Source organism: Stenotrophomonas acidaminiphila (assembly GCF_001431595.1).
Taxonomy (GTDB): Bacteria; Pseudomonadota; Gammaproteobacteria; order Xanthomonadales; family Xanthomonadaceae; genus Stenotrophomonas; species Stenotrophomonas acidaminiphila.
Genome location: NZ_LDJO01000014.1, coordinates 55697 through 286382, shown reverse-complemented (window position 1 = coordinate 286382; position 230686 = coordinate 55697). Strand labels below are relative to the sequence as shown.

The 230686-nt window shown below is 69.5% G+C and carries 197 protein-coding genes, 1 tRNA gene, 1 pseudogene and 1 riboswitch (1 of these 200 only partly in view); of the genes and pseudogenes, 97 read left to right on the top strand and 102 right to left on the bottom strand.

Translation table 11 applies throughout. The annotated features are described in order from the left end of the window. Positions 1–347, top strand: the 3' portion of a protein-coding gene (locus tag ABB33_RS04710; RefSeq protein WP_056931323.1) for a ferritin-like domain-containing protein. The gene continues 229 nt to the left of window position 1, outside the view; the window shows 347 of its 576 coding nt (coding positions 230–576); its start codon lies beyond the left edge, outside the window; it ends in the stop codon at positions 345–347. Positions 348–468: 121 nt separating this feature from the next. Here ABB33_RS04710 and pbpC read toward each other — a convergent pair whose 3' ends face one another. The 7 genes from pbpC to prpB form a co-directional block, all read right to left on the bottom strand. Beyond that, positions 469–2838, bottom strand: coding sequence for a penicillin-binding protein 1C (gene pbpC, locus ABB33_RS04705; RefSeq protein WP_056931322.1), 2370 nt, complete (start codon positions 2836–2838; stop codon positions 469–471). Between the two features lie 153 nt (positions 2839–2991). Then, complete coding sequence (locus ABB33_RS04700) at positions 2992–7887, bottom strand: alpha-2-macroglobulin family protein (protein WP_056931348.1); 4896 nt, start codon at positions 7885–7887, stop codon at positions 2992–2994. Positions 7888–8011: 124 nt separating this feature from the next. Continuing rightward, positions 8012–9199, bottom strand: coding sequence for a 2-methylaconitate cis-trans isomerase PrpF (gene prpF, locus ABB33_RS04695; protein WP_056931321.1), 1188 nt, complete (start codon positions 9197–9199; stop codon positions 8012–8014). Between the two features lie 51 nt (positions 9200–9250). Then, positions 9251–11869: a Fe/S-dependent 2-methylisocitrate dehydratase AcnD gene (gene acnD, locus ABB33_RS04690; protein WP_056931320.1), complete on the bottom strand. Its 2619-nt coding sequence runs from the start codon at positions 11867–11869 to the stop codon at positions 9251–9253. A 154-nt stretch (positions 11870–12023) separates the two neighbouring features. Then, complete coding sequence (gene prpC / locus ABB33_RS04685) at positions 12024–13184, bottom strand: bifunctional 2-methylcitrate synthase/citrate synthase (protein ID WP_054667045.1); 1161 nt, start codon at positions 13182–13184, stop codon at positions 12024–12026. 25 nt (positions 13185–13209) lie between these two features. Beyond that, positions 13210–13809: a DUF1003 domain-containing protein gene (locus ABB33_RS04680; protein WP_056931319.1), complete on the bottom strand. Its 600-nt coding sequence runs from the start codon at positions 13807–13809 to the stop codon at positions 13210–13212. A gap of 31 nt (positions 13810–13840) precedes the next feature. Next, positions 13841–14728, bottom strand: coding sequence for a methylisocitrate lyase (prpB, locus tag ABB33_RS04675; protein ID WP_054667048.1), 888 nt, complete (start codon positions 14726–14728; stop codon positions 13841–13843). 113 nt (positions 14729–14841) lie between these two features. Here prpB and ABB33_RS04670 point away from each other — a divergent pair, with 113 nt between their 5' ends. Both ABB33_RS04670 and bla read left to right on the top strand, forming a co-directional pair. Then, entirely contained in the window at positions 14842–16065 is a 1224-nt protein-coding gene (locus ABB33_RS04670) for a citrate synthase family protein (protein WP_056931318.1), read from the top strand. 113 nt (positions 16066–16178) lie between these two features. Further along, positions 16179–17159, top strand: coding sequence for a subclass B3 metallo-beta-lactamase (bla, locus tag ABB33_RS04665; RefSeq protein WP_082594984.1), 981 nt, complete (start codon positions 16179–16181; stop codon positions 17157–17159). Between the two features lie 135 nt (positions 17160–17294). Here bla and ABB33_RS04660 read toward each other — a convergent pair whose 3' ends face one another. The 3 genes from ABB33_RS04660 to pdxH are packed head-to-tail and all read right to left on the bottom strand — an operon-like array spanning position 17295 to position 19044. Further along, positions 17295–18086: a cobalamin-binding protein gene (locus ABB33_RS04660; RefSeq protein ID WP_054667052.1), complete on the bottom strand. Its 792-nt coding sequence runs from the start codon at positions 18084–18086 to the stop codon at positions 17295–17297. Further along, complete coding sequence (locus tag ABB33_RS04655) at positions 18083–18448, bottom strand: YqfO family protein (RefSeq protein WP_225546637.1); 366 nt, start codon at positions 18446–18448, stop codon at positions 18083–18085. The genes ABB33_RS04660 and ABB33_RS04655 overlap by 4 nt, the downstream gene beginning before the upstream one ends. Continuing rightward, on the bottom strand, positions 18445–19044 hold the full coding sequence (pdxH, locus tag ABB33_RS04650; protein ID WP_054667053.1) for a pyridoxamine 5'-phosphate oxidase: 600 nt from the start codon (positions 19042–19044) through the stop codon (positions 18445–18447). Before pdxH ends, ABB33_RS04655 begins: the two co-directional genes overlap by 4 nt. Positions 19045–19086: 42 nt before the next feature. Between pdxH and ABB33_RS04645 the strand changes: the two genes are divergently transcribed. Beyond that, complete coding sequence (locus ABB33_RS04645) at positions 19087–19902, top strand: kinase (protein ID WP_056931317.1); 816 nt, start codon at positions 19087–19089, stop codon at positions 19900–19902. A 6-nt stretch (positions 19903–19908) separates the two neighbouring features. Here ABB33_RS04645 and ABB33_RS04640 read toward each other — a convergent pair whose 3' ends face one another. Further along, positions 19909–20112 (bottom strand): dodecin family protein, encoded by a 204-nt coding sequence (locus ABB33_RS04640; protein WP_054667057.1) that lies wholly within the window; start codon positions 20110–20112, stop codon positions 19909–19911. Between the two features lie 98 nt (positions 20113–20210). Here ABB33_RS04640 and ABB33_RS04635 point away from each other — a divergent pair, with 98 nt between their 5' ends. The 5 genes from ABB33_RS04635 (at position 20211) to mdtD (ending at position 24890) form a co-directional block, all read left to right on the top strand. Continuing rightward, positions 20211–20753 (top strand): shikimate kinase, encoded by a 543-nt coding sequence (locus tag ABB33_RS04635; RefSeq protein ID WP_056931316.1) that lies wholly within the window; start codon positions 20211–20213, stop codon positions 20751–20753. Next, positions 20750–21859, top strand: a complete 1110-nt coding sequence (gene aroB, locus ABB33_RS04630; RefSeq protein WP_056931315.1) for a 3-dehydroquinate synthase — start codon at positions 20750–20752, stop codon at positions 21857–21859. Before ABB33_RS04635 ends, aroB begins: the two co-directional genes overlap by 4 nt. Positions 21860–21941: 82 nt before the next feature. Continuing rightward, the gene (locus ABB33_RS04625) at positions 21942–22193 is read left to right on the top strand and encodes a WGR domain-containing protein (RefSeq protein ID WP_054667062.1); all 252 of its coding nucleotides are present in this window, start codon (positions 21942–21944) and stop codon (positions 22191–22193) included. A gap of 59 nt (positions 22194–22252) precedes the next feature. Then, positions 22253–23326: a uroporphyrinogen decarboxylase gene (gene hemE, locus ABB33_RS04620; RefSeq protein ID WP_232522650.1), complete on the top strand. Its 1074-nt coding sequence runs from the start codon at positions 22253–22255 to the stop codon at positions 23324–23326. A gap of 142 nt (positions 23327–23468) precedes the next feature. Further along, positions 23469–24890, top strand: a complete 1422-nt coding sequence (gene mdtD, locus ABB33_RS04615; RefSeq protein ID WP_056931313.1) for a multidrug transporter subunit MdtD — start codon at positions 23469–23471, stop codon at positions 24888–24890. Here mdtD and ABB33_RS04610 read toward each other — a convergent pair whose 3' ends face one another. Then, complete coding sequence (locus tag ABB33_RS04610) at positions 24891–28448, bottom strand: hybrid sensor histidine kinase/response regulator (protein WP_056931312.1); 3558 nt, start codon at positions 28446–28448, stop codon at positions 24891–24893. 265 nt (positions 28449–28713) lie between these two features. Between ABB33_RS04610 and ABB33_RS04605 the strand changes: the two genes are divergently transcribed. The 3 genes from ABB33_RS04605 to ABB33_RS04595 are packed head-to-tail and all read left to right on the top strand — an operon-like array spanning position 28714 to position 30580. Then, positions 28714–29442, top strand: coding sequence for a YceI family protein (locus ABB33_RS04605; RefSeq protein WP_082594983.1), 729 nt, complete (start codon positions 28714–28716; stop codon positions 29440–29442). Further along, a complete protein-coding gene (locus ABB33_RS04600) occupies positions 29439–30017 on the top strand; it encodes a cytochrome b (protein WP_056931310.1) in 579 nt (192 codons plus the stop codon). The genes ABB33_RS04605 and ABB33_RS04600 overlap by 4 nt, the downstream gene beginning before the upstream one ends. After that, complete coding sequence (locus tag ABB33_RS04595; protein WP_054667072.1) at positions 30014–30580, top strand: YceI family protein; 567 nt, start codon at positions 30014–30016, stop codon at positions 30578–30580. Before ABB33_RS04600 ends, ABB33_RS04595 begins: the two co-directional genes overlap by 4 nt. Before the next feature lie 24 nt (positions 30581–30604). Here the strand turns inward: ABB33_RS04595 and ABB33_RS04590 are convergent, their stop codons facing one another. Both ABB33_RS04590 and ABB33_RS04585 read right to left on the bottom strand, forming a co-directional pair. Beyond that, positions 30605–31075, bottom strand: a complete 471-nt coding sequence (locus ABB33_RS04590) for a hypothetical protein (protein ID WP_054667074.1) — start codon at positions 31073–31075, stop codon at positions 30605–30607. After that, positions 31072–31296: a glutaredoxin family protein gene (locus tag ABB33_RS04585; RefSeq protein ID WP_056931308.1), complete on the bottom strand. Its 225-nt coding sequence runs from the start codon at positions 31294–31296 to the stop codon at positions 31072–31074. Before ABB33_RS04585 ends, ABB33_RS04590 begins: the two co-directional genes overlap by 4 nt. A 98-nt stretch (positions 31297–31394) precedes the next feature. On the opposite strand from ABB33_RS04585, the gene ABB33_RS04580 reads away from it, so the two are divergent. The 3 genes from ABB33_RS04580 (at position 31395) to ABB33_RS04570 (ending at position 36928) form a co-directional block, all read left to right on the top strand. Next, entirely contained in the window at positions 31395–32777 is a 1383-nt protein-coding gene (locus ABB33_RS04580) for an L-serine ammonia-lyase (protein WP_056931307.1), read from the top strand. Between the two features lie 151 nt (positions 32778–32928). Beyond that, positions 32929–35952 (top strand): ligand-binding sensor domain-containing diguanylate cyclase, encoded by a 3024-nt coding sequence (locus tag ABB33_RS04575; RefSeq protein WP_152984959.1) that lies wholly within the window; start codon positions 32929–32931, stop codon positions 35950–35952. A 127-nt stretch (positions 35953–36079) separates the two neighbouring features. Then, the gene (locus tag ABB33_RS04570) at positions 36080–36928 is read left to right on the top strand and encodes a hypothetical protein (protein ID WP_152984958.1); all 849 of its coding nucleotides are present in this window, start codon (positions 36080–36082) and stop codon (positions 36926–36928) included. 18 nt (positions 36929–36946) lie between these two features. Here the strand turns inward: ABB33_RS04570 and ABB33_RS04565 are convergent, their stop codons facing one another. From ABB33_RS04565 to metX, 3 genes are read right to left on the bottom strand one after another with little or no spacing between them, the layout of a single operon-like run. Then, entirely contained in the window at positions 36947–38011 is a 1065-nt protein-coding gene (locus tag ABB33_RS04565; protein ID WP_056931304.1) for a homoserine dehydrogenase family protein, read from the bottom strand. Continuing rightward, entirely contained in the window at positions 38008–39252 is a 1245-nt protein-coding gene (locus ABB33_RS04560) for an O-succinylhomoserine (thiol)-lyase (protein WP_056931303.1), read from the bottom strand. The genes ABB33_RS04565 and ABB33_RS04560 overlap by 4 nt, the downstream gene beginning before the upstream one ends. Beyond that, a complete protein-coding gene (gene metX / locus ABB33_RS04555; protein WP_054667087.1) occupies positions 39249–40277 on the bottom strand; it encodes a homoserine O-succinyltransferase MetX in 1029 nt (342 codons plus the stop codon). The genes ABB33_RS04560 and metX overlap by 4 nt, the downstream gene beginning before the upstream one ends. Positions 40278–40344: 67 nt before the next feature. Then, positions 40345–40464: riboswitch (SAM riboswitch) on the bottom strand. 146 nt (positions 40465–40610) lie between these two features. Here metX and ABB33_RS04550 point away from each other — a divergent pair. The 4 genes from ABB33_RS04550 (at position 40611) to ABB33_RS04535 (ending at position 45909) form a co-directional block, all read left to right on the top strand. Continuing rightward, complete coding sequence (locus ABB33_RS04550; RefSeq protein WP_248842445.1) at positions 40611–41405, top strand: M23 family metallopeptidase; 795 nt, start codon at positions 40611–40613, stop codon at positions 41403–41405. Between the two features lie 58 nt (positions 41406–41463). Continuing rightward, a complete protein-coding gene (locus ABB33_RS04545) occupies positions 41464–43068 on the top strand; it encodes a peptide chain release factor 3 (protein WP_054667090.1) in 1605 nt (534 codons plus the stop codon). A gap of 114 nt (positions 43069–43182) precedes the next feature. Beyond that, positions 43183–43836 (top strand): PAQR family membrane homeostasis protein TrhA, encoded by a 654-nt coding sequence (gene trhA / locus ABB33_RS04540; protein WP_056931301.1) that lies wholly within the window; start codon positions 43183–43185, stop codon positions 43834–43836. A 162-nt stretch (positions 43837–43998) separates the two neighbouring features. After that, complete coding sequence (locus ABB33_RS04535; protein WP_380610787.1) at positions 43999–45909, top strand: AsmA family protein; 1911 nt, start codon at positions 43999–44001, stop codon at positions 45907–45909. 16 nt (positions 45910–45925) lie between these two features. Here ABB33_RS04535 and ABB33_RS04530 read toward each other — a convergent pair whose 3' ends face one another. From ABB33_RS04530 to mtgA, 3 genes are read right to left on the bottom strand one after another with little or no spacing between them, the layout of a single operon-like run. Continuing rightward, positions 45926–46357, bottom strand: a complete 432-nt coding sequence (locus ABB33_RS04530) for a CBS domain-containing protein (RefSeq protein WP_054667094.1) — start codon at positions 46355–46357, stop codon at positions 45926–45928. After that, positions 46317–47336: a glycosyltransferase family 2 protein gene (locus tag ABB33_RS04525; protein ID WP_054667096.1), complete on the bottom strand. Its 1020-nt coding sequence runs from the start codon at positions 47334–47336 to the stop codon at positions 46317–46319. Before ABB33_RS04525 ends, ABB33_RS04530 begins: the two co-directional genes overlap by 41 nt. A 55-nt stretch (positions 47337–47391) precedes the next feature. Then, on the bottom strand, positions 47392–48123 hold the full coding sequence (gene mtgA, locus ABB33_RS04520) for a monofunctional biosynthetic peptidoglycan transglycosylase (RefSeq protein WP_056931299.1): 732 nt from the start codon (positions 48121–48123) through the stop codon (positions 47392–47394). 74 nt (positions 48124–48197) lie between these two features. Between mtgA and hslO the strand changes: the two genes are divergently transcribed. The 3 genes from hslO to ABB33_RS04505 all read left to right on the top strand — a co-directional run bounded on the left by hslO (position 48198) and on the right by ABB33_RS04505 (position 53331). After that, positions 48198–49091: an Hsp33 family molecular chaperone HslO gene (gene hslO, locus ABB33_RS04515; protein ID WP_056931298.1), complete on the top strand. Its 894-nt coding sequence runs from the start codon at positions 48198–48200 to the stop codon at positions 49089–49091. Positions 49092–49211: 120 nt separating this feature from the next. Next, a complete protein-coding gene (locus ABB33_RS04510; protein ID WP_054667103.1) occupies positions 49212–50078 on the top strand; it encodes an XOO1806 family protein in 867 nt (288 codons plus the stop codon). Positions 50079–50325: 247 nt separating this feature from the next. Then, a complete protein-coding gene (locus ABB33_RS04505) occupies positions 50326–53331 on the top strand; it encodes a TonB-dependent receptor domain-containing protein (RefSeq protein WP_054667105.1) in 3006 nt (1001 codons plus the stop codon). 132 nt (positions 53332–53463) lie between these two features. Here ABB33_RS04505 and ABB33_RS04500 read toward each other — a convergent pair whose 3' ends face one another. Beyond that, entirely contained in the window at positions 53464–54066 is a 603-nt protein-coding gene (locus tag ABB33_RS04500; protein WP_054667106.1) for a TetR/AcrR family transcriptional regulator, read from the bottom strand. 182 nt (positions 54067–54248) lie between these two features. Between ABB33_RS04500 and ABB33_RS04495 the strand changes: the two genes are divergently transcribed. The 4 genes from ABB33_RS04495 (at position 54249) to ABB33_RS04480 (ending at position 58538) form a co-directional block, all read left to right on the top strand. Then, positions 54249–55139, top strand: a complete 891-nt coding sequence (locus ABB33_RS04495) for an alpha/beta fold hydrolase (RefSeq protein WP_056931297.1) — start codon at positions 54249–54251, stop codon at positions 55137–55139. Further along, on the top strand, positions 55136–57607 hold the full coding sequence (locus ABB33_RS04490; protein WP_056931296.1) for an acyl-CoA dehydrogenase: 2472 nt from the start codon (positions 55136–55138) through the stop codon (positions 57605–57607). Before ABB33_RS04495 ends, ABB33_RS04490 begins: the two co-directional genes overlap by 4 nt. Before the next feature lie 67 nt (positions 57608–57674). Then, positions 57675–58151 (top strand): hotdog fold domain-containing protein, encoded by a 477-nt coding sequence (locus ABB33_RS04485; protein ID WP_056931295.1) that lies wholly within the window; start codon positions 57675–57677, stop codon positions 58149–58151. 3 nt (positions 58152–58154) lie between these two features. Beyond that, a complete protein-coding gene (locus tag ABB33_RS04480; RefSeq protein WP_056931294.1) occupies positions 58155–58538 on the top strand; it encodes a hypothetical protein in 384 nt (127 codons plus the stop codon). Between the two features lie 36 nt (positions 58539–58574). On the opposite strand, the gene ABB33_RS04475 is transcribed toward ABB33_RS04480, so the two are convergent. Further along, positions 58575–59876: an NTP/NDP exchange transporter gene (locus tag ABB33_RS04475; protein ID WP_054667113.1), complete on the bottom strand. Its 1302-nt coding sequence runs from the start codon at positions 59874–59876 to the stop codon at positions 58575–58577. A 108-nt stretch (positions 59877–59984) separates the two neighbouring features. Here ABB33_RS04475 and ABB33_RS04470 point away from each other — a divergent pair, with 108 nt between their 5' ends. Together ABB33_RS04470 and ABB33_RS04465 are read left to right on the top strand one after the other, a co-directional pair. Then, the gene (locus ABB33_RS04470) at positions 59985–61595 is read left to right on the top strand and encodes a GMC family oxidoreductase (protein WP_056931293.1); all 1611 of its coding nucleotides are present in this window, start codon (positions 59985–59987) and stop codon (positions 61593–61595) included. A gap of 118 nt (positions 61596–61713) precedes the next feature. Beyond that, positions 61714–63126 carry a serine hydrolase domain-containing protein gene (locus ABB33_RS04465; protein WP_054667117.1) on the top strand — a complete coding sequence of 471 codons (1413 nt, stop codon included), beginning with the start codon at positions 61714–61716 and terminating at the stop codon, positions 63124–63126. Between the two features lie 344 nt (positions 63127–63470). Here ABB33_RS04465 and ABB33_RS04460 read toward each other — a convergent pair whose 3' ends face one another. The 11 genes from ABB33_RS04460 to nudE all read right to left on the bottom strand — a co-directional run bounded on the left by ABB33_RS04460 (position 63471) and on the right by nudE (position 70786). Next, positions 63471–63950, bottom strand: coding sequence for a hypothetical protein (locus tag ABB33_RS04460; RefSeq protein WP_054667118.1), 480 nt, complete (start codon positions 63948–63950; stop codon positions 63471–63473). 455 nt (positions 63951–64405) lie between these two features. Continuing rightward, on the bottom strand, positions 64406–64891 hold the full coding sequence (locus tag ABB33_RS18430) for a hypothetical protein (RefSeq protein ID WP_152984957.1): 486 nt from the start codon (positions 64889–64891) through the stop codon (positions 64406–64408). After that, positions 64836–65231: a glycine cleavage system protein GcvH gene (gcvH, locus tag ABB33_RS04455; RefSeq protein WP_054667120.1), complete on the bottom strand. Its 396-nt coding sequence runs from the start codon at positions 65229–65231 to the stop codon at positions 64836–64838. The genes ABB33_RS18430 and gcvH overlap by 56 nt, the downstream gene beginning before the upstream one ends. Before the next feature lie 86 nt (positions 65232–65317). Further along, positions 65318–66424 (bottom strand): glycine cleavage system aminomethyltransferase GcvT, encoded by a 1107-nt coding sequence (gene gcvT / locus ABB33_RS04450; RefSeq protein ID WP_056931292.1) that lies wholly within the window; start codon positions 66422–66424, stop codon positions 65318–65320. Between the two features lie 85 nt (positions 66425–66509). Next, positions 66510–66941, bottom strand: a complete 432-nt coding sequence (locus tag ABB33_RS04445) for an NfeD family protein (protein ID WP_054667123.1) — start codon at positions 66939–66941, stop codon at positions 66510–66512. Positions 66942–66944: 3 nt separating this feature from the next. Beyond that, the gene (locus ABB33_RS04440; RefSeq protein ID WP_054667125.1) at positions 66945–67913 is read right to left on the bottom strand and encodes an SPFH domain-containing protein; all 969 of its coding nucleotides are present in this window, start codon (positions 67911–67913) and stop codon (positions 66945–66947) included. Then, the gene (locus ABB33_RS04435; protein ID WP_082394319.1) at positions 67913–68236 is read right to left on the bottom strand and encodes an Mpo1-like protein; all 324 of its coding nucleotides are present in this window, start codon (positions 68234–68236) and stop codon (positions 67913–67915) included. Before ABB33_RS04435 ends, ABB33_RS04440 begins: the two co-directional genes overlap by 1 nt. A 39-nt stretch (positions 68237–68275) precedes the next feature. Beyond that, positions 68276–68605, bottom strand: a complete 330-nt coding sequence (locus ABB33_RS04430) for a YnfA family protein (RefSeq protein ID WP_054668744.1) — start codon at positions 68603–68605, stop codon at positions 68276–68278. Beyond that, complete coding sequence (gene mazG / locus ABB33_RS04425; RefSeq protein WP_225546638.1) at positions 68605–69438, bottom strand: nucleoside triphosphate pyrophosphohydrolase; 834 nt, start codon at positions 69436–69438, stop codon at positions 68605–68607. The genes ABB33_RS04430 and mazG overlap by 1 nt, the downstream gene beginning before the upstream one ends. After that, entirely contained in the window at positions 69435–70241 is an 807-nt protein-coding gene (gene cysQ / locus ABB33_RS04420; protein ID WP_056931291.1) for a 3'(2'),5'-bisphosphate nucleotidase CysQ, read from the bottom strand. The genes mazG and cysQ overlap by 4 nt, the downstream gene beginning before the upstream one ends. Then, positions 70238–70786, bottom strand: a complete 549-nt coding sequence (gene nudE / locus ABB33_RS04415; protein WP_056931290.1) for an ADP compounds hydrolase NudE — start codon at positions 70784–70786, stop codon at positions 70238–70240. Before nudE ends, cysQ begins: the two co-directional genes overlap by 4 nt. A gap of 124 nt (positions 70787–70910) precedes the next feature. Here nudE and ABB33_RS04410 point away from each other — a divergent pair, with 124 nt between their 5' ends. Further along, positions 70911–71645: a 16S rRNA (uracil(1498)-N(3))-methyltransferase gene (locus ABB33_RS04410; protein WP_056931289.1), complete on the top strand. Its 735-nt coding sequence runs from the start codon at positions 70911–70913 to the stop codon at positions 71643–71645. 95 nt (positions 71646–71740) lie between these two features. Here the strand turns inward: ABB33_RS04410 and ABB33_RS04405 are convergent, their stop codons facing one another. The 7 genes from ABB33_RS04405 to pilG all read right to left on the bottom strand — a co-directional run bounded on the left by ABB33_RS04405 (position 71741) and on the right by pilG (position 83507). After that, positions 71741–72211, bottom strand: a complete 471-nt coding sequence (locus ABB33_RS04405) for a chemotaxis protein CheW (RefSeq protein ID WP_054667132.1) — start codon at positions 72209–72211, stop codon at positions 71741–71743. A gap of 25 nt (positions 72212–72236) precedes the next feature. Beyond that, a complete protein-coding gene (locus ABB33_RS04400) occupies positions 72237–73589 on the bottom strand; it encodes a chemotaxis protein CheB (protein WP_056931288.1) in 1353 nt (450 codons plus the stop codon). After that, entirely contained in the window at positions 73576–80010 is a 6435-nt protein-coding gene (locus ABB33_RS04395) for an Hpt domain-containing protein (protein WP_056931287.1), read from the bottom strand. Before ABB33_RS04395 ends, ABB33_RS04400 begins: the two co-directional genes overlap by 14 nt. Before the next feature lie 108 nt (positions 80011–80118). Next, the gene (locus ABB33_RS04390) at positions 80119–82155 is read right to left on the bottom strand and encodes a methyl-accepting chemotaxis protein (protein WP_054667137.1); all 2037 of its coding nucleotides are present in this window, start codon (positions 82153–82155) and stop codon (positions 80119–80121) included. A gap of 41 nt (positions 82156–82196) precedes the next feature. Next, positions 82197–82727, bottom strand: a complete 531-nt coding sequence (locus ABB33_RS04385; RefSeq protein ID WP_054667139.1) for a chemotaxis protein CheW — start codon at positions 82725–82727, stop codon at positions 82197–82199. Further along, a complete protein-coding gene (locus ABB33_RS04380; protein ID WP_054667141.1) occupies positions 82727–83089 on the bottom strand; it encodes a response regulator in 363 nt (120 codons plus the stop codon). Before ABB33_RS04380 ends, ABB33_RS04385 begins: the two co-directional genes overlap by 1 nt. Positions 83090–83105: 16 nt before the next feature. Further along, positions 83106–83507 (bottom strand): twitching motility response regulator PilG, encoded by a 402-nt coding sequence (pilG, locus tag ABB33_RS04375; RefSeq protein ID WP_054667142.1) that lies wholly within the window; start codon positions 83505–83507, stop codon positions 83106–83108. A gap of 247 nt (positions 83508–83754) precedes the next feature. Between pilG and gshB the strand changes: the two genes are divergently transcribed. Together gshB and tolA are read left to right on the top strand one after the other, a co-directional pair. After that, positions 83755–84705 (top strand): glutathione synthase, encoded by a 951-nt coding sequence (gene gshB / locus ABB33_RS04370; RefSeq protein WP_056931286.1) that lies wholly within the window; start codon positions 83755–83757, stop codon positions 84703–84705. Next, on the top strand, positions 84702–85592 hold the full coding sequence (tolA, locus tag ABB33_RS04365) for a cell envelope integrity protein TolA (RefSeq protein ID WP_056931285.1): 891 nt from the start codon (positions 84702–84704) through the stop codon (positions 85590–85592). The genes gshB and tolA overlap by 4 nt, the downstream gene beginning before the upstream one ends. A gap of 39 nt (positions 85593–85631) precedes the next feature. Here tolA and ABB33_RS04360 read toward each other — a convergent pair whose 3' ends face one another. The 6 genes from ABB33_RS04360 to ABB33_RS04335 all read right to left on the bottom strand — a co-directional run bounded on the left by ABB33_RS04360 (position 85632) and on the right by ABB33_RS04335 (position 93834). Continuing rightward, entirely contained in the window at positions 85632–87578 is a 1947-nt protein-coding gene (locus ABB33_RS04360; RefSeq protein WP_056931284.1) for a S9 family peptidase, read from the bottom strand. Positions 87579–87610: 32 nt separating this feature from the next. Beyond that, positions 87611–89638, bottom strand: a complete 2028-nt coding sequence (locus ABB33_RS04355; RefSeq protein ID WP_198421476.1) for a TonB-dependent receptor domain-containing protein — start codon at positions 89636–89638, stop codon at positions 87611–87613. A gap of 69 nt (positions 89639–89707) precedes the next feature. Next, positions 89708–90298 carry a TonB-dependent receptor plug domain-containing protein gene (locus ABB33_RS18930; RefSeq protein WP_198421475.1) on the bottom strand — a complete coding sequence of 197 codons (591 nt, stop codon included), beginning with the start codon at positions 90296–90298 and terminating at the stop codon, positions 89708–89710. Between the two features lie 487 nt (positions 90299–90785). Beyond that, positions 90786–92480 carry an amidohydrolase gene (locus ABB33_RS04345; RefSeq protein WP_056931281.1) on the bottom strand — a complete coding sequence of 565 codons (1695 nt, stop codon included), beginning with the start codon at positions 92478–92480 and terminating at the stop codon, positions 90786–90788. A gap of 120 nt (positions 92481–92600) precedes the next feature. Further along, positions 92601–93287 (bottom strand): glycine zipper 2TM domain-containing protein, encoded by a 687-nt coding sequence (locus ABB33_RS04340; protein WP_056931280.1) that lies wholly within the window; start codon positions 93285–93287, stop codon positions 92601–92603. Positions 93288–93399: 112 nt separating this feature from the next. Then, positions 93400–93834 (bottom strand): OsmC family protein, encoded by a 435-nt coding sequence (locus ABB33_RS04335; RefSeq protein ID WP_054667154.1) that lies wholly within the window; start codon positions 93832–93834, stop codon positions 93400–93402. A gap of 325 nt (positions 93835–94159) precedes the next feature. Between ABB33_RS04335 and ABB33_RS04330 the strand changes: the two genes are divergently transcribed. The 3 genes from ABB33_RS04330 (at position 94160) to ABB33_RS04320 (ending at position 96045) form a co-directional block, all read left to right on the top strand. After that, positions 94160–94558 carry an HU family DNA-binding protein gene (locus tag ABB33_RS04330; RefSeq protein ID WP_054667155.1) on the top strand — a complete coding sequence of 133 codons (399 nt, stop codon included), beginning with the start codon at positions 94160–94162 and terminating at the stop codon, positions 94556–94558. A gap of 500 nt (positions 94559–95058) precedes the next feature. Then, positions 95059–95364, top strand: a complete 306-nt coding sequence (locus ABB33_RS04325) for a DUF3861 family protein (RefSeq protein WP_054667157.1) — start codon at positions 95059–95061, stop codon at positions 95362–95364. 93 nt (positions 95365–95457) lie between these two features. After that, a complete protein-coding gene (locus tag ABB33_RS04320) occupies positions 95458–96045 on the top strand; it encodes a DUF1439 domain-containing protein (protein WP_056931279.1) in 588 nt (195 codons plus the stop codon). Between the two features lie 70 nt (positions 96046–96115). On the opposite strand, the gene ABB33_RS04315 is transcribed toward ABB33_RS04320, so the two are convergent. Continuing rightward, positions 96116–96583, bottom strand: a complete 468-nt coding sequence (locus tag ABB33_RS04315) for an SET domain-containing protein (RefSeq protein ID WP_054668746.1) — start codon at positions 96581–96583, stop codon at positions 96116–96118. A gap of 177 nt (positions 96584–96760) precedes the next feature. Here ABB33_RS04315 and ABB33_RS04310 point away from each other — a divergent pair, with 177 nt between their 5' ends. From ABB33_RS04310 to ABB33_RS04225, 18 genes are all read left to right on the top strand, one after another. After that, positions 96761–97207 carry an SUF system Fe-S cluster assembly regulator gene (locus ABB33_RS04310; RefSeq protein ID WP_054667161.1) on the top strand — a complete coding sequence of 149 codons (447 nt, stop codon included), beginning with the start codon at positions 96761–96763 and terminating at the stop codon, positions 97205–97207. 17 nt (positions 97208–97224) lie between these two features. Beyond that, on the top strand, positions 97225–98700 hold the full coding sequence (gene sufB, locus ABB33_RS04305) for a Fe-S cluster assembly protein SufB (RefSeq protein ID WP_056931278.1): 1476 nt from the start codon (positions 97225–97227) through the stop codon (positions 98698–98700). Beyond that, positions 98697–99119 carry a lysozyme inhibitor LprI family protein gene (locus tag ABB33_RS04300; protein ID WP_056931277.1) on the top strand — a complete coding sequence of 141 codons (423 nt, stop codon included), beginning with the start codon at positions 98697–98699 and terminating at the stop codon, positions 99117–99119. The genes sufB and ABB33_RS04300 overlap by 4 nt, the downstream gene beginning before the upstream one ends. A 42-nt stretch (positions 99120–99161) precedes the next feature. Then, complete coding sequence (gene sufC / locus ABB33_RS04295; RefSeq protein ID WP_425507368.1) at positions 99162–99923, top strand: Fe-S cluster assembly ATPase SufC; 762 nt, start codon at positions 99162–99164, stop codon at positions 99921–99923. Next, positions 99923–101224, top strand: a complete 1302-nt coding sequence (sufD, locus tag ABB33_RS04290) for a Fe-S cluster assembly protein SufD (protein WP_056931276.1) — start codon at positions 99923–99925, stop codon at positions 101222–101224. The genes sufC and sufD overlap by 1 nt, the downstream gene beginning before the upstream one ends. Next, a complete protein-coding gene (locus ABB33_RS04285) occupies positions 101221–102477 on the top strand; it encodes a cysteine desulfurase (RefSeq protein WP_054667169.1) in 1257 nt (418 codons plus the stop codon). The genes sufD and ABB33_RS04285 overlap by 4 nt, the downstream gene beginning before the upstream one ends. 43 nt (positions 102478–102520) lie before the next feature. Further along, positions 102521–103057: a GNAT family N-acetyltransferase gene (locus ABB33_RS04280; RefSeq protein WP_054668747.1), complete on the top strand. Its 537-nt coding sequence runs from the start codon at positions 102521–102523 to the stop codon at positions 103055–103057. Continuing rightward, positions 103054–103386: a non-heme iron oxygenase ferredoxin subunit gene (locus tag ABB33_RS04275; RefSeq protein ID WP_056931275.1), complete on the top strand. Its 333-nt coding sequence runs from the start codon at positions 103054–103056 to the stop codon at positions 103384–103386. Before ABB33_RS04280 ends, ABB33_RS04275 begins: the two co-directional genes overlap by 4 nt. Before the next feature lie 647 nt (positions 103387–104033). Then, on the top strand, positions 104034–106316 hold the full coding sequence (locus ABB33_RS04270) for a TonB-dependent receptor (RefSeq protein WP_056931274.1): 2283 nt from the start codon (positions 104034–104036) through the stop codon (positions 106314–106316). 90 nt (positions 106317–106406) lie between these two features. After that, entirely contained in the window at positions 106407–107132 is a 726-nt protein-coding gene (locus ABB33_RS04265) for a tetratricopeptide repeat protein (protein ID WP_056931273.1), read from the top strand. A 9-nt stretch (positions 107133–107141) separates the two neighbouring features. Further along, entirely contained in the window at positions 107142–107819 is a 678-nt protein-coding gene (locus ABB33_RS04260; RefSeq protein WP_054667175.1) for a Fe2+-dependent dioxygenase, read from the top strand. Positions 107820–107967: 148 nt separating this feature from the next. Beyond that, a complete protein-coding gene (locus ABB33_RS04255) occupies positions 107968–108375 on the top strand; it encodes a hypothetical protein (protein WP_056931272.1) in 408 nt (135 codons plus the stop codon). Between the two features lie 125 nt (positions 108376–108500). After that, entirely contained in the window at positions 108501–110927 is a 2427-nt protein-coding gene (locus ABB33_RS04250) for a TonB-dependent receptor domain-containing protein (protein ID WP_056931271.1), read from the top strand. Between the two features lie 115 nt (positions 110928–111042). Beyond that, the gene (locus ABB33_RS04245) at positions 111043–111687 is read left to right on the top strand and encodes a PepSY-associated TM helix domain-containing protein (protein WP_056931346.1); all 645 of its coding nucleotides are present in this window, start codon (positions 111043–111045) and stop codon (positions 111685–111687) included. 27 nt (positions 111688–111714) lie between these two features. Beyond that, a complete protein-coding gene (locus ABB33_RS04240; protein WP_054667181.1) occupies positions 111715–112233 on the top strand; it encodes a DUF2271 domain-containing protein in 519 nt (172 codons plus the stop codon). Positions 112234–112257: 24 nt separating this feature from the next. Next, positions 112258–113112: a DUF4198 domain-containing protein gene (locus ABB33_RS04235; protein WP_056931270.1), complete on the top strand. Its 855-nt coding sequence runs from the start codon at positions 112258–112260 to the stop codon at positions 113110–113112. A 115-nt stretch (positions 113113–113227) separates the two neighbouring features. After that, positions 113228–114196 carry an FAD:protein FMN transferase gene (locus ABB33_RS04230; protein ID WP_152984956.1) on the top strand — a complete coding sequence of 323 codons (969 nt, stop codon included), beginning with the start codon at positions 113228–113230 and terminating at the stop codon, positions 114194–114196. Then, positions 114193–115800 carry a sulfite reductase subunit alpha gene (locus ABB33_RS04225; protein WP_056931268.1) on the top strand — a complete coding sequence of 536 codons (1608 nt, stop codon included), beginning with the start codon at positions 114193–114195 and terminating at the stop codon, positions 115798–115800. Before ABB33_RS04230 ends, ABB33_RS04225 begins: the two co-directional genes overlap by 4 nt. A gap of 37 nt (positions 115801–115837) precedes the next feature. On the opposite strand, the gene ABB33_RS04220 is transcribed toward ABB33_RS04225, so the two are convergent. The 3 genes from ABB33_RS04220 to ABB33_RS04210 form a co-directional block, all read right to left on the bottom strand. After that, positions 115838–116224, bottom strand: coding sequence for a DUF1801 domain-containing protein (locus ABB33_RS04220; RefSeq protein WP_161809403.1), 387 nt, complete (start codon positions 116222–116224; stop codon positions 115838–115840). Positions 116225–116252: 28 nt separating this feature from the next. Further along, positions 116253–116852 carry a HutD/Ves family protein gene (locus tag ABB33_RS04215; RefSeq protein ID WP_056931266.1) on the bottom strand — a complete coding sequence of 200 codons (600 nt, stop codon included), beginning with the start codon at positions 116850–116852 and terminating at the stop codon, positions 116253–116255. Between the two features lie 68 nt (positions 116853–116920). After that, positions 116921–118753 carry a 3-hydroxybutyrate oligomer hydrolase family protein gene (locus ABB33_RS04210; RefSeq protein ID WP_082594982.1) on the bottom strand — a complete coding sequence of 611 codons (1833 nt, stop codon included), beginning with the start codon at positions 118751–118753 and terminating at the stop codon, positions 116921–116923. A 112-nt stretch (positions 118754–118865) separates the two neighbouring features. On the opposite strand from ABB33_RS04210, the gene ABB33_RS04205 reads away from it, so the two are divergent. Together ABB33_RS04205 and ABB33_RS04200 are read left to right on the top strand one after the other, a co-directional pair. Next, positions 118866–119663, top strand: coding sequence for a 3-hydroxybutyrate dehydrogenase (locus tag ABB33_RS04205; protein WP_056931265.1), 798 nt, complete (start codon positions 118866–118868; stop codon positions 119661–119663). A gap of 120 nt (positions 119664–119783) precedes the next feature. After that, positions 119784–120449 (top strand): response regulator transcription factor, encoded by a 666-nt coding sequence (locus tag ABB33_RS04200; RefSeq protein ID WP_054667194.1) that lies wholly within the window; start codon positions 119784–119786, stop codon positions 120447–120449. A 33-nt stretch (positions 120450–120482) separates the two neighbouring features. On the opposite strand, the gene ABB33_RS04195 is transcribed toward ABB33_RS04200, so the two are convergent. From ABB33_RS04195 to ABB33_RS04185, 3 genes are read right to left on the bottom strand one after another with little or no spacing between them, the layout of a single operon-like run. Further along, positions 120483–123758: an efflux RND transporter permease subunit gene (locus tag ABB33_RS04195; RefSeq protein ID WP_056931264.1), complete on the bottom strand. Its 3276-nt coding sequence runs from the start codon at positions 123756–123758 to the stop codon at positions 120483–120485. A gap of 1 nt (position 123759) precedes the next feature. After that, on the bottom strand, positions 123760–124833 hold the full coding sequence (locus tag ABB33_RS04190) for an efflux RND transporter periplasmic adaptor subunit (RefSeq protein WP_056931263.1): 1074 nt from the start codon (positions 124831–124833) through the stop codon (positions 123760–123762). Between the two features lie 9 nt (positions 124834–124842). After that, positions 124843–125046 carry a YgaP family membrane protein gene (locus tag ABB33_RS04185; RefSeq protein ID WP_056931262.1) on the bottom strand — a complete coding sequence of 68 codons (204 nt, stop codon included), beginning with the start codon at positions 125044–125046 and terminating at the stop codon, positions 124843–124845. A 97-nt stretch (positions 125047–125143) separates the two neighbouring features. Here ABB33_RS04185 and ABB33_RS04180 point away from each other — a divergent pair, with 97 nt between their 5' ends. From ABB33_RS04180 to ABB33_RS04165, 4 genes are all read left to right on the top strand, one after another. Next, positions 125144–125533, top strand: a complete 390-nt coding sequence (locus ABB33_RS04180) for a rhodanese-like domain-containing protein (RefSeq protein WP_056931261.1) — start codon at positions 125144–125146, stop codon at positions 125531–125533. Between the two features lie 2 nt (positions 125534–125535). Next, entirely contained in the window at positions 125536–125889 is a 354-nt protein-coding gene (locus ABB33_RS04175) for an ArsR/SmtB family transcription factor (RefSeq protein WP_198421474.1), read from the top strand. Continuing rightward, positions 125886–126257, top strand: a complete 372-nt coding sequence (locus tag ABB33_RS04170) for a rhodanese-like domain-containing protein (RefSeq protein WP_152984955.1) — start codon at positions 125886–125888, stop codon at positions 126255–126257. Before ABB33_RS04175 ends, ABB33_RS04170 begins: the two co-directional genes overlap by 4 nt. A gap of 62 nt (positions 126258–126319) precedes the next feature. Next, on the top strand, positions 126320–126676 hold the full coding sequence (locus ABB33_RS04165) for a carboxymuconolactone decarboxylase family protein (RefSeq protein ID WP_054667199.1): 357 nt from the start codon (positions 126320–126322) through the stop codon (positions 126674–126676). A 19-nt stretch (positions 126677–126695) separates the two neighbouring features. Here ABB33_RS04165 and ABB33_RS04160 read toward each other — a convergent pair whose 3' ends face one another. Together ABB33_RS04160 and ABB33_RS04155 are read right to left on the bottom strand one after the other, a co-directional pair. Next, entirely contained in the window at positions 126696–130046 is a 3351-nt protein-coding gene (locus tag ABB33_RS04160; protein WP_056931259.1) for a PAS-domain containing protein, read from the bottom strand. A 241-nt stretch (positions 130047–130287) separates the two neighbouring features. Then, positions 130288–132525: a TonB-dependent receptor gene (locus ABB33_RS04155; RefSeq protein ID WP_056931258.1), complete on the bottom strand. Its 2238-nt coding sequence runs from the start codon at positions 132523–132525 to the stop codon at positions 130288–130290. Positions 132526–132689: 164 nt separating this feature from the next. On the opposite strand from ABB33_RS04155, the gene ABB33_RS04150 reads away from it, so the two are divergent. Continuing rightward, positions 132690–134096: a GntP family permease gene (locus ABB33_RS04150; RefSeq protein WP_054667202.1), complete on the top strand. Its 1407-nt coding sequence runs from the start codon at positions 132690–132692 to the stop codon at positions 134094–134096. Positions 134097–134645: 549 nt separating this feature from the next. Here ABB33_RS04150 and ABB33_RS04145 read toward each other — a convergent pair. Further along, positions 134646–135050, bottom strand: a complete 405-nt coding sequence (locus ABB33_RS04145) for a ComEA family DNA-binding protein (RefSeq protein ID WP_192301405.1) — start codon at positions 135048–135050, stop codon at positions 134646–134648. Positions 135051–135178: 128 nt separating this feature from the next. On the opposite strand from ABB33_RS04145, the gene ABB33_RS04140 reads away from it, so the two are divergent. From ABB33_RS04140 to murU, 4 genes are all read left to right on the top strand, one after another. Then, positions 135179–136672: a M20 family metallopeptidase gene (locus tag ABB33_RS04140; RefSeq protein ID WP_056931256.1), complete on the top strand. Its 1494-nt coding sequence runs from the start codon at positions 135179–135181 to the stop codon at positions 136670–136672. A gap of 64 nt (positions 136673–136736) precedes the next feature. After that, complete coding sequence (locus ABB33_RS04135; protein WP_056931255.1) at positions 136737–137006, top strand: GlsB/YeaQ/YmgE family stress response membrane protein; 270 nt, start codon at positions 136737–136739, stop codon at positions 137004–137006. Positions 137007–137097: 91 nt separating this feature from the next. Then, the gene (locus tag ABB33_RS04130) at positions 137098–138111 is read left to right on the top strand and encodes an aminoglycoside phosphotransferase family protein (protein WP_056931254.1); all 1014 of its coding nucleotides are present in this window, start codon (positions 137098–137100) and stop codon (positions 138109–138111) included. Continuing rightward, entirely contained in the window at positions 138108–138809 is a 702-nt protein-coding gene (gene murU / locus ABB33_RS04125) for an N-acetylmuramate alpha-1-phosphate uridylyltransferase MurU (RefSeq protein ID WP_056931253.1), read from the top strand. Before ABB33_RS04130 ends, murU begins: the two co-directional genes overlap by 4 nt. 359 nt (positions 138810–139168) lie before the next feature. Here murU and hda read toward each other — a convergent pair whose 3' ends face one another. From hda to ABB33_RS04110, 3 genes are read right to left on the bottom strand one after another with little or no spacing between them, the layout of a single operon-like run. Continuing rightward, on the bottom strand, positions 139169–139864 hold the full coding sequence (gene hda, locus ABB33_RS04120; protein WP_056931252.1) for a DnaA regulatory inactivator Hda: 696 nt from the start codon (positions 139862–139864) through the stop codon (positions 139169–139171). Beyond that, complete coding sequence (locus ABB33_RS04115; RefSeq protein ID WP_056931251.1) at positions 139861–141033, bottom strand: AI-2E family transporter; 1173 nt, start codon at positions 141031–141033, stop codon at positions 139861–139863. The genes hda and ABB33_RS04115 overlap by 4 nt, the downstream gene beginning before the upstream one ends. Then, entirely contained in the window at positions 141030–142190 is a 1161-nt protein-coding gene (locus tag ABB33_RS04110; RefSeq protein ID WP_082594981.1) for a DUF2066 domain-containing protein, read from the bottom strand. Before ABB33_RS04110 ends, ABB33_RS04115 begins: the two co-directional genes overlap by 4 nt. A gap of 46 nt (positions 142191–142236) precedes the next feature. On the opposite strand from ABB33_RS04110, the gene purM reads away from it, so the two are divergent. The 6 genes from purM to ABB33_RS04080 all read left to right on the top strand — a co-directional run bounded on the left by purM (position 142237) and on the right by ABB33_RS04080 (position 146592). Further along, positions 142237–143295 carry a phosphoribosylformylglycinamidine cyclo-ligase gene (purM, locus tag ABB33_RS04105; RefSeq protein ID WP_056931249.1) on the top strand — a complete coding sequence of 353 codons (1059 nt, stop codon included), beginning with the start codon at positions 142237–142239 and terminating at the stop codon, positions 143293–143295. 26 nt (positions 143296–143321) lie between these two features. Then, on the top strand, positions 143322–143765 hold the full coding sequence (locus ABB33_RS04100; protein ID WP_056931248.1) for a hypothetical protein: 444 nt from the start codon (positions 143322–143324) through the stop codon (positions 143763–143765). A 43-nt stretch (positions 143766–143808) separates the two neighbouring features. Then, complete coding sequence (locus ABB33_RS04095; RefSeq protein ID WP_056931247.1) at positions 143809–144417, top strand: DUF2238 domain-containing protein; 609 nt, start codon at positions 143809–143811, stop codon at positions 144415–144417. Next, entirely contained in the window at positions 144414–145073 is a 660-nt protein-coding gene (gene purN / locus ABB33_RS04090) for a phosphoribosylglycinamide formyltransferase (RefSeq protein WP_056931343.1), read from the top strand. The genes ABB33_RS04095 and purN overlap by 4 nt, the downstream gene beginning before the upstream one ends. Before the next feature lie 152 nt (positions 145074–145225). Further along, entirely contained in the window at positions 145226–145906 is a 681-nt protein-coding gene (locus ABB33_RS04085) for a DUF3108 domain-containing protein (RefSeq protein WP_248842446.1), read from the top strand. A gap of 2 nt (positions 145907–145908) precedes the next feature. Beyond that, a complete protein-coding gene (locus tag ABB33_RS04080; protein ID WP_056931246.1) occupies positions 145909–146592 on the top strand; it encodes a DUF3108 domain-containing protein in 684 nt (227 codons plus the stop codon). Positions 146593–146750: 158 nt separating this feature from the next. Here ABB33_RS04080 and sucD read toward each other — a convergent pair whose 3' ends face one another. Continuing rightward, positions 146751–147626 carry a succinate--CoA ligase subunit alpha gene (gene sucD / locus ABB33_RS04075; RefSeq protein ID WP_056931245.1) on the bottom strand — a complete coding sequence of 292 codons (876 nt, stop codon included), beginning with the start codon at positions 147624–147626 and terminating at the stop codon, positions 146751–146753. Between the two features lie 181 nt (positions 147627–147807). After that, positions 147808–148980, bottom strand: coding sequence for an ADP-forming succinate--CoA ligase subunit beta (sucC, locus tag ABB33_RS04070; RefSeq protein WP_056931244.1), 1173 nt, complete (start codon positions 148978–148980; stop codon positions 147808–147810). A gap of 333 nt (positions 148981–149313) precedes the next feature. Here sucC and ABB33_RS04065 point away from each other — a divergent pair, with 333 nt between their 5' ends. Further along, positions 149314–150927, top strand: a complete 1614-nt coding sequence (locus ABB33_RS04065) for a sensor histidine kinase (RefSeq protein WP_056931243.1) — start codon at positions 149314–149316, stop codon at positions 150925–150927. 61 nt (positions 150928–150988) lie between these two features. Then, positions 150989–152272 (top strand): sigma-54-dependent transcriptional regulator, encoded by a 1284-nt coding sequence (locus ABB33_RS04060; RefSeq protein ID WP_056931242.1) that lies wholly within the window; start codon positions 150989–150991, stop codon positions 152270–152272. Positions 152273–152576: 304 nt separating this feature from the next. Here ABB33_RS04060 and ABB33_RS04055 read toward each other — a convergent pair whose 3' ends face one another. From ABB33_RS04055 to pilB, 3 genes are all read right to left on the bottom strand, one after another. After that, a complete protein-coding gene (locus ABB33_RS04055; RefSeq protein ID WP_056931241.1) occupies positions 152577–154433 on the bottom strand; it encodes a sensor histidine kinase in 1857 nt (618 codons plus the stop codon). A 79-nt stretch (positions 154434–154512) separates the two neighbouring features. Then, the gene (locus tag ABB33_RS04050; RefSeq protein ID WP_082594979.1) at positions 154513–156744 is read right to left on the bottom strand and encodes a two-component system response regulator; all 2232 of its coding nucleotides are present in this window, start codon (positions 156742–156744) and stop codon (positions 154513–154515) included. Between the two features lie 264 nt (positions 156745–157008). Next, complete coding sequence (gene pilB, locus ABB33_RS04045; RefSeq protein ID WP_056931341.1) at positions 157009–158739, bottom strand: type IV-A pilus assembly ATPase PilB; 1731 nt, start codon at positions 158737–158739, stop codon at positions 157009–157011. 134 nt (positions 158740–158873) lie between these two features. Between pilB and ABB33_RS04040 the strand changes: the two genes are divergently transcribed. The 3 genes from ABB33_RS04040 to ABB33_RS04030 all read left to right on the top strand — a co-directional run bounded on the left by ABB33_RS04040 (position 158874) and on the right by ABB33_RS04030 (position 160229). Further along, a complete protein-coding gene (locus ABB33_RS04040) occupies positions 158874–159125 on the top strand; it encodes a type II toxin-antitoxin system CcdA family antitoxin (protein ID WP_056931239.1) in 252 nt (83 codons plus the stop codon). Next, positions 159125–159436, top strand: coding sequence for a CcdB family protein (locus ABB33_RS04035; protein WP_056931238.1), 312 nt, complete (start codon positions 159125–159127; stop codon positions 159434–159436). The genes ABB33_RS04040 and ABB33_RS04035 overlap by 1 nt, the downstream gene beginning before the upstream one ends. A 94-nt stretch (positions 159437–159530) precedes the next feature. Next, positions 159531–160229 carry a hypothetical protein gene (locus ABB33_RS04030; RefSeq protein ID WP_056931237.1) on the top strand — a complete coding sequence of 233 codons (699 nt, stop codon included), beginning with the start codon at positions 159531–159533 and terminating at the stop codon, positions 160227–160229. 21 nt (positions 160230–160250) lie between these two features. Here ABB33_RS04030 and galE read toward each other — a convergent pair whose 3' ends face one another. The 3 genes from galE to ABB33_RS04015 are packed head-to-tail and all read right to left on the bottom strand — an operon-like array spanning position 160251 to position 165076. Beyond that, on the bottom strand, positions 160251–161228 hold the full coding sequence (gene galE, locus ABB33_RS04025) for a UDP-glucose 4-epimerase GalE (protein WP_056931236.1): 978 nt from the start codon (positions 161226–161228) through the stop codon (positions 160251–160253). Between the two features lie 24 nt (positions 161229–161252). Beyond that, positions 161253–163145 carry a hypothetical protein gene (locus tag ABB33_RS04020; protein WP_152984953.1) on the bottom strand — a complete coding sequence of 631 codons (1893 nt, stop codon included), beginning with the start codon at positions 163143–163145 and terminating at the stop codon, positions 161253–161255. After that, positions 163142–165076 (bottom strand): hypothetical protein, encoded by a 1935-nt coding sequence (locus ABB33_RS04015; RefSeq protein WP_056931234.1) that lies wholly within the window; start codon positions 165074–165076, stop codon positions 163142–163144. Before ABB33_RS04015 ends, ABB33_RS04020 begins: the two co-directional genes overlap by 4 nt. 27 nt (positions 165077–165103) lie before the next feature. Here ABB33_RS04015 and ABB33_RS04010 point away from each other — a divergent pair, with 27 nt between their 5' ends. Further along, positions 165104–166633: a hypothetical protein gene (locus ABB33_RS04010; protein WP_211260859.1), complete on the top strand. Its 1530-nt coding sequence runs from the start codon at positions 165104–165106 to the stop codon at positions 166631–166633. Between the two features lie 63 nt (positions 166634–166696). Here the strand turns inward: ABB33_RS04010 and ABB33_RS04005 are convergent, their stop codons facing one another. The 5 genes from ABB33_RS04005 to ABB33_RS19265 form a co-directional block, all read right to left on the bottom strand. After that, on the bottom strand, positions 166697–168229 hold the full coding sequence (locus ABB33_RS04005) for an NAD(P)/FAD-dependent oxidoreductase (protein ID WP_056931232.1): 1533 nt from the start codon (positions 168227–168229) through the stop codon (positions 166697–166699). 2 nt (positions 168230–168231) lie between these two features. Further along, positions 168232–168672 (bottom strand): GtrA family protein, encoded by a 441-nt coding sequence (locus tag ABB33_RS04000; RefSeq protein ID WP_056931231.1) that lies wholly within the window; start codon positions 168670–168672, stop codon positions 168232–168234. After that, positions 168669–170537: a hypothetical protein gene (locus tag ABB33_RS03995; protein WP_152984950.1), complete on the bottom strand. Its 1869-nt coding sequence runs from the start codon at positions 170535–170537 to the stop codon at positions 168669–168671. Before ABB33_RS03995 ends, ABB33_RS04000 begins: the two co-directional genes overlap by 4 nt. Before the next feature lie 114 nt (positions 170538–170651). Next, positions 170652–170984, bottom strand: coding sequence for a prepilin-type N-terminal cleavage/methylation domain-containing protein (locus ABB33_RS19255; RefSeq protein ID WP_082594978.1), 333 nt, complete (start codon positions 170982–170984; stop codon positions 170652–170654). A 143-nt stretch (positions 170985–171127) separates the two neighbouring features. Continuing rightward, positions 171128–171472, bottom strand: a complete 345-nt coding sequence (locus ABB33_RS19265) for a prepilin-type N-terminal cleavage/methylation domain-containing protein (protein WP_056931229.1) — start codon at positions 171470–171472, stop codon at positions 171128–171130. Positions 171473–171885: 413 nt separating this feature from the next. Between ABB33_RS19265 and ABB33_RS03985 the strand changes: the two genes are divergently transcribed. From ABB33_RS03985 to coaE, 3 genes are read left to right on the top strand one after another with little or no spacing between them, the layout of a single operon-like run. Beyond that, positions 171886–173148: a type II secretion system F family protein gene (locus tag ABB33_RS03985; RefSeq protein WP_056931228.1), complete on the top strand. Its 1263-nt coding sequence runs from the start codon at positions 171886–171888 to the stop codon at positions 173146–173148. A gap of 7 nt (positions 173149–173155) precedes the next feature. Continuing rightward, positions 173156–174019 carry a prepilin peptidase gene (locus ABB33_RS03980; RefSeq protein ID WP_056931227.1) on the top strand — a complete coding sequence of 288 codons (864 nt, stop codon included), beginning with the start codon at positions 173156–173158 and terminating at the stop codon, positions 174017–174019. Between the two features lie 46 nt (positions 174020–174065). Then, on the top strand, positions 174066–174689 hold the full coding sequence (gene coaE / locus ABB33_RS03975; RefSeq protein ID WP_056931226.1) for a dephospho-CoA kinase: 624 nt from the start codon (positions 174066–174068) through the stop codon (positions 174687–174689). Between the two features lie 30 nt (positions 174690–174719). Here the strand turns inward: coaE and ABB33_RS03970 are convergent, their stop codons facing one another. The 6 genes from ABB33_RS03970 to ABB33_RS03945 form a co-directional block, all read right to left on the bottom strand. Continuing rightward, the gene (locus ABB33_RS03970; RefSeq protein WP_056931225.1) at positions 174720–176057 is read right to left on the bottom strand and encodes a sensor histidine kinase; all 1338 of its coding nucleotides are present in this window, start codon (positions 176055–176057) and stop codon (positions 174720–174722) included. Next, positions 176050–176727 carry a response regulator transcription factor gene (locus ABB33_RS03965; RefSeq protein ID WP_056931224.1) on the bottom strand — a complete coding sequence of 226 codons (678 nt, stop codon included), beginning with the start codon at positions 176725–176727 and terminating at the stop codon, positions 176050–176052. The genes ABB33_RS03970 and ABB33_RS03965 overlap by 8 nt, the downstream gene beginning before the upstream one ends. 129 nt (positions 176728–176856) lie before the next feature. Then, positions 176857–177321: a hypothetical protein gene (locus ABB33_RS03960; protein ID WP_192301407.1), complete on the bottom strand. Its 465-nt coding sequence runs from the start codon at positions 177319–177321 to the stop codon at positions 176857–176859. 183 nt (positions 177322–177504) lie between these two features. Beyond that, positions 177505–178380, bottom strand: a complete 876-nt coding sequence (gene rimK, locus ABB33_RS03955) for a 30S ribosomal protein S6--L-glutamate ligase (protein ID WP_056931223.1) — start codon at positions 178378–178380, stop codon at positions 177505–177507. 79 nt (positions 178381–178459) lie between these two features. After that, a tRNA-Gly gene (locus ABB33_RS03950) sits at positions 178460–178533 on the bottom strand. Positions 178534–178664: 131 nt separating this feature from the next. Then, entirely contained in the window at positions 178665–180506 is a 1842-nt protein-coding gene (locus ABB33_RS03945) for an autotransporter domain-containing esterase (RefSeq protein ID WP_056931222.1), read from the bottom strand. A gap of 138 nt (positions 180507–180644) precedes the next feature. Between ABB33_RS03945 and thiS the strand changes: the two genes are divergently transcribed. The 4 genes from thiS (at position 180645) to ABB33_RS03925 (ending at position 184390) form a co-directional block, all read left to right on the top strand. Then, a complete protein-coding gene (thiS, locus tag ABB33_RS03940) occupies positions 180645–180845 on the top strand; it encodes a sulfur carrier protein ThiS (RefSeq protein WP_056931221.1) in 201 nt (66 codons plus the stop codon). Between the two features lie 143 nt (positions 180846–180988). Then, positions 180989–181783: a thiazole synthase gene (locus tag ABB33_RS03935; protein ID WP_056931220.1), complete on the top strand. Its 795-nt coding sequence runs from the start codon at positions 180989–180991 to the stop codon at positions 181781–181783. Continuing rightward, positions 181783–182517, top strand: coding sequence for a tRNA (guanosine(46)-N7)-methyltransferase TrmB (trmB, locus tag ABB33_RS03930; RefSeq protein ID WP_056931219.1), 735 nt, complete (start codon positions 181783–181785; stop codon positions 182515–182517). Before ABB33_RS03935 ends, trmB begins: the two co-directional genes overlap by 1 nt. A 25-nt stretch (positions 182518–182542) precedes the next feature. Beyond that, entirely contained in the window at positions 182543–184390 is a 1848-nt protein-coding gene (locus tag ABB33_RS03925) for an SLC13 family permease (protein ID WP_056931218.1), read from the top strand. A 33-nt stretch (positions 184391–184423) separates the two neighbouring features. Here ABB33_RS03925 and ABB33_RS03920 read toward each other — a convergent pair whose 3' ends face one another. Further along, complete coding sequence (locus ABB33_RS03920; RefSeq protein WP_056931340.1) at positions 184424–184765, bottom strand: Rieske (2Fe-2S) protein; 342 nt, start codon at positions 184763–184765, stop codon at positions 184424–184426. 170 nt (positions 184766–184935) lie between these two features. On the opposite strand from ABB33_RS03920, the gene ABB33_RS03915 reads away from it, so the two are divergent. The 5 genes from ABB33_RS03915 (at position 184936) to ABB33_RS03895 (ending at position 189958) form a co-directional block, all read left to right on the top strand. Next, positions 184936–185217: a hypothetical protein gene (locus tag ABB33_RS03915; RefSeq protein WP_054667274.1), complete on the top strand. Its 282-nt coding sequence runs from the start codon at positions 184936–184938 to the stop codon at positions 185215–185217. Between the two features lie 192 nt (positions 185218–185409). Next, positions 185410–186117 (top strand): fumarylacetoacetate hydrolase family protein, encoded by a 708-nt coding sequence (locus tag ABB33_RS03910; protein WP_056931217.1) that lies wholly within the window; start codon positions 185410–185412, stop codon positions 186115–186117. A 55-nt stretch (positions 186118–186172) separates the two neighbouring features. After that, positions 186173–186586 (top strand): large-conductance mechanosensitive channel protein MscL, encoded by a 414-nt coding sequence (mscL, locus tag ABB33_RS03905; protein ID WP_056931216.1) that lies wholly within the window; start codon positions 186173–186175, stop codon positions 186584–186586. A gap of 132 nt (positions 186587–186718) precedes the next feature. Further along, positions 186719–188134, top strand: coding sequence for a M28 family peptidase (locus tag ABB33_RS03900; RefSeq protein WP_056931339.1), 1416 nt, complete (start codon positions 186719–186721; stop codon positions 188132–188134). A 186-nt stretch (positions 188135–188320) separates the two neighbouring features. Beyond that, a complete protein-coding gene (locus ABB33_RS03895; RefSeq protein WP_056931338.1) occupies positions 188321–189958 on the top strand; it encodes an NAD+ synthase in 1638 nt (545 codons plus the stop codon). A 75-nt stretch (positions 189959–190033) separates the two neighbouring features. Here ABB33_RS03895 and ABB33_RS03890 read toward each other — a convergent pair whose 3' ends face one another. From ABB33_RS03890 to cysD, 7 genes are all read right to left on the bottom strand, one after another. Next, positions 190034–190873, bottom strand: a complete 840-nt coding sequence (locus ABB33_RS03890; RefSeq protein ID WP_054667281.1) for a TrmH family RNA methyltransferase — start codon at positions 190871–190873, stop codon at positions 190034–190036. A gap of 15 nt (positions 190874–190888) precedes the next feature. After that, on the bottom strand, positions 190889–192334 hold the full coding sequence (locus ABB33_RS03885) for an alanine/glycine:cation symporter family protein (protein ID WP_425513308.1): 1446 nt from the start codon (positions 192332–192334) through the stop codon (positions 190889–190891). A gap of 145 nt (positions 192335–192479) precedes the next feature. Continuing rightward, positions 192480–193016, bottom strand: a complete 537-nt coding sequence (locus ABB33_RS03880) for a GNAT family N-acetyltransferase (protein ID WP_056931214.1) — start codon at positions 193014–193016, stop codon at positions 192480–192482. Continuing rightward, positions 193009–196134 carry an efflux RND transporter permease subunit gene (locus tag ABB33_RS03875; protein ID WP_056931213.1) on the bottom strand — a complete coding sequence of 1042 codons (3126 nt, stop codon included), beginning with the start codon at positions 196132–196134 and terminating at the stop codon, positions 193009–193011. Before ABB33_RS03875 ends, ABB33_RS03880 begins: the two co-directional genes overlap by 8 nt. Next, positions 196131–197204: an efflux RND transporter periplasmic adaptor subunit gene (locus ABB33_RS03870; RefSeq protein WP_056931212.1), complete on the bottom strand. Its 1074-nt coding sequence runs from the start codon at positions 197202–197204 to the stop codon at positions 196131–196133. The genes ABB33_RS03875 and ABB33_RS03870 overlap by 4 nt, the downstream gene beginning before the upstream one ends. 394 nt (positions 197205–197598) lie before the next feature. Beyond that, a complete protein-coding gene (gene cysN, locus ABB33_RS03865) occupies positions 197599–199479 on the bottom strand; it encodes a sulfate adenylyltransferase subunit CysN (protein WP_056931211.1) in 1881 nt (626 codons plus the stop codon). Further along, on the bottom strand, positions 199479–200390 hold the full coding sequence (cysD, locus tag ABB33_RS03860; protein ID WP_056931210.1) for a sulfate adenylyltransferase subunit CysD: 912 nt from the start codon (positions 200388–200390) through the stop codon (positions 199479–199481). The genes cysN and cysD overlap by 1 nt, the downstream gene beginning before the upstream one ends. Positions 200391–200596: 206 nt before the next feature. On the opposite strand from cysD, the gene ABB33_RS03855 reads away from it, so the two are divergent. The 3 genes from ABB33_RS03855 to ABB33_RS03845 are packed head-to-tail and all read left to right on the top strand — an operon-like array spanning position 200597 to position 204958. Continuing rightward, the gene (locus ABB33_RS03855; RefSeq protein ID WP_056931209.1) at positions 200597–202486 is read left to right on the top strand and encodes an assimilatory sulfite reductase (NADPH) flavoprotein subunit; all 1890 of its coding nucleotides are present in this window, start codon (positions 200597–200599) and stop codon (positions 202484–202486) included. A 37-nt stretch (positions 202487–202523) separates the two neighbouring features. Further along, entirely contained in the window at positions 202524–204230 is a 1707-nt protein-coding gene (gene cysI, locus ABB33_RS03850; RefSeq protein ID WP_056931208.1) for an assimilatory sulfite reductase (NADPH) hemoprotein subunit, read from the top strand. Beyond that, entirely contained in the window at positions 204227–204958 is a 732-nt protein-coding gene (locus ABB33_RS03845; protein ID WP_056931207.1) for a phosphoadenylyl-sulfate reductase, read from the top strand. The genes cysI and ABB33_RS03845 overlap by 4 nt, the downstream gene beginning before the upstream one ends. Before the next feature lie 78 nt (positions 204959–205036). On the opposite strand, the gene ABB33_RS03840 is transcribed toward ABB33_RS03845, so the two are convergent. The 4 genes from ABB33_RS03840 to ABB33_RS03825 all read right to left on the bottom strand — a co-directional run bounded on the left by ABB33_RS03840 (position 205037) and on the right by ABB33_RS03825 (position 209301). Next, complete coding sequence (locus tag ABB33_RS03840) at positions 205037–205477, bottom strand: BLUF domain-containing protein (RefSeq protein WP_056931206.1); 441 nt, start codon at positions 205475–205477, stop codon at positions 205037–205039. An 84-nt stretch (positions 205478–205561) separates the two neighbouring features. Then, positions 205562–207622, bottom strand: a complete 2061-nt coding sequence (locus ABB33_RS03835) for a TonB-dependent copper receptor (protein WP_056931205.1) — start codon at positions 207620–207622, stop codon at positions 205562–205564. 69 nt (positions 207623–207691) lie between these two features. Continuing rightward, positions 207692–208114 carry a DUF2946 family protein gene (locus tag ABB33_RS03830; RefSeq protein WP_082594976.1) on the bottom strand — a complete coding sequence of 141 codons (423 nt, stop codon included), beginning with the start codon at positions 208112–208114 and terminating at the stop codon, positions 207692–207694. A gap of 203 nt (positions 208115–208317) precedes the next feature. Beyond that, entirely contained in the window at positions 208318–209301 is a 984-nt protein-coding gene (locus tag ABB33_RS03825) for a LysR family transcriptional regulator (RefSeq protein ID WP_056931204.1), read from the bottom strand. 163 nt (positions 209302–209464) lie between these two features. On the opposite strand from ABB33_RS03825, the gene cysG reads away from it, so the two are divergent. The 3 genes from cysG (at position 209465) to ABB33_RS03810 (ending at position 212667) form a co-directional block, all read left to right on the top strand. After that, entirely contained in the window at positions 209465–210928 is a 1464-nt protein-coding gene (gene cysG, locus ABB33_RS03820; protein WP_082594975.1) for a siroheme synthase CysG, read from the top strand. A 19-nt stretch (positions 210929–210947) separates the two neighbouring features. Then, on the top strand, positions 210948–211907 hold the full coding sequence (cysK, locus tag ABB33_RS03815; protein ID WP_054667306.1) for a cysteine synthase A: 960 nt from the start codon (positions 210948–210950) through the stop codon (positions 211905–211907). Positions 211908–212085: 178 nt separating this feature from the next. Then, positions 212086–212667, top strand: coding sequence for an O-acetyl-ADP-ribose deacetylase (locus ABB33_RS03810; protein WP_054667308.1), 582 nt, complete (start codon positions 212086–212088; stop codon positions 212665–212667). A gap of 94 nt (positions 212668–212761) precedes the next feature. On the opposite strand, the gene ABB33_RS03805 is transcribed toward ABB33_RS03810, so the two are convergent. From ABB33_RS03805 to ABB33_RS03790, 4 genes are all read right to left on the bottom strand, one after another. Further along, the gene (locus tag ABB33_RS03805) at positions 212762–213766 is read right to left on the bottom strand and encodes a class I fructose-bisphosphate aldolase (RefSeq protein ID WP_056931203.1); all 1005 of its coding nucleotides are present in this window, start codon (positions 213764–213766) and stop codon (positions 212762–212764) included. A gap of 164 nt (positions 213767–213930) precedes the next feature. After that, complete coding sequence (gene pyk, locus ABB33_RS03800; RefSeq protein ID WP_054667312.1) at positions 213931–215397, bottom strand: pyruvate kinase; 1467 nt, start codon at positions 215395–215397, stop codon at positions 213931–213933. Positions 215398–215742: 345 nt separating this feature from the next. Beyond that, complete coding sequence (locus tag ABB33_RS03795) at positions 215743–216387, bottom strand: HAD hydrolase-like protein (protein ID WP_056931202.1); 645 nt, start codon at positions 216385–216387, stop codon at positions 215743–215745. Continuing rightward, complete coding sequence (locus tag ABB33_RS03790) at positions 216384–217562, bottom strand: phosphoglycerate kinase (RefSeq protein WP_054667316.1); 1179 nt, start codon at positions 217560–217562, stop codon at positions 216384–216386. Before ABB33_RS03790 ends, ABB33_RS03795 begins: the two co-directional genes overlap by 4 nt. A 279-nt stretch (positions 217563–217841) precedes the next feature. Here ABB33_RS03790 and ABB33_RS03785 point away from each other — a divergent pair, with 279 nt between their 5' ends. Next, positions 217842–218441 carry a GNAT family N-acetyltransferase gene (locus ABB33_RS03785; protein WP_056931201.1) on the top strand — a complete coding sequence of 200 codons (600 nt, stop codon included), beginning with the start codon at positions 217842–217844 and terminating at the stop codon, positions 218439–218441. 38 nt (positions 218442–218479) lie between these two features. On the opposite strand, the gene ABB33_RS03780 is transcribed toward ABB33_RS03785, so the two are convergent. From ABB33_RS03780 to gap, 3 genes are all read right to left on the bottom strand, one after another. Further along, the gene (locus tag ABB33_RS03780) at positions 218480–219859 is read right to left on the bottom strand and encodes a DUF3999 domain-containing protein (protein WP_082594974.1); all 1380 of its coding nucleotides are present in this window, start codon (positions 219857–219859) and stop codon (positions 218480–218482) included. Beyond that, positions 219856–222567, bottom strand: coding sequence for a DUF2339 domain-containing protein (locus ABB33_RS03775; RefSeq protein WP_056931199.1), 2712 nt, complete (start codon positions 222565–222567; stop codon positions 219856–219858). Before ABB33_RS03775 ends, ABB33_RS03780 begins: the two co-directional genes overlap by 4 nt. A gap of 168 nt (positions 222568–222735) precedes the next feature. Next, the gene (gene gap, locus ABB33_RS03770; protein WP_054668756.1) at positions 222736–223737 is read right to left on the bottom strand and encodes a type I glyceraldehyde-3-phosphate dehydrogenase; all 1002 of its coding nucleotides are present in this window, start codon (positions 223735–223737) and stop codon (positions 222736–222738) included. Between the two features lie 243 nt (positions 223738–223980). On the opposite strand from gap, the gene ABB33_RS03765 reads away from it, so the two are divergent. After that, positions 223981–224625, top strand: a complete 645-nt coding sequence (locus ABB33_RS03765) for an OmpW/AlkL family protein (protein WP_054668757.1) — start codon at positions 223981–223983, stop codon at positions 224623–224625. 145 nt (positions 224626–224770) lie between these two features. Then, positions 224771–225607, top strand: a complete 837-nt coding sequence (locus ABB33_RS03760; RefSeq protein ID WP_056931198.1) for a S1/P1 nuclease — start codon at positions 224771–224773, stop codon at positions 225605–225607. A gap of 27 nt (positions 225608–225634) precedes the next feature. Here the strand turns inward: ABB33_RS03760 and ABB33_RS03755 are convergent, their stop codons facing one another. The 3 genes from ABB33_RS03755 to ABB33_RS03745 are packed head-to-tail and all read right to left on the bottom strand — an operon-like array spanning position 225635 to position 227830. Next, on the bottom strand, positions 225635–226201 hold the full coding sequence (locus ABB33_RS03755) for a hypothetical protein (protein WP_056931197.1): 567 nt from the start codon (positions 226199–226201) through the stop codon (positions 225635–225637). Positions 226202–226212: 11 nt separating this feature from the next. Further along, entirely contained in the window at positions 226213–227469 is a 1257-nt protein-coding gene (locus ABB33_RS03750) for a TonB family protein (RefSeq protein WP_161809401.1), read from the bottom strand. Then, positions 227456–227830 (bottom strand): BlaI/MecI/CopY family transcriptional regulator, encoded by a 375-nt coding sequence (locus ABB33_RS03745; RefSeq protein ID WP_054667330.1) that lies wholly within the window; start codon positions 227828–227830, stop codon positions 227456–227458. Before ABB33_RS03745 ends, ABB33_RS03750 begins: the two co-directional genes overlap by 14 nt. A gap of 119 nt (positions 227831–227949) precedes the next feature. Here ABB33_RS03745 and ABB33_RS03740 point away from each other — a divergent pair, with 119 nt between their 5' ends. Then, complete coding sequence (locus ABB33_RS03740) at positions 227950–229905, top strand: acetyl-CoA hydrolase/transferase C-terminal domain-containing protein (protein WP_056931195.1); 1956 nt, start codon at positions 227950–227952, stop codon at positions 229903–229905. 17 nt (positions 229906–229922) lie between these two features. On the opposite strand, the pseudogene ABB33_RS03735 reads toward ABB33_RS03740, so the two are convergent. Together ABB33_RS03735 and ABB33_RS03730 are read right to left on the bottom strand one after the other, a co-directional pair. Beyond that, a pseudogene (locus ABB33_RS03735) lies at positions 229923–230277 on the bottom strand (VOC family protein). Positions 230278–230301: 24 nt separating this feature from the next. After that, complete coding sequence (locus tag ABB33_RS03730) at positions 230302–230682, bottom strand: VOC family protein (protein WP_054667334.1); 381 nt, start codon at positions 230680–230682, stop codon at positions 230302–230304. Positions 230683–230686 lie beyond the last annotated feature (4 nt).

Sequence of the window (230686 nt, the reverse complement as noted above, 5' to 3'; positions counted from 1 at the left end):
TTGCCGACGCGGTGAAGGCCGAGTTCCTGGAGCATGCGCAGCAGGAGCAGGCGCACGCCGGCATGCTGGCCGAGCGCATCGTGCAGCTGGGCGGCGAGCCGGACTTCAACCCGGACACCCTCACCGCCCGCGCCCACGCCGAGTACAAGGAAGGCGGCAACCTGCGCGACATGGTGCGCGAGAACCTGATCGCCGAGCGCATCGCCATCGACAGTTACCGCGAGATGATCAACTTCGTCGGCGACAAGGACACCACCACCAAGCGCATCCTCGAGCAGATCCTGGCGCAGGAAGAGGAACACGCCGACGATTTCGCCGACCTGCTCGACGGCTGGATCGGCGAGTAACCGTGAGCGGACGGCTGAACGCCGTCCGCCACGCCACGCAGGCCTCAGCCTCAGCCCAAGTCCCGACCTCAGCCTCGGCCGCGCACGACCGCATTGGCCGCGCGTGCCGGCAGCGGCGCGCTCAATGCGCCACGCGGAAGCGGATGCGGGTCCAGGCGCCGTCCGCGGCCAGCGCGGTGAGGCTGTGCTCGCCGGGTTCGTCGAAATCGCGCACGAAGCTGCGCGCGCCCTCGGTCTGCGCGATCCAGCGCCCGTCCAGCAGCCACTGCACCGTCGCCTCGCTGCCGACCGCCCGCAGCTGCAGCCGCGGCCCGTGCGTGGCGCCGGGCGCACGCGCCAGCGTGGCGCGGTCGGTGAGGCCGTCGATGTGCAGCGCCGCGGCATGGCCGCGGCCGTCGTCCGGGCAATCCGGCGCCAGCGGCGGCAGCTGCTGCGCCTGCCGCTGCACCTGCGACAGCCACGGCGAGGCCAGCGCCGGCCAGCGCGCCACCTCGCGCGCCTGCCGCTGGGGGTGGCCGTCGCAGCCGGCCGACAGGCGCTGGCCGCTGCGCGCATCCACCTCGAAGCGCACCTGCCCGGACTGCCACAGCCGCGCATCGCGCTCGGCGAAGGTCGGCGGCACGGTGCCGTCCAGCGCCAGCGCCTGCAGCCGCCGCTGGCACAGCGCCGGCGGCGTGGCGGCCGCGGCCAGGCCCAGCGGCCAGCACACGTCCACCGCGCCGACGCTGGCCGGCATCGGCGGTGCGTCGCCGTCACCGGGCTGGCGCGGCAGGCTGTCGATCACCTCGAACATCAGCGGCAGCGCGGTCACCGCACCGTACTGGCCGGGCAACGGCGTGCCGTCCGGGCGCCCGACCCAGACGCCGACGGTGTAGCGGCGGGTGCTGCCGATCGCCCAGGCGTCGCGGTAGCCGTAGCTGGTGCCGGTCTTCCATGCCACCGGCGGGCGGCTGCCGGTGTCGAAGGTGCCCAGGCCGTAGCCGGGGCGCGGGTTGGACTGCAGGATGTCGCGCACGATCCACGCCGCGCCCGGCGACACCAGCCGGCGTTCGATCAGCGGGTCGTCGGGGGTGTAGCGCACGCGCCCGGCGATGCCCTGCCGGTTGAGCGCGGCGAAAGCGCCGACCAGGTCCTCCAGGCGCGCGCCGGTGCCGCCCAGGATCAGCGCCAGGTTGGGCTGCACCCCGTGCGGGAAGCGCAGCTTGATGCCGGCGTTGCCCAGCCGCGCGGCGAAGCGCGACGGGCCGACGCGGTCGAGCAGGTCCACCGCCGGCACGTTCAGCGACAGCCGCAGCGCGGTGGCCGCGCCGACCGGGCCGTTGAACGCGGCGTCGAAGTTGCCGGGACGGTAGCCACCGAAGCTCTGCGGCGCATCGACCAGCAGGCTTTCGGAATGGATCAGCCCGTCGTCCAGCGCCATGCCGTACAGGAACGGCTTGAGCGTGGAGCCGGGCGAGCGCCAGGCCTGCACCATGTCCACGTGGCCCAGCCGCGCCTTGTCGCCGAACGCCACCGAGCCGACATAGGCGCGGGCCTCCAGCGAGGCGTTGTCCATCACCAGCAGCGCGGCGGAGGTGCGCTCGGGCAACTGCGAGAAATACGCGGCCACGCGCTCTTCCAGGGTGCGCTGCAGGCCGCTGTCCAGGGTGGTCTGGATGTGCGCCGCGCGCGGTTGCGCACTGCGCAGCCGCTGCGCCAGCAGGGCCGCGTGCAGCGGTTGCTGCAATGAGCGCGCGACCACCGGCTCGATGCGCGCGTCGGCCACCGCTTCGTCCGACCAGGCGCCCAGTTCGGCCATGCGCGCCAGCACCTTGTCGCGGGCGCGGCGCGCGGCCTCGGGATGGCGGTCCGGGCGCAGCCGGCTCGGTGACTGCGGCAGCACCGCCAGCAATGCCGCCTCGGCATGCGACAGCCGCGCCGCCGGCTTGCCCAGGTAGGCCCAGCTGGCCGCCTCCACGCCTTCGATGGTGCCGCCGTAGGGCGCCCGTTCCAGGTACAGGCCCAGGATCTGCGCCTTGTCCAGGTGTACTTCCAGCTGCAGCGCGCGCAGCAGCTGCTTGGCCTTGCCCCATGGCGTGCGCGTGTGCGGATCGAGGATGCGCGCCACCTGCATGGTCAGGGTGGAGCCGCCGGAGACGATGCGGCGCTCGGCCAGCATCTGCCCGCCGGCGCGCAGCAGCGCCCACGGGTTGACGCCCGGATGGCGCCAGAACCAGCGGTCCTCGTAGGTCAGCAGCGCCTGCAGGTACAGCGGCGACACGCTGCGCGCGTCGGCCGGGTAACGCCACACGCCCTGCGCATCGGCGAAGGCGCGCAGCGGCGTGCCGTCGCCGGCCACCACCAGGGTGCCGGTGTCGCGGGATCGTGGCAGCGGCGGCGGGAACGCAAGGTCGAGCACCAGCAGCAGCGACAGCACCGCCACCGTACCCCAGCGCAGCCACGGCAGCAGGTACCGCACCCAGCGCCGCAGGCGCCCGCGCGGCGGGCGCATTGCCGGATCAGTGCCGCGCCCGCGTCCGGCGCCGGCGGCGCTCACGCCAGGAGCGGGGCCGGAGGGTGCCGGTGTGCGTGGTGTAGCGCTCGCCATCCATCGTCCATTCGTTGCAGCGCGGGCGCGTGCGGTGGCACGCGCCCGCGGTAATCGTCACGGCTGCACGACGGTGATCGTGGTCGGGTTGGACCGGCCCACACCGCGCAGCTCGGGACGGTACATGTCCTCGGCCAGCGGCGGCGGCACGGTGTAGGTGCCCGGGGTGACCGCGCGCACCAGGTAGAACACCCGCGCGGTGCTGCCGCGCGACAGGTTCAGCGCGGCCACGTAGCGGTCGTCGCGGAACTCCTCGTGGCGGGCATCGGCGGCGCCGGCGCGGTCGTTGATCTGGATGCCGTCCACCACCACGTCGGCCCACTGCCGGGCATCGCCGAGGTTGAAGTTCTCGATCTCCAGGCCGGCCGGCAACAGGTCGGTCAGCAGCGCGTCGGGCATGGCGGTGTTGGCGGTGACGCTCAGGCGCACGATCAGCGCCTCGCCTTCCTTCAGCGGCCGCGGGGTCCACGGCTTGCCGTCGGTGGTGAACCAGGCGCGCTCGATGCCGATCACGCTGTTGTCCGGCGCCGGTGCCTGCCGCGGAATGCCGGCCACTTCCAGGCTGGCGAACATCGGCGCCTGGCCCTGCGGGGTGAAGCGCACGCCCTGCGCCAGCTGCGTGGCGTCGAACACCCGCGCGAACAGCTTGCGCGCGTCGATGGCTTCGCGCGCCTGGCCGACCGCCAGCTCGCCGGACACCCGGTTCTTCTGGTCGACCATCAGCGCCTTGCCGAGCCGCGCCAGCGCCACCTGCTCCTGGGTGCTCAGCCACAGCCAGCCGCCGTTGCGGCGCGCGTCCAGCTCGCGGCCCAGACTGACCGCGCGCGCGTCGTACTCGGGCTTGGCCAGGCCGCGCTCGTGCAGCAGCGCGATCATCAGCGCGTCGTCGCGCAGCGGGCTGCCGTAGTCGCCGAAATACGCCGGGCGGTCCTTGCCGGCCATGCCGAAGCCGGCGGCAATGGCGGCCTGGCCGCGCTTGCCGTCGCCCTGCAGCGCCAGCGCCGCGCCCAGGTGTACCAGCGACAGGCCGGTGGCGGCCTTGCCGCGCTCGTTGTCGTACAGCGCGCGCAGCGTGCCCAGCGGGGCGCGGTTGACCCGCGCCAGCACGTAGCCCGAATACGCCTGGTTGGCGAACTTCAGCGCATCGCGGCGCTCCTGCCCGTAGAACTGGTTGCCGCCGCTGAGCAGGTCCTCGCTGATCCGGTTCAACGCCTTCTGCAGCACGTTGTCCGGCACCGCGAAGCCGGCGTCCTTGGCGTCGAGCAGGAACTCGGCAATGTACGGGGTCAGCGCCGGGTTGACGTAGTCGTCGTTGCCCCACATCGAGAAGTTGCCGTTGGCCACCTGCATCGAGGCCAGCCGCCCGAACGCGCCTTCCATGCGCTCGCGGCGGGCCTTGGCGTCCAGCCCGTCGGCGCCGAGCATGGCCGAGGTGGCCTGGTCCAGCAGCAGTGCCGCATAGCCCTTGCTGGTGGTCTGTTCGGCGCAGCCATAGGGGTAGTTCAGCGCCCCCTGCAGGGCCGAGGCGAACGGGATCGGCGGCAGCGGGCTGACCAGCATGCGCGCGTTGACCGAACCGGCCATCAGCCCGCCGGCGAAGGCGCTGTCCAGGGTGACCGGCGCCAGCGGGTCGAGCGTGCGGGTCTGCGAGCGCAGCACCTGCGGCCAGGCCGCGCGCACCGGCAGGTCGTAGCGGCGGTCGACCTTGAAGCCGTTGCCGTCCACCCGCACCCGCACCTTGGCCACGGTGTAGCCCTCCTGCGCGGTGAGCGGGAAGCTCAGGGTCTGCTTGGCATCGGCGGCCAGCTGCAGCCGGCGCGCGGCCTCGCCGATCGCCAGCGGGCCCTCGCCGTCCACGCGCACCGTGAACTCGCCGGGCTTGCCGGTGAAGTTCTGCACATCCAGCGTCACCGTGCTGCGGTCGCCGGGGGCCATGACCCGCGGCATGCTGGCCTCGGCCAGGATCGGCGCGCGCACCACCGTTTCAACGTCGCGGTTGCCGTAGCGCGTATCCGAATACACCAGCGCCGACACCCGCAGCGTACCGTTGAAATCCGGCACCGGCAGGGTGATGCGCGCATTGCCGCGGGCATCGAGCGCAACCGGGCCGGAGAACAGGTCCACGGTCTGCACCCGGGCGGTCGGGCGCCGCGCCTGCGGCAGCGCCTGCAGCGCCATGTCGCCGCCAAACTTGAGCTTGCCGCTGTTGCCCTCGAAGCTCTCGATCACGCGCCCGTAGATGTCGTAGGCATCCACCCCCAGCCGGCGCTGCGCGAAGAAATGCGCGTTGGCATCGGGCACCGCGAAGCGGGTGATGTTGAGGATGCCCACGTCCACCGCCGAGACGGTGACGTGCGCCGGCTTGCCGGCCAGCTCCGGCGCGCTGACGGTGACCGTCATCGGCTGTTCGGGGCGCATCTGCTTCGGCGCCACCAGGCCGACCGCGATGCGGCGGTCACGGCGGTCCATCGGCACGTGCGCCACGCCCACGGCGCGCGCCGGGGTGATCTTGCTGGACGCGCTGCCGCCGCGGAACACCAGGGCGGTGACGTACACGTCGTGCCGCTCCCAGTCCTCGGTGACCGGGATCTCGAAGGTGCTGCCCGGCTTGGCCTGGATGTCCTGCACGTAGAGCATGCGGTCGCTTTCGACCATCAGCACGCCACGCCCGGCATGCGGCGGGGTCAGGGTCACCTTCAGCGTGTCACCGGCCTTGTAACCGGTCTTGTCCAGGGCCAGCTTGACCTTGTCCGGGCGCGCGTCGAGCCCGCGGTTGTCGTCGTTCCAGCTCCAGCCGGCGCGGAACGGGTAGCGCATGGTCAGCCCGGTGGCCGGGTCGAACACGTCCACCCGGTACTCGCCCCACTCCACCGGGAAGTCGAACCGGGCGGCGGTGGCGCCGACGTCGAGGGTGCGGGTTTCCTTGTTCTCGAAGCGGCGGGTGAAATCGTAGTCCCAGCGGTTGTCGGTGAAGGTCCAGTGGTAGTCGCGCAGTTCGCGCACCAGGGTGACCTTGAGCCCCTTGGCCGGCTGCGGCTTGCCATCGGCATCCACGCGCTGCAGCTCGAAACGCGCGTTGGCGTTGGCATCGGCGCCATCGGTGTCGCTGAACAGCGGGCGCACCGCGACCAGCGCCGGTGCCGGCCACAGCACGCGCTTGAGGGTGCGGGTGACGGTGCGGCCACCGGTCTCGTAGACGCTGCCCGAGACCAGCGCCGCCACCGGCGTGCCCTTGCCGACCTCTTCCGGCAGGGCGATGTCCTGGCGCAGCCTGCCGTCCCTGGGCAGGGTGGTGTCGATCACGTCGTTGGCTTCGCGCGGCAAGCTCACGGTCGGGTCGCCGAAGAACCAGCCCGGCATCGATTCCAGCGGGTGCTGCTCCACCGCCACCGCCAGCTTGGCGGTGAAGCGGTTGCCATCGGCCGGCGCGCCGTACAGGTACGCGGCATCGGCCTGCAGCTTCAGCGGCTCGCCCGGCTTGAGCGTCTTCTGCGCGCTGTCCAGGTCCAGCTTCATGCGCTCGGGCAGGAATTCCTCGATGCGCAGGGTCAGGCCCTGCACCGCCTCCTTGCTGGCCGGGTCGGTACGGAACTCGACCTGCCAGCGGCCGGTCGGGGCCTCGGCCGGGATCGCCTGTTCGAAGCTGAAGTAGCCCTGCGCGCCCGGCTGCAGGCGGGTTTCGCGGAACACCTTGCCGTCGGGCTGCTTGAGCCGCAGGAACACCGGCTGCGCACCCTTGTCCGGGCCGGCGACCGGCTTGCCGTCGTTGTCGCGCAGCAGCGCCGATACGCGCACCGTCTCGCCGGGGCGGTACAGGTCGCGGCCGGACCAGGCGAACACGTCGAACCAGGCGTTCTGGCGCCCGGCCACGGCGAACTCGCTCAGGTCCAGCGCCGGCTGGTTGAACGGCAGCAGGGTGGTGTCGGCACCGCTGGTGGCCACCAGCACGTGCGATGCGTCCAGGGTGTAGTTCAGCAGCGCGTTGCCGTTGGCATCGGTCTGGCCCTTGAGGACGGTCTCGCCCTTGCCGTCGAGCACCCGCAGCTCGACCTTCTTCAGCGGCGCGCCCGAGGCCAGCGAGGCGGTGTGCACGAACAGCTGCTCCTTGTAGGCGCGGGTGTGCAGGCCGATGTCGCTGACGGTGAAGAACGCGGTGTCGTACTCGCCCTCGAACCGGCCGGCGCGCTTCATCACCGCGAAGTACAGGCCCGGCTGCTGCAGCTCGCGGATCTCCTGGATCGGCAGGTAGGTCAGCACCCGTTCGTTGGGCTTGCCGCCGAGCACGAAGCGGTTCAGATAGACCGGCTCGGCCAGCTGTGAGATCGGCGTGTGCTCGCCGTATTCGCTGTCCAGTTCCCAGCTGCCGCGACGGCCGCCGCGCTGGTACTGGCTGAAGAAGGTGGGCAGGTTCTTCTCGCCCACGCGCAGGAACTCGACGTCTACTTCCGGCACGTTGACCGACACCACCGGCAGGCCGCGGCTCTCGCGCGCCGGCAGCACGCTGCCCTGCGAGGCGAAGCCGGCGGCCGGCTTCAGTTCGCCGGTGAACACCTGCTGGCGCACTTCGCGGCCCAGGCGGCTGCCGTCGGCGGCGAGCAGGTCGGCCGACACGACCAGGGTGTAGTCCCGGGCCGCCTCGACGTAGGGATAGCGCAGGGTCCTGCCGTCATCGGACAGCGACCAGCTGCTGTCCTCGGTGCCGACCTTCTCCTCGAAGCGCAGCAGCTTGTCGAAATCCTGGGTGCCGACCAGCGGCTGCGAGAACTCCACCGCCAGCGACAGCCCGTTGCCGCCCTTCTGGTCGGGCCACACGCGCACCAGCGCGAAGCCCTTGACCTCGTCGCGCTTGGCCTGGATCGCCTCGCCGCTGGCGCCGGGCAGCTGCCCGGTCTCGTTGCGCTTGCAGCCGGCCAGCACCGCCAGCGCCACCAGCGCGGCGGCGCCCCAGCGCATGTGCTTCCACTTCCTGTTGCCCATGGCGTTCTCCTGCAGACGCGGCGAGTATAGCCGCCGCCCGGGAACACCTCGTGTGCGCGACGGCACGCCCGCTGCGGCGTGCCGGCTGCGCCCGGCCCCTTCAGAGCGTGTCGCCGGGCACCCGCACCGCGCCGTCCATCAGCACCCGCGCCGAGCGCGACATCACCGCCTTGGTCACGACCCACTGGCCATCGACGCTGGCCACCGCCGCGCCCACCCGCAGGGTGCCGGAGGGGTGGCCGAAGCGCACCGCCTCGCGCAGGCCGCCACCGGCGGCGCGGTTGACCAGCGTGCCCGGCACCGCCGCGGCGGTGGCGATGGCGACCGAGGCGGTGCCCATCATCGCGTGGTGCAGCTTGCCCATCGACATGGCGCGCACGTTGAGGTCGATGTCGGCGGCGGCGACGTGCCTGCCGCTGGAGGCGACATAGTCCCTGGCCGGCGCCACGAACGCGACCTTGGGGGTGTGCTGGCGGGTGGCCGCTTCCTCCGGCACCCGGATCAGGCCCATGCGCAGCGCGCCGGCCACGCGGATGGCCTCCAGCCGGGCCAGCGCGGCCTTGTCCTCGTTGATCGCCGGCTGCAGCTCGGTGCCGTCGTAGCCGATGGCGGCCGCGTCGACGAACACGGTGGGGATGCCGGCGGTGATCATCGTCGCCTTGAGCGTGCCGACCCCCGGCACCTGCAGGTCGTCCACCAGGTGGCCGGTGGGGAACATGGAGCCGCCGTCGCCCTCGTCGTCGGACGGATCGATGAACTCCAGCACGATCTCGGCCGCCGGGAAGGTCACCCCGTCCAGTTCGAAGTCGCCGGTTTCCTGCACCTGCCCGTCGCGCACCGGCACGTGCACGATGATGGTCTTGCCGATGTTGGCCTGCCACACCCGCACCGCCACCGTGCCGTCGCGCGGGATGCGCGCGGCCGGGACGAAACCGTTGGCGATGGCGAACGGCCCCACCGCTGTGCTGAGGTTGCCGCAGTTGCCCGACCAGTCGACGAACGCGCTGTCGATGGAGACCTGGCCGTACAGGTAGTCGACGTCGTGGTCCGGCACCGAGGCCGGGGCGATGATCACGCACTTGCTGGTGCTCGACGTCGCCCCGCCCATGCCATCGGTCTGCTTGCCGTACGGATCGGGCGAGCCGATCACCCGCAGCAGCAGCGCGTCGCGCGCCGGGCCGGGCACCTGCGCCGCTTCCGGCAGGTCCTGCAGGCGGAAGAACACGCCCTTGCTGGTGCCGCCGCGCATGTAGGTGGCGGGAATGCGGAGTTGCGGGAGAAATGCCATGGAACGGTTCCTTGCAATGAAAGACGGCCCGTTGCCGGGCCGTCGGGGGTATCAGGCCACCCGGGCGCCTTCCAGGAAATCCTGGGCGAAGCGCTGCAGCACGCCGCCGGCCTCGTAGATGGCCACTTCCTCGTCGCTGTCCAGGCGGCAGGTCACCGGCACCTCGACGGTGCTGCCGTCGCGGCGGTGGATCACCAGGGTCAAATCGGCGCGCGGGGTGCGCTGCCCGACCACGTCGAAGGTCTCGGTGCCGTCGATGCCCAGGGTGTTGCGGTCGGTGCCCGGCTTGAACTCCAGCGGCAGCACGCCCATGCCGATCAGGTTGGTGCGGTGGATGCGCTCGAAGCCCTCGGCGACGATCGCTTCCACGCCCGCCAGGCGCACGCCCTTGGCCGCCCAGTCGCGCGAGCTGCCCTGGCCGTAGTCGGCGCCGGCGATGATGATCAGCGGCTGCTTGCGCGCCATGTAGGTCTCGATCGCTTCCCACATGCGCATGACCTTGCCGTCCGGCTCCACCCGCGCCAGCGAGCCCTGCTTCACGCTGCCGTCGTCGTTGCGCACCATCTCGTTGAACAGCTTCGGGTTGGCGAAGGTGGCGCGCTGCGCGGTGAGGTGGTCGCCGCGGTGGGTGGCGTAGGAATTGAAGTCCTCTTCCGGCAGGCCCATCTTCGCCAGGTACTCGCCGGCGGCGCTGGACGGCAGGATCGCGTTGGACGGCGACAGGTGGTCGGTGGTGATGTTGTCCGGCAGCACCGCCAGCGGGCGCATGCCGCGCAGCGTGCGCTCGCCGGCCAGCGCGCCCTCCCAGTACGGCGGGCGGCGGATGTAGGTGCTGCGCGGCCGCCAGTCATACAGCGGGCTGACCTTGCCGCCATGCTCGACGCGCACGTTGAACATCGGGTTGTAGACGCTGCGGAACTGTTCCGGCTTGACCGAGGCCTTGACCACCGCGTCGATCTCGGCGTCCGACGGCCAGATGTCCTTCAGCCGCACGGCGTTGCCGTCGGCGTCCACGCCCAGCACGTCCTTCTCGATGTCGAAGCGCACGGTACCGGCGATGGCGTAGGCGATCACCAGCGGCGGCGAGGCCAGGAACGCCTGCTTGGCGTACGGGTGGATGCGGCCGTCGAAATTGCGGTTGCCCGACAGCACGGCGGTGGCGTACAGGTCGCGGTCGATGATTTCCTGCTGGATCTTCGGGTCCAGCGCGCCGCTCATGCCGTTGCAGGTGGTGCAGGCGAAGGCGACGATGCCGAAGCCCAGCTGCTCCAGCTCGGGCAGCAGGCCGGCCTCCTCCAGGTACAGCTGCACCGCCTTGGAACCGGGCGCCAGCGACGACTTCACCCACGGCTTGCGCACCAGCCCGCGCGCGTTGGCGTTGCGCGCCAGCAGGCCGGCGGCGATCACGTTGCGCGGGTTGGAGGTGTTGGTGCAGCTGGTGATGGCGGCGATGATCACCGCGCCGTCGGGCATCAGCCCCTGGGCTTCCTCGCCCTTGCCGCTTTCCAGCTTGGCCTCGTCGGCGATGCCGCGCTCGGCCAGGTCGGACACCGGCAGGCGCCGGTGCGGGTTGCTCGGGCCGGCCATGTTGCGCACGACCGTGGACAGGTCGAACTCGAGCACGCGCTCGTACTGCGCGGTGGCCAGCGCGTCGGCCCACAGCCCGGTGGTGCGGGCGTAGTTCTCCACCAGTGCCACCTGGGCTTCCTCGCGGCCGGTCAGGCGCAGGTAGTCCAGGGTCTGTTGGTCGATGTAGAACATCGCCGCGGTCGCGCCGTATTCCGGGCACATGTTGGAGATGGTGGCGCGGTCGCCGATGGTCAGCGCCGCGGCGCCTTCGCCGAAGAATTCGAGGTAGGCCCCGACCACGCGCTCTTTGCGCAGGAACTCGGTCAGCGCCAGCACCACGTCGGTGGCGGTGATGCCCGGCTGCGGCCTGCCGCCGAGCCTGACGCCGACGATGTCCGGCAGGCGCATCCACGAGGCGCGGCCGAGCATCACGTTCTCGGCCTCCAGCCCGCCGACGCCGATGGCGATCACGCCCAGCGCATCGACGTGCGGGGTGTGGCTGTCGGTGCCGACGCAGGTGTCCGGGAACGCCACCCCGTCCTGCACGTAGACCACCGGCGACATCTTCTCCAGGTTGATCTGGTGCATGATGCCGTTGCCCGGCGGGATCACGTCCACGTTCTCGAAGGCCTGTTTGGTCCAGTCGATGAAGTGGAAGCGGTCTTCGTTGCGGCGGTCCTCGATGGCGCGGTTCTTGGCGAACGCATCCGGGTCGAAGCCGCCGCACTCCACCGCCAGCGAGTGGTCGACGATCAACTGCACCGGCACCACCGGGTTGACCTTGGCCGGGTCGCCGCCCTTCTCGGCGATGGCGTCGCGCAGGCCGGCCAGGTCCACCAGCGCGGTCTGGCCGAGGATGTCGTGGCACACCACGCGCGCCGGGAACCACGGGAAATCCAGGTCGCGGCGGCGCTCGACCAGCTGCCTAAGCGAATCGGCCAGGGTGGCCGGATCGCAGCGGCGCACCAGGTTCTCGGCCAGCACGCGCGAGGTGTACGGCAGGGTGGCGTAGGCGCCGGGGGCGATGGCATCGACCGCCTCGCGGGCGTCGAAGTAGTCCAGCGCGGTGCCGGGAAGTTGCTTGCGGTGATCGGTGTTCATGGCTGGCCTGTGGGTCGGGTGGCTTGCGTGGGGGGCGGCAGCGACACGCCCGTACTTCGCGGTGATCGCCGGGGTGCCGGCGGGGAGCGGACAGGGCCCGCTCCCGGGGAATGGTGACGCCCCCTCCCCGCAGGGGGGAGAGGGCGCGGGCGCGTCAGCCGCGCTGGTCCAGCGGCACGAAGGCCTGGTCTTCCGGACCGGTGTAGTTGGCGCTGGGGCGGATGATCTTGCCGTCGATGCGCTGTTCGATGATGTGCGCGCTCCAGCCGGCGGTGCGGGCGATCACGAACAGCGGGGTGAACATCGCGGTCGGCACGCCCATCATGTGGTAGCTGACGGCGCTGAACCAGTCCAGGTTCGGGAACATCTTCTTGATGTCCCACATCACCGTTTCCAGGCGCTCGGCGATGTCGTACATCTTCAGGTTCTGCTGTTCGGCCGACAGCTCGCGCGCCACGTCCTTGATCACCTTGTTGCGCGGATCGGACACGGTGTAGACCGGGTGGCCGAAGCCGATCACCACTTCCTTGCGCTCCACCCGCGCCTTGATGTCGGCCTCGGCCTCGTCCGGCGTCTCGTAGCGCTTCTGCACCTCGAACGCGACTTCGTTGGCGCCGCCGTGCTTGGGCCCGCGCAGCGCGCCGATGCCGCCGGTGATGGCGCTGTACATGTCGCTGCCGGTGCCGGCGATGACGCGGCAGGCGAAGGTGGAGGCGTTGAACTCATGCTCGGCGTACAGGATCAGCGAGGTGTGCATCGCCTTGACCCAGGACGCGCGCGGCTGCTCACCGTGCAGCAGGTGCAGGAAGTGGCCGCCGATGGAGTCGTCGTCGGTCTCCACGTCGATGGCGCGGCCGTTGTGGCTCCAGTGGTACCAGTACAGCAGCATCGAGCCCAGGCAGGCCATCAGCTTGTCGGCGATGTCGCGCGCACCCGGGTGGTTGTGGTCGTCCTTCTCCGGCGACACGCAGCCGAGCACCGACACGCCGGTGCGCATCACGTCCATCGGGTGCGCCGACGGCGGCAGTTCCTCGAGCGCGGCCTTGACCGCGGCGGGGATGCCGCGCAGCGCCTTCAGCTTGGCCTTGTAGGCGCGCAGCTCGGCCTTGTTCGGCAGCTTGCCGTGCACGAGCAGGTGGGCGATTTCCTCGAACTCGCTGGTGTTGGCCAGGTCCAGGATGTCGTAGCCGCGGTAGTGCAGGTCGTTGCCGCTGCGGCCGACGGTGCACAGCGCGGTGTTGCCGGCGGCGGTGCCGGACAGGGCGACGGACTTCTTGGGCTTGAAGCCGGGCGTGGCGGTGGTCTGTTCTGACATGGTCTTCTGCCTTTCGAGGGAAGGTTTACGGTTGTTTCTGCGGGTCGCCAGCCGGCGCCGCGGTGGCGCATTCCAGCAGTCGCTGCAGCATTTCGATCTGGCGGTTCTGCTGTTCGACCAGCAGCGCCCATTCGTGGGAGCGGAGTACGTCCAGCTTCTCGTGGATCTGCAGCACTTCCAGCTCCGCTTTCACGTTGACCTGGTAATCGTTCTCGGCACGCATGCGGTCCACCGCCGCCTGCCGGTTCTGGCTCATCATGATGATCGGCGCCTGCACCGCGGCCAGGCACGACAGCACCAGGTTGAGCAGGATGTAGGGGTACGGGTCGAACGCCCTGGCCAACAGGAAGGTGTTGACCACCATCCACACCACCAGCACCACGCCGAAGCACAGGATGAAGGTCCAGCTGCCGCCGACCTCGGCGACGCGGTCGGCGACCCGCTCGCCCAGCGTGCGCGACTCGTGCAGCTCGCGGCGCACGTTGCGCGAGACCCGCCCACCGGAGATGAAGCGTTCGACCACCACCCGTTCCTCGGGCGTCAGCTGCTCCAGGTCGCGTTGCAGCAGGCGCCGCGCGGTATCGCGGCGGTCGACACGGGTGCGGTGGGAGGACGGGGTCGCCATGGCAGGTATCAGGTGGCCGCAGGAACGGCCATCATGCGCCCTTCTGCGCGAACACCTTGTCCAGCTGCGCTTCGAAGGCGTGGTAGCCGATGCGGTCGTACAGCTCCTCGCGGGTCTGCATGGCATCGACCACGTTGCGCTGGTGGCCGTCGCGGCGGATCGCCTCGTACACGTTCTCGGCGGCCTTGTTGGCGGCGCGGAACGCCGACAGCGGGAACAGCTGGATGGCGACGCCGGCCGAGGCCAGCTCGTCACGGCTGAACAGCGGGGTCTTGCCGAACTCGGTGATGTTGGCCAGCACCGGCACCTTCACCGCGTCGACGAAACGGCGGTAGGTGTCCAGGTCGTAGGCGGCCTCGGCGAAGATGCCGTCGGCACCGGCCTCGACGCAGGCGATGGCGCGCTCGATGGCCGCGTCCACGCCTTCCATCTGGATGGCGTCGGTGCGGGCGATCAGGAAGAAGCCCGGGTCGGTCTTGGCATCGGCCGCGGCCTTGACCCGGTCGACCATCTCGCCCTGCGACACGATTTCCTTGCCCGGGCGGTGGCCGCAGCGCTTGGCGCCGACCTGGTCCTCGATGTGGCAGGCGGCCGCACCGGCCTTGATCAGCGACTTCACCGTGCGCGCGATGTTGAACGCGCTCGGGCCGAAGCCGGTGTCGATGTCCACCATCAGCGGCAGGTCGCACACGTCGGTGATGCGGCGCACGTCGACCAGCACGTCTTCCAGGGTGTTGATGCCCAGGTCCGGCAGCCCCAGCGAGCCGGCCGCGACGCCGCCGCCGGACAGGTAGATGGCCTTGTAGCCGGCGCGCTTGGCGAGCAGCGCGTGGTTGGCGTTGATCGCACCGATCACCTGCAGGGGCTTTTCGGCGGCCAGGGCGGCGCGGAACGCGGCGCCGGCGGAGGAAACGGACATGGCGGGACTCCTGGTATGGCGGTGGCGAAAGCGCCGTTCCGCGATGGCGCACAATCTGGCACCATCCAAACCATTGATCAATCTTGATTCAAACAATCAACATATCGAGCACCATGACCGAGCCCGCCGACCCCGAACTGATCCCCGCCAGCGACGCCTGCGCCCTGCTCGGGATCAGCCCGGCCACGCTGTACGCCTATGTCAGCCGCGGCCAGCTCAGTTCGCGGCCCGGGCCCGACCCGCGCAGCCGCGTCTACCTGCGCGCCGAGGTGGAACGGCTGGCGCAGCGCAAGCGCGCCGGCCGCGGCGCGGCACGCGGCGCGGCGCAGAGCCTGGACCGCGGCCTGCCGGTGCTGGAGACGCGGATCTCGCTGATCCGCCCGGACGGCCCGTACTACCGCGGCCGTTCGGCGGTGGCGGCGGCGCGCACCGGCGCCACCCTGGAGGACATCGCGCGGCTGCTGTGGGAATGCGAGGAACAGGACCCGTTCGCCGCGGCGCCGCCGCCGGCCTGGCCGCCGCGGGTGGCGGCGCTGGCGCTGGATACCGGCCTGCCGCCGCTGGAGCGCACCATGGCCTGCATTCCGCTGCTGGCGCTGGAGCAGCGGCAGTCGCTCAACGCCGCCGCGCCGGTGCGGCGCGAGGTGGCGGCGATGCTGCTGCGGCAGAACGCCGCGCTGCTGGTCGGCGTCCAGCCCGATGCGCGGCCGGTGCACCGCCTGCTGGCCGATGCGTGGCGGCCCGGCGATGCCGGCTTCGCCGAACTGGTGCGCTCGGCACTGGTGCTGTGCGCCGACCACGAACTGAACGTCTCGGCGTTCGCCGCGCGCGTGGTCGCCTCCACCGGCGCGCACCTGCACGCCACCGTCAGCGCCGGCCTGGCCGCGCTGTCCGGGCCGCGCCACGGCGGCGCCACCGCGCGCGCGCATGCGCTGCTGCTCGATGCCGAGGCCAGCGGCGCGCCGGCCGCGTTCATCGCCGAACGCTGGCGCCGCGGCGACGAACTGCCCGGCTTCAACCACCTGCTCTATCCCGACGGCGACCCGCGCGGCACCGAGGTGCTGCGCCAGCTGCGCGAACTGTGCGGCGAACAACCGCGCATGCGCCACGTCGAAGCGGTACTGGCCGCCACCGCCGAGCACAGCGGCCAGCACCCGAACATCGACGGCCTGCTGGCGGCGATCTGCTACGTGCACGGCCTGCCCGGCGCGCACGCGCTGGTGATGTTCGCCGCCGCGCGCCTGACCGGCTGGCTGGCGCACGCGCTGGAGCAGCAGGCGCTGGGCACCCTGATCCGCCCGCGCGCACGCTACACCGGGCTGGCGCCGGGGCGCTGACCCCGGCGCCCAGGCATGCGGCGGGCTCATGCCTGCCGCAGCTTATTCGCGTTGGTCGCGGCGGCGCGGGCTGCCTATGCTGCGGCACCTGTTGCCCCATGCCGATGCCAGCCATGCGCCCAGCCCCGCGGCGGCCCTGCCGCCTTGCCACACCCGTCCTCGGCCTCGTCCTGCTGGCCGCCTGCCACGCCCCGCAGGACGCCGTGCCGGCCACTGCGGTCGCCACGCCCGTGCCTGCCGCGCCTGCGCCCACGGCCACCCGCGGCACCGACGTACCGGCCTGCGCGGCCAGCGACAGCGCCATGGACGGCTGGAACGAGCGCGCGCCGCCGCGCCGCATCTTCGGCAACACCTGGTACGTGGGCACCTGCGGCCTGACCGCCCTGCTGGTCACCTCCGACCAGGGCCACGTCCTCATCGATGGCGCCACCGCACCGGCCGGACCGTTGATCGACGCCAACATCCGCGCCCTGGGCTTCGACCCCGGCGACGTGAAGTACCTGCTCAACTCGCATGAACACCATGACCATGCGGCGGGCCTGGCCTACCTGCAGGGCGTGACCGGGGCGCCATTGCTGGCGCGCGCGCCGGCCGTCCCCACCCTGCGTACCGGGGTGAGCGGGCGCAGCGATCCGCAGCAGCTGGAGTTCGAGACCGGCTTCCCGGCGGTACCGGTGGTGCGCGCGCTCGACGATGGCCAGCCGGTGCGGGTCGGCGCCCTGGTCCTCACCCCGCACGCGACCCCCGGGCACACCCCCGGCGGCACCAGCTGGACCTGGCGCGCCTGCGAGGGCACGCGCTGCCTGGACATGGCCTATACCGACAGCGTCAGCGCGCTCTCCGACCGGGAGTACCGCTACGGCGATCATCCGGCGATGGTCGCCGCCTTCCGCCGCGGCCTGGACACCCTCGCCGCCCTGCCCTGCGACATCCAGATCACCCCGCACCCGCTGGCCAGCAACCTGTTCGCGCGCATGCAGGGCAGCGATGGTGCGCCGCTGGTCGATTCCGGCGCCTGCCGCCGCTACGCCGACACGGGCCGCGCCAACCTGGAAACACGGCTCGCGGCCGAGCGCGCCGGCAGCCTGCCCTGAGCCCGGCCTGCGCGCCGCGCATCCGGCGGCGGCGCGCTCACGCGCGGTGGGCGCACGCCAGTAGCTGCCACGACGCCGGGCGCGCCTGCCGGCCCACGCCCGACAACGGCATGGGATCGCTGCCCGGCGGACGCGCTACCGCTGCGCCCAGCGCTGGATGATGGCGGCGATGGCCTGCACGCCATCGGTCAGTGCCGCCGGCCCCGGCTGCAGGATCAGCGGCGACTTGATCTCATGCAGCTCGCCGTCGCGCACCGCGCGGATCGCCGCCCAGCCCGGGCGTGCGGCCACGCGTTCGGGGCGGAACTTCTTGCCGCACCACGAACCGATGATGATTTCCGGGTCGCGCGCGATCACCGGCGCGCCATCGGCGAGGATCCGCGCCCTGGCCAGCGGCTCGCGCGACAGCTCGGGGAAGACGTCGATGCCACCGGCGATCTCCACCAGCTCCGCACCCCACTGGATGCCGGTGATGATCGGCTCGTCCCACTCCTCCACATACACCCGTGGCCGCCGCGGCAGCCGCGCCGCCTGTGCGGCGATGGCGTCCAGCCCGCGCTGCAGTTCGCCGGCATAGGCGTCGGCGCGCGCGGCCACGCCGACCAGCGCGCCGAGCCGGCGGATGTAGTCGAGGATGCCGGCCACGCTGCGGTGGTTGGCGATCCACACCTCCACCCCGCGGCGGATCAGCTCGGCGGCGATGTCGGCCTGGATGTCGGAGAATCCGATCGCCAGGTCCGGCCGCAGCGCGAGGATCTCCTCCACCTTGGCGCTGGTGAAGGCGCTGACCTTGGGTTTGTCGCGGCGCGCCTGCGGCGGGCGTACGGTGAAGCCGCTGATGCCGACGATGCGGTCCTGTTCGCCCAGTGCGTACAGGGTCTCGGTCGGCTCCTCGGTCAGGCAGACGATGCGGCGCGGTCCGCTCATGGCGTGGCGAACTCCAGCGCCTCGACGAACACCGCCGGGCTGTTCCACGGGTGATGCGCGGCGATGCCCTGGTCGAGCACGCGCTGCAGCCGCGCGCGGTCGCCCGGCACTCCGCGCGGAAGGCAGAACTCCAGCCGCACGCTCGGTTCGCTCACCAGCTCGCCGACCTCGCCCACCACGCTGGCGGTGCCGGGCAGCGCGCGGAACTGCTCACGCCCCGGCGCCGACTCCCACATGCCGTGGGCATAACCGCCGGCGGCCAGGTCGTCGACCGCGAGGATGCCGCGCTTGAGCGCCTGCAGGTGCGCCGGCGGCACGAACACGGTGACGCGGTAGACCGGGTGCAGGCGCAGGCCGCTCACGGATACAGCAGCCGCTTGCTCCAGGCACCGGCGGCATCGGCCTCGTAGCACCAGCGCTCGTGCAGACGGAAGCTCACGCCGTACCAGAACTCGATGCGCTGCGGGACCACGCGGATGCCGCTCCAGCCATCCGGGCGCGGCACGTCGCGCCCCTCGAAGCGCGCCTCGAAGTTGCGCAGGCGCTCCTCGAACTCCTCGCGCGAACCCAGCGTCTGCGACTGCATCGAGGCCCATGCGCCGATCTGGCTCATGCGCGGGCGCGAGGCGAAATAGGCGTCGGCCTCGGCCGCGGACACCAGCTGCGCATCGCCGTCGATCCGCACCTGGATCCCGGCCGCGCGCAGGCTGCGCCACAGGAACAGCAGCGCCGCCTGGCGGTTGGCGTGCAGTTCGCGGCCCTTGCGGCTGTCCAGGTGGGTGTAGAACACGAAGCCGCGTTCGTCGAAGGCCTTGAGCAGCACGGTGCGCGCCGATGGCCGGCCATCGACGTCGGCCGTGGCCACGGTCATCGCGCCGGGCTCGATTTCATTGCTGGCCTTGGCCTCCTCGAACAAGTCGGCGAAGGTCGAAAGCGCTTCTGCGTACAGATCGGTCATGGCTCCACTTCGTACGGCACGGGTTTGGGCTATTGTGGCGCCATGTCGTCCGTTCCGCACCGCTTCTCCGCACGCCGCTTCCCGCAGGCCCTGGCCGCACAGGCGCTGGACGAGGCGCTGGCCAGCGGCGGCGACACCCCGGTACTGGCGATCAGCGGCCTGCAGGGCAGCGGCAAATCCACGCTGGCGGCACAGGTGGTGGAGCTGGCGCAGGCGCGCGGGCTGCGCGCCGCGGCGCTGTCGATCGACGATGTCTACCTGACCCGCGCCGAGCGCCAGCGCCTGGCCGGGCGCGTGCATCCGCTGCTGGCCACGCGCGGCCCGCCGGGTACGCACGACCTGCCGCTGGCGCTGGCAACGCTGGACGCGGCCCGTGGCGGCCGGCCATTCGCGCTGCCGCGCTTCGACAAGCTCGCCGACGAGCGCGTGCCGCAGGCGCAGTGGCAGCCGGTCCAGCGCCTGGACCTGCTGGTGTTCGAAGGCTGGTTCCTGGGCACGCCACCGGAAACCGACGACGCCCTGCACGCGCCGCTGAACGCGCTGGAGCGCGATGCCGATGCGGACGGCACCTGGCGGCGCTGGTGCAACCAGGCGCTGGCCGATGGCTACCCCGCGCTGTGGCAGCGCTGCGACCGGCTGTGGTTCCTGCAGCCACCGGGCTTCTCGGTGATACCCAACTGGCGCTGGCAGCAGGAGCAGGCGCTGCAGCAGGCCGCACCCGGGCGCACCGGCATGAACCGCGCGCAGGTCGAGCGGTTCGTGCAGTTCTACGAACGCGTCAGCCGGCAGGCGCTGCGCTGCCTGCCGGGCATCGCCGACCGCAGCATCGCGCTGGATGCGCAACGCCGCGTGCTGTAGCGCGGGCTACTGCACCAGGAACGTCACCCGCAGGTTGACCCGCCATTCGGTGATGTTGCCGTCGCCATCGGTGACCACCTTGGTCTCGTTGATCCATGCGCCCTGGATGCCCTTGACCGTCTCGGCCACCTTCTTCAGGCCACTGCGCACCGCGTCCTCGACGCTGGCACTCGACGACGCGCTGACTTCGATGATTTTCGCCACTGCCATGTCCGCCTCCGTTGGTTGCACCACGAACCACTCGTGGTGCCCACGAGCTTGGCTGCTACCGTGTTAACGCACCGACACGGTGCTAGCATCGACCGGCAATGAATCCCGCCCCCAACGTCATCCTGGTCGGCCCAATGGGCGCCGGCAAAACCTGCATCGGCCGCCGCCTGGCCGAGCGTTTCGGGCTGGAGTTCGTCGATGCCGACCAGGCCATCGTCGACGAGGTGGGTTCATCGATCCCGGCCATCTTCGAGAACGTCGGCGAGGCCGGTTTCCGCGCACACGAAAAGCGCGTGCTGTCCCGGCTGCTGGAGCGTGGCGGGCAGCTGGTCTCGACCGGCGGCGGCGCGGTGCTCGATGCCGACAACCGCCAGCGGATCCGCCAGCGTGGCTTCGTGGTGTGGCTGCGGGTGGGCGTGGCCGCGCAGCTGCAGCGCCTGCAGCGCGACAAGACCCGCCCGCTGCTGCAGCGCGAGGACCGCGAACAGGTGCTCGAAGCCATGGCCACGCTGCGCGATCCGCTGTACCACGAGGTCGCCGACCTGGTCGTCGACACCGATCCCTATTCCCCCGCCGAGGCCACCGCACACCTGGTCGTGCGCCTGGCCGCGCACTGGCAGAACCCGGAACTCCGCGCATGAGCCATGCCCCCCGCACCGTCGCCGTCGGCGGCGACTGCCCGTACCTGATCCACATCGGCCCCGGCCTGCTCGGCGTGGGCGACCTGCTGGCCGGCGCCATCCGCGGCCGCCACGTGCTGCTGGTCAGCGACGACACCGTGGCGCCGCTGTACCTGGCGCGGGTGCGCGCCGCGCTGCTGCAGGCGCGCCCGGACCTGGCGATCGGCCAGTACCTGATTCCCGCCGGCGAAGCATCCAAGACCCTGCACCACTTCGGCGGCGCGATCGACGCGCTGGCCACGCTCGGCGCCACCCGCGACGCCTGCGTGCTGGCGCTGGGCGGCGGCGTTGTCGGCGACCTGGCCGGCTTCGCCGCGGCCTGCTGGATGCGCGGCGTGGACTGCGTGCAGCTGCCCACCACCCTGCTGTCGATGGTGGACTCCTCGGTCGGCGGCAAGACCGCGGTGGACATCGCCCAGGGCAAGAACCTGGTCGGCGCGTTCCACCCGCCGCGCGCGGTGATCGCCGACACCGCCGCGCTGCGCACCCTGCCCGCGCGCGAACTGCGCGCCGGGCTGGCCGAGGTCATCAAGTACGGCTGCATCCGCGATCCGCTGTTCTTCCAGTGGCTGCAGGCCGAACGCGACGCGCTGCTGGCCGGCGACGACGCCGCGCTGGCGCAGGCCATCGCCCGCGGCTGCGAGCACAAGGCCGAAATCGTCGCGCGCGACCCGCTGGAAAAGGGCGAGCGCGCCCTGCTCAACCTCGGCCACACCTTCGGCCATGCCATCGAGACCGCGCAGGGCTACGGCGCGCCGGGCAATGACAACCTCAACCACGGCGAAGCGGTGGCAGTGGGCATGGTGCTGGCGGCGCGGCTGTCGGCCGCGCTGGGCATGGCCGGCGCCGATGCCGCCGAGGGGCTGCGCGACCTGCTGCGGGCCTACGGCCTGCCGGTGGCGATCCCGGCCGGGCTCGACCCCGGGGCCCTGCTCGCGCACATGCGCCTGGACAAGAAGAACATCGCCGGGCGCCTGCGCCTGGTGCTGTGGCGCGGCATCGGCCGGGCCGAAGTGGTGCCGGACGTGGACGAGGCGGCGGTGCTGGCGGTGCTGCGCGCCGGCTGACGCCGCGCCGGCACCGGCGGTGGCGGTGGCGGTGGCGTGGCAATGCCACCCGGCCCCGACGCGGCCGGCTACAATCAGCACCATGCGCGTCTACCTGCAGCAGCCGCCCAGCGGCAACGAATCCCCCCGCTACGTGCAGCTTTCGCTGTTGCCGGACCTGCTCGGCGGCTGGGAGCTGCTGCGCGAGACCGGGCAGACCGGCGGCCGCGCGCAGCTGCGCCGCGAGCTGTTCCTGCAGCAGGACGAAGCCCGCCACGCCTTCGAGAAGGCACGCGACGCGCAGATCAAGCGCGGTTTCCAGGTCGTGTTCGCCAGCGGCGAGCCGCACCCCTGACCGGCCCCGGCGCCATGCGCGCCGCCCCGGCCCAACGGCCACGTTCCAAGGAGTTTTCCGTGACCAGCCCCCTTCGCAACGACCGCTTCCTGCGCGCCCTGCGCCGCGAGCCGGTGGACTGCACGCCCGTCTGGCTGATGCGCCAGGCCGGCCGCTACCTGCCGGAGTACCGCGCCACCCGCGCCCGCGCCGGCAGCTTCCTGGGGATGGCCAAGCACCCGGAGGTCGCCTGCGAGGTGACGCTGCAGCCGTTGCAGCGGTTCGACCTGGACGCGGCCATCCTGTTCTCCGACATCCTCACCGTGCCCGACGCGATGGGCCTGGGCCTGTACTTCGCCGAGGGCGAGGGCCCGAAGTTCCACCATCCGGTGCGCGACGCCGCGGCCATCACCCGGCTGGCGGTGCCGGACATGGAGACCGAGCTGGGCTACGTGATGGACGCGGTGCGGCTGATCCGTCGCGAGCTGGACGGCAAGGTGCCGCTGATCGGCTTCTCCGGCAGTCCGTGGACGCTGGCCTGCTACATGGTCGAGGGCGGCGGCAGCAAGGACTACGCGCGGATCAAGGCGATGGCGCTGAACGAACCGGCGGCGCTGCACCAGCTGCTGCGGGTGGTGACCGACGCGGTCGTCGCCTACCTGGCGGCGCAGCGCGCGGCCGGCGCGCAGGCGCTGCAGGTCTTCGACACCTGGGGCGGCGTGCTGTCGCCGGCGATGTACCGCGAATTCTCGCTGCCCTACCTGGCGCGCATCGCCCATGAGCTGGAACGCGGCCAGGGCGCGCAGCGCACGCCGCTGATCCTGTTCGGCAAGGGTACCGGCCAGTACGTGGCCGAGCTGGCCGCCACCGGCGCCGAAGGCGTGGGCGTGGACTGGACCATCTCGCTGGAGGACGCCGCGCGCGCCACCGCCGGCAAGGTCGCGCTGCAGGGCAACCTGGACCCGACCACGCTGTACGGCTCGCCGGAGGCCATCGCCCGCGAGGCCGGCAAGGTGCTGGACAGCTATGCCGCCGGCAACGGCGGCTCGCGCGAGGGCCACGTGTTCAACCTGGGCCACGGCATGTCGCCGGACATGAACCCCGAGCACGTGGCGGTGCTGGTGGACGCCGTGCACCGGCTCAGCCGCCGCTGAGCGCTCCGGCCCGGGCGCGGCCAGGCCCGCCCGGGCCGTCCCGATCCACACCCGGCGCCGCGCCCCGGCACCGGCGCGTGCGCGGTACCTGCACGCGCGGACCCGGACAATGGCGGCCCCACCCCGGCCATGAGCGCGCCTGATGTCCACGCCCCCGTCCAGCCCACTGCCCGCCGCTGATCCGCACAAGCCACTGCTGTGGCTGGTCTCGCTGGCGATCTTCATGCAGATGCTGGATTCGACCATCGTCAACACCGCGTTGCCGGCGATGGCGCGCAGCCTGGGCGAGAGCCCGCTGCAGATGCAGTCGGTGGTATTCAGCTATGCGCTGGCGGTGGCCAGCTTCATCCCGGCCTCGGGCTGGATCGCCGACCGGGTCGGCACCCGCCGCACGTTCCTGGCGGCGATCGTGCTGTTCACCCTGGGCTCGCTGGCCTGCGCGCTGTCGCCGACGCTGCACTGGCTGGTGGCCGCGCGCGTGCTGCAGGGCATCGGTGGCGCGATGCTGCTGCCGGTGGGGCGGCTGGCAGTGATGCGCTCGGTGCCGCGCGAGCAGTTCCTGTCGGCGATGAGCTTCATCGCGATCCCGGCGCTGGTCGGTCCGCTGCTGGGGCCGACACTGGGCGGCTGGCTGGTGCAGGCCGCATCGTGGCACTGGATCTTCCTGATCAACTTGCCGATCGGGCTGGCCGGGCTGTTGGCCGCGCTGCGGATCATGCCCGACCACTACGGCCAGGAACGGCATCATTTCGATCTGGCCGGCTACCTGATGCTGGCGTTCGGCATGGTCGCGCTGTCGCTGGCGCTGGACGGCGCCTCCGGCTTCGGATCGGCGCATGCGCTCGTGCTGCTGCTGGCGGTGGTCGGCATCGCCGCGCTGGCCGGCTACTGGCTGCACGCGGCCGGGCGCAGCGATGCGCTGTTTCCGCTGACCCTGTTCCGGATCGCCAGCTTCCGCATCGGCATCCTCGGCAACCTGTTCTCGCGCATCGGCAGTGGCGCCATGCCCCTGCTGATCCCGCTGCTGCTGCAGGTGGGCCTGGGCATGAGCCCGATGACGGCGGGCATGATGATGATCCCGGTGGCACTGGCCGGCATGGCCGCCAAGCGCATGGCGGTGACCCTGGTGGAACGTTTCGGCTACCGCCGCATCCTGATGATCAACACCGTGTGCGTGGGCCTGGCGATGGCCAGCTTCATGTTCGTCAGCGAACGACAGCCGCTGCCGCTGCAACTGCTGCAGCTGGCATTGTTCGGCGCCTTCAACTCGATGCAGTTCACGGTGATGAACACGGTCACCCTGCGCGACCTCGATGCCGGGCAGGCCAGCAGCGGCAACAGCCTGCTGTCGATGGTGATGATGCTGGCCACCGGCTTCGGCGCGGCCGCCGCCGGCAGCCTGCTGTCCGCCTTCGGCACCCATCTCGTTGGCCACGGTGCCAGTGCCGCGCTGCACGCCACGTTCGTCTGCGTCGGCGCGATCACGCTCAGCTCGACCCTGGTGTTCTGGCAGTTGCCGGAAAGCCGACCGCACCCGCGCGCGGTCGAGGAAGTGGTGGAGTAGTCAGTCCGCGGCCGGCGCCGCCGGTGCGCCCTTCGGGCGCCAGGCCGCGGCGATGGCCGCCACCAGCATCTCGCCGGTCACCGGCTTGCGCAGGAACCCGTCGAAGCCGGCCGCGCGCGCCTGCTGCTCGGCGGCGCCATCGGCACGCGCGGTCACCGCCACCAGCGGGAAGTGATGGCCCTGGCCACGCAGCTGCGCCGCCAGCGCCATGCCATCGAGCGCCGGCAGGTCCAGGTCGAGCAGGCCGATGTCGAACGGCCACGCCGCCACTTCGGCCAGCGCCGCCAGGCCATGCAGCGCATGCACCACCTGGTGGCCGCGCGCGCGCAGCAGGCCGGCGATGACATCGGCCACGGTCGGGTCGTCCTCGACCAGCAGGATGCACAGGCTGCCTTCCGGGCCGTGCCCCGGCGCACGCGCCGGTCCGGGCCCTTGGCCGGCAAGCGGCGTCCACGGCAGCGGCAGCTCGACGATGAAGCGCGCGCCCGCGCCCAGCCGGCTGTCGATGCGGATGCTGCCGCCCATGGCCGCCGCCAGTTCCTGGCAGATCGCCAGCCCCAGCCCGCTGCCGCCGTAGCGCGAGGCGGTCTGCGGCCCTTCGGCCTGTTCGAAGCGGCGGAACAGCCGCGCCTGCTGCTCGGCGGTGATGCCCGGGCCGGTATCGCTCACCTGCAGGCGGATGCCGGCGCCTTCCGGCAGCAGCTCCACCCCCAGCCCGACCTGGCCATGCCCGGTGAACTTGGCGGCATTGCCGAGCAGGTTCATCAGGATCTGGCGCAGGCGCATGGCGTCCCCGGTCACCCGCACCGGCATCGGCAGGCGCGGCTCCTGCACGAACAGCAGCCCGCGCTTGCGCACCACCGGCGCGATCAGCGCGGCGACCTCGTCCAGCAGCGGCGCCAGCTCGAACGGCTGGCTGTCCAGCTCCAGGCGGCCGGCCTCGATGCGCGCCAGGTCGAGCGAATCGTTGACCAGCTGCAGCAGGTGGATGCCCGCCTGCTGGATCGAACCGGCGTAGCGGCGCTGGGTATCGTCCAGCCGGGTATCGAGCAGCAGCTCGGTCATGCCCAGCACGCCGGTCATCGGCGTACGCACCTCGTGCCCGAACGTGGCCAGGAAGCGGGTCTTGGCCGAGGAAGCCTGTTCGGCCAGTTCGCGCCGCTGTTCGGCCAGTTGCCATTCACTGCGCCGCTGCAGGCGCGCGCGGTAGGCCAGCACCGCGATGCCCAGCGCCAGGGCCGCGGCCAGCGCGTAGGCGGCCATCGCCCAGCCGCTGCGCCACCAGGGCGGCGCGACCTCGATCCGCACGTCGGGGGTGGCGATCCAGCCGCCGCCGGGTACCGCGCCCTGGATCTGCAGGGTGTAGCTGCCCGGCGCCAGGCGCGGGAACACGCGTTCGCCGCTGGCGCCGGCATTGACCCAGTCCGGGTCGTAGCCGCTCAGCCGGAACCGGTACTGGTTGTTGGTGGAGTCGGCGAACGCCAGCAACCGCGCCACCACATGCAGGTCGCGATCGCCGTCCTTGATCCGCAGCACCGGCTGCCCGGAGAGGTCGTGCATGCGGTCGCCGCGGTGCACGCTGATCCGCTCGATCACCAGCGGCGGCCGCCGCGCCGGCGGCCCGACCTGGGCCGGGTCGAACAGCACCACGCCTTCGGGAGTGCCGCCGGCAATCTGGCCGCTGCGCGCCTGCACCAGGCCGCGGCGCCGGAACTCCTGCCCCGGCAGGCCGTCGTGCACGCCATACAGGCGCACCGAACGCCGCTGCGGATCGACCCGGATCAGGCCGCGCGCGCTGCTCGCCCAGGCAATGCCGCGGTCGTCGATGACCAGCCCGCCGGCGGCCAGCATGGGGTAGCCCTGGTCGGCGCCGATGCCGTCCTCCCAGTGCAGTTGCCCGCCGTCCCAGCGGTAGCGCTCCAGGCGCCCGAGCAGGGCCACCCACACCGTGCCGTTGGCGCCGACGTTGAAGGCGTGCGCCGGTACCTGCGGTCCCCCGGGCACCGGCGCGAAGGCGCCGGCCTGCGGCTGCCACGCCAACAGCCCGGTGGCGCCGGACAGCCACACCCCGCTGCCGGGTCCGCACTGCATGTCCTGCAGCGCACCCTGCGGCAGGCCGTGCTGGCCCGGCGCCAGGTGCAGGATGACGCGGCCCTGCGCATCGCGCTGCTGGATGCCGCCGTCCTCCGAATAGATCCACACCTGGCCATCGCAGATCCGCACGATGTCGCCATCGCCGACCATCGCCGCATCCACCGCATCGCCATGCTGCCAGCGGCGCACCGCGCCGCCGCGCGGGTCGTAGCGCACCAGCGTGTCCAGGCTGCCGATCCAGACCCGGCCCTGCGGGTCTTCGGCCACCGACTGCGGCCAGTGGATGCCGTCCACCGGTTGCAGGTGGTGTTCGACCGCGCCGCTGGCCGGATCGAGCCGGTCCAGCGCGCCGCGGGTACCCACCACCCAGATGCCGCCGGAAGCGGAGGCGGCCATCGCCAGCGCATACGGATTGCGCAGCGAGGACGGATCGTCCAGGTGCCGCGCCAACACCGAGAACTGCCGCCAGTTCGGCGACAGGTGCCACAGGCCGGCATTGGTACTGGCAAACCACAGGCCCCCGTCGCGGTCCTCGTAGGCGGTGCTCCAGTTGGGCTTGACCATCCCGCGTTCCTGCGCGCTGTACAGCGGCACGTTGTTGACCTCCGCGCCGTTGCGGCTGCGGCCCAGGCCCTGCAGCGTGTCCAGCCAGTAGTTGCCGTCGCTCGCGTACTGCAGCACGTTGAGCACGTGGCCGTACTCCGAACCGGGCCACTGCATGCGCTCGAAACGCCCGTCGCGATGGCGCACCACCACCCCGCCGTTGGTCGCGATCCAGAGCCGCTGGGCGCCGTCGACCTTCAGGCCGTTGATCCGTGGCGACGGCAGCACCGCCTCGCCCTCGCGCTCGAAGCCGCTGCCGGTCCAGCGCGCCAGCCCGCCCTTGCTGCCCACCCACAGCACGCCGTCCGGGGTGACCGCCAGGTAGGCGATGGACGCCGACGGCAGGCTGTCGGGCTGCCCGGGGACCGGCATGAAGCGCTGGAGCGTGCCGTCCACGGCCACCCGGTAGAGGCCGGCGGTCGGGGTGCCGAACCAGACGCTGCCATCGGGCGTGGAGGCGATGCTCCACACGGTATTGCTGGCGATCTGCGGATACGTCTCGCGGTCGAAGAAGCGGAAGCTGCGGCGATCGGCCGACAGCATTCCCAGGCCCGCGTTCTGGGTACCGAACCAGAGCCGGTTGCCGGCGTCCACGTGCAGGCTCCAGATCAGGTTGTCGCGCAGGCCGTCCTCGGCGCGCCAGATGCGGAAACTGCGCCCGTCGAAGCGCGCCAGCCCGTCGTGGCTGGCCAGCCACATGTAGCCGCGCCGGTCCTCGGCGAACGCATTGATGTTGGCCGACGGCAGCCCATCGGCCACGCCCAGCCGACGCGGCTGCGGGGTGATCGGCACCTCGGCCGCGGCCTGCGCCGCCCCCAGCACCAGCAACAGGCACAGCAACCCGCGCCACCACGCCCTCATCGCCGGCTCTCCGCGCGCGCGGTCGCGGGCAGGCACACGGCGGCGGCGGCCGTGCACGCCGGTGCCGGTCCGCTGGTTTCGTTGCTGCCCCTGGTTCCCATCCGTCGCCCGTCGCGCTCCCTGTCAGCGGGGAAAATACCATCCGCGCCGCACGATGGCCGCTCCGCGCCGGCAGGCGCCGCCACGGCACCACGCCGCGGGCACTTGGCCAGGCCGGCACAGCAGGAAACGCGCAACAATCCATTGCGCCGCCAGGCAACAAACCATGACGGGCATATGCCTAGAATCCCCCAACCCCCGCCGGAGCCGACCCTTGCCCCGTTCCTTCGTCCTGCTGCTGGCCTGCCTGCTGCCGCTGTCGGCACCGGCCGCCGACCGCTACCGGCTGGACCCGGTGCATACGCGGGTGCTGTTCGCGGTCGAACATGCCGGATTCTCGCAGGCGCTGGGCACCGTGTCCGGCAGCGAGGGCGTGCTGGAGTTCGATCCCGACGACTGGTCCGGCGCGCGCCTGGAGGTGGTGGTGCCGGTCGCCCGGCTCGACCTGGGCAACGACAAGTGGAACCAGGCCACGCTGGCGCGCAACCTGCTCGACGGCCAGCGCTACCCGCAGGCGCGCTTCGTCTCCACCCGCATCGAGCCGGTGGATGCGCGCAACGCGCGCGTGCATGGCCTGCTGACCCTGCGTGGCGTCACCCGCGAGGTCGTGCTCGACGTCCACCTCAACGCGGTCGCGCGGCATCCGCTGCCGCCGTTCCGCCGCACCGCCGGGTTTTCCGCCACCGCCAGCGTGCAGCGCTCGGACTTCGGCATCGACGCCTGGCAGTCGGTGATCGGCAACCGCGTCGAACTGCGCATCGAAGCCGAGGCGGTACGCGACGACGATGCCAAGGCGCCGGAGGCCACTGACCCGGCGCCGGCCGCCGCCGACGACACGCACGCCGCGGCCGAGGCCGCCACCCGACTTTCCCCGCAACCGGAATCCCGTCCATGAGCCTGAAGAACACGCCTGACCGCTGGGGCAGCGTCAGCAAGAGCCTGCACTGGCTGATCGCCCTGTTGATCCTCGCCCTGGGCATCGTCGGCCTGCTCATGGGCGAGCTGCCCAAGACGCCGAAGTACTTCTGGGTCTACACAGCGCACAAATCGATCGGCATCACCGTGCTGGTGCTGGTGGTGTTGCGGCTGGCGTGGCGCCTGTATGCCGGCGCGCCGCGGCCGGTCCCGGGCACCCCGGGCTGGCAGGAGCGCGTCGCCAGTGCCACCCACTGGCTGCTGTACGCGATGATGCTCGCCATCCCGCTGTCGGGCTGGCTGTACGACTCGGCCAGCGGGCTGCGCCCGTTCAAGCTGTTCGGACTGCTGGAAATGCCCAAGCTGGTGGCACCCGACGAAGGCGCCGCGCAGCTCTCGCACGCGCTCCACGAATGGGGCTTCTGGCTGCTGATCCTGGTGGTGCTGGCGCATGCCGGCGCCGCCTTCTACCACCATATCCAGCAGCGCGACACCACGCTTGTACGCATGCTGCCGCAGGGCTGGCTCGATACCCCACAGAAGGAATCCGCATGAACATCAAGCTCACCACCCCGGCCGCCGTGGCGGCCGCCCTGGCCGGCATGCTGGCCGCCGCCCCGGCCATGGCCGCGGACTACGAACAGGCGCCCGGTTCGATCCTGGTGTTCGCCACCAAGTACGACGGCGAGGTGTTCACCGGCACTTTCCCGGGCTTCCAGACGCAGCTCAGCTTCGACCCGGCCAACCCGGCCGCCGGCAAGCTCGACGTCACCATCCCGCTGGCCGGCGCGCGCAGCGGCAACAGCGACCGCGATTCGACGCTGCAGGGCAAGGACTTCTTCAACGTCGCCCAGTTCGCGCAGGCGCGCTACACCGCCAGCGGTTTCCGCGCCGTGGGCGGGAACCAGTTCGCGGCCGACGGCACGCTGCAGCTGCGCGGGGTCAGCAAGCCGGTCACCCTCACCTTCACCTGGACGCCCGGCGCGCAGCCGGTGCTGACCGGCAAGGCCACGGTCAAGCGCCTGGACTTCGGCGTCGGCGGTGGCGACTGGGCCGACACCAAGACCATTCCCGACGAAACCGCCATCAGCACCAAGGTCGTGCTGCGCGCCAAGTAAGCGCACGCGCCCCCGGCACCGCGCTCAGCCGGGGGCCTGGCCCGGGATGTCGAAGCAACCGCGCCGGCCCGAGGCGTCGGTCAGGCAGGCGCGATGCCGGTGCGCCTGCCCGTCCTGGCCGGGACGCACGGCCAGGCCGAACACCCCGCCGTCGCGCATCAGCAGCACCGCCTCCCACACCGTGTCCGGGCCGCCGGCCTGCAGCGGCTGCCGCTCGCCCTGCACCGGCGCCTGCAGGGGCATGGCCGCGGCCTCGTGCAGCATGCGCCGCAGGTTGCGCATGTCCAGCCCTGCCGGCGCACTGGTGACCGCCTTCAACAGCACCAGGCGCTCGATGCCTTCCACCGGCAGCACCTGCGCCAGGGTGCGCCCCTGCCACGCGAAACCGGCACGATCCGCCGGCAGCGCCTTGGCCAGGTCCACGTCCGCCGCACCGGCGCCGGCCGCGGCCATGCCCAGCACGGCAAGCAGTGGCGAGCAGGCGCGTACGCTCACCGCAACCACCGGCACACGCCATCGGCATCGAACGGCCACTCCAGCTCGGCGCCGCTGGCGCTGTCGCGCAGCACCGGCACGCGCGTGCCGTAGCGCATTTCGAGCGCGTCGTCGTCGTCGATGAACACGCTGTCGAACGCCGGCGCGCGGGCCTGTGCCAGCACCTCCAGCGCCAGGTCGCACAGGTGGCAATCGTCGCGCTGGTACAGAATCAAGCCCATTCCCCACACCCCATCCAGGTCCGATGCTGCGCTGCGGGCAGGGCCGTCAGCGGCGAACCCGTAGAATAGCCACTCCTCCAGGCAGCACGCACAACGCAATGTCCGTCAGCACGTTCGACCTGTTCAAGATCGGCATCGGCCCGAGTTCGTCGCACACCGTGGGCCCGATGCGCGCGGCCGAGCGTTTCGTCCACCGCTGGCTGCTCGACCCCGGCCAGCTGGCCAGTGTCAGCCGCATCCGCGCCGAGGTGTTCGGCTCGCTGGCCCTGACCGGCCGCGGCCACGGCACCGACACCGCCGTGCTGCTCGGCCTGGAAGGCCACCGCCCCAACCTGATCGACCCGGACGTGATCCCGGCCACGCTGGCGCGCATCCGCTCGTCCAGGCGCATCAACCTGATGGGCCAGCACGAGATCGCCTTCGACGAGAAGCGCGACCTGGCCCTGAACAAGCGCCAGAAGCTGCCGTACCACACCAACGGCATGCGCTTCACCGCGTTCGACGCCAACGACGCGGTCATCGCCACCCGCGACTACTACTCCGTCGGTGGCGGCTTCGTGGTCAATGCCGACGATGCCGCCGACGACCGCATCGTGCCCGACCAGACGCCGCTGCCGTATCCGTTCAAGAGCGGCGACGAACTGCTGGCCCAGGCCGCGCGCAGCGGCCTGAGCATCGCCGCGCTGATGTTCGAGAACGAGAAGTGCTGGCGCAGCGAGGACGAGATCCGCTCCGGCCTGCGCGAGATCTGGGACGCCATGCAGGCCTGCGTGGCGCGCGGCATCCGTTCCGAAGGCACGCTGCCGGGCGGCCTGCACGTGGGCCGCCGCGCCCCGGCGCTGCACCGCGAACTGTCCGCGCGCCCGGAAGCGGCCATGCGCGACCCGCTGACCACCCTGGACTGGGTCAACCTGTACGCGCTGGCGGTCAACGAGGAGAACGCCGCCGGTGGCCGCGTGGTCACCGCGCCCACCAACGGCGCGGCCGGCATCATCCCGGCGGTGCTGCACTACTACGACCGCTTCTGCCCGGGCAGCAACGAGCAGGGCGTGTTCGACTTCCTGCTGACCGCCGCGGCGATCGGCATCCTGTACAAGGAGAACGCCTCGATTTCCGGCGCCGAAGTCGGCTGCCAGGGCGAAGTCGGGGTGGCCTGTTCGATGGCCGCCGGCGGGCTGATGGCCGCCCTCGGCGGCAAGCCTGGGCAGATCGAGAACGCCGCCGAGATCGGCATGGAGCACAACCTGGGCCTGACCTGCGACCCGATCGGCGGGCTGGTGCAGATCCCCTGCATCGAGCGCAACGCCATGGGCGCGGTCAAGGCGATCAACGCCGCACGCATGGCCATGCGCGGCGACGGCAAGCACAAGGTCAGCCTGGACAAGGTCATCAAGACCATGCGCGACACCGGCCGCGACATGCAGGACAAGTACAAGGAAACCAGCCGCGGCGGACTGGCGGTCAACGTCATCGAATGCTGAACGCGACCGCCTCCATTCAAGTGGGCACGGGCCGGGCCGCTATGGCTTTCGTTGTAACCTGACGGCAGTGCGGGATTCAGGGGGAATCTCGATCGACCATCCATCCATCATCCGCCACCCGCGCCGGCCACTGGCAACCGGCACCGGACTGTTGGCTCGCCTGTGGCTGCTGCTCCTGCTGGCGGTTTCCCTGCCTGTTGCCGCCCTGGACACGGGCAAGCCCTTCCGCGACTACGTCACCGATACGTGGGGGGTGGACCAGGGGCTGCCGCAGATCAGCGTGCTGGCCATCACCCAGGACCCGGCCGGCTACCTGTGGTTCGGCACACAGACCGGGCTGGCGCGTTTCGACGGCGTGCGCTTCGTGCGCTACACCCAGCGCGACGCCCCGGAACTGGGCAACAACATCCTGGCGCTGCTGGCCGACGACGACGACCGGCTGTGGATCGGCACCGCGCAGGGGCTGCTGCTGCTGGAAGACCAGCGCTTCCATGCCATCGCCCCCACCGTCGCCGACCATCCGGCACCCGCCAGCGCGCTGCTGAAACTCGACGGCCGCATCCTGGCCGGCTGCGCGGAGGGCATCTGCACGCCGCGGGAAGGCAAGCTGCAGCGCGTGCAGGCCCTGCCCGATCCGGCGCTGAGCCTGCTGGCGCGCGGGGACGGGCTGTGGGCCGGCGGCCAGGGCCGGGTGTTCCACATCGCCGGCGGCAAGGTACGCACCCTGCCGCTGCCGGCGGCCGCCGGGACCGCCGCGGTGACCGCGCTGGCACACGCCGATGGCGACCTGTGGGCCGGCACCCGCAACGGCCTCTTCCGCCTGCGCAACGGCAGTTGGCAGGCGGCGGACCCGCATCCGGACGACGTGCTGACCGTCGAAGCGATGCACGCCGACCGCGACGGCAACCTGTGGGTGGCCACGCCGCAATACCTGGAACGGCTGCGCCCCGGCCAGCCGCCCGAACGCATCCACAACACGCCCGGCGCCATCGCCGTCCGCGCGATCTTCGAGGACCGAGACGGCAACCTGTGGCTGGGCAGCATGGTCGAGGGCGTGACCCGGGCGTGGAACGGCTGGACCCGACGCCTGAGCCAGGCCGACGGGCTGCAGGACCCGCTGCTGTGGTCGGTCGCCGCGGCGCCGGACGGCGGCATCTGGGTCGGCAGCAGCAACGGCGTGGCCGTCTGGCGGCAGGGGCGCTTCACCAGTCGCGTGGCCGGCAACCGGCTGCCGCACCCGGAGGCCTACAGCCTGCTGCCCGAGCGCGACCAGACCTGGATCGGCACCCGCGCCGGGGTCGCGGTGCTGCGCGGCGAGCGCCTCGAGCAACCAGCCGAACTGGCGCCGCTGCGCGATGCGCAGATCAACGGCATCGTCCGCGACCGCGCCGGACGGCTGTGGTTCGCCACCACCCAAGGGCTGTTCCTGCTCGAGGACGGCAAGCAGCTGACCCGCTACGGCGAACGCGAGGGACTGGCCGATGCGCGCATCCGCCTGGTCTACGAGACCCGCGACGGGCGCATCCTGCTGGGCACCTACAAGGGCCTGTACGAATGGCGCGACGGCCGCATCCTGCCTACCGGCCGGCTCGGCGGACTGTCCGACGAAACCCCGGTCACCGCCTTCCTCGAGCTTGGCGACGGGCGCTGGGTACTGGGCACCAGCAATGGCGAAAGCCTGCGGGTCCATGACGGCCATGGCTGGCACTGGCTGGACCGCGAGCGCGAGCTGCCGGCCAATGTCGCATTCCACCTGGCGCAGAACGGCAACGACCTGTGGGTCGCCGGCATGCGCGGCGTCTACCGCCTGCCGCTGGCCTCGCTGGACCGGGCCCTGGCCAACCCGCGGCAGCCGCTGGCGGCGCAGATCGTCATCAATTCCGGCACCGACCGCACCGGCGGACAGCAGGACAAGTGCTGCAACGGCGCCGGCAACAGCCGCGGGGTGCTGCGCGAGGGCCGGTTGTGGCTGCCCACCCGCGACGGCACCCTGCTGGTGGACGTGGACACGGACACCGACAGCGCGCCGCGCAATATCAGAATCGACCACGTGCAGGTCCAGGGCCGGCGCCTGGCCACCGGCCACGGCACGCTCAAGCTGCCGCTGGACGCGCGCGACCTGCGCTTCGAGTTCAGCCTGCCCGACTTCCAGCCGATGCACGCTCCGCAGCTGCGCTACCGGCTGGCCGGCTACGAGAAGGACTGGCACGAGCTGGACAACCCGACCCTGCGCAGCGCCAGCTACGCCAGCCTGCCGCCCGGGTACTACACCTTCGAGGTCGCCGACTTCAGCCAGGCCGAACCGTTGCGCAACGCCGCCCATGTCGCGGTGGAGATTCCGCGGCGGCTGTACGAAACCCTCGCATTCCGCCTGCTGGCCATGCTCGGGCTGGCGGGGCTGATCTGGCTGGGCTACCTCGGCCTGCAGCATCGCTACGCGCGCCAGCGCGCGCAGCTGGAGCGCCTGGTGCAGGAGCGTACCCGCGACCTGCAGGCGGCCAACGCGCAGCTGAAGGCCATCAGCTTCACCGACCCGCTCACCGGCCTGCACAACCGGCGCTACCTGACCCAGCAGATCCCCACCGACCTGTCGTTCTACGAACGCGACGAGGGCTACGCCAACGGCAGCGAGGCGGTGGTGTTCGCGCTGCTCGACGTGGACCATTTCAAGTCGATCAACGACACCCACGGCCACGCCGCCGGCGACCGCGTACTGGAACAGATGGGCCAGCTGCTCGGCGAGCTCAAGCGCAGCGGCGACTACGTGGCGCGCTGGGGCGGCGAGGAATTCCTGCTGGTGTTCCGCCCGCTGCCGCGTGGCAGCCTGGGGCGGCTGGGCCAGCGCCTGTGCACCCGCATCGCCGCGCACAGCTTCGACCTGGGCAATGGCCAGCAGCATCGCCTCACCGCCTCCGTCGGCCTGATCGAATGCCCGCTGTTCCCCAGCCATCCGCGGCTGCTGGGCTGGGAGCAACTGGTCACCCTTGCCGACCGCGCCCTGTACCGGGCCAAGACCGCCGGGCGCAATGGCTGGATCGCCTACCAGCCGGCCCCCGGCGCGCAGCCGCCCGACGACCTGTCGGTAGCGGGCGGCGATCCATGGTGGCTGGTGGAGAACGGCGTGCTGGAGATGTTCGGCATCGACGGCAGGATCGACGTCGGCGCCCCGCCGTAACCGCCACACACCGCTGGCCGGCCACGCACGCGGCGTGTTGCACCGGCGGCCGGCAGCGCACCAGAATCACCCATCACCAGCCAGCAGCGGGGCAAGGATGCAGGGCGCACAGCAACCCGACGGACCGTTGCCACCCCGGCGTCCGCGCACCGCGACAGCGGCCGCGCCGCGCCGCGGCGGTGGCCTGACCCTGACCCGGCTGGTACTGGCGGCGATCGCGCTGCTGCTGCTTGCCTGGTTCATCGGCAAGCGGCCGCCGGCGGTGGACCCGCCCGCCACCGCGGCCACACCCGATGCGCCCGATGCGCCCGATGCGGGCACCGTGGCCGCGCCCCGGGCACAGGCGCAGGTCGTGCGTGGCGAGAAGTCGACCACGCTGGCGGAGATCGGCGAAGCCCGCATGACCCTGCACGACCAGGGCACCGCGCTGCGGGTGGAAGGCGGCGTCGGCCGCACTTTCGCCAGCGAGCTTGCGAGATGGCTGGACGCGGCGCCGTCGGTGCGGCGGATCGACATCACCAGCGGCGGCGGCTACGCCATCACCGGCCTGGAAGCGGCGCGCATCGTGCGCAGGAACAACCTCACCGTGCGCGTGCACGGCTACTGCGCCAGCATCTGCGTCGCGCTCTGGGCCGCGGCCGCACAGCGGCAGATGGAGCCGGATGCGGTGATCGGCCTGCACCAGCGCAACGCGCAGTGCGACGCTCTGCCCTCGCCGGAGCGCGAGGAGTGCCACTACCAGGACCAGTTCGCCACCGAGCACGACTCCAGCTACCGTGCCTGGCTGCAGGCGGCAGGCTTCAACCAGCACCTGCTCGACCTGCAGGCGCGCACCGCCTCGGAAGACATCGCGGTGCTCGGCGCGCCGCTGCTGTGGGACAACGGCGTGGAATTCAGCGTCGTCGACCGCGATGGCACACGCCTCGGCCGCGCCGAAGTCGAACGCCGCCTCGCCGCGCGCTCGGCGGGCCACTGAAGCGCATGCGCGCGGCGGTCAGCGCCTGGCGATGCCCAGCACGTCGTCTAGCAGCGCCGCCGCGGTGACGTCGGCACCGGCACCCGGCCCCTGGATCAGCAGCGGCTGCCCGCGGTAGCGGTCGCTGCGGATCGCCACCCGGTTGTCGGTGCCGCGGCCACCGGCCACCGGATGGTCGGCCGGCAACGCGCGCAGGCCGACGCTGGCGCCGTGCCCGTCCAGGCGCGCCACGAAGCACAGCGACAGCCCCTGCCCGCGCGCCTGCTGCAGGCGCGCCGCCAGGGGCGCGTCCAGCTGCGCCAGCGCGGCGTCGACCTGTGCGGCCGGCAATGCCGCCAGCGCCGGCGGCAGCAGCGACTCGACCTCCACCTGTTCCGGCTCCAGCGCCACCCCGGCCGCGCGCGCCAGGATCAGCAGCTTGCGGCGCACGTCCTCGCCGGACAGGTCGATGCGCGGATCGGGCTCGGTGTAACCGGCCGCCGCCGCTTCGCGCACGCAGGCCGAGAACGGCTGGCTGCCGTCGAACCGATGGAACAGCCATGCCAGCGAACCGGACAGCACGCCTTCGATGGCATGCACGTGGTCGCCACCGGCCACCAGCGCGCGGATGCTGGACAGCAGCGGTAGGCCGGCGCCGACGGTGGCCGAATCGCCATAGCGCACACTGCCCGCGGCCACGATCCCGCCAATCCGGCGCGCGCGCGCAAGCGTGGTGCCATTGCCCAGCTTGTTGGCGGTGACCACGTGGATGCCCCGTGCCAGCCAGTGCGCATGTTCGGCAGCGATGTCCTCGCTGGCGGTGGCGTCGACCACGATGTCGCCGGCCTGCAGGCGCCCGGTTTCCTCGGCGTGGGCCGGCGCGTCGCCCTGCCGGGTCGCCTCTTTCGCGCGCGACAGCACCGCCTCGGGTGCGTCGCCGCAGGCCAGCGCGATGCGCGAGTTGGCCACCACGTGCAGCAGCGGCAGGTCGAGCTGTCGCTGCCGCAGGGCCTGGTAGCGGGCGATGAAGGCCGAGCCGACCGTGCCGGTACCCAGCAGCACCAGCCGCGCCGCTGCCGCCTGCGGACGCAACTGCGCGCTCATGCGTCCACCGTTTTCCGCAGTGCCTCGCTACGGCTGTCGGCCAGCGCCCGCGCGGCGCGCAGCAGTCCGGCCTGCAGGTCGGCCACCAGGTCCTCGCAGGCTTCGATGCCGACCGACAGCCGCAGCAGGCCATCGCTGATGCCGGCCTTGGCCCGTGCCTCCGGGGTCATCGCCGCATGGGTCATGGTGGCCGGGTGCGCGACCAGGCTCTCCACGCCACCGAGCGATTCGGCCAGGGTGAAATAGCGCAGGCCTTCGACGAAGGCGCGCACCGCCGCGTGCGGATCGGCACCGTCGCATGCGGCCAGTTCGAAGGACAGCATCGCGCCGAAACCCTTTTGCTGGCGCGCGGCCAGCGCATGGCCCGGGTGCGATTCCAGCCCCGGGTAGTAGACCTTGGCCACAACTTCACTGGTGGCGAGCAGGTCGACCAGCGCGCGGGTGTTCTCCTGGTGTACGCGCAGGCGTGCATCGAGCGTGCGCAGGCCGCGCAGGGTCAGGAACGCATCGAACGGCGAGCCGGTCAGGCCCAGCGCGTTGGCCCACCACGCCAGTTGCTGGTGCAGTTCGGCGTCGCGCGCGACCACCGCGCCGCCGACCACGTCGCTGTGGCCGTTGACGTACTTGGTGGTCGAGTGCAGCACCAGGTCGGCGCCGAAGGCGATCGGGTTCTGCAGCGCCGGCGACAGGAAGGTGTTGTCCACCACCACCTGGGCACCGGCCCGGTGCGCGGCATCGATCACGAAACGCAGGTCGGTGATGCGCAGCAGCGGATTGGACGGGGTTTCCACCAGCACCAGCTTCGGCGCCTGCGCCAACGCCTCGGCCAGTGCGCGCGGATCGGTCAGGTCGGCGGTGATCAGCTCGAAATGGCCCTTGCTCGCCAGCGCGTTGAACAGGCGCCAGCTGCCACCGTAGGCGTCGTGCGGCACCACCAGCCTGTCGCCCGGCTGCAACAGCGCGTTGAGCACCAGGTTGATCGCGCCCATGCCGGTGGAGGTGACCACCCCGCCGGCACCGCCCTCCAGTTCCGCCAGCGCTTCGCCGAGCAGGTCGCGGGTCGGGTTGCCGCTGCGGGTGTAGTCGTACTGGCGCTTGTTGCCGAAGCCGTCGAAGCTGAAGTTGGACGACAGCACCAGCGGCGGGGTCACCGCGCCATAGGCGGTATCGCGATCGATGCCGGCACGCACGGCAGCGGTGGCGCGGCAACAGGACACATCGGAAGCGGTGGACAGGCTCATGCGTTTTCTCCGGGAAGGCGAAGGGCGTTGGCGAGGATCGCGTCGATGCGATCGGTCTCTTTCAGGAAGGCGTCATGGCCGTAGGGCGAACGCAGCACGCGCAGGCTTCCGCGCGTGCCCAGGCCCTCGACCAGGCTGACCAGGTCGGACAACGGCACCAGGCGATCGCCCTCGACCGCGACCACCAGCGTCGGCACGCCGATGGCGGCTGGCTCGACGCGGTGCAGGTCGATGGATTCGGACAGGCGCAGGTAGGCATTGACCCGGGTGCGCGCCACGTACTGCGCACCGGCGGCGTCGAGGTAGTCCTCGGCGGCCACGCGCACACGGCCGTTCACCACTTCGGGCTGGGCGTCGAAGCGTTCGCCGAATTCTTCCGGCGTGCGGTAGCTGAGCATGGCGAACTGCCGCGCCAGCGCCAGCCCATGGCTTTCGGCGCACTGCAGCTGGCCCAGCGCCACCGCGCGCCGCTGCAGCGCGCGCCAGGCCGAGGCATAGGGATGCGGGCGATGCGCGCCGCTGACCGCCACCAGCCGGCCCAGCCGTTGCGGGTGGCGGATGGCCAGCTGCTGGCCGACCAGCGCACCGTAGGAATAGCCGACGCAGCCGTGCAGGCTGTCGATGCCCAGCGCGTCCAGCAGCAGGGCCACCGCGTCGGCCTGGTCGGCGGTATCGATCGGCACGTCGAGCTCGCCGTCGGCGCCGATGAAGTCCAGGCCCAGCAGGCGGCGGTGCGCCGGGTCGAGCGCGCGGCCGCAGCCGACCAGCCCGTCGGCCCAGCCCTTCTCGCCGAACACGGCGTTGGCGGCGATGTGGCGGTGCGCGGAAATACCGCCGGCCACCAGCACCACCGGCGCATCGACACGGCCGACCAGTTCGTAGCGCAGCCGCAGCGTGCGCTCGCCGGCATGGCGCATGGCCAGGCGCACGTCGATTTCACCGCGCACGGCGGCAGGGGCAAGCGCCGCGCTGTCGGGCGCGGCGGGCGGGTAGTCGCGGATGGCGGTGGCAGTGGCGAAACGCATGGCGATATCCGGTAAGGAGCAGCCATCGAGCTTCGCGGGCCCGTGTTCGCCGTGCAGGGCACGGATCGAACCATCTTTCGGCGGACGCGGTGGTCCCCGCAGGATTTGGCACCAGGCACAGGCGCTTGCGCACCTGCTGGTTGCCCCGGCATCAAAGGGCCTGTCCCTCCGCCGGTCTCGATGGTGGACACACGATGCCAGCTGCCCCGGCCCATGTCAATCTCTTTATTCGGATGGAGCGATGGAGTTTCCGATGCAACCATGCCGGCATAATCCCGGCACCACCTCCGCCGCCACCGCATGCACCGCCTGACGCTCCTGCTCCTGTCCGCAATGGTCGCCCTGCCCGCCCGGGGCGACGGCCCCGCGCCGCGCTGGCGCCAGGGCTGGGGGCTGACCGGCACGGCCACGGCGGAAAGCGCCGGCGGCCATGCCCCCGGCTTCGCGCAGCTGCTGCTCCAGGCCCGTGGCGGCGGCCGCGAAGCGCAGGTGCGCAACCTGTTGGCCGGCCCGCTGCAGGTGCGCCTGCGCGATGCCGCCGACGGCAGGACGATGGCCGCGCCGGTACTGTTGCCACCCGGCGGGCAGCGCGACCTGCTGTGGCTGGCCGATACCGGCGGCGGCGCGCGCCTGCTGCTCGATGCCTTTCCCGGCGACCCGTCCGCGCGCCCCGGCGACCACCTCTACCGGTTGCCGTTCGCCGACGTGCCGGTCCGGGTCAGCCAGGGCATCGACGGCGCGCACAGCCACCGCGATGCGCAGAACCGCCATGCCATCGACTTTCCCCTGCCCGAAGGCACGCCGGTGCTCGCCGCCCGCGCCGGCACGGTGATGCAGGTGCTGGCCGATGCGCCCGTAGACGGCTGCCTGGTCCGGGTGCTGCACGCCGACGGCGGCATGGCGCTGTATGCCCACCTGCAGGCGGGCAGCCTGGCGGTCCGGCCCGGGCAGGCGGTGCTGGCCGGGCAGGTGCTGGCCCGCTCCGGCAACACCGGCCGCAGCACCGGCCCGCACCTGCACTTCGCGGTACAGGCCAACACCGGGCTGGCGCTGGCCTCGATCCCGTTCCGCATGGCCGGCCCGCGCGGCGAACTGCGCTTCGCCCGCGAGACGGGCGCCCCGCCCTGAACGGCTATAATCGCCGGCTTCCCTTTCCCAATGCGCGCCCGCCGCGGGCGCAGCCGCCATGTCCGAAGTCGCATCCGAAGCCGCGCGCCGCCGCACCTTCGCCATCATTTCCCATCCCGACGCCGGCAAGACCACGCTGACCGAAAAGCTGCTGTTGTTCGGAGGCGCGATCCAGATGGCCGGCTCGGTGAAGTCGCGCAAGACCAGCCGCCACGCCACCTCGGACTGGATGGCGCTGGAAAAGGAGCGCGGCATCTCGGTCACCTCCTCGGTGATGCAGTTCCCGTACGAAGGCAAGATCGTCAACCTGCTCGACACCCCCGGCCACGCCGACTTCGGCGAGGACACCTACCGCGTGCTCACCGCGGTGGACTCGGCGCTGATGGTGATCGACGTGGCCAAGGGCGTGGAGGAGCGCACCATCAAGCTGATGGAGGTGTGCCGCCTGCGCGACACCCCGATCATGACCTTCATCAACAAGCTCGACCGCGAGGGCAAGGACCCGATCGAGCTGCTCGACGAGGTGGAAACCGTGCTCGGCATCCAGTGCGCGCCGGTCACCTGGCCGATCGGCATGGGCCAGCGCCTGAAGGGCGTGGTGCACCTGCTGACCGGCGAGGTGCACCTGTACGAGCCGGGCCGCAACTTCACCCGCCAGGATTCGACGATCTTCCCGTCGCTGGACGCGCCCGGCCTGGCGGCGCGCATCGGCGAGAAGATGCTGGCCGACCTGCGCGAGGAACTGGAGCTGGTGCAGGGCGCCAGCCACCCGTTCGACAAGGACGCCTACCTGCGTGGCCAGCAGACGCCGGTGTTCTTCGGCTCGGGCGTGAACAACTTCGGCGTGCAGCCGCTGCTGGATTTCTTCGTCGAGCACGCGCCGGCGCCGCAGCCGCGCGCCACCACCGGCCGCACCATCGCCCCGCAGGAAGACAAGCTCAGCGGCTTCGTGTTCAAGATCCAGGCCAACATGGACCCGCAGCACCGCGACCGCGTGGCGTTCATGCGCGTGTGCTCGGGCCGGTTCAGCGCCGGCATGAAGACCTTCCACGTGCGCACCGGCAAGGAGATGAAGCTGGCCAACGCGCTGACCTTCATGGCCAGCGACCGCGAGATCGCCGCCGAGGCCTGGCCGGGCGACGTGATCGGCATCCACAACCACGGCACCATCTCCATCGGCGACACTTTCACCGAGGGCGAGGCGGTCACCTTCACCGGCATCCCCAACTTCGCCCCGGAACTGTTCCGGCGCGCGCGCCTGAAGGATCCGCTCAAGCTCAAGCAGCTGCAGAAGGGCCTGGCGCAGCTGTCCGAGGAAGGCGCCACCCAGTTCTTCCGCCCGATCATGAGCAACGACCTGATCCTGGGCGCGGTGGGCGTGCTGCAGTTCGACGTCGCCGCCTACCGCCTGAAGGACGAGTACGGGGTGGAAGCCATCTTCGAACCAGTCGGCGTGGTCACCGCGCGCTGGGTGCATTGCGACAACGCCAGGAAGCTGGAGGAGTTCCGCGAGAAGAACGCCAACAACCTGGCCGTGGACGCCGCCGGGCAGCTGGTCTATCTCGCCCCGACCCGGGTCAACCTGCAGTTGGCGCAGGAACGGGCACCGGACGTGCGCTTCTCGGCCACGCGCGAAGCCGCGCACACCGTCTCGGTGGCGTAAGCGGCGGGCGGCAGGCGCGCCCGCCGCGCGTTCCTGCCGCCTGGATGACGCCCCCCCCAACCGCCGGCGGGCATGGGGGTGCACCCCGTGCTGCATTGCGGTAAGTTGCTGTCCATGCCTACCGCCGCCCCCCTGCCGCAGCACGCCGTGGACATCCGCGAGGAAATCGCCAGCGCCCTGACCCATGGCCTGGGCGCAGTCACCGCCCTGGGCGCCAGTGCGGTGCTGATCACGCTGGCCGCGATCTATGGCGACGGCTGGCAACTGGCCAGCGCCATCGTCTTCGGCATCGCGCTGCTGCTGCTCTACACCGCCTCGACCCTGTACCACGCCATCCAGCACCCGGTGGCCAAGGGCAGGCTGAAGATCTTCGACCACTGTGCGATCTACATCCTGATCGCGGGCACCTATACGCCGTTCACCCTGATCGGCCTGCGCGGGCCATGGGGCTGGGGGCTGTTCGCCGCGATCTGGACGCTGGCCGTGGGCGGGGTGATCTTCAAGCTGTTCTACACCGGCCGCTTCAAGCGGTTGTCCACGGCCATCTACATCGCCATGGGCTGGCTGGTGGTGGTGGCGATCGAGCCGATGTGGAATTCGCTGGATGCATTCACACTGGGCTGGCTGCTGGCCGGCGGCGTGTCCTACACCCTGGGCACGTACTTCTACCACCGCGAATCGGTGCGCTATTCGCACGCCATCTGGCACCTGTTCGTGATCGCCGGCAGCGTGTGCCACTTCGTCTCGGTCACCGCGCAGATCCTGTAGCACCCGGCGCGCGCCGCACACGCCGCGGCAACATCACCTGCACGCCACGCCAATGAACGCTTCGCGCCGCGTGCACGAGCGCGCGGCAACCATGGCCGCGTGGATACCGCACCTGCCCCCGCCGCACCGCGCGCGTCGCGCTGGCGCCTCCGCCGTCCCGGCATGCGTGGCCAGCGCTGGCTGGCCGTGGCCGGCCTGCTGCTCGCCGCGCTCGTCGTGCTGCTGTTGCTGTGGGACTGGAACTGGTTCAAGGGGCCGCTGGAACGCATGGTGCAGGCGCGCACCGGCCGCGCCCTGCACATCGGCCACCTCGATGTAGACCTGGGCAGCACCAGCACGCTGCGCGCCGACCGCGTCGATTTCGCCAATGCGCCGTGGGCGCAACGGGCGGACATGGCGCGCGCCGCGCGCGTGGAGATCGACCTGCGGCTGTGGCCACTGCTGCGTGGCGACCTGCAGCTGCCGGAGGTGCGCCTGGTCCGCCCGGACGTGCTGCTGCAGACCGCACCGCGCCCCGGCGAGCCGGGCAACTGGGATTTCCTCGGCGGCGGCAACGCAGACCGGCCGTTGCCGCTCAAGCGGCTGCGCGTGGACGACGGCACCCTGCGGTTCGTGGACGCGGCGGGACGCACCGACATCCAGCTTGCCGTCCACAGCGGTGCGCCGAAGCAGGGCAACGCCGCGCCACCGCTGCTGCTGCAGGGCGATGGGCGCTGGCGCGGCGTCTCGTTCAGCGTGCGCGGCGGCACCGAATCGCCGCTGCAACTGGCCGACAGCGACCACCCGTTCCGCCTGCACCTCGATGCCCATGCCGGCGACACCCACGCCACGGCCAGCGGCACGCTGACCAATCCGTTCCAGCTGCAGGTGTTCGACCTGCGCTTCCGCCTCGGCGGCAAGGACCTGGACGACCTGTACCCCCTGCTCGGCATCGCCATGCCCTCCTCGCCCCCGTATCGTCTCGACGGCCGGCTCAGGCGCGACCATGACACCTGGCGCTACGAGAAATTCAGCGGCCAGGTGGGCGACAGCGATCTGGCCGGCAATGTGCGCATCGACGTCGGCGGCGAACGCCCGCGGCTGACCGCCGAGCTGGTCTCGCGCCGGCTCGACTTCGACGACCTCGCCGGTTTCGTCGGCGCGCCCCCGGCAACCGGCGGCGGCGAGAGCGCCAACCCCGGGCAGAAGGCCGCGGCCGCGGCACTGGACGCCAGGCCCACGGTACTGCCCGATACGCCCTACAACCTGGGCAAGCTGCGTGCGATGGACGCGGACGTGCGCTGGAAGGCCCATCGCATCGATTCACCGTCGTTGCCGCTGGACGACATGGATGCGCACCTGCTGCTGGACGACGGCCTGCTGCGCCTGGAACCGCTGAACTTCGGCGTCGCCGGCGGCGACATCCGCAGCACCGTGCGCATGGACGCACGACAGCCACGCATCGCCACCACGCTCGACGCCCGCGTGCGCGGCGTGCAGCTGGGGCGGCTGTTTCCCGATGCGCGCCTTGCGCAGCAGGCCTCCGGCGGCATCGGCGGCCACCTGCGCCTGTCCGGCCACGGCAACTCGGTGGCCGCCATGCTCGGCAGCAGCGACGGCGAGGTGGCCATCGGCATGGGCCGCGGCCATGTCGGCAACCTGCTGATGGAACTGGCCGGGCTGGACGTGGCCGAATCGCTGAAGTTCCTGTTCACCGGCGACCGCCAGATCCCGCTGCGCTGCGCCTTCGCCGACTTCCAGGTGCAGGACGGCCTGATGCAGGCGCGCGCACTGGCCTTCGACACCAGCGATACCCTGGTGGTGGGCGAAGGCAGCGTCAGCCTCGGGCGCGAAACCCTGGACCTGCTGCTGCGGCCGCGGCCCAAGGACAGGAGCATCCTCGCCCTGCGCTCTCCGCTGCGCATCGGCGGCACCTTCAAGGACCCGTCGTTCCGCCCCGACTTCAAGGCATTGGGACTGCGCGGCGCCATCGCCGTGACCCTGGGCAGCATCACCCCGCCGGCGGCGTTGCTGGCCACCTTCGAGACGGGGCCCGGCAAGGACGTCGACTGCGGCGGCCAGTACGCCCGGTAAGGCCGCCGCTGCCGGCTCAGCCGCCGACGATGTACTGCTGCAGCTGGCCCAGTTCGCGGCGCTGCTGTTCGATCACCGACTTGACCAGGTCGCCGATGGAAATCACCCCGAGCACCGCACCGCCCTCGACCACGGGCAGGTGGCGGATGCGGCGGTCGGTCACCAGCTGCAGGCAGTCCTCGACCGTGTCCGCAGGCGTCACGGTGACCACCTCGGCAGTCATGATCGCCGCCACCGGGGTATCGCGCGAAGAGCGGTCGCGCAGCACGATCTTGCGCGCGTAGTCGCGCTCGGAAAGGATGCCGGCCAGCCGTGCCCCGTCCATTACCAGCACCGCGCCGATGCCTTTTTCGGCCATCAGCCGGATCGCATCGATCACCGCGCTGTCCGGCGCTACCGCGTGGATCTCAGGGGACTTGGTCCCGAGCAACTGACGAACGGTCTGCATGGCGTTCTCCCTTGCTGGCGGATGCGTCCGATAGTGCCACGTCGGCCGGCCGCCAGGTGTCAACCAGGTACAACGGCCGCTGCTTGGCCTCCACGTAGAGGCGGCCGAGGTACTCGCCGATCAGGCCCAGCGCGATCAGCTGCACGCCGCCAAGGAACAGGATCACCGCCATCATCGTCGGCCAGCCGGCGACGCGGTCGCCGTACAGCGCGGCCTTGCCCACCACCCAGGCGGCGAAAACGAAAGAGGAGGCCGCGGTCAGCAGCCCGAGATAGGTCGCCACCCGCAGCGGCGCGGTGGAAAAACTGGTGATGCCTTCCAGCGCGAAGTTCCACAGTTTCCAGAGCCCGAACTTGCTGCGCCCGGCCACGCGCGGCGCACGCCGGTACGGCAGCGCAACCCGGCGGAAGCCGACCCAGCCGAACAGGCCCTTCATGAAACGCTGGCGCTCGCGCAGTTGCCGCAGCGCCGCCAGCGCGCGCGGCGACAACAGGCGGAAATCTCCGGTATCGGCGGGAATCGGCGTCTTCGACAGCCGCCCCATCACCCGGTAGAACGCGGACGCGGTGGCGCGCTTCACCCATCCGTCGCCCTCGCGCGCAAGACGCACGCCATACACGTCGTCATGGCCCTGCCGCCACAGCGCGACGAACTGCGCGATCAGCTCCGGCGGGTCCTGGCCATCGGCATCCAGGATCAGCGCCGCGCCTTCGTCCACCAGGTCCAGCCCGGCGGTGAGCGCGGCCTCCTTGCCGAAGTTGCGCGACAGCCGCAGCGCCGCCACCCGCGGGTCGCCCGCCGCCAGCTGCTGCATCAGCGCCCAGGTCGCATCGGTGCTGCCATCGTCCACGTACAGCACCCGGCCATCGATGTCGGGCAGGCATTCGAGCGCGGCGCCAAGGCGCTGGTGCAGCAACGGCAGGGCGTCCTGCTCGTTGCAGGCGGCGATGACGACGGTCAGCCGGTCGCGGTGTGTCATGCGCGCATTCTACGGAAGATCGAACGCATGCCCCCGCGCCGCCGCGGCGGTGGTGTCACTCTCCATCCACGGCATAGCCCGGACCGCCCAACTGCCGTGCCTGGCGCTGGATCCAGGCGGCGCGGCGCTGTACGAACGGGCCCGGCCGGGTCGCGCTGTAGCGCCGCGGCGATGGCAGCACCGCCGCCAGGCGCGCGCTCTCGGCCGGCGACAACCGCGCCGCATCCTTGCCCCAGAACTGCCGCGACGCGGCCTGCACGCCGTAGACCCCATCGCCGAACTCGGCGACGTTGGCGTACATCTCAAGGATCCGCCGCTTCGACCACAGCGCTTCGATCAGCACCGTGTACCAGGCCTCCAGGCCCTTGCGCAGCCAGCTGCGGCCCTGCCACAGGAACAGGTTCTTTGCGACCTGCTGGCTGATCGTGCTGCCGCCGCGCAGGCGCTTGCCACGGGCGTTGTGGTCCATCGCCTTCTCGATCGCTTCAAGGTCGAACCCGTTGTGCAGCGGGAACCGCTGGTCCTCGGCCGCCACCAGCGAGATCGGCACGCTGGCCGCCATCGCGTCCAGGTCGCGCCACTGGTAGTGGATCCGGAACCCCCAGTCGCCCTGCCCCCAGGCTTCGACCTGGCGCAGCGCCATCACCGTGGAAAACGGCGGGTCGACGAACCGCAACACCACCACCTGCACGATGCTGAACAGCGCCAGCGCGCAGGGGGTGATCCACAACCAGCGCCACAACCTGCGCCGGGGCCGTACCTTGCGCTCGTCCTGTTCCGTCCCCATCTGCTTGCCCGACCCCATGAATCCCGACATCGGCGCATTATCCGGCACCGGCGTCCCCATACATGCAGATTCCCATGACCGAAACGTCCGACCTCCTTGTCCGCCTCCTCCTGCCCGAGGCCGGCGTGCGCGGCGTCCATGTCCAGCTCTCCGGCAGCTGGCGTGAAATCCTGTCCCACGGCAGCTACCGCCCCTCGGCCACGCGCCTGCTCGGCGAGGCCTGCGTCGCCTCGGCCCTGTTCACCGGCCACATCAAGATCGACGGCCGCCTGTCCGTGCAGCTGCGCAGCAGTTCGTCGCTGCGCACCCTGTTCGCCGAGTGCACCTCGGCCGGCACCCTGCGCGGCATCGCCCAGGTCGAGGACGGCCAGGACGCCCCGCCCGACCTGTCCCGGCTCGGTGACGGCGCGCTGCTGGCCATCACCATCGAAAACCCGGGCCTGGACCCGCGCGAACCGCAGCGCTACCAGAGCCTTGTGGCGCTGCAGGGCAGCAGCCTGGACGAAGCGTTCGAGGACTACTTCCGCCATTCCGAGCAGTTGCCCACGCGCCTGCTGCTGGCCGCCGACGGCGACCGCGCCGCGGGCCTGCTGCTGCAGAAGCTCCCGGGCGACCAGGGCGACGAGGACGGCTGGGCCCGCGCCGGGGCGCTGTTCGACACCCTGGGACGCGACGAACTGCTGGCGGTAGGCGGCCCCGAGCTGCTGCAGCGCCTGTTCCACGAAGAGCAGGTCGAGACCATGGGCGGCAAGCCGCTGCGTTTCGGCTGCTCCTGTTCGCGCGAGCGGGTGATCGGCATGCTGCAGTCGCTGGGCGAGGACGAAGCCCGCGCCGCCGCCGCCGACAGCGGCCAGGTCGAGGTGCGCTGCGAGTTCTGCGGGCGCGAGTATCACTTCCCTTTGACCGAATTCGGCGTATTGTTTGCAGTCATACCTGCCAGCCAGGCCGCTCCAGAGCGGCTGCAGTAACGGCACCGACGAGCTGCGTTCCCGGGGAGGACGGAGACTTGTTAAGAAAACATAAACAACATACGATCAGAATCTCACGCACCGGGAACTTCCCGGCCCCTGCCCTGTCTGATTGAGTCCATGAACACTTTCCTGCGCCTGCCGCTGGCCTTGCTGATCGCCCTTGGGGTGGCCACGGGCGCGCACGCGCAGAGCAAGCCGCGCGCTCCCCAGGACAGCACCGTGCTGCCGGTCTGGAACAAGGGCAGCGGCAAGGTCGAGGCCCTGCTGTATCTCGAACCCACCGGCGAACAGATGGCCGGGGCGCGCTGGCACTTCGGCCGCAATTCGCTCGATACCGCGTTCGGACTCTCGTCCGGCGACTCGCTCGGCCTGCTGTGCAACAGCAGCCGCGGCAGCAGCATCAGCGGGCTGGCCAGCCACTGCATGCTGGCCAGCCTGGGCGACGACGATGATGACGCCGGCCCCGCCCGCCACCTGTCGGCGACCACTACCTTCAACCGCCCCGGCGGACGCGTCGGCCTGAGCGCCGGCACCGGCCGCGACACGCTGCCGGCGTGGCTGTCGGGCAATGCCAAGGCACCGGCCGCACGCGTGGAACAGAACGACCTGACCGTATTCGGCCAGAAGAACATCGGCCGCGAGGGTTTCGTCTCCATCGGCGGCACCTACGCCAAGGCACGCCTGGTTCCGCTCAGCGACGCCTCGCCCGCCCTCGTCGACCAATGGGACAGCAAGAGCCTGAGCATCGGCGGCGGCTACGGGCCATTCAGCGCCAACATCATCGGCCGCGTCGTCGACGCCCCCGGCCAGCCCGGCAAGTGGGAAGGCATCGGCCTGGGCCTGACCTGGCGCACGCCCTGGAGCGGGCAGCTCACCGTCGGCGCCGAGAACGTCGTCACCCGCGGCAAGAACCCGTTCTCCCCGCGCAACGAGAGCAATGACGAAGGGGCGATCCCCTACGTACGCTACGAGCAGGACCTTTGAGTCCTCCCCGATAGAGCGCCCCCGCATTCATCAGAACGCCTCCGCAAGGAGGCGTTTTTTGTTGCACCTGCAACATTCACTTTGCCGAATTTCACCAAACCCACGCAATTCATTAACGAAGCTTTAATTTCAGAAGAGACGGAAGTACTATCGGGTCAGCCACACGGTTTTGGGACCGTCCCTTTCGGGCCCACCGCGCAGGCGATACCACATGTAACTACCAAGATCACTTGGAGAGAGAGAGCCCATGTATTGCAAGTCCAACAAGCTGCGTGACGCAGTGGTGCTGGCCCTGGTCGCAGGTGTCGGCAGCACCGGCACTGCCTTCGCCCAGGACAACAGCGGCGCCACCAACCTCGACCGCATCGAAGTCACCGGTTCGCGCATCCGCCAGGTCGACGTCGAAACCGCCCAGCCGGTCCTGACCATTTCCCGTGCGGAAATCGAGAACCAGGGCTTCAGCTCCGTCGCCGACATCCTGCAGAACATCTCCGCAGCCGGCAGCCCCACGTTCAGCCGCGCCTCGCCGCTGACCTCCAACCAGGAAGCCGGTGGCCAGTACATCGACCTGCGCAACCTCGGCGCCCAGCGCACCCTCGTGCTGGTCAATGGCAAGCGCCTGGGCATCAGCCCGGCGGGTTACCAGGACATCTCCTCCATCCCGTCCGTCATCGTCGAGCGCATTGAAGTCCTGAAGGACGGCGCCTCGGCGATCTACGGCTCCGACGCGATGGCCGGCGTGATCAACATCATCACCCGCAAGAACTTCGACGGCGCCGAAGCCAATGTCTACACCGGCCAGTACGGCGAAGGCGACGGCCAGAAGCAGACCTACGATTTCATGGTCGGCTTCTCCGGCGAGCGCGGCTCGGTCACCATGGGGGCCGAGTACCACAAGGAAGATCCGGTGTGGGCACGCGACCGCTGGTATACCGCCGAAGCCGATCCGCGTGATCCGGGCAGCAACAACACCACCGTCGGCCAGTGGGGCAACTACAACCGCCTCAACAACCAGTTCCTGCGCAACACCGATGGCAGCCTCAAGCTCGATGCCAAGGGCAATCCGCAGCGTGCAGGCGCGGCCTGGTCGGCCCCGAACCGTGGCAGCAACGCCATCGGCTCCGGCAACTTCCACCCGCAGAATGCCAACGACACCAGCAACTCCATCGACCAGATGCAGCTGCTGACCCCGCTGGAGCGCCGCTCGCTGTTCGTCAACACGAGCTACGACATCACCGATAACGTGCGTTTCACCAGCGACCTGGGTTACACCAAGCGCCAGTCGAACCGCCAGATTGCCGGCTACCCGCTGCAGTCCACCGCTGTTGGTGCCCCGATGGCTGGCGCCATCTGGAAGACCAATCCGGATGGCAGCCGCTCCTTCGTGAGCAATGGCAGCTACTTCAACCCGAACGGCAACGCCGATCTCTACCAGCCGGATCTGGTTGGCTACATCGATCCGGCCACCGGCAAGCCGTACACCCAGAGCAACAACATCGACTGGCGTCGTCGTGGCTGGGAAGTTCCGCGCACCACCGATACCACCCAGACCACCTGGCGCTTCACCGCGGCGCTGGAAGGCTCCTTCGAAATCGGCGACCGCTTTTTCGACTGGGATGCCGGCTACATGTTCAATGAAGCCGACACGACCATCATCAACAACGGCAACTTCTACGTTCCGGCCGTCAAGGCCGCCGTTGGTCCGTCGTTCAAGGATCCGACCACCGGCAAGATCGTCTGCGGTACGCCGGGCAACGTGATCGCCGGCTGCGTGCCGTGGAACCCGTTTGCCGGCTTCGGTACCGGTGCCGTTGCGAATTCGCTGGACGATCCGGCCGTGCGCAACTTCCTGTTCAAGGAAGAGCACGCGGTGGGCAAGACGAGGACGCACGACTACTTCGTCAACCTGGCTGGCTCGATCATCACCCTGCCGGCCGGCGACCTGGGCTTCGCGCTGGGCTACGAGCACCGCAAGGAAGAAGGCGGCTTCACCCCGGACGCCATCGCCCAGTCCGGCGATTCGACCAACCTGGCCTCGGGCCCGACCTACGGCTCGTACAAGGTCGATGAAGGCTACCTGGAACTGAACGTGCCGGTCCTGGCCGACCTGCCGGGCGCCAAGGAACTGACCTTCAACGCGGCTACGCGTTACTCGAAGTTCGATACCTTCGGCAACACCACCAACAACAAGTTCGGCATGAAGTGGCGTCCGATGGACGACCTGCTGGTCCGTGCCACCTATGCCGAGGGCTTCCGCGCCCCGACCATCGGTGACCTGTACGGCGGCGGCTCGCAGACCTTCGCCACCGGCTTCCAGGATCCGTGCGACGTGCTTTACGGCAAGGCCGCCAACTCGCCGCGCTGCCTCAAGGACGTCGGCGCGAACTTCCGCCAGCTGAAGCAGGGCTTCGTGCCGATCACCGGCCCGAACGGCAACCAGACCCCGGTCCCGTTCGTGTCCGGCTCCAACATCAACCTGCAGCCGGAAATGTCCACCTCCAAGACCATCGGCCTGGTCTACAGCCCGAAGTTCGTGCAGGGCCTGACCATGGCGCTGGACTGGTGGAATGTCCGCATCGACGACACCGTGGTCTCGGATTCGCCGAACGCGATCATGAACGACTGCTATGTCAACCTGATCGAATCGCGCTGCGCCATGTTCAAGCGTGATCCGGCCCAGGGCAACATCGTCAGCGACCTGACCTACGGCAGGCGCAATGCGGGTTACTACCTGACCGAAGGTTTCGATTTCGACGCCAACTACGCGCTGGACACCGACTGGGGCCGTTTCAGCGCCAAGTGGGCCACCACCTACGTCAGCAAGTTCGAAATCAAGAGCACCAACGACGCGGGCACCAAGCCGAGCCAGGTCAATGGTTTCGAAGAGTACTTCCGCATCCGCTCCAACCTGAGCCTGGGCTGGAGCAAGGGTGACTGGTCCGCCAACTATGGCGTCCGCTACTACTCCAGCACCAAGGAAGACTGCACCCCGGGCTACGGCTGTAGCGATCCGGATTACTTCAGCCCGACCGCGAACAAGGTCCTTCCGCAGAACCGCCTGGGTGCCACCACGTTCCACGACGTGCAGGTTTCCTGGCAGGCTCCGTGGAATGCCCGCATCGCCATTGGCGCGAACAACGTGTTCAACCGCGTTGGTCCGATCATGTACAGCCAGGCTGCGTCGAACTTCTCGTACTACGGTGGCTTCGATACCGGCCGCTTCCTGTACATGAAGTACAACCAGAAGTTCTGATCGGCTGATTGATCAGCGTTTCAAGCAACGGCCCCGAAAGGGGCCGTTGTCTTTTTGCCGGAAGCAGAACGCGGCGAAGACACAAAAAAGCCGCGGCATGCGCGGCTCTTCCATCGTCCATCTCGCCTGCATTCACCCGTTCGGGATCAGCGTCTCGATCACGTGCTCGACGTAGGACTCGAATTCCTCGCGCGCCTGCCGGGGCTGCTGCAGCTGCAGCGACAGCTGCAGGAAGCCCACGTAGGCCGCGTAGGCCAGGCGCGCGCGGTGGCGCGCGTCGGTGGAGCTCAGCCCGGCCTGGCGGAACGAGGCCATCAGGTACTCCAGCCGGCGTTGCGAAACGCGGTCGATCACCGGCCGCACCAGCGGGTTGTCGAGCGCCTTGAGCAGCTCGCTGTAGATCACATGCGGGGTCACTTCATGCGCGACCAGCTGGAACAGCGCGCGCAGGCGCGTGCGCGGATCGGGCACTTCCTCCAGGCTGCCGAACACCTGCTGCTGCTCGACCAGCTCCCACCGTTCCAGCGCGGCCTGCAGCAGCGCGTCGCGCGAGGGAAAGTGCCAGTAGAAGCTGCCCTTGGTGACACCGAGGCGGCGAGCCAGCGGCTCCACCGCGACCGCGCCGACCCCCTGCTCCGCGATCAGGTCCAGGGCAGCCTGGGCCCAGTCATCCGCGCTGAGGCGGCTGTTGCGTGTACCGCGGGGTTCCGCCGGGGAAGCTGAAGATTCGTTCATCCGCTGATTTAACCATACGCCGGGGACTGGTTGCAGTATGCGCCGCGCCAGCGCCCCGCGCGACGGCCCATCGCCGCCCGGCAACGCCCTGCCGGACAAGGCGCGCCAATCCATACCCACCAGTATTGACGGCGCCTGACCATATCCATACCATCGGGTACGGTTATATCCCCGAGAACCGCATGCACGCGCAAGACACCCGGCTGGAAGGTGCCCACGGCATCGGACTGGCTGCTTCGAAAACCACCGGAAGCAAGTCGCCGATCCTGCTCGCGCATGGCTTCGGCCAGACCCGTGGCGCCTGGACCGCGACCGCCGCGGCGCTGCATGCCGCCGGCCATCCCACGCTGGCCTTCGATGCACGCGGCCACGGCGGCTCGGACTGGAATCCGTCCGACCTGCCCTATCACGGCGAACAATTCACCGATGACCTGATCGTGGTCGCCGGCGAGCTGCGGCGGCCGCCGGTGCTGGTCGCCGCTTCGATGGGCGGGCTGTTCGGGCTGATGGCCGAAGCGCGCTGGCCGGGCCTGTTCGCGGCCATGGTGCTGGTGGACATCACCCCGCGCTGGGAAACCCGCGGCGTCGAGCGCATCCTTGCTTTCATGAGCGCGCATCCGGACGGCTTCGCATCGCTGGAAGCGGCCGCCGACAGCATCGCCCGCTATCTGCCGCACCGCCCGCGCAAGAGCGAGGACGCGCTGCGCGCGTTGCTGCGCCCCACCGGCAGCGGCCGCTGGAGCTGGCACTGGGATCCGCGGCTGGTGGAGGAACTGGCGCGCGACAGCGAGCAGCACCAGGACGCCATCGCCGAGGCCGCACGCCGCGTCGAATGCCCGGTGATGCTGGTCAGCGGCGGCCGCAGCGACCTCGTCACCCCGCAGACGGTGGCAGAATTCCTGGCGCTGGTGCCGCATGCGCGGCACGTGCATCTGCCCGACGCCACGCATATGGTGGCAGGCGATGACAACGACGCGTTTACCGCCGCCGTGTTGAACTATCTGGACGCACTGCCCCCGGCTGCCGCCGCAGCGTCCGCCCGAACCGAGCACGTTACCGGAGCAAGTCAATGAGTACTGTCGTTCCCTTCCTGGCCCTGCTGCTGGCAGCGGCCTTCGTTGCCTACCACCGCATGCGGCTGGTCACCTGGACGGTGATCGGCGCCGTGCTGCTGGGCGTCTGCTGGTTCGCCGGCGTCAACCCGACCGCGGTCATCGTCGCCGCGGCGATCCTGGCCCTGGTCAGCGCGCTGGTGCTGCTGCCGTTCCTGCGCAAGCCGCTGATCACCTCGCCGTTCATGGGCGTGTTCCGCAAGGTGCTGCCGCCGCTGTCCAAGACCGAGCGCATCGCCCTGGAGACCGGCTCGGTCGGCTTCGAAGGCGAACTGTTCACCGGCGACCCGGACTGGCAGAAGCTGCTGGATTACCCCAGGCCGCAGCTCACCGCCGAGGAACAGGCCTTCCTCGACGGTCCGGTCGAGGAGCTGTGCCGGATGGTCAACGACTGGGAGATCACCCACGTCCATGCCGACCTGCCGCCGGAGCTGTGGACCTTCATCAAGAACAACAAGTTCTTCGGCATGATCATCCCCAAGCAGTACGGCGGCCTGGGCTTCTCCGCGCTTGCGCACCACAAGGTCATCCAGAAGCTGGCCTCGATCTCCAGCGTGGTCAGCTCCACCGTCGGCGTGCCCAACTCGCTGGGCCCGGGTGAACTGCTCAACCACTACGGCACGCAGGAACAGAAGGACTACTACCTGCCGCGGCTGGCGGCAGGCACCGAAGTGCCCTGCTTCGGCCTGACCGGTCCGTTCGCCGGTTCCGATGCCACCTCCATCCCCGACTTCGGCATCGTCTGCCGGGGTACCTGGAACGGCGAGGACGTCCTGGGCCTCAGGCTGACCTTCGACAAGCGCTACATCACCCTGGCGCCGGTAGCCACGCTGATCGGCCTGGCGTTCCGCATGTACGACCCCGATGGCCTGCTCGGCGATACCAAGGACATCGGCATCACCCTGGCGCTGCTGCCGCGCGAGACCCCCGGGGTCGAAGTCGGCCGCCGCCACTTCCCGCTGAACTCGCCGTTCCAGAACGGCCCGATCCGCGGCAAGGACGTGTTCATCCCGCTCAGCCAGATCATCGGTGGCCCGGAGAAGCGCGGCCTGGGCTGGAACATGCTCAACGAATGCCTGGCCGTGGGCCGCTCGATCACCCTGCCGTCCACCGCCTCGGGCGGTGCCAAGGCCGGCGCGGTGATCACCGGCGCCTATGCCCGCATCCGCAAGCAGTTCGGCCTGTCGGTCGGCCGCTTCGAGGGCGTGGAGGAAGCGCTGGCCCGCATCGGTGGCAAGGCCTACAAGATCAGCGCGCTGTCGCAGGCCACGGCCGCGGCGGTGGACCGCGGCGACGTGCCGTCGGTGCCCTCGGCCATCGCCAAGTACCACTGCACCAACATGAGCCGCGAGTGCATCAGCGACATGATGGACGTCATCGGCGGCAAGGGCATCATCCTCGGCCCGCGCAACTTCGCCGGCCGCAGCTGGCAGGCCGCGCCCATCGCGATCACCGTGGAAGGCGCCAACATCATGACCCGCAGCCTGCTGATCTTCGGCCAGGGCGCGATCCTGTGCCATCCGTGGGTGCTGAAGGAAATGAAGGCCGCCCAGGACGAGGACCGCAAGGCCGGCCTGCGCGAGTTCGACCAGGCGCTGTTCGGCCACGTGCGCTTCGGCATCTCCAACGCCGTGCGTTCGTTCTGGTTCGGGCTCACCGGCGCACGCTTCGGTGCCGCCCCGGGCGACGCCTACACCCGCCGCTACTTCCGCAAGCTGGACCGCTATTCCGCCAACCTGGCGCTGATGGCCGACATCTCGATGATGACCCTGGGCGGCAAGCTCAAGTTCAAGGAATCGCTGTCCGGCCGCCTGGGCGACGTGCTTAGCCACATCTACATGACCAGCGCGATGCTCAAGCGCTATCACGACGAAGGCGCGCCGACGGCAGACCAGCCGCTGCTGGCGTGGGCGTTCCACGACAGCGTGCACCGCATCGAGGAAGCGTTGTCGGCGGCGCTGCGCAACTTCCCGATCCGCCCGATCGGCTGGCTGATGTGGGCGCTGATCTTCCCGTTCGGCCGCCGCGCCGAAGCTCCGGGCGACCGCCTGAGCCGCCGCGTCGCCGCCACCCTGATGTCGCCCAACGAAGCCCGCGACCGGCTCGCCCAGGGCGTGTTCCTGACCCCGTGCGAGAACAACCCCGGTGGCCGCATCGCCAGCTACCTGACCAAGGCGGTCATGGCCGAGCCGGTGGAGCGCAAGTTCCTCAAGGCGCTCAAGACCAAGGGCATCGAGGCACTGACCTTCCCGGCGCAGCTGGACGAGGCGGTGGCCGAGGGCGTCATCACCCAGGACGAGCGCACCCTGCTGGAAGAACTGCGCGCGATCACCCTGGATACCATCACCGTGGACGACTTCGACCCGCACGAACTGCGCGCGGCGTCGTACTACGACCGCCAGGACCGGCAGCCGCAGCAGGTGGCCTGACCCGGGCCATCGGACGCAACCGGAACGGCGGGCGCATGCCCGCCGTTTTCTTTTCAACGAGGCAGGCATGACACTCCCATTGCTGACGTTGTACCGGCGCCTGGCGCGCTGGCCGGGCGGGCGCTGGCTGTTCACCCGCGCGGTGTGCTTCAAGGCGCCCTACTTCGCCAGTATCCGACCATGCATCACCGTGCTCGAAACAGGCCGCTGCGAAGGCACGCTGGCCGACCGCCGCGCAGTGCGCAACCACCTCGGCACCGTGCATGCCATCGCGCTGTGCAACCTCGCCGAGCTGACCGCCGGGTTGATGACCGACGCCTCGCTGCCGGCCGGCATGCGCTGGATCCCCAAGGGCATGCAGGTACGCTACCTGGCCAAGGCGCGCGGTCGACTGCACGCGGTCGCCGTGCCGGAACGCCCGATCGCCAGCGGCACCGTCGGCTACGAATTGCCCGTGCGCGTGGGCATCAGCGATGCCGCCGGCACCGAGGTGTTCGTCGCCCACATCGCGATGTGGGTGTCGCCGCGCCACGGAAACGGGTGAGCCATGGACACCGCCGAACTACTGGTGCGCCTGGGGGGCGTGCACAGCCTGGGCTTCGCGGCCTTCCACCTGGCCTTCTGGAAACTGTTCGACTGGAAACGCGACCTCGCCCGCAACAGCCGGGCCAACCGCGCGATCATGCAGATCCTCAATCTGCGCCTGGTCTACGTCTTCCTGGGCATGGGCGTACTGGCGCTGGCGTTCGGCCGCGAACTGCCCGCCACGCCGCTGGGACGGGCGCTGCTGGGATTCATGACGTTGTTCTGGGTGGGACGCCTGCTGGAGCAGTTCGTATTCCTGCGCATCCACGACTGGCGCGTGCATCTGTTGAGCGCGTTGTTCGCGCTGGGCGCGGCGCTGCATGCCGTGCCGCTGTCGCTGGCCTGAGGCGCGCGGTCGAGCCGCGCGCGCCCTGCACCGGCATCAGCGGGAGCGTGGCGCCTCCGCCGCCGGCACGCCCTCGGGGCGACGCGACAGCCGCCAGCCGATGCCGGCAGCGATCACCGCGGCGGCCGCACTGACGCCGGCGAAACCGGCGGTGCCCACGCCCAGCACGCGCAGCCAGTTCATGCCCAGCGCGATGGACATGTCGCCGAACCGCCATACCGCCGTGTCCACGGCGTTCTGGCCCTTGTAGCGCACGTTGCGCGGCACCCGGGTGTACAGGCTGTGCCGCGCCGGCTCGGCCATGCCATAGGCCAGGCCGCGACTGACGATCAGTGCGATCGCCACCGCCGGCATGCCCATCAGCAACGGCGCGTGCGGATCGCGCGCGAACAGCACCAGCGACAGCGCGCAGACGCTGACCAGCGCCCAGATCATGATGACGATGCCCGGCCCCCTGCGCGGCAGCAGCCAGCGGGTGAGGGTGAGCTGGGTGATGGCGGTCAGCACGTTGCCGGCCAGGTCGATATTGGCGGCAAAGCGGGTACGCGCCACCGCGTCGGCGAACGTAGCGCCTGAATAGTCGGTCACCAGCGCATAGTTCACCGTGCCGATGCCGTCGGCCAGCAGCAGCAGGATCGACATGTTGCGGATGAACGGGTCGGCGAACACCTGCTTGAGCCCGTCGAACATGCCACCGCCGACCGCGGCCTCGTGCCCGGGTTCATTGCGACGCGCGCCATGCCGTCGCGCCCAGCGCCCGAGCGCGACCACGCACCCCAGCGCCAGGCACAGCAGCGCCGCCGATACCACCAGCAGCGGCGCCACGCCGATCACGCCGACCAGCGAACGGGTCAGCATCGGGCCGGCGACCGCGCCCACCGTACCGGCCACGGCAATGACCGGGAACAGGCGCCGCGCCTGCCCGCTGTCCCAGATGTCGGACATGAAGCTCCAGAACACCGACACCACGAACAGGTTGAACACGCTCACCCAGACGAAGAACATCACCCCCAGCGTCTTCGGCCCCAGCAGCTCCGGCCATGCGAACAGCGGGACGAAGCCGAGCAGGCAGGCGATGAAGAACACCTGGACCACCGGCATCACCACCCGTCGCGGCCAGCGCGTCACCAGCGCGGCGAACAGCGGCGACAGCAGCAGGGTGCCGATGAACGTGGCGCCGTAGAACCAGGGCAGCTGGGTCGAGCCGACCGCGGCGGCCAGCTGCTCGCGCAGCGGGCGGATCACGTAGTACGCGGCCAGCACGCAAAAGAAATAGGCGAAGGACAGCGCGACCGCCAGCCGCTCCCCCGCATGTACCCTGCCCTGACCGGACCGCATCGGCCTGCACCCGTCGCAACAAAGCGCGCACGGTATCCGATGCACTGCAACATCGCCAGTGCGGGCCTGTGTCCCGGCTATGCTGGCGATACGCCAGGGGGGAGCGCGATGCGGGAATTCGACTACATCATCATCGGTGCCGGTTCGGCCGGGTGCGTGCTGGCCAACCGGCTCAGTGCCGATCCGCAGGTACAGGTGCTGCTGGTCGAGGCCGGCCCGCGCGACCGCAACCCGTTCATCCACATGCCGGCCGGGCTGGCACGGCTGGCCGACAACCGCCGCCTCAACTGGAGCTACCACACCGAACCGGAACCGCAATTGCAGGGACGGCGGCTGTGGTGGCCGCGTGGCAAGGTCCTGGGTGGCTCGAGCTCGATCAACGCGATGTGCTACGTGCGCGGCGTCGCCGGCGACTACGACCGCTGGGCCGCGGCCGGTGCCACCGGCTGGGACTGGGCCGGGGTGCTGCCGTGGTTCCGCCGGAGCGAGCACAACAGCCGCGGCGGCGACGCGCTGCACGGCGACAACGGCCCGCTGCATGTTTCGGACCTGCGCCACGTCAACCCGCTCAGCCATGCCTTCGTCGAAGCCGGCGTGCAGGCCGGCCATCCGCACAATCAGGATTTCAACGGACCAACCCAGATCGGCGTCGGCCTGTACCAGGTGACGCAGAAGGAAGGTGCGCGCTGTTCGTCGGCCGCCGCCTATCTGGCGCCGGTACGGCAGCGTCGCAACCTGCAGGTACTGACCGGGGCCCAGGTCGAGCGCATCCTGGTCGACGCCGGCCGCGCGCACGGCATCGCCCTGCGCCACGGCGGGCAACGCCGGCACCTGCGCGCGCGATGCGAGGTCCTGCTCAGCGCCGGCGCGGTCAATTCGCCGCAGCTGCTGATGCTCTCCGGGATCGGCCCGGCCGATGCCCTGCGCGCCCACGGCATCGCGGTGCAGCTCGACCAGCCGCAGGTCGGCGCCAACCTGCAGGACCACCTGGACATCTGCACCCTGTACCGCACCGTTCCCGGGGTCAGCTACGACCGCGCCAGCGAGCTGAAGATCGCGTTCGACTGGTTCCTGCGCGGCCATCGCGGCGCCGGCAGCAGCAACATCGCCGAGGCCGGCGGCTTCGTGCGCTCGCGCCTCGCCGCCGACGAGCGCGCCGACATCCAGTTCCATTTCGTACCGGCGATGCTCGACGACCACGGCCGCCATCGGCTGCCTGGCGACGGCTACACCCTGCACGCCTGCTACCTGCACCCGCGCAGCCGCGGGCACATCGCCCTGGCCGGCGCGGACCCGTCGCTACCGCCCAGGATCCACGCCAACTACCTGGGCGACAGCGACGGCTTCGACCTGCGGATGATGATCGAAGCCGCACGCCTGAGCCGCGACCTCCTGCGCCAGCCCGCGTTCGATCGCTGGCGGCGCGCACCGGTCTTCCCCCCGCGCGAGGACCTGGACGATGCCGGGCTGGAAGCGTTCATCCGCGCCAAGGCCGAAACCATCTACCACCCGGTCGGCACCTGCCGCATGGGCAGCGACGACGCGGCGGTGCTCGACCCGCAGTTGCGGCTGCGCGGCGTGGAGGGACTGCGCGTGATCGATGCCTCGGCGATGCCCACGCTGGTCAGCGGCAACACCAACGCACCGGTGATCATGATGGCCGAGCGCGCGGCGGCGTTGATCCTCGATCCACGGGCGGGATCAGCGCCCTGGTCGTGATCCAGCGACAAAACCCAGCAATATCAAGATGATGCCTATTCATCTTCTCCCCGTTTGTGCAATCGAGAAAAGCGGCGCTAGAATCGGCGACAGCCTTAGCTAGCAGGCATCGATCACGATGAAAGACAACAGCAGACGCCGGCGCTTCCGTCCGGTGGCATCGGGATTGCTCGGTGTGTTGATGCCCTTCGCACTGTCAACCACCGCCCAGACACCCACCGCTCCGCAGCCGCTGCCGGAATCGCCCCCGCAGCTGCCGGTCAACCTCGAGAACGCGCCGATGCAGTCGCCGACGCAGCCGATGCCCTACCGGGTCGCGCTGCGTCCGGACCAGGTGCAGGCACTGCCCGACGGCTTCAACGTCGCCGCCATCGAATCGATGGCAGAGCAGCTCACCTACGGCAACCGCGTGCCCGGCATCGCCATGGCGATCGTGCAGAACGGCCGCGTGCTGTCCGCGCGCGGATTCGGCGTCACCGACATCGGCAACCCGCAGCCGGTGGACGCGCACACCGTGTTCCGCCTGGCCTCGCTGTCCAAGGCCTTCGCCGGCACCATGGCCGGGTTGCTGGTCAACGACGGCACCCTGCGCTGGGACAGCAAGGTCACCGACTATGTGCCCGGCTTTCAGCTGGGCACGCCCGAAGCGACCCACCGGCTGACCGTGGCCGACGTGCTCAGCCACCGCGTCGGCCTGCCGTACAACGCCTACGACCGCGACATCGAGGCCAACGCCGACTACTACACGCTGACCCGCAAGCTCGCCAGTGCGCCGCTCAAGTGCGAGCCGGGCGATTGCTACGCCTACCAGAACGTCGCCTTCAGCCTGATCGGCGACGTGGTCTACGCGGCCTCGGGCAGTTTCTACGAGCAGGCCGTCGAGCGCCGCATCTTCAAGCCGCTGGGCATGAACGACGCCAGCCTCGGCCTGGCCGGCATCCAGGCCAGCCCGCGCTGGGCGCGCCCGCACGTGCGCAGCCGCAACGGCTGGGTGTCGCTGTCGCCCAAGCCCACCTATTACCGCGTCGCCCCGGCCGCCGGCGTCAACGCCAGCGCCAGCGACATGGCGCAATGGCTGCTGGCGCATACCGGCCACCGCCAGGACGTACTGCCGGCACCGCTGCTGGCCACCCTGCATGCACCGCTGGTCAACACGCCCGGCGAGATGCGTTCGGGCTGGCGCCGCCAGCGGCTGGACTCGGCCGGCTATGCGCTGGGCTGGCGCGTGTTCGATTACGCCGGCCATACCGTGGTGTTCCATGCCGGCGCGGTACAGGGCTATCGCGGCCTGGTCGCCCTGTTGCCCGAGCGCGATCTCGGCATCGCCGTGATGTGGAATGGCGAGAGCAGCGTGCCCAGCGGGCTGATGCCGACCATCCTCGATCGCGCCATCGGCCTGCCGACGCAGCGCTGGCTGGACGTGGATACCGACTTCGGCAGCGACAACCTGATGGCCGAGGACACGCCGGCCAATCCGCCGCGCGGGCGGAAGGGCGTCGCCTCCGACCGGGCCACCGCGTCTCCGCACTGAGCCGGCGCTCCGGTACGCAACGACAAGGCGGCTTCGGCCGCCTTTTTCGTTGCCCCGCATCCGGAACGGTACCCGCGACCGGTCCCGCGCCCCGGGTGCAATCACCCGGCGTTTCCCGGGATCGGCGCATCTGCGCCTTCGGTCACCGGGAGCGGACCGGCGCGAGCGGCTGGCGATGCGCCGCGCCACCGCGACCTTCGCCAGCAGGCGTCCGCATGCGGCACCTGTCATCCCTGGCAGCAGGTGGCACGCCGGCCGCGCGCCGGGTAACGCGCGCGCATAAAAAAACTCCCTCCCCGCTGGGCAGTCGGGGAAGGAGTTCCAGGTACAGCTTCAGCGCTGGATCAGATCAGCGGCGCCGGGGTGGCCGGAAGCGCGACCGGAGCCGCCTTCTTCTTGCGGGCAGCCGGCTTCTTCTTGGCAGCAACCTTCTTGGCGGCCGGCTTCTTGGCAGCAGCCTTCTTCGCGACCTTCTTCACCGCCTTCTTGGCGGTGGCCTTCTTGGCGGTCGCCTTCTTGGCGACCTTCTTCACCGCCTTCTTGGCGGTGGCCTTCTTGGCGACCTTCTTCACTGCCTTCTTGGCGGTGGTCTTCTTGGCAACCTTCTTCGCCGCCTTCTTCACCGCCTTCTTGGCGGTGGCCTTCTTGGCGACCTTCTTCACTGCCTTCTTGGCGGTCGCCTTCTTGGCAACCTTCTTCACTGCCTTCTTGGCGGTGGCCTTCTTCGCGACCTTCTTCACTGCCTTCTTGGCAGCAGCCTTCTTCGCGACCTTCTTCACCGCCTTCTTGGCGGCCGGCTTCTTCGCAGCTTTCTTCGTGGCCATTGGATGGCTCCTCGTCAGTGATCTATGGAATTGAAATGCCCAGTTGAAGCAAATCCGCGGTGTATCGCGGTGGACCGACGATGCGTCAGCCGCATCGTGACGGATACAGAAACACCCGCAACGATTCCCGCCACGGGTGCCATGTCTTGTTCGGGGGGTGTTTCGCGGAAGGAAGCGACTCCTGCTCCACCATCTGCGCAATCGTGGCGGACGTCCAGGTTGTGCTTCGCATCTGAATGTTGATCCGGCTCACTCGCTTCCGCAGCAAAGGTCTGCTGGGCGAAACCTAATCACGGTTTTTTTTACTGTCAACTACCCGCGCGCAACTTTTTACGGAAAGCTTCACGTCGACCCTGCCGGCAACACCCGTCTTCGCCACCCGCACATCCATCGATGCCGCCGCGCGCATCGCGCATGCAATGCCGGCGCACGCGAAAAACACCGTAAAAAAAGCACTATTCGTTGTCGACCGGCACGCGCGACGTCGTGCGTCGCGTGCGCGCCGCCGGCGGCCGCGCAGTTCCGGGCGTGTGAAAAAAAAATGTCGGCGCGACCTGATTTCGATCCGCTGCGGACGTGCCCGTGCGCACCGCGGGGAAGGTTTTGCGCAAACACTTCGCACCCGCGAGAGCCATCGCGGACGTCCCGCCGATCGCGAACGCGGCCTTCGGTTGCCACTTCGTCGGGCGGTCGAGGCGTCGCGTGCGGACATCGCTCGACGCCGGCCATGCACCGGAACCCGACGACCGATCACCGGCGTCGTACCAGCACCCGCCCGCCGCATCAGCAAGGCGACCGACCGGCGACACGCCACCGGACTCGCGGATGCCGGAAACGGAAACGGCCGCACAAGGCGGCCGTTTCCGTTTACCCGAGGCGATCGGATCAGTGGTCGTCGTTTTCCAGCAGTTCGGCGTAGTCGTCCGGACCCAGCAGTTCATTGACCTGCTCCGGCTCGGACATCTCGACGACGAACAGCCAGCCTTCGCCGTAGGCATCTTCGTTGATGGTTTCCGGCTTGTCGGCCAGCGCTTCGTTGACTTCGACCACGGTGCCCGACACCGGGCTGTACACGTCGGAGGCGGCCTTGACCGACTCGACCACGGCCGCGGCGTTGCCGGCCTGCACCGTGTCGCCGACGGCGGGCAGTTCGACATAGACCAGGTCACCGAGCAGGCCCTGCGCGTGGTCGGAAATGCCGACGGTGACGCGGCCGTTGCCTTCGGCGCGTGCCCATTCGTGGGATTTGAGGAATTTGAGGTCGCCGGGGATCTCGCTCATGGAACTGCTCCGGAAGAAACGGTGGACGGGATGGACGTCTAGTTTAACGGACGGCGCGGGACGATGCCCCGCGCGCCCATGGAAGGTCAGCCGTTGATGCCGGGCTGCGGCTGGCCGTCGCGCACGAACGGGAACTTGACCACGCGCACCGGAACTTCCTTGCCGCGGATGTCCACGCGCACATCGCCCGGTTCGCCGGCCGGCACCCGGGCGAAGGCGATGGCCTTGCCCAGCGTCGGCGAGAACGTGCCGGACAGGATTTCGCCCTCGCCGTTGGCGGTGAGCACCCTCTGCCCGTGGCGCAGCACGCCCTTGTCGTCCATCACCAGGCCGATCATCTGCCGCGCGTTGCCGGCGGCCTTCTGCGCCTCCAGCACGTCGCGGCCGATGAACGCGCGGCCCTCGTCGAGGGCGACGGTCCAGGCCAGCGCGGCTTCGTACGGGGTGACGCCCTCGTCCATGTCCTGGCCGTAGAGGTTCATGCCCGCCTCCAGGCGCAGCGTGTCGCGCGCACCAAGACCGGCCGGCTTCACGCCGGCGGCCAGCAGCGCGTTCCAGAACCCGACCACCGCCGCCTGCGGCAGCAGCACCTCATAACCGTCCTCGCCGGTGTAGCCGGTGCGCGCCACGAACAGCGGCACGCCGTCGGTGGAAGCGACGTCCAGCGCGGCGAAGCGGCCGAGCTTGTCCAGCGCGGTACGGTCGCCCTCGGCGACCAGGCCGGCGACCAGCGCGCGCGCCTGCGGCCCCTGCACCGCGACGATCGCCAGGTCCTCGCGCTCGATCACCTCCACGCCGAAGGCCTGGGCATGCTGGCGGATCCAGGCAAGGTCCTTCTCGCGGGTGGAGGCGTTGACCACCATGCGGAAGAAGTCGTCGGCCAGGAAGTAGACGATCAGGTCGTCGATCACCCCGCCCTGCGCGTTGAGCATGCAGGAATACAGCGCCTTGCCGGTGACCTTGAGCTTGTCGATCGAATTGGCCAGCAGCTGGCGCAGGAACTCGCGGGTGCGGGCGCCCTTCAGGTCGACCACGGTCATGTGGCTGACGTCGAACATGCCCGCGGCGCGGCGCACCAGGTGGTGCTCGTCGATCTGCGAACCGTAATGGATCGGCATGTCCCAACCGCCGAAATCGACCATCTTGGCGCCGAGCGAGCGGTGGGTTTCGTTGAGGAGAGTCTTCAGGGTCATGGCCGTTCCATGCGAGGAAAGACGCCATTATCCCAGATGGCCCGGGGCAAAGCCCATGGCGGCACGGAACCCGCGCCGCCCTGCCTCAGGCCTCCTGCACCTTCAGCGTCATGCCGTCTACCGCCACCACCCGCACATGGCGGCCGGCCGGCAGGTCCGGGCCGGCGACCACCCAGAACGCATCGTCGAGCCTTGCCCGGCCAACGCCGTTGGCGATGGCCTGGTCCAGCACCACCACCCGCCCGATCAACTGCTCGGCGCGGCGGTTGAGCAATGGCTGGTCGCTGGGCCGCGCACGCCGGCGGAACCAGGTGCGGTAGACCTGGATCGAGACGAAGCTGAGCACCACGAACAGCACCACCTGCATCAGCACGGGCAGCCCGTCGTACGCCCACACCACCAGGAACACGGCGGCCGCGGCGAAGCCCATCCACAGCATGAATGCGCCCGGAGCCATCGCTTCGGCAGCGAACAGGATCACCGCCAGCGCCGCCCAGCCCACCACTTCCCAGCGCATGGCTCAGCGCCCCAGCGGCGGCGGGTTGCCGCGCGACGGCGATGCCTTGCGCTCTTCCTGCTTGGCGAAGGCCTCGCGGGCCAGCTCGGCGACACCGGCAATGGAACCGATCACGCCGCTGGCTTCCATCGGCATCAGCACCAGCTTCTGGTTGGGCGAGCTGGCCAGTTCGCGGAAGGCCTCCACGTACTTCTGCGCGATGAAATAATTGATCGCCTGCACGTCGCCCTGGGCGATGGCCTCGGACACCATCGACGTGGCCTTGGCCTCGGCCTGCGCCAGGCGCTCGCGCGCCTCGGCATCGCGGAACGCGGCCTCCTTGCGGCCCTCGGCCTCCAGCACCGCCGCCTGCTTCTCGCCGTCGGCACGCAGGATTTCGGCCTGGCGCAGGCCCTCGGCCTCGAGGATCTGCGCGCGCTTCTCGCGCTCGGCCTTCATCTGCCGCGCCATCGAATCGACCAGATCGCGCGGCGGCTGGATGTCGCGGATCTCGATGCGGTTGACCTTGATGCCCCAGGGATTGGTGGCATGGTCGACCACGCTCAGCAGCTGCGCGTTGATGGTCTCGCGCTGGCTGAGCGATTCGTCCAGGTCCATCGAGCCGATCACCGTGCGGATGTTGGTCTGCACCAGTGCGATCATCGCCACCTCCAGGTTGGCGACCTCGTAGGCGGCCTTGGCCGCATCCAGCACCTGGAAGAACACCACGCCGTCCACCCGCACCACCGCATTGTCCTTGGTGATGACTTCCTGGCTGGGCACGTCCAGCACCTGTTCCATCATGTTGACCTTGCGGCCGACGCCGTAGACCACCGGGATCAGGAAATGCAGTCCAGGCGACATGGTGTGGGTATAGCGGCCGAAACGCTCCACCGTCCACTCATACCCCTGCGGCACCATGCGCACCGTCTTGAACAGCACGATCGCACCGCCCACCAGTATCACCGCCGCGAGAAAAAAGCCGCCGCCCATCAGTACGCTCCTTGTGGAACCCGATCCCCGGGTATGCAACGAGTATAGCCAGCCCGCGGAGGCTGGGACGGCAGCCGGCCGCGCAGCACCTGCACGAACATCATCCAGGCGCCGGCGAATGAATACGGCGGATGACTGAACGTGGCCGGACGGTTGTGCTCGAACAAGAAATGACCCACCCAGGCGAATCCATAGCCGCAGCCCAGCGCCGCCAGCACCCGCTCGGCACCGCTGCCCGGCACATGCAGCCGGCGGCAGGTGCGGTTGCGGTGTTGACCGAGGTAGAACGGACAGAACTCGCGGAAGCTGGCGAAGCGGACCATTGGCGCACCCGGGGCGGGTACTGCGCGCAGCATGGCGCCCTAGGGCGCAGCGCCTCGCGGGGCGGCCATGATCACGCCCATGCCCAACAGGCACAGGGCGGCGCCGAGCAGGTCCCAGCGGGTCGGCACCACGCCATCCACGCGCCACAGCCAAAGCAGTGCGACACAGACATAGACGCCGCCATAGGCGGCATAGACGCGGCCGCTGGCGGTCGGGTGCAGGGTCAGCAGCCAGACGAACAACGCCAGACTGGCCGCCGCCGGCAGCAGCAGCCAGGCGCTGCCCTGCTGGCGCAGCCACAGCCACGGCAGGTAGCAACCGACGATCTCGGCCAGCGCGGTCACCCCGAACAGCGCCAGGGTCTTGATCACGGCGCGCCCTGCTCCCCGCGCTTGACCGCCTGCCACAGCGCTTCCTGCTGCTCCAGGTCCAGCGCGGACATCGCCTGCCCACGCGCGGCGGCCAGCGCTTCCATGGCGCGGAAGCGACGCTCGAACTTGAGGTTGGCACGGCGCAGCGCGCTGCCCGGGTCCACCCGCGCGTGGCGGGCCAGGTTGGCGCAGACGAACAGCAGGTCGCCGATCTCGTCCTCCAGCCGCGCGTGGCTGCCCGGGTGCGCGGCGCTTTCGAACTCGGCCTGCACCTCGTCGACTTCCTCGCGCAGTTTGTCCAGCACCGGCGCGACGTCGGGCCAGTCGAAGCCGGTGCGGGCAGCGCGCTTCTGCAGTTTCAGCGCCCGCTGCCACTCGGGCAGGCCGCGGGCGATGCCGGCCAGCGCCGAGCCATCGGTATCGCCGGCATCGGCACGCTCGCGCTGCTTGATCTGCTCCCAGTTGGCGACCACCTGGCCGGCGTCATCGGCCTGGGCATCGCCGAACACGTGCGGATGCCGGCGCAGCATCTTGCCGCTGATCGCCGCGACCACATCGGCGAAGGCGAACGCGCCCTGCTCGCTGGCCATCTGCGCATGGAACACCACCTGCAGCAGCAGGTCGCCCAGTTCGTCCTTGAGGTCGGCCAGGTCGTTGCGGTCGATCGCGTCGGCGACCTCGTAGGCCTCCTCGATCGTGTACGGCGCAATGCTGGAGAAATCCTGCTGCAGGTCCCACGGGCAGCCACCGTGCGGATCGCGCAGGCGCGCCATGATCCGCAGCAGGGTACCGATGTCGCCCGGCTCGCCCAGGTCGCCGCTGCCGCTCACGGCGCGGCCAGCCAGTCGCGCCAGGGCAGCGAGGGATCGCCCAGGGCGATGAAGTCGCCATTGAGCAGGCGCGGCCGGCGGTTGTAGTGGAACGGCTCACCGGTGTCGGCGGCCAGCAGCACGCCACCGGCCGCTTCCAGCACGCACTGCCCGGCGGCGGTATCCCATTCGCTGGTCGGCCCCAGCCGCGGGTACACGTCCAGCGTGCCCTCGGCGATGCGGCAGAACTTCAACGAGGAGCCCTGTGCCACCAGTTCGATCTCGCCCATGCGCGCAAGCAGTTCGCCGGTGCGCGCATCGCGGTGCGAGCGGCTGGCCGCCACCCGCAGCGGCAGCGCCGGCGGACGCCGGGTGAGGATCGCGTCCTCGCGCCCGCCCTCGCGGCGCCACGCGCCGTCGCCACGCATGGCGTGCCAGACGACATCGCTCACCGGTGCCTGGACCACGCCGAACACCGGCACGCCGTCGCGGATCAGCGCGATGTTGACGCTGAACTCGCCGTTGCGCTTGATGAACTCGCGGGTGCCGTCCAGCGGATCGACCAGCCAGTAGTCCTGCCATTGCCGGCGCGCGTCCCAGGGCAGCTGCGCCGACTCCTCCGACAGCACCGGCAGGTCCGGGGTCAGCTGCGCCAGGCCGCGCACGATCACATGGTGGGCGGCCAGGTCGGCGCTGGTGAGCGGGCTCAGGTCGTCCTTGTGCTCGACGTCGAACCCGTCGGCATAGACCTGCATGATCGCCGCGCCGGCCTGACGGGCGACGTCGATGACCGCTTCGCGCAGCGCTGCGTCAACGATGCTCATCGCGTCTTCCCCAGCCATTCGCGGGCAATGAACAAGGCCGCCAGCGAGCGCCCCTCGGAAAAATCCTCGCGCAGCATCAGCGCGTCCAGGTCAGCCAGTTTCCAGGGCACCACTTCCAGCTCCTCGGGTTCGTCGCCGGCAAGGCGCTTGGGGTAGAGATCGCGCGCCAGCACCAGCCACGACTGGTGGCTCATGTAGGTCGGCGCCAGGGTCAGCGTGCGCAGCACGTCGATACGGCGGGCACCATGGCCGGCTTCTTCCTTGAGCTCGCGGTCGGCGGCCTGTTCCGGCGTCTCGCCGGCATCGATGCGGCCCTTCACCAGCCCCAGTTCGTAGCGGTGCAGGCCGGCGGCGTATTCACGCACCAGCAGCACGGTGTCCTCGTCCAGCATCGGCACCACCACGACCGCCCCATGGCCACGACTGACCAGCCGCTGGAAATGCCGGCGCTCGCCGTTGGAGAACTCCAGGTCCAGGTGTTCCTGGTGGAACGGGCCGATGTCCTCGCCGCGCACGTGATGGATGAGCGGAAGCGGGCGGCTCATGCACGCCCCCGGGCGGAGGACGGGCGGATCGCTAGAATGCGCACTGGCAGATACGTTTCCATGAGCCCGAAATGCTAGCAGACCCCGCCGTCGCGCCGTTGAACCCGCCTTGCCGGAGCCGCGCATGCGCCTGACCCGCTGCCCCGTCGCACTGCCGCTGCAGCCCGGACAGACCCTGGCGCTGCCCGAGGAGGCCGCCAACCACCTGGTACGGGTGATGCGCCTGCGCGAGGGCGATGCCTGCGTGCTGTTCAACGGCGACGGCAGCGACTACACGGCGACGCTGCTGGCGGTGGGCAAGCGCGAGGTGCAGGTACGCATCGACGCCGCACGCGCACTGGACAACGAATCGCCGCTGGCCATCACCCTGCTGCAGGGCATCGCCCGCGGCGAGAAGATGGACCTGATCCTGCAGAAGGCCACCGAGCTGGGCGTGACCGCCATCGTGCCGGTGAACGCCGAGCGCACCGAAGTGAAGCTCGATGCCGCACGCGCCGAGAAGCGCCTCGCACACTGGCGCAGCGTGGTCGGTGCGGCCTGCGGCCAGTCCGGCCGCGCCCGCATTCCGGCGCTGTCGCCCCCGCAGGCGCTGGCCGCGGCGGCGGCAGCGTTGCCGGCGCAGAGCCTGCGCCTGACCCTGGATCCCCTGGGCGAGCACCGCCTGTCCGCGCTGCCGTCCGCACCAGCCGGCGGCGTGGTGATCGCCATCGGTCCGGAAGGTGGCTGGTCGCCGCGCGACCGCCAGCAACTGGCCGATGCCGGCTTCCAGGGGTTGCAACTGGGGCCGCGCATCCTGCGCACCGAGACCGCTGGCCTGGCCGCGATCGCGGCACTGCAGGCACGACTGGGCGACCTGTAGCGACCGCCACGGGCACGGCGGTGGCCGTCGGCGGCGATCCCCCGGCGGCTCTGCGGAACATGTGTCGTGGAACCCGGCCGACAGCCGGGCGTGGCTCAGGCCGCCGCCGCCAGTGCGGCGACCACCGCGCTTTCGATCGCGTCCAGGTCCGGCAGCAGCGCGCTCTGTTCGCCCAGCAACACGCGCATGTGCACGCCCTGCGGCAGGCTTTCCTCGGAGGCGTCGGCCAGCAGGCCATCGCGCGGCACCGCGATCAGCTGCGGGAAGGACTGGGTCAGCAGCGCGAAGTACGGCATCTCCGGGTTGCCGCCCAGCGCCTTGAGCACCACCACCTTGTTGCTGGCGGAGACCGGCTCGTCGCCGCCGTTGAAACGGGCATAGGACAGCAGCGGCACCTCCCAGCCCTGCCAGGCAATGTAGCCGGCCAGCCAGTCGGGTGCGCCCTCGATGGGCTGCACCGCCACCCGCGACATCATCTCGGCGACGGTGGCATTGGGCAGCAGCACGCGCTCGGCGCCCGCCTGGATCAGGACGCCGCGGACTTCGTCGTTGCTTGCATAACTCATGGTCGGTTCCTTGATCGTGTGCGGCTCAGCCGTAGCTGCGCTGGACCAGCTCGCCGGCGAGGTACTCCGGCGGCCCGGCCGGATGCCCGGCCACGGCCAGCTGGCTGGCGGCTTCCGGGTCGTAGCAGCCATCGCCGCTCTGTCCCGCCACCCAGCCTCCGCGCTCGGCGAATGCCAGCGCCTCCGGCACCAGCGACGGGTCGGCGCCACTGAGCATCACCACCGCCGAGCGATCCGCCGCCAACGCCTGCAGCACCGGCGCCGTTCCATCGGCGAAGCGCAGCCCACCGGCCTGCGCGGTCACCCCGACACCGTCCTGCAGCACGTAGACATTGCTGGCTTCCAGCGCCTGCCCGGCTTCGGCCAGGCCGACCGGCAACACGGCGACGCGCGACATCTGCTTGACCAGGTTGGCGTAGCGACCACCGTCCAGGCGCATCTGCACCAGGACCGGCAGCGGGAAATCGTCCGGCAGCGCGCCCAGCAGGCGCCGCACCGCGTCCGGCCCGCCGATGCCGGCCAGCAGCAGCACCGCGCCCTGCGCGGCGGCCCCGGCGTCGGCTTCCAGCGCGACCAGCGACAGCGCGCCGGTGTCGATCGCGTCCGCGGCTTCGATCTGCGCCGGGGCGACGGCCACGGCCGGCGGGACGGCCGCAGCGGGCGCGACATAGGCATCGTCGTCGAGCAGCGACCATTCATGGAAACTGCCGGGCAGGGTGGGGTTGCCAGCGGCGGCCGGCGCCGGGGCATCCTCCAGCGGTGGCAGCTCGGGCGGCACGGCCGGCCCGGTTGCAGGTTCGGCCCTGGCCGGCGCCATCGCCATCAGTTCCTCGAAGCTCAGCACCTCGGGACGCTCGTGGCCAGCCGGCGGCGGCGCATAGAGCGTGTCGACCGGAACTTCGTCCAGGTGCTGCGCCGCTTCCTCGACATGGAACTGCAGCGGTGCGTCGGCATGGCGCTCGGCCGGGCGCTCGGGCATGCCCGGCTCGGGCAGCGGCAAGGCTTCGTCTTCCTGCCCGGGCGGCAACACCTGGTCGTGGCCCTGCAGCTTGGCGGCAAGGTGGCGCGTCCAACGCTGCGCATCCCAGCCTTCGCGGCGCGCGGCCAGTTCGGCTTCCTCGAACATCAGCTCCAGCTGCGGCGCCTCCAGGGCCGGGGCAAGGCGCTCCAGCGCGTCTTCGAGCGCGGGTTCGAGCGCCACCAGCACCATCGCCGGCCCCACCGCCTGCAACACGGCCGGGTCCAGCGCGCCCGGGTCCTCTTCCAGGACCAGTGCGCCGCCGGCGGCGAGCACGGCTTCCCTCAGCCGGTCGCGGGCCACGCCGGGCCGCGCCAGCAGGGCCACGGGCCTGGCGGTGGAGCGGTCACTCGCGGACACGGGCGATCCCCAGCAGGTCGTAGACATTACGCATCAGATCCAGCTCCTGGTACGGCTTGCCGAGATAGCGCTGCACGCCGATCTCGAATGCGCGCTGGCGGTGCTTGTCGCCACTGCGCGAGGTGATCATCACGATCGGCACTTCCTTGTAACGCGGGTCTGCGCGCATCGCGGTGGCCAGCTCGTAGCCATCCATGCGCGGCATTTCGATGTCCAGCAACATCAGGTCCGGCACGCGCTCTTCGAGTCGTTCCAGTGCCTCGACGCCATCGCGCGCGGCCACCACTTCGAAGTTGTGGCGCTCCAGCACGCGGCCGGTGACCTTGCGCATGGTCAGCGAGTCGTCCACCACCATCACCAGCGGCACATGGCGCTGCTGGCCGACCGTGGCCACTTCCACCGGCTGCTGCGGCTGCGACAGGTGGCGACGCACCAGCGGCGCGACGTCCAGGATCACCACGACATTGCCTTCGCCGGTGATGGTGGCACCGTAGATGCCCGGAACCGAGGCGATCTGCAGGCCCACCGGCTTGACCACGATTTCGCGGTTGCCCAGCACCTGGTCGATCGCCACGGCAGCGCGCAGGTCGCCGGCGCGCACCAGCAGCAGCGGGATCTGCGGCTGGCCTTCGGCCTTGGCCGCGGCCTGCCCGACCAGCGTACCGAGATCGTGCAGCGCGAAGTCCTCGCCGTTGTAGTGGTAACCGCCCTGGCCCGACTCGAAACGCTCGCGGGCGATGCGGCCGATACCGCTGACCGATGCCACCGGCACCGCGAAAGTGGTTTCGCCGATGCGCACGAACACGGCCTGGGTGACGGCCAGGGTCTGCGGCAGGCGCAGGGTGAAGGTGACGCCTTCGCCGCGTACCGAGTGGATGTCCACCGAGCCACCGAGCTGGCGCACCTCGTTGCGTACCACGTCCATGCCCACGCCGCGGCCGGCGAGCTGGCTGACCTGCTCGCTGGTGCTGAAACCGGAGGCGAAGATGAGGTTGTCCAGGCGCGCGTCTTCCACCTGCTCGCCGGGCTGGATCAGGCCACGCTGCTCGCCGCGGCGACGGATCGCCTCGCGGTCCAGGCCGGCGCCGTCGTCGGCCACTTCCAGCACGATTTCCGAACCTTCGCGGCGCAGGCGCAGGGTGATGGCGCCCTCTTCCGGCTTGCCGGCGGCCAGGCGCTGCTCCGGCGTTTCCAGGCCATGGGCCACGGAGTTGCGCAGCATGTGCTCCAGCGGCGCGACCATGCGGTCGAGCACGTTGCGGTCGAGTTCGCCGTGGGTGCCTTCCAGGTTCAGGTGCACCTGCTTGCCGATGTCCTGCGCGGCCTGCCGCACCACGCGACGCAGGCGCGGCACCAGGCCATCGAACGGCACCATGCGCGCGCGCATCAGGCCGTCCTGCAGTTCCGAGCTGACGCGCGACTGCTGCTGCAGCAGGGCGTCGTAGTTGCGCGACAGGTCGTCGAGCACGCCCTGCAGGCCACCCAGGTCGGCCGCCGATTCGTTCAGCGCGCGGCTGAGCTGCTGCAGGGTCGAGAAGCGGTCCAGCTCCAGCGGATCGAACGCCTGGTCGGCCTGCTCCTGCTCGCGACGGTAACGGGCGACGATCTGCGCCTCGGTTTCCAGGTCCAGGCGGCGCAGCTGGTCGCGCAGGCGGGCGTTGGTGCGGTCCAGCTCGCCCATGGCGCTGCGGAACGCGCCCAACTGCTGCTCCAGGCGCGAGCGGTAGATCGCGACCTCGCCGGCGTGGTTGACCAGGCGGTCGAGCAGGTCGGCGCGCACACGCACCTGTTCCTGGGTGCGGGTCGTCCCCTCCTCGTCCACGGCCTGGGCCTCGACCACGGGCGGCGACAGCGGTTCGCTGGCGATGGCCGCGGCAGGCAGCGGCCGGGATTCGCCCGCGGTCTCCGGCGCTGCAACGACGTCGGCGTCGACGTCGGCGCCGACTTCGATTTGGACTTCGGTGACGACTTCAACTTCGGCAACGGCTTCGCTGTCCGGCGCCACATCGCCTGCGGCATCGGCCGGCGACGGCGCTGCCGGATCGGCTGCGGCGCTCGCCGCCTGCCATTCCGGTTCAGCCGCAGCCTCGAGCACCTCGACGGGGGTCGCTGCAACGGCCTGCGGCGACTGCGGCACGGCGTCCATCGGCGCGGCCGCTTCCAGCGCTTCGCCACCGGCGGTACGCGCCTCGAACGCCTCGATGAGATCGACCGGCATCTGCACCGCGCGGTGTGCGCCGGTGCGGATCAGCAATTGGTGCAGGCGGTCGAAGCCGCGCTCGAGCAACTGCACATCGCCGCGGCCGATCTCGGTACGGCTGGCCGCCACCGCTTCCAGCAGCGACTCGATGCCGTGGCCGAGGTCGCCGATGGCGTTGATGCCGGCCATCCGCGCACCGCCCTTGAGCGTATGCAGGTCGCGCTGCAGCCCGGCCAGCAGTTCGCGGTCTTCCGGCGCCGAGCGCAGCTCGCTGATGAGACGGTCGCAATGGTCGAGCAGGTCCTTGCCTTCCTCGACGAAGATATCGACCAGTTCGCGGTCAAGGTCGTCGAAGTCGAGCGGGCCGGCATCGAATGCCGCCGCTTCCGCGGCGACCGCAGGCGACTCGGCCTCCTGCACCGGCGGCGTCAGCGGCGCCAGCTCGACCGGTACCTCGGCCTCGGCTTCCGCTTCCACTCCTGCCTGCGCTTCGACTTCTGGTTCGGGTCCGGGTTCGGCTTCTGCCTCGGCTTCGCTCGCAGCTTCGGTTTCGATTCCGGCCTCGAGGACGGTCTCCGCCGGCACGGCGTCGGCCGCAGCCTCGCCCTGCCCGGTCGGCGGCTCCACCGGCTCGACGGCATCCAGCGACGGCGTCGGCATGGCGGCCATCTCCTGTTCGATCTCGATCGGCGCCGCGGCAGCGGCATCAGACCCGGCGACGGTGTCGTCGTGGTGCGCTTCGTCCTGCACTGCGAAGGTGCCGTCCGTCGCCGCTTGCACGGAGGCGAGTTCCGCATCGGTCGCAACGGCGTCGATCCCGCCCGCGGGCGGCGTCGCCTGCATCGGCTCGTTCGGCTCGTTCGGCTCGATCGACTCGAAAACAATCGGAGTGGCGTCCAGCACCGGCTCCGACACGAAGTCGGCGCTTATCTGGATTTCCTGCTCCACGTCATCGAGCGGCAGCGAAATGCCGGCGTCATCGACCGTGTCGTCCTGCACCGGTCCGGTTGCCGCCTCGTCCTGCAGCGCACTGGAGAACCCGGAGTCGGTCCCGGTTGCGGCGGCAGTCGTGGCTTCCGCCTCGCCTGCGCCGGCATCTTCCTCCGGCCACTCGAAGACCTGCAGCGCAACCGTCTCGTCGACCGCAGTGGCGGGCGCGTCCTGGCGGGCATTGGCGTCGTGCGCGGGAACATCCGCGAACGAGGCCTCCAGCAGCGCCGGATCGAAATAAGCGGAAAGGTCGCTGATGCTGGCCAGTTCCTCGGCCACCGGCAGCGGCTCCGGCTCCGCGGCTGCATCCGGCGTGGAGGCAACCGGCATGGCGTCGGCGGGGGCGTCGAAGTCCTCGTGCGCCTGCGGCGGCCATGGCGCCTCCGGCAGGGCGTCGGCCAGCTCACGCAGGCGTGCGGCCAGCGGCGCGAACGACGGGATCAACGGCGACGGGGCCTGCAGTGCGGTGATGGTGGTGGCCACCGCAGTGGCGGCCTCGCCGAGCGCGGCGACGCCATCGGCACTGGGCACCACGGCATTGGCAAGCGAGCGCTTGACGAACGACTCGACCGGCGCGGTCACCGCGGTGATCTCGGGCACCTCGGTCATGGCGAAGGCGCCGCTCATGGTGTGCACGGCGCGCAGCAGCTGTTCGCTCACCGGTTGCGGCTGCGGCTGCGACTGCGACAGCCACGCTTCGACGGTGGCCAGGTGCTGGCCGACCTCGGCTTCCAGGATCTCGCGCAGCACGCTGTCCACCGAAGCCGGCGTACCGCCGGTGGCCGCGGGCGCGGGCGCTGCGGGTGCAAGCGGAGGCGTGGCCGCGGCGCCAGGCGCACCGGCGACGTGGAAGGCTTCCTCGCCAGCCGCAATGCGATCGGCGATGTCCTGCATGCCCGCCACGTCGGCATGGATGCGACCGTTGCCGCGCAGGGCGGCATTGAACTGCGGCAGCACCTCGTAGGCCTGGCTCACCAGCGTGACCACCGCCGGGCTGGCCGGGCGGCTGCCATCGAGCACGCGGTTGAGCATGCTCTCGATCTTCCAGCTGAACTCGCCCAGCATGCGCGCGCCGACCAGCCGGCCGCTGCCCTTGAGCGTATGGAACACGCGCCGCACGGGGCGCAGGCGCTCCATGCTCTCGGGCGCGGCGCGCCATGCCGGCAGCAGCCGGCCAAGGTTCTGCAGCTCCTCGTCGAACTCCTCGATGAACACATCGCGGATGTCCTGGTCGATCTGCTCGGCATCATTGTCGAACCCGCCGTCCACGCCTTCGCCGGCCTCCATGGCCGATGCCACCGGCGCGTCCACGACGGGGGCCGCGGGCACGCTGGTCTCGATGGCGAGCGGATCGAACGAGGCAGCGGCCTTGTCCAGCTCGGCCAGGAACGCCGCGATCTCATGGTCGGGTGCGGCGGCTTCGTTGCTGCCATCGGCTGCGGCCGGGTCCGCCACGGTCTTGGCGGCCGGCTCGTCGCCGCTGAAATCGAACGCCGCTGCATCAAGGGACAGCGGTGCGACGGATTCCTCCGGCACGGCATCGCCTGCGTCGATGCCGAGGAATGCCGGGGCACCGGCATCGGTCGCGCGCGCATCGCCGGTGGACCCGGCGGCGAACGGCTCCAGCGCCAGGCCGGACTCGGCAGAGAAGTCCAGCGGGGCGACGTTGAAATCCGCCTCGGCGTTGGCGGGCACGCCTTCGGCAGCGACAGGATCGAAGGCACCGAAGCCGTCGGCCGTATTCCACGACGGCAATGCGGGCGGCTCGGCGGCCGCTGCCGGCGCAATCGACGGCGGCGGCGCATGGATGGCGTCGCCGAACACCAGCGGCGTGGGTGCCGACGGCGCGGATGGCGCGGGCGCCTCGACCGGCGCCTGCGGCGCTTCGAACGGTGCCGGGGCGGCGACGACCGGGGATGCCGGCTCCGGCGCTTCGCGGGCGGCGTCCATGGTGAACGCCGGGGATGCGTCCTCGTGCCGGCCTGCAGCGGGTACCGGCCAGTAGCGCAGCGCCTCCAGGCTGCTGCGGGTGATGTCGAGGATCTCCTCGCGACCGGGACGCCGCTCGCGCAGCGCTTCCAGGTAGTACTCGAGGCTGGCCATGGCATCGGCCAGCGTGTCCAGCTGGCGCCCGCCGGGGATGCGTTTGCGCCCGATCAGCTCCACGCCGATGTACTGGCGGATGCCGTTCATGTAGTCCGCCGGTACCCGCAGGTCGAGCATGCGCAGCGCGCCGGACACCTCGTCAAGCAGGCGCGGCACGTCCTGCAGGCGTGCATGGTCCCAGTTGGTCTCGATGAAGGCGACGAAGGCCTCGCGCGCGGCGGCGAAGTTGGCGATTGCCTCGTGGGCCAGCACCTCGACCGTGCGCCGGGTCTCCAGCGCGGCAGGGTCCTCGTCGCCCTCCAGGGCGGCGCCGAGATAAGCGACCTGGTCGTCCAGCGAGGCATCGACGTAGAGCAGCGCCCCGGCGATGTCCAGCAGCAGGTTGTCGTCGATGGGACGGCTGCCATCGACCACCTCGCGCAGCGCGTCGCGCTGCTGCGCGACCACGCCGCGGGCCACGCCCAGCCCCATCACGCCCAGCGTGTCGGATACCGCGCCCAGCTCGTTGACCTGGGTCTGCAGGTCGGCGGTGGCCCCGCCCATGCGCACGTGCAGGTCCAGCGCGTCCTTGATGCGCAGCAGTTCTTCCTTGACCGCATTGCCGACCGTATCCAGCAGCTCGCGGTTGCGCCCCTGCAGGCTGCCGCGCGCATGCTCCAGTTCGGCCTCGCTGGCCTTGCCCGCTTCCGGGTCGAACGCCAGCAGCACGCCTTCGTTGATGCCTTCGGCGGCGCGCGCGGCGCGGATCTCGTTGAGCAGCGGCAGCAGCACGATCGGAATGTCGCGGTGGCCGTTCTGCAGGCGTTCGAGGTAATCGGGCAGCAGCACGGTGCCGCGCATCAGGGTGGCGCAGGCCTCGTCGCGGTCCGGCACGGCGCCATCGCGCACGGCGTCGGCCAGCAGCTCCAGTTCCTCGGCCACCATCGCCGGGGCATACAGCTCGACCATCCGCAGCGTGCCCTGCACCTGGTGCAGGTAGCCGGCGCAGAAGCGCATGCGGCTGGCGTCGGCCGGATCCTCGACGAAGTATTCGATCTCGCTGCGCGCCTGGCGCAGGGTCTCGTCCAGCTCCGGCTTGACCCAGCCCAGCGCCGCGTGGCTCATCGCATCGCGCAGGGTATTCATCGCGCCCTCCCGTGCAGCATGGTTCGCTTGCCGTCCGGGCGGCCCTGTTGTGCGGTATGACGACACTTCATCTGCTGGTTCCTTTCCATCCCCGCCCGTTCAACCGGTTCAGGCCGGAAGCTTGAAGTCGGCCACCGAACGACGCAGGTCCGCCGCCAGCTGGTTCAGCTGTCCAAGCGAATCGGCGGTCTGCCCTGCACCCTGCGAGGTCTGGCCGGTGATCTGCCGGATCACGCCCATGGTCTGGGTGATGTCGGTGGCGGCGGCGGCCTGCTGGTGGGCGGCAATGGAGATGTTCTTGATCAGGGTGTTGAGCGCGTTGGACACGCGTTCGATCTCGGTCAGCGCGGTACCGGCGTCCTCGGCCAGGCGCGCGCCCGACACCACCTCGGCGGTGGTCTGCTCCATCGAGGTCACCGCCTCGTTGGTATCGGCCTGAATGGCCTGCACCAGGCCTTCGATACGCCGGGTCGCGCCGGAGGTGCGTTCCGCCAGTCGCTGCACTTCGTCGGCCACGACCGCGAAACCACGGCCCGCCTCGCCGGCCGATGCCGCCTGCACGGCCGCGTTCAACGCCAGGATGTTGGTCTGTTCGGAAATGTCGTTGATCAGTTCCACGATGGAGCCGATCTCCTGCGACGACTCGCCCAGGCGCTTGATGCGCTTGGAGGTTTCCTGGATCTGGTCGCGGATCTGGTCCATGCCCTGGATGGTCTGGCGCACCACGCCGGCACCCTCGGTGGCGATGACCACCGAGCGCTGCGCCACTTCGGCCGACTCGCTGGAGTTGCGCGACACCTGTTCGATGGACGAAGCGATTTCGCCGATGCGGTCCGAGGCGCTGGTGATCTCGTCGGCCTGGTGGCCGGCGGCCTCGGCCAGCTGCATGGCGGTGGCCTGGGTTTCCTGCGCCGACACCGCCACCTTGCTGGAGATGTCGTTGATCGTGGTCACCAGGTGACGCAGTTCGTCCACGGCGTAGTTGATCGCGTCGGCGATGGCGCCGGTCATGTCCTCGGTCACCGAGGCCTTCACCGTCAGGTCGCCTTCACCCAGCGAGCTGATTTCGTCCAGCAGCCGCATGATCGCCTGCTGGTTGCGGCTGTTGAATTCCACCTGGGTCTGGTAGCGCAGCTCCTGTTCGCGCGAGCGGCTGCGCACCGTGCTCCAAACGAAGCCGATGATCGACAGCACCGACAGCGCGCCGAACACCACGCTCCACCAGAAGTTGGGGAAGATGCGGGTGTCGCGGGTGGAGCCGAACGCGGAGAACGCGTCGAACAGCTTGCGGCTGTTGTCCAGCATGCGGTCCGAACCGCTGGCCAGCGCCGCGGCCGAGGACTGCGCGGCGAACAGGTTGCGCGAGCTGGCCAGGATCGCGTCGGCGTCCTTCTTCATCTTGGCCCACTGGGTGGCCGACTGCTCCAGCGCGACCTGCGCGTTGGGGTTGCGCACCGCGGTGATGCCCAGTTCCTCGCTGCCGTTGCGCAGGCCTTCGAGCACCTGGGTGAACACGGTCATGTCGCGTGCCAGCGCGTCGCCGGCACCGCTGGCGCCGGGGCCGCCGGCGCGGATTTCGGTGACGCGGCGGGCCATCGAGCCCACCACCACGACCTGCTGCAGGCCGTTGTAGATCTGGCTGGACTGGGCGCCGCCGGCGGTCATCGCGCGCACCACTTCGTTCAGCTGCGCCTGCAGCTGCGGCACCGCGCCGACGAAATTGTCGGCATTGCCGGCCAGCGCCAGCACCGCGGGCTCGCTGGCCACGATCTGCTCGGCGTTCTTGGACAGCGGCTGCCAGGTCTCGACCAGTTGCCGCAGCGGCGTGGCCACGCCGGCCTCCTGACCGAACCGGCCCTGCAGCTCACCCACGGTGCGGTCGACCCGGGCGCGGGTGTCCTTGAACGCGGCGTAGGCCGCACGGTTGCCGGCCACCGCCTCGCGGCCCTGGTTGGCCAGCTGCTGCGACAGCACCTGCAGGTCGGCCGCACCGGTGCCGGCGCCGGCCAGGCGACTGCCCTGCCAGGTCGCCACGCCGGTGTTGGCACCGAACACGATCATCGACAGTACCAGCAGGCCCAGCCAGAAATTGGTACTTACGTTGCCAAGCTTGCTGGTCTTGGCGGCGTCCGGAGCAGTACTCATGTTTCGACCTCGGTATCCAATACGGAAAGGCGGGCCCGCACTCAGGCGGCGGCCTGCCGGAATTCAGGCGTGCGCGACAGCAGGGAAAGCGAGAACACCCCCCAGTCGTGGTCGCCGTCATTGAAGGCACGCTCGACGAAATGGGCGTAGCGGCCCTGGGCGATGTCGCCTGCCGGGACCTCGGTGGACAGCTCGAAACTGCGCTGTCCGTAGAGCTCATCGATGCTGATGGCGACGTCGCCGCCGGTCTGGCGCATGATCAGCACCCGGTGGCCTTCCTGCTGGACGGTACGCTGCCCTTCCAGGAAGTACTTCAGGTCCACCACCGGAAACAGGTTGCCGCGCAGGTTGCCCACGCCCAGCAGCCACGGCTGTGCCCCCGGCACCGGGGTCACCGGCGGCATCGGCACGATCTCGACCACCTCGCGGAAATCGGACACCAGGCGCCGGCTGCCGATGCGGTAGCCCACGCCGCGCCAGACGTCCGTCGAGAAATGCCGTTCCGGCAGCTGCACCGCGTGCGCCAGGCTGCGCCGCTCATAAGCTTCGAGGATGTCGAAGGGAGATCGCATCAACCCACCAGTTTGTTGATCCGCGCGATCAGGTCATCCTCGCGCGGCGGCTTGACCACGTAATCCGACGCACCCTGGCGCATGCCCCAGGCCATGTCGGTCTCCATGCTCTTGGTACTGACGATCAGGACGGGGATGCCGCGGGTGGCCTCGTCGCGCGACAGCGCGCGCGTGGCCTGGAACCCACTCATGCCCGGCAGCACCACGTCCATCAGCACCAGTTGCGGCGCCTGGCTGCGTGCCAGCTGCAGGCCATCCTCGGCATTGTCGGTGGCGAGCACTTCGTGCCCGGCCTTCTCCAGCCATTGCGTGAACACCGCCCGGTCGGTCGGTGAGTCCTCGATCAACAGGATTCGAGCCATGTGCCTTACCCCCTGGTCAGGCGTTGACGTATGTACGGATGGCGCCCAGCAGTTCTTCGCGGGTGAAAGGCTTGGTCAGGTACTGCTCGGAGCCGACGATGCGCCCGCGCGCCTTGTCGAACAGGCCATCCTTGGAGGACAGCATGATCACCGGCGTGGACTTGAACAGCTGGTTGCCCTTGATCAGCGCGCAGGTCTGATAGCCATCCAGCCGCGGCATCATGATGTCGACGAAGATGATCTGCGGCTGCTGGTCGGCGATCTTGGCCAATGCCTCGAAACCGTCGGTCGCGGTCACGACCTCGCAGCCCTCGCGCTTGAGCAGTGTCTCGGCGGTGCGGCGGATGGTTTTCGAATCGTCGATGACCATCACCTTCAACCCTGCGAGTTCCCCACCCGCAGCCATGTTTTCAACCATTGCGATTTCCCCGGGCGCGCAGCGCGCCATCTGAACGTGGAGCTGCTGCGAAAGCGGTCTATATCCCAGTCCGGCCGCAAACTGTCAAGGGCCGCCGTCATCGCGGGGCCGTCGCCGCGCGCAGTGTGAACCCCATCGCAGTCGTTGCGCAGGGCCATTCAGCCCCGCAACGCTCCGGACCGCGCATGGCGCTGGGCGCCCGTCGTGCCGGGGCGCTACCATCCCCGCCTGACCCGAAAGGCCGTGGATCATGCTGGACGTCATCGTGGTGATGGACCCCATCGCCCAAATCAAGATCGCCAAGGACACCACCTTCGCCATGCTGCTGGAGGCCCAGCGGCGCGGCCACCGCCTGCACTACGTGCGCCCCGGCGGGCTGGCGCTGGAAGGCGGCACCGCCGTGGCCGACACCGCGCCGCTGCAGGTGCGCGACGACCCGGCCGGCTGGTTCACCCTGGGCAGCTACACCCGCACCGCGTTCGGCCCCGGCCAGATCGTGCTGATGCGCAAGGACCCGCCGTTCGACGGCGAGTTCCTGTACGACACCCAGGTGCTGTCGGTGGCCCAGGCCGCCGGCGCCTGCGTGGTCAACGACCCGCAGGGGCTGCGCGACTACAACGAGAAGCTGGCCGCCCTGCTGTTCCCGCAGTGCTGCCCGCCGACCCTGGTCAGCCGCAGCGCCGCAGCGCTCAAGGCCTTCGCCCTGGAGCACGGCCAGGTCGTGCTCAAGCCGCTTGACGGCATGGGCGGGCGTTCGATCTTCCGCAGCGGCACCGGCGACGCCAACCTCAACGTGATCCTGGAGACGCTTACCGACGGCGGCCGCCGGCTGGCGCTGGCGCAGCGTTTCATCCCCGATATCAGCGCCGGCGACAAGCGCATCCTGCTGATCGACGGCGAGCCGGTCGACTACTGCCTGGCGCGCATCCCGCAGGGCGACGAATTCCGCGGCAACCTCGCCGCCGGCGGCCGTGGCGAAGGCCGCCCGCTGAGCGAGCGCGACCGCTGGATCGCCGCCCAGGTCGGCCCGGAGATGAAGCGGCGCGGCATGCGCTTCGTCGGCCTGGACGTGATCGGCGACTATCTCACCGAGGTCAATGTCACCAGCCCGACCTGCGCCCGCGAACTCGACGCCCAGTTCGGCCTGAACATCGCCGGCCAGCTGTTCGACGCGATCGAGGCCGGCCTGCAGCGATGAGCGTACCCGTGGATGCCCTGCCGCCGCCGGCACGCATCACCGAGCAGCAACGGCTGGGCGCCACGCTGACGCTCTCGCTGCTGGTGCACGGGCTGCTGATCCTGGGCGTGGGCTTCGCCGTCGGCGGCAACGCGCCGCTGGTGCCGACGCTGGACGTGATCTTCAGCCAGACCAGCACGCCGCTGACGCCGGAGCAGGCCGATTTCCTGGCCCAGGCCAACCAGCAGGGCGGCGGCGACCACGACACGCCGCAACGGCCGCGCGACAGCCAGGCCGGCATCGTGCCACGCCCCGATGACGGCATCGCGCCGGTCCCGACCCAACGCCAGGCCGCCGCCGCACCGCCACCGCCGCAGGCGCGCGTGGTCAGCAGCACCCAAGGCGAGGAGGTGGTGGCCCAGGCGCAGCCGCGGCCGCTGCCCGAACGCCCCGAGCCGGACGCGCCGATGACCGCGCGCGAGCAGCGCGACGCGGAGATGGCACGACTGGCCGCCGAGGTGCACCTGCGCTCGGAACAGTACGCCAAGCGCCCGAACCGCAAGTTCGTCTCGGCCAGCACCCGCGAATATGCGTACGCGAACTACCTGCGCGCCTGGGTCGACCGCGCCGAGCGCGTGGGCAACCTGAACTACCCGGACGAAGCGCGCCAGCGCCGCCTCGGCGGCCAGGTGGTGATCACCGTGGGCGTGCGCCGCGACGGCAGCGTGGAGAGCAGCCGCATCCTGCGCAGCAGCGGCACGCCGCTGCTCGACGCCGCCGCGCTGCGCGTGGTGGAACTGGCGCAGCCGTTCCCGCCGCTGCCGCGCACCAGCGACGACATCGACATCCTGCAGGTCACCCGCACCTGGGTATTCCTGCCCGGCGGCCAGCTGCACGACGACCGCTGAAGCGGAGGCGCCGGCCGATGCCGACGCCTGCCGTGGCGCCTACTCCGCCGGGGCGAGCAGCGTCTTCTTCCAGAACTCGATCCCGGCCCAGAAGATGTAGTCGCGGTTCTCGCGCTTGTGGAAGCCATGACCTTCGTTGCGCGCCAGCACGTGCCAAGCGTCGCCACCCTGCGCGCGCAGCGCCTTGACGATCTGCTCGGCCTCGGAGGCCGGCACCCGCGGATCGTTGCCGCCGGCGGCGACCATCAGCGGAATCCGGATCTTCCCGACATTGCGCAACGGCGATATCTCCGCCAGCCGGGCACGCTGGGCCGGATCGCGCTCGTCGCCGTACTCCACGCGCCGCAGGTCGCGCCGGTACGCCTGGGTGTTCTCCAGGAAGGTGACGAAGTCGGAAATGGCGACGGCGCAGCTGGCCGAGCGCAGGCGGTCGCTGTAATGCACCGCCGAGGCGTAGCACATGTAGCCGCCGTAGCTGAAGCCGTAGACCGCGAACCGGGCCGCGTCCAGTGCCGGGTCGGCCGCCAGCGCGTCGATGAACGCCCCCACGTCCTTGACCGAGTCCTCGCGTTTCCACGGGCCGTTGTCCAGGTCCAGGAAGCGGGTGCCGTAGCCCGAGGAACCGCGCACGTTGGGCAGGAACAGGGCCACGCCGAGCTCATTGAGCAGATAGTTGTCGGCGCCGAGGAAACCCGGCCGGCTCTGCCCTTCCGGGCCGCCATGGATGTCCATGATCAACGGACGCCTGCCCGGGAAGCGGGCGGGATCGGGGCGGTACAGGAAGCCGGACACCTTCTCGCCGTCGAAGCTGGTGACCTCCACCCGCTCCGGCTCGCGGTTGCGCTCCAGGTCCAGTCCACCGGCCTCGCTGCGGGTCCAGCGGCGGACCTCCAGTGTTTTGGCGTCCACCGAATAGACGTCGCCGGGCACCTTGGCCGACGACAGGCTCAGGCCGATCTCGCCCCACGGCGCGATCTGCAGCAGCTGGCCGATGCTCCAGTCCAGGACACCGTCGGGCAGGCCGTCGACTTGCCGCAGGTTGGCACCCTGGCCATCGCCCACGCGCAGCCGCGACACGCCGGCGTCGTTGATCGCATAGGCCAGCACCTGCTCGTCGTCCGATACCGCATAGTCGGTCACGTCCCAGCGCGGTTCGCGGCTGACCGGGGCGAATGCACCGCTGCGCGGGTCCAGCTTGCCCAGCCGGACGAAATCCGAATCGCGGTTGGACAGCACCCAGATCCGGCCGTCGCGGGCGTAGCGCGCATCGGCATAGGACGCGCGCCCGCGCGCCGGGGTCAGCACCTTCATCCCGCCCCTGCGCAGGTCGACCTCGGCCAGCACGGCGTGGTTTATCGACAGCCGGTTGATGGCCAGCGCACACGCGCCGTCGGGCGAGAAGTCGGAAATGTTCCAGCCGCCGCCACTGACCTGCGCGACCATCCGGTCGCTGCCTGGCCGGGCCGGGTCCAGCACGTAGAGGTCCATGTCCGCGCCGTTGCGCCGCGAGGAGGCGTAACCGAGCAGGCGGCCATCGCGGCTCCAGCTGCCGAACCAGTTGCGCGACCTGCCGTCGGTCAGCAGCTCCAGGCGGCCGTCCTTCAGCAGGTACAGCTGGAAGAACTCGTTGCCGCCGATGTCCTTCTGCACCACCAGGTGGCCGCTGTCGCCCGGGGCGTGGCTGGCGAAGGGGACCGGCTCGGCCTCGAAGCTGAGCTGGGTGCGAGCGGCGCCGGGCGACTGCACGCTGTGCAGCTGGTCGGTGCCGCCGAAGCGGGTCTTCATCAGGACCGAGCGGTTCTGAGGGTCCCAGCCAAGGAAGGCGGCACGGCGGTATTCCAGGTAGCGGGCGCTGGCCTCGGCGGTCGCCGCGGGAATGGCGGGAACGCCGTCGGCATGGATCGCCGGCGGCACCGGAACCGCTGCGGCCGCACTGCCGGCGACGGCCAATGCCGCCGCCAGCAGGGTACGGAGTGCATGATTCATTTCTGCTCCTTGTCGGTATGCAGCCGCGCCGCTCAGAACTTCACCCGCACGCCGGCGGTGTAGTAGGCCCCCATGACGTCGTAATAGGGCGAGAACGTGGCGGCGATGGGCGCCTTCTTGTTGAAGACGTTGTTGGCGCTGGCATACAGCTCGACCCTGCCCTCGCCGCCCAGCCGGTAGGCACCGCCCACGTCGTAGTACACGTAGCTGCCGATCCGGTTGTTGACGATGTTCTGGTTGCGGTCGTAGTCGCCTGCGGACAGGTAGCGCGCACGCGCGTTGAGCGAGAAGGCGTCGCTGTCGAAGGCGATGCTGGACACCGCGCGCCACTTCGGCACGCCCAGCCCGAACGCGTAGCCCTGCGAGCCCACGTACTCCATCCGCTTGACCCCGTCGTCCGTGCTCAGACTGTTGACCCAGGTCGCCAGGGTGCGCAGGCGCAGCCGCCCGGGCACGCCGAACAGGCGGGCGTCGCGGCGGTAGGAAGCTTCCAGGTCGACGCCGTCGGTCTTGTACTGGGACAGGTTGGTGTAGGTGGAGACGATGCGGGTGATGTTTCCTCCCGCGTCGCGCTCGACCCGGCTGCACAGCTCGGCATTGCCGGCGGCGCAGCGGTTGAGGATGTCCTGCAGCCCGATCGTGGTGATCACGTCCTTGATGTCGATGTTGAAATAGTCCACCGACAGGTCCAGCCCTTCGACCGCCCGCGGCGACCAGCTCAGCCCCGCGGTCAGGGTGTCGGCCGTTTCCGGACGCAGCCCCGGGTTGCCGCCGCCGTTGCTCAACGCATAGACGGTCTGGTTGTTGGTCGGGTCGGTGACGTAGCTCCAGCCGGTGGTGGTGGTGGTGAACAGCTCGCCCAGGTTGGCCGAGCGGATATCGCGGGAACGGGCGATGCGGCCGCGGAAGCCGTCGACGAACTCATTGGTGAAGCCGAGCTTCCACGACCAGATCGAGCCGGTGGTGTTGTAGTCGGAGATGCGCGCGGCCGCACTCAGCGCCAGGTTGTTCAGGCCGGGCACGTCCCTGACCAGCGGCACCAGTACCTCGCCGAAGGCCTCCTTGACGTTGAACGAGCCCTTCATGGCACTGAAGTTGAACGAACGGAAAGCCTTGGCCGCGTCCAGTTCGCCGACGCGCTGGTCGATCGCCTCGCGCCGGCCCTCCACGCCGAACGCCACCGAGACCGGGCCCGCGGGCAGCTCCCAGGGTTCGCCGCGCAGGCTGGCGCCAAACACGTCCAGCGTGGTCCTGGCGCGCTGCTGCGGGGTACCGGTGACGTAGTCGATCGCCTCCTGCGACGGCGCGCCTTCGCCGAACACGTTGATCGGCACGCAGTGCACCGCCGGGTTGGCCAGGCTGACGCGGCACACCGGCTTGCCGGTGGACGGATCGATCACCGAATCGATGGCATTGGCCCATGCCTCGCGCAGGATGAACCCCGGCGTATCGAAGTTCGCCTCGGCCTCGCCGTGGCTGTAGTACGCGCTCCAGCGCCAGTCGCCGGCATAGCCGTCCAGCGCGAGCGTGGCCTGCGTGGTCTTGCGCTCGAAATCGATGTGCGGGTAATTGATGTCGTTGTTGAAGCGGCCGATGCGCAACTTGGTCTCGCCGGCCTGCTGCATCGCCTCGCGCACCTGCTGCGGCAGGAACGCGTTGTCGATGCCGATATCCAGGTTGTTGCGGTTGTGGTCGCCGAACCAGATGTAGTTGTTGTACATCCGCGAATGACGCACTTCGGCGGTCAGGCGCACGTCGTCATTGAGATCGTAGCGGCCGCTGGCGAGCACCGAATACCGCTTCTGCGGCGCGCTGAGCGGGCTGTAGTCGTCGTTCGACGGTCCCTCACCGCCACTCATCAGCGCACCGACGACACGGCCGTACTGGAAGTCGCGCAGCGAACCGTCCGGGTTGAACGCCTTGCCCTTGAGCACGCCGGACAGGATCAGGCCGCCGTAACCCGCGTCGGCGAAGCCGACATCGGGCATCAACTGGTACTGGCCGTTGCCGATGGACAACGTCGACCAGCGACCGGCCCGGCTGCGCGAACTGCGCGGCACGATGCCGTCGTTGTCGAGGAACTCACCGCCGACCAGGAAATGGCCGCGCCCATCGGCGAAATCCGTGCCTCAGGCTGCCTCGAAGCGCTTTTCCTTGCCGTCGTTGTAGGTGGACTGCCCGGCCTGGGCGCCCGCCTTGAAGCCTACGAAATCGTGATCCAGGCTGATGTTGACCACGCCGCCGACCGCACCCGACCCCCATGCCGCGGAGGCACCGCCGGTCACCACGTCGACGCTTTTGACGACGATCGACGGGATCGTATTCAGGTCGTTGTCGCTGGAGATGCGGCGACCGTCCTGCAGCACCAGGGTGCGCGAGATGCCCAGGCCGCGCAGATCGACCGGCGCGTTGCCGGCACCGGTATTGGAGCCGGTGGTCTGCGGCGAACTGGTCGCGCGGAACTGCGGCAGGTCATTGAGCGCGGCGCCGATGTTGGTGCGCGAATCGAGCTTCAGCTCTTCGGCGGTGATTGGCAGGGTCGGCGTCGGCGCCACCAGGTCGGGGCGGTCGATGCGCGAGGCGGAGACGCTGACCGTGGCGAGATCGCTGACCTTGCGATCGCTGCCTTCTTCCTTGGTCTGGGCATGGACGCCGGCAGAGGCGGCCAGGCTTGCCAGAACGCACAACGTCAGGGGATGAAGCGGGAGTGGCTTGCGCATTTTTGTTCGTTACCCGAATTCGCTATGACTGGGGGACGCCCCGCATGGGGCGTACCGACAGTGCCAACTCGCGAACGAACAATGCGCAATGTCTACGGGAAGACAAATTTCATTGCCGATGCAACCGGATGCATCTGCTTGTCGGGGCCGGTGTGCGAACGCGGCGCAGGCGCGCGCAAGCGCTTGTTCCAAGGGGCGCGATGCCACCTGGCCGGACGCTGTTTCCAGCGCCGTACTGCCTCGCATGGCGACGTGAATCGCAGTCGATGAAGCGCCGAAGATCGGATCGTTTCTTCCGCAACCTCGACTGCGGTAGCGGATATCGCCCGCAACTGCGCGGCTTTTCCACCCATGCCACCCGCAGGTGGCATGGATGTGCGGCGGCATGGCGGCGCAGCCTGGAGTCCGGTGCGGCATGCATGCGCGGCGACCTGGCAACCACCGCGCGGCGCTGCCGAACCGTCATCGCCGCGGCACCGCGGCGGCGTCAGCCCTCGCTGGCCGGCGGTGCCGCGGTGTAGACCGCTTCGCCATCGACCCAGGTGGACAGCACCTGCAACCCGTCCAGGCGGCCGGCGGCCGCATCGAGCGGATCGCGGCCGAGTACGACGAAGTCCGCGTGCAGGCCCGCGCGCAGGCGCCCGACCCGGGCTTCGTCATGCCCGGCATACGCCGCGTCGCTGGTGAAGCCACGCAGCGCTTCGGCCGGGCTCAGGCGCTGCTCCGGCTGCCACCCGCCCGGCGGCCGGCCATCGCGGTCCTGGCGGGTCACCGCCGCGTACAGGCCCAGCCGCGGATCGACCTGCTCGACCGGGAAATCCGACCCCAGCGCCAGCCGCGCACCGCTGTGCAGATAGCGCTGCCAGGCATAGGCACCCTTGATCCGCTCCGGCCCCACGCGCTGCTCGGCCCACCCCATGTCCGAAGTGGCATGGGTGGGCTGCATCGAGGCGATCACGCCGAGCCGGGCGAAGCGCGGGATGTCCTCCAGCGCCACCACCTGGGCGTGCTCCACGCGCCAGCGGTGGTCGTTGTCCTTGTGCGCGCCCAGCACCTTTTCGTAGGTGTCGAGCACGATGCGGTTGCCGCGGTCGCCGATCGCATGCGTGGCCACCTGCACCTTGCAGCCATCGGCCCTGCGCACGGCCACCTCGAATTCCTCCGGCGAGGTCATCAGCAGCCCGCGGTTGTGCGGGTCGTCGCTGTAGTCGGCCAGCAGGGCCGCGCCGCGGCTGCCCAGCGCGCCGTCCATGAACAGCTTCACCCCGTGCATCTGCAGGCGTCCGCCCGGGTGGGTGTAAAGCCCGTTGGCGCACAGGTCGTCCAGCGCCGCGTTGTTGCCGTCGGCGTAGGCGTCGATGCGCAGCGGCAATCTGCCCTGGTCGGCCAGCCGTTTCATCACCGCCAGGTCCCCGCGCGACACGCCCATGTCGTGCACGCCGGTCAGCCCGTTGCTGACCGCCAGTTGCAGCGCCGCCTGCAGGCGCTTCTCGCGCACCGCCGCGTCAGGTGCAGGGATGTGCGCGCTGACCAGCGCGGATGCGGCATCCACCAGCACGCCGGCCGGCTTGCCGGCGGCGTCGCGCAGGATGCGCCCGCCTTCGGGCTGCCAGTCGCCGGACAACGACCTGCCCGCCTTCTTTTCCGCGATCCGCAACGCGGCGCCGTTGGCCCAGCCGGCATGGCCGTCGATGCGCTCCAGGTACACCGGCCGTTCGGGGAACGCCGCGTCCAGGTCGGCCGCGGTCGGGAACGCGGTGTCGTCCCAGCGGTTCTGGTCCCAGCCGGCGCCCAGCAGCCACTCGCCCGGCGCCAGCGTCTTCTCGAAGGCCTGCAGCCGTTCCACCACTTCGGCACGGCTGCGCGCGCCACTAAGGTCGGCCTGCGCCAGGGTGTTGCCGAGGCCGACCAGGTGCGCGTGCGCGTCGATCAGGCCCGGTACCACGGTGGCCTTGCCGGCATCGACGCGCGGGGCCTGCGGATAGCGTTGCAGCACGGCCTGGCGCTCGCCCACCGCGAGCAGGCGGCCGTCGTCGGTGTCCCACGCCAGCGCATTGGCCGTGGGCTGCTGCGGATCGCCGGTATGGATGGTGTCGGCGAGCAGCACCCGCACTCCGGCCGCGGCCGGCGCCACATGCAGACAGGGAAGCAGGACGGCGAGACAGGCGGCGGTACGGCGCATGCGGGGACACTCCTAGCCAACGGAAACGGCGACTATGCCGCCATCGGCCAGGGCTGACAACGAACGCCAGGGCACGCTGCCGCAGGGCCGCGGCCAGACGCGCGGCCCGCGCCGCGCAGGTCAGTCGGCGCTGACGTCCACCCGCACCCGGATGCGCTCGCCCGGGTGGTAATCGCGGCGGGTGTGGTACTCGCGGCCGGCGTATTCGTAGGTGACGTCGTAACCGGCCACGCGCTCGCTCTCGTAGCCGTAGCCCTCGCGCTGCGGCTCGCATACGCGCACGTCCGAGCGGCGGTAGACCGGGCGGTTGTTGGCATCGTAGATCGCGCGCCCGGCGGCGCCGCCGGCCACGGTGCCGATCGCGGTGCCCAGGTAGCGGCCATCGCCGCCACCGATGCGGCTGCCGATGATCGCGCCGGCCAGGCCGCCGATCACCGTGGCCACCTGGCGCCCGCCATCATTGCCCTGGCGGTAGCCGTCGACGTAACGCCCGTCGCCATAATCGCGGACGTCGTCGCGCTCCTGGCGGTAGCCGTCCGCGCCGTACACGTAGTCGCCCTCGCTGCGCGCGTAGCAGTCTCCCCGGCGGCCGCCGCCGTCGACGATGATCGGGTCCACCCGCACCACGCGCGCATAGTCGTAGACCGGGCCGTTGTCGTCGCGGCCGTAACGGCCATCATCGTCGCGCCACTGGCCGCTGCCCGGGTAGGGGCGATAGCCGCCGTCGTCGTAGCGCTGCGCGGAGGCGGTGAACGCCAGCAGGCAACCGAAGACCAGGACACCTGCAAGAGGCAATGATCGGGACATGGCGGCCGCACCGGCGTATGGGATGGAGGATGGGCGGATGCTCCGGCGCGGCGCGTGAAACGCCCCTGAACCGGAACGCCGGGGCGGCAACGGCGCCGCCCCGGCCGCCGGATCAGCCGGCGAACTCGGTCTCCAGGCTGATCGGCACCGCGCTGAGCGCCTTGGACACCGGGCAGTTCTGCTTGGCATCGTCGGCCACCGCGCGGAACTTCACCTCGTCCATGCCGGGCACCACCGCCTTCACCTTCAGCCGGATGCGCGACAGCTGCGGACCGCCGTCCATCGACAGATCGACATCGGCGCGGGTGTCGAGCGAGCGCGGCGGGAAGCCGGCTTCCGCCAGCTTTGCCGACAGCGCCATGGTGAAGCAGCCCGCGTGCGCGGCGGCGATCAGTTCTTCGGGATTGGTGCCCTTCTCGTCGCCGAAACGGCTGGAAAACGCGTAGCGCGTGTTCTCCATCAACCCGCTCTGCGGCGTGCTCAGCCGCCCCTGCCCGCTCTTGAGATCCCCCTCCCAGTGCGCGGTGGCGTGGCGCGAAATACCCATGGCAAGTCTCCTGTACGTGCGTTGAAGGGAGACCCAGCCTAGGCGAGCGTTCGTTAGCGCCCTGTGCGCCGCGGCGGCAGCGCGCATCGCGGCCGCCCCCTGCCGCCGCCGCGCATGGCCGGGGCCGCGACCGGTGCGCGGCCCCGGGCTTTGCAGCCGGTTTTCCCGCGATCGTGGCCCGACGGCACGCCGGAAGGGCGGTTGGAAGCAATTTTTATGGGGTTTTTGTGCCCCGACCTATTGGCGATGCACCGCGCATGCCCTACATTTCGCTTGCCGACGGGGTCGGCATGACCACAACCACCCGCTCACGGAACAGGAAACCATGGCAAAGACCGCTAAGAAGGCTGCCCCGAAGAAGGCAGCGAAGAAAGTCGCTACGAAGGCCGCCGCCAAGCCGGCCGCTCCCAAGCCGATCAAGGAAGCCCTGACCAAGTCGGGTCTGGTTGCACACCTGGCCGAGGCGACCAGCGTCGCTGCCAAGGATGTCCGCTCCGTCCTGGCCGCGCTGGAAGGCGCCGTTGCCGCATCGGTCAACAAGAAGGGCGCTGGCAGCTTCACCCTGCCGGGCCTGCTGAAGATCTCCACCGTGAACGTGCCGGCCAAGCCGAAGCGCAAGGGCATCAACCCGTTCACCAAGGAAGAGCAGTGGTTCGCCGCCAAGCCGGCCTCCACCAAGATCAAGGTGCGTCCGCTCAAGAAGCTCAAGGACGCCGCGATCTGATCCGCGCGCCCTGGGCGAGAGAACGGGACGGCCATGCCGTCCCGTTTTTTTTTGCGGCGCCACCGGTGCGCGCACGGATCGTCGCCGCGCACTGCCAAGGCCGCACCCTGCGGCATTGCGCGCCGATTGCGCGGCAAGCGGCATGCCTACGGAGGCGGCTCGTCCGCCAGCCACGCCAATCCGCTGCCGGAACAAGCGCAATCCCCACGCCGGGAGGCATCTTCAGGTGCGCGCCCGGGTGACGTGGCCTGCCTGGAGCGTGGGCCATGCATCTCCCCGGAATCGGGTCCATGGCGTGCGCCGCATGCCCGGCGGCCCCGGCGTGGCGGCCATCGCCGGGGCGACGCCCGGCATTGCCAGGCCCTGGCCGCGGGGTGCGCGCCAGCGATGGCGGGTGCGATGCGGTATCGACTGGAACACAGCGTCATGGGCCGGCGCCTCGCCCCGGCCGCCCGGCGGGCCTATGGTGGTCGCCAAGCCCCACGGTCACACGCCACACCATGTCCAGCAGCAAGCACCGCTACCGCATCACCGTCACGCCGATCGAAGCCGATGGCCTGCAGTGCAGCGGCCGTTGCACCATCGAGTTCGAACAACGCAGCCCGCGCAACTGGATGCACGAACTGGAGGACGCGCAGCGGCAGCGGCGCCTGTCGTGCAACGAGGCTGCAGGCGCGGTGGTCGCCACCGGCCTGCTGGAAGCACTGGCCGTGGCCGCGCGCGACGACGCCCACCCGCTGGCGGCACTGCAGCCGGAACTCGACGGGCTGATCGCGAAGCTGCAGGCACTGCGCCAGGCACGCTGAGCGCGGAGGCGACGCCGTCGCGCTAACCGGCCATTCACCGTTTCCGGGTATCGTGCGTCGCTTCCCCCGCCACACTCTTCGCAGGCCGATACGATGAACCTCCGCTCCCTGTTGCTGCCCGCCGTCGCCTGCGTGGTCATGGCCACCAGCGCCCACGCCTCGCCGCAGGTCAGCGGCCGCAAGCTGCTGGTCGATGCAGCCGACGTGCAGCACTACCTGGATGGCAGCTTCCCGCGCTCGCAGAAGGCGCTGGGTGGGCTGCTCGCGATGACCGTCAGCCAGCCGCGGCTCACGCTGCCGGCGGGCAGCCGCCTGAACCTGCAGTTCGACCTGGCCATGGCAGCCGCCGGCGGTGCACCGATGCCGGTGGGCAACGTGCAGCTCAGCAGCGGCCTGCGCTACGACGCGCAGAGCCGTGGCTTCCACCTGGAACAGCCGACCGTCGACGCGTTCCGCCCGGCCATGGCCGGCGCCGAACTCGATGCCGGCACGCGCAGCCTGCTCAACACCTGGCTGGCCGACTATGCACGCCGCGAGCCGATCTACCGCATCGAACCGGCCATCGCCAACGTGATGGGCGCGCTGCAGGTGAAGTCGGTGGGCATCGAGAACGGCCGCATCGCGGTGGACTTCAACCAGAACCTGGGCGCGCTGCTGCCACAGGGAATGCCCGGCAACTGACGCCTGTCCTGCCGGGCGTGGACCCGGGCCGCGCCTGCGGCCCGGTCCGGGAACGACCCGCGCGCCAGCCTCAGCGCTTGGGCTGCAGCATGGTGCCGGTGCACTTGGGCGAACCGCAGCGGCACTCCCAGATTTTCTTCAGGCGCGGGGTGTGGCGCTCGGCCAGGGTGATGCCGTAGTTGTAGGTCAGCTCCTCGCCCGGGCGGATCGCGCGGATCGCCTCGATGAACACCTTGTCCGCGGTACGGTCGTCGCCCTCGGCCTCTTCGATCAGCGCCTCGCAGTTGGGGTCGCAGCTGTGGTTGATCCAGCGCGCGTCATTGCCCTTGTAGCTGGCATCGATGACGTAATCGTCGTTGAGCGTGAACAGGAAGGTATGGCCGCTTTCCACATCGCCCGCATCGTCGGCGTCCACCTCGGCGTGGGTCCGGCGCAGCCCCTTGTACTCGATGATGCGCTCGCCCTTGGCGATGGCCGCCAGCGCGAACACGCCATTGCCGTGGATGGTGGATTTGCGCGCCTGGATCTTCTTGGGCATGTACATGGCCGGGAAACGATGGGAAGGGGGATTCTCGCGCAGTCGCGCAGGCTTCCCAAGCCCGGGCGCCGGATGCCACCGGCTTGACCTGCATCAACGCATCGCCGGGAAGCGGATTTGAGGCTCCGCCCACAAAAGCGTACAATTTCGGTCCACATTGATTCCCCCCGCCTTCCCATGCTCCGCGTCACCAAGCTCACCGACTACGCCAGCGTCGTCATGACCGTGCTCGCCACGCGGCCGGACGAGGTGCTCAGCGCGACCGAGCTGGCCGAGGCCGCCGGGCTCGAGCCGCCCACGGTCAGCAAGCTGCTCAAGCCACTGGCGCAGGCCGGGCTGGTCGAGGGCCTGCGCGGCGTGCGCGGCGGCTACCGCCTGACCCGTCCGGCCACCGAGATCAGCCTGATCGAGATCGTCGAGGCGATGGAAGGCCCGCTGGCGATCACCGAGTGCAGCCAGGGCGAGAGCCAGTGCGGCATCGCCGGCCAGTGCGGCGTGCGCTCGAACTGGCGGCTGATCAACGACGTGGTCGCCGACGCCCTGCGCGGGGTGACGCTGGCGCAGATGCTGCACCCCCTCCCACTTGCTGACCGTCGGCGCATCGACGTCAGCATCGTTTCCTGAATTCCGTAGGCAGCCTCATGGCCACCGAGACCACCGAAAGCGTCGGCAGCGCCGACACCCCAAACCGCGAGATCCACGAACAGCTGGGCCGCAAGTACGAGGCCGGCTTCGTCACCGAGATCGAATCCGAGTCGTTCCCGCCGGGCCTGGACGAGGACATCATCCGCGCCCTGTCGGCCAAGAAGGACGAGCCGGAGTGGATGACGCAGTGGCGCCTGGACGCCTACCGCCACTTCCTGACCATGCGCCAGCCGGACTGGGCCAAGCTGCAGATCGGCCCGATCGACCTGCAGGCGCTGAGCTATTACTCCGCGCCCAAGGGGCCCAAGTACAAGTCGCTGGACGAAGTGCCCAAGGAGCTGCTGGACACCTACGACAAGCTCGGCGTGCCGCTGCACGAGCGCGCCAAGCTGGCCGGCGTGGCGGTCGACGCGGTGTTCGACTCGGTCTCGGTCGGCACCACGTTCCGCAAGGAACTGGCCGACAAGGGCGTGATCTTCTGCTCGATCTCCGAGGCCATCCGCGAGTATCCCGGGCTGGTCCGCCAGTACCTGGGCTCGGTGGTGCCGGTGGGCGACAACTATTTCGCCGCGCTCAACTCGGCGGTGTTCTCAGACGGCAGCTTCGTGTTCGTGCCCAAGGGCGTGCGCTGCCCGATGGAGCTGAGCACCTACTTCCGCATCAATGCCAACAACACCGGCCAGTTCGAGCGCACGCTGATCATCTGCGAGGACAAGGGCCACGTCTCCTACCTGGAAGGCTGCACCGCGCCGATGCGCGACGAGAACCAGCTGCACGCCGCGGTGGTGGAGCTGGTGGCGCTGGAAGACGCCGAGATCAAGTACTCCACCGTGCAGAACTGGTACCCGGGCGACGAGAACGGCGTGGGCGGCATCTACAACTTCGTCACCAAGCGCGCCGAATGCCGCGGCGCCCGCTCCAAGGTCACCTGGACCCAGGTGGAGACCGGCTCGGCGATCACCTGGAAGTACCCGTCGTGCGTGCTGCTGGGCGACGACTCGGTGGGCGAGTTCCACTCGGTGGCGCTGACCCACCACCGCCAGCAGGCCGACACCGGCACCAAGATGATCCACGTCGGCAAGCGCACCAAGAGCAAGATCGTCTCCAAGGGCATCAGCGCCGGCCACGGCCAGAACACCTACCGCGGCCTGGTCAAGGTCGCCGCCGGGGCCGAGGGCGCGCGCAACTACACCCAGTGCGATTCGCTGCTGATCGGCAAGAAGTGCGGCGCCCACACCTTCCCCTACATCGAGGTGAAGAACCCCGCCGCGACCGTCGAGCACGAGGCCACCACCTCCAAGATCTCCGACGACCAGCTGTTCTACTGCCGCGCGCGCGGCATCGACCAGGAGAACGCGGTGTCGATGATCGTCGACGGCTTCTGCAAGCAGGTGTTCAAGGAGCTGCCGATGGAGTTCGCGGTGGAAGCCAAGAAGCTGCTGGAAGTGTCGCTGGAAGGCTCGGTCGGATGATCCGCCTGCCCCTGCTCCTGCCCTTGCTCCTGCTGGCATTGCTGCCGGTGGCTGCCTCGGCCACCTCGCCGGGCAAGGCCTGCGACGATGCCCGCACCCAGCTGGACATCAACGAATGCGCCGCGCTTGAAGCCGACGCCAGCGATGCCGAGCTCAACGCCGTGTACCGGCAGGTGATGCAGAAGCTGCAGGGCCAGCCGGTGGCCATCGACAAGCTGCGCAACGCCCAGCGCCTGTGGATCCAGCTGCGCGACGCCGACATCCAGGCACGCTACCCGGTGGGCAAGGACGAGAACCCACGTGTCCTGTACGGCTCGATGTACCCGATGCTGTATTCGGCCAACAAGGCCGAGCTCACCCGGCAGCGCACCCACTGGCTGCGCGCCACCTTCCTTGATCGCGCCGAAGGCGAGCTCTGATCGCCCCGCCCCACATTCAAATTTGAAGACCGCACCCTCATGCTGAAGATCGAAAACCTCCACGCAAGCATCGGCGACAAGGAAATCCTCAAGGGCCTGTCGCTGGACGTGAAGCCCGGTGAAGTCCACGCCATCATGGGCCCCAACGGCGCCGGCAAGTCGACCCTGGGCAATGTGCTGTCCGGCCGCGACGGCTACGAGGTGACCGACGGCAGCGTGCGCTTCGAAGGCAACGATCTGCTGGAGCTGGAGCCGGAAGCGCGCGCCGCCGCCGGCCTGTTCCTGGCGTTCCAGTACCCGGTGGAGATCCCGGGCGTGAACAACACCTATTTCCTGCGCGCCGCGCTCAACGCCCAGCGCAAGACCCGCGGCGAGCCGGAACTGGACTCCATGCAGTTCCTCAAGCTGGTGCGGCAGAAGCTGGCCGTGCTGCACCTGAAGGACGAGCTGCTGCACCGCGGCGTCAACGAGGGCTTCTCCGGCGGCGAGAAGAAGCGCAACGAGATCTTCCAGCTGGCGGTGCTCGAACCGAAGCTGGCGATCCTCGACGAGACCGACTCGGGGCTGGACATCGACGCGCTCAAGAGCGTGGCCGACGGCGTCAACGCGCTGCGCTCGCCGGAACGCTCGTTCCTGGTCATCACCCACTACCAGCGCCTGCTCGACTACATCAAGCCGGACGTGGTGCACGTGCTGGCCGACGGTCGCATCGTCAAGAGCGGCGGCCCGGAGCTGGCGCTGGAGCTGGAAGCGCACGGCTACGACTTCCTCAAGGACCGCGTGGTGCGCGAGGCGGCCAAGTAATGAGCCCGCTCCTGCAATCGCTGGCCGCCGCGTTCTGCGGCAACGACGAGCGTCGCGCCACGCTCGATGCCGCGCTGCGCAGCGGGTTGCCCGCCGCGCGCAGCGAAGCCTGGAAGTACACCTCGCTGCGCCAGCTCGAACGCCGCAGCTTCGGTGCCGCGCCGCTGCAGGCGCCGAGCGTCGATGACGCGTTGCTGGCCGCCATCCCGGCGCCGCGGCTGGTCTTCGTCAACGGCCGCCCGAGCGACGCCCACAGCGACCTGTCCGGGCTGGACGCCGGCGTGCAGGTTCGCACGCTGTCGTCCGTGCGCCGCGACGAGCCGCTGGCCGCCGGTTTCCTCGGCCGCCGCTTCGACCGCGCCGAGGAGGTCTTCGCCCAGCTCAACGCCGCGCTTGCCGACGAGGGCGTGCTGGTGCAGGTGGCCGAAGGCATCGCCGCGGCGACGCCGTTGCACCTGGTCTTCATCAGCGCGCCGCTGGGCCCCACGCACGCCGATGCCACCGCCGGGGCCAGGGACGCGAACGACATCGCCTGGCACCACCGTCACCTGTTCGAGCTGCGCCGCGGCGCTTCGCTGAACCTGGTCGAGCACCACCTGCAGGCCGGCGACAGCGCGCACCTGGACAACACCCTGGTGCACGTCCACCTGGCGCAGGACGCCCGGCTCGCGCACGCCCGCGCGCAGGCCGACAGCGCGCGCGCCACCTCGCTGCTGCGCACCGACGCGGTGCTGGCGCGCGATGCGGAGTACCGCCGCATCGACCTGGAACTGGGCGCCGCGCTGAGCCGCCACGAACTCAACGTGCGCCTGGAAGGCGACAACGCCCGGCTGGTCGCCAACGGCGTGCTGCTGGGCACCGGCCGCCGCCACATCGACACCCGCCTGGGCATCGAGCACATCGCCCGCGACACCCGCGCCGAACTGCTGTGGCGGGGCGTGGCCGCCAACCGCAGCCGGGTCGTGTTCCACGGTGGCATCCACATCCGCGAAGGCGCCGACGGCACCGACGCCAACCTGTCCAACAAGAACCTGCTGCTGTCCGCCGACGCCGAGATCGACACCCAGCCGACGCTGGTGATCGACGCCGACGAGGTCAAGGCCGCGCACGGCGCCACCGTCGGCCAGCTCGATGCCAACGCGCTGTTCTACCTGCGCTCGCGCGGGGTGCCGGCCGAACAGGCGCGCGCCATGCTCAGCACCGCGTTCTGCCACGAGCCGCTGGCGGCCGTGGACGACATCCTCACCGAGAAGCTGGTCCACCACCTGGGCCAGGCGCTGCAACAGGCAGGCATGGCATGAACCTTTCCTCCCCGCGCCCGATTCCCGCCACCGGCAGCGCCCCCGACTGGGAGCGCGTGCGCGCCGATTTCCCGCTGCTGATGCGCGAGGTCAACGGCAAGCCGCTGGTGTATTTCGACAACGCCAACACCGCGCAGAAGCCGGTGCCGGTGATCGGCGCGGTGGACGAGTTCTATCGCCGCTACAACGCCAACGTCAGCCGCGCGGTGCACGCGCTGGGGACCGAGGCCACCGATGCCTACGAAGGCGCGCGCACCAAGCTGGCGCGCTTCCTCAACGTGCGCGCCAACGAACTGGTGCTGTGCAGCGGCACCACCTTCGCCATCAACCTGGTGGCCTACTCGTGGGCGCTGCCGCGGCTGAAGGCCGGCGACGTGATCCTGGTCTCGCGCATGGAGCACCACGCCAACATCGTGCCCTGGCAGCTGGTCGCCGAGCGCACCGGCGCCCGCATCCGCGTGGCCGAGATCACCGCGGACGGCAGCCTGGACATGGATGCGCTGCACGCGGCGATGACGCCGGACGTGAAGCTGCTGGCGCTGACCCACGTCTCCAACGTGCTGGGCACGGTCAACCCGGTCCGCGAGATCTGCCGCGAAGCGCGCCGGCGCGGCATCGTCACCGTCATCGACGGTTCCCAGGCCGCGCCGCACCTGGAGCTGGACGTGGCCGCCATCGGCTGCGACTTCTACGCCGTCACCGGCCACAAGATGTGCGGGCCCACCGGCACCGGCGCACTGTGGGCGCGCCGCGAACTGCTGCAGGACATGCCGCCGTTCCTGGGCGGTGGCGAGATGATCAAGGAAGTCAGCTTCGAGGGCACGGTGTTCAACGACGCCCCGCAGAAGTTCGAGGCCGGCACGCCCAACATCGCCGGCTTCGTCGGCCTCGGCGTGGCGGTCGACTACCTGGACGGCCTCGGCCGCGGCCATATCGCCGCCCGCGAGCAGGAACTGCTGGCGCACTTCACCGAGGAGCTGCAGCGCGTGGAAGGCGTGCGCATCTTCGGCACCGCCCCGCACAAGGCGGCCGTGGTCTCCTTCCTGGTCGAAGGCGCGCATGCGCACGACCTGGCCACCCTGCTCGACCTGCAGGGCGTGGCGGTGCGCTCGGGCCAGCACTGCGCGCACCCGCTGCTGCAGTACTACGGGGTGGCCGCGACCTGCCGCGCCTCGCTGGCGTTCTACAACACGCATGCGGAGATCGAGGCGTTCATGGCCGCGCTGAAGAAGGTACGCGCCCTGCTGGGCTGAGCATTGCATGGAGCGGGGCGTGGCCGCGTCCTACAATGCGGGCATGGACGCCCTCACCTTCCGCACCGCCACCCCGGACGACGTTCCGGCCCTGATCGAACTGGTCACCTCCGCCTACCGTGGCGACGCCTCGCGCGTGGGCTGGACCACCGAAGCCGACCTCCTGGACGGCCAGCGGGTGGATGCCGAAGGCATCCTCGCCGACATCCAGCGGCCGCGGAGCGCGATCCTGCTGGCCGAGCAGGGCGGCCGGCTGCTGGCCTGCTGCCACGTCGCCGACGAGGACGGCCATGGCTACTTCGGCATGTTCGCGGTCAGCCCCACCGCGCAGGGCGGCGGGGTCGGCAAGCAGGTCATGCTGCAGGCCGAGCGCCACGTGGCCGGGCACTGGCGGCTGCCGAGCATGCAGATGACGGTGATCGACTGCCGCGAGGAGCTGATCGCCTTCTACGAGCGCCGCGGCTATGCCCGCACCGGGATCAAGAAGCCGTTCCCCTACGGCGACGCGCGCTTCGGCCTGCCCAAGCGCGACGACCTGCGCTTCGAGGTACTGGAGAAGCCGCTGGAGGGCGCGGCATGAGCGCGGCCTGGACCTACGTCTGCGCCAGCGGGGAACTGCTGCCGGGCGAGATGAAGACCGCGTTCGACGACGTCACCGGCGCCCCGATCGTCGTGTTCAACCTGGACGGCGAGCTGTACGCGCTGGAAGACCAGTGCACCCACGAGGAGTTCGAACTGTCCTCCGGCAGCATCGATCCGGTCGAGGGCAGCATCGAGTGCGTTCTGCACGGCGCCCGTTTCGACGTCCGCGACGGCCGTGCGCTGTGCGCCCCGGCCTACACCGCGGTGCCCAAGTTCCCGGTCAAGCGCGAAAACGGCGGCATCTGGGCCCGCGACGACCGCGACTGAGCCGGGCAATGGCGCCCTGGGCCGGGGGCGCCTCGCATGATTGTGGACATGCGAATCATTATCGTTTAATTTACCGTTATGCATGCCGCCCGCGCCTACCCGCGGAGCTCCTGCAACGGAGCCCCGCCCTGCCTGCCGACCGTCCCGGTCCGGCGGTACTGGCGCCTGTGGCTGCTTGCCGGTTTTTTCCTCGCCACCTTGCTGGTGGCGGCACTGGCTCCCGCGACCCACGCCAGCGCACGCCCCATCGCTGATGTCCCCGTTGCCACGTCCGCCGGCCAGCCGATGGCCCCGGGAGGGCAGGCGATGCACGTGCCTGCGATGGCCGAGGCCGACGCCGAAGCGCCCGGCACCGCACGCCCGGCGCAGGCATGGGGTGCGCACTGGCCAGCCCGGCATGCCCCCGGCTGGCCTCGCCGCGGCTGCCGGCCAGCGTTCCCGCGACGCCCGGCGCACGGACGTACCGGTCGCCACCGGCGCATGCGCCACCTGCCAGCCGCCACGGCTGAGTCCCGCGCGGACGCCGGCCACGGGCCATGGGCGCCCGCCGGCCAACCCCCGCTTCGCTGATCCGCTTCCCGGGCGTCCGCACTGCCGGCGCCTGCGCTGCCGCTTTCGTCTTCACTTTTCCCCGGACATCGTCATCCATGAACCACATCAAGACCCGCAAGTACGCGCCGCGCGCCACCGTGCTGGCCACGGCCACCCTGGCCGCCGGCTTTTCCCCGCTGACCGCCCAGGCCGCGGACGCGGATGCCGGCGCCGTACAGGCCACCGACCTGGACAAGGTCCAGGTCCGCGGCAGCTGGTTCGCACCGTCCTCGCCCAAGTTCACCGCCGAGCTGCTGGACACCCCCAAGTCGGTGGCGGTCGTCACCGAGAAGACCCTCCAGGAAATCGGCGCCACCAACCTGGTGGACGCACTGCGCATGGTTCCCGGCATCACCTTCGGCGCCGGCGAGGGCGGCAACTCCACCGGCGACCGCCCGTTCCTGCGCGGCTTCGACGGCCAGAGCAACATGTTCGTGGACGGCCTGCGCGATGTCGGCACGCAGACCCGCGAGGTGTTCGACCTGGAGCAGCTGGAAGTGGTCAAGGGGCCAAGCTCGGCCTATGGCGGCCGCGACTCCGGCGGCGGCAGCATCAACCTGGTCAGCAAGACCCCGAAGCTGAAGAACGAGACCAGCGTCAGCATGGGCGTGGGCAGCGACCGCTACGCCCGCGGTACCGTGGACGCCAACTACGTGCTGGGCGATGGCATTGCCGCGCGCCTGAACCTGCTCAGGCACGCCGCCGACATCCCCGGCCGCGACGCCGCCAATGTCAGCCGCTGGGGCATCGCCCCGTCGGTCGCGTTCGGCCTGAACGGTCCGCTGCAGGTGATCGCCAGCCATTACCACCTGGAAACCGACGACCTGCCCGACGCCGGCGGCTTCCCGTATGCCGACCCGGCCACCGGCACCACCACCGGCCGGCCGCTGGTGCCCGACCGCAACAACTACTACGGGCTGAAGGACCGCGACTTCCAGCGTACCCGCGCCGACATCAGCACCATCGATGCCAGCTACGACCTGGGCGGCCACAAGCTGCGCAACATCGCGCGCCTGGGCAACACCAGCAACGACTACCTGTGGACCCAGCCGGACGACAGCAAGAACAACCCCAACAAGTACGGCACCCTGTGGCGCCGCACCAACGACCGCGCCATCGACACCCGCACCTTCGCCGACCAGCTGAGCCTGACCGGCGCGTTCCGCACCGGCGCGCTGGCGCACAGCTACAGCGCCGGGGTCGAGTACAGCGAGGAGAAGAGCAGCAAGGGCCGCTACCTGATCGGCGGCGGCGGCACCAACAACGCCATCGACGGCACCCAGTCCTGCCCGACCACCGGCGCGGCGACCGGCTGGAACTGCACCGATTTCTACGCCCCCGACCCGAACGACCCGTGGGCCGCCAGCCACCCGGTCACCCGCAGCGACAAGGCGCTGGACATCCGCCAGACCACCCGCACCACCTCGGTGTACGCGTTCGACACCATCGAACTGAGCCCGCGCTGGCTGCTCAACCTCGGCCTGCGCTGGGACGACTACGACACCGAGCAGGTCACCCCGGTCGCCGGCAAGGCGCCGACCGTGCTGGGCAACAGCGAGGCCTTCCTCAACTACCAGGCCGGCGTGGTGTTCAAGCCGACGGCCAACGGCAGCATCTATCTCTCCTATGGCACCTCGTCCACCCCGCCGGGCATGGACAGCGGTGAGGGCAACGATTCGATCAGTGCCGCGATCCAGAACCTGAAGCCGCAGGAGACGAAGAACTACGAACTGGGCACCAAGTGGGACCTGTTCGGCAACCGCCTGAACCTGACGGCAGCGCTGTTCCATACCGAGATGAACAATGCCCGCGTCGTGCTCGACAACGGCAGCACCCAGAACGCCGGCAGCAAGGCGATCAACGGCGTGGAGATCGGCGTCAACGGCCAGATCAGCGACCGCTGGAGCGTCGCCGGCGGCTACACCTGGATGGATTCGGAACTGAAGGACAACGGCTACGTCTGCTCGGTCCCCAGCCGCACCGGCTGCCCGGCCCCGGGCGTGTGGATCGTCTCGCCGAACAACGGCAACGTCTTCCCGAACACGCCCAGGCATGCCGCCACGCTGTGGACCACCTATGCGTTCCCGTTCGGCCTGACCATCGGCGGCGGCGCCAGCTATGTCGACAAGCAGTACGGCGATGCGGCCAACAGCAAGTGGATCCCGGCCTATACGCGCTGGGACGCGATGGCCAGCTACGCGATCCAGGACAACATCAGCCTGCAGCTCAACCTGCAGAACCTGACCGACAAGATCTACTTCACCAAGGCCTATGCCTCGCATTACGCGAGCATCGCGCCGGGGCGTTCGGCCACGCTGGCGCTCAACGTCAGGTTCTGATGCCCGCGCGCCGGGACGGTGGCCGGTTTCCCGCCGCCGTCTCCGGCGCATCGTTCCCCACGCCACTGCCAGGCTCGACCCAGGCCCGCGATGTCCACGCCCTCCCGCCCCCCGCTCGATGCCGACGTGCTGGCCGCGCGCCTGCGTTCCGATCCACAGGCGGCCTTCGCCGAAGTCCGCGATGCCGCCCTGCACGGACAGGTCGGCGCGCAGCTGCTGCTGGCGCAGATGTACATGGACGGCAAGGGGACCGCGCGCGACGCCGAGGCCGCGCTGCTGTGGTACGCCACCGCGGCCAACAACGGCGACGCGGTGGCGATGAACATGCTGGGGCGCTGCCACGAGCTGGGCCAGGGCACCGCCATCGACCTGGCGCTGGCCGCCGTGTGGTACCGCCGCGCGGCCGACGCCGGGCTGGACTGGGGCATGTACAACCACGCCAACCTGCTCGCCACCGGCCGCGGCGTGGCCCAGGATCGGCGCCAGGCGCTCGCGCTCTACACCCGTGCCGCCCACCTGGGCCACGCCAAATCGATGAACCTGCTGGCGCGCCACCTGGAAGACGGGCTGGAGACCGCGCGCGACCCGCAGGCGGCGCTGGCGTGGTACCGGCGCGCGGCCGAAGCCGGCGACTTCCGCGGACAGGCCAACTACGCCTCCATCGTGCTGCAGCAGGGCCGCATCGACGAAGCCCTGCACTGGCTGCGGCTCGCGCTCGCGCACGGCAGCCCCGCGTTCATGGCGCACATCGTCCCGCAACTGGCCGCATCGCCGCACCCGCGGGTACGCGCGCTGGTCGAACACCCCGCAGACTGAGGAACCCCCATGCTGCTGCATATCCCCAACGTGTTGACACCGGCGCAGGTCGCCGGATTCCGCGCCAGTCTCGACGCCGCGCAATGGACCGATGGCCGCCAGACGGTGGGCCACCTCGGTGCGCAGGCCAAGCGCAACGAGCAGTTGCCGGAGGATTCGCCGCTGCGGCGCGAACTGGGCGAAACCATCCTGCTGGCACTGGCCAGGCACCCGCTGTTCTTCAGCGCCGCCCTGCCGCTGAAGTACCTGCCGCCCCGTTTCAACCGCTACACCGGCGGCGGCACCTACGGCTTCCACGTCGACGGCGCGGTGATGAACCTGTCCCACGGCGAACAGCTGCGCTCGGACGTGTCGTGCACCCTGTTCCTCAACCCGCCGGACGAGTACGAAGGCGGCGAACTGGTCATCAGCGACACCTATGGCGAGCACGCGGTGAAGCTGCCGGCGGGCGACCTGGTGCTGTATCCCTCCAGCAGCCTGCACCAGGTGACGCCGGTCACCCGTGGTGCGCGGCTGGCGTCGTTCTTCTGGGTGCAGAGCATGGTCCGCGACGATGCGCGGCGACGGCTGCTGTTCGAGATGGATACGTCCATCGAAACCCTGCGCCAGGGCAACGCCGATGCCGGCGCGGTACTGCAGCTGACCGGCGTGTACCACAACCTGCTGCGGCAATGGGCCGAGGTCTGACACGACGGCGCGGTGGCCGGGTTGATCCGCGTCAACCCGGCTTCAAATGAAAGAAGTTCTTATTTGCATCAGATAACAAATCCCAACTACAATTGCATGACGACGCCGCCCGGTTGACCCGGCGGCACGCGCGCCAACCGGGGATTCGATGCACCACCTGCTCCAACACCGCTGCCTGCCCGCCCTTGCGCACCTGCGCAACGGCCTGCGTGCACCGCTGTGGGTGCTGATGGCACTGTGCCTGCTGCTGGGGCCTGCCGGCACCCAGCCGGCAGCGGCCGCGCGCCTGGCGGTGGCAGCGGCGGCAGGCGCGGGCGAAGAAGCGCCCGCGGGCGGATCGGCGGAGCAGGAAACACCCGCCAAACTGCGCCGCGTGACCACGCTGCAGGTGCCGCGCGCGGCCTGCCTGCGCGCTGCGCCCCCGCGCCCGGTGGCCCGTACCGTGGACATGGCCGCGTACCTCCAGCCTCTCCGGCCGGGCGCCTTGCCCGTACCGCCGACCGCCCTGCCCACCCACTGGCGGTCGCAGCGCAGCCAGGCGCCCCCTCCGCGCTGAGCCGTCGCCGCGCGGCCACGCCGCGCCTGTTCCGCCGCCCCATCCATTGCTGCCGTGGCGCCCGCGCGCCCGCGCGCCAGCGGCCCGCCGTGCCCCTTTTCCCGTTCCGTTCCCGAGGTCTTCCCATGGCTCTGCGCCATCGCTTCCGCGCGCCCGCCGCGCGCACTTCCCTCGCCCTCGCCCTGCTCGCCGCACTGCCGGCGCTGGCCCATGCCTCCGGCGCCCCCGCCCCGCAGCCGTCCACGCTGGACACCGTGGTGGTCACCGCGTCCGGCTTCGAGCAGAAGATCACCGCCGCACCGGCCAGCATCTCGGTGATCACCCACGAGGAGCTGTCCAGGCGTCCGTACATGACCCTGCTGGACGCGGTGCGTGACCTGGAAGGCGTGGATGTGGGCGAAACCCGCGACAAGACCGGCCAGGGCACCATCTCCATGCGCGGCATGGGCGCGGACTACACGCTGATCCTGGTCAACGGCCGCCGCCAGAACAACCACGGCGACATCTACCCGAACAACTTCGGCGGCAACCAGTTCAACCACATCCCGCCGCTGGACGCGATCGAGCGCATCGAAGTGATCCGCGGGCCGATGTCCACGCTGTATGGCGCCGACGCCATGGGCGGGGTGATCAACATCATCACCCGGCGCACCCTCGACAGCTGGCACGGCTCGGCCAGCATCGCCCGCACCGTCGAGACCGACGACGAGTTCGGCGACGACAGCACCGTGGACTTCTTCGTCACCGGGCCGCTGCTGCCCGGGGTGCTCAACCTGAGCGCACGCGGCAGCTGGTACGAGCGCAAGGCCTCCAACCCGACCTACGCGCCGGCCACCGATCCGGCCGGCGGCCTGCACACCCGCCCGCTGGGCTTCGGCAGCGGCGGCAAGACCGTGGACAACACCAACAAGGCCGGTGGCATCACCCTGGCCTGGATGCCGTCCGACAACCAGACCCTGTCGCTGGACTACGACACCTCGCGGCAAACCTACGACAACAAGATCAAGATCAACGACAGCGGCGTGGAGGAGTATCCCGTCGGTACCGTCGACAACATCAACAGTATCTGGCGCGCATCCAACTACTGCAGCGGCGCGACCGGCGCCAACGCCGCCGCCTGCCGCGCCAACGGCGGCACCTGGGCGCGCCGCGCCGACCCGCGGGTCGGCTACAGCGCGTCGCAGGCATTCACCCGCGATGCCTGGGCGCTGACCCACGAAGGCCAGTGGGATATCGGCAACAGTTTCGTCTCGCTGGCGCGGGTGGCCACCAACAACGATGGCCGCACCCTGCCGTTCACCGTGGCCGAGCGCGAACGCCTGCTGGCGATGATCGACGGTACCGGCGCTTACGCCGGCATGGGCCTGGCCGAGCGCCGCGCCCTGGCCGAGTCCACCTTCCTGCCGCGCCCCAAGCGCACCCTGGAGAGCGCGCAGTACACCCTGGACGCCAAGCTCGACATTCCGTTCCAGGCCGCCGGCGAGCACACCCTGGTGGCCGGCACGCAGGTCATCCGCGGCGAACTGACCGACGGCGTGTTCGGCACCGAGAAGGGCACGCCCGGGCTGAAGCAGGAACACGACATGTACTCGCTGTTCGTCGAGGACAACTGGAAGGTGAGCGCGCCGCTGACCCTCACCGCGGGCCTGCGCTACGACGACCACAAGGTGTTCGGCGACCACCTGAGCCCGCGCCTGTACGGCGTCTATGCCCTGAACGAGCAGTGGACGATCAAGGGCGGCGTCAGCACCGGCTTCAAGACGCCCAGGACCACCGACCTGTATGACGGCGTCATCGGCTTCGGCGGCCAGGGCACGCTGCCGTTCTTCGGCAACCCGGACCTGAAGCCGGAAACCAGCACCAGCACCGAGCTGGCGGTGTACTGGCAGCACCCGCAGGGCCACAACTTCAACGCCACGCTGTTCCACAACCGCTTCGACGACAAGATCGACAGCCAGCCGTGCGGCGCCGGCCTGGCCCTAAGCTGCAGCAGCAGCGGCGAGTACGCCGAGCTGGGCTATTCGAGCAGCAGCCGCACGGTCAACATCGACGAAGTCGTGATCCAGGGGGCCGAGCTGGCCGGGCGCTGGGCGATCAGCGACGCCTTCGGCCTGCGCGCCAACTACACCTTCACCGACAGCGAGCAGAAGAGCGGCGCGGAGAAGGGGCTGCCGCTGGGCAACAGCGCCCGGCACATGGCCAATGCCACGTTCGACTGGCAGGCCAGCGACCGCCTGAGCCTGTTCCTGACAGCCGAGGCACGCTCCAGGCGCTACCGCGGCGTCAGCGCCGTCACCGGCAAGGAGCTGTACTACAAGGACTACACGGTGCTGCACCTGGGGGCGTCGTACGAGGCCACCGGCTGGCTGACCATCAACGCGCGCATCAACAACCTGCTCGACCGCGACTTCACCACGTACCAGACCTCGTTCAACGACCTCAACGGCAACGGCATCTACGGCGACGTGACCAACGAGGTGCTGTTCGAGGACGACTACAACAACAAGGACAAGGCGCGCAGCATCTGGATGAGCCTGAACGTGCGCTTCTGATCCGCCCTGGCGGGTGGCGCCTGCTCCACCCGCCGGGCCGGGACACAGAGTGATACAAATTGCGAATCATTCTCATCAATGTTCTAATTCCATCTCTTTGCACCGCACCACACACGTGTCCACCGAACGCTCCCCCGCCGATCTCGTCCAGCACCAGGCCAGCCGCGGCTTCTGGCTGCGCACGCTGCACCAGTGGCACTGGATCAGCTCGGCGGTCTGCCTGATCGGCATGCTGCTGTTCGCGGCCACCGGCATCACCCTCAACCATGCCGCGAAGATCGAGGGCACGCCCCAGGTCAGCAACCGCCAGCTGGAACTGCCGCCGCCGCTGCTGCAGGTGTTGGCCACGCAGGAAGACGGCAATGCGCCGCTGCCGGCGCGGGTCGCCGACTGGCTGGCGCGCGAACTGGACCTGGCCATCGGCGGGCGCACGGCCGAATGGTCGCCGCAGGAGGTCTACCTGTCGCTGCCCGGCCCCGGCAGCGACGCCTGGCTGAGCATCGACCGCGAGACCGGCGCGGTGGAGTTCGAACGGACCCGCCGCGGCTGGGTGTCGTACTTCAACGACCTGCACAAGGGCCGCAACGCCGGTGCCGGCTGGGGCTGGTTCATCGACCTGTTCGCGGTGGCCTGCCTGGTGTTTTGCATCACCGGCCTGTTCCTGCTGCACCTGCATGCGCGGCAACGGCGCATGACCTGGCCGCTGGTCGGGCTGGGCCTGCTGGTCCCGCTGCTGATCGCCCTGCTCCTCATCCACTGACACACGCTTCCCCTACGGAGTCGCACCATGCGCGTCACCCTCACCATCGCCCTGAGCGGGCTGCTCGCCGCCACCCCGGCGGCCTACGCTGCAAGCCTGGACATCAACGTCGAGATCCCCAGGCTCAACGTGGCCGAGTACCACCGTCCCTACGTGGCGGTGTGGATCGAGGATGGCGGGCAGAAGTCCGTGGCCAACCTGTCGGTGTGGTACCAGCAGACGTCCAACGCCGAAGGCCATGGCACCAAGTGGCTGCCCGACCTGCGCCAGTGGTGGCGCAAGAGCGGCCGCACCCTGCAGGTGCCGGTGGACGGCGTGACCGGCCCGACCCGGCCGGCCGGCAAGCACGCGCTGGGCTTCAGTGACAGCCAGCCGCAGCTGCGCGCCCTGCCTGCCGGCCAGTACACCCTGGTGGTGGAAGCCGTGCGCGAAGTCGGTGGCCGCGAGCTGCTGAAGATTCCATTCGAGTGGAAGGGCAAGGCCGGCAACGGCAGCGCCCGGGGCCAGAGCGAGCTCGGCCTGGTCACCCTCGCCACCAAGCCCTGACGTTCCGGACAAGGAGAAACCCGCATGAAACGCACCACCCTGCTCGCCGCGCTGATCGCCGCCTCGCTCCCGTTCTCCGCCCTGGCCCACAAGCAGTGGCTGCTGCCCTCGGCCACCGTCGTCGCCGGCAACGATGCCTGGGTGACGGTCGACGCCGCGGTGTCCAACCAGCTCTATTACCCCGACCACGTGGCGATGCGCCTGGACAACGTCAGCATCGCCGCGCCCGACGGCAGCACGCTGCCGCCGCAGAATCCGGCCACCGGCAAGTACCGCAGCGTGTTCGACGTGCCGCTGGCGCAGGAAGGCACCTACCGCATCGCCAACCTCAACCGTGGCCTGTCCGCACGCTGGGACACCCCGGAGAGCCTGGCCGCGGCCAGGGACAAGCCGGCGGCCGGCGGCATGGGCGGCGCCCGTGGCAGCTTCCTGCGCAACGCCACGGCCGAGGACCTGGCCACCAAGATCCCGAAGAACGCGCAGAACCTGCAGGTCACCGAAGGCATCGGCCGGGTGGAGACCTTCGTCACCAAGGGCAAGCCGAGCACCGTCGCGGCCACCGGCAAGGGCCTGGAACTGGTGCCGGTCACCCATCCCAACGACCTGTTCGCCGGCGAGGAAGCCACGTTCAAGCTGATGGTCGACGGCCAGCCCGCCAGTGGGCTGGAAGTGGAAATCGTGCGTGGCGCCACCCGCTACCGCAACGCGCAGGACGAGATCAAGGTGACCACCGGCGCCGACGGCAGCTTCAAGGTGACCTGGCCGGAGCCGGGCATGTACTGGCTGGAGACCTCGACCAGCGACGGCAAGACCAGCACGCCGCAGGCCAGGCAGCGCCGGCTGAGCTACGTCGCCACGCTGGAAGTGCTGCCGCAGTAAGGCGCTGGCACGCCGGGAGGAGCCGCCCGCGCCGCTCCTCCCGTTCCCGCCGGCCGCCGCGACAACGGCGGCCGCCTCCGACCTGCCCTGCTCCCCCGCATCCCTCCCCGACGCCATGTCATCGGACATCGCCGCACTCGGCGGCCACACCATGGGCACCACCTGGAGCGTCAAGCTGGTGGTGCCGCGCGACCGCGACCTGCATCCGCTGCATGCCGGCATCCAGGCGCAGCTCGACCGCGTGGTCGCGCAGATGAGCACCTGGGAGCCCGGCTCGGACATCAGCCGCTACAACCGTGCGGCCAGTGGCCACTGGCAGGCGCTGCCGGACGACTTCTGGCGCGTACTGCTGGCCGCGCATGCCGTGGCCGAGCGCAGCGGCGGTGCCTTCGACCCTACCGTCGGCCCCCTGGTGGCACTGTGGGGTTTCGGTGCCGACGCGCGGCACCGCGACCCGCCCGATGCCGCGCAGGTCGCCCGCGTCGCCGCGCATTGCGGCTGGCAGCGGCTGCAGCTGGACGCGCAGGCGCAGGCGCTGCTGCAGCCCGGCGGCCTGCAACTGGACCTGTCGGCGATCGCCAAGGGCTACGGCGTGGACGCGGTCAGCCGCTGGCTGCACAGCCAGGGCATCGAAGCGGCGCTGGTCGAGGTCGGCGGCGAACTGCATGGCCGTGGCCGCAAGCCGGACGGCCAGCCGTGGCGGGTACTGGTCGAATCGGCACCGGACGAGGATGCCGGCAGCGGGCAGCCGCCGCGCGTGCTGGCACTCGACGACCTGGCCGTGGCCACCTCCGGCGACCGCTGGCACCGCTATGAACACGACGGGGTGAGCTACAGCCACACCCTCGACCCGCGCCGGCATGCGCCGGTGGCGCGCGCCGCCGCCGCGGTCACCGTGCTGCACCGCGAGGCGATGCTGGCCGACGCCTGGGCCACCGCATTGACGGTGATGGGCGCCGACCAGGGATGCGCTTTCGCCGATGCCCATGGCCTGGCTGCGCGCTTCCTCCAGCGCGGTACCGAAGGCCACGTGGAAACGCTGTCGCGCGGCTTCCGGCAACAGCTGGATGCGGGCAACGCATGAACCGCACGGGCTCCATGCGCGTCATCGCCGGCAATGCCGCGGTCATCGCCGCGCTGCTGGCCATCGCCTGGCTGCTGCTGCGCCTGCACCTGGGTGAAGACGGCTGGCAGCCCACGCCGCTGCCGGCGCGGCGCTGGATCGCGCTGGCCGCGGTGCTCGGCTATGCGGCGTGGTGCGCGGCGCTGTGGTGGCGGGCACGCCCGCGCCAGGACGATACCGGCGAGGCCGGCCCCCCCCCGCTGCTGGTGGTCTGGGCCAGCCAGACCGGCTTCGCCCGGCAATTGGCCGGGCATACCGCGCAGAGCCTGCGCGATGGCGGTTGCCGGGTGCACCTGCGGGCGCTCGATCAGGTCGATGCGGCGCTGCTGGCCGGCACCCGCAAGGCGCTGTTCATCGCCAGTACCACCGGCGAAGGCGACCCGCCCGACCACGCCCTGGCCTTCCTCGGCCAGGTGATGCGGCAGGCACCGGCACTGCCGGAGCTGCAATACGCGGTGCTGGCCCTGGGCGACCGCAGCTACGCGGACTACTGCGCGTTCGGCCACCGCCTCGACGACTGGCTGCGCCGGCAGGGCGCGCAGCCGTTGTTCGATACGGTGGAAGTGGACAACGCCGATCCGGCCGCGCTGCGCCACTGGCAGCAGTTGCTCGCCCAGTTCGGCGACGGCAGCGTCCAGGCCGACTGGAGCACGCCCGACTACCAGCCCTGGGTGCTGCAGGCGCGCACCCGCTCCAATCCCGGCAGCGTCGGCGGCCCGGTGTTCCAGCTGTGCCTGCAACTGGCCGACGGCGAGCTGCCCGCCTGGCAGGCCGGCGATATCGCCGAGATCGGTCCGCGGCATGCGCCGGCCACGGTCGAACAATGGATGCGCGCGCATGCACTGGACACGCAGGCGACGCTGGCCGATGGCCGCCTGCTGCGCGAACGGCTGGCCACCGCCCGGCTGCCCGACACGCTCGACGGCAACGCACCCGAGGCGATCGCGGCGGCGCTGCAGCCATTGCCGCACCGGGAATACTCCATCGCCTCGCTGCCATCGGAAAACCACCTGCGGCTGCTGCTGCGACGGCAGTCGCATCCGGACGGCACCCCGGGCCTGGCCAGTGGCTGGCTGTGCGACCACGCCGCCATCGGCGCGCGCATCGACCTGCGCCTGCGCTCCAACCCCAACTTCCACCCGCCGGCCGGCGACGCGCCGCTGGTGCTGATCGGCAACGGCACCGGCATCGCCGGCCTGCGCGCGCACCTGCGCGCACGCATCGACGCCGGCGCGCGGCGCAACTGGCTGCTGTTCGGAGAACGCAACCACGCGCACGATTTCCACTTCGGCGAAGAGCTGGAACAGTGGCACCGCGATGGCTGGATCGAACACCTGGATGCCGTGTTCAGCCGTGATGGCGGCCCCTACCGCTACGTGCAGGACGCACTGGCCGCGCAGGCGGCGCGGTTGCGGCGCTGGGTCGACGATGGCGCCACCGTGCTGGTCTGCGGCAGCCTGCAGGGCATGGCACCGGCGGTGGACGCGGTTATCGCGCAGGCGCTGGGAAGCCAGTGCAAGGAACAACTGGTGATGCAGCGGCGCTACCGCCGCGACGTGTACTGACGGCACCGGGCTGGCGGCGGCAGGCGCGCACCCTGCTTCACGCCAGCTGCGCCATCCATTGCCGGAGCAGCGCCGTCACCGCGGCGCGGCGGCTGTCCAGTTCGGCGACGGTGCGGAATTCAAGCAACGCACGGTCCGGACCGAGCCAGGTGAGCAGGCCGTCGGGATCGGCGATGGCCGCCGCCGGCAGGCTGCGTGGCCTGGCCCCAAGGTGCAGGACCAGGCGCACCGCGTCGGGCCTGCGCAGCTGCATCGTGGCGAAGTGCCCGGTGGTGCGGAAGCTCGGCGCGTTCCACTTGATCTCGTCGCTGATCGCCGGGTCCAGCGCCAGCAGCAGCGTGCGCAGCGCGCGTATCAGCGGCAGCAGCGGGTGATCGAGCGCATCGATGAAGGCATCGACGTCCTTGCGCGTGGTTCCGCCCATCATCGCTCCCGGTCGCGCCGCCAGCGCCTCAGGCGACGTCCGCGGCCGGCGTCACCCGTATCGCCAGCAGCTCGCCACCGCCGTGCAGCGCGTGGCGCCGGCGCTCGCCCGCACCCAGCCAGGCGGTATCGCCGGCCTCCAGCGGCGGCAGCATCGGGTCCTCGAATGCCGCCTGCCCGGCCAGCAGGTGGATCGCCCACGCCGCCTGCGGTTCGCAGAAGAACAGCATGCTGCCGACCAGCGGCCGGTGCAGCAGTTCGGCGTGCAGGTCGTCACGGCGCCACATCAGGTTGAAATCGCGGCTCGGGCCATCGACCAGTTCGCCGGTCAGTTCATCCTCGCCGGCAAAGCGCAGCCGCTGGTAGGGCGGCAACAGGGTTTCGCAGCGGCCATCGGCGAAGCGCAGGCGCAGGCCCTCGCCCTCCAGCAGCACCAGTTCGCGTTCGATGCCGGCGAACGCCGAGAACGCCGCGTCGCGCTCGATCTCGGCGATGGACAGGCGCAGCTGCCACTGCCCCTGTTCCGGCAGACGCAGGATTTCGCGGGTCCAGCCCAGGCCGTTGCGCCACCGTTCGCGGTGGTAGTCGGCGGCCGGGATCACCCGGGAAGGTGTCGTCAGGATATCCATCAGCGCATGATGCCACGCCGCCCGCCATGGCCGCGGCGCGGCCACGGCCCGGATTGTGTGCGCGCCGCTTACTTCGGCAATGCCAGGTTCTCCGCGGACAGCGGCTTGCCCATGCGCGGCGTGGTCTGGATCACCGCGTCGGCCGGCAACGGCGTGCCCTTGTCCAGGCGCGCCTGCACGCGGTCCAGCGCGGCATGAACGTAGGGCAGCAGCGGCAGGTAGCGCGCGCCGTAGTCGGGCAACCCGAGGAAGCCGTCGAAGTGCTGCACATGGCGCACTTGCCAGTAGTTCACCTCGCGCCCGGCGGCCTTGGCCGCGGCCACGTAGGGGGCACTGCTGAACGCCGGCGGGATCAGGCCGTCGTCGGTGCCGTGCACCACCATCACCGGCAGGCCGCTGCGCGGCAGCCCGGCACGGGTGGCCTCGATGCCGGCCTGCACGCGGCGGGCATCCTCGCCCTGCCCGTCCCACAGGCCACGCAGGCACTTCAGTCCAGGGTAGGTCAGGTCCGGCAGCTGCATCTTGCTGTCGAGCAGGCCGACCCCGGCCCCCGGCGGGATGCCGCTGCCATCGGCGATCCACGCCGCGCGTTCGGCGGCGGTGGCCGCACGCGGCGAGAAATCCGGGTTCTGCGCGGCGAAGCTGAAGCCGCACGGATGCTGGCCCACGCCATAGCGGCCATAGGCCGAGGCATAACCGGCGGCGACCGCGCGCCACAGGTCGAAGCCGGTGGACAACGCGCCGGCACGCAGCGCGGCGTCGGTCCAGCCTTTGTCCAGCATCAGTTCGTAGGCCGACCGCGCCTGCGCCGCCGGGGTGGCACCGGCGATGACGCCTTCGGCCGCCAGCGTGGCGCAGCGCACGGCCGCACCGGCCTGCAGCGCGGCGGTCAGCGGCGGTTGCGGCAGGTCGGCCATGTGCAGCTGCGCGCACGGCATCAGCAGTGCCGCCTCGGTGGCGTAGTCGTACAGCGCGCGCGAACCGGCACCACTGGACAGCACGCTCGGTTCGCCGGCTACCACCGCGTCCAGCCAGTCGCCCTCCATCTCCGCCGCGCGCAGCACCGCGCCGCCGCCGTTGGAGATGCCCACCGCGATCACGCGGGTATTGGCGAAAGTGAAGGGCGCTGCCTGCGGGAGCGCCTGGTCCAGCGCCAACAGCGCGAACTCGGCGGCCTGCTTCACGTGGCGGCCCCAGTCCGCTTCCGGGTTGTCCCGCGAATGGGCGTGCTTGAACGCCACGCCGGACGCATTGACCGGCGCATCCGGAACGAAGGCCAGGTCGGCGGCCTCGCCGAGCGCGCCGACCATGCCGTTGGCACGCACGCCCATCTGCGCATCCAGGTCGAAATAGTCGCTGCCGGCGCCCTTGTCGGTGTAGACCACCGCGCAGCCGCGCGGCAGGCCCCAGGCCGCCGCCACCGACACCGCGCCGTAGATGCCGCGCGAACCGGACGCCGGTGCCACCAGCACGCAGCGCCGGCTGGTGTCGAAACCATCGGGCACCTGCGCCAGCACCCGGTGCGGCTGGTGGGCGCCGGGCAGGCGCGCATAGGCCGAATACTCGCGCCCCGGCACCGGGGCCAGGTCACCGAACAGGTCGCCATAGCCACCGCCCGGGGCTAGATCGGCGATGCCGCGCCAACTGCCCCACAGCGCGCGCCGGCGCAGTTCCTCCACGGTGGGCGCGCTGGCATCGGCGAACGCCGGCGGCGCCAGGCTGCGCAGCCCGGCCAGGCCCAGTCCGGCGGTCAACAGGTCGTCGTTGCCGCGATGCTCGCTGCGCAGTTCGTTGCTGAACATGGAAGACTCCACGGACTTGGACGCAGGGCCGCTGGCGCACGACGCCAGGCCGAATCCGACGATGAGGCCGCAGGCGGCGCGCAGGAGGGAAGTAGTCATGTCCCCACACTAGCAGAGCGCTCCGCCCGGCCCATCGTACTTTCGTACCACGCGGCGCTTACGTTCCGGCTGCTACGTTCTGCAGCCTTCCCCACTGTTTCACGGAGTTCCCATGGACCGCTTCCTGCAGGGCCGCACCGCGCTGGTCACCGGCAGCACGTCGGGCATCGGCCTGGCCATCGCCCAGGCCCTGTCCGCCGCCGGCGCGCGCGTGGCGATCAACGGCCTGGGCACGGCCGGGCAGATCGATGCCGCGCTGGCCAGCGTCTCCGCGGCCGGCGGGCAGTCGCGCCACTTCGGCGCGGACCTGCGCAACCCGGCCGAGATCGAGGCGATGATGGCCGCGGTGCAGGACTGGGGCGCGCTCGACGTGCTGGTCAACTGCGCCGGCATCCAGCATGCCGCGCCGCTGGCCGAGCAGCCGGCGGGCAAGTGGGACGACATCATCGCCATCAACCTCAGCGCCGCCTTCCACACCATGCAGCAGGCGCTGCCGGGCATGGCCGCGCGCGGCTATGGCCGGGTGGTCAACATCGCCTCGGTGCACGGGCTGGTGGCGTCGAAGAACAAGGCGCCCTACGTGGCCAGCAAGTTCGGCATCGTCGGCCTGAGCAAGGTGGCCGCGCTGGAGTACGCCGCGGCCGGCAGCCGCGACAGCGGCGGGGTCACGGTCAACTGCGTATGCCCGGGCTGGGTGGAGACCCCCCTGATCGAGCCGCAGATCCAGGCACACCGCAACGGCGGCAGCCGCGACGACGGCGTGCGCGCCCTGCTCGAGGAGAAGCAGCCAAGCCTGCGCATGTCGCTGCCCGAGGACATCGCCGCGATGGTGGTGTGGCTGTGCCGCCGCGAAGCGCACAACCTCACCGGCGCGGCGCTGCCGATGGATGGCGCCTGGACCGCGCAGTAAGCACATGGCAGCGCAGCCTGCCGGGCACCGCGACCACGCCGGCGGCGCCGCCGCCGGCCGGGATGCGCCGCCGCCACACATTGGCCGACAATGCAGGCATCACCCGCCCCTTCCTGCCCCATGCCCAGCCTGCTGATCGCCGACGACCACCCGCTGTTCCGCGCCGCGCTGCGCCAGGCCGCGGGCGAGGCGGTGGCCGACCTGCAGGTACGTGAGGCCGAGTCGCTCGAGGGCGTGCTGGCCGCGCTGGACGCCGCGCCCGACACCGACCTGATCCTGCTCGACCTGCACATGCCCGGCAACCACGGGCTGGCCGGGCTGGCGGCGATCCGCGCCCAGCACCCGGGCGTGGCGGTGATCGTGGTGTCGGCCAATGACGACCCGCGCGTGGTGCGGCGCGCGCTCGACCACGGCGCCGCCGGCTACCTGCCCAAGAGCTCGGGACTGAACGAGCTGCGCGAGGCGATCCGCAGCGTCATGGCCTGCGAGCAATGGCTGCCGGCGTCGCTGCGCGCGGCGGTGGCGCGGGCGCAGTCCTCCAGCCACGACAGTGAACTGGCCGCACGCCTGGCCAGCCTGTCGCCGCAGCAGTTCCGGGTACTGGCGCTGGTCGCCGAGGGCCTGCTCAACAAGCAGATCGCCGACCGCCTGGACGTGCAGGAGCGCACGGTCAAGGCGCACCTGTCGGCGATCTTCGAACGCCTGGGCGTGCGCAACCGCACCCAGGCCAGCGTGGTGCTGCGCGAACTGGAACTGAGCGACCCCAGCCGGCAAAGCGACCTGTAACGCGCGGCGCGCCGGTACGCGCCGCGCCGCGGGTCATGCCTGCGCCTGGCGCCGGCGACGGTGCGACAGCAGGGCGTAGTACAGCAGCGGGATCACCACCAGCGTAAGCACGGTCGACACCAGGATGCCGAAGATCAACGCGATCGCCAGGCCGTTGAAGATCGGGTCGTCGAGGATGAAGAACGCACCGGCCATCGCCGCGAGCGCGGTGAGCGCGATCGGCTGGGCGCGCACCGCGCAGGCATCGACAACTGCCTGCTCCAGGGTCTGTCCGCGCTCGACCAGGTGGTTGATGAAATCCACCAGCAAGATCGAGTTGCGCACGATGATGCCGGCCAGCGCGATCATGCCGATCATGCTGGTCGCGGTGAACTGCGCCCCGAGCAGGGCATGGCCCGGCATCACCCCGATCACGGTCAGCGGGATCGGCGCCATGATCACCAGCGGCACCGCGTAGTTGCGGAAGTACGCCACCACCAGCAGGTAGATCAGCACCATGCCGGCGGCATAGGCGATGCCCATGTCGCGGAAGGTCTCGTAGGTGATCTGCCATTCGCCGTCCCACTTGATGCCGAAGCCGGCGCCGTCGGTCGGCTGGCGCACGAAGAACTGCGACAGGCGCTGGCCGTCGATGGCGTTGTCGCCGACCTGGCCGACCAGGTCGAACATGCCGTACAGCGGGCTGTCGATGCTGCCGCTCTCGTCGCCCATCACGTACACCACCGGCAGCAGGTCCTTGTGCTGGATCGCGCCATCCCACTGCGCGCGCCGCACCGTCACCAGCTCCGACAACGGCACCAGCTGGCCGTTGCCGCCGCGTACCCGCAGCGCCAGCACGCCGTCGAGCGTGGCCTGGCCGGTGGCCGGCAGCCGCAGGCGGATCGGGCGCGGGTACAGCGAGCCGCTGTCGATGACGTGGCTGGCGTCGCTGCCCGACAGCCCTGCGGCGATCGTCTGCACGATGTCCGACTGCGACACGCCCAGCCGCGCCGCGCGCTCGCGGTCCACCACCAGCACCTCGCGCGCGGCATCGGCCTCGACACTGCTGTCGACGTCGACGATGCCGTCGGTGTCGAGAAAGCGCTGGGTCAGCGCGCGCCCGATCTGGCGCAGGCGCGCATAGTCCGGGCCGTACAGCTCGGCCACGATCGGCGACAGCACGGGCGGTCCCGGCGGCACTTCCACCACCTTCACCGAGGCGCCATGGCTGCGCCCGATCCGCGCCACTTCCGGGCGCAGCGCCACGGCGATGTCGTGGCTCTTGCGGCTGCGCGCGTGGCGGTCGACCAGGTTGACCTGCAGGTCGCCGGCGTTGGCGCCCTCGCGCAGGTAGTACTGGCGTACCAGCCCATTGAAATTGATCGGTGCGGCGGTGCCGGCGTAGCCCTGGTAGTGCAGCACCTCCGGGGTGCGGTCGAGCACGCCGGCCAGCTCGGCGAGCACCGCGTTGGTGGCCTCCAGGGTGCTACCTTCGGGCATGTCCACCACCAGCTGCAGTTCGGACTTGTTGTCGAACGGCAGCATCTTCAGCACCACCAGGCGGAACACCGCAAGGCTCGCGGCCAGCGCCACCAGCACGGCCATGGCGAGGAACAGCAGGCGCCGCCGGCGCGCGGCGCCGTCACCGGCCAGGAACGGCGTCATCACCCGCTCGAACACGTGGTGCAGGCGCGCGGCCATGCCGCCTTCGACATGGCCGTGGGCGCCGGCCACCGCTTCGCCGGCATGGCGGCGCAGCAGCTTCAGCGACAGCCACGGCGTGACCACCAGCGCGATCAGCAGCGACAGCACCATGCCGACCGAGGCATTGATCGGGATCGGCCGCATGTACGGCCCCATCAACCCGCTGACGAAGGCCATCGGCATCAGCGCGGCGATCACGGTGAAGGTCGCCAGGATGGTCGGCCCGCCCACTTCGTCGACCGCCGGCGGGATCGCCTCGCGCAGGGTCTTTCCGCCCTGCGCCATGTGCCGGTGGATGTTCTCCACCACCACGATGGCATCGTCGACGAGGATGCCGATCGAGAAGATCAGCGCGAACAGCGAAACGCGGTTGAGGGTGAAGCCCATGGCCCAGGACGCGAACAGCGTCACCGCCAGGGTCAGCACCACCGCCGAACCGATCACCAGCGCCTCGCGGCGGCCCAGCGCGAACAGCACCAGCAGCACCACCGAACCGGTCGCGAACACCAGCTTCTTGATCAGGGTCTGCGCCTTGTCGCTGGCGGTCGCGCCGTAGTCGCGGGTGACGGCCACCTCCACGCCTTCGGGAATGGCCTGCCCGCGCAGCGCCTCGACCCGGTCCAGCACCGCGCGGGTGATGTCGGCCGCATTGCTGCCCGGTTGCTTGGTGATGGCCAGGGTCACCGCCGGCGCCACGCCGGTGCGCGGGCCGTCGCGCCCGGCCGGCGCGCCGTGCCAGACGTAGCTCGACGGCAGGTCGGTGGCATCGCTGACCGTGGCCACGTCGGCCAGCCGCACCGGCTGCCCGCCGGCCACGCCCAGCACCAGCCCGGCCACGTCGGCGCGGTCGGCAAGGAAGCGCCCCGCGCTGACCTGCACCACGCCGTCGCCACCGATGCGTTCGCCGGCCTGGCGCGCCCGGTTCGCCGCCTGCAGCGCCGCGGCCAGGTCGTTCACCGCCAGGCCATGCGCGGCCAGGCGCGCCGGGTCCAGCGTCACCATCATCGCCCGCTCGGGCGCGCCGATGGTGTAGACGTCACGGGTGCCGGGGATGTGCTTGAGCTCGGTTTCCAGCGTATGCGCGACTTCGGACAGTTCCAGCGCGCCACGCCAGCCGGCGCCACGGTCCGCCGCCGGTGACGCGGCCGTGTCGGCCCACAGCGTCAGCGCCATCACCGGCACGTCGTCGATGCCGCGGGGCTTGATGATCGGCTGGCCGACGCCCACGTCCGGCGGCATCCAGTCCATGTTCGAAAACACCTTGTCGTACAGGCGCACCAGCGCCGGCTGCCGCTGCACGCCGACTTCGAATTCCACGGTCAGCACCGCCAGCCCCGGGCGGCTGACCGAATAGGTGTGCTTGACCTGCTCGATCCCGGCCAGCTTGCGCTCCAGCGGATACGCCACCAGCTGCTCCACCTGGCGCGCGTCGGCGCCGGGGAACGGCACGATGACGTTGGCCATGGTCACGTCGATCTGCGGCTCTTCCTCGCGCGGGGTGATCGCCACCGCGACCAGGCCCAGCAGCAACCCCAGCAACGCCAGGATCGGGGTCAGCGGGTTGTCCTGGAAAATGCGGGCAAGGCGACCGGAAACACCCAGCCGCGGCGTATCGTGCGGTGCCATGTCAACGCTCCCCGCGGGCGGCGGCCAGCGCCTGCATTGCGGCCAGTGGATCGGCGGCGACGCGCTCGCCCGCCTTGATTCCGGCGATCACTTCCACCCAGTCGCCGCGCCGTTCGCCCAGGCGCAGCTGCCGCAGCGACGGCCGCCCATCGGCCAGCACGTAGACGGCATCGACCTCGCCCCGCTGCAGCAGCGCCGAGACCGGTATCTGCGGATACGCGCCCCCCTTCACCGCGGGGAACACCACCCGCACCGTATTGCCGGGCACGGGCGCCGCGTCCAGCACCGGCAGCAGCACCCGCACCTTCACCGCATGGGTCGCGGCATCGGCGGCCGGGAATACCGTCACCTGCGCCGCGTTGACCTGGCGCCCGTCGTCCAGGCGCAGTTGTGCCACGGCATCGGCACGGATCGCATCGGCCTCGGACTGCGGCACGCTGACTTCCACCCGCAGCGCGTCGGGTGCGAACACCGTCATCAGCGGCTGGCCCGGGTTCACGCTCTCGCCCGGCTCGACGTCGCGACTGCTGACGATGCCGGCATAGGGCGCGCGCACCAGGGTGTAGCTGCCCTGCTGGCCGGCGCTGGCCAGTTGCGCCCGGGCCGCATCGCGTGCGGCCACGGCGGTGTCGCGCGCGGCGCGTGCGCGGTCCAGCTGCGCCCGCGACACGTACTGTCCCTGCGCCAGGTCGGCATGGCGGCGATAGTCGAGCTCGGCCTCGCGCGCGGCGGCCTCGGCGGCACGCACCTGCGCACGCGCCGCATCGACCCCCGCCTGCTGTTCGACCGCGGTCAGCCGCAACAGCACCTGCCCGGCAGCCACCCGGTCATCGACATCGGCCTCCACCTGCGCCACCCGCCCGCTGGTCTGCGCCGACAGCGTGGCCTGGCGCACGGCCTCCACCACGCCATCCCAGCCGCGCCCTTCGCCGGCGTCGGCGGACCGCACTTCGATGCTGGACAGGCCCTCGACCTTGATCGGGGCGGGCTGCGGCTGACCCCCGCCGCAGGCCGCCAAGGAGGCGGCCAGCAGCAATGCCAGGGCATGGCGCACGCGCATGGTGTTCTGTTCCACGGCGCCGCCTTACTTGAACGCGCAGCCGCCGGGCACGCCCAGCTTGCGGAACACGATGGCGGCCGGGCAGAAGCCGGTGACACTGGCCTGCAGCAGGTTGGCACCGACGAACACGGTGAGCCACAGCCACAGCGGCGATACGAAATGCGCGAGGGCGACGCTGGCGAGGACCATCACGCCGGCGAAGGCAAGGACGGCACGATCGAGGTTCATACGGATTCTCCTGGGCTGCACGGGACGGCATGGATGCCGGGTTGCGATGAACATTAGCATCTACTAATATTAGCGTCAACTGATATAAGGAACCGCCATGCCTGCCTCCATCAACGACCTGGTCGCCGCCGCCCGCGCCCGCATCCGCGAGGCATCCCCGCAGGAAGTCGCCGCCTGGCCGGCCGGCAGCGTCGCGATCATCGACGTGCGCGAGCCGGACGAATATGCCGCCGGCCACCTGCCCGGCGCGGTCAACATCCCGCGCGGGGTGCTGGAGTTCCGCATCCACGCCCACCCGGCGCTGGCGTGTTCCACCAGCCAGGAACTGACCCGCCCCGACCGTCCGCTGCTGCTGTACTGCCTGACCGGCGGCCGCTCGGCGCTGGCCGCCGACAGCCTGCGCCAGCTTGGCTTCAGCGACGTGCGTTCGCTTGCCGGCGGCGTCAACGCATGGCGCAATGATGCGCTTCCCCTGGAACTGGAATGATGATGGCCGACACCGCTTCCCGCCCGCCGTTCGACGTGACCGCGATGCGCGCGCATGCCGGCGACGCCGTGCAGCTGCTCAAGGCGCTGGCCAACGAGAACCGGCTGCAGGTGCTGTGCCTGCTGGCCGAAGGCGAGCGTTCGGTCGGCGAGATCAACGCCCTGCTGGACCTGAGCCAGTCGGCCCTGTCCCAGCACCTGGCCGTGCTGCGCGAGGAAGGCCTGGTGCTGACCCGGCGCGAAGCGCAGACCATCGTCTACGCCCTGGCCGACGGCCCGGCAGCGGCGGTGATGCATACCCTGCACGGCATCTACTGCGGCCGCCCCGCGGCCCGCGGCAAGGCGGGCAAGCCATGATCGCGCTGCTCCGGGCCCTGTTCGGCGGCCGCGGCGGACAGCTCGCGCCACATGAGGCGGCCGCGCGGCTGCGCGCTGGTGCGGTGCTGGTGGACGTGCGCGAAGCGGCCGAGTTCGCCCGCGGCCACGCACCCGGCGCACGCCTGCTGCCGCTGTCGCGCATCCGCGCGGATGCGGCCGGCGCGCTGGCGACCCTGGACCTGCCCGATACCACCGACGAGCTGCTGCTGATCTGCCACAGCGGCATGCGCTCGCGCATCGCCCAGGCGGCGCTGGCCGGGCACCGGCGCGTGCGCTGCGTCAACGTCGCCGGCGGCATGCAGGCCTGGGTCGACGCGGGCCTGCCGATGACCACGCCGCGCGGTTGAACGTACCGTTTATTCCCTGCGCACAAGCTACCGTGCGCCCCCGATCCCCAAGGAGAACACCGATGAGCGCCATTCCGTCCTACACCGACCTGACCCGCGACATCTCGCGCAACCTCACCCCGCTGCGCACCCACAACGCCGATGTGATGCAGGGCTTCGGCGCGCTCAGCAAGGCGGCGATGGCGGCCGGCGCGCTGGATGAGAAGACCAAGGAACTGATCGCCATGGCGATCGGCGTGGCCAACCGCTGCGACGGCTGCCTCGGCTTCCATGCCAAGGCGCTGGTCCGGCTGGGCGCCACCCCGGAGGAGTTCCGCGAGATGCTCGGCGTGGCGGTCTATATGGGCGGCGGCCCGTCGCTGATGTACGCGGCCAACGCGCTGGCGGCGTTCGAGGAGTTCAGCACCGCGCAGGGCTGAGCACACCCCACCGCGCGCGCTATGGCCTGGCCACCGCGCGCGCGGCCAGCAGCCGGTCCATGATCGACTTCAGCGCGAGCGGCCGCACCGGTTTGTGCAGCAGGGTCAGGCCCTGCTCCAGCACATCGCGGCGGGTGGCCAGGCTGTCGTCGGCACTGAGGATCAGGGTCGGCCGGGTGCCGAAGCGCGCCCCCAGCCGCGCCTGCAGCGCGGTGCCGGTGTCGCCGTCGTCCAGGTTGTAGTCGAACAGCCACAGTGCCGCCGGCGCGGCCTGCATCGCCGCGACCGCACCGGCCTCGGCCGAGGCCTCGGCCACTTCATAGCCCCACCCGCGCAGCAGCGCCGCCAGCGCGGCCAGTGCCGCCGGGTCGTTGTCCACGACCAGCACCCGGATCGCCCCGCGCGCGGCCGTGCCCGGCGCCTGCGATGGCGCGGCCGGGGTAGCCGCTGGCGCCGGCATCCGCACCCCACACACCGCCACCGAGAACGCCGTGCCGCGCCCCAGTTCGCTGCGCAGCCGCAATGGCGCATCCAGCAGGCCGGCGATGCGATCGGCGATCGCCAGGCCCAGGCCCAGCCCCTGCCCGCCGCTGTCCTCGCCGCGCCGGAACTCTTCGAAAATGCGCCGCTGCTCGGCCACGGCGATGCCCGGCCCGGTGTCGTGCACCTCGATGCGCAGGCGCCCGCCATCGCGGCGCACGCCCAGCAGCACGCCACCGCGCGCGGTATAGCGCACCGCATTGGCCAGGAAGTTCTGCAGCACCCGCCGCAGCAGCTGCGGGTCGCTGTTCACCCAGGCCCGGGTCGGCACGTAGCGGAAGGCCAGCCCACGCGCCGCCGCCAGGGCACGGAACTCGGAGGCCAGCGGGTCGAGCACCTCGGCCAGCGGCATCTCGCGCGGCTGCGGCACCAGTCCGCCGGCCTCCAGCCGCGACATGTCGAACAGGCCGGTGAGCAACTGCGTGGTCGAATCCAGCGCCCCGCGGATCTGCACCACCGCCTGCCGCTGCGACGGCGCCTCCACCTGCTGCGCCAGGGTATCGGTGAACAGGTGCGCGGCATGCAGCGGCTGCAGCAGATCATGGCCGATGGCGGCCAGGAACCGGCTCTTGGCGTCGTTGGCGCGCTCGGCCTCGCGCTTGGCCGACTCCAGCAGCGCGGTGCGCTCGCCCACGCGCTGCTCCAGCGTCTCGTTGCTGCGCATCAGTTCCTGTTCGGTGCGGCGGAACTCGGTGACGTCGGTGAAGGTGGCCACGAAACCACCGCCGGGCATGGGGTTGCCGCGGATCTCGACGATGCGGCCGTCCGGGAACACCCGCTCGGTGAGGTGCGCGGTGCCGGCACGCATGAACGCCAGGCGCCGGTCGACCGCACGCTCGTCGCTGCCACGCTGCGGCATCGCCTGCAGCGCCCAACGGGTCAGGTCGATGATCGGCCGGCCGACCTGCAGCAGTTCATCGGGAAAACCGAACAACTGCGCATACGGGCGGTTCCAGGCCACCAGCCGCTGCTCGCGGTCGATCACGCTGATGCCTTGGCTCATGTTCTGCAATGCCGCCTGCAATACCTGCTGGTTGAAGCGCAGGTCCAGCGAGGCCTCGCTGACGATGGCCGCGACCGTGGCCAGTTCGCCGCTCTCGCGGCGCGCGGCATCGAGCAGCAACCGCGCCGACGCCGCGCCAAGCACCGAGGACAACTCGCGCTCGATGCTGGCCTCGGTCGCCGCCGGCACCGGCCCCTGCCGCGGCGCATCGGCCAGCAGCCGCTGCACCTTCTCCCACGGCAGGAAGCGGCGGCCGGCGTCGCGCAGCGCGTCGGCATCCAGGTTGCGCCGGGCGCGGTCGGGCGTGTCGCGGCGCCAGGCCATCGCAAGCAGCGTCATACCGGTGCCGACGAACAGGCTGGCGCCGACCGCGCGCCCCAGCGGGCTCCAGCCGGTCAGGCCGAACAATGCCTCCGGCGCCAGCCAGCGCCAGCCCAGCGGCCCGTCGGCAAGCCAGGCCGGCACCCTGCCGCTGCTCTCCAGCAGGGTCGGCAGCAGCAGTACCCAGGCCCAGGTGGCGAAGCCGGCCAGCACCCCGGCGATGGCCGCGCGCGGTGGCGTCTGCGGCCGCCAGATGGCGAACCCCAGCACCGGCACCAGCGTGGCCATCGCCGAGAACGAGATCGCGCCGATGTCGGCGAGCACGTTGCCGCCCCCGATCAGGCGGCTGTATGCCCAGGCCAGCAGCATGATCACGCAGATGCCGGCGCGCCGCAGCCACACCAGCTCGCGGCGGTGGTCGCCGCCGGCGCGGGCCCAGGTGCTGCGCAGCAGGCCCGGCGCGAACCAGTGGTTGCCGATCATCAGGCTCAGGGTCAACGTGCTGACCACCACCATGCCGGTGGCCGCGCTCAGCCCGCCGAGGAAGGCGAACAGCGCCACCCCGGTATGCCCGGCCGAGAACGGCAGGGCCAGGGTGTACATGTCGCTGGGCACGCTGTCGCCGAGCAGCGCGCTGCCGGCGCGCGCCAGGGGCAGGATCGGCAGTGCGATCAGCAGCAGGTACAGCGGGAACAGCCAGCGCGAGGTGCGGATGTCGGCCGGATCGCGGCACTCCACCACGCCGACGTGGAACTGGTGCGGCAGCAGGAACATCGCCAGCGCGCCGAGCAGCACCAGCGGCATGAAGCCGCCGGCCGGTGCATCCGCCACGGGTGCGGGCGGCGGCACCGCCACCGCATCCAGCCCGAACCAGACGAAGGCGCCCAGCGCCAGCATCGCGCCCAGCTTGAACAGCGACTCGGCGGCCATCGCCAGCACCAGCCCGCGGTTGTGCTCGGACACGTCGGCGCGGCGCGCGCCGAACAGCATCGCGAACAGCGCCATCGCCAGCGCCACGTACAGCGCGCTGTCGCGCCATGGCGCGGCGTCCACCGCATCGGCCGAGCGCTGGGTGAGCATGGCGAAACTCATCGCCACCGCCTTGAGCTGCAGCGCGATGTACGGGATCAGCCCGAGCGCGGCGATCAGCGTCACCGTGGCCGCCAGCCACGCATCGCGCCCCAGCCGCGCGGCGATCAGGTCGGCCAGCGAGGTCGCATTGGTCTCGCGGGCCAGCCGCACCAGCCGCACCATCATGCCGATGCCCAGTGCGTAGAACAGGATCGCACCGACGAAGGTCGGCGGCAGTGGCCAGCCGTAGCGCGCGGCCTGGGTCACCGTGCCGTAGAACGTCCACGAGGTGCAGTGCACCGCCAGCGACAGCGCGTAGACATGGCGCCAGTGGCGCGCGAACACGGTCGGCCGGCGTTCGCCGTACAGCGCGACGCCGAACATCAGCACCAGCCAGGCCACTCCGGCCAATGCCACCGTCACCAGGCTCAACATGCGCAAGCATTCCCCGTATGCATGGCGGGCAGGATACGGCGCACGCCCCGCGAGGCGGAACCGCACGGCCACCGACCCGGCGGCGGCACGGTGGCCGGCGCCCCCTCGCGGCGTGCGCCGCTCCCGTGCGCGGCATGCGGCCGCGCCCCGCCACAGCCGCGCCGCGGGTACGGGCCCGCACACGAAAAAGCCCTCCCTGCAGGCGCAGGGAGGGCCGGGTTGCAGAACTGCGGCACGCGCCTCAGAAGTTGTAGCGCAGCGACATGTACCAGTTGCGCGGCAGGCCGTAGTAGGCGGTCTGGATGTTGCCCACGCTGGCGAACTCCTGGCCTTCGGTCTTGTATTCCCTGTCGGTCAGGTTGCGCACGCCGGCACGCACCTGCCAGGCCATCTGCGGCGAATCCCACACGCCGTAGACGCCCAGCAGGGTGTAGGCGTCCTGGCTCAGCACGGCACGGTTGTCCACGCTCAGCCAGGTCTTGCCGCGGTAGGAGACATCGCCACCGAAGGTCAGGTTGCCGTTGTCGCCCAGCGGGAACACGTGCTGCAGGGCCACGCGCGCGGTCCAGTCCGGCGAGAACGGCACGTTGTCATGGTTCACGTTCGGATCGAAGCCCGGGTACGACGGATCCAGGCGGAAGTCCTCGAACTTGTCGTACTTGGCGTCCATCCAGCCGATCTGCGCGCTCAGCGTGGTGGCCTCGCCCAGCAGCGCACTACCCTCGAGCTCGATGCCCTTGATGTTGAGCTTGGCCGCATTGAGCACCGGGAAAGTGCCCACGTCCTGCGAGACGCGCGCCTGGAAGTCGCTGTAGTTGCTGTAGAACGCCGCCGCGCTGCCGCGGAAGCGGTGGTCGGCCGAACTGCCCTTCAGGCCGAGCTCGTAGGTCCACACGTATTCCGGATCGAACTTGGCGTGCTGGGTGTCGTACCTGGTGTTGGCGCGGCCGTTGAAGCCGCCGGACTTGAAGCCGCGGTTGGCCGACACGTAGCCCATCAGGTTGTCACTGAAGGCCTTCTGCAGGCTGATCGACGGCGTGACCGCGGTCCACGAGGCATTGGCGGCAAAGGCCACGGTTTCATTCAGGGCGGTGAACGGTGCACCCCAGAAGGTGCTGGTGGAACGCGCGTAGTCCTTCTTGTCCTTGGTCCAGCGCACGCCCGCGGCCACGGTCCAGCTCGGCACGAACTCCCAGTTGAGGTGGGCGAAGGCAGCGGTGGAGGTGGTGGTCAGGTCATCGTTGATGGTGCGCAGGAACGGCACCTTCGCCCCCAGGAACGAGAACAGGTCGTCGGCGTAGGCCTCCTGGTAGGACGGCACGTTCTCCTTCATGTAGTACGCGCCGAAGGTGGCGTGCAGGTTGGAGCCGTTGTCGTAATGCAGCTGGAATTCCTGGCTCTTCTGGTTCTGGTCCAGCGCGACCAGCACGTCGCCCAGCTCGTATTCGGAGGCATCGATGTCGATGTACGACTTGGTCTTGAGCTTGCGGTAGGAGCTGATGCTCTTCAGCGTCCACTGCGCGTTGATGTCCCAGTCCATCGCCAGCGACGCACCGGAGTGCTTCAGGTACTGGCCTTCGCCATTCTTGAACGAGGTCAGGGCGCGGCGGTCCCATTCGCCGGTCTCGCCCGGCTTGAGCACGATCACGCCGGCCGGTGCAAGGCTGGTCTGGCGCAGGTCCGCCATCGGCCGGCCCAGGGTCAGCGCCGCGTCCTGCTTGGTGGTGTCCAGCGACAGCGTGGCGCTGAAGCTGTCGGTCGGATTGAACGCCAGCTTGACCCGCAGCGCCTCGGTGTCGTCGTCGTTGTAGCGCTTGCCGGTGGCCGCATCCCTGACGTAACCGTCGTTGGTGATCTTGGCGCCGGCAACGCTGGCGGCGACGGTGTCGCTGAGCTTGCCCGAGACGTAGAAGCGGCCTTCCAGGCGACCATAGTCGCCGGCGGTGACTTCCACCGCGCCGCCCTCGTTGTCGAACGGATTCTTGGTGGTCAGCTTGATCGCGCCGCCGGTGGAGTTCTTGCCGTACAGGGTACCCTGCGGACCACGCAGTACTTCCAGCTGCTGGATGTCGAACAGCGAGAACAGCGCGCCGTTGATGCGCGAGTAGTAGACGTCGTCCACGTACATGCCCACGCCCGGATCGAACGTCTGCAGCGCATCCGGCTGGCCGATGCCACGGATGAACACGTTGACGCTGTTGGCCGAGCCGCGGCCCTGGGCGATGTTCATGTTCGGCACCGCCCCCTGCAGGCCCTCCACGGTCGAGGCCTGCAGGTCCTTGATCTGCTCCTCGCCGAAGGCCGACACCGCCACCGGCACGTCCTGGATGGACTCGGTGCGACGGCGCGCGGTCACGGTGACTTCATCCAGCTGGGTGGCCTGCGGGCCGGCCGGCGGCTGCTGTTCCTGGGCCTGCACGAACGCGGCCGGGGCCAGCAGTGCACAGCCCACGGCCATGCTCAGATACTTGCGCTTCATTGGTCTCCCTCCTCCCGGGTATGACACGGCGGCACACGGATGCCGCCCACGCTGCGCACGTTAACGGGGCGTTAGGACCAGGCGTATCGTCCGTTCGTACAGTGGGCCGGTCCGGCCGGGCTCCCGATACTCGCCGGCATCGTGTCTGGCCGGGGAGCCGTGGGATGTCGTTTCTGATCGTACTGGCGGCGCTGTGCTTCCTGATGTTCGTGGCCTACCGCGGCTACAGCGTGATCCTGTTCGCGCCGGTGGCGGCGCTGGGCGCGGTGCTGCTGACCGACCCGACGCTGGTGCAGCCGATGTTCACCGGCCTGTTCATGGACAAGATGGTCGGCTTCCTGAAGCTGTACTTCCCGGTATTCCTGCTCGGCGCGGTGTTCGGCAAGCTGATCGAAATCTCCGGCTTCTCCAAATCGATCGTCACCGCCACCATCCGCCTGGTCGGCGCACAGCGCGCGATGCTGTCCATCGTGCTGGTCTGCGCCCTGCTGACCTACGGCGGCGTGTCGCTGTTCGTGGTGGTGTTCGCGGTCTACCCGTTCGCCGCCGAGCTGTTCCGCCAGAGCAACATTCCCAAGCGGTTGATCCCGGGCACCATCGCCCTGGGTGCCTTCACCTTCACCATGGACGCGCTGCCGGGCACGCCGCAGATCCAGAACATCATCCCGGCCTCGTTCTTCGGCACCACCAGTTGGGCCGCGCCGTGGCTGGGGGTGATCGGCACGGTGGTGATCCTGGTGCTGGGCATGAGCTACCTGGAATGGCGGCGCCGGGTCGCCATCGCCCGCGGCGAGGGATACGCCGGTGCCGACGAGGCGCTGCGCAACGAGCCCGAACCGTTCCAGGGCGACCGCCTCGCGCACCCGCTGCTGGCGGTGCTGCCGCTGCTGCTGGTGGGCGTGGCCAATTTCCTGTTCACCCGCTGGATCCCCGGCTTCTACGGCGAAAGCCAGTCGTTCCTGCCGGCGGTGATCGGCAACCCCGCGCCGGTGGTGCAGGAAGTGTCCAAGGTCGCCGCCATCTGGGCGGTGCAGGGTGCGCTGCTGATGGGCATCCTCAGCGTCGTCGTCCTCGCCTGGAAGCCGGTGGTGGCCGCCTTCGCCGAAGGCACGAAATCGGCGATCGGCGGTGCCATGCTGGCGTCGATGAACACCGCCTCCGAGTACGGCTTCGGCGCGGTCATCGCCGCCCTGCCCGGCTTCCTGGTCGTTGCCAACGCCCTGGGTTCCATTCCCAACCCGCTGGTCAACGAGGCCATTTCGGTCACCGCCATGGCCGGCATCACCGGCTCGGCCTCGGGCGGCATGAGCATTGCCCTGGCGGCGATGGCCGACAGCTTCATCGCCAACGCGCAGGCCGCCGGCATCCCGATGGAAGTACTGCACCGGGTGGCGGCGATGGCCTCCGGCGGCATGGATACGCTGCCGCACAACGGCGCGGTCATCACCGTGCTCGCCGTCACCGGCCTGACCCATCGCCAGTCCTACAAGGACATCTTCGCCATCACCGTGATCAAGACTCTGGCGGTGTTCGCGATCATCGGCGTGTACTACGCCACCGGCGTGGTCTGAGGCCCGGGCACCCGCATCACGCGGGCGCGGACCGGCGACTTTCCACAGTCAACCGCTCAGCCCTTGCCCCTGCCCCTGCCACCGCGGGGCAGCGTCACCGGTACCGGTCGCAGTGCGTGCCGCCGACCCTTGCCGGGCGCGACGGGACAGGGTGACCGATGGCTGGGCAATGGTCGGGTCGGGTCGGGCAAGCATCGCCAGCCACTGCGTGCACGCCCGGGCCACTGCACGGGCGCCGAACCCCGCCCGCTCCGCTGCGCAGGACGAGAGGCGCCCGCGTTGTCTGCATGGCCGGCAGGAGGCGCAGCCCGGCCTGGCGGCTGGCGGCTGGCGGCTGGCGGCTGGCATTGATCGGGAATGCGGCACTCGATGCCTGGCATCGGGTGTCCACCACGGCCCAAAAAAAATCGCCCAGCTGCACGTCACTGTGCAACACCGGGCGATATTCACGTCCTTGTAGGCTTCCTGCCTCTCCCCTGCCTCCTGGCTATGCGGGGTTCTCCGTGTGGCCGTCGTCCAGACGACTCACATAGTGCAACTCCTTCAAGCTCAACGCCTTTCGACCGGCTTGGCCGTTGCCGCCTTGGCACTCCTGGCGGCGGAGGCGGTTCCTGCGCCCACGCCGATCAGGTCACGATTCCGTTCGACCGTCTTCAATCCGATGCCTTTCACCAGTGCCAGTTCCTCGACACTCTTGAAAGGACCGTTCGCCTGTCGGTACTCGATGATCGCCTGCGCCTTGGCGGCGCCGACATTCACCAGTACCCGGTCCAGCTCCGCCGCGGTGGCGGTGTTGATGTCGACCTTGTCCGTGGCATGTGCCGATGCGGTCAACAACAACGCCAGAACCAGTGACTTCAGCATCATGGTGAAAAGCTTCATCGCTGCTACTCCTTGTGGCTTGGACTGGAATGCCGGCATCCCCGCCGGCCAGACCAGTGTTCCGCGCCACATGAATACAGCCTATCCGGCGCGCCTTCACGCCGCAGCCGGCAAACCTCCCGATTCCTTGTAGGAAAATCCCTACAAGACGGACGGCGTAGAATGGGCGCATCTGAAACCTTCGCAACCGGAGTTCCTGAATGGACAGCGCCAAGCTCGGCCAATTTCTGAGTGACAAGTGGGACAACGACATCGTCCCGCAGCTGGTCGACTACATCCGCATCCCCAACAAGTCGCCGATGTTCGACGCGAACTGGGTTGCCAATGGCTACATGGACCAGGCCGTGGCGCTGATGGAGGACTGGGCCAAGGCGCAGAAGATCCCGGGCCTGCAGGTCGAGGTGGTCCGCCTGGAAGGCCGTACCCCGCTGATCTTCCTGGAAATCCCGGCCTCCGGCCCGGAAACGGGCGACGACACCGTGCTGCTCTACGGCCACCTGGACAAGCAGCCGGAGATGACCGGCTGGGATGCCGACCTGGGCCCGTGGAAGCCGGTGCTGCGCGGCGACAAGCTGTACGGCCGCGGTGGTGCCGACGACGGCTATGCCCTGTTCGGTTCGCTGGCCGCCGTGCTCGCCCTGCAGGAGCAGGGCCTGCCGCACGCGCGCTGCGTGATCCTGATCGAGGCCTGCGAGGAATCCGGCTCCTACGACCTGCCGGCCTACGTCGACCACCTGGCCGGGCGCATCGGCCAGCCGTCGCTGGTGGTGTGTCTGGACTCGGGCTGCGCCAACTACGACCAGCTGTGGTGCACCACTTCGCTGCGCGGCCTGACCGGCGGCAACTTCACCGTCAAAGTACTCAACGAGGGCGTGCACTCCGGCGACGCCTCCGGCGTGGTGCCGTCCAGCTTCCGCCTGCTGCGCCAGCTGCTCTCGCGGATCGAGGACGAGAACACCGGCCGCATCCTGCTCGACGGCCTGCACACCGAGATCCCGGCCGAGCGCCTGGAGCAGGCCAAACGCGCCGCCGAGGTGGTCGATACCGCCATCTTCGACAAGTTCCCGCTGGTCGACGGGCTCAAGCCGATGAACGAGGACCTGGCCGAGCTGGTGCTCAACCGCACCTGGCGCCCGGCGCTGTCGGTCACCGGCATCGGCGGCATGCCGCCGCTGGAATCGGCCGGCAACGTGCTGCGCCCGGAGACCTCGGTGAAGCTGTCGCTGCGCCTGCCGCCGACCGCCAACGGCAAGGCCTGCGGCGAGCTGCTGAAGGAAGCGCTGCTGCGCGACCCGCCGAACGGCGCGCACGTCACCCTGGAGCTGGAAAAGGCCTCCACCGGCTGGAACGCGCCGGCCATGGCGCCGTGGCTGGAACAGTCGATCGACGCGGCCAGCCAGGCCTTCTTCGGCAAGCCGGCCATGTACATGGGCGAAGGCGGCTCGATCCCGTTCATGGGCATGCTGGGCGAGAAGTTCCCCGGTGCGCAGTTCATGATCACCGGCGTGCTCGGCCCGCACTCCAACGCGCATGGCCCGAACGAGTTCCTGCACATCCCGATGGGCAAGCGGGTCACCGCCTGCGTATCCAAGGTGCTGTTCGACCACCACGCGGCCAGCCTGCGCGGCGAGACCAGCGGCTCCAAGGTGCATGCCGACAGCGGCACCCGCCACGGCGGCCACGGCTGCTGCTGAGCGGCGCGATGACGACGCAGCCCGGCCTTGCTAGGCTGCGTTTTTCCTTGAGGCGGGTGGATCCATGAGCGGACTGTTTGGCAGCGACAGCTGGCTGTACATCATCCTGGTCGGCTTCGTGGTCGGCCTGCTGGGGCGCTTCTTCATGCCCGGCAACAACCGCATGGGCTGCCTGCTGACCATCGTGCTGGGCATCGCCGGCGCGGTGTTCGCCGGCTGGTTCGGCCGCTACATGGGCTGGTACGCCGCCGGGCAGCCGGCCGGTTTCGTCGGCGCCATCGTCGGCGCGGTCGCCCTGCTGGCACTGCTGCGGCTGGTCAGCGGCAAGCGCTGAACGTTCCACCCCTTCCCCTTCGAACACGGGAACGCCGCAGGGCCCTGCCGCCCTGCGCGCGCTCCATGGCACCTGCGAGCACGCTTCACCGATGACCCCGGACACCTCCCTGGAACCGCAGCGCGCGCGGCAGCGCCTGGATTGGGCCCGCCACCAGTTGGGCGACGGCGCGGCCGACATCGAGCGCGCCTCGGTGGACGCCGGTTTCCGCAGCTACTGGCGCGTCACCGGTGATGCCGGCAGCCACATCGTCATGGACGCCCCGCCCGGCCTGGAAGATCCGCGGCCGTGGCTGCGCATGCGCGAACTGCTGCTGGCGCACGGGCTGCGGGTGCCGGCCCTGCTCGCGCAGGACCTGGACGCCGGCTTCCTGATGCTGGAAGACCTGGGTGCGCCGACCCTGGCGCGGCTGCTGGACGACGGCAATGCCGACGCGTGGTTCGACCGCGCCATGGAGCAGTTGGTCCGGCTGCAGTCGATCCCGGTGCCGGAGGGCTTCGGCCATTTCGGCGAAGCGCTGCTGCAGCGCGATGCGGGCCTGTTCGACGAATGGTTCCTGCAGCGCCATCTCGGCCTGGCGCTGGACTGCGGCGAGATCGAAGGCCTGCAGCTGGCGCAGCGGCGGTTGATGGACAACGCGCTGGGCCAGGCGCAGCTGATGACCCACCGCGACTTCATGCCGCGCAACCTGATGCCGGTGGAAGATGGCCCGGCGGTGCTGGACTTCCAGGACCTGGTGCGCGGCCCCATCGCCTACGACCCGGTGAGCCTGTTCAAGGACGCCTTCCTGAGCTGGCCGCTGGAACGCGTGGACGGCTGGCTGGCGCGCTACCACGCGCGCGCCCTCGCCGCCGGCCTGCCGGTGCCCGACCGCGCCACCTTCCTGCGCGATGCCGACTGGATGGGCGTGCAGCGGCACCTGAAGATCCTGGGCATCTTCTCCCGCCTGCACTACCGCGACGGCAAGAGCCACTACCTGGAAGACGTGCCGCGCTTCGTCGCCTATCTGGACGAGGTGCTGCCGCGCCATCCGCAGCTGTCCGCCCTGCTGGCGCTGCTGGAAGACCGCATCAAGCCGGCGCTGGCCGAACGGGCCACGCGATGAAGGCGCTGGTTTTCGCCGCGGGGCTGGGCGAGCGCATGCGCCCGCTCACCGAGCGCACGCCCAAGCCGCTGCTGCATGCCGGCGGCCGCCCGCTGATCGCCTGGCACCTGGAAAAGCTGGCCGCGCTCGGCGTGCGCGAGGTGGTGGTCAATACCTCCTGGCTGGCCGAACAGTTTCCCGAAGTACTGGGCGACGGCAGCCGCTGGAACCTGCGCCTGCACTACGCCTGCGAAGGGCCGACCCCGCTGGAGACCGGTGGCGGCATGCTCAACGCGCTGCCGCTGCTCGGCGAGGCGCCGTTCCTGGTGGTCAACGGCGACATCTGGACCGACTTCGATTTCTCGCTGCTGCCGCGCGAACCGACCGGCGAGGCCCACCTGGTGCTGGTGGACAACCCGCCGCAGCACCCGCAGGGCGATTACCGCCTCGACGCCCAGGGCGTGCTGCACAACGACCGCGACGCGCCCTGCCTGACCTATGCCGGCATCGGCATGTACCGCCCGTCGATCCTCGACGGCTGGCGCGCGGTGATCGGCGATGCGCCGGGCAGCGAGCGCACGCCGCCGCGTTTCAGCGTGGTGCCGCTGCAGAAACACTTCATGGCGCAGGGCCGCATCAGCGGCCAGCACCACCGCGGCCGGTGGACCGACGTCGGCACGCCGCAGCGGCTGCAGGCGCTGGAAGAATCCCTCCCGTAGGAGCGCACCTTGGTGCGCGATGGGGGCTTCCCCGGTGAAGCCTCGTGCGGGGCAAGCCCCGCACCTACGGGAAACCACTGCGCCAACGCTCCGTTCAACCACGGGCCGGGGCTACGCTCCCGGTGCCGGCATTCAGCGCATCGGGGATAACCCAGGCCTAACCCGTTTCCAGGAGCAGGCTCCACCGGCGAGGGAACGGATTCGTCGCAGGTACGGAGCTTGCCCCGTAAGCCGCTTTCCCGGCGAGGCCTCGTGCTGTCCCGAACACGGAATGCAAGCACAAGCCCCGCACCTGCGCCAGCCGCTTGCCTCGCATGGAACGTTCCCGGTGAAACCCGGCAAGGCGGTAGCCGCACCGCTCAGGACACGTCCAGCACCTTGCGCAGGAACGGCACGGTGATGCGCCGCTTGGCCGCGAGCGACTCGCGGTCGAGCCGGTCCAGCAGCACCACCAGTCCGCCCAGGTCGCGGCCGGTGCGGGTGAGCAGCCAGTCGATGGCCGCCTCGTCCAGCGCCAGCCCGCGCCGGATCGCGCGCTCGCGCAGCACGGCGCCGCGTCCGTCGTCGTCCAGCGCGTCCAGCACGATGCGCCCGCACTGCGACAGGCGCGAACGCAGGTCGGGCAGCACCAGCCCGAGCGCGTCGGGCGCGGCCGTGGCGGTATAGAGCAGGGTCACGCCCGCCGCGCGAGCGCGGTTGTGGAAGTCGAACAGCGCCACTTCGTCCTCGCGCCGGCCGGCGATGGCGTCCAGGCCGTCCAGCGCGACCACGTCGCGCCCTTCCAGCGCCTCCAGCGCATCGTGCAGGCGCCCGGCCGCGGCCTGCAGCGGCAGGTAGGCCGAACCACGCCCGGCCTGCTCGGCAGCAGCGCACACGGCCAGCGCCAGGTGCGTCTTGCCGCTGCCGGCCGGACCGACCAGGTAGATCCAGTCGCGGCTGCCGCCGGTGGCGGCGGCGCGCAGCTGCGCCAGCGCCCCGTCCGGGGCGCCGATGAAGCTCTCCAATCGCTGGTCCGGCGGATAGCGCAGGGCCAGCGGCAACTGCGGCACGCTCACTTCGGTTCGACGTCCTTCGGCACGATGCCCAGGCCCGGCGCGGGCTCGCCGCTGGCGTGCAGCACGATGGTCGGGCCATGGCCGGCATACAGTTCGCTCTGCCGGTAGCGCTCGTGCGCGTAGCGCAGCAGCACGTTGATCACCGCCGCCGCCGGCAGCGCCAGCAGCATGCCGAGGAAGCCGAACAGCTGGCCGCCGGCCATCACCGCGAAGATCACCGCCACCGGATGCAGGCCGATCTTGTCGCCGACGATGCGCGGGGTGAGCACGTAGCTCTCCAGCAGCTGGCCGACGGTGAACACCACGCCGACCAGCGCCAGCAGCTTCAGGTCCACGCCCTGCGCCTGCACCAGCGCCGCCAGCACCGCCAGCACCACGCCGGTGGTGGCGCCCAGGTAGGGAATGAAGCTGATCAGCCCGGCGATCAGGCCGATCAGCAGGCCGAGGTTGAGCCCGACCAGCGACAGGCCGACCGCATAGACCACGCCCAGCGCCAGCATCACCACGATCTGGCCGCGGATGAACGCGCCCAGCACCTCGTCGGATTCGCGCGCCAGCCGCGATACGGTCTCGATGTGGTTGCGCGGGATCATCGCCGCCACGCGCTCGACCAGCCGGTCCCAGTCGCGCAGGAAGTAATAGGCCAGGATCGGCAGCAGCGCCAGGTTCACCACCCAGGTCACCATCGCGAAGCCCGAGCGCGACACGTAGCCGAACAGCGTGGTCGCCGCGCCGCCGGCCTGCTGCCAGTGCGTGCGCACCCACTCGAACAGGCGCTCGGGCGCCAGCCAGCCGAGGATCTCCACGCCGGTGCGCTGCTCGATCCACGGCAGCGCCGTGCCCATCAGCCATTCCTGCGCCTGCGGCAGCGAGGCGGCAAGGGTGACGATCTGGCGCTGGATCAGCGGCACCAGGATCAGCAGCGCCAGCGCCAGCAGCAGGATCATCATCGCGAACACCAGGATCACCGCGGTGTTGCGCGAACGCCCGCGCGCCTCCAGCCGGTCCACCAGCGGATCGCCCAGCCAGGCCAGCATCAGCGCGACCACGAACGGGGTCAGGATCGGCGCCAGCAGCCACATCACCCACAGGCCGAACGCGGCCAGCACACCACGCTGCAGGCGGCGCAGGAACAGCGCGACTTCCGTATCCGCAGCAGCGCCGTTCATCGGACGCGGTACTCGGCCGGACCGGAGACCGGCGCGCCCTCGGCGGGCGGCGCCACCGGCTGCAGCGCCGCGTCCGCGCCGAGCATGCGGTTCAGCCCCTGCAGGCCGCTCATCAGCTCCAGGTCCAGCTCCAGGCGGTCGCCGGAGGCCTGCACCGGCACCATCGAACGCACCACCGCCACCGACTGCAGGGTCGCGGCCACACGCAGGTAGTCGGCGGCGGTCCGCAGGCCACTGACGCGGATGCGGTAGGTACCGGCCGCGCCGGCCACCGGCGCCTTGGCATAACGCTTGACCAGCGCGTCGGCCGCGCCGTCGGCGCCGCCGGCCATCGCGCGGCGGGCATCGCCGTCGCGGGTGGTCCACTTGGCCAGTTCGCGGCCGTCGTCGACGAACACCCAGTCGGCCATCCAGCCGCCGCCGCTGGCGCGGTACAGCTTGCCGACCAGTTGCATGGGCGGCGCATAGCGCGCCGAGGCGCGGGCGATCGCGGCGGTGTCCTGGCGCCAGATCGCGCCGACCAGCGCCTGCTCGGCCGCGCCGCCGCCGGGCAGGCCCAGGCGGAAACCGCGTTCGATGGCGCGATCCAGCAGCGGGCGCGCGGCGTTGGCCTGCTGCACGCCCACCAGGCGCGGGCCGCTGCCGTCGTCGATCGCCATCCAGACCACCGGCTTGGGCCGCGGCTGCGGCCATATCGGCAGCCCCAGCGCCGCCACCAGCCCATCCACGTCGTCCTGGCGGAAGCGCGCCACCAGCATGGTGCGGAAGCTCGGCGCCCCGGACGCCGAAACACTCTGGTCCTGGCGGTAGTCGTAGCTCTCGACCATGTCCCTGGCGCTGCGCAGCGCCTGCGCCACGCCCGGGCGGGTCATGGCGCTGCGGTCGCCGGACAGCTTGCCCAGCACCGCGCCCAGCGCGCGCGCCAGGGCGCCGTTGCGGTCGGCGTCGCCCTGGCTGTTGACCGGGACCTCGGCCTCGTAGGGGTTCTGCGCGCTGGCCACGTCGCCCTCGGTACGCATGCCGGACTGCGCATGCGCCGCCGGGACGGACAGGCAGAACGCCAGAAACAGGAAAAAGGCCAGGCTGCGACGCATTGAGGGTTCCATTGCTCGACGGTTCCGGTGGGAATTGTTGCCCGAATGCGGCCTTGGCGCCAACGTGGCCTGTTAAAATCGCCCGTTCACCCCGCCAGCGCAGCCGCCCGTGACCAGTTCCCCGACTTCCGCCAACTCTCCCCTGACCTACCGTGACGCCGGCGTGGACATCGACGCGGGCAACGAACTGGTCGAACGCATCAAGCCGCTGGTCAAGCGCAGCTTCCGCCCCGAGGTGATGGGCGGGCTGGGCGGCTTCGGCGCGCTGTTCGACCTGTCGGGCAAGTACCGCGAGCCGGTGCTGGTGTCGGGCACCGACGGTGTCGGCACCAAGCTCAAGCTGGCCCAGCAGCTCGGCCGCCACGACACTATCGGCATCGACCTGGTCGCCATGTGCGTGAACGACGTGCTGGTGCAGGGCGCCGAGCCGCTGTTCTTCCTGGATTACTTCGCCACCGGCAAGCTGGACATCAACACCGCCGCGGCGGTGGTCGGCGGCATCGCCAACGGCTGCACCGAGGCCGGCTGCGCGCTGATCGGCGGCGAGACCGCCGAGATGCCCGACATGTACGCGCCCGGCGAGTACGACCTGGCCGGCTTCACCGTGGCGGCGGTGGAGAAGAGCGAACTGAAGGACGGCGCGGCCGTGCGGCAGGGCGACGTGCTGATCGGCATCGCCTCCTCCGGCCCGCATTCCAACGGCTACTCGCTGGTGCGCCGCATCTACGACCGCGCCGGCCAGCCGGGCGAGCTGGTGCTGGAAGACGGCGTGAAGCTGGTGGACGCGCTGATGGCGCCGACCCGCCTGTACGTCAAGCCGATCCTGTCGCTGCTCAAGCAGCACGGCGCCGCCATCCACGGCATGGCCCACGTCACCGGCGGCGGCCTGACCGAGAACATCATCCGCGTCGTGCCCGACGGCCTGGGCCTGGACATCGACGCCGGCAGCTGGACGCTGCCGCCGGTGTTCCAGTGGCTGCAGCGCGAGGGCAACGTCGCCGACAGCGAGATGTGGCGCACCTTCAACTGCGGCATCGGCTTCGTGCTGCTGGTGCCGGCCGACCAGGCCGCCGCCATCGGCGCCTCGCTGGACGCGCTGCAGCTGGCGCACTGGCGTATCGGCGAAGTGGTCGCCGCCAGCGGCGCCGAGCGCGTGCGCATCGGCTGACCCCTTCCGGCCGCAAGGTGCCACTCATGGATGCGCTGAACGCCCCCGTTCCGCCACCCGCGCTGGGCGAGGACGACGCCAGCCAGCTGCGTCTCCTGTCGATTTTCCACTACGTGGTGGCGGCGATCACCGGGCTGTTCTCGTTGTTCCCCGTGCTGCACCTGGTGATGGGGCTGGCCATGGTCAGCGGCAAGCTGCCGATGGATCCGGGCGCCTCGGGGATGGAAACCTTCGGTCCGCAGCTGTTCGGCTGGTTCTTCGTCGCCTTCGCCGGGGTCTTCATCGCCTGCGGCCTGATCCTGGCCGGCTTCATGGCCTATGCCGGCCGCTGCCTGGCGCAGCGCCGGCGCCATCTGCTGTGCCTGGTGGTGGCCGCCATCTCCTGCATGATGATGCCCATCGGCACGGTGCTCGGCGTATTCACCCTGATCGTACTGGTGCGGCCTTCGGTCAAGGCGGCCTTCGCTTGAACGGCACGCCACCGGCCTTCACCCCATGTTCGGACCACGCCGCATGAGCCCCGCCAAGAAGGCCGCGTTCGCCGGCGTGCTGGCCCTGTTCCTGCTCACCTGGATCAAACCGCTGTGGCCGCTGGAACAGGCGCTGCACAGTTCGCTGACCGTGGTCGGGCTGGCGGCGCTGTGGTGGGTGGACCGGCGCTGGCCGCTGGGCAGCGGCGCCTTCACCGCGGTCTGCGGCTTCATCGCCCTGCACTGCGTCGGCGCGCGCTGGCTGTATTCCAACGTGCCGTACGACGCATGGCTGCAGGCCCTGACCGGCTGGTCGCCGGGCGCGGCCTTCGGCTGGCAGCGCAACCATTTCGACCGGTTGATCCATCTCCTCTATGGCCTCTGCTTCACGCCCGCGCTGGCGCAGCTGGCGCGCCATGCCTGGCCGGCGCTGCGCGGCGGGCAGGCGTTCGTGCTGGCGGCGATGGCGGTCATGTGTTCCAGCCTGGTCTACGAATGGCTGGAATGGGGCATCGCCCTGGCCCTGTCGCCGGAAGCGGCCGAGGCCTACAACGGCCAGCAGGGCGATGTCTGGGACGCGCACGCCGACATGCTGCTGGCCACCGTCGGCAGCCTGCTGGCATGGCCGCTGGCCAGGCGGGCGCCGCGATGAACGCGCCGGCGCGCATCGCCGTGCTCGCCTCCGGGCGCGGCAGCAACCTGCAATGCCTGCTGGACGGCATCGCCGCCGGGCAGCTGCACGCGCGCATCGCCAGGGTGTTCTCCGACAAACCCGGCGCCGCGGCGCTGGACAAGGTCGCCCCGGCGCAGCGCTGGGCGCGGCCACCCAGGGACTTCGACAACCGCGAGGCCTTCGACGCCGCACTCGGCGATGCGGTGGCCGCCTGCGCGCCGGACTGGATCGTCTGCGCCGGCTACATGCGCATCCTCGGCGCCGGCTTCGTGCAGCGCTTCGCCGGCCGCCTGGTCAACATCCACCCGTCGCTGCTGCCGCTGCACAAGGGCCTGCACACCCATGCCCGCGCCCTCGAGGCCGGCGACGCCGAGCACGGGGCAAGCGTGCATTTCGTCGTGCCGGAACTGGACGCCGGCGCGGTGATCGCCCAGGCGCGGGTCCCGGTGCTGCCCGGCGACGACGCCGAGGCGCTGGCCGCGCGGGTGTTGGCGGTCGAACACCCGCTGCTGCTGGCGGCCGTGCGCCTGCTGGTCGAAGGACGCATAACTGAACAGGATGGCAGGGTCCTGCTCGATGGTCAGTCCCTGTTTAGTCCGCTGCGCCTAGATTCCGCCGGAACGCTGACGTCCTGATCCGCACATGCCGCTGATGCGCAGGCTGGCATGATCCACATCCCACCCGCCCCGATCCGAGCATGACGACCGCTTTCCTCAAACCGCTGCTGCTGGCGGGCCTGCTGACCGCGCTGCCGGTCGTGGCCCAGGACGCCCCGCAGGCCGGCGCCATGGCGCTGCCACAGGCCGAATGGGATCCGCCGGCGCTGGAGCCGTTCGTCGCCACCTACCAGGCCTTCTACAAGGGCAAGGAGGCGGGCGATGCGACCATGCGCGTGGTCCACAACGAAGGCAGCCGCTGGCGCGTGGACTTGGCCGTGCGCGGCCGCCGCGGGTTCGCCGGCGTGCTCGGTCTGAACCTGGAGCAGAGCACGGTCTTCGACAACGAGGGCGCGGTGTACGTGCCGCTGAGCCAGAGCACGGTGAAGAAGGCGCTGTTCCTCGGCAAGAAGGTCACCGGCACCTACAACTGGCAGGACGGCACCGCGCAGTGGCAGGGCGACCTGAAGAAGGAGCGCCAGCACCCGATCCCGTTGCAGCATGGCGACCAGAGCGCGCTGCTGCTCAACCTGTCGCTGATGCGCGACGCCCGCCCCGGCCAGCCGCTGCGCTACCGCTACGTGGACGTGGGCCGGGTGCGCCAGTACGAATACCAGGCCGCCGCCGGCACCGAGACCGTGCAGGTCGGCGACCTCAGCTACGACGCGCTGCGCGTCTACCGCACCAATGGCGGCAACGACGAAACCATCCTGTGGATCGCCAACGGCGTGCCGACCCCGGTGCGCATCCTGCAACGGGAAGACGGCGAGGATGCCATCGACCTGCGCCTGACCGAGTACCAAGGAGCCTGAGCATGAAACCCTTCCTGCGTCCCCTTCCGCTGGCTGTCGCCGCCCTGGCCGCCCTGGCCAGCGTGCCCGCGTTCGCGGTGCAGCCCTTCACCGCCAACTACCAGGCCAGCTACATGGGCCTGCAGGCCAACGGCATGATGACCCTGGCCGCGGACAGCGGCGGCAAGTGGCGCTATACGCTGCAGGTGAAGAACCAGCTGGCCGAACTCAGCCAGAGCACCCTGTTCGACGAGCAGAACGGCCGCCTGCGCCCGCTGAGCAGCCACGATGCCTCGGTGATCCCGTTCAAGCGCCGCACGGTCGAGGCGCGCTACGACTGGGGCAGCAACCAGGCCACCTGGAGCGGCGATGTGAAGCCCGACCGTCGCGGACCCGTGCAGCTGCAGAACGGCGACATGGATGGCCTGCTGATCAACCTGGCCATCGCCCGCGACGTCGCCGCCGGCAAGCCGCTCAACTACCGCATGGTGGATGGCGGCCGGGTCAAGACGCTGTCCTACCGCGTCGTCGGCAAGGAAAACATGACCATCGACGGCAAGGCCGTGGAAGCGACCAAGGTCTCGCGCGTGGATGGCGACAAGGAGCAGATCGCCTGGATCGCGCCGGGCCTGCCGGTGCCGGTGCGCCTGCTGCAGCGCGAAGGCGGCAAGGATGCGCTGGACCTGACGATCAAGTCGCTGCGCTGAGCCGCGGCCCCCCCGTAGGAGCGACTTCAGTCGCGAGGGGCTTCACCGGGAAAGCTTCATCGCGACTGAAGTCGCTCCTACAAAAACAGGAGCAGCGGTAGCGCACAAACGAAAAGGCCGCCCGGAGGCGGCCTTTTCGTTGCGCGTCGCGGCAGGTCTTACTTGACCAGCTTGGCGATGGCCGCGCCCAGGTCGCCCGGCGAACGCACGGTGACGACGCCAGCGGCTTCCATCGCGGCGAACTTGCCTTCGGCGGTGCCCTTGCCGCCCGAGGCGATCGCACCGGCGTGGCCCATGCGCTTGCCGGCCGGAGCCGAAGCACCGGCGATGAAGCCGACGACCGGCTTCTTCACGTGGGCCTTGATGTACTCCGCACCGGCTTCCTCGGCGTCGCCGCCGATCTCGCCGACCATGATGATGCCTTCGGTCTGCGGGTCTTCGTTGAACAGCTTCAGGCAGTCGACGAAGTTCAGGCCGTTGATCGGGTCGCCGCCGATGCCGATGCAGGTGGACTGGCCCAGGCCGACTTCGGTGGTCTGCTTCACGGCTTCATAGGTCAGCGTGCCCGAACGCGACACGATGCCGATCTTGCCCGGCTTGTGGATGTGGCCCGGCATGATGCCGATCTTGCACTCGCCCGGGGTGATCACGCCGGGGCAGTTCGGCCCGATCAGCACGGTATCCGGATGCGAGCTCTTCAGCACGTTGTCCACGCGCAGCATGTCCAGCACCGGGATGCCCTCGGTGATGCAGACGATGACCTTGATGCCGGCAGCGGCCGCTTCCAGGATCGCGTCGGCCGCGAACGGCGGCGGCACGTAGATCACCGACGCGTCGGCGCCGGTGCTGGCCACGGCATCGGCCACGGTGTTGAACACCGGCAGGTCGATGTGGGTGGTGCCGCCCTTGCCCGGGGTGACGCCGCCGACGACCTGGGTGCCGTACTCGATCATCTGGGTGGCGTGGAAGGTGCCCTGCTGGCCGGTGAAGCCCTGCACGATCACCTTGGTGTTCTTGTTGATCAAAACGGACATTCGTTTGAGTCCTCTGAATCTCTTGCTGTTTATCGGCTTCGGAACCACGTGATGCTCCGCCATGCGAAACATCACTCAGGCATGCCTCCATATCCCCCACATCGCCGCTTCGCGGCGATGTCGCCCCCTTGACTCAAGGGGGCTGGAGAAGCGCAGCCCGGTGCCCCGAAACAGGGAATGATCAGGCGGCGGCGTTCTTGACCGCTTCAACGACCTTCTTGGCGCCGTCGTTGATGTTGTCGGCCGGGATGATGGCCATGCCGCTGTCGCGCAGCAGCTGCTTGCCTTCTTCCACGTTGGTGCCTTCCAGGCGCACCACGACCGGGACCTTGACGCCCACTTCCTTGACCGCGGCGATGATGCCCTCGGCGATCATGTCGCAGCGGACGATGCCGCCGAAGATGTTGACGAAGATGCCTTCGACCTTGTCCGAGGACAGGATCAGCTTGAACGCCTCGATCACGCGCTGCTTGTTGGCGCCGCCGCCCACGTCCAGGAAGTTCGCCGGCTCGCCGCCGTTGAGCTTGATGACGTCCATGGTGGCCATCGCCAGGCCGGCGCCGTTGACCATGCAGCCGATGTTGCCGTCCATGGTGACGTAGTTGATGTCCAGCTCCGAAGCGGTGACTTCGGTCTCGTCTTCCTGGGACTTGTCGCGCATGGCAACCAGGTCCTTGTGGCGGAAGCTGGCGTTGTCGTCGCTGTTGAACTTGCCGTCCAGCGCGTACAGGTTGCCGTCGTCCAGGATCGCCAGCGGGTTGATCTCGACCAGCGCCAGATCCTTCTCGTTGAAGATGCGGTACAGGTTCACCATGATGTTGGCGAACTGGCCGGCCTGCTTGGCGGTCAGGCCCATCTTGAAGCCGATGTCGCGGCCGTGGTAACCCTGCACGCCCTCGACGAAGTCCACGTTGAGGGTGTGGATCTTGTCCAGGGTCTCGGCGGCGACCTGTTCGATCTCCATGCCGCCTTCGGAGGAGGCGATGAAGCTGATGGTGCGGGTGCCACGATCCACCAGGACCGACAGGTACAGTTCCTTGACGATCTCACCGGCGGTGGTCACCAGCACCAGGTTGATCGGCAGTTCGACGCCGGCAGTCTGGTAGGTGGCCATCTTGGTGCCAAGCATCTTGGCGGCAGCGGCCTTCACGTCTTCGACGGTCTTGCAGAACTTGACGCCGCCAGCCTTGCCGCGGCCGCCTGCGTGGATCTGCGCCTTGACCATCCAGGGGCCCTGGCCCAGGGACTGGGCGACGGCAACCGCCTCGTCCGGGGTAGCCGCGACCTTGCCGGCCGGAACGGGAATGCCGTACTCGGCAAGCAACTGTTTTGACTGGTACTCGTGGAAATTCATGTGTCACCGTGGGAATGGGAACAACCGCCACGAGTCCACAGGGCCATCGGATGGCTTTCCTGCAGGGCGGGCGGGCCCACCATTGTCGCCGACCGCGGCCTGCGGCGCAAAAAAACCGCCAGCGGCGGTCTTTGGCATCGCTTGCCGATGGCCCGCAGGGTTTCCACCCCGGATGCCGGGAACACAGCGAAGGCCTGCCCGGAACCACGGGAAGGACGGAATCGCGCGCCATTTCAGCCACTTGCCGGCCGCAGCGCAGGGACCGCCGGCAACCCGCGGCGGCTCCCGCCGGCACCTATACTCCCTCCTGCCGCCCGCCGCCGGAGCCCGCGCTTGCCTCCCCGTTCCTCGCTGATCGACCGCATCGAATCGATACCGCGGCGCGAGCTGTACTTCTTCGCGCTGTACCGGGTGCTGATCGCCAGCCTGATCGCGGCGCTGGTGTTCAGTCCGTTGAGCGGGCTGATGAGCGAAGCCCACCATCCGCTACTGGCGCGCGCCGTGTCCGTCGGCTACCTGCCGATCGCGCTGGGCCTGCTGGTGTGGGGCCGCAACGAGCGCTGGCTGCAGCCGCTGGTGTTCTGGGGCGCGGTGGCCGACATCCTCGCCGCCACCCTGCTCACCCACGCGCTGCCCGGCGCCAGCGCCGGCATCTCGATGACGCTGCTGTTCAACATTTCCGCCGCGGCCATGCTGCTGCCGCTCTCGCGCGGCATGCTGGTGGCGGTGGTGGCCAGCCTGGCCACCGTGGCCGAGTTCGCCTGGCGCGAGCTCGAGGGCGGGGACAGCACGCGCACCCTCGCAGAGCTGGCGATGTTCATCACCAGCTACCTCGCCCTGGCCTGGATCAGCTACCAGATCGGCAACCGCGCCCGCCGCAACCAGCAACTGGCCGAACGGCGCGGCGCCGAGGTCGCCAACCTGTTCGAGATCAACGAACTGATCATCCGCCGCATGCGCACCGGCGTGCTGGCGGTCGACGGCGGCGGCCGGATCGCGCTGGCCAACGAGGCCGCGGCCGCGCTGCTGGGCGAAGCCGGCGACGGACTGGCCGGCGGCGAGGCGCGGCTGGCGCAGATCGCGCCCGAACTGGCGCGGCGCCTGCAGCGCTGGCGCAACGGCATGAACGAGGAAGAGCTGCCGCTGCGCCTGGCCGGCGACCTGCCCGAGGTACTGCCGCGCTTCGTGCGCATGCTTGCCGGCAGCGACCAGACCCTGGTGTTCCTGGACGACACCAGCGTGGTCTCGCGCCGCGCCGAATCGCTGACCCTGTCCACCCTGGGCCGGTTCTCGGCCAGCCTGGCCCACGAGATCCGCAACCCGCTGGCCGCGATCAACTACGCCACGCAGCTGCTGGAGGAATCCAGCGACCTGGGCGATGCCGACCGCCGCCTTCTGCAGATCATCCACCAGCAATGCCAGCGCACCAACGGCATCGTCGAGAGCGTGCTGGCGCTGGCCCGCCGCGAACGCGCCAGCCCGGAAAACCTGGACCTGGCCAGCTTCGTGCGCCGCTTCGTGCTGGAGTACCGGCAGACCCTGTCCACCGAAACCGACGACGTGGAATCCATCATCCGCGAATCCTCGGTGCCGGCGCTGATGGACCCGCGCCACCTGCACCAGGTATTGACCGCGCTGGTGCACAACGCGCTCAAGTACGGGCGCATGGGCGAGGAGCCGGCGCGGGTGCGCATCCGCGTCGCGCCGGCCGGGCGCCATGCGGTGATCGACGTGATCGACCGTGGCCCCGGCATCCCCGAAGCCGTCGCCGCGCAGCTGTTCCGGCCGTTCTACACCACGTCCGAACACGGCACCGGCCTGGGCCTGTACATCGCCCGCGAGCTGTGCCGGGCCAACCAGGCGCAGCTGGACTACATCGCCGTGCCCACGCGCGGGGCCTGCTTCCGCATCGTCATGGCGGCGCCGCACGGCGCCTTCGCCGCCTGATCCGCCGTGCGCGAAGGGCGGAAGGTGACGTCCGGCGGCGTACTCGGCTATCGTTTTCGGCATGAACGTGACGCATAGCGCACTGGTCGTCGACGACGAACGGGACATCCGCGAGCTTCTGGTGCTCACCCTGGGCCGGATGGGGCTGCGCATCAGCACCGCCGCCAACCTGGCCGAGGCCCGCGAACTGCTGGCCAGCAACAGCTTCGACCTGTGCCTGACCGACATGCGCCTGCCCGACGGCAACGGCATCGAGCTGGTCACCGAGATCGCGCGCGACCACCCGCGCACGCCGGTGGCGATGATCACCGCGTTCGGCAGCATGGACCTGGCGGTGGAAGCGCTGAAGGCCGGCGCCTTCGATTTCGTCAGCAAGCCGGTGGACATCGCCGTGCTGCGCGGCATGGTCAAGCACGCGCTGGAACTCAACAACAGCGAACGCGCCGCGCCGCCCGCGCCGCCGGAAAGCGCCTCGCGCCTGCTCGGCGACTCGCAGGCGATGGCCGACCTGCGCGCCACCATCGCCAAGGTCGCGCGCAGCCAGGCGCCGGTCTACATCGTCGGCGAATCGGGCGTGGGCAAGGAACTGGTCGCGCGCACCATCCACGACCAGGGCGCGCGCGCGGCCGGGCCGTTCATCCCGGTCAACTGCGGCGCCATTCCCGGCGAGCTGATGGAAAGCGAGTTCTTCGGCCACAAGAAGGGCAGCTTCACCGGCGCCCACGCCGACAAGCCGGGCCTGTTCCAGGCCGCGCACGGCGGCACGCTGTTCCTGGACGAGGTCGCCGAGCTGCCGCTGCAGATGCAGGTCAAGCTGCTGCGCGCCATCCAGGAAAAATCGGTGCGCCCGGTCGGCGCCGCCACCGAGGTGCCGGTGGACGTGCGCATCCTGTCGGCTACCCACAAGGACCTGTCGACGCTGGTGCAGGACGGCCGCTTCCGCCACGACCTGTACTACCGCATCAACGTGATCGAACTGCGCGTGCCGCCGCTGCTGTCGCCCTCGGCGCTGGACGCCCTGGCCGGCTACGCCTTCCCCGGCAACGTGCGCGAGCTGGAGAACGTACTGGAACGCGCGCTCGCCCTGGCCGACGGCGACAGCATCGGCGCCAGCGACCTGCGGCTGCCGACGCCGCGCACCGATGCCTCCGCGGCCAGCGAGGAAGCGGTGGTGGACATCGAACCGGGCAACGCCGCCCTGCCCTCCTACATCGAGCAGATGGAGCGCGCGGCCATCCAGAAGGCGCTGGAAGAGAACCGCTGGAACCGGACCCGCACCGCGGCGCAGCTCGGCATCACCTTCCGCGCGCTGCGCTACAAGCTCAAGAAGCTGGGGATGGACTGACGCGCCGATCCCCCGGACCGAGGGGATACGACGAATCAGAAGCCCCTCCCCCTGTTGGGGTGAGGGCAGGAGCGAAGCCTCATGCGTCCGGGCATCGCAAGGCTTCGCCCGACCCTCATCCGCCCTTCAGGCACCTTCTCCCACAGGGAGAAGGGAAGCGCGGAGCCCAACGAGCCCCTCTCCCTTCGGGAGAGGGGTTGGGGCGAGGGTAAGGCGAAGCCTCATGCAGCCGGGCAACGCAAGGCGTCGCCCGGCCCTCATCCGCCCTTCGGGTACCTTCTCCCGCAGGGAGAAGGAAATACCCCTACGACACCTCCGGCGGCTGGGTCTCGGGCCGCTCGGGAGCCTGGCGCGGAATGTGCAACGTGAAACAAGTACCCACCGGGCCGTTGCCCGGATCGCCCACGCGGCGGCTGCGCACCTCGATCCTTCCGCCCAGCACCTCGGTCACGATCTGGTGGACGATGTGCAGGCCCAGACCGGTGCCGCCGCGGTTGCGCGCCGTCGTGTAGAACGGCTCGAAGATGCGCGGCAGGTGCTCCGGCGCGATGCCGCCGCCATCGTCGGCCACCTCGATGCGCACGCCCGCATCGCCGTCGCGGCGCGCCGACAGGCGGATCCGCCCCTCGCCGCCGCCGGGAAACGCGTGCAGCAGGGCGTTGTTGAGCAGGTTGGCCACCACCTGCTCCAGCGGCCCCGGGTAGGTCTCCATGGCGATGCCCGGTTCCAGGTCCAGTTCGAGCGCGATGCCGTCCACCGGTCCGCCGCGGCGCAGGCGCGGATCGGCGTCGAGCAGCACCTCGGCCAGTTCGAAACGGCGGCGTTCCAGCGAAGCCCGGTCCACCGCCACCTGCTTGAAGCGCTGCACCAGCGCCGCGGTACGCCGCAGTTCGCCGTCGGCCAGCGTGCAGGCCCCGCCCGCCTCGGCCAGGAAGCCATCCAGCTCGGAGCGGCGCAGCCCCGCCTGCACCTGTACCTGCAACCGCGCGATGCCGTCGCGCAGCGTGCCCAGCGCCAGCTGCGCGCTGGCCAGCGGCGTGTTCATCTCGTGCGCGACGCCGGCCACCATCAGCCCCAGGGAGGACAGGCGCTCGGCCCGGGCCAGTTCCTGCTGCGCCGCCTGCAGGTGTTCGTTGGCCAGCGCCAGTGCCTCGTTGCTGTCGCGCAGGCGCTGCATGTAGGCCAGTTCGCGTGCCAAGCCGCGCGCCTGCCCCAGCACCACCCACAGCACCAGCACGCCGCCCAGCAGCGCCAGGCCGCCGAGCACGGCCTTCCAGCGCGCAGCCGGCGGCCGCGAACGGTGCACCAGCAGCCGCAGTTGTCCCAGCGTCGGATCGGCGTGGGCCAGCAGATCGCCTTCGGTGCCGCGCCATGCCGCCTGCAGGGTGGAGAAACTCCAGTCGTGCCAATCGCCCGAGGGCCGGCGCTGCATCGCCGCCCACAGCGGCGGATCGAAATTGGCCACGGTGTGGTCTGTGCGGTCCAGCTGCCATCCCCAGGCATCGCCGGGCGTAGGCCCCAGCAGCCAGTAGCCCTGCGGATGGACCAGGTACAGGCTGAAACCCGACTGCGCCGCGCGTTCGCGCAGGCGCTCCAGCAGCACATTGCCGTGCAGGTTGACCACGGCCACACCGGTACTGCCGTCGGCCAGCATGAACGGCGAGGAGGCGCGCAGGGTCGGCCGCAGCGGCTGTTCGATGCGCCCGTTCTCGACGTTGAGGTCCAGCGGCGAGAGATGGATCTGGCCCGGCTGCAGGTGCAGCGCATTCTCGAAGAACGGCCGGCCGCGCTTGTCCTGCAGCGCGCGGCCGGGCACGCGGTGGATGCTGCCCGCATCCTGGTCCACGCGCAGGCGCTCCTGCCCGGCGGCATCCATCCAGCGCACCTTGTGGTAGTCGCGCCCGGCCATCAGGAAGCTGGTGTAGGTCTCCAGCAGCTGCGCCTGCGAACCGGTCTCCAGCAGGCGCGGGGTCAGGAAGGCGAGGAACCGGGTGTCGTCGCGCAACCGCCCCAGCCGGCGCAGCATCGACTGCGCCGCGTTGTCCACCACGTCGTGCGCGGCCTGGCGTTCGGGCAGGCGCACGGCGCGGTCCATTTCGTACCAGAGCACCGGCAGCGCGGTCAGCAGGCCCAGCAGCCAGGGCGCGGCGATCAGCGTCACCCGCCACGGATGCGCGCGCAGCGCCGCCCAGGCCTCCTGCCAGCGCAGCCGCGGGGCCTGCCACAGGCGGCGAATGCGCTCAGCCCTGCCCGCGCAGACGCGCGATGAAGTCCTCCACGGGCTCGGGGCGCGCGAACAGGTAACCCTGCGCGCAGGGGCATTCGTGGCGCCGCAGCCATTCGACCTGGGCCGCGGTTTCCACGCCCTCGGCCACGATGTCCAGGCCGAGCCGGCGGCCCAGCGCGATGATCATGTCCGCCACGTTCGCCCCGCCCACCTCGTCGCCGATGCCGACGCCGGCGGTGAACTGGCGGTCCAGCTTCAGCCGGGTCACCGGCAGCGAATGCACATAGCGCAGCGACGAATAGCCGGTCCCGAAGTCGTCCACGGCGATGCCGAACCCCAGCCGCCGCAGGCGCGCCAGCAGTTCGCGGCCGTCCTGGTAGTCGCTCATCACCGCGCCTTCGGTGATCTCGATCTCCATCCGCCGCGGCTCGATGCCATGCCGCGCCACCGTCGCGGCCAGTTCCTCGATGAACTCGCGGCGGCGCAGCTGCAGCGGCGATACGTTGACCGAGACCGGGACGTCCGGGAAGCCGGCCCGTTCCATCGCACGCAACGCGTCGCAGACCAGTTCGATCACGCGTCCGCCCAGCGGCACGATCAGGCCGCTGGCCTCGGCGACCGGGATGAAGCTGGCCGGCGACATCGGCCGCCCATCCTCGCTCCAGCGCGCCAGCGCCTCGGCACCGACGATGGCGCCGCTTTCCAGGTCGACCTGCGCCTGCAGCACGATGCCGATGCGGTCCTCGCGCAGCGCGCGGTACAGCGCGCGCGATTCCAGGAAACGGCGCAGGTTCTCCTGCTCGCTCTCGATCTGGTACTCGGCCACGCCATGGCCGCCGCTGGCGCGTATCCGGTTCACCAGCAGCAGGCCGGCCGCCAGCGCGCCGCCGGCGCCGCCGCGGTATTCGTCCAGGTCCACGCGGGCCGCGTCGACGCGCAGGAAGGGCAGTTCGCCGGCATCCTCGCTCTGCTCCAGCGCGTCGACCGGATCGGCGGCCAGCCACCGCGACGGCCCGAGCACGGCGAACGTGCCCTCGTGCAGGCGCGCGATGCGGCACGGCGGCGGGTACATCTGCGCCAGCCGTTCGGCCATGCGCTGCAGCAGCAGGTCGCCCTGCTCCGGGCCCAGGGCGAGGCTGCCGTCGGTGTACTGCCCCAGGTCGACCACCAGCAGGCTCTGCCCGCAGGGCCGCGGCTGCTCCAGCACCTGCCGCAGGTCGCGGCGCAGTGCATTGCCGTTGGGGATGTCCAGCAGGCTGTCGCGGTAGGCGACCCGGTCCAGCCGCGCCGCCAGGTCGACGTTGACCAGGCCGGCGTTGGCATGGGTGACGAACACCTGCAGCAGCTCGTGTTCCTCGGCATCGAGCGAACGCTCGGTCGCCAGGTAGACCGCCATCGGCGGTACCGTGCCGTCGCCGTCGAGGTACAGCACCTGGCTGGACGGCATGCCGATGCTGGAACGGCGGGAGAACGCGTCCACCAGCAGGTCGCGGACCATCGGGTCGGCGATGTCCTGCACGGTGCGGCCTTCCTGCGCCTCGAAGCAGCCATCGGCCGCGGTCACCACGGCGTCCTCGGCGGGCGTGTCGGCCGAGCCGTCGTGCACGCACACCATGCCGTCGAGCGGGACTTCCAGCAGCGCGGCCAGCTCGCGCAGCAGCTGCCGCGAGAAACCGTCCGGGTCGCGCAGCCCGGCCAGGCGGCTGCCGGCCTGCACGATGTGCTGCAGCCCGCGCTTGGCCCGCGCCAGCGCATGGATCTCGCTCCAGGTGCGCAGCGAACCGGTGACGATGCCCTGCAGCCGCTCGCGGTAGAGATCGGTCTTGAGCCAGTATTCGCTGATGTCCAGCTGCTGCAGCGTCTTGCGCAGCGGCGCCATGCCGGGTTGCCCGGTGATCAGCACGATGCGTACTTCGGTATTGCCCAGTTGCTCGCGCACCGCGCGCACCAGCTGCAGGCCGGCGTCGTCGGTTTCCATCACCACGTCCAGCAGGATCGCGGAAATGCCGGGGTTGTCCTCCAGCACCTGGCGGGCTTCGCCGGACGAGGATGCGGTCAGCAGCCGCAGCGGGCTTTCGTTGAAGCGGAAATCGGACAGCGCCATGCGCAGCGACTGCTGGAAACCCGGATCGTCATCGACGCTCAACACGGTGAAAGGCGTGCTGTCCGGCGGCTGGCCGCCGTCGGCCAGTTCCTGGCGGAACTCGAACATCCTGTCGTCGCCCGACCATGCGCTACCGCTCATGCCCCTTTCCCCCAGACCCGGCTGTACTGGACCGACACGTGCCACGCCAGCCTAGCGCAATCATGCCTGGCGGTCGAACTGCCTCTGCCTGCCCCTCTGGTGGTGTATCGGCCTTCGCAGGCCGCGCTTGAGCGAGGCACCGGCGGCGTTCCGCGACGCAGCCGTCGCCCGCCGGCGTGCCGGAAGATGGGCAAGCGCGCCGCGCCGGCGCTTACACGCACTATCAGTACGCCTGCCGCAACAGGCGTACGGTGCGGCGGCGACTCAGTCCTTGGTGACGCGGTTGATCTCGGTCAGGCTGGTGATGCCCTGCGCGGCCTTGAGCAGGGCCGACTGGCGCAGGTCGTTGACGCCGATCTTCTGCGCGGCCTCGGCGATGTCCAGCGCGTTGCCGCCCTGCAGCACGATCGTGGCGATCTCGTCGGTCATGGGCATCACCTGGTAGATGCCGGTACGCCCCTTGTAGCCTTCGGTGCACTCCTCGCAGCCGACCGGTTCGTAGAGCTGGATGCCCTTGTCGATCTGCGCCTGGGTGAAGCCTTCGGCCAGCAGCGCGTTGGCCGGCAGCTCGGCGCGGCGCTTGCACTGGCCGCACAACCGCCGCGCCAGGCGCTGGGCGATGACCAGGGTGACCGAGGAGGTGATGTTGTACGGGGCGATGCCCATGTTCATCAGGCGCGCGATGGTCTGCGGTGCGTCGTTGGTATGCAGCGTGGACAGCACCATGTGGCCGGTCTGCGCCGCCTTGATGGCGATCTCGGCCGTCTCCAGGTCGCGGATTTCGCCGACCATGATCACGTCCGGGTCCTGGCGCAGGAACGAGCGCAGCGCCGCGGCGAAGGTCATGCCGCGCTTGTTGTTCTGCTGCACCTGGTTCACGCCGGGCAGGCGGATTTCCACCGGGTCCTCGGCAGTGGAGATGTTGCGGGTCTCGTCGTTGAGGATGCCCAGCGCGGTATACAGCGACACCGTCTTGCCCGAGCCGGTGGGGCCGGTCACCAGCACCATGCCGTAGGGCTTGTGGATGGCTTCCAGGAACAGCCGCTGCTGCTCGGGCTCGTAGCCGAGCTTGTCGATGCCGAGCTTGGCCGCGCTGCCGTCGAGGATGCGCAGCACGATCTTCTCGCCGAACAGCGTGGGCAGCGTGCTCACGCGGAAGTCGATCTGCTTGGTCTTGGACAGGTTGAGCTTGATGCGGCCGTCCTGCGGCACCCGCTTCTCGGCGATATCCAGCTGCGACATCACCTTCAGGCGCGCGGCGATGCGCTCGCGCAGCTTCACCGGCGCCCTGGCCACGGTCTTGAGCAGGCCGTCGATGCGGAAGCGCACCCGATAGTCGTCCTCGTAGGGCTCGAAGTGGATGTCCGAGGCGCCGCGGCGGATGGCGTCCACCAGCACCTTGTTGACGAACTTCACCACCGGCGTGTCGTCGCCCTTGGCGTCGATACCGGCATCGCCGCCGCCGCTCATGTCCTCGTCGCCGGCGGCGACCTCCAGGTCGCCCATGCCCTCTTCGTCGTCGCCCAGGCCGCCGGCCAGGCTCTCGTTGCTCGCCACCCACTGGTCCAGCGTGCGCCGGATCTGGTCCTCGTCCACCAGGATCGGCTCGACCACCAGGTTGGTGTGGAACTTGATCTCGTCCAGCGACTGGGTCGGATTGCTGGTGCCGATGAACAGCTTGCCGCCACGTTTGAACAGCGGCAGCACGTTGTGCTTGCGCAGCAGTTCCTCGCTGACCAGCTTCATCGCGTTCTGGCCGGCATCGAACACCGAGGTATCCAGCAGCGGCATGCCGAACTCGACGGCGTTGGCCGCCGCCAGCTGCGCGGCGTTGACCAGCTTCTTATAGGCCAGCCACTGCGCCAGCGGCACCTTGGCCGTTCCCGCCTGCGCCATCGCGTTGCGCGCCGCCGCCTCGTCCATTGCCCCGTCCTGCACCAGGCGGCGTGCGATCCCGGTGATGCCTACGAGGTTGGCGGTGACGGCTGTATTCATGGTGTTCCCCGGCATGGACGACATCCGGCGATTGTACGGGCGTAAGCGGGATGGCGAACGCCCCAGGAAATGGCGCAGTGCGTTGTGCGCCACCGTCATGCGCATATAATGCGCATGCAGCCAGAGGACATTCCATGCTTACGTTCTACGACACCACCGCGCCCAAGCGCCCGGTCAATCTGTCCCTGAATCAGGATCTGGTCGCCCAGGCCCGCAACCTGACCACGAACCTGTCTGCCGAGGTTGAAGCCATGCTGGCAAGTTTTGTCGAACAGAAGACGCTTGAACTGCGCAACGACCGTGAGCGCCTGAAGAAATCGACGGATGTCTGGAACGACTTCAACAGCCGCCACGGCTCCATCGCCGACGAGTTCTCCACGCTCTGATGGCCCAGTACGACGTCTTCAGGAATCCCGGCAGGAACCCGGCGATTCCCTACGTGGTGGATGTGCAATCACCCTCGTTGGGTGGATATCACCGAAGAATGGTGGTTCCGCTTGTACTGCGCACGACGCTCCCGGACATCCACCACCCCACCCTGAACCCGATCTTCGTGATCGAGCACAAACCATGCGTATTGCACCCACTTGAGATGGTGTCGGTGCCGGTCAGCAAACTGGGCAGACCCGTGCACTCGTTGTCGGCGCACGCCAACACGCTGATCGACGCGATCGATATGCTGATCTCCCAGGCATAGGGCCGGATGCCGCAGCAGCGGATGCCAGCCAGCACGCCCGTCCAGAACCACGCCATTGAACATGGCGCCTTCTCCTCCTCTGCCCCCACTCTCCATGACCTGCCGGAAAGCCGCCGCCCTGCATGCCCTGGCCAGCCTGGTGCTGGTCGCCGCGATCGCCGCCATCGTCCTGCCGCTATGGCACCCGTGGGGCCTGTACCGCATCACCGGCGTGCTGCCGTTGCTGGGCGGGCTGCTGGGTGCGCAGCTGATCGCCGGGCCGCTGCTGACCCTGGTGGTCTTCAGGCCCGGCAAGAAGAGCCTGCGCCTGGACCTGGCCGTCGTCTGCGTGCTGCAGCTGGTCTTCCTCGGCTTCGGCCTGCACCTGTTGTGGCAGACCCGGCCGGTGTTCGTGGTCGCCAGCGAAATGCGCCTGGCCGTGGTCCTGGCCAACGAAGTGGAGCCGTCCGACCTGGCGCGGGCCAGCGCCCCGGCGTGGTCGCGGCTGCCACACGGCGCACCGCTGCTGGTCGGCCTGCGGCCGGGAACCGCGCGCACCGACTATGCCTCCGCGCTTGCCGCCTTCCTCGATACCGGCATGGACCAGGAGCGGAACCCGGCGTGGTACGTGCCCTATGCCCAGGTCGTGCCGCGGCTGGCCTTCAACGCTGCGCCCAGCACCGCCGACGGCCAGCCTGCCGCCACCCCGGCGGGCACGCCGTTCCGCAGCTTGCCGATCGTGGCCCGGCACGGCGCCGGACGCATGGTGCTCGACGCCGGCAGCCTGCAACCGCTGCGGGTCGTCACCTACTGACGGACGCCTGCGAACGCCGGCTCACCAGGGCTGCGCGCGATGCCAGCGCCAGGCGCTCTCGATGATGGCCTCCAGAGAGGTCCAGGCCGGCGACCAGCCCAGTTCCGCCCTGGCCCGCCGGCTTGACGCGACCAGCACCGCCGGATCGCCGGCACGGCGCGGCGCCATCTCCCAGGGCACGGCGCGACCGGTGACGGCAGACGCGGCGGCGATGACCTCGCACACGGAAAAACCGCGCCCGTTGCCGAGATTGAACGCATGGGCGCCGGGATGAGCGCCCAGGTAATCCAGCGCCAGCAGGTGCGCCTGCGCCAGATCCTCGACGTGCACATAGTCGCGGATGCAGGTGCCGTCGGGCGTGGGATAGTCGCCGCCGAAGACCTTCAGCGCGGGCCCGTCGCCCAGCACCGAACGCAGCACGTTGGGAATCAGGTGGGTCTCGCAGGCGTGCGACTCGCCGATGCGCGCATCGGCCGTCGCGCCGGCCGCGTTGAAATAGCGCAGCGCCACCGAATCCAGCCCGTAGGCCGCCGCCGCATCGGACAGGATGCGCTCGACCATCAGCTTGCTGGCGCCGTACGGATTGATCGGCTGGGTGGGATGGTCCTCGTCGACCATGCCGGTGGCCGGCTGCCCGAACACCGACGCGCTCGAGGAAAACACCAGCCGCCGCACCTCGTGCCGGCGCATCGCCTCGAGCAGGTTGAGCGTGCCCACGACATTGCTCGCGTAGTAGTCGTACGGCCGGGCCACCGACTCGGCGACCAGCGAACGCGCGCAGAAATGGAACACGGCATCGAAGCCCTGCCCCGCGAACGCCGCTTCCAGCGACGGCGGGTGCAGCACGTCCGCCTCCACCAGCCGCCCCCACTGCACCGCCTGCGCATGCCCGGTGGACAGATCGTCCAGCACCACCACCTCATGGCCCTGCCCGGCCAGCAGGCGCGCCATGTGGCTGCCGATGTAGCCGGCGCCGCCGCAGACCATCACCCTCAACATGGATTCATTCCACACTTCATTCCGTCATTCCTTCACGATATCGGCACAACGGTAGAGACGGAAAGTAACCGCTGATTCGCCAGTCACAGGGTCAATGATCTCCCATCGGCCCGCTTCAGGCTGGGGTTGCTTGTACTGGAGTACGAGGTAATCAGGCCGTCTACCCGGCCCAAACGCACATGCCGTATTCATTGTGTCGTCGCTGATATGGCAGCTCTCGCGCTCCTCCAACGGCAATGAACGGTCACTGCACCACATGCTTTCCTGGATCAGTGGGCGCATGCGGTTTACCCGTTCGTTTCCCTCAACGATGGTATCCCGGTGAAAAACACCGCCAGCCAGCTGACCTGGACTGAAGTAACTTGCCCGTTGCAGCACCAACCACGGCCCCGTCAGTGAATCGGCATCCCAATAGACCTGGGCGTCAGGCGCAAGATCAACGCCAAACACGCCGCTAGTGAAAGCAGCATTCTCGTAGGCCAGGTTGATCACCGATCGCGAATCCCAACGAATGCCGCCGATGATCAGCAAAGGGCATAGGAGCAGGATCAGGAGACCAAGCCGCACGACGCGCGAGAACCGTCCCCACGCATAGGCCCAGGGAAGCAGCAGGACCAACCCTGCAATCGGGAACGCCAATAATCGTCGATCAATTGCGTACAGATCGAAACGATAGTGGGCCATACGGAAGCGAAGCCATTCCATCGCGAAGAAATTGGAAAAAAAGAAAAAACACCCCAGTGCGGACAAAACACCCAGCAACATCACGAACTTCGTGTTCCTTGGCCGTATCGCCCATTGCCAGGCCATATACACACCCATACCCGGCAGCCATACCCACCACATGCCGCTCCACGCCGCCAAGATGATCAAGGCAAGCAGTGCCATCCGCGACCATTCGCGTGCCATGGCGTCTCGGTATACCAACGCTCCTATGGAAGCCATGGCGAACCAATGCGCCAACCAATGGACGCGCCACAGTTGCAGACCTGCGGGCAGCACCAGGTGAATCACATCCACCAACAACACGCTTGCCACAAGCCCCAACACAAGACCTAGCAGGCTAGCGGCGCACCATCTTGCAAAGCTGTCATGCAACGTCCGCCATGCGTAGATCAGCAGCAGCACATCGAACCCAAGCAAGTTGAAGTCCACAGGCCTCCAGAGGGAGACGAACAGCTGTCGCGTATACGCCTGCAAGCTCCCCAACCATTCCGCATCGATCTTTCGGAACAAGCCATCAAATGGCTGCACCTTTCCCCATGCCAACACTAGCAAGGGAACCACAAGCCAAAGCACATGCAGCCAGCGTCGGTCACGCATAACCATCCAGGACCAGACGATGATTCCCGCTGCGATGCCCTGCAAGGGATGAAACAATACCGCCAGCGCCATGCAACCAATGGCCAGCGGCCATCTATCGCGGGCAAGAAGCCCTACGCCGGCCAATGACAACGCTTCCGCCACCAAGCGTGGCGTGAAGAACTGCTCGCTATATCCGAACATGCCGGACATGCCGCCATACAAAGAGGGCAAGCACAAGATTCCGAGCCATGCCCAATAACGCTGCCCCCTGGGCAAAACGGCGCTCAAGCAATACCAGCAGGCAGCCGCAAAAAGAAGCAGGAAAAGAAGAACACCCCAGAGGAACACGACAGGAGGATCTGTAAAACCAAACAGGAAACCGACCAACCTGGGAAACAGGCTGTATTTCTCCTGGCTTCCATGCGAAAAAAAAGGATCGTGCATGAATATTTCAGGCCAGCGCTGCAGCAGTCCCTGCCCCAGATACAGCACTGCATCGTGATTGATTCCCGCATAACGCCGCAGATGCAGCATCACGAGCAATCCAAGCAATGCTCCTGCAATCACGGTGAACCGGCCAGGCCTCTCTGTATCCATCGTCTTCATAATCATGGATTTTTCAACTCTTCCATCAGGGCGGCACAGCTATAGATCCAATAGACAAGGGCAGGCTGACCTGTGCGGGGATTCGTTATCGCCCAACTGCCAGCCGCCTGCTGTGGTTGTCGAATTGGAAGCACGAGATAATCCGGTCCGGGCACCGGTTTCACCGCACAGGCCTGTCTCAGCACGTCGTCGCTGGCATGGCATGAATTGCGTTCCTTTTCAGGAGTCCGGCGATCCAGGCAATGCGACACCGCCTGGTCTAATGCCATCATCCGCTCAGCCCGCTGTCGCCCATCGACGGCGGTTTCGCGACTGAACACCTGTCCGGCGAGTTGGCTGGTACTGAAGTAGCTGAGCCTATGGAGCACCAGCCAGCTGCCTACCGGCGAGTCCCCCCCCCAATATATCTGCGCGTTTTCGGGCAGAGCAACGCCGAAAATTTCCTCACGCCCTGCAGCATCCTCGAAGGTACGCAGCAAGGATGGGCGCGCATCCCAAACCGTTACTCCAAGCACCAAAAGCGGCAGCAGGATGCCCACCAGAAGGAAGGTGCGGCCAGCTGCTGCTGCGCGATGCCATAGATACGTGCCCAACAATGGCAAGCCAAAGGCCAGTGCGGGAAACGCGAGCAGGCGACGATCAATGGCGTAATAGTCCAGTCGGAACCCCGCAAGCCTGAACCATTTCCATTCATTGGCGGCGTGGTTCACGAACAACAGCACTATCGCCAGCGCGAACAGTCCTCCGAGCAGGGGCTCAATCCGCTTTCGCGACCCCATGACCACCTGAGGCCACGCGAGATAGATCGCAGCCATCGCCGCCCATCCCCAGTCCGTTTCGCCCCAGGCCAGTTGCGCCACCAGAAAGAGCAGTGCGGCACGTGATCTTTCGCCACTCTGCAGATGCTGGCACAGCAAGACCGCAATAGCCGCGACTCCGAACCAGTGTGCCAGCCAATGCACCCGCCATAGCTGCATCCCTGCGGGCAAAACCAGATGCATGACATCCACCAGAAGCATGCTTGAGCCGACGCCCAGTACCAGTGCGATCAAGCTTGCAATGCACCATCTCCCGAAATCGCCCTTCACTCGATGCCAAGCAAGCAACAAGATGAAGGCATCGAACACGAGGAATTTGATGTCGTTGATTCCCCATGACGTAACGAAGAGCTGTCGGCTCGTCCGCATGCTGTCCAGCCACAGGGGGTCTGCCTGCTGGACAAGGCCATTGAACGGGCGCACTCCTGCCACCGCCAGAGCCACGATCGGAATCGCCAGCCAAAGCGCATGCAGCCAACGCCGATCCCTGCCTATCGCCCACACCCAGATGACAAGCATCGCCGCCATGGCCTGCAATGGATGCATGGCACCGGCCAGAGCGATGCATACGCCGGCAAGAACCCACCTCTTCGCCATCAGGCAACCAACGGCAAGAAGGCACAATCCTTCCGCGAACGGACGCGAGGTCAGGAAGGCCTCGCCGTAGCTGAAGATGCTGACCACGCCATACATTGCGGGAAGGCACAGGACACCCAACCATGCCCAATAGCGCTGTGATGATGGAAGCAACCTGGACAGGCAGTACCAACTGGTTGCAGCGAACAACAGGACGCCAACCAGGCTCCCCCACATGAACAATGCCGGCAGGCCGATGTATTGCAGCAGCACTCCCAACAACCAGGGGAACGCGGAATAACGACTTTGCCCGCCGTACATGAAGAACAGGTCATTGCCTAGAAGGTCCGGCCAGCGGTGCGCCATCGCCTGCCCCATGTAGAGGATCGAGTCATGGACGATGCCCGGATAGCGATGAAGCAGGAGCAGGATCACGACTGCCTGCATGCCAGCAACCACCTTCCCCACCTGAAAGTCCCCCGACCGCATCTCTTGCGCCCCCGCACCTGCCACGACCCACCCCACGAAAATGCTTTCAGCCATACTACACGCCGACACTCCTGCCCTCACATGCCCAAGCCGATGCTCGAAAAGCAGATAAGCGTCACAGCACTCACGAACACGGCGGTATCGATCTTCGCTGCATCAAATCTCCTGTTGCTCCATTTCCTGAGTCCTTCGGGAACAGCCACCCTTTTGTCGCTCCTTGCGGCAACAGCCCTGATCGCTCTCCTCATCTTCCGTAAGGCGCCAACCACGCCACAAACCCAGACCATTCCAGCAACGACTCTGGCTGGATGCGTGGTCATCAGCCTACTGATCATGCTGCTCGGAGGACAGGGCAGCGATGGACTTTTCTACAGGAACATCGACTGGCAGGTTCGGGCAACGCTGCTAAAGGATCTGGCCGCCATGCCGTGGCCGTTCCACTACCAGGAACACGGCATCAACTGGATTCTTCGCGCCCCCATTGGGATGTATCTGATCCCTGCCGCCATGGGGAATATCCTTCCCTTCAATTGGGTGGAAGCAGCTCTTCTCATTCAGAACACGTCGATCCTCTCCATCACGCTCGCACTTGCATCCACAATCTTCCGGCCACGCGAACGCATTATTGCTGCCGTGATCTTTGTGGCGTTCAGTGGTCTCGATGCGCTTGGAACCCTCATCACTTCCCCGGAGATGTTGAAGACTCCCTACTCCCATCTGGAATGGTGGGCCGCACCGCTGCAGTATTCGTCCAACATCACCTTGGCATTCTGGGTTCCGAATCATGCTCTACCGGGCTGGCTTGGAGCCGTGCTTTTCCTTCTCTGGCACAAGGACAAGGCATCGTCACAGGCCTTCATTCTGTTTGTACCGCTGACCGCCCTCTGGTCACCGCTCACCCTGCTCGGGCTACTCCCGTTTGCCGGCCTCGTCCTTTACAGACACGCCTTTTCTAGACATGCCCTCTGCCGGGACGTCATTGCCGGCCTCATCGGCTCATCCATATCGGCAGTTGCTCTTGCCTACCTGCTTACTGCGCCGGAAAGCGTGGGCATATCGATATCCATGCCCCCCTTCGCACTCTATATGCTTTTCCAATCACTGGAGGTCCTGCCATTCGTTGCACTGCTATGGCTAACCCATAAATCTGAACCGAACGGAAGAATACTGACAACAACCGTTGCGGGCATGCTGCTGCTGTCTCCACTGATAAGGATCGGCATACATTCCGACTTCATGATGCGGGCATCCATTCCCAGCCTCGCAATCCTCACCTATGCCACTGCACAGGCCCTGGCCCGATCGGCATTCGGCGATGAGAGTCTAGGTCCTCCGACGAAGACCAAGTGGGCGATAATCCTCCTGGCAGGAATCGGCAGCATCACCCCACTTCATGAAATTTACCGCTCCATCCGGTTTCTTCCGCCACCCCTGTCACAATGCAACCTGCTGGCAACCTGGAACCAGACAGCATTCTCAGAGTCGGGGAAATACGGCTATTTCGCTCAAGTGGACGCACTGCCTGTCTGGATACAAGCGGCGAAGTCTGCAGCCATCCTCAACGAAGAACCCCGACCCTGCTGGAGTCGGGAATGGAATATTCCACGCTAATACTGCAAAAAGACGAGCCCAAGCTCCTCTTCTTTATTTTCGCCACATGAGGAAAGGCAGCACTTACTTTTCTTCGTGGTACTCGTCATCCACGTTGATGGCCCATATCTTCGCCTTGTCGATTTCACCGCACGCGATCTGCCTGGCAGCCTCGCGCGCGGTCAGCATCGAATGATCCTGGTTGTTGTAGCGATGCATGCCGTTGCGCCCCATCAGGTACAGGTTCGGCACCGCATCAAGCGCAGCTTGCAACCGATCGAAATGCCTGTAGGCCTCACCGAAATAGCCGGGATATGCCTTGGGAACACGCAGCACCACGGCATCCATGGCCACATCTGCATTCACCAGACCGATCTTTACCATCTCCTGCTGGGCCATCGCCTTCAGTGCGTCATCATCCATGCTCCACAGCGCATCGCTCTCTCTGCAGAAAAACTCAAGTCCCAGCCACAGGGTGGATTCGTCAGCCACCATGTATGGACTCCAGTTGTTGAATATCTGTACCCGACCGACATTCACTCCCGGCTCCTGGATGTATATCCAGTTGTCATCCAGTCGGCGCGGCATGGCATCACGGGGATACAGAAGCCCCACAGTGATGAAATCGCGATAGGAAAGATTGCAGGCGATATCGCGCACCTCCTGCGTCCATGCTCCGACTGAAGCTTGCACCAACTCCTTGATGGGCATCGTAGAAAGCAGATGGCTACAGGGCAGCACATGACTGACATCGTTCACATCGCGATACGCCACGCCACGTACTTGCCCATCCACGATATCAACCTGGTCTACGCGACTTTGCATCAACAACTTGCCGCCTCGCGCCATGAAGCGTTGCGCCGCCGTCTCCCACATCTGTCCTGGACCATACTTGGGATACAAGAAGCTCTCGATCAGGGAGGTCTGCTCAGCATCCCCACCAGCTCCCACCATCCGACGCAGCGCGTGAAGTACGGCCTTGAGTATGGAAAGGCTCTTGATGCGCTGTGCACCCCAGGCCGCACTGATCTCGCCGCATGGGACTCCCCAGACCTTTTCCGTGTACTCCTTGAAGAACTGGCGATACAGCATGCGGCCGAAACGGTTGACCAGGAAGTCCTCAAGTGACGCCTCGGGGCGACGCGGATTGACACGAGCCCATACATAGCTCATGCCGAAAGTGAAAGTCTTCCACGGCCCGAGCTTGAGCAATGTCTCGAGATTGAGTTTGAGCGGATAATCGAAAAACTGCTTGTTGAAATAGATCCGTGACAGCCGGGTACGAAGCAGCAGCACTTCGTCATCCGCTTCGCTAGCGGTAGCCACGGGGATCGTGGCGCTGCTTCCTTGGTAGCGCAGTTCTCGCGCGCCCCCAAGCTCGGCAGGCGAAGCAACCGGCATCAGGCTCCTCCACCAGCCCATCACCCAGTCGGATTTGGAAAAAAAGCGATGGCCGCCGATGTCGATGCGGTTGCCATGGTGCGCTACGGTACGCGAGATGCCACCTACCTGCGCATCGGCTTCGATGATGGTGATGTCCTCAATGCCCGCGTCCTGCAGTTCGAGCGCAGCGGTAAGACCAGCGGGACCACCGCCTACAATGATGATTGAATGCATGCTTACACCAGATTCTCCCCGCCGGCGATGATACGCGAGCGGGCCATGAACAGCAGCGATCTGCGGGCCAGATAATTGAAGGCAAAGGTCGCGCCTGCAGCAGCCAGCTTCACCATCTCCGGCAGCAATCCCAGCTTCGTGGCTCCCAGCCATAGGACCATCTGGGTGACACCCAGTCCCGCCACACCGATGCCCACGAAACTGAGGAATTCAACCATCGGCGCGCGCTCCAGCACGCGTTGCCGGAACACCCACCTGATGCTCAGCAGGTATGCGGTAATAGCACCGGCAACGAAACCTGACGTGGCAGCCCATCCCAGCGCCAGATGGAACAGCCTGAGGCCACATGACAGCACGGCCATGTCCATCGCCAACGCCACCAACGATGCGATCAGATAACGGACCAAGTCATGGTCCGCGATACGTCCCCAGAACTTCTTCACTCCCCACTCCCCGTACCCTGCACAAGCAGGTTTTTGCAGGCGTAGAGATGATACGCCCCAGCGTTCCTCCGCGATGGCACCCACGTCCCAACTGGAGCACTACGCAGGCGGTACGGCAGTACGACGAACGCCAAGGCCCCGCCCGCCTGCCCGCAGGCATTGCGGATGGCTGCTTCATCGGGCTTGCAGCGGGTGTAAGGCTCATCCGGCAGAACTACCAAGCGACAATCCCGTCCACCGCCATCACGCACATGCATCTGCTCCTTGCGCCTGAATGCCTCCATTGATGTTCGCCGGCTGAACACGATTCCCGCCATCTGTGGCGAACTGATATAGCTCGGTCGCTTCATCACGCTCCACACTGGCAGCACCTCCCCCAGCCAAAGCAACTGGGCATCGGGAGCAACCTCGACACCAAACGGAGGAGGCTCTTGCGGCTGCATGTCGGTGAAATCGCGCTGGATCGGCGGCCGTCCATCCCATTGCAGGAACGCGCATCCCCCGCCAATGATCAACACTCCCCCCAACAGCCCTTTGCCCCGGCCCTTTCTCCATAGCCAGATACCGACAACAACCGCAGGAACCAGCCATATCGGCATCAGGTTCTCAGCCAAGCGGCCAAGCCAGAATCCGCTCATCGCCCCTTGCCATGGAGGCAGCAGCGAAATCGCCTGACCAAGTACGTGGGCGAACGCCGCTCCCATCACCGACAAGACCAGCATGTTTTGAATGCCTGGGCCGAGATGGTGTTCCAGGCGTGGCCAGGCCAGGTACAACAGCGCGATCCCAGGCGTGAGTGGATGAGCCGCTCCCGGCAGGAAACCTAGCGCTACGACGCAGGCAAACAACCCGATACGCCGCCAGCTGAAGGTACTCCATATAACCAACCCCAACCACGGCAGCACCATCATCGCAGACCAATGCAACAGCCAATGCACCCGCCAAAGCTGCAGGCGCGCCGGCCATGCCAGGTGCAGGGCATCGACCAGCAGAAGGCTGAGCAAAACCAGGGCTATGCTCGCGACCAGCACTGACCCCAGATAACGCCGGAGAACTCCCTGCGCGTACCCGAAGGCCACCGCTACGACGAACATATCCGTCAGCAGGTAATACCAGTCGCCGACACTGGCGTTCCCCAGGAACACATGCGCGCTACGCAGCATCACCTGCGCGCGCCACTGGGCATCCATGACGTCGAACAGGAAATGCCATTGCGGCGCCAGCGCTCCCAATGCGACCGTCCCCGCCAACGCCCACAGCGCATGCAACCAACGCCGGTCTCCTGCTGCCAGCCATAACCATGCGACAACGCCTGCCGGCAACGCCTGCAATGGGTGCATGGCCACCGCGACAAGCCCAACGATGGCTGCCACCCAGCAACGCCCCGAAACCAGCAGCATCAACGCAAACAGCGAAAGCGGCTCGGCAAATGTTCTGCCAGTCAGGAACGGCTCGGCGTAGTGGAATATTTCCCAGGCGCCATAGCTGGAAGGAAGCAGGAGCAAAGCCAGCAAACCGTAAAAGCCAGACTCTCCTGGCAAGAGCCTGACCACCAGACCCCAGCTTGCAAACCAGAAGGCACCGAGGCCGATGGCAGAAAGCCAGATAAAGACGGCTCCATATCCAACATATTCAGCCAGCCGGGCAACCAGCCAAGGAAAAACCGTGAAGGACGCCTGGCTGCCATAGATGAAAAACAAGTCGTGCTGGAGGGACTCTGGGTACAGATACTCCAGCACCTGCCCCAGGTACAGGAGGCTGTCATGCCCGATACCAAGATATCGCCCCTTCAGCAGAGCCAGACACACCGCCAACAATCCCGCTACTGCAAGCTCCACGAGCCGCGCTCTGGCCATCTTCAGCACACGCCCTCCTGAAGCAGGGAGCACGCCAGCCGACGGTTCTGACATATACCGCCCATCTTTCTGGATATTCATTTCATTCGGGACAAGGCCTCTTCCCGAAATCCAATCGGAAACTCAGGAACCTACGGTGCAGTTACCAGTGTTCATGTCGCAAGTGGTGAGCTTGACGCCTGGAGCTTTCGGCGTGCCGGTGATGTTCACACCAATGGAGCTCGCATCATCCGCCAGACTGCACGCCCTCTTGGGGGCAGAGTTCGGACTCTCTCCGTTCTGAATGGTGGCAAGGGAGAAATTCGCGTAATTTTTCATTTCTGCCTGACATGCACCTTCGGCGGCCTTGATGCGATAACTGTTGTATGCCGGCAAAGCAATGGCGGCCAGAATGGCGATGATCGCGACCACAATCATCAGTTCGATCAAAGTGAAGCCCCGCTCACCGTTGGACATGACACCTTCCCCCTGCTTGATTGGATGAATAAAGTCGACTGGAGCACCAGCAAAAATCAGGCCATCCGGATCCAAACCCGGACAAAAAGAAAGCCCCTCGATTGTTGGAGGGGCTTCCCTGAAACATTAGCTCACGAGAAGCATCAGGACGGCTTGTTGCAGCTTGCGCTGGCGTTGTCGCAAACGGTGGTCTTGGTGCCCGGGTCCTTCGGCGTAAACGTCGAGGTACCGCTGATCGTGGTGCTGGTCAACGCCGTGCCTATGCTGGAGCAAGCCTTGGCCGGGAACGACGGGACCGAACCCATTTCGCCCTGAATGGCTGCCACGGCCGAGTTCATGTATGCCTTGGCCTCGGCAGCACATGCGCCTTCCGCAGCGCGCACGCGATAGTTGTTGTAGGCAGGCAGCGCGATGGCAGCCAAGATGGCGATGATCGCAACCACGATCATCAGTTCGATCAGGGTAAAGCCCTTCTGCAGCTTCTTCATTGGTACATCCCCTAGAGGTTGGTGGTAAAACGCGGTGGGCCGTCGCCCGCCCGGTATGGAGTTGCACAGCAGGATACGTGCCAAGATGCCCGCAGCCGCCATGTCCCCCGGTCGCCATGATGGCAGCATTCACTGGGAAGAAAAGCCCACGTTGATGATTCTGCGACAAACCCGGCAAGGTGACGCACCGCGTCACATTGCGCCCTTGCCTCAGCCTCCATGGTGCTGCAATTGTCGCGACCGGTTGCCTAGGGGCCGCCAAGCTCGTCTCCCTGGAATCCAGGTGGCCCAGCCTCAGACATGGAGCGTGATGATCGACACGCTTGCCGAAGACTAGGATGTCGCTCCTCCATGGACCAGTTACCATGCGGTGGTTATCCGGCCCGGGGAGCGGCCGGATGGGGAGAAGAGCGATGTCTGTTACCCGAAGCGCAGTGAACAACAAAGAGCCAGTCGCACGCGGCACCAGCCTGATGCAACCATTTGTCTGGGAGGGGACCGACAAGCGGGGCGTGAAGATGAAGGGCGAACAGGACGCCCGCAACGCCAACCTGCTGCGCGCGGAACTGCGCAAGCAGGGCATCACCCCCACGGTGGTCAAACCCAAGCCCAAGCCGTTGTTCGGGGCCGCCGGTAAAGCCATCAAACCCCGGGACATCGCCTTCTTCAGCCGTCAGATGGCGACGATGATGAAGTCCGGCGTGCCCATCGTGAGCGCGCTGGAGATCATCGGCAGCGGCCATAAGAACCCACGCATGGCCAAGCTGGTCGGGCAGGTCCGCGCCGACCTGGAAGGCGGCTCCTCGCTGTACGAAGCCATCAGCAAGCACCCGGTGCAATTCGACGAGTTGTACCGCAACCTGGTACGGGCCGGCGAAGGTGCCGGCGTGCTGGAAACCGTGCTCGAAACCATCGCCAACTACCAGGAAAACCTGGAAACGCTGAAAGGCAAGATCAAGAAGGCATTGTTCTACCCGGCGATGGTCATCGTGGTAGCGATCCTGGTCAGTGCGGTCCTGCTGATGTGGGTCGTCCCTCAGTTCGAGGACATCTTCAAGAGCTTCGGTACCGATCTGCCCGTGTTCACCCAGATGATCGTGGCGGCATCGCGCTTCATGGTCAGCTGGTGGTGGCTCATCCTGCTGGTGGTGATCGTGGGCGTCGGCGGCTCCATCTTCGCCTACAAGCGCACTCCTAAGATGCAGTACGCAATGGACCGGCTGATCCTGAAGGTACCGGTGATCGGCCAGATCATGCACAACAGCTCCATCGCCCGTTTCGCCCGGACCACGGCGGTGACGTTCAAGGCCGGCGTCCCGCTGGTCGAAGCGCTGGGCATCGTCGCCGGCGCCACCGGCAACAAGACCTACGAGGACGCCGTCTTCCGCATGCGCGACGACGTGGCGGTGGGCTACCCGGTGAACATGGCCATGAAGCAGGTGAACCTGTTCCCGCACATGGTGGTGCAGATGACCGCCATCGGCGAAGAAGCCGGTGCCCTGGACACCATGCTGTTCAAGGTGGCCGAGTACTTCGAGCAGGAAGTGAACAATGCCGTCGATGCCTTGAGCAGCCTGATCGAACCGATGATCATGGTGTTCATCGGTGTGGTCGTCGGCAGCATGGTCGTCGGCATGTATCTGCCCATCTTCAAGCTCGCCTCTGTAGTTGGATAATTGACCCATGGCATTTCTCGACCAGCATCCCGGCATCGGCTACCCCGCCGCCGCCGGACTGGGGTTGCTGATCGGCAGCTTCCTCAACGTTGTGATCCTGCGCCTGCCCCGGCGCATGGAGTGGCAATGGAAGCGCGATGCGCGCGAGATCCTCGGTGAGCCGGACATCTACGAGCCACCCCCGCCGGGCGTGGTGGTGGAGCCGTCGCATTGCCCGCACTGCAAGCACAAGCTGAGCTGGTACGAGAACATCCCGCTGTTCAGCTGGCTGCTGCAGCGGGGACGCTGCCGCCATTGCCAGGCGCCGATCTCCATCCAGTACCCGCTGGTTGAACTGGTGACCGCCGTACTGGTGCTGGCCAGCGTGTGGCAGTTCGGTTTCGGCTGGCAGGGCTTCGGTGCGATCGTCCTGACCTGCTTCCTGATCGCGCTGTCCGGCATCGACCTGCGCACCCAGCTGCTGCCCGACCAGCTGACCCTGCCGCTGATGTGGCTGGGACTGATCGGCAGCATGGACAACCTGTACATGCCCACCAAACCTGCACTGATCGGTGCCGCGGTGGGCTACCTGTCGCTATGGACCGTGTGGTGGCTGTTCAAGCAGATCACAGGCAAGGAAGGCATGGGCCACGGCGATTTCAAGCTGCTGGCGGCGCTGGGTGCCTGGTGCGGACTGAAGGGCATCCTGCCGATCATCCTGCTGTCCTCGCTGGTGGGCGCCATCGTCGGCTCGGTCTGGCTGTACGCGCGCGGACGCGACCGCGCCACGCCCATCCCGTTCGGCCCCTACCTGGCCATCGCCGGCTGGCTGGTCTTCATGTGGGGTGACCCGATGATCGCCGCTTACCGGCAGTGGGCCGGCCTGGCGTGAACACGCCCGGCGACCGCGGCCACCCCACGGCGGCGGGCCGCTGCGCATGAGCAGGTTCATCGTCGGGCTTACCGGCGGCATCGCCTCGGGCAAGAGCGAGGTCACGCGGCGCTTCGAGGCGCTGGGCATCGTGGTGGCCGACGCGGACGTCGCCGCGCGCGAGGTCGTGGCCCCGGGCAGCCCCGCACTGGAACAGATCAGCCGCCGCTTCGGCAGCGCGATGCTGCTGGCCGACGGCACGCTCGACCGGGCACGACTGCGCGAGCACGTGTTCGGCAACGACGAGGAACGCCGGGCACTGGAAGCCATCACCCACCCGGCCATCCGCACCCGCGTGCGGGAGGCCTGCCAGGCCGCGGAAAGCCCCTATGCCATCGCCGCGGTCCCGTTGCTGGCCGAAGCCGGTGGCCGGGCCACCTATCCCTGGCTGGACCGGATCGTGGTGGTCGACGCCGCCGAAACGGTGCGCCACGCCCGCCTGCTCCAGCGCGACAGCATCGACACCGCCCTGGCGACACGCATGATCCAGGCCCAGGCCAGCCGCGCGCAGCGGCTGGAACTGGCCGACGACGTGATCGTCAACGACGGGCACCCGGAACACCTGCAGCCGCAGGTGGAAGCACTGGATCGCCTGTACCGGCGCCTGGCTGCCGGAAACCCGCCACCGTGACGCGGCACGGCGCGATGGTTGCCCGCGCGCTCAGTCCGCGGGCGCGAACGTCAGCCGGCCGACCACGCCACGTTCGGCCCCGGGCCGGATGCTGACCTGCCAGCCATAGAGCGCGCACAGCCGGCTGACGATGGACAGGCCGATGCCACCGCCCTGCGAATGGCCGGCGTGGGTACCCCGGTAACCGCGCTGGAACAGGCTCGCCGCATCCTTCTCGCTCAACCCGGGGCCGGTGTCGATCACTTCGACCGCGTCGTCCAGCACCCGCACCCGGACCTGGCCCTCCTGGGTGTACTTCACGGCATTGCCGATCAGGTTGCCCAGCGCCACCGACAGCGCCGCTTCCGGCGCGTCGATCACCAGGTCCCGGCCGCCCTCCAGCGCCAGTTCCAGCGGCTTGCCGCCGAGCTGTGCCCGGTGCGCCTCGAGCAGCTGCTCGGCGACCTTGGCAACGTTGCTGCTGCCCTGCCCGCGTTCGTTGCGCGAGAGCAGCAGCAGCGAGCCGATCAGGTCGCTGCACTGCTGCTCGGCACGCTGGATGCGCTGCAGGCGCTGCAGCATCTTCTCGTCCAGGCCCGGGCGCGCGAGCAGCAGTTCGGTCGCACCACGGATCACCGCCAACGGCGTGCGCAGTTCATGGCTCACGTCCGCATTGAACTCGCGGTCGCGCTGCACCACTTCGGTCAGGCGCGCGGAATAGTCGTCCAGCGCCACGGCCAACTGCCCCACCTCATCGTCGGGGAAGCGCGGCGCAAGGGGTTCTGGATGGCTGTTGCCTCCACGATAGGCCTGCAGGCGCGCGGCGAGATCCGAAACCGGTCGCATCACCCGCGAGGCGGACCACCACCCCAGCACCCACGACAACAGGCTGAACACCAACACGGACAGGAAGAGCGCACGCTTCAGCTGCTGCTCGCCGCGCACCGACTGGCTCATGTCGTAGGCGACGAAAAACCAGGCATCGTCCGTCTTGCGTACCCCGACCTTGTAGGAGAACGCCTTGCCGTCCGCATCCTGGCCGCTGAAATTATGGATCCCGTCCTGCAGGTGTTCCCATTCGGGGTAATCGCGGCGCAACCCTTCCAGTTTGTCCGGGCGATACAGGAATGCACGCATCTGCTGCACCGGCGCCACCACTTCGCGCCCACCACTCTGGATGTAACTCTGCCAGGAGGCATCCAGATTGCGGTTCATCACGTCTTCGACAAGCTGGTTCTCCACCCGGGTCCGTGCCCAGGTGGTGGCGAACGCGAACAATGCCGTCAGGCAGAAGCCCAACAGCACGAACGAGACGATGATGCGGCTGCGCAGGCGCCGCCGATACCGCCCCTGCTTGCGGACGACCGCCGGCGCGGCGTTTTCAGACATCGGGTGCGGCGATCCGGTATCCAATGCCATGGCGGGTCTGGATCATCGGCGCGTTGAACGGCTTGTCCACCACCGCGCGCAGGCCGTGGATATGCACGCGCAGGGAGTCCGAATCGGGCAGTTCCTCGCCCCACACCCGGGTTTCCAGCTCCTGCCGGGTGACCACCGCCGGCGAGGCTTCCATCAATGCCTGCAGGATCTTCAGCGCGGTCGGATTGAGCTGCAGCAGCTTGCCCTGGCGGCGCACCTCGAGCGTGTCAAGGTTGTACTCCAGGTCGCCTGTCTCCAACACGCGGGTATGCCCGCCCTTGCCGCGGCGCGACAGCGCGTTGAGCCGCACCTCGACTTCCTGCAGCGCGAACGGCTTGATCAGGTAGTCATCGGCACCGGAGTCGAACCCGGCCAGCTTGTTGTCCAGCGAGTCGCGCGCGGTGAGCATCAGCACCGGGGTCTGCTTGCGCGCGTCGTTGCGCAGCTTGCGGCAGACCTCGATGCCATCCATGCCCGGCAGGTTCAGGTCGAGCACGATCGCATCGAAATCGTGCACGACCGCCAGGTGCAGGCCGGTCACACCGTCGGCCGCGAAATCCACGGTATGCCCGCGGTCTTCAAGGTAGTCCCCCAGGTTGGCCGCGATGTCGCTGTTGTCTTCGATTACGAGAATGCGCACGTGTGCAGGTACCTTTGTCTTGGAAGTGCAAGATGGCGCAACACCATCACGCTAAGGATTACAGCACAGCAATCATTAAATTCTCACAATCGGCATAACGGAATGCCAGCGCCACCGACTACCGGCAGCTCAGTTACCGACCTTCGCATCCTTGCCACCCTGCACGGACCTCATGAAACGGTCAGAATCGTTCTTCATGCGCTCGCGTTGCGCCACGGTGAAGCACTGCCTGGTGGCCATCTGCGAGCCCACGGGCTTTTCCCGCTTGCAGATCAGGCGGCTATCGGCACGCGCCTTGGCCAGAACGCCGTTGACCAGCTCCTGGTCGTTGAACACCTGCACTTTCCTCTCGGGCGACAGGCGGTCGATACTGCCATCGCCGATCACTCCCGACATGCGGTCAAGTGCCGCGATCACGCGCTCGCGGTCCGAAGCCGTTATCTCGCTGTAGATCTCTCCGGCGAGCAGGTCCGAACGGACCTTGGCCTGCTGGACCTGGAAATCAGACGTGGTCTGCAACGGCAGTTCCGGCTGCCCGGCGGCCGCAACGATGGGCGCCATGAAAACGAGCGACAACAGCAGTCTTGGCAACATGGAAAATCTCTCCCTGATTCGGCCCACTGTAGCAAATAAAAACAAGGCCCCGGCAAACACCGCCAGGGCCTGAAGATTCCCGATCACCGGACCCGCTGAGGAGGGCTGGTCGCAGTGGGGCAAGCGTAGGACCCGGGGAATTAAAGACCCGTTAAATCCGTGCAAGCAATTCGGAATCCGGGCTCAGCGCCTGAGGTTGACCACGTAGTCGATCATCCGCCCGGCGACGTCGCCACCGGAGACGCTCTCGATGCCCTCCAGGCCGGGGGTGGAGTTCACCTCGAGCACCAGCGGCCCGCGCCGGGAGCGGATCATGTCCACCCCGGCGATGCCCAGCCCCAGGGCCTTGGCCGAACGCACCGCGACCTGCTGCTCGGCCCGGCTGCAGACCACCGGGCCGGCACTGCCGCCGGCATGCAGGTTCGAGCGGAAATCGCCATCCTGGGCCTGGCGGCGCATGGTCGCGACCACCTGGTCGCCCACGACCAGGCAGCGCAGGTCCGCGCCCTGGGCCTCGGCGATGAACTCCTGTACCAGGAAGTTGGCATACAGCCCGCGCAGCGCCTCCACCGTGCCCTTGGACGCACTGAGCTTTTCGGTGAGGATCACCCCGCGGCCCTGGGTGCCCTCGCTGAGCTTCACCACGTGCGGCGGCGGCCCCAGCATGGACAGCAGGTCATGGGTATCGTCCGGGTTGTCGCCGAACACCGTCACCGGCATGTCGATGCCTTTGGCAGCCAGCACCTGGTGCGCGCGCAGCTTGTCGCGTGCGCGCAGGATCGCGTCGGACGGATTGGGCGTGCGCGTGCCCATCATTTCGAACTGGCGCAGCACCGCGGTGCCATAGCGGGTGATGGAGGCGCCGATGCGCGGGATCACCGCATCGAAGCCGGACAGCGGCCGGCCCTTGTAGTGCATGCTGAAATCGCCCGCGTTGATGCGCATGTAGCAGCGCAGCGGGTCGAGGATGCGCACGGTGTGGCCGCGCGCGCGTGCCGCCTCGACCAGACGGCGGGTCGAGTACAGCTTGCTGTTGCGGGAGAGGATGGCGAGCTTCATCGCGGGGCCTGGAAGACAGGCCGGGACATCACGCCCTGCCCTGGGCTGCCGCCTCGGTGCCTGTGCGGCACGTGGAAGATGGAGCGGGTGAAGGGAATCGAACCCTCGTCGTAAGCTTGGGAAGCTTCTGCTCTACCATTGAGCTACACCCGCGCGGCGATGCGCAGTCTATGTGGACCGGGGCCTGCCGCGCAATGCCAATCTGCAGCGCGCAGGCCCGATGCCCGTCCGGGACAGGGACGGCGCCGGGATGCGGCACCGCCCTGCAACCCGCCGCGGCCGGCTCAGAATCCGCCGCTGAACGTGGCGAACAGCGTGGCGTCGCGTGCCGACTTCTGGCCCGCGGTGGTGCTCACGCCGATATTGCTCTGCAGCCCCCACAGGTCCATCCGCGCACCCAGCACCGCGGTGGCGTAGTTGCGGTCGAACTGCAGCCCCGGAACCTTGTAGGCACCTACGTCGGCCATGGTCTGCAGCCAGGCGCTGGTCTGCTTGCCGCCATCCTCGAACTCATGGTCGTAGGTGACCTGCACGTAGGGGTGGACGCTGCCGCCGTCGAAACGTGCCTGCCAGCCGATGCGGCCGACGGTGGAATCCACGTTCTGACTGCCATAGCCCAGTGCGGTGGCGCTGGGGTTGCTCTCCAGGTAGCCGTCCAGCTTGACCTTCTGCCACACCACTCCGGCCACCGGGCCGTGGCGGAAGCCGCCCTGCTGCCCGAATTCATAGCCGGCATCGAGCGCGACGGCCAGGTTGCTGCCGTCGGGCGACCCCTTGTGCTCGCGGGTAGCCGGGCCCAGCTGCACCTTGCGGGTCACGTCATAGCCCAGCCAGCTGTAGCTGGCCTGCCCGTTGACCCAGGCACGGTCGCCATACCAGCCGGCAAACACGCCCAGGGTGGTATCGGACTGGGTGAAATCGCCCATGCTGTTGCCGAAGTCCGCGTCCATCCGGCCGTAGCCGGCGAAGCCGCCGACCACCATGCCGTCGCGCGCCCAGTCGATGCCGAACAGGCCGGCCGGCGCCATGCCGTCGTAGAGGTTGGCATGGTCGTAGCGCTGCATGTCGCCGCGCACGTTGCCCCACCAGCTCATGCCGTCGGCCGGACGGCCCGCGAGATGGCCGCCCACCTGGGCGGCACGCGCACGGCCGGTGGTCTGCGCCGAATGGGTCAGCACCTGCTGCAGGCGCGGGCCCTCGAGCACCGAGATCGAATACTGCCCGAGGATCTGGTGGGCAGCGGTGGTCGGGTGCACGCCATCGGCGAATACATAGGTATCGGCGGCGTTGGGGGTGACGTAGTTCAGCGGGGTGCAGGTCAGCGACTGGGCGGTGACCTGCGGCTGGCACGCGGTACCGGAGACGTTGCTGAAGCCGTATGCCCCCGGGTTGGCGACGATTTCCTGCAGGATGCCGAAGGTGTCGATCGGGATGACCTGCAGGCCGGCCTGCTTCAAGCCGCCGAACAGCGCGTCGTTGTAGGCCTTGGCCAGCGCGGTGCCCTGCGCCATCGCCACCGGGCCACCGGCGCGCGAGGCCGGGGTCAGGCCGATGTCGGGCAGGCTGGGCACCATCACGTACTGGGCGCCGGCCGCCTTGAGCGTGGCGACCATGCCCACCTGGCTGGCGACCGCCGCGCCGATGGTGGCCTGCGCCGGTGCGCCGCCGGCCACCGCGAACACGTCGTTGGCGCCGCCCCACACGGTGTAGAGCGCATTGGCATCGGCGCGACCGCCATTGGCCGCCAGGTAGCTGTTGAGCTGGCTCTTGAGCGACGGAATCGGCGGCAGCAGCGGGCTCAGCGGATTGCCGACATCCACGTCCACGCGCGCGCCGCCGGCAGCGTAGTTGTCGCCCACCTGGCCGTTGCCGTTGGGCTGGGCATTGGTGCCGTAGTAGTTGGCCAGGTAGTCGGACCAGACCCAGCCGGGGTTGGTGGTGAAGCGGCCGGCGGCCGAGGCGCCGGGATTGACCTGCACCAGGATGGGACGGAAGTAGCCGGTATCGGTCAGGCTGTCGCCGAAGAAAACGGTCCTCGAGAACGGGGACTGCGCCATTGCCGGAACGGCGGCGGCGGCCAGCGCCAGGGTGAGCGCGGTGCGCAGTGGACGGGAAGTGACACGCATGGGGAGACTCCTGCACGGACGAGGAAGACGACAGCGTACGCTGCCGCATGGAACTAGTTTTTCACCGCCCCACGGCTGGCTCACGCTGCACTGCCGCATGGGCTGGGCTTTTACGGCCGTGCTGGCGAGAATGACGGCATGGATATCCAGCTCAATGGCGAAACCCGCCAGCTCCCGTCACCGCTGACCCTGGCCGCCCTGCTGGCCGCAGAAGGCCTGGCCGAACGCCGCGTCGCGGTGGAGGTCAACGGCGAAATCGTTTCCCGGAGCCGGCACGAGCAGTGGCAACTGCACCCGGGCGACGTGGTCGAGATCGTGCACGCACTGGGTGGCGGCTGACCGGCAACGGGCATGGACAGCGGCGCGACGATGCCGGCGAGGCCTGTGCCGACACCGCCCGGAAAGCACCGATGCCACCGCCGCGCGGGATGGTGCCAGCGGAAAACGGGGCGGCGCCTGGCGCGATGCGCGATAATCGCCCCATGAACGCACACGTCCCCACCGATCCGCTGGTCATCGCCGGCAAGAGTTATGCATCCCGGCTCCTGACCGGGACCGGCAAGTTCAAGGATCTGGAAGAAACCCGCCTGGCCACCGAGGCCGCCGGCGCCCAGATCGTCACCGTCGCCATCCGCCGCACCAACATCGGCCAGAACCCCGGCGAGCCGAACCTGCTCGACGTGCTGCCGCCGGACCGCTACGCCATCCTGCCCAACACCGCCGGCTGCTATACCGCCGAGGACGCGGTGCGCACCTGCCGCCTGGCACGCGAACTGCTTGATGGCCACAATCTGACCAAGCTCGAAGTGCTGGGCGACCAGAAGACCCTGTACCCGGACGTGGTGCAGACCCTCAAGGCCGCCGAACAGCTGGTCAAGGACGGTTTCGAGGTGATGGTCTACACCTCCGACGACCCGATCCTGTGCAAGCGCCTGGAGGAAATCGGCTGCGTCGCGGTGATGCCGCTGGCCGCGCCGATCGGTTCGGGCCTGGGCATCCAGAACCGCTACAACCTGATCGAGATCATCGAGAACGCCAGGGTGCCGATCATCGTCGACGCCGGCGTCGGCACCGCCTCGGACGCCGCCATCGCCATGGAGCTGGGCTGCGACGGCGTGCTGATGAACACCGCCATCGCCGGCGCGCGCAACCCGGTGCTGATGGCCAGCGCCATGCGCAAGGCGGTCGAGGCCGGCCGCGAGGCCTTCCTGGCCGGGCGCATCCCGCGCAAGCGCTACGCCAGCGCATCCTCGCCGGTGGACGGGTTGATCGGCTGATGACCAACCCCTTCGACAGCGCCGGCGCCAAGGCGCCGCCCAAGCCCTTCACCGTCACCGAAGGCCGCCGCGAGATCCGCAGCTTCGTGCTGCGCCAGGGCCGCTTCACCCCGGCCCAGCAGCGCGCGTTCGACGAGCGCTGGCCGCGTTTCGGCATCGATTTCAACGGCGAGCCGCGCGATCTCGATGCCACCTTCGGCCGCCCCGCGCCCAAGGTGCTGGAGATCGGCTTCGGCAACGGCGCCGCGCTGCGCCATGCCGCGCGCTTCGACCCCTCCAAGGATTACATCGGCATCGAAGTGCACGCCCCGGGCGTGGGCCGGCTGCTCAACGCGCTGGCCGACGACGATGCCGGCAACGTCAAGCTCTACCACCACGACGCGGTGGAAGTGCTGGAGAAGGAGATCGCAGACGGCGCGCTGGACGAGGTACGCATCTATTTCCCCGACCCGTGGCACAAGAAGCGCCACAACAAGCGGCGCCTGGTGCAGCCGGCGTTCGCCGCGCTGCTGGTGCGCAAGCTGCGCCCCGGGGGGCTGCTGCACTGCGCCACCGACTGGGCCGACTACGCCGAACAGATGTGGGACGTGCTCGACGCCACCGCAGGCCTGACCAACCGCGCCGGCCCGCGCGGCAGCGTGGCGCGCCCGGACTGGCGCCCACAGACCCATTTCGAGACCCGCGGCCAGAAACTCGGCCATGGCGTCTGGGACCTGCTCTACGACCGCACCTGACCGGGACTGAAGGAACCGCCCACGCATGGATACCGCCCTCACGCTGACGACCGACATGAAGCTCGTGCTCGGGCTGGTCGGCTTCACGATGGCGATGTTCCTGTTCGAGCGCATCCGCGCCGACGTGGTGGCGCTGGTGGTGATGGTGGTGCTGGGCGTCACCGGCCTGATCGCGCCGGAGGAGATCTTCGGCGGCTTCTCCGGCAACGCGGTGATGAGCATCATCGCCACCACCATCCTCGGCGCCGGGCTGGACCGCACCGGCGCGCTGAACCGGCTGGCGGGCTGGCTGCTGCGCCGCTCGCACGGGCTGGAGCAGCGCCTGCTGCTGTTGACCAGCGCCACCGCCGGGCTCAATTCGTCGTTCATGCAGAACCCGTCGGTGATGGCGCTGTACCTGCCGGTGGCCTCGCGGCTGGCCTCGCATACCGGGCTCACCCTCAAGCGGCTGCTGCTGCCGATCACAGCCGCCATCGTGATGGGCGGCGGCCTGACCATGGTCGGCAACTCGCCGCTGATCCTGCTCAACGACCTGCTGATCTCGGCCAACAACAACCTGCCCTCCGGCACCGCCACCATCGAGCCGCTGCGGATGTTCGCGCCGTTGCCGATCGGCATCGCGCTGCTGGTCGCCTCGCTGCTGTATTTCCGCTTCTTCGGCGACCGCAAGCTGTCCCGCGAAGGCGCCGAGGAGGGCGATGGCCAGACCCCGGCGCGCACCGAAAGCTACTTCGCCAAGGCCTACGGCATCGAGGGCGAGGTGTTCGAGCTGGCGGTGACCGCCGAGAGCCCGCTGGTCGGGATGACCGTGAGCGAGGTCGAGAGCCTGTTCGAGGCGCCGCTGCTGCTGGCGCTGAAGACCGGCAACGACACCCGCCTGGCGCCGCCGGCGGACATGCGCATCTGGGTCGGCAGCGTGATCGGTGCGATGGGCCCGCGCCGGCTGGTGTCAGACTTCGCCCAGAACCAGTTCCTGCGCATGTCCTCGCGCCTGCGCAACCTCGGCGACCTGTTCAATCCCAGCCGCGCCGGCATCTCCGAGGCGGTGGTCCCGCCGACCTCGAAGCTGATCGGCAAGACCGCCGGCCAGCTGCGGCTGCGCAAGGAGCGCGGCATCAGCCTGCTGGCGATCAACCGCGACAAGCAGGTGATCCGCGAGGACGTGCGCAACGTGGCGCTGCGCGCCGGCGACATGCTGGTGTTCCACAGCATATGGCAGGACCTGGCCGCCGCCGCCGAGAGCCGCGACTTCGTGGTGGTCACCGACTACCCCAAGGGCGAGCAGCGCCCGCACAAGTTCAAGATCGCCATGGCGATCTTCGCCATCACCATCATCATCGCGCTGACCTCGCACCTGCCGGTGGCGCTGACCCTGCTCACCGGGGTGGCCGGCATGCTGCTCACCGGCGTGCTGCGCATGGACGAGGCCTATGCCTCGATCAACTGGAAGACCATCTTCATGATGGCCGGGCTGATCCCGCTGGGCTGGGCCATGGATTCCAGCGGCGCGGCGGCCTGGGTCGCCGGCCACACCATCGACAAGCTGCCGGCCGGCATCCCGATCTGGGTGCTGGAACTGGCGCTGGCGGTGCTGACCACCGCGTTCTCGCTGGTGATCAGCCATGTCGGCGCCACCATCGTCACCGTGCCGATCGCGGTCAACCTGGCGCTGGCCGCCGGCGGCAACCCCACCGCGTTCGCGCTGATCGTGGCGCTGTCGGCCTCCAACAACCTGATGACCGCCTCCAACCCGGTGATCTCGATGGTGATGGGCCCGGCCAAGTACACCCCGCGCGAGATGTGGCGCGTCGGCGGCCCGCTGTCGCTGATCTACACGCTGGTGGTGGTGGTGATGGTCAACCTGATGTTCTGAGCGCCGCGCCGCACGCGTGGCGCGGCAGCGGGATCAGCCCAGCAGCACCCTGCCGTCCTCCACCCGCACCGGCACCGCGCGCAGCGCGTCGCCCTTGCACGGCCCGGACACGCAGTTGCCTCCCTGCAGCTCGAACGCGGCGCCGTGCGCCGCGCAGACCAGGTGGCCATCGCGGCTCTTCAGGAACTGCCCCGGCGCCCAGTCGAGGGGACGGCCGGCATGCGGGCAGACATTGAGCCACGCCCGTACCTGGGCGCCTTCGCGGTACAGGATCACCGGCTCTGCATCGCCCTCGACCATCGCCTCCACCAGGAGGAACCCCGGATCGGACAGGGCGTCGAGCCGGGCCAGCTCGACGGCGGAAGGTACGGACATGGACATCGCGGGACCGCATGACAGCAGGGAATTGCGTCGATTGTCGCACGCCGACCAGGCCCGCCCGGCCAGGGGACAGCATGAATGCGCGCCTTAATTTAACGACAAATTCACTCATCGGCCCGCATCCCCACCGATACTTCGGCCAGTCAAATCGTCATACCACCGACATGCAGATCCGTTATTTCCAGTTCGCCACCCTCCGCAACCTGTTCGCGCCGCGCAAGCCGCGCAACCCGTTGCTGCGGATCGCGCTGGGCCTGCTGGGCCTGGCGATCCTCGCGGTACTGGTCGTGGCCGGGCTGTTCGTCGGCGCGGCGATGATCCTGGTCGGCCTGACCTGGAAGCTGCTGGCCGCGCGCAAGGCGCGTGCCGTGGGCAAGGCCGCCGGCAACGTGATGGATGGCGAGTACCGCGTGGTACGCAAGCCGGCGCTGCCGCACGCCCACTGACGCCGGGCGTCCCCGCCAGGCTTGGACACCCGCGCCCGGCTCCTGCCGGGCGTGTTGCATCCGGCCCGGCCGCGACCACCGCCCGCGCACGAGGTGCAGGCATTCCAGCTGCACCGCCCGCATCGCCTCCGGTACTACCAACGCGACGGCGACGTCCGGCATCATGCGGCCAGCCCCGTTTCCGGACCGACCATGACCGACCTGATTCCCGCTCCGCCCGTTCCCCGCATCCCGGTGGCCGGTGGCGGCACCTTCCCCGTGCGCCGCATCTACTGCGTGGGCCGCAACTTCGCCGACCATGCACGCGAGATGGGCGCCAATGCACCTGCATCGGCTGCCGAGCGTGGGCAGCCGATGTTCTTCATGAAGCCGGCCGACGCCATCGTCACCGGCGATGCGCCGGTTCCCTACCCGCCGGCCACCTCCGACCTGCACCATGAAGTCGAGCTGGTGGTCGCACTGGGCCAGGATGCGCCGGACGGCGTGCTGCCGGTCGACCAGGCCATGTCGCTGGTGCTGGCCTACGGCGTCGGCCTGGACCTGACCCGCCGCGACCTGCAGGCCGCGGCCAAGGCCAAGGGCGGGCCGTGGGACATCGCCAAGGGTTTCGATTATTCGGCACCGGTCAGCATGCTGGTACCCGCCACGCAGGTGGGCGAGCTGGCGCCACTGGAACTGTCGCTGGAGGTCAATGGCCAGACCCGGCAGCACTCCACGCTGGACAACATGATCTGGAGCGTGCCGGAAATCCTGCACGAACTGTCCAGGCTCTATGCGTTGCGCGCCGGCGACCTGGTGTTCATGGGCACTCCGGCGGGCGTGGCCGCGCTGCGACCCGGCGACCGCTTCAGCGCGCGGCTGGGCAACATCGCGCGCCGCGACGGCATGATCGCCGGATGACCGGTGTCGGGGTAGTCTGTGCCTGCCCCCCCTTCACGCTTTACAGGAGAAACCCGTGGGAATGATCAGTGAGTTCAAGGAGTTCGCGATGCGCGGCAACGTCATCGACCTGGCGGTCGGTGTCGTGATCGGCGGCGCATTCGGCAAGATCGTCACCTCGCTGGTGGACAAGGTGATCATGCCGCCGATCGGCTGGATGATCGGCAATGTCGATTTCTCCAAGCTGGCCTGGACGCTGGCGCCGGCGCGGGTAGCCGCCGACGGCACCGAGATCCCGGCGGTGGTGGTCGGCTATGGCGACTTCATCAACACCGTGGTGCAGTTCGTCATCGTCGCCTTCGCCATCTTCATGGTGGTCAAGGTGGTCAACCGGCTGTCGCGCAAGAAGCAAGAGGCGCCCGCCGCACCGGCCGCGCCGAGCGAGGAAGTGCTGCTGCTGCGCGAGATCCGCGACACCCTCAGGAAGTGATGCGCCTGCCGGGGCGATGACCTCCAGCACGGTTGCACCGGAAGCCGCGGGCGTATGCTCGCGGCTTCTTTGTCTGCGAACCCCTCGCAGCCGCCGCGCACGCACCGGTGCGCCCCCGACCTGGAGCCCGCCATGCGCCGCCTCACCTTCGCCATCGCCGCCGTGCTCGCCTGTGCCAGCGTACAGGCCGCCCCCACCCGCATTCCCGAGCAGGCCCTAGCCAGGGCCGCGGAACTGCGCGAGCAGGCGCTGGCCGACGATACCGGCTGGAAGGTGGTCGAATCGCTGACCACCGAAGTCGGCCCGCGCCTGGCCGGCAGCGAAGCCGATGCACGCGCGGTGGAATGGGCCAAGGCGAAGTTCAGGGCGCTGGGCTTCGACAGGGTATGGACCGAACCGGTCACCTTCCCCAAGTGGGAGCGCCGCAGCGAGCAGGCGCAGGTGCTGGGCGCGCATGCGCAGCCGCTGGCGATCACCGCCCTGGGCGGCAGCCCGGCCGGTACCGCCGAGGGCGAGGTGGTGCGCTTCGAAAGCCTGGATGCGCTGAAGGCGGCACCGGCAGGGTCGCTGGCCGGCAAGATCGCCTTCATCGACTACCAGATGACCCGCAGCCGCAGCGGCGAGGACTACGGCATCGGCGGCACGGTGCGCAGCCGCGGCCCCTCCGAGGCGATCCGCAAGGGCGCGCTGGGCTACATCATGCGCTCGGCCGGCACCGATTCGCACCGTGTGCCGCATACCGGCATCACCCGGTTCGACGAGGGCCTGACCCCGGTGCCGTCGGCAGCGCTGTCGGTGCCCGACGCGGAGCAGCTGGCGCGGCTGGTCGCGCGCGGCCCGACCCGGATCCGCATGACCCTGGACTGCGGCTGGGACGGCAGCTACACCTCGCAGAACGTGATCGGCGAAATCACCGGCCGCGAGCTGCCGAAGGAAGTGGTGGTGATCGGCGGCCACCTCGACTCCTGGGACCTGGGCACCGGTGCGGTCGACGACGGCGCCGGCATCGGCATCGGCATGGCCGCCGGCCACCTGATCGGCCAGCTCAGGCAGGCGCCCAGGCGCAGCATCCGGGTGATTGCCTTCGCCAACGAGGAACAGGGCCTGCATGGCGGATTCGCCTATGCCGCCGCACGCGTGAAGGCCAAGGAAATCCCGCTGCAGCACATCGCCGCCGAGAGCGACTTCGGTGCCGGCCGCATCTACGCCTTCAACACCGGCTCGGGCAACCCCGCCGGATCGCGCGAGGCCACCGCGCAGATCGCCCGGGTATTGGCGCCACTGGGCATCGAGTACCGCCCGGACCAGGGCGGCCCCGGCCCGGACGTGGGCCCGCTGGCGGCCAAGGGCGGTGCGTGGGCGTGGCTGGCCCAGGATGGAACCGACTACTTCGACCTGCACCACACCGCCGACGACACCCTGGACAAGATCGACCCGAAGGCGCTGGCGCAGAACGTGGCCGCCTATACCGTGTTCGCCTACCTGGCCGCCGAGTCCGAGGGCAGCTTCGGCAGCGAAGCCAGGGACGTGGTGCCGCCCAAGGAATGAGCCGCGACACGCGCCCGGCAGCGGGCGCGGGCGTGGCAACGCAGCAGCGCCCCCGTCGCCGGGGGCGTTGTCGCATACGGGCATCGCCGGCATCAGCTGGCGTCAACGGCACATCTGGGATAATGCCGGCATCGTCCCACCCCCGCGTCCGTCGTGGACGCCTGCAACGACAAGGCAGCCGACATCATGTCCCGATCCCTCCGCATCGCCCTGGCGCAGTACGACTTCCCGGTCGGCGACGTGGCCGGCAACAGCGCGCGCATCATCGAACTGGCGCAGATCGCCCGCGACGAGTACGGCGCCGACGTGGTGCTGTTCCCCGAACTGGCGGTCAGCGGCTACCCGCCGGAAGACCTGCTGCTGCGCCCCGCGTTCCTGCGCGAGTGCGAGCAGGCGGTCGCCCGCATCGCGTCGCAGGTCCAGGGCATCGTCGCGGTGCTGGGCTGGCCGCAGAGTGCCGGCGCGGTGGTGTACAACGCCGCCAGCGTATTGCGCGACGGCGCCGTTGCCGCCACCTACCGCAAGCGCGAACTGCCCAACTACGCGGTGTTCGACGAGCGCCGCTACTTCGACGTCGACCCGGATGGCGGCAACTGCGTGTTCGAGGTCGGCGGAATCAAGCTGGGACTGCTGGTCTGCGAGGACCTGTGGTTCGCCGAGCCGCTGGCCGCCACCGTGGCCGAAGGCGCCGAACTGGTGCTGGTGGCCAATGCCTCGCCCTACGAGCGCGGCAAGCATGCCCAGCGCGACGCGCTGCTGGCCGAACGCAGCCGCGACAGCGGCGCCGCCATCGCCTACGTCAACCTCGTCGGCGGCCAGGACGCACTGGTGTTCGACGGCGCCTCGGTCGTGGCCGACGGCAGCGGTACGGTACACCCGGCGGCGCTGGCCTTCGCCGAGGAAATGCTGGTGGTCGACTACGACGCCGATACGCGCTCGTTCGTGCCGATGCGCTGGATCGACGACGGCGACGAGAGCATGGACGCGCTGGCCTGGCGCGCCATTACCCGCGGGATCCAGGACTACTGCCGCAAGAACGGCTTCGGCAAGGTCTGGCTGGGCCTGTCCGGCGGCATCGATTCGGCGCTGGTGCTGGCGCTGGCGGTCGATGCGCTGGGCGCGGACAACGTCACCGCGGTGGCACTGCCGTCGCGCTATACGGCCGACCTGTCCAACGAGCTGGCCGCCGAGCAGTGCCGCGCGCTCGGGGTGAAGCTGGAGTCGGTGCCGATCGAGCCCGCCTTCCAGGGCCTGATGCAGTCGCTGTCGACCCTGTTCCAGGGCCAGGCCGCCGACGTGACCGAGGAGAACCTGCAGTCGCGCAGCCGGGGCGTGATCATGATGGCGCTGTCCAACAAGTTCGGCGGGCTGCTGCTGACCACCGGCAACAAGAGCGAGTACGCGGTCGGCTACGCCACCATCTACGGCGACATGTGCGGTGGCTATGCGCCGCTGAAGGACCTGTACAAGACCGAGGTCTACGGCCTGTCGAAGTGGCGCAACACCGTCGGCGGCGCACCGGTGATCCCGCCGGCGGTGATCGCCCGCGCACCCTCGGCCGAACTGCGCGAGAACCAGACCGACCAGGATTCGCTGCCGGCCTACGACGTGCTCGACGGCATCCTGTACCGGTACATCGACCAGGAGCAGTCGCGCGAGGACATCGTCGGCGCCGGCTATGCGCCGGAGGTGGTGGACCGGGTACTGCGGCTGGTACGCACCAGCGAATGGAAGCGGCACCAGGCCGCGCCCGGCCCGAAGATCTCGCGCCGCGCATTCGGCCGCGAGCGGCGCTATCCGATCAGCAACGGCTACCGCGGCTAGTCACCGGGTTCGTCCAGCGCCGCGGCGCCCCGCTGCGGCAGGCCGGGGGATGCAGCGGCGGCGTGGCCGCGCGCCTCAGCCCCTCGCCTGGCGGCTGCGCCAGCCGGCCAGGAACACCGCGGTGGCCGCGGCGACGTTGAGGCTTTCCACCGCGCCGGTGCCGGGAATGGACAGGCGCAGGTCGCAGCTCTGCGCGAAGCCGCGGTCCATGCCCTCGCCCTCGGCGCCCATCACGTAGACCATGCGCGGCGGCAACGGCGTGGCGAACAGGTCCTGCCCGCCCTCCACCAGCGTCGCGGCCAGCGCGAAGCCGGCATCGCGCAGCTGCGACAGCGCCTGCGGCAGTGCCGGCAGACGCACCAGCGGCACCGCTTCGGCACCGCCCTCGGCGACACGGGCGGCAGCCCCGGACAGGCTCAGCGTCGATTCGGCCGGCAACAGGATGCCGGCCGCACCGAAATGCGCGGCCGAGCGCAGGATCGCGCCGAAGTTGTGCGGGTTGCCCACGCCGTCCAGCCACAGCGCCAGCACCGGGCCGTCATCCAGCGCCGCCAGCCAGGCGGCCAGCGGCTGCGGCTCGGCACGCAGCACGTCGGCCACCACGCCTTCGTGGTGGGTGGTGGCGGCGAGCTTGTTGAGGTCGCCCTCGCCCACCACGCGGTAGCCGACGCGGTTGCCCACGCACCACTTGAGCAACGGCTGCAGGCGCGGGATCAGCGCCTCGGCCAGGTACAGCTTGCGCAATGCCTGAGGGCGGCGCGCATGCATCGCCAGCACCGCGTTGACGCCATACAGGCGCAGTTCGTCGTTGCCACGCACCGGACCGGAGCCATCGCCGCGCGCGCCCGAAGGCGGCAGCGGCGTGGCGCGCGGCGGGCGCGCGGAGGGACGACGGTTGTTCCAGGGGCTGTTCACTGCCGTTGCACTCGCTTACTTGTTGCCGCGCCAGAAATCGGCGTTGCGGATGCCCAGCGCATCCGGGTCGAACGTCGGGTCCAGGCCCAGCTTCTTCTGCCGCTCGTAGTCGGACAGCGCCAGCATCGCCGGCTTCTGCAGGATCAGGATGGCGATCACGTTGAGCCAGGCCATCAGGCCGACGCCGATGTCGCCCAGCGCCCACGCCATCTTGGCGTTGTGGAAGGCGCCGAACACCACCATGCCCATGATGCCCAGTCGCAGCAACAGCGTCGCCGCAGGATGCGTGCGGTTGCTGCCGGCCAGGTAGGTCAGGTTGGTCTCGGCCATGTAGTAGTAGGCCATGATGGTGGTGAAGGCGAAGAAGAACAGCGCCAGCGCCACGAAGCCCGCGCCCCAGCCCGGCAGCACCGACTCGACCGCGGCCTGGGTGAACAGCGCGCCCTCAGAGGGCGCCACGCCGGGCACGCCGCTCACGATCGCCTCCAGCTTCTGCACGCCGCCTTCGGTGACCTCGCGGAACACGTTGTACATGCCGGTGGACAGCAGCAGGAAGGCGGTGGAGGTGCACACCAGCATGGTGTCGAAGTAGATGGCGAACGCCTGCACGTAGCCCTGCTTGGCCGGGTGCGAAACCTCGGCCGCGGCGGCCGCGTGCGGGCCGGTACCCTGGCCGGCCTCGTTGGCATAGATGCCGCGCTTCACGCCCCAGGCGATGGCCTGGCCGATGATGCCGCCAAAGGCCGCATGCGCGCCGAAGGCGCTGGAGAAGATGTCGGCGAACATCGCCGGCACCTTGCCGGCGTTGAGCATCATCACCACGACGGCCATCAGGATGAAGCCCAGCGCCATGAACGGCACGATCACTTCGGCGAAGCTGGCGATGCGCTTGACCCCGCCGAAGATGATCACGCCCAGCAGCGCCGCGACCGCGATGCCGATCCACAGCTTCATGCTGGCGGCGCCGCCCAGCGAAGCGCAGGCATCGGCGCCGGTGCACAGCACGTTGACCGCGCTGTCGGCGATGGCATTGGCCTGCACGCCCGGCAGCAGGAAGCCGGCGGCGATCACCGTGGCCACGGCGAAGGCCGCCGCGTACCACTTCAGGCCCATCGCCTTCTCGATGTAGTACGCCGGGCCGCCGCGGTAGCGGCCTTCCGCATCCTTGGTCTTGTAGATCTGCGCCAGGGTCGACTCGACGTAGGAGGTGGAGGCGCCGAGGAAGCCCATCACCCACATCCAGAAGATCGCGCCCGGGCCGCCGTAGGCGATGGCGGTGGCCACGCCGGCGATGTTGCCGATGCCCATGCGCCCGGCCATCGACATGGCCAGCGCCTGGAACGAGGAGACACCGGCATCGGACTTCTGCCCGCGCACGGTGAGCCGGCACATCTCCGCAAAGCCGCGGATCTGCATGAAGCGGGTGCGCAGGGTGAACCACAGCCCTGCGCCCAGGCACATGAAGATCAGCGCATTGCTCCAGATGATGCCATTTACATATTCGACGATGGATTCCACACGATCTCCCCGGATGGCTGAAGGTAGGCGGGTGCCGGCTTCAGGAACCGGCGATTCTTCCACGATTGCAGGGCCCTGTGCAGGGCGGTCACGACCCCGGCGGCCACGCCCGCAAGCGGGCGAAGCAGTGCATGTCGTGCAGTACGCCATCCTTGAACACGGCCTGGCGCTCCAGGCCTTCCTCGATGAAACCGGTCTTGAGCAGCACCCGCGCCGAGGCGGGATTGCCGGCCATGACCTGTGCCGCCAGCCGGTACAGGCCCAGTTCGTCCATCACCCACGGCGCGAAACCGTCCACGACCGTGGTCATGATGCCCTGCCCCCAGTGGCGCCGCCCCAGCCAGTAGCCCAAGGTCGCGCCATGCCGGCGCTCGCCGCTGCCCTGCTGCACGCCGATGCCGCCGCAGGCCTCACCGTCGATCTCCAGCGCGAACACCGGCCCGGACAGGTCCAGCACCTGCCCGGACAGGAACGCTTCGCCGTCGGCACGGGTGTAGGGATAGGGGAAGCGCGTGCCCAGCCCGCGCGACACCGCCGCATCATCGGCATGCCGCAGCAGCGACTCCAGGTCGTCCGCCCGCCAGTGGCGCAGCCGTACCGCGCCGATGGCGGGCGGCTCACGCATGCCCGCCCACCGATGGCGTGTCGCGTTCCTGCCTGGCCAGCTCGTTGGCCACCGTTTCCGGCGACTGGGTGTAGGGTGCCAGCAGCGCGTAGAACGCCGGCACCACGAACAGCGACAGGAAGGTGGAGACGGCGACGCCGAAGATCACCACGATGCCGATGGTGCCGCGGCTGGCCGAACCCGGGCCGCCGGCCAGCACCAGCGGCACCGCGCCGACCACGGTGGCGATGGAGGTCATCAGGATCGGGCGCAGGCGCACCGTCGATGCCTCGACGATGGCCTGGTGCACGTTGCGGCCCTCGTCGCGCAGCTGGTTGGCGAACTCCACGATCAGGATGCCGTTCTTCGCCGCCAGGCCGACCAGCATGACGATGCCGATCTGGCTGAACAGGTTGAGCGTGCCGCCGCTGACGTACAGGCCGATGAAGGCGCCAAGCACGCCCAGCGGCACGGTGAGCATGATCACCAGCGGGTGGATGAAGCTCTCGAACTGCGCGGCCAGCACCAGGTAGACCACCAGCAGCGCCATGGCGAAGGTCAGCAGCACCGCGCCACCGGCGCTCTGGTACTCGCGCGACTCGCCCTTCCAGTCGATCTGCGCGTACTCGGGCAGTTCCTCGCGCGCCACCTGCTGCACCCAGGCGATGGTCTCGCCCAGCGTGTGGCCGGGGGCGACGCTGGCGCTGATGGTGATCGAGCGCAGCCGGTTGAAGCGGTTCAGGGTGCCGGCCTCGGCCACCTCGCTGAGGCTGACCAGGTTGGACAGCGGCACCAGTTCGCCCGAACGCGCGCGCACCTGGATCGCGGCCAGGTCGGCCGGCGACGCGCGGCCCTCGCGGCCGGCCTGCACCAGTACGTCGTATTCCTCGCCGTTGTCGACGAAGGTGGTGACGCGGCGCGAGCCCATCATGGTTTCCAGCGCGCGGCCGATGTCGGTCACGCTCACGCCCAGGTCGGCGGCACGCTGGCGGTCGATGTTGACCCGCATCTGCGGCCGGGTTTCCTTGTAGTCCGAATCGGCGCCGACCAGGCCCGGGTAGTCGGCCATGCGTGCCAGCAGGCGGTCGCGCCACTGCGCGATCTCCGCGTACTCCGGTCCGCCCAGCACCACCTGGAATGGCTGCCCGAAGCTGCGCACCAGGCCGCCGCCGACCTGGGTACGCACGCGCACCCCGCTCAGTCCATCCAGTTCCTTCTGCAGTGCGCCGGCGACGTCGGCGGTGGCCTCCTCGCGCTGCCGCCACGGCTGCAGGAACACGCTGATGCGGCCGGTGTGCATTTCCTCGCTGTTGCCCCAGCCGCCCGGCACGCGCGGGTTGGCGCGCACGATGGGCTCCTCGGGGCCGACGAAGCGGTCGACGATGCGCTCGACCTGCTGCACCTGGCCGACGGTGTAGTCGAAACCGGCGCCTTCCGGGCCGTCGATGATGATCTGGAACGAACCACGGTCCTCGGCCGGCGCCAGCTCCGAGGGCAGCAGCCGGAACAGGCCCCAGCTGGCACCCAGCGCGGCCAGCATCACCAGCCCGAACACCCAGCTGCGCTGCACGTGGCGGTCCAGCACGCGGCCGTAGGCCGCCGCCACGCGCGCCAGCTGGCGGTCGACGAAGCGGTTGATGCGGCTGGGCCGGCGCTCGCTGTGCGGCCTGAGCAGCTTGGAGGCCATCATCGGGGTCAGGGTCAGCGCGACGAAGGCCGACAGCGCCACCGCCGCGGCCAGCGCCACCGCCAGCTCGCGGAACAGGCGCCCGGTGTTGCCCTCGAGGAACCCCACCGGCAGGAACACCGCCACCAGTACCGCGGTGGTGGCGATCACCGCGAACGCCACCTGGGTGGTGCCGCGCCGCGCGGCGACCAGCGGCGGTTCGCCCAGGTCGATGCGCCGCTGCACGTTCTCCACCACCACGATGGCGTCGTCCACCACCAGGCCGATGCACAGCACCAGCGCCAGCAGGGTGAACAGGTTGATCGAGAAGCCGAAGGCGAACAGCGCGATGAACGCCGCCACCAGGCACACCGGCACCGTCACCGCCGGGATCAGCGCCGCGCGCAGGCTGCCCAGGAACAGCCAGATCACCACCAGCACCAGGAGCATCGCCTCCACCAGGGTGGCGTAGACGCGCTCGACCGCCGCCTCGATGAACGTGGTGTTGTCGAAGGCGACGAAGATCCGGGTGCCGGCCGGCAGTGTCCTGGCGATGCGTTCGGCCTCGGCGCGGGTCGCGCGGGCCACGTCCAGCGCGTTGGCGGTGGAGGTCTTGACGATGCCCATGCCGATGCCGGGCTCGCCGTTGCTGCGGTAGTAGGCGCGGCGCTCGGCCGAGGCCAGTTCCACCTTGGCCACGTCGCCCAGCCGCACCACGTAGCCGTCGCTGCCCTTGCCCAGCGGGATGCTGGCGAAATCGGCCGGGGCCACGTAGCTGCGTTCCACGCGCAGGGTGAAGTCGCGGTCGGTCGATTCGATGCGGCCGGCCGGCAGTTCCACGTTCTCGCTGCGCAGCGCCGCTTCCACCTCGCCCACGGTCAGGCCGCGCGCGGCCAGCTGGTCGCGGTCCAGCCAGATGCGCATGGCATAGCGCTGGCGCCCGCCGATGCGCACCTGGGCCACGCCGTCGATGCTGGTGAAACGGTCGACCACGTAGCGCTCGGCGTAGTCGCTGAGCTCCAGCGTGTCCATCGTCGAGGAGCTCATGTTGAACCAGATGATCGGGTCGGCGTCGCTCTCGACCTTGGCGATCTCCGGCGGGCGCGCCTCTTCGGGCATGCGGTCGGCGACGCGGCTGACCGCATCGCGCACGTCATTGGCGGCAGCCTCGATGTCGCGGTTGGCGGTGAATTCGATGCTCACCGACGCGCGGCCGTTGGTACTGCGCGCGTTGATGGTGTCGATGCCCTCGATGCCGGCCAGGGCGTCTTCCAGCACCTGGGTGATGCGGCTCTCGATCACCGCGGCCGAGGCGCCGGTGTAGTCGACCGACACCGAGACGATGGGCGGGTCGATCGCCGGCAGCTCGCGCAGGGTCAGGCGGTTGAAGGACATCAGCCCCAGCACCACCAGCAGCAGGCTCATCACCACGGCCAGTACCGGCCGCTTGATCGACAGGTCCGACAGCTTCATTCGGTGCGGGCCCCGGCGGCGGCCGGTTCGGCCCTGGCATCGGCGATGCGCAGGCCCGGGCGCAGCTTGCCGGTACCGTCGACCACGATGCGCTGCCCGGCTTCCAGGCCCTGCATGATCTCGACCACGCCGGAACGGCGGATGCCGGTCTTCACGTCGACGCGCTCGACGGTGGCGTCGCCCTTGACCCGGAACACGTAGGAATCACGGCCGACCTGGACCACCGCGATCTCGGGGATCACCAGCGCCTTGCGCTCGGGGCGGAACACGCGCACATCCAGCAGCATGCCCGGGCGCAGCGCATGGTCGGGGTTGGAGAAATCGGCGCGCACGGTGACCGCGCGGCTGCCCGGGTCGACGCGCGCATCGATGGTGCTGACCACGCCTTCGAAGCTGCGCCCCGGGTAGGCGATGCTGCTGCCGCTGACCTTGTCGCCGGGCTTGAGCGAGGCCAGTTCGGCTTCCGGCACCTGGAAATCGACATGCATGCGCGAGATGTCGTCGAGCGTGGCGATGACCGTGGCCGGGGTGACCAGCGAGCCGGGGCTGACCTGGCGGATGCCCAGCACGCCGGCGAACGGCGCCCGCACCTGGCGATCGGCCACGTCCGCGCGCATCTGCCGCACCCGCGCCTCGGCGGCGTCACGGATCGACTTCTGGGTGTCCAGGGTGGAACTGGCGACCAGTTGCTGGGTGGCCAGCTCGCTCTGGCGCCGGTACAGGCGGTCGGCTTCATCGAAGGTGGCCTGGGCCTGGGCCAGCGCGGCCTGCTGCGCTTCGATGCGCAGGGTCACCAGCGGCGCGCCGGCACCGACTTCCTGGCCACTGTCGAAATGCACCGCGTCGATGATCTCGCTGACCTTGGCGGTGACCGCCACCGACTCCCGCGCCTTGGTGGTGCCGATCGCCTGCAGGGTGTCGTTCCAGGCCGAGTGCGTGACCACCTGGGTGGTCACCGGCACGGTGCCGCCCTGTGCGCGCGGCGCATCGCCGGCACCCCGACCGCAACCTGCCAACATCAGCACCACGACAGTGCCACCGGCCAGGGTGGCCGCAAAACGCCCCAACATACGCAGTTCCGTCCAATACACGATCGGGCAGTCTAGCCGGCACCGGTGAAGGGCCGGATGTGCCATTGGGTGGGGCCATGGCACAACCCGGGGCTGGGCATCCATTGCCTGGCGTTATGGCCGGGGACGGCCCCGCGACGCGTGGCCGGGAAGCCGGGCCGCCGCGACGGGCAGCGCGGGGCCCGCGCGGGGCGTGACGGATGCAGGCGCCGCTGGAGGGACGCCCGGTGCGCGCCGGGCCAGCGCCCATTCCCCCCTGACCGGGGGCCTGCATCCGTCGGGAGGCGGGCGGGCGCCGCAGGCCATGGCCAGGCCGATGGCGCGGGCAGCATCGACGGCGCATGTGCAACCCGGCCCAGCCCCCCCCAGGGGCGGACCAACCCGGGCCGGCGTCTTAGCGCAGCGCCAGCCGCACCACCTGGTCGGCCATCGCGTCCAGCGCCTCGCCGTCGGCATACAGGTGCAGCTCCGGTGCTTCCGGCGGCTCGTAGGGCGAATCGATGCCGGTGAAGTTGGGAATCTGCCCGGCCCGCGCCTTGCGGTACAGGCCCTTCACGTCGCGCGATTCGGCGACCTCCAGCGGCACGTCGACGAACACCTCGATGAACTCGCCCTCGGCGAAAAGCTCGCGTGCCATCTGCCGCTCCGCACGGAACGGCGAGATGAAGCTGACCAGCACGATCAGCCCGGCGTCGACCATCAGCCGGGCCACCTCGGCCACGCGGCGGATGTTCTCCACCCGGTCCTCGTCGGTGAAGCCCAGGTCGCGGTTCAGGCCATGGCGGACGTTGTCGCCATCGAGCAGGAAGGTGTGGCAACCGCGCGCATGCAGGCGCTTCTCGACCTGGTTGGCGATGGTGGACTTGCCGGCGCCGGACAGGCCGGTGAACCAAAGCACCCGCGGGGCCTGCCCCTTGATCCGCGCACGCGCGGCCCGGTCCACGTCCAGGTGCTGCCAGTGCACGTTGCCGGCACGGCGCAGGGCGAAGTCCAGGGTGCCGGCGGCGACGGTGGCGTTGCTCTGGCGGTCGATCAGGATGAAGCCGCCCAGCGCGCGGTTGCGCGCGTAGGGTTCGAAGGCGATCGGCTCGTCCAGCGACAGGTTGCAGTAGCCGACCTCGTTCAGCTCCAGCCGCTTGGCCGCCAGCTTGTCCTGCGTGTTCACGTCGATGCGGTGCTTGATCTCGCTGATGCTGGCAGCCACGGTGCGGCTGCCGATCTGCAGCCAGTACGGCCGCCCGGGCAGCAGCGCGGCATCGTCCATCCACAGCACGTGCGCGGCGAACTGGTCGGCCACCTCGGGCGGGTCGCCGGCGGCGGCGATGACATCGCCACGGCTGACGTCGATCTCGTCGGCCAGGACCAGGGTCACCGCCTGGCCGGCACGGGCGACGTCCAGCCGCCCATCCGGGCCCAGCACCTCGCGCACCGTCGAACGCCGCGCCGACGGCAGCACCACCACCGGGTCGCCGCCACGCACCTGGCCGGCGGCCAGGGTGCCGGCGAAGCCACGGAAATCCTGGTGCGGACGGTTCACCCACTGCACCGGCAGGCGCAGGCCGCCACCGGCGTCATGGCCGGCGATGGCCACCGTGTCCAGGTGTTCGAGCAGGGTCGGGCCGGCATACCACGGCATCAACGCCGAGCGCGCGGACAGGTTCTGCCCTTCCAGCGCCGACAGCGGGATGGCCTGCACGTGGGCGATGCCCATCTGCGCGGCCAATGCCGCGTACTCGCCGGCGATACGTTCGAACACCGCCGCGTCGTAATCGACCAGGTCCATCTTGTTGACCGCCAGCACCACCTGGCCGATGCCCAGCAGCGAGATGATGTAGCTGTGGCGGCGGGTCTGCTGCAGCAACCCCTTGCGCGCGTCCACCAGCACCACCGCCAGGTCGGCGGTGGAGGCGCCGGTGGCCATGTTGCGGGTGTACTGCTCGTGGCCCGGGCAGTCGGCGACGATGTACTTGCGCCGGTCGGTATCGAAATAGCGGTAGGCCACGTCGATGGTGATGCCCTGCTCGCGCTCGGCGGCCAGCCCGTCCAGCAGCAGCGCATAGTCGATGCTCTCGCCCTGGGTGCCATGGCGGCGACTGTCGGCCTCCAGCGCCACCAGCTGGTCGTCGAACAGGCGCTTGCTCTCGTACAGCAGCCGCCCGATCAGCGTGCTCTTGCCGTCATCGACGCTGCCGCAGGTGATGAAACGCAGCAGGGGCTTGGATTCGTGCTGCTGCAGGTACGTGGCGATATCGGAAGACGTTGCCGGTGCGTTCATCAGAAATAGCCCTCCAGCTTCTTCTTCTCCATCGACGCGGACGGATCGTGGTCGATCACCCGGCCCTGCCGCTCGGAACTGGTGGACACCAGCATTTCGGCGATGATCTTCTCCAGCGTGTCGGCCTGCGATTCGATGGCGCCGGTCAGCGGGTAGCAGCCCAGCGTGCGGAAGCGCACCCTGCGCTGCTGCGGCACCTCGCCCGGAAGCAGCGGCAGGCGCTCGTCGTCGACCATGATCAGGCTGCCGTCACGCTCGACGACCGGGCGCTCGGCGGCGAAGTACAGCGGCACCACCGGGATCTTCTCGCGGTAGATGTAGAGCCAGATGTCCAGCTCGGTCCAGTTGGACAGCGGGAACACGCGCACGCTCTCGCCGGGGTGGATGCGCGCGTTGTACAGGTTCCAAAGCTCCGGGCGCTGGTTCTTGGGGTCCCAGCGGTGGCGGTCGTTGCGGAACGAGAACACGCGCTCCTTGGCCCGCGACTTCTCCTCGTCGCGCCGCGCGCCGCCGATGGCCGCATCGAACTTCCACTTGTCCAGCGCCTGCTTCAGGCCCTGGGTCTTCATCACGTCGGTATGCACGGACGCGCCATGGCTCACCGGGCCGATGTCGCGGGCGATGCCATCGGGATTGATGTGCACGCGCAGGTCCACGCCGGTCTCGGCGACACGGCGGTCGCGGAAGGCGATCATCTCGCGGAACTTCCAGCGCGTATCCACGTGCAGCAGCGGAATCGGCGGCACCCCGGGCGCGAATGCCTTGAGCAGCAGGTGCAGCAGCACCGAGCTGTCCTTGCCGACCGAATACAGCAGCACCGGGTTGGCAAAGCCGGCCGCGACCTCGCGCAGGATGTGGATGCTCTCGGCTTCCAGCCGGTCGAGGTGCGACAAAGGGGCGGTAACGGTCATTGCGGAAGTGTCAGCGGCTGCACGTGTAAGAACGGTGGAAGGGTAACAGCGCAGGCAGGCGCTAGTCCCCCGACGGGACGGCGAGTGTGCGCCCCACCCACCCCGCGCAGAAATAAACGCAGGGCATGAACCGATAACCGCGCATCCTTTCACGTGCATCACGCCACTCCCTAGCATCGGTCATCCCATCCCAGACCGGACAGCACATGACCGCCGTCGCCACCGCCGTGCCCCCCAGCCCCCTGCCCGAGGACCGCAGGGTGCTGCTGGCGCGCCTGGTCGAGGGCCTGGACGGCAACAGCCTGTGGTGGCTGTCCGGCTTCGCCGCCGGGATGGCCCAGGGCCATCCGCCACCGTCGCTGGCGGTGATTCCCGGCGGCCCGCCCGCCGCGCAGGCCGCGGGACGCCTGACCATCGTCTACGGCAGCCAGACCGGCAACGCACGCCGTGCCGCCGAGCAGCTGGCCGGCGATGCCGAGGCCGCGGGACTGGCGGTACGGCTGCTGCGCGCCGATGCCTACCCCACCCGCGAGCTGGCCGGCGAGCGCCTGCTGTACATCGTCATCAGCACCCAGGGCGAGGGCGATCCGCCGGACGACGCCATCGGCCTGGTCGAATTCATCGCCGGCAGGCGCGCACCGAAGCTGCCCGGACTCAGGTATGCCGTGCTCGGCCTGGGCGATTCCAGCTACGTCGATTTCTGCGGCATCGGCCGCAGGCTGGATGCGCGCCTGGCCGAACTGGGCGCGCAGCGCCTGCAGCCGCTGGGCGAGGCCGACCTGGACATCGACAGCGTGGCCGTGCCCTGGCGGACCCGGGCCCTGGCCGATGCGCGCCAGGTGCTGGGCGAAGGCGTCGCGGCGGCCACCAGCAACGTCACCCCGCTGCGTCATGCCCAGGGCAGCGCACATGGCGCCGCGCATCCGTTCCCCGCCGAACTGCTGGCGCGGCAACTGATCAGCGGCCGCGACTTCAAGGGCCCGGGCTATGGCCAGTACGGCCGCATCGACAAGCGCGTGCATCACCTCGAACTGTCGCTGGAAGGCAGTGGCCTGCACTACGAGCCGGGCGACGCGCTGGGCATCGTCCACCGCAATCCGCCGCAACTGGTCGATGCCATCCTCGCCGCCACCGGGCTGGATGGCGACACCGGCGTCAGCCACGACGGCCACGAGCGCCCACTGGCGCAGTGGCTGGGCGGGCACCGCGAACTGACCCGCATCTCGCGCCCGCTGCTGGCCAGCGTGGCCGAACGCAGCGGCAACGCCGACCTGGCCGGCCTGCTGCAGCCGGCCCGCGGCGACGAACTGGCCGCGGTGTTCGCCGACCACCAGCTGGTCGACGTGCTGCAGCGCTGGCCGGCCGACTGGGATGCCGCCGCCCTGGTCGCCGCGCTGCGCCCGGCCGCGCATCGCCTGTATTCGATCGCCTCCAGCCGCAAGCGGGTGGGCGAGGAAGTGCACCTGACCGTCGACGAACTGGCCTACGACGCGCATGGCCGCGGCCATGTTGGCGCCGCCAGCGCGTTCCTCGCCGCGCTGGAGGAAGGCGCGCAGGTGCCGGTGTTCGTCGAGCCGAACGAGCGCTTCCGCCTCCCCGCCGACGCCAGCCGCGACATCATCATGATCGGCCCGGGTACCGGCGTGGCGCCATTCCGTGGCTTCGTGCAGGAGCGCGCCGAGACCGGCGCCAGCGGCCGCAACTGGCTGTTCTTCGGCGCGCGCCACTTCAACAGCGACTTCCTCTACCAGGTCGAGTGGCAGGAGGCACTGCAGAGCCGGCAGCTGCATCGCCTCGACCTGGCCTTCTCCCGCGACCATCTGAAATCCCCGCACATGGATGTGCGGGCTGCTGCGGGGGACCCGCACCAACGAATCTACGTGCAGCACCGCCTGCGCGAGCGCGGCCGCGACCTGTACGACTGGCTGCAGGGTGGCGCGCACCTGTACGTATGCGGCGCCATCGCCATGGGCAGGGACGTGCACGCCGCCCTGCTGGAGGTGATCGCCGCGCACAACGGCGGCGATGCCGACGCCGCGGCCGACTACCTGTCCGCGCTGCAGCGCGAAGGCCGTTACGCCCGCGACGTGTACTGAAGCCGCCGCCGCGGCCCACACAGCCATTGGACAGACCATGAGCCACCCTTCCGTCGAAAAGATCAAACGCGAAAGCCGGCGCCTGCGCGGCACCATCAGCGAAGGCCTGCTGGATGCCAGCACCGGCTCGCTGGGCTTCGAGGACCAGCGCACCATCAAGTTCCACGGCAGCTACCAGCAGGACGACCGCGACCTGCGCGACGAGCGCCGCCGGCAGAAGCTCGAGCCCGCGCACCAGTTCATGATCCGCATCCGCGCGCCGGGCGGCGTGTTCACCCCGCAGCAGTGGCTCGCGCTCGACCGCATCGCCACCACCTGGGGCAACCACTCGCTGCGGGTGACCACGCGCCAGACCTTCCAGTTCCACGGCGTGATCAAGCGCGAGCTGAAGGCGACGATGCAGGCGATCAACGCCGCGGCGCTGGATACGGTCTCGGCCTGCGGCGACGTCAACCGCAACGTGCTCGGCGCCAGCAACCCGCTGCAGTCGGACCTGCATGCGCAGGTACACGAATGGGCGCAGCAGCTGTCGCTGCGCTTCCGCCCGGCCACCCGCGCCTATTACGAGATCTGGCTGGACGAGGAGAAGGTGGCCGAAAGCGGGGTCGAGCACGAACCGCTGTACGGCGAGACCTACCTGCCGCGCAAGTTCAAGATCGCCGTGGCGGTGCCGCCGCACAACGACGTCGACGTATTCGCCAACGACCTCGGCCTGGTCGCCATCGTCGACGGCGCCGGCAACCTTTCCGGCTTCAACGTCGCCATCGGCGGCGGCATGGGCGCCAGCCACGGCATCGCCGCGCACTACCCGCGGGTGGGCAACGTGATCGGCTTCGTGACGCCGGAACAGGTGTTCGCCATCGCCGAGGCCGCCATCTCCGTGCAGCGCGACCTGGGCGACCGCGAGGAACGCAAGCATGCGCGTTTCAAGTACACCATCGACGACCATGGCACCGATGCGATCGTGGCGCTGATGCAGGAACGGGCCGGCGTCGTCCTGCAGCCGGCGCGGCCGTTCCGCTTCGAGCACAACGGCGACCGTTTCGGCTGGGTCGAGGGCGGCAACGGGCTGTGGCACCTCACCCTGTCCCTGCCCAGCGGGCGCATCGCCGACACCCCGGGCCGGCCGCTGCTGACCGGCATGCGCGAGATCGCCCGCGTCCACCAGGGCGAGTTCCGCCTGACCGCCAACCAGAACGTGGTCATCGCCGGCGTGCCGGCGGCGCAGCGCGCGCTCATCGACGCGCTGGTCGTGGAGCATGCGCTGGACCTGGAAAACAACGCGCCCACCGCCACCGCGCGCACTGCGGTGGCATGCGTGGCGCTGCCGACCTGCGCGCTGGCCATGGCCGAGGCCGAGCGCTACCTGCCCGGCTTCCTCGCCGCGCTGGAACCGCTGCTGGCCCGGCATGGGCTGCGCGAGGCGCCGATCCTGCTGCGCGTGTCCGGCTGCCCCAACGGCTGCTCGCGTCCGTACCTGGCCGAGATCGCCCTGGTCGGCCGCGCACCGGGCCGCTACAACCTGTTCCTCGGCGGCGACCACCGCGGCCAGCGCCTGAACACGCTGTACCGCGACAACGTCACCGAGGCGCAGATCCTGCAGGCACTGGAACCTCTGCTGGCGCGTTATGCCAGCGACCGCGAGGCCGGCGAGCGCTTCGGCGACTTCCTGCACCGCAGCGGGCTGGTCGAACTGCCGCCCTACCCCACCCACCGCCAGATTGCCGTGGAACTGCACGCATGAGCGCCCTGCCCCTGTCTTCCCGCGACCCCGCAAGCACTGCCGCCACCGAGGACGTCGCCACGCTCGACGCGCGGCTCGAGGCGATGGACGCAACCGCGCGCGTGCGCTGGGCATTGCAGCACCTGCCGGGCACACACGTGCTGTCCTCGAGTTTCGGCGCACAGTCGGCGGTGACCCTGCACCTGCTCAGCCGCCAGCAGCCGGACATCCCGGTGATCCTGATCGACACCGGCTACCTGTTCCCGGAAACCTACCGCTTCGCCGACACGCTCACCGAGCGCCTGGGCCTGAACCTGAAGGTGTACCGTCCGCTGGTCAGCCGCGCGTGGATGGAGGCCCGCCACGGCCGCCTGTGGGAGCAGGGCCTGGTCGGCATCGAGCAGTACAACAACCTGCGCAAGGTCGAGCCGATGAAACGCGCCCTGGACGAACTGCAGGCCGCCACCTGGTTCACCGGCCTGCGCCGCAGCCAGTCGGCCGGCCGTGCCGCCACGCCGGTGCTGCAGCGTCGCGATTCGCGCTGGAAGGTCAACCCGATCGCCGACTGGAGCGACCGCGACGTGTGGCAGTACCTCAAGCAGCATGACCTGCCCTACCACCCGCTGTGGGAACAGGGCTATGTCTCCATCGGCGACTACCACACCACCCGCCGCTGGGAGCCGGGCATGCGCGAGGAAGACACCCGCTTCTTCGGCCTCAAGCGCGAGTGCGGGCTGCACGAGATGTGAGCACTACAGGCGGGCAATGGTGCCCGCAAGGGACGCTGGGGGCAGCCGCCGTGTGGGCGTTGCCCACCTGGAGCGGGCTCAGCAGAGCGCGGCTTCCTGCTGCTCCCAGAACGCCAGCAACCCGCGCAGCCCCGGCGTATCGCCGGCGTGTGCCAGGTCCTCTTCCAGATAACGCGCTTCCTGTTGCCACTGGCGGCTGCTCAACTGCAGCAGCACGCTGCCGTCGGTACGCGCACAGCCCATATGCCACTGCATGAAATGCAACTGCTGCACCGGCCCGTCCTGCAGCACGTCCAGTTCGACATGCATGCGCGACTCGCGGATGCGTGCGTAGATCCGTTCCACGCCGGCGTCCGGCCCTTCGAAATACTGGAAGAAGCGCTGGCCGTCGTAGAGCAGCACGCCGGTGACGCCTTCCATGCTGTTGTGTGCGCGCGCGTCGACCAGCAGGTGGTCGAGGTCGGCCGGGGTCAACCCGGCCACGGCGGTACTGGTGTAGGCCACGGCCCGGTGCGTCATCTGCGGTTCCCTGCTCCGTCCCTGGTCGCGCAAGCATGACACAGGTCTCCCGCCGCCGGTGGCCCGGCAGCGGGAACCGTGGCGTCAGTAGCGATAATCCAGCTTCAACCAGAGCGTGCGGCCGGGCTCGTTGATCCGCACCGGGTCGGCGGGGAAGCCGAAGTCGGCGCTGCCGGCCAGGTTCAGGTGCTCGGCATAGGCGCGGTCGAACAGGTTGTCCACGCCGGCACTGGCCCGCAGGCCGTCGCTGATGCGGTAGGCGGCATTGAGCGACAGCGTGGCGAAACCGGCGCTCGGGCCGAGATCACGCGCGACCACGTTGCCTTCGTCCTGCGCCACCCGGTCCTGCCCGGCGACCACCCGCAGCAACGCCCCGGTCGACCAGCGCGCGTGTTCCCAGGACGCGCTGAAACGGCCTTCCAGCGGCGGGATCTGCGGTAGCGGCCGCTGCTCGTCGCGGTTCTCGCCCCAGGCATAGGCCAGCGTGCTGCCCAGCTTCAGGCCCTGTGCCGGCCGCCATTCCAGCCCGGCCTCGGCGCCGGCGATGCGCGCATCGACATTGCCCGCACGCGTGCTGCTGCCCATCATGCCGCCGCTGCGGTAGGTGAACAGGATGTAGTCCTGCAGGCGCCCCGCGTACGCCGACACCCAGGCATCGAGCGTGCGCCCGCGGAACTGCAGGCCGAGGTCGAGCTGGGTGGTCTTCTCCGGCTTCACCCCGGCGAAAGCGTTGACGCTGCCGGCCGGGCCGGCGTCGGCCGAGAACAACTCCCAGTAGTCGGGCATGCGCTCGCTGTGGCCGAGCCCGGCATACCAGGTCCAGGCCTGGCCGTGATCGCGCTCGTAGCGCAGGAAGCCGCTGCCCAGCGTCTGCTCGCGCGTCTGCCCGGCGGTGGGGTTGGGCATGGACATCATCCCGCTGGTCAGGCGCAGGTCCTTGGCCTGCGCCTTGTCCACCCGCAACCCACTCACCCAGCGCCGCGGCGTGTCCTCGCCGAAGGTCAGCTCGGCGAATGCGCCGGTGTTGCTGAGTTCGGCATCGCGGGTCCACGGCATCTGCCTCCAGGTGTCGCGGCCCATGCCCTTGCGCTTGCGGTGGCGGCTGTCCTGGGCGTCGATGCCGGCGACGATGGCCACGTCCTGCCAGCGCCACTCCGAGGCGATGCGGCCGCCGCTGGTGCGCCGTGCCACGTTGGACGCCATCGGCATCGGCATGCTGCCGTTCGGGTTGGGCGTGCGCAGCGTGTAGTTGTCCATCAGGTGGTCGGCCTCGTTGTAATACAGGCTGGCCTGCAGCTTGTCCCATGCCCCCGGCAGGTTGCCGCGCTCGAAACGCAGGCCGTAGCTGCTGCGCTTGAACGCCGCCCCGTCCATGCCACGGCCGGCGTAGCGGGCCAGGGCATCGCCGGTACCGGCATTGAGTTCGACCACCGTGTCGGCATCCGGCGTCCAGCCGACGGCGACATCGGCGTTCCACTTGCGCCAGCGCGACGGCACCACCTCGCCATTGCCGTCGCGGTAGTCGCCAGACTCGGAGCGGTTGCCGTTGACCCGCACGTAGCCCGGGCGGCTGCCGAAGCTGGCGTCGAGCATCTGGTCGTTGCGGCTGTTGGAGCCGCCCAGCGCACTGGCCTGCAGCTCCATGCCCGGTGCGTCGAAGCGTGGCATGTCGCGCTCGAAGCGCACCGTGCCGGCCGAAGCGCCGGCCCCCCAGCGCACGCTCTGCGGCCCCTTGATGACGGTCAGCCGGTCATAGGTTTCCGGCGCGATGTAGGACAGCGGATTGTCCATGCGCGAGGGACAGGCGCCGAGCAGATTGCCGTCGTTGGTGAGGATGTTCAGCCGCGAGCCGGACATGCCGCGCAGCACCGGGTCGCCATTGGTGCCACCGTTGCGGATAGCGGAGAAACCGGGAACGGTCTTGAGGTAGTCGGCGCCATCGCTGGCGGGCACCGGCTGCCGCGGCAGGCGCGGGTCGGTAACCCAGTTCAGCGGCGAGGACGGCGCGGCGTTGGTCACGACCAGGGTGTCCAGGGTCTTGATCGAATCGGGCTCGTCGGCGTGCGCGAGCAGGGGAAACAGCGCCAGGCAGACGCAGGCGGCCAGGCACGCCGGGGCGCCCGGCGTACGGGAAACGGGATACATGGAATTCTCCGGTACGACATGCCACGTGCCGCATGAAGCGACAGGCAGCGGGAAAAAGGGGATCTGTCGTCAGGAGAACAACGGCGGCCCGCGCGCCGGATGCGCCGGCCAGCGCAGGCCGGCATTGAACAGCGAGGCGCGCAGCGGCTGCGGCGCGATGTGGTACAGCAGCGGTGCCAGCAGGAGCAGCACCGCCAGCCACGGCAGCAGCCGCGACGCCATGGTGCAGTAGTCGCATGCCTCGCCATGGGCGGCGTGCGGATCAGGCGCAGGGGCCTTGCCCGTGGTGCCGGCGGCGGCACCGGCATGGCCGGCATGCGCGTCCCTCGCAGGCGGCATGTCCTGCGTCCCGCCGGGCATGGCCATGGCCGGCATCGCATGCGCCATGGACGCATGCGCACCCCGCACGGCCTGCATCCCGCGGCTCACCACCGGCGCCAGCGCCATCAGCAGCGCGGCTGCCAGCGCGAGCAGCAACATCCAGCGGTGCATGTGCGGGGATCGGATCACACTCCGATTTTAAGACCCCGCCGCGGCCGTCCATGTGCGACACATCGCCGCAGGGCTAGCGGGCAACGCCCGGCCCGGTGGCATCGCCGGTGCGGGCCGCCGGGCGCCACGCCCCGCCAGGCCGCACGATCCTGGTGCGCATCGACGCAGCTGGCGCGCCCGGCATCCGCGGCCGGTCGCCGGCCTCAATTGGTGATGGTCTGGGTCAGTTCTTCCCAGCTCGGCGGTACCGGCCAGTCGGCCGCCTGGTTGCCGTCCAGCACGCGCCGCAGGTCGCGCTTGTCGATCTGCGGGGCCAGCACGTGCACCAGCTCCAGTGCGTAGTCGCGCAGCACGCGGTCGCGCGGCAGCACTGCCCACGCGGTGCACTCGGGAATCGCCGATGGCGCCGGCCAGGCGCGCAGGTCGCCGTCGCCGGCGCTGACCGCCATCTCCGCCAGCAGCCCCACGCCCAGGCCGGCGCGCACATAGGTCTTGATCAGGTCGGCGTCGAGCGCGGTCAGGGCCAGGTCCGGCTCCAGGCCATGGGTGGCGAAGGCGCGGCGCAGCGAGGAACTGGGCCGGGTCGAGGATTCGTAACTGATCAGCGGATGGGCGGCCAGCGCGGCCATGTCCGGCAGCTTGCCGGCACGGTCGAGCGCATGGCCCTTGGGCACCAGTACCAGCCGCCGCCAGCGGTACAGCGGCACCGCGATGCCGGTACTGGGTTCGCCGCCGGCGGTGCTGACGATGGCGATGTCGGCGTCGCCCTGGCTGAGCAGGTCCAGCGCATCGCTCTCGGCTGCCTGCTGCAGGTGCACGCTGACCTGCGGATAGGCCTGCTTGATCCGCGCCACCGCCGGCGGCAGCACGAAGCGCGCCTGGGTATGGGTGGTGGTCAGTACCAGCTGGCCGTGGCTCTCGCGGCGCTGGTTGGCGGCGTAGGTGCGGATGTTGTTGGCTTCGGCCAGCACCAGCCGCGCCCGCGCGATCACTTCCGCGCCGGCCGGGGTCACCGACTCCAGGCTGCGCCCCTTGCGCACGAACAGCAGGAAGCCCAGCTCGTCCTCCAGCTGCTTGAGCTGCTTGGACAGCCCCGGCTGGGTGGCGTGCACGCGCGTGGCCGCCAGCGTAATGTTCAGCTCGGCATCGGCGATTGCCACCAGGTAGCGCAGTTGGGTAAGGGTCATCGAGGGTCGGGGCGGTGGCTCGGCGGGGACCGGTCCACTGTAGGTCAGATCGCACGACCCACTTATAACCGAAAGTAATTTGATAGGCGGGGCAAGTCATTTCCGGGGTCCGCGGGGCGGGACTACGGTCAGCATCCCTGCCACGACCGCCGCTCCTGCCACCTTGGACGCCCCCCTGTTCCCGCTGTTCGCCGATCTCAACGGCCGCGCCGTGCTGGTTGTCGGCGGTGGCGCGGTGGCCGGGCGCAAGGTCGAGGCGCTGCTGCACGCCGGGGCGCGGCCCCGGGTCGGTGCGCCGCACCTGTCGCCGGCACTGCGGGAGCTGGCCGAGGCCGGCCGCATCGACTGGCTGCCCGGCCTGTTCGACACGCGCTGGCTGGCCGAAGACGTGTGGCTGGTGGTCGCCGCCACCGATACGGCCACGGTGAACCAGGCGGTCGCCCGCGCGGCCGAGGCGCAGCGGTTGTTCGTGAACGTGGTCGACGACGCGCAGCTGTCGCGCTTCCACGTGCCGGCCGTGGTCGAACGCGGCGCCCTGCAGATCGCCATCTCCAGCGGCGGCGCCGCGCCGATGGTGGCGCGGCATGTCCGCCGCCGGCTGGAAGAGCTGTTCGATGGCGCCTGGGGCCAGCTGACCGCACTGGCCGGGCGCCACCGCCCCGCCATCCGCGCGCGCTTCCCGGACACCGCCGCACGCCGCCGCTTCTTCGACCGCCTGCTCGACGGCCCGGTGCTGGAGCTGCTGCGCCGCCATCGCCCTGCCGACGCCGAATCCGCGCTGCGGCAGGCGATGGCCGACGAACCGCCGGCAGCGGCCGGCTCGGTGGTGCTGGTCGGTGCCGGTTCCGGCGACCCCGGCCTGCTCACCCTGGCCGCATTGCGCGCGCTCAACCAGGCCGACGTGATCCTGCACGACCGCCTGGTCAGCGCCGAGGTGCTGCAGCTCGCCCGCCGCGACGCCGACCGCATCGAAGTCGGCAAGTCCGCGCGCGGCCACAGCACCCGCCAGGAGCATATCCACGCACTGATGCTGGAACACGCCCGCGCCGGTCGCCGCGTGGTACGACTCAAGGGCGGCGATGCCTTCGTGTTCGGCCGCGGTGGCGAGGAGCTGCAGTTCCTGCGTGCGCACGGCATCGCCTACGAGGTGGTGCCGGGCATCACCGCGGCACTGGCCTGCGCCGCGCACGCCGGCATCCCGCTCACCCACCGCGACCACGCCCAGCAGCTGCGCCTGGTCACCGCGCATTGCCGCGATTCACTGGACACGCTCGACTGGCGCGCGCTGGCCGCGCCGCGGCAGACCCTGGTGTTCTACATGGGCGTGGCCGCGCTGGCGCAGATCCAGGCGCGCCTGCTCGAAGCCGGGCTGCCCGCCGCCACGCCGTTCGCGCTGGTGGAGAACGGCTCGCGCCCGGGCCAGCGGGTGGTCAGCGGACACCTGCGGCAACTGGCAGATGCCGCCACCACGCACGCGGTGCAGTCGCCGGCGCTGCTGGTCGTCGGCGAGGTGGCCGCGCTGGCGAACGAACTGCACTGGTACGGCCAGGCGCCGCTGCCAGCCGCTCCCCGCACATCCTCACTTTCAGCAAAGACGCCGGCGGCCACACTGGCCGACGCCGCCTGATTCCTTCCAGGAGATCCCCATGGCCATCTACAGCAACATCCTCGACACCGTCGGCAATACCCCGGTGGTCAAGCTCAACCGCCTGGCGCCGGCCGGGGTGGACGTCTACGTCAAGGTCGAGTCGTTCAACCCCGGTGGCTCGGTCAAGGACCGACTGGCGCTGGCGATCGTGCTCGACGCCGAAAAGCGCGGCGTGCTCAAGCCCGGCGACACCATCGTCGAGGCCACGTCGGGCAACACCGGCGTGGCCCTGGCCATGGTCGCGGCCGCGCGCGGCTACAAGTTCGTGGCGGTGATGACCGAGACCTTCTCGGTGGAACGCCGCAAGGCGATGCGCGCATACGGCGCCAAGGTGATCCTGACCCCGGCCGCGGCACGTGGCACCGGCATGGTGGAAAAGGCGAAGGAACTGGCCGCCAGGCACGGCTGGTTCCTGGCCAGCCAGTTCGCCAACCCGGCCAATCCGGCCTACCACCGCAACACCACCGCCGCCGAGATCCTGCGCGACTTCGCCGGCAAGCGGCTGGACTACTTCGTCAGCGGCTGGGGCACCGGCGGCACCCTGACCGGCGTGGGCGAGGTGCTGAAGCTGGCGCGCCCGGACACCCGCATCATCGCCACCGAGCCGGCCGGCGCGGCGCTGCTCAAGGGCGACGAGTGGAAGCCGCACAAGATCCAGGGCTGGACCCCGGACTTCCTGCCGGACGTGCTCAACCGCAACGTCTACGACGCGCTGTACACGGTGCAGGACGAACGCGCGATCGAGACTTCGCGCCGGCTGGCCGCCGAGGAGGGCATCTTCGTCGGCATCTCCTCCGGCGCCACCGCCGCCACCGCGCTGGAGGTCGCCGCCACCGCACCGGCCGGCTCGGTGATCCTGGCCATGCTGCCCGATACCGGCGAACGCTATTTCTCCACCCCGCTGTTCGCCGACATCAACGAAGGCAGCGACGACGACTGGCTGGCCGGCCTGCCGTAACCCCGCGCTCCACACGCCGCCCTCTCCTCTGCACAAGGCCGCCCCCGGGCGGCCTTGCTGCTTGCCGGGCACCGCGTCGCAGCCGCGGAGACGCGTGTTCCTCAGACTTTGCCGCGGGCCGGCGCAAGCCGTGCATCCGTCACGTTTTGCTCATATACGGAAAGGGAAGATCACGGGCATGAACATCGACATCTGGCACGGCGACATCACCACCCTCGACGTGGACGCCATCGTCAACGCGGCCAACGAGAGCCTGCTCGGCGGCGGCGGTGTCGACGGCGCGATCCACAGCGCGGCCGGGCCGGGCCTGCTGGCCGAATGCGCGCGCCTGCCGGAACTGCGCCCGGGCGTGCGCTGCCCGCCGGGCGAGGTCCGCGCCACCGCCGGCCATGCGCTGCCGGCGCGTCATGTGTTCCACGCCGTCGGCCCGGTCTGGCACGGCGGCCAGCGCGACGAAGCCGCCCTGCTCGCCAACTGCTACTGGCAATCGCTGCGGCTGGCCGAGCAGATGCGACTTGAATCGATCGCCTTCCCGGCGATCAGCTGCGGCGTCTACGGTTACCCCATGCACCAGGCCGCCGCCATCGCCGTCACCGAAACGGTGACCTGGCAGAAGAGCCACGCGCGGCCGGTGCGCATCGTGCTGGTGGCCTACAACACCGCCACCTTCAAGGCCTACCAGCAGGCACTGGCCGTTGCCGCCCAGGCACATGTGGCGGTGGCCATGGACGATCATCCGCTGCCATCGTTCGCGCGTTAGCGGCGCGCGGGCCGCCAGTCACGCTGCGGGCCTGCATACATGGAAACGCCGGCACAGGGCCGGCGTTTCCACATCCATCACGGGCAGCGGCCGGTCAGCCTTCCCACTTGCCCAGCGCCGCCAGGCCGTTTTCCCGGGCACGCTCGTACACGGTCTTCTGCGCGGCCTCGTAGTTGCCCTTCATGTCCTTGGCCCACAGCTTCAAGGCGGCCTGCTGCATGGCGCGGCCGTAGGAGAAGCTCAGCGGCCACGGCAGCTTGTCGAGCTGGTTCATGGCGTTCAGGTGCGCGGTGGACTGCTCGTCGCTCTGGCCGCCGGACAGGAACACCACGCCCGGCAGGATCGCCGGCACGGTGCTCTTCAGGCACATCACGGTGGCTTCGGCCACTTCCTCGACATCGGCCTGCTCGTCGCAGTCCTTGCCGGAGATGACCATCGAGGCCTTCAGGATGGTGCCTTCCAGCAGCACGTTCTGCTGGTACAGCGCGTCGAACAGCGAGCGCAGGGTGGCTTCGGTGACTTCGTAGCAGGTCTCGATGTCGTGGTCGCCGTCCATGATCACTTCCGGCTCGACCATCGGCACCAGGCCGCATTCCTGGCACAGCGCGGCGTAGCGGGCCAGCGCGTGGGCGTTGGACTCGATGCAGGTGCCCGACGGGATGCTCTCGCCGATGTTGATGACCGCACGCCACTTGGCGAAGCGCGCGCCCAGCTTGTAGTACTCCTGCAGGCGCTCGCGCAGGCCGTCCAGGCCTTCGGTGACCAGTTCGCCCGGGCAGCCGGCCAGCGGGTGCGCGCCCTTGTCGACCTTGATGCCCGGGATCATGCCGTGGTCGGCCATGTACTTGGCGAACGGCACGCCGTCGCGGGTGCTCTGGCGGATGGTTTCGTCGTACAGGATCGCGCCGGAAATGTGCTCGTTGAGCTTGGGCGTGGTCAGCAGCAGCTCGCGGTAGGCACGGCGGTTCTCTTCGGTGTTCTCGATGCCGACGCTGGCGAAGCGCTTGGCGATCGTGCCGGTGGATTCGTCGATGGCGATGATGCCCTTGCCCGGGGCGACCATGGCCTGGGCGGTTTCAGCCAGCAGTTCGATGCTCATGAAGTTCCTGTGACGGGGTGCGGGAAAACCCGGATTATAGCCCGCGGCCGTCGTTGGCCGGCCGTGAGGACGCACTGGAACCGGTTTCAATCCACCCGCCAGGACAATTCCTGTCCACCGCGGTCACGCACGGGCCACCGTGGTGGCCCGTGCAGGCATGTCGGTCAGAGTTCGCCCAGTCCGCTGGCGCGGCCGTCATTGCCGACTTCGAGCAGGCGCAGGGTGTTGGTGGCACCGTGGGTTTCCATGTGCTCGCCGCTGGTGAAAACGACGCGGTCACCGGCCTGCAGCAGGCCGGCCTCGACCAGCAGGCGGATGCTGCCGCGCGCGGCTTCGCGCGGGGTGAAGCCACGGCTGTCGAAGTTGATCGGGAACACGTCGCGCATCAACGCCATCTGCCGGCGTGCGCCATCGTGGCGGGTCACCGCGAACACCGGCGCCTTGGCGCGGAACCGCGACAGGTAACGCGCGGTGCCGCCGGACTCGGTCATCGCCACGATCGCGCGCACGCCCACGTGCTGGGACAGGAACATGGTGGCCATGGCGATGGCCTGGTCGGCGCGCTCCAGGTTGCGCGGCGAGGCGTTGAAATCGGTGTCGATCTGGAACTGGCGTTCGGCACCGAGGCAGATGCGCGCCATCGCCTCGACCGCCTTGACCGGATAGGCGCCGGCGGCGGTCTCGGCCGACAGCATCACCGCGTCGGTGCCGTCGATGACCGAATTGGCCACGTCCAGCACTTCAGCGCGGGTCGGGATCGGGCTTTCGACCATCGACTGCAGCATCTGCGTGGCGGTGATCACCACCTTGTTCTGCGCCAGCGCGGCCTTGATGATCTTCTTCTGCAGGCCCGGCAGTTCGGCGTCGCCGATTTCCACGCCCAGGTCGCCGCGCGCGACCATCACCACGTCGCTGGCCTCGACGATCTCCTCCAGGTTCTCGATCGCCTCGGTACGTTCGATCTTGGAGACCAGCGCCGCATCGCAGCCATGCTGGCGGGCAATGGCGCGGGCGTCGTTCATGTCCTGCGCGTTGCGGCAGAACGAGACGGCGATGAAGTCCACGCCGATCTTCGCCACGATGCCGATCAGCTCCTTGTCGCGTTCGGTCAACGCGCCCAGCGACAGGCCGCCGCCCTGCTTGTTCAGGCCCTTGCGGTCGGACAGCACGCCGTCGTTGAGCACGGTGTTGATGATGCGCTCGCCCTGCACCTCCACCACCTGCAGCTGCATCAGGCCATCGTCCAGCAGCAGCACGTCGCCCGGGCCCACGTCCTGCGGCAGGCCGAGGTAGCTCACGCCCACCTGGGTGGCATCGCCGGGCGCCGCGTCGGCCTTGGCGATCAGGTCGAAGCGGTCACCGGCCTTGAGCTGCACCTTGCCTTCGGCGAAGCGCTCGATGCGGATCTTCGGGCCCGGCAGGTCGGCCAGGATGCCCACTTCCACGCCGACCCGGTTCGCGGCGGCACGCACTTCGGCGGCGCGCTTGGCCTGGCCGGACGGATCACCATGGGAGAAGTTCAGGCGCACCACGTTGACACCGGCGCGGAACAGATCGTCGAGCACGCCCGGCGCATCGGTGGCCGGTCCGAGGGTGGCGAGGATCTTGGTGCGGCGCTGGCGTTCGATCATGGTGCAAAAACTCCCTGAAAGGCCGCCGAAATTAGCATATCCAGTGCATGACAACGATGTCGCATACGATTTCAGAAGACACTTTCCACGCTGTCCCGCAGACAGCGCGGACAGCATGTCCGGACATCGCCATCACCCTGCACCGCGCTGTCGCCAACCAAGCAACAACCAGACACGCACGAGTCTCGACTTGTCGGCATGGGACAGCCCGGCGGCCAGTCAGGACAACGCGACGGCAACGACCGGCACATGCGACGGACCGGTTGCGGCTGTCGCCCGCCGGCGCGCATGCACGGCGCGCGCGGCTTCAGCGTACGCAGCGCTCCGCCCGCCGCTGCGGTGGCGTCAGCGCGACAGCAGCCGCGCCAGCTCGGCGGGCGTGCCGGCCAGCGAACCGGCCCCGGCAGCGCTCAGTTCCTCGCGGCCGCCGAAGCCCCACAGGACGCCGACGTTGCGCATGCCATGGTGGCGCGCGCCCTCGATGTCCATGCGCCGGTCGCCGATCATCCAGCACTGCGCGGGCGCCAGCGACAACCGCTGCAGCGCTTCGGCGATCAACTCCGGCTTGTGGCTGCGCACGCCGTCGGCGGTGGCACCGATAACGTCCTCGAAACAGCCGCCGAACGGCAGGTGCTCCACGATCCGCCGCGCGTGCGGCTCGTTCTTGGCCGTGACCACCGCCAGCCGGTGGCCGGCGGCATGCAGCCCCTGCACCACCTCGCCGATGCCGGCATAGACGTCATGTTCCTGCCAGCCGTGCAGTTCGAAGCGTTCGCGATACAGCGCCACCGCCTGTTCGACGCGCTGCGCATCGCCGAACAGCGGGGTGAAGCTGGTGCGCAGCGCCGGTCCGATCCAGCGGCGCAGCTCGGCCGGCGGCGGCACCGGCTGCTGCATCCGCTCCAAACCGTAGGCCACGCAGCGGGTGATGCCGACGGCCGAATCGATCAGCGTGCCGTCGAGATCGAAGAACAGCACATCGCGGCTCACGCCCCGCGGGCCTCCAGCGCCGCTACCGCCGGCAGGGTCTTGCCCTCGAGGAACTCCAGGAACGCGCCGCCGCCGGTGGAGATGTAGCTGACCTTGTCGGCGATGCCGTACTTGTCCACCGCGGCCAGGGTGTCGCCACCGCCGGCGATGGAGAATGCGCTGGACGCGGCGATGGCGCGGGCCAGCGCTTCGGTGCCCTTGCCGAAGGCATCGAACTCGAACACACCGACCGGGCCGTTCCACACCACGGTGCCGGCCCTGGCGATCAGCGCGGCGTACTGCGCGGCGGTCTGCGGGCCGATGTCCAGGATCATGTCGTCGGCGCCCACCGCATCGACCGCCTTGATGGTGGCCGGCGCATCGGCGGCAAAGGCCGGGGCCACGACCACGTCGACCGGCAGCGGGATCTCGGCACCGCGCGCCCGGGCGGCCGCGTCGATGCTGCGGGCCGTTTCCAGCAGGTCGTTCTCGACCAGCGACTTGCCCACGCCATGGCCCTCGGCGGCGATGAAGGTGTTGGCGATGCCGCCGCCGACGATCAGCTGGTCGACCTTGCCGACCAGGCTGGAGAGCAGCTCGAGCTTGGTCGAGACCTTGGAGCCGGCGACGATCGCCAGCAGCGGCCGCGCGGGGTTGGCCAGCGCCTTGTCCAGCGCATCCAGCTCGGCCATCAGCAGCGGGCCACCGGCGGCGACCGGGGCGAAGCGGATCACGCCATGGGTCGAGGCCTGCGCACGGTGCGCGGTACCGAAGGCATCCATCACGAACACGTCGCACAGCGCGGCGTACTTCTTCGACAGGGCTTCGTCATCCTTGCCCTCGCCCACGTTCATGCGGCAGTTCTCCAGCAGCACGATCCTGCCCGGGGCCACGTCCACGCCGTCCACCCAGTCCTTGACCAGCGGCACCTCGACACCCAGCAGCTGGGACAGGCGCGCGGCCACCGGCGCCAGCGAGTCGGCCTCGCTCCACACGCCTTCCTTCGGTCGCCCAAGGTGCGAGGTCACCAGCACGGCGGCGCCCTTCTCCAGCGCCAGCTTCAGGGTCGGCAGCGAGGCGGTGATGCGCTGTTCGGAGGTGATCGTGCCGTTGTCGTCGATCGGCACGTTGAGATCCTGGCGGATCAGGACACGCTTGCCGGAAAGATCAAGGTCGGTCATGCGAACGATGGACATGGGCAATTCTCTGGCTTCTCGGGAAGGAGTGGGGGACGTCGTGGAGCCGCCGGCCATGGCACGGCATGCCGGGCTGGGAACGTCGGTCCCGGCGGCGCGGCTGGCCGATGCGGCAGTCCACCCTGGCCGCCTCGTGCCCCGGTCAACCCGCAGGCGCTTGCCGGCGGGGTCGAACTGGGCCATGCGGACGATGGACAGGGCGGGTCGGCTCCGGAAGACTGTCGGTAAACCGTGATTCTCGCCCGCCCCCGCTGGCGGGGCAAACCCGAGGTACGCCCGATGCCGACGCGCCTGCCGCAACCGGAACTGTCCAGCCTGCGCCTGCGCCTGCGCGAACCGCGCGAGGACGATGCGCCGGCCCTGTTCGCCATCCACAGCGATCCGCAGGTGATGCGCTACTGGAGCTGTCCGGCCTGGACCCGGCCGGCCCAGGCCGAGCAGAAGCTGGCCGAGATCCGCCGCCAGAGGCGCGAACTGGACATCCTGGTCTGGGCCATCGCCGATGCACGCAGCGACCTGCTCATCGGCAGCAGCGCGGTGTTCGCGATGAACCTGGAGCAGGGTCGCGCCGAGATCGGCTACAGCCTGCATCGCGACTGGCAGGGGCGCGGGCTGGCCAGCGAGGCGCTGCGCATGATCCTGCGCCATCTGTTCGACGGCATGGGCCTGCGCCGGATCGAAGCCGACATCGACCCGCGCAACCTGGCCTCGTGCCGGCTGGTCGAAAGGCTGGGCTTCGTCCGCGAAGGCACGCTGCGCGAACGCTGGCAGGTCAACGGCGAATGCGCCGACAGCGCGCTGTACGGACTGCTGCGGCGGGACTTCATCGACCCGCAGGCCGCGTACGCGCAGGGGCATGCCGGGGTGCCTGCCCGCTGAGGCCCACCGCGGCAGACGGAACGCCCGCGGTGTCCACCTCAGCCGTTCGCGGGGCGGGCGCCGCGCAGCAGGCTGATCGCAAAGCCGGCCACCGCCAGCGCGCCGGCCACCAGCACCGCCCACAGCAGCAGGCTCTTCCAGTCGCGTACCGGTGCCGCCGGCGCATAGGCCTTGTCGCCTGCGCTTACCGCGCCTTCGCCGAGACGCGCCACCGTCGGCTGCCACTGCGCGCCGTTGCGCGCACGCAGCGCAGCCAGCATCGGCTCCAGGCTGCTTTCGCGGGTGGCCGCCCGCGCGTTGCCGGCAACCAGCCGATACGGTGCGCGGCCCTGGGCCAGGAACACCACGCTGCCCGGCCGGTAGCCCAGTTTCAGGGTCGGCGCGGGCGTGCCGGCCACGGCCGGTTCGGCCTGCAGCTGCCAGTCGCGGTCACTGGTTTCCTGCCCGAGCTGCAGCGGTGCCGAGGCCTGCCGGCGCCCGCCTTCCTCCAGCGTCCAGGTGTTCCAGCCGCGGGCATGCACCTGCCAGGCCGGCTCCGCACCGGCCTGCCGGCGATCCTCGTCGCGGCTGGACACGGTCCATGCCACCGCGGTGTTGGCCGGCATCGCCACGTCCACCCGCTGCACCGGGAAACGGCCCTGGACCTGGTAGCCGAACCGGGCCGCCGGGTCGTCGCCGGGGGCCGATGCGGTCAGCTCGACCCACTGCCAATCGTCGGCGACCGCGTCGCCGGCAAGCTCGCCACGCAACGCGCGCAGCGGCGGCGCGCCTTCACGCTGCAGCGGCACCAGCCGCAGGTAACGCGACGCCGTGGGCACCGCCACGCGGTCGCTGCTCAGCTGCCGCCCCTGGTTGCGCAACCGTACCAGCCGTACTTCCGGGTCCAGCACCTGCCAGCGGCGCAGGTCATCGCTGCCCTCCAGCCGGTAGCCCAGGTCCAGCGCCGCCGGCTCGCCTTCCCATTCCACGCGCAATGCACGCACCTGCCCGGCCTGCCGTCCCAGGTCCACCAGCAATGCCGGGTCGCCCTGGCCCGCGGCGGCGGTGCCCAGCGCATTGCGCACCGACACCACGTTGCCACCGGCATCGCGCTGCACCACCACGCTCAGGTCTCCGCCCATGGTCGTGGCGGCACCGGCGGGCACGGCGAACCAGTCCAGTTCCACCTGCCGTGCCGGCCCGGCGATCGGCGTGGCCGCGGCCTGTACCGCGCTGGCCATCGGCTTGCCGTCGGCGTCGATCACCTGCACATCGCGCAGGTCGCGCCAGTACGCCGCACGGTAGACCCCGGCATCCAGCACCACGCGATACGCGCCGGCATCGGGATGCGCCGGCCGCAGCGGCCACTGCATGGCGAAATCGTCGGCTGCCTGTGCCGCCAGCGGCAGCAGCGCCATCCACCACAAACGCCTGATCATGCGGATGCCTCCTCCGGTTGCGGGTCGTTGCCACGGTGGCGCGGCGGGGCCGGCGCCAGCCAGCCGACCAGCGTGCACAGCAGTCCGTAGGCGATGAAGGCACCGATGCCCAGCAGGTCGCCCAGGTTGGCGCGGTCGATCAGCAGCAGCTTGGCCAGTACCACGCCCATCAGGATCGCACCGGCCAGCCACACGGCCCATTGCCCGCGGCGCGAGCCGCTTACCCAGCCGATCACGCCCAGCAGGCTCCACACCACGGTCAGGCTGGTCTGCGCCAGGCTGGTGTCGATCAGGCGGCCATTCCAGTCGATGCCGCCCCAGTGATGCACGGCGCGCAGGGTGATGGTGCTGACCAGCAGCAGCGCCGCCAACGGCAGCAGCCCCCGGCGCAGCCCGGCCAGCCGCGGGCCCGCATCGGCTGACCACAGCACCATCGCCGCCAGCACCAGCACCGCCAGTTGCGCCAGGTCCAGCGGGTTGAGCAGCGCGATCCACGGCAACGGCGCCGCAGCCCCGGCGCTGGCCAGCGAGACCAGCCACCACAGGCCCAGCACCGCGAAGATCGCCGCCTGCAGGACCGGCCGGTAGCGGTCGAACGCGGCACCCAGCGGCTGCGCCAGCCAGCGCCAGCGGTGGATCGATATCGCCGCCAGCAGCAGCCACGGCAGCGCCAGCAGCATCCCGACCCAGCCCCCGGCCAGTTCGAAGCGCGTGCCCAGGTGCCAGGACAACAGCGACAGCACCGTCGGCCACAGCAGCCACCAGGCAAGCTGCGCCGCGCCGGCGATGGCATCGCCCGCCGCGCGCAGGCACAACAGGCTGCGCAGGCCCAGCGCGGCGAACAGCGGCCAGGCCCAGGCACCATGGCCGGCAAACGGCTGGCCGTATGCGCCGAGCTGCAGGAACGCCAGCGGGAACGCCAGTACCAGGCACCCCAGCGTGGTCAGCGACAGTGCCAGCGCCGGCCGGCGGCGGTGCACCTCGGCCGCCAGCCAGCCGCTCACGCCCAGCAGCAGCAGCATCGCGTGCAGGACGCTGCGCGGCTCCACGAAGCGCGCGATCTCGGTACCGGCATTGCCCATCCACCAGGCCAGGCCCCAGGCATAGGCGATCACGGCCAGCAGCCTGTTGCCGGCGCCGCGGTGCAGCCACGCGCTGGCGAAACCGGCCAGCGCGACCAGCAGCGCGCCCATGAAAGTCGCGTTGGCGACGGCGTGCCCGGCACCGCCAGGGATGGCATGGGCGCCCGCGATGCCCACCGCCAGCGCGAATGCCGCCGCCAGCTGCAGGCCGATGCCGGTCCAGCGCGCCAGCCGGCGCTGCTGCATCAGGCCCAGCCAGACCAGGCCGGCGCCTTCCAGCGCGAAGACCGAGGCCGTGGCCTGCGCCGACAGCGCCAGCGGCACCGCCAGCGTGGCGAAGCCCACCGCCAGGATGGCATGCCCCTGCGCCAGCAGATGCAGCCGCTCGCGGCGCCACAATGCACGCGCCAGCACCGCATAGACCACCGCCACGCCGAGCGCGCACAGTGCCAGCGGCATTCGCTCGCCCTCCAGCAGGGCGGCCTGCAGCGAGAACGCCACCAGCGGCGTGCCGAACAGCAGGCAGCCATCGATGCGCGCCCCGCCCGGGGTCGCCGCCTTGCGTGCATGGAGCAGCGGCAACAACAGGTAGAACGCGAAGAACAGCAGCAGGAACGGCTCGGTGCTGGCGAACTTGGCCGGCGCGTAATCGAGCACGCCCCAGAACGTGCCGATGCCCCAGGTGAAGACGAAACCAAGCAGGTTGAGGATGCGCCACGGCCGTACCCAGGCGATGGCGAAGATGCCGGCGTTGAGCAGCGCGTAGTACGAGAACAGGCCGACATGGTTGCCGCTGCCATCGGACAGCCAGACCGGCGCCATGAACCCGGCCAGCACGCCGAGGATGGCCAGCGTGCGCGACTCCTGCAGCACCGCCATCACGCACAGCCCGGCGATCAGCACCACGCTGATCGCGAACGCCGGCAGCGCGTCGATCAGGCCGTGGTTCTTGAACGCGGCGAACACCACCAGTAGCAGCACGCCTATCGCACCGCCCTGCAGGGCCAGCGCGAACGCACGGTGGCTCCCGCGCTTGCGCCAGGCGAACGCCAGCCCGGCCAATGCCGCCAGGCTGATGCCGGCCAGGCGGAACGCAGGCGGGAAACTGAACCAGCCGGCATCGCTGCCGTACTTGAGCAGCGCCGCCACGCCGGCCAGCAGTACCAGCATGCCGACCTTGACCGGCACGTTGCCGCGGGTGAACCACTGCCTGATGTACGCGATGCCGCGCTCGACGAGGTTCGGCCCGGCCGCTGGCGTCGTTTCCGGCGCCGGCGCAGGACCGGGAGCGCTGCGGACATGCGGCGGCGCGAGGGGTTCGCGCAGCGGCGGCAGCGGCGGCGCAACCGTGGGCGGCGATGGCTCCGGCGCATCCACCGCGGGTTCCGGCGCGGGCTCGACCGGCGCGGGCGGGAGCTCGCGTGCCTGCGGCAGGCCATGCCGCGCGTTGCCCGGATCGGCGGCGCGGCCCGCTTCGCCGGCCTGCCCGCGCGCCAGCGCGTCCTCGAGCGCGGCCACGCGCCGTTTCAGCGAGGCCACCGATACCAGCGCCATGACCAGCAGCACCGGCACCGCCAGCACCACCGCCAGCAGCAGCAACCCCAACAACACGATCTCGTCGTCCATTCGCCGTCCCTGTCACCGGAAGGTGCCACGCCACCTTCATCCACGTCCCGTCGAAACGCAAGCCGCACAACCGCTCCGACGGCGCCCTGCGCCCTGCCGCATCCGCGCCGCCGCGGGCAAAAAGAAGGGCGCCCGCGGCGCCCTTGCTTCATACCCCTGCGGTGCGGATCAGGCCGCGACCACGCGCACCATTTCCAGGCACTTGTTGGAGTAGCCCCACTCGTTGTCGTACCAGCTGACCAGCTTGACGAAGGTGGAGTCCAGCGCGATGCCGGCTTCGGCGTCGAACACCGAGGTGTGGGTCTCGCCACGGAAATCGGTGGCCACGACCTTGTCCTCGGTGTAGCCCAGCACGCCCTTCAGCGGGCCCTCGCTCTGGGCCTTCACTTCGGCGCAGATCTCGGCATAGGTGGCCGGCTTCTCCAGCTCGACGGTCAGGTCGACCACCGACACGTCCGAGGTCGGCACGCGGAAGCTCATGCCGGTGAGCTTCTTGTTGAGCTCCGGGATCACCACGCCCACGGCCTTGGCCGCACCGGTGGACGAGGGGATGATGTTCTCGAGGATGCCGCGGCCACCGCGCCAGTCCTTGTTGGACGGGCCGTCGACGGTCTTCTGGGTGGCGGTGGCGGCGTGCACGGTGGTCATCAGGCCACGCTTGATGCCCCACTTGTCGTTGATGACCTTGGCCAGCGGCGCCAGGCAGTTGGTGGTGCACGAGGCGTTGGAGATGATCGCCTGGCCGGCATAGGTCTTGTCGTTGACGCCGAACACGAACATCGGCGTGTCGTCCTTGGACGGTGCCGACATGATCACCTTCCTGGCGCCGGCATCGATGTGCTTCTGCGCCGCTTCCTTGGTCAGGAACAGGCCGGTGGATTCGATCACCACGTCGACGCCCGCCTCGTCCCACTTCAGGTTGGCCGGGTCACGCTCCTGGGTCAGGCGGATCTTCTTGCCGTTGACCAGCAGGTGGCCGCCCTCGATGGCGACATCGGCCTTGAAGCGGCCGTGCACGGAGTCGTACTTGAGCATGTAGGCCAGGTAATCCGGCTCCAGCAGATCGTTGATGGCCACGACTTCGATGTCGTTGCCGAAGTTCAACACTGCCGAGCGCAGCACGTTGCGCCCGATGCGACCGAAACCGTTGATGCCGACCTTGATTGCCATGTTCACGAACTCCTGCGGCCGCAGACCGCTGCGGCGGGGGTGGAAAGGGGGCTCATTGTAGCAGCCGGGCCCAGCGCGCTGGCCGTGGCGGCCCCGGCCCCGGCCGGCGCCGGACAGCCCGCCCACCGCTGTCCGTATCGTGAACGCGCCATGAGCGCGGACGCGGGTTTGATCCGGATCAAGGCAGGCCCCCGCCGCCACGCGGAGACTTGCGCCATCCTCACCAAGCAATGGAAACGCACCATGCGCAAGACCCCCGCCCTGCTGCTGTCCGGCCTCGCCGCCGCCCTGGTTCTGTCCGCCGCCCCCGCCATGGCGCAGTCCAAGGGTGACTGGACCCTGGGCGTCGGCGTCCACAACGTCGATCCGAAGTCCAGCGCTGGCGACCTCAACGGTTCGGCCCTGGGCCTGGGCGCCCTGCCGACCAAGGTGGACAGCAGCGTGCGTCCGACCGTGACCTTCGAGTACTTCGTCGCCAACAACGTGGGCGTTGAAGTGCTGGCCGCACTGCCGTTCCAGCACGACGTCAGCATCGACGGCGTCGGCACCGTGGGCCGCACCAAGCAGCTGCCGCCGGTGGTCTCGCTGCAGTACCACTTCGCCAACAGCAGCAAGGTCACCCCGTTCGTCGGCCTGGGCGTGAACTACACCAAGTTCTTCAGCACCGACAGCAAGGGCGCGCTGGCCGGTACCCGCCTGAAGCTGGAAGACTCGTGGGGCCTGGCCGCGCATGCCGGCCTGGACTTCGCGCTGACCAAGAAGGACGCGCTGCGCGTTGACCTGCGCTGGGCCGACATCGACACCAAGGTCAAGGTCAACGGCAACAAGCTGGGCACCGCCAACATCGACCCGCTGGTCTACGGCGTGGCCTACGTCCGCTCGTTCTGATCCCACCCTCTCCCCCGGTACCGAGGGGGAAGGGCGTTTCCCAGGGCCTGTTCATGACCTGCCGCGAGCCAAGCGCGGTGGGCTCGTGGACAGGCCCGCCACTTTCGGCACACGGCATCCGCCACCGCGCCGCTAGAATGCGGCGATGAAAATCCGCGTCCGCATCCCCCTGCTCTTCTCCGGCATCATCCTGGCCGCCGCATCCCTGACCAGCGCACCGGCCTTCGCGTGGGGCGCACAGGGCCACCGCCTTGTCGCACGCATTGCCGAAACCCGCCTGGACCCTGTCGCGAAAGCGGAAGTGGAGCGCCTGCTCGCCACTGAAAACGGCGCCACCCTGGGTGGCATCGCGCCGTGGGCCGACCAGCTGCGCGCCGAGGACCCGGGCCTGGGCAGGCGCTCGGCTGGCTGGCACTACATCAACATGGCCGAGGATGGCTGCGCCTATGACCGGCACAGGCACTGCCGCAACGGCGACTGCGTGATCGAGGCACTGAAGGCGCAGAGCGCGCGCCTGGCCGACCGCAGCCTCTCCGACGGCGAGCGCCTGCAGGCACTCAAGTTCGTCGTGCACCTGGTCGGCGACATACACCAGCCCATGCATGCCGGCTACGGCCACGACAAGGGCGGCAACACCTACCAGTTGCAGTTCAACGAGCGCGGCACCAACCTGCACTCGCTGTGGGACAGCGGCATGTTCTACGCCCTGCAGCTGGACGACGAGCACTACCTGCAGCGCCTGCAGGCGCTGCCCGCCCCGTCGGGCGTGGTTGCGCCGCAACTGCAGCGCGACGCCACGCGCTGGGCCGAACAGAGCTGCCGCATCGCCACCCGCGAGGGCATCTACCCGGCCAACCGCAAGATCGGCCAGGCCTATGCCGACACCTGGCGCCCGCTGGCCGAAGCGCAGCTGCGCCTGGCCGGCGAACGGCTGGCGGCGCTGCTCAACGAATTGCTGGACACGGCACCCGGGCAACGCTGATCGAACGGTCACCCGGCCCGGCCGGGCTCACCGGGGCGTCCGTTCGATGCGTACCCGTGCCTGTCCCTGCACGATCTCGAAAGTGAAGGCATAGGGCAGCGTCACCGGCACCTCCTGTACCTGCGCGGCACCGCTGCAATCGTCAGGCGCCGCCGGCGTGGTGCCGGCGTCAAAGCGGCAGATCGCCGCGGGCGCGAAGCGCCATTGCCGCACGGCATCGTCCGCGGCCTGCAGCAGATACCCGTTGCCCGCGTCATTGCCGGCGCCGCACTGACTGTGGCCCAGCAGCGGGAAGCTGCGCTGTACCCCGCCCTGGGCATCGACCACGACATTCAGGCAGACCGTCACCGGCGGCAGCGAGTTCCGCACCGGCAGGCCGGGCAGTTCCGGCAACGGCGCATGCCTTGGAACGGGCATGCGGAACACCTCGCTGGCCGACAGGGTATACGGCTGCACGCCGCCTGCCGACCCACTGCCGGCTTCGGCCAGGAGCAGGCGCTGGCCGACATTGTAGGTATCGGCCACCGCCTCGCTGGCAGGCGGCCGCGTCGCGCAGCCGGCCACGGCCAGCGACAGCCACAGCGCTGCAGCCATGGGCCGCCGCATCACGAGGCATCGCCCGTGCCGGGAGACGGGGCGTCCATCTCGAAGCGCACCGGCACGCTCACCTCGCCGGCCACGGCGCTGCCATTCCTGTAGGCCGGGACGAACGTCCACCCACGGGCTGCCGCCATTGCCGCTTCGTCCAGGTCGTCATGCCCGGAGCTGCGGTCGACGGTGACCCGGGTGGCCGTGCCGTCGGCGGCCACTTCCACTTTCAGCAGCACCTGCCCGGTGTGCATGCTCGGCGGATAGCGCGGCGGCGTCATGGCGGCGAAGCCCGGCATGCGCGCCGGCGCGTCCGGCGTTTCCCCGGTGGCGGGCTGCATCGCCGTCGACCCCGCCCCGGCGCCGGCAGCGACCTGTGGCAGCGCCAGCGGCTGCGCCGCCCAGGCCGCCAAGCCCAGCCCCGACGACAGGCCCGCCGACAACAGCACCATCGCCAGCCATTGTTTCTTGCCGGGCACGGGATGCTTCAACATGGCGATCCGCTCCTTCAATGGATGCTCGCCCTGCCAGGGGCACCCCACCGGCAGGGACGACGACACCAGCCCGGTCTTGAGCATGGCGTTGCCATAACTGCGGCGCGCGCCGCCGCCGGCGATGACACGCTCGTCGCAGGAGAATTCCTGGTCCTCGCGGCAGCGGCGCACTGCCAGCGGCACGAGCGGGTTGAACCAGTACAGGCACTGCATCGCCGCCAGAAGCGCGTTGACGACGATGTCGCCGCGGCGCAGGTGCACCCGTTCGTGCAGCAGTACCAGCCGTCGCTCCTGTGCGGTATAGCGCTGTTCGAAATCCACCGGCAGCACGATGCGCGGCGGCAACAGGCCGATGATCGCCGGCAGGCCGGTGGTGGCCTGCGCCTGCCACAACCCATCGTCGCGCCGCCGCAGCCGCCCAAGTCCCCGGGCGAACCGATGCTGCTGGCGCAGCAGCCATGCGGCCGTCGCCAGGGCGCCGACCAGCCATGCCGCGCCCAGCAGTGCCGACCACGGCAGTACCGGCGACATGCCGGTCGCGGTACGCGTTGCCGCGTTCGACATCGCCGTGCCGATGGCCGTCATCGGCGGAACCGCCATGTGCGGCGCCGGCAACAGCACCGCCAACAGCGCGACCGGCACCGCAAGCCACAGCAGATACGCCGCGCTGGCACCCAGCCGGCGCCGCACCATGCCGCGCAACGCCAGCACCACCGCCATCGCCGCACTGCCGGCCAGGGCGGTGGCCAGCAAGGCCCGCATCAATTCAAGGCTGGTCATCATCGAGCTCCTCCAGCAGCCTGCGCAGTTCGGCCACGTCGTCACGACCCAGCTTCCGGTGCTGGCTGAAGTGCGCCACCAGCGGCGCCACGCGGCCGTCGAACAGGCGCTCCAGCAGGCTGCTGCTTTCTTCCAGCACCCATGCATCGCGTTGCACCCGCGGCGCATACAGATAGCGCCGCCGCTCCTTCACCGCACTGATCGCGCCCTTGTTGAGCAGGCGGTTGAGCAAGGTCTTGACGGTGGCTTCGGCCCAGTCGTTGCGCCCGGCGACGCGCGCGATCACGTCCTCGGCCGCGAGCGGGTGCGCCTCCCACAGGACCTCCATCACCACCGCTTCGGCTTCGCTGATCCGGATCATCGTTTACATCCGTGATTTTCAACGATTACACGGGTAATCGAAACGCCTGTCAAGCGCACCGACCATGGCTTCATCGCAGCGATGCTGTAATGCCGCTCCCCACGAACGATGCACCCGCCATGCCCCATCATGTGACCGATCCCGATGCCGCCGTGGCGTGGCTGCTGGCCCATGTCGGCGGCCCCCTGCGCATCGCCGCGCCGCTGGCGCTGGGCAAGCCGCACCGCCTGCTCAATGCGCTGTACGCCCGCATCGAGAGCGATCCATCGCATCCGCTGCAGCTCTACACCGCGCTCTCGCTCGATCCGCCCGATGCCGCCGGCGACGGATTGCAGGCGCGCTTCCTGCGGCCGTTCGTCGAGCGCCATTTCGGCACGGATTTCCCGCGCCTGGCCTATGCCCTGGCGATCGCGCGCGACGCCCTGCCCGCGCATGTGCAGGTGGAGGAGTTCTACATGCAGTCCGGGGCACTGCTGGGTTCGGCGCAGGCGCAACGCGCCTACACCAGTCTCAATTACACCCACGTCGCCGATGCGCTGGCGCAGCGCGCGCCGCATGCCATCGTGCAGAAAGTGGCCCGCCACGAAGGCAGTACGCGGCTGTCGCTGTCGTGCAACAACGATCTCACCCAGGACACGATCGACGCCGTCATCGCACGCGGGCTGCCGCGCCCGCTGCTGATCGCCGAGGTCGACCCGGAACTGCCCTGGATGGGCGGCAGCGCCACGGTCGAGGCCGGGTTCTTCGACCTGGTACTGACCCCGCCCGGTCCGTATCCGAAACTGTTCGGCCTGCCGCGGCAACCGGTAAGCGACGCCGACTACGCCATCGGCCTGTATGCCAGCACCCTGGTGCGCGACGGCGGCACCCTGCAGATCGGCATCGGTGCGCTGGCCGACGCGCTCAGCCATGCCCTGGTCCTGCGCCACACCGACAACGCCTGCTACCGCAGGGTACTGCACGCACTGGACCCGGCGCTGGAGCAGCATCCGCTGGTGCACGCCATCGGTGGACTGGAACCGTTCGACATCGGCCTGTACGGCTGCAGCGAAATGCTCAACGAGGGCTTCCGCAAGCTGGTGCAGAGCGGCGTGATCCGTCGCAAGGTGCATGACGACCTGGCGCTGATGCAACGCCTGGCCAACGGCAGCGCCTACACCGCCGACCATGCGCGGCTGGCCGAGGAGGGCGAGTACCTGCATGGCGCGTTCTATCTCGGCTCGCCGGAGTTCTACGACTGGCTGCGGCAGCTGCCCGCCGACCAGGGCCGTGCCATCGGCATGCGCCGCATCAGCGAGATCAACCAGTTCCGCAGCGGCGACGAAACCCTGCAGCGGCTGCAGCGCCGGCAGGCGCGCTTCTTCAACTCCTGCATGATGGCCACCGCGCTCGGCGCGGCGGTATCCGACGCGCTGGACGATGGCCGGGTGGTGTCCGGGGTCGGCGGCCAGTACAACTTCGTGGCGATGGCGCACGCGCTGGACGATGCCCGCGGCGTGCTGATGTTCCGCGCACTGCGCGACGATGCCGGCAAGGCGCAGTCCAATGTGCGCTGGAACTATGGGCACACCACGATCCCGCGGCACCTGCGCGATATCTTCATCAACGAATACGGCATCGCCGACCTGCGCGGTATGACCGACGAGGACTGCGTGATCGCGATGGCCGGCATTACCGATGCCGCCTTCCAGGCACCGCTGCTGCAACAGGCCAGGGCCGCGAAGAAGCTGGCGGGCGACTTCGTGGCGCCGGCACACTGGCAGCGCAATCGCGCGCAGGCCCTGTCCGCGGCACTGGCACCGTTCCGTCGCGACGGCAGCCTGCCCGACTACCCGCTGGGCAGCGACTTCACCCCGCTCGAGCAGGACCTGCTGCGGGCCCTGGGCTGGTTGAAGACCAACACCGGCAGTGCCGGCGGCAAGCTGCGTACCGTGCTTGCCGCCCTGCGCCAGGGTCCCGGCGACAACGATGCAATGTACCTGCAGCGCATGCGGCTGGAGCGGGCTGCCGGCTTCAGCGAATGGCTCGACGCGCGCCTGCTGCGGCTGGCACTGGCGCGCACGGCGCGGACCTGAACTTCAACGCGCCGCATTCAATCGGGCCGGTCGTGCTGCAGCAGGTTCACCCGCCTGCCGAACGGATCGCGCACGAAGAACCGGCGCACACCCCACGGCTCGTGCGCCGGCCCATATTCGATGGCGATGCCGGCGGCACGGACACGGGCCAGCGCTTCGTCCAGGTCGTCGACCTCCACCGACAGGTCCGGCACCGGCGTCCCTGATCCGCCTTCAACGGCGAAGCTCACCTGCGTGGTCATGCGCGATGCAGCCGCGCAGGTGCGCGATCCAGCCATGGTCCATCACCGCCTCCAGGCCGAGGACCACGCGGTAGAACGCGTCGGCCGCGTCCGGCTCGCCGGTGCGGCTGTTGGCGACGATACGCTTCACTTTCCTCGGCTTCTCCCCGGCGCGCTACTGCCCCGGCGCAGGCTCCCAGAGCTCGATCTTGTTGCCTTCCGGGTCGATGACCCAGCCGAACTTTCCCTGCGCCGAAGCCTCGGTCCTGTCGACGACATCGCAGCCTTCGGCACGGAGCACGGGGAGAAGCGCATCCAGGTCGGCGACGCGGAAGTTGACCATGAACGACGCGGTGCCCGGCGCCATGTAGGCGGTGTCGGCCGCGAACGGACTCCAGATCGTCACGCCCGGGGCGCTGCCCTCGCCTCCCCAGGGAAAGACCGCGCCGTTCCAGCCGCCGACGTCGAGCCCCAGATGGTCGCGGTACCACGCCGCCAGCGCGGCCGGGTCCTTCGCCTTGAAGAAAATGCCGCCAATACCGGTCACGCGCTTCATGCTG

Bases quoted from the DNA above. Each gene is read 5' to 3' on its own strand.
- sucD (WP_056931245.1), bottom strand. From the start codon at position 147,626: ATGTCCGTTTTGATCAACAAGAACACCAAGGTGATCGTGCAGGGCTTC.
- ABB33_RS03755 (WP_056931197.1), bottom strand. From the start codon at position 226,201: ATGGCTGCAGCGCTGTGGCTGTCGCTGGCCGTGGCCGGCTGCGCGACG.
- ABB33_RS04600 (WP_056931310.1), top strand. From the start codon at position 29,439: ATGAGCCTGAAGAACACGCCTGACCGCTGGGGCAGCGTCAGCAAGAGC.
- ABB33_RS04610 (WP_056931312.1), bottom strand. From the start codon at position 28,448: ATGAGGGCGTGGTGGCGCGGGTTGCTGTGCCTGTTGCTGGTGCTGGGG.
- ABB33_RS04165 (WP_054667199.1), top strand. From the start codon at position 126,320: ATGAGCGCCATTCCGTCCTACACCGACCTGACCCGCGACATCTCGCGC.
- ABB33_RS04335 (WP_054667154.1), bottom strand. From the start codon at position 93,834: ATGGGTATTTCGCGCCACGCCACCGCGCACTGGGAGGGGGATCTCAAG.
- ABB33_RS04200 (WP_054667194.1), top strand. From the start codon at position 119,784: ATGCCCAGCCTGCTGATCGCCGACGACCACCCGCTGTTCCGCGCCGCG.
- acnD (WP_056931320.1), bottom strand. From the start codon at position 11,869: ATGAACACCGATCACCGCAAGCAACTTCCCGGCACCGCGCTGGACTAC.
- ABB33_RS04240 (WP_054667181.1), top strand. From the start codon at position 111,715: ATGCGCGTCACCCTCACCATCGCCCTGAGCGGGCTGCTCGCCGCCACC.
- ABB33_RS04700 (WP_056931348.1), bottom strand. From the start codon at position 7,887: ATGCGCTGGGGCGCCGCCGCGCTGGTGGCGCTGGCGGTGCTGGCCGGC.
- ABB33_RS04345 (WP_056931281.1), bottom strand. From the start codon at position 92,480: ATGCGCCGTACCGCCGCCTGTCTCGCCGTCCTGCTTCCCTGTCTGCAT.
- ABB33_RS04250 (WP_056931271.1), top strand. From the start codon at position 108,501: ATGGCTCTGCGCCATCGCTTCCGCGCGCCCGCCGCGCGCACTTCCCTC.
- ABB33_RS04285 (WP_054667169.1), top strand. From the start codon at position 101,221: ATGAACCTTTCCTCCCCGCGCCCGATTCCCGCCACCGGCAGCGCCCCC.
- ABB33_RS03810 (WP_054667308.1), top strand. From the start codon at position 212,086: ATGAACATCGACATCTGGCACGGCGACATCACCACCCTCGACGTGGAC.
- aroB (WP_056931315.1), top strand. From the start codon at position 20,750: ATGAGCCATGCCCCCCGCACCGTCGCCGTCGGCGGCGACTGCCCGTAC.
- ABB33_RS03855 (WP_056931209.1), top strand. From the start codon at position 200,597: ATGACCGCCGTCGCCACCGCCGTGCCCCCCAGCCCCCTGCCCGAGGAC.
- cysD (WP_056931210.1), bottom strand. From the start codon at position 200,390: ATGACCGTTACCGCCCCTTTGTCGCACCTCGACCGGCTGGAAGCCGAG.
- cysN (WP_056931211.1), bottom strand. From the start codon at position 199,479: ATGAACGCACCGGCAACGTCTTCCGATATCGCCACGTACCTGCAGCAG.
- pdxH (WP_054667053.1), bottom strand. From the start codon at position 19,044: ATGACCGATCTGTACGCAGAAGCGCTTTCGACCTTCGCCGACTTGTTC.
- cysK (WP_054667306.1), top strand. From the start codon at position 210,948: ATGGCCATCTACAGCAACATCCTCGACACCGTCGGCAATACCCCGGTG.
- ABB33_RS03745 (WP_054667330.1), bottom strand. From the start codon at position 227,830: ATGATCCGGATCAGCGAAGCCGAAGCGGTGGTGATGGAGGTCCTGTGG.
- ABB33_RS03945 (WP_056931222.1), bottom strand. From the start codon at position 180,506: ATGCGTGTCACTTCCCGTCCACTGCGCACCGCGCTCACCCTGGCGCTG.
- ABB33_RS04505 (WP_054667105.1), top strand. From the start codon at position 50,326: ATGTATTGCAAGTCCAACAAGCTGCGTGACGCAGTGGTGCTGGCCCTG.
- rimK (WP_056931223.1), bottom strand. From the start codon at position 178,380: ATGAAGCTCGCCATCCTCTCCCGCAACAGCAAGCTGTACTCGACCCGC.
- ABB33_RS03805 (WP_056931203.1), bottom strand. From the start codon at position 213,766: ATGAGCATCGAACTGCTGGCTGAAACCGCCCAGGCCATGGTCGCCCCG.
- ABB33_RS04660 (WP_054667052.1), bottom strand. From the start codon at position 18,086: ATGAGCGGACCGCGCCGCATCGTCTGCCTGACCGAGGAGCCGACCGAG.
- ABB33_RS04465 (WP_054667117.1), top strand. From the start codon at position 61,714: ATGAAAGACAACAGCAGACGCCGGCGCTTCCGTCCGGTGGCATCGGGA.
- bla (WP_082594984.1), top strand. From the start codon at position 16,179: ATGCGCCCAGCCCCGCGGCGGCCCTGCCGCCTTGCCACACCCGTCCTC.
- ABB33_RS04010 (WP_211260859.1), top strand. From the start codon at position 165,104: ATGCCCAAGCCGATGCTCGAAAAGCAGATAAGCGTCACAGCACTCACG.
- gcvH (WP_054667120.1), bottom strand. From the start codon at position 65,231: ATGAGCGAGATCCCCGGCGACCTCAAATTCCTCAAATCCCACGAATGG.
- pyk (WP_054667312.1), bottom strand. From the start codon at position 215,397: ATGATCGAACGCCAGCGCCGCACCAAGATCCTCGCCACCCTCGGACCG.
- ABB33_RS04255 (WP_056931272.1), top strand. From the start codon at position 107,968: ATGCACCACCTGCTCCAACACCGCTGCCTGCCCGCCCTTGCGCACCTG.
- ABB33_RS04020 (WP_152984953.1), bottom strand. From the start codon at position 163,145: ATGATTATGAAGACGATGGATACAGAGAGGCCTGGCCGGTTCACCGTG.
- ABB33_RS04060 (WP_056931242.1), top strand. From the start codon at position 150,989: ATGAACGTGACGCATAGCGCACTGGTCGTCGACGACGAACGGGACATC.
- ABB33_RS04275 (WP_056931275.1), top strand. From the start codon at position 103,054: ATGAGCGCGGCCTGGACCTACGTCTGCGCCAGCGGGGAACTGCTGCCG.
- ABB33_RS04040 (WP_056931239.1), top strand. From the start codon at position 158,874: ATGCTTACGTTCTACGACACCACCGCGCCCAAGCGCCCGGTCAATCTG.
- ABB33_RS04485 (WP_056931295.1), top strand. From the start codon at position 57,675: ATGACACTCCCATTGCTGACGTTGTACCGGCGCCTGGCGCGCTGGCCG.
- ABB33_RS03960 (WP_192301407.1), bottom strand. From the start codon at position 177,321: ATGTTGCCAAGACTGCTGTTGTCGCTCGTTTTCATGGCGCCCATCGTT.
- ABB33_RS03870 (WP_056931212.1), bottom strand. From the start codon at position 197,204: ATGTTGGGGCGTTTTGCGGCCACCCTGGCCGGTGGCACTGTCGTGGTG.
- ABB33_RS04500 (WP_054667106.1), bottom strand. From the start codon at position 54,066: ATGAACGAATCTTCAGCTTCCCCGGCGGAACCCCGCGGTACACGCAAC.
- ABB33_RS03825 (WP_056931204.1), bottom strand. From the start codon at position 209,301: ATGACCCTTACCCAACTGCGCTACCTGGTGGCAATCGCCGATGCCGAG.
- ABB33_RS04380 (WP_054667141.1), bottom strand. From the start codon at position 83,089: ATGGCTCGAATCCTGTTGATCGAGGACTCACCGACCGACCGGGCGGTG.
- murU (WP_056931253.1), top strand. From the start codon at position 138,108: ATGAAGGCGCTGGTTTTCGCCGCGGGGCTGGGCGAGCGCATGCGCCCG.
- ABB33_RS03885 (WP_425513308.1), bottom strand. From the start codon at position 192,334: ATGTGCCTGGGCGCAGGGCTGTGGTTCACCCTGCGCACCCGCTTCATG.
- ABB33_RS04320 (WP_056931279.1), top strand. From the start codon at position 95,458: ATGAACCTCCGCTCCCTGTTGCTGCCCGCCGTCGCCTGCGTGGTCATG.
- ABB33_RS04535 (WP_380610787.1), top strand. From the start codon at position 43,999: ATGCGTGGCCAGCGCTGGCTGGCCGTGGCCGGCCTGCTGCTCGCCGCG.
- ABB33_RS04360 (WP_056931284.1), bottom strand. From the start codon at position 87,578: ATGAATCATGCACTCCGTACCCTGCTGGCGGCGGCATTGGCCGTCGCC.
- ABB33_RS03740 (WP_056931195.1), top strand. From the start codon at position 227,950: ATGCCCCATCATGTGACCGATCCCGATGCCGCCGTGGCGTGGCTGCTG.
- ABB33_RS04440 (WP_054667125.1), bottom strand. From the start codon at position 67,913: ATGGGCGGCGGCTTTTTTCTCGCGGCGGTGATACTGGTGGGCGGTGCG.
- ABB33_RS04310 (WP_054667161.1), top strand. From the start codon at position 96,761: ATGCTCCGCGTCACCAAGCTCACCGACTACGCCAGCGTCGTCATGACC.
- trhA (WP_056931301.1), top strand. From the start codon at position 43,183: ATGCCTACCGCCGCCCCCCTGCCGCAGCACGCCGTGGACATCCGCGAG.
- ABB33_RS03910 (WP_056931217.1), top strand. From the start codon at position 185,410: ATGACCGACCTGATTCCCGCTCCGCCCGTTCCCCGCATCCCGGTGGCC.
- sufD (WP_056931276.1), top strand. From the start codon at position 99,923: ATGAGCCCGCTCCTGCAATCGCTGGCCGCCGCGTTCTGCGGCAACGAC.
- ABB33_RS04395 (WP_056931287.1), bottom strand. From the start codon at position 80,010: ATGAATACCCTGCGCGATGCGATGAGCCACGCGGCGCTGGGCTGGGTC.
- ABB33_RS04580 (WP_056931307.1), top strand. From the start codon at position 31,395: ATGTCCGTCAGCACGTTCGACCTGTTCAAGATCGGCATCGGCCCGAGT.
- ABB33_RS04155 (WP_056931258.1), bottom strand. From the start codon at position 132,525: ATGAAGCGCAAGTATCTGAGCATGGCCGTGGGCTGTGCACTGCTGGCC.
- ABB33_RS04300 (WP_056931277.1), top strand. From the start codon at position 98,697: ATGATCCGCCTGCCCCTGCTCCTGCCCTTGCTCCTGCTGGCATTGCTG.
- coaE (WP_056931226.1), top strand. From the start codon at position 174,066: ATGAGCAGGTTCATCGTCGGGCTTACCGGCGGCATCGCCTCGGGCAAG.
- ABB33_RS04510 (WP_054667103.1), top strand. From the start codon at position 49,212: ATGAACACTTTCCTGCGCCTGCCGCTGGCCTTGCTGATCGCCCTTGGG.
- ABB33_RS04595 (WP_054667072.1), top strand. From the start codon at position 30,014: ATGAACATCAAGCTCACCACCCCGGCCGCCGTGGCGGCCGCCCTGGCC.
- ABB33_RS04210 (WP_082594982.1), bottom strand. From the start codon at position 118,753: ATGACTACTTCCCTCCTGCGCGCCGCCTGCGGCCTCATCGTCGGATTC.
- pilB (WP_056931341.1), bottom strand. From the start codon at position 158,739: ATGAATACAGCCGTCACCGCCAACCTCGTAGGCATCACCGGGATCGCA.
- prpF (WP_056931321.1), bottom strand. From the start codon at position 9,199: ATGGCATTTCTCCCGCAACTCCGCATTCCCGCCACCTACATGCGCGGC.
- ABB33_RS04080 (WP_056931246.1), top strand. From the start codon at position 145,909: ATGAAACCCTTCCTGCGTCCCCTTCCGCTGGCTGTCGCCGCCCTGGCC.
- ABB33_RS03765 (WP_054668757.1), top strand. From the start codon at position 223,981: ATGCGCAAGACCCCCGCCCTGCTGCTGTCCGGCCTCGCCGCCGCCCTG.
- ABB33_RS04005 (WP_056931232.1), bottom strand. From the start codon at position 168,229: ATGCATTCAATCATCATTGTAGGCGGTGGTCCCGCTGGTCTTACCGCT.
- ABB33_RS04410 (WP_056931289.1), top strand. From the start codon at position 70,911: ATGCGCCTGACCCGCTGCCCCGTCGCACTGCCGCTGCAGCCCGGACAG.
- ABB33_RS04135 (WP_056931255.1), top strand. From the start codon at position 136,737: ATGAGCGGACTGTTTGGCAGCGACAGCTGGCTGTACATCATCCTGGTC.
- sucC (WP_056931244.1), bottom strand. From the start codon at position 148,980: ATGAATTTCCACGAGTACCAGTCAAAACAGTTGCTTGCCGAGTACGGC.
- thiS (WP_056931221.1), top strand. From the start codon at position 180,645: ATGGATATCCAGCTCAATGGCGAAACCCGCCAGCTCCCGTCACCGCTG.
- metX (WP_054667087.1), bottom strand. From the start codon at position 40,277: ATGCGTTTCGCCACTGCCACCGCCATCCGCGACTACCCGCCCGCCGCG.
- ABB33_RS04085 (WP_248842446.1), top strand. From the start codon at position 145,226: ATGGCGCTGCCACAGGCCGAATGGGATCCGCCGGCGCTGGAGCCGTTC.
- ABB33_RS04100 (WP_056931248.1), top strand. From the start codon at position 143,322: ATGGATGCGCTGAACGCCCCCGTTCCGCCACCCGCGCTGGGCGAGGAC.
- ABB33_RS03790 (WP_054667316.1), bottom strand. From the start codon at position 217,562: ATGTCCATCGTTCGCATGACCGACCTTGATCTTTCCGGCAAGCGTGTC.
- ABB33_RS04015 (WP_056931234.1), bottom strand. From the start codon at position 165,076: ATGGCTGAAAGCATTTTCGTGGGGTGGGTCGTGGCAGGTGCGGGGGCG.
- ABB33_RS04390 (WP_054667137.1), bottom strand. From the start codon at position 82,155: ATGAGTACTGCTCCGGACGCCGCCAAGACCAGCAAGCTTGGCAACGTA.
- pilG (WP_054667142.1), bottom strand. From the start codon at position 83,507: ATGGTTGAAAACATGGCTGCGGGTGGGGAACTCGCAGGGTTGAAGGTG.
- ABB33_RS04145 (WP_192301405.1), bottom strand. From the start codon at position 135,050: ATGTGGCGCGGAACACTGGTCTGGCCGGCGGGGATGCCGGCATTCCAG.
- ABB33_RS04470 (WP_056931293.1), top strand. From the start codon at position 59,985: ATGCGGGAATTCGACTACATCATCATCGGTGCCGGTTCGGCCGGGTGC.
- ABB33_RS03980 (WP_056931227.1), top strand. From the start codon at position 173,156: ATGGCATTTCTCGACCAGCATCCCGGCATCGGCTACCCCGCCGCCGCC.
- ABB33_RS03730 (WP_054667334.1), bottom strand. From the start codon at position 230,682: ATGAAGCGCGTGACCGGTATTGGCGGCATTTTCTTCAAGGCGAAGGAC.
- nudE (WP_056931290.1), bottom strand. From the start codon at position 70,786: ATGAGCCGCCCGCTTCCGCTCATCCATCACGTGCGCGGCGAGGACATC.
- ABB33_RS04545 (WP_054667090.1), top strand. From the start codon at position 41,464: ATGTCCGAAGTCGCATCCGAAGCCGCGCGCCGCCGCACCTTCGCCATC.
- hslO (WP_056931298.1), top strand. From the start codon at position 48,198: ATGACCGAAACGTCCGACCTCCTTGTCCGCCTCCTCCTGCCCGAGGCC.
- ABB33_RS03840 (WP_056931206.1), bottom strand. From the start codon at position 205,477: ATGACGCACCGGGCCGTGGCCTACACCAGTACCGCCGTGGCCGGGTTG.
- ABB33_RS04195 (WP_056931264.1), bottom strand. From the start codon at position 123,758: ATGGCACCGCACGATACGCCGCGGCTGGGTGTTTCCGGTCGCCTTGCC.
- ABB33_RS03760 (WP_056931198.1), top strand. From the start codon at position 224,771: ATGAAAATCCGCGTCCGCATCCCCCTGCTCTTCTCCGGCATCATCCTG.
- cysI (WP_056931208.1), top strand. From the start codon at position 202,524: ATGAGCCACCCTTCCGTCGAAAAGATCAAACGCGAAAGCCGGCGCCTG.
- ABB33_RS04475 (WP_054667113.1), bottom strand. From the start codon at position 59,876: ATGCGGTCCGGTCAGGGCAGGGTACATGCGGGGGAGCGGCTGGCGGTC.
- galE (WP_056931236.1), bottom strand. From the start codon at position 161,228: ATGTTGAGGGTGATGGTCTGCGGCGGCGCCGGCTACATCGGCAGCCAC.
- ABB33_RS04170 (WP_152984955.1), top strand. From the start codon at position 125,886: ATGATCGCGCTGCTCCGGGCCCTGTTCGGCGGCCGCGGCGGACAGCTC.
- ABB33_RS18430 (WP_152984957.1), bottom strand. From the start codon at position 64,891: ATGAACTGCTGGGTCCGGACGACTACGCCGAACTGCTGGAAAACGACG.
- ABB33_RS03900 (WP_056931339.1), top strand. From the start codon at position 186,719: ATGCGCCGCCTCACCTTCGCCATCGCCGCCGTGCTCGCCTGTGCCAGC.
- ABB33_RS04530 (WP_054667094.1), bottom strand. From the start codon at position 46,357: ATGCAGACCGTTCGTCAGTTGCTCGGGACCAAGTCCCCTGAGATCCAC.
- ABB33_RS03845 (WP_056931207.1), top strand. From the start codon at position 204,227: ATGAGCGCCCTGCCCCTGTCTTCCCGCGACCCCGCAAGCACTGCCGCC.
- ABB33_RS04490 (WP_056931296.1), top strand. From the start codon at position 55,136: ATGAGTACTGTCGTTCCCTTCCTGGCCCTGCTGCTGGCAGCGGCCTTC.
- ABB33_RS04645 (WP_056931317.1), top strand. From the start codon at position 19,087: ATGTCGTCCGTTCCGCACCGCTTCTCCGCACGCCGCTTCCCGCAGGCC.
- ABB33_RS04435 (WP_082394319.1), bottom strand. From the start codon at position 68,236: ATGGTCCGCTTCGCCAGCTTCCGCGAGTTCTGTCCGTTCTACCTCGGT.
- mdtD (WP_056931313.1), top strand. From the start codon at position 23,469: ATGTCCACGCCCCCGTCCAGCCCACTGCCCGCCGCTGATCCGCACAAG.
- gcvT (WP_056931292.1), bottom strand. From the start codon at position 66,424: ATGACCCTGAAGACTCTCCTCAACGAAACCCACCGCTCGCTCGGCGCC.
- ABB33_RS04405 (WP_054667132.1), bottom strand. From the start codon at position 72,211: ATGAGTTATGCAAGCAACGACGAAGTCCGCGGCGTCCTGATCCAGGCG.
- prpB (WP_054667048.1), bottom strand. From the start codon at position 14,728: ATGTCCGTTTCCTCCGCCGGCGCCGCGTTCCGCGCCGCCCTGGCCGCC.
- ABB33_RS03925 (WP_056931218.1), top strand. From the start codon at position 182,543: ATGGATACCGCCCTCACGCTGACGACCGACATGAAGCTCGTGCTCGGG.
- ABB33_RS04460 (WP_054667118.1), bottom strand. From the start codon at position 63,950: ATGGCCACGAAGAAAGCTGCGAAGAAGCCGGCCGCCAAGAAGGCGGTG.
- tolA (WP_056931285.1), top strand. From the start codon at position 84,702: ATGAGCGTACCCGTGGATGCCCTGCCGCCGCCGGCACGCATCACCGAG.
- ABB33_RS03835 (WP_056931205.1), bottom strand. From the start codon at position 207,622: ATGTATCCCGTTTCCCGTACGCCGGGCGCCCCGGCGTGCCTGGCCGCC.
- ABB33_RS04205 (WP_056931265.1), top strand. From the start codon at position 118,866: ATGGACCGCTTCCTGCAGGGCCGCACCGCGCTGGTCACCGGCAGCACG.
- ABB33_RS04115 (WP_056931251.1), bottom strand. From the start codon at position 141,033: ATGAACGGCGCTGCTGCGGATACGGAAGTCGCGCTGTTCCTGCGCCGC.
- ABB33_RS03915 (WP_054667274.1), top strand. From the start codon at position 184,936: ATGCAGATCCGTTATTTCCAGTTCGCCACCCTCCGCAACCTGTTCGCG.
- purN (WP_056931343.1), top strand. From the start codon at position 144,414: ATGAACGCGCCGGCGCGCATCGCCGTGCTCGCCTCCGGGCGCGGCAGC.
- ABB33_RS04280 (WP_054668747.1), top strand. From the start codon at position 102,521: ATGGACGCCCTCACCTTCCGCACCGCCACCCCGGACGACGTTCCGGCC.
- ABB33_RS03875 (WP_056931213.1), bottom strand. From the start codon at position 196,134: ATGAAGCTGTCGGACCTGTCGATCAAGCGGCCGGTACTGGCCGTGGTG.
- ABB33_RS04670 (WP_056931318.1), top strand. From the start codon at position 14,842: ATGACCGAGCCCGCCGACCCCGAACTGATCCCCGCCAGCGACGCCTGC.
- ABB33_RS03750 (WP_161809401.1), bottom strand. From the start codon at position 227,469: ATGACCAGCCTTGAATTGATGCGGGCCTTGCTGGCCACCGCCCTGGCC.
- ABB33_RS04315 (WP_054668746.1), bottom strand. From the start codon at position 96,583: ATGCCCAAGAAGATCCAGGCGCGCAAATCCACCATCCACGGCAATGGC.
- ABB33_RS04260 (WP_054667175.1), top strand. From the start codon at position 107,142: ATGCTGCTGCATATCCCCAACGTGTTGACACCGGCGCAGGTCGCCGGA.
- ABB33_RS04340 (WP_056931280.1), bottom strand. From the start codon at position 93,287: ATGTCCCGATCATTGCCTCTTGCAGGTGTCCTGGTCTTCGGTTGCCTG.
- ABB33_RS04565 (WP_056931304.1), bottom strand. From the start codon at position 38,011: ATGAGCGCGCAGTTGCGTCCGCAGGCGGCAGCGGCGCGGCTGGTGCTG.
- ABB33_RS19265 (WP_056931229.1), bottom strand. From the start codon at position 171,472: ATGAAGAAGCTGCAGAAGGGCTTTACCCTGATCGAACTGATGATCGTG.
- ABB33_RS03895 (WP_056931338.1), top strand. From the start codon at position 188,321: ATGTCCCGATCCCTCCGCATCGCCCTGGCGCAGTACGACTTCCCGGTC.
- ABB33_RS03775 (WP_056931199.1), bottom strand. From the start codon at position 222,567: ATGGACGACGAGATCGTGTTGTTGGGGTTGCTGCTGCTGGCGGTGGTG.
- mtgA (WP_056931299.1), bottom strand. From the start codon at position 48,123: ATGGGGACGGAACAGGACGAGCGCAAGGTACGGCCCCGGCGCAGGTTG.
- ABB33_RS04175 (WP_198421474.1), top strand. From the start codon at position 125,536: ATGGCCGACACCGCTTCCCGCCCGCCGTTCGACGTGACCGCGATGCGC.
- ABB33_RS04235 (WP_056931270.1), top strand. From the start codon at position 112,258: ATGAAACGCACCACCCTGCTCGCCGCGCTGATCGCCGCCTCGCTCCCG.
- ABB33_RS04185 (WP_056931262.1), bottom strand. From the start codon at position 125,046: ATGAACCTCGATCGTGCCGTCCTTGCCTTCGCCGGCGTGATGGTCCTC.
- cysQ (WP_056931291.1), bottom strand. From the start codon at position 70,241: ATGAGCATCGTTGACGCAGCGCTGCGCGAAGCGGTCATCGACGTCGCC.
- ABB33_RS04680 (WP_056931319.1), bottom strand. From the start codon at position 13,809: ATGGCGACCCCGTCCTCCCACCGCACCCGTGTCGACCGCCGCGATACC.
- ABB33_RS03830 (WP_082594976.1), bottom strand. From the start codon at position 208,114: ATGCACCGCTGGATGTTGCTGCTCGCGCTGGCAGCCGCGCTGCTGATG.
- ABB33_RS04445 (WP_054667123.1), bottom strand. From the start codon at position 66,941: ATGCGCTGGGAAGTGGTGGGCTGGGCGGCGCTGGCGGTGATCCTGTTC.
- ABB33_RS04230 (WP_152984956.1), top strand. From the start codon at position 113,228: ATGTCATCGGACATCGCCGCACTCGGCGGCCACACCATGGGCACCACC.
- ABB33_RS04640 (WP_054667057.1), bottom strand. From the start codon at position 20,112: ATGGCAGTGGCGAAAATCATCGAAGTCAGCGCGTCGTCGAGTGCCAGC.
- gap (WP_054668756.1), bottom strand. From the start codon at position 223,737: ATGGCAATCAAGGTCGGCATCAACGGTTTCGGTCGCATCGGGCGCAAC.
- ABB33_RS04550 (WP_248842445.1), top strand. From the start codon at position 40,611: ATGGTCGCCCTGCCCGCCCGGGGCGACGGCCCCGCGCCGCGCTGGCGC.
- ABB33_RS04150 (WP_054667202.1), top strand. From the start codon at position 132,690: ATGTCGTTTCTGATCGTACTGGCGGCGCTGTGCTTCCTGATGTTCGTG.
- ABB33_RS04215 (WP_056931266.1), bottom strand. From the start codon at position 116,852: ATGGATATCCTGACGACACCTTCCCGGGTGATCCCGGCCGCCGACTAC.
- ABB33_RS04140 (WP_056931256.1), top strand. From the start codon at position 135,179: ATGGACAGCGCCAAGCTCGGCCAATTTCTGAGTGACAAGTGGGACAAC.
- sufB (WP_056931278.1), top strand. From the start codon at position 97,225: ATGGCCACCGAGACCACCGAAAGCGTCGGCAGCGCCGACACCCCAAAC.
- ABB33_RS04330 (WP_054667155.1), top strand. From the start codon at position 94,160: ATGGCAAAGACCGCTAAGAAGGCTGCCCCGAAGAAGGCAGCGAAGAAA.
- ABB33_RS04385 (WP_054667139.1), bottom strand. From the start codon at position 82,727: ATGCGATCTCCCTTCGACATCCTCGAAGCTTATGAGCGGCGCAGCCTG.
- ABB33_RS04635 (WP_056931316.1), top strand. From the start codon at position 20,211: ATGAATCCCGCCCCCAACGTCATCCTGGTCGGCCCAATGGGCGCCGGC.
- ABB33_RS04495 (WP_056931297.1), top strand. From the start codon at position 54,249: ATGCACGCGCAAGACACCCGGCTGGAAGGTGCCCACGGCATCGGACTG.
- ABB33_RS03920 (WP_056931340.1), bottom strand. From the start codon at position 184,765: ATGTCCGTACCTTCCGCCGTCGAGCTGGCCCGGCTCGACGCCCTGTCC.
- ABB33_RS04265 (WP_056931273.1), top strand. From the start codon at position 106,407: ATGTCCACGCCCTCCCGCCCCCCGCTCGATGCCGACGTGCTGGCCGCG.
- ABB33_RS03935 (WP_056931220.1), top strand. From the start codon at position 180,989: ATGAACGCACACGTCCCCACCGATCCGCTGGTCATCGCCGGCAAGAGT.
- trmB (WP_056931219.1), top strand. From the start codon at position 181,783: ATGACCAACCCCTTCGACAGCGCCGGCGCCAAGGCGCCGCCCAAGCCC.
- ABB33_RS04270 (WP_056931274.1), top strand. From the start codon at position 104,034: ATGAACCACATCAAGACCCGCAAGTACGCGCCGCGCGCCACCGTGCTG.
- ABB33_RS18930 (WP_198421475.1), bottom strand. From the start codon at position 90,298: ATGCGCAAGCCACTCCCGCTTCATCCCCTGACGTTGTGCGTTCTGGCA.
- ABB33_RS04220 (WP_161809403.1), bottom strand. From the start codon at position 116,224: ATGGGCGGAACCACGCGCAAGGACGTCGATGCCTTCATCGATGCGCTC.
- ABB33_RS03985 (WP_056931228.1), top strand. From the start codon at position 171,886: ATGTCTGTTACCCGAAGCGCAGTGAACAACAAAGAGCCAGTCGCACGC.
- ABB33_RS04625 (WP_054667062.1), top strand. From the start codon at position 21,942: ATGCGCGTCTACCTGCAGCAGCCGCCCAGCGGCAACGAATCCCCCCGC.
- ABB33_RS19255 (WP_082594978.1), bottom strand. From the start codon at position 170,984: ATGTCCAACGGTGAGCGGGGCTTCACTTTGATCGAACTGATGATTGTG.
- ABB33_RS04605 (WP_082594983.1), top strand. From the start codon at position 28,714: ATGACGGGCATATGCCTAGAATCCCCCAACCCCCGCCGGAGCCGACCC.
- ABB33_RS04525 (WP_054667096.1), bottom strand. From the start codon at position 47,336: ATGACACACCGCGACCGGCTGACCGTCGTCATCGCCGCCTGCAACGAG.
- ABB33_RS04480 (WP_056931294.1), top strand. From the start codon at position 58,155: ATGGACACCGCCGAACTACTGGTGCGCCTGGGGGGCGTGCACAGCCTG.
- ABB33_RS04180 (WP_056931261.1), top strand. From the start codon at position 125,144: ATGCCTGCCTCCATCAACGACCTGGTCGCCGCCGCCCGCGCCCGCATC.
- ABB33_RS04130 (WP_056931254.1), top strand. From the start codon at position 137,098: ATGACCCCGGACACCTCCCTGGAACCGCAGCGCGCGCGGCAGCGCCTG.
- ABB33_RS04225 (WP_056931268.1), top strand. From the start codon at position 114,193: ATGAACCGCACGGGCTCCATGCGCGTCATCGCCGGCAATGCCGCGGTC.
- ABB33_RS04560 (WP_056931303.1), bottom strand. From the start codon at position 39,252: ATGAGCCTGTCCACCGCTTCCGATGTGTCCTGTTGCCGCGCCACCGCT.
- prpC (WP_054667045.1), bottom strand. From the start codon at position 13,184: ATGTCAGAACAGACCACCGCCACGCCCGGCTTCAAGCCCAAGAAGTCC.
- ABB33_RS04095 (WP_056931247.1), top strand. From the start codon at position 143,809: ATGAGCCCCGCCAAGAAGGCCGCGTTCGCCGGCGTGCTGGCCCTGTTC.
- ABB33_RS04160 (WP_056931259.1), bottom strand. From the start codon at position 130,046: ATGTTGAGCCTGGTGACGGTGGCATTGGCCGGAGTGGCCTGGCTGGTG.
- ABB33_RS04585 (WP_056931308.1), bottom strand. From the start codon at position 31,296: ATGGGCTTGATTCTGTACCAGCGCGACGATTGCCACCTGTGCGACCTG.
- ABB33_RS04030 (WP_056931237.1), top strand. From the start codon at position 159,531: ATGACCTGCCGGAAAGCCGCCGCCCTGCATGCCCTGGCCAGCCTGGTG.
- ABB33_RS03780 (WP_082594974.1), bottom strand. From the start codon at position 219,859: ATGATCAGGCGTTTGTGGTGGATGGCGCTGCTGCCGCTGGCGGCACAG.
- ABB33_RS04050 (WP_082594979.1), bottom strand. From the start codon at position 156,744: ATGAGCGGTAGCGCATGGTCGGGCGACGACAGGATGTTCGAGTTCCGC.
- pbpC (WP_056931322.1), bottom strand. From the start codon at position 2,838: ATGCGCCCGCCGCGCGGGCGCCTGCGGCGCTGGGTGCGGTACCTGCTG.
- ABB33_RS03970 (WP_056931225.1), bottom strand. From the start codon at position 176,057: ATGTCTGAAAACGCCGCGCCGGCGGTCGTCCGCAAGCAGGGGCGGTAT.
- ABB33_RS04325 (WP_054667157.1), top strand. From the start codon at position 95,059: ATGTCCAGCAGCAAGCACCGCTACCGCATCACCGTCACGCCGATCGAA.
- ABB33_RS03880 (WP_056931214.1), bottom strand. From the start codon at position 193,016: ATGCGTGAGCCGCCCGCCATCGGCGCGGTACGGCTGCGCCACTGGCGG.
- ABB33_RS03785 (WP_056931201.1), top strand. From the start codon at position 217,842: ATGCCGACGCGCCTGCCGCAACCGGAACTGTCCAGCCTGCGCCTGCGC.
- ABB33_RS04035 (WP_056931238.1), top strand. From the start codon at position 159,125: ATGGCCCAGTACGACGTCTTCAGGAATCCCGGCAGGAACCCGGCGATT.